Origin of the sequence: Arthrobacter alkaliphilus, from assembly GCF_021483235.1 — a bacterium.
Classification (GTDB): domain Bacteria; phylum Actinomycetota; class Actinomycetes; order Actinomycetales; family Micrococcaceae; genus Arthrobacter; species Arthrobacter alkaliphilus.
The window spans coordinates 56407-241885 of the sequence record NZ_JAKEEC010000002.1 but is presented as its reverse complement, the minus strand read 5'-3'; the positions used below and the strand labels follow the sequence as shown (position 1 = coordinate 241885).

Sequence of the window (185479 nt, the reverse complement as noted above, 5' to 3'; positions counted from 1 at the left end):
CAGAGGTCACAGGTTCAAATCCTGTCCCCGCAACTCAATAACGAAAGAGTCCGCCCGTTTGGGCGGACTCTTTCGTTTAAGCCCTCCAACGGGGCATCTCCGGGTGAAACGATTTTCCACACGTAGACCTGCCTGCGTGCACACTGAGATTCCCGGAAAACACACTGAATTTGGGCAAACCTGCACGGATTTTGCTGACTTCGACCCCTGACGAAGGAAGTGTCCGGCTAGTTTTCTTGCAAGGGGAACACGGCTTGACCGGTGTGTTCTATGCGGTGCGGCGTCGGCTGGCCGGGGGAGGAGCTTCGATGGGCAAGATATCGAGAATGACTGGTGCGGCCCTGGGCGGAATCGCCGTCGGTCTGGCACTGTCGTTCATCCTGTGCGTGGCCACTAGCGTGATTGCCGTTTTGACCGGCTCCCGTGCGACGCTGCCGGGTCTTTTTACCGCGGCTGCCGGAACTGAAAACGGGGCGCTGGCCTTGGAGTTCCAGCCAAACTTCGTCGGAATCGCCGTGCTCATAGCTGTGTCGGTGCTTGTCCGTGTGGTGATGGCCGTACGAAGCAACCACGCGTCCCCTGGACCCACAGGACGCAATTAACGCGGGCGGGTCGTCCCAAGCATTCATTCCCTCCCTCCATGGTAAATACTAGGAGTTCCTAGTATTCTCGATTCCAAGCGTCAGCCATTTGCATCGAGGGAGCTGTGGAATGAAGATCGTCGTGCTCGTCAAACAGGTGCCGGATACGGCCGAGGAGCGCAAGCTCAACCTCGCAACGGGACAGCTCGACCGCGAGGCCACCGACTCCGTAGTGGATGAAATCAACGAGCGCGCCCTCGAAGCCGCATTGCGCCTCAAGGATGCCGACAAGGGCACCGAAGTGGTGGCAATGACCATGGGTCCCGCTGATGCTGTGCAGGCCTTGCGCAAGGCTCTTTCCATGGGCGCCGATTCGGCGGTTCACATCGTGGATGATTCCCTGAACGGCGCCGACACCGGCCGAACGGCAGCAACTCTGGCGGCCGCGTTGAGGGTGACGGGCTTCGATGTTGTGCTGGCCGGCAACGAATCGACGGACGGCCGCGGAGGCGTCGTGCCCGCAATGGTTGCCGAACACCTCAAGCTGCCACTCTTGGGATCGTTGGTCTCCGCCGACATCGCCGACGACGGCGTGCACGGCGTTCGTCAAGGCGAGGGCGGGACCCTCACGGTCCGGGCCGCATTGCCGGCCATCGTCACCGTGACCGAACGCTTCCCGGAGGCACGGTTCCCCAATTTCAAGGGCATCCTGACCGCCAAGCGCAAACCTGTCACCACGTTGTCCGCCGCCGAGCTGGACGTTCCGGCCGGCGTGAGCCGCACCGTAGTGGTCGCCACCGTTGAGCGGCCACCGCGCGCGGCCGGGCGCAAGCTCATCGATGACGGGACCGCGGCCGATGAGCTGGCTGAGTTCCTCGTTGCGAACCGGCTGGTCTGAGGGAGGAAAGAAATGTCGAACGTCCTGGCACTCATTGAAGTTTCCCACCGCGGCGAGATGGCCGCGTCGGCCCGCGGGCTGTTGGCCGCCGCGGCAACGCTTGGCTCGCCGGTCGCCGTCGTTGTGTCGGCTGCACCCCTGGCGGACGACGACGTCGCGTGGCTGGGTGAGCTGGGCGCGGTGAGGGTCTACGCGGCCCTGACAGCTGCCGCCGGCACCGTTTTGGTGGCACCTGCGGTGGACGCCCTGGGCGCGGCCATTGACGCCTACAGCCCGGTCGCCGTCCTCACCGCGAATTCGGTGGACGGCCGCGAGGCTGCGGGCAGGCTTGCCGTGCGGGTCGGCGGGAGCGTGCTCGCCGACGTCGTGCAGGTGCGCAGCGACAACGGAACCGTTGTAGCCCGGCATTCGGTATTCGGCGGCGCCTACACGGTTGATTCCGTGGTGGAAGGCGGGCTGCCGATCCTGACCATCCGGCAGGGGGCCATCGAAGGCCAGGCTCCCTCAGCCACGGCAGCCGTGGATGAGGCGTTTTTGGACACCCCGTCAGAAGGAGCCGCCGTCATCGACGGGTTCAACGACGATGCCGTTGTCTCGGCCCGGCCCGAGCTTCGGACTGCAGCCACGGTGGTTTCAGGCGGGCGCGGCCTGGGTTCGCCGGAGAACTTTGCGCTGGTCGAACAGCTCGCCGACACCCTGGGCGCGGCGGTCGGTGCGTCACGCGCCGCGGTCGACGCCGGGTACGTTGCCCAGACGGCCCAGGTAGGCCAGACGGGCGTGAGCGTGTCGCCGCAGCTGTACGTCGCCTTGGGAATCTCCGGAGCCATCCAGCACCGCGCAGGAATGCAGACCGCCAAGACCATTGTGGCCATCAACAAAGACGAGGACGCGCCCATTTTCGAGGTGGCTGACTTCGGAATCGTGGGCGATATCTTCACGGTGGTTCCAAAACTCATCGAGGCCGTCAAAGCCCGTTCCAACTGACGGCGTAACAGGCTTTGGCCGCTTCGGTGCGGAGCCTGTTAGCTTGATGCGTCCGCCCATTGCAAAGTTCATCCGAGAGGTGTCCGAGAAGATGTCCACCCCCGCCAAAAAGTCGACAGCAGCCAGAAGCAGATGGTCCCAGCCCGTCTGGGTGGTTCCAGGCGTGCTGATCGCACTTTTGCTCATCGTCTTGTTTACCAAGTGGTTGACGGGCCTGCCGGGTGTGCAGACGTTCCTGCATGACTTCCCGGGCGCCTCCAGCCTCCCGGCGAACGCTCCGGTCGGTTTCCCCGCCTGGCTCGGGTGGCAACACTTCCTGAACGTGTTCTTCATGGTGCTGATCGTCCGGTCCGGTTGGCAGGTACGCACGGCCAAGAGGCCGCCGGCCCAATGGACCCGCAACAACAAGGGGTTCATCCGGACCAAGAATCCGCCGACCAAGATCAGCCTGGACCTGTGGTTCCACCTGACCCTGGATGCCCTGTGGGTACTGAACGGCATTGTTTTCGTGATCGTGATCTTTGCCACCGGGCAATGGATGCGGATCATCCCCACCAGCTGGGATGTCTTCCCGAACGCCGTTTCCGCCGCCCTCCAATACGCCTCTTTGAACTGGCCCACCGAGGATGGCTGGGTGAACTACAACGCCTTGCAGTTGCTGACCTACTTCGTCACCGTCTTCATCGCAGCCCCGCTTGCCATCATCAGCGGCTTGCGCACGTCCTCTGCCTGGCCCAAGACGGCCGGCACGGTGAACAAGATCTATCCCATCGAACTGGCCCGGGCCGTGCATTTCCCGGTGATGGTGTACTTCGTGCTCTTCACGATCGTGCACGTCACCCTGGTCCTCGCCACCGGGGCGCTGCGCAACCTGAACCACATGTACGGCGGCAGCGACGAGATCAACTGGGTCGGTTTCGGAATTTTCGCCGTTTCCCTCCTCGTGATCGCGGGCGCGTGGTTCCTCGCGAGGCCGCTGTTCCTTCGCCCCATTGCTTCGCTGATGGGCAAAGTCAGCAAGTAACGCACCATAGCCAGTAAAGCACCATAGCCAGCAAAGCCGGACAACCCGGAGAACTGGGAAGAACTGCAAAGGAGTGCCAATGTTTGAGCTCACAGAGGACCAGCAAGCGATGGTGGAGATGGTGCGCGATTTCGCCGCGACGGCCATTGCACCGCATGCCGCAAAGTGGGACGAGACCAAGCATTTTCCCGTGGATGTCCTGCGTGAAGCGGGCACACTCGGCATGGGAGGCATCTATGTCCGGGAAGAGTTCGGCGGCTCCGGGCTTTCCCGCACGGATGCGGCGCTGATCTTTGAAGAGCTGTCCAAGGCCGACCCCACCATCGCGGCCTACATCTCGATCCACAACATGGTGGTGTGGATGATCGACGCTTTCGGCAATGATGAGCAGCGGGCTCAATGGGTGCCGCAGCTTGCGTCCATGGAGGCACTGGGCAGCTATTGCCTCACGGAGCCGGGAGCCGGCTCCGACGCTGCGGCGCTGAGTACCAGGGCAGTGCTCGACGGCGACCATTACGTTCTTAACGGCACCAAACAGTTCATTTCGGGCGCAGGGGTCTCCAGCGTCTATGTGGTCATGGCGCGGACTGCGGACACGGGCAGCCAGGGCATCACCGCGATCGTTGTGCCGGCTGACGCGCCAGGCATGTCCTTCGGCCCGAATGAGAAGAAGATGGGATGGAATGCCCAGCCCACCCGCCAGGTCATTTTCGAGGACGTCCGGGTGCCTGTGGCGAACCGGCTTGGCGAGGAAGGCAGCGGCTTCGGGATCGCCATGAAGGGCCTCAACGGAGGCCGGGTGAATATGGGTGCGTGTTCCCTGGGAGGTGGCCAGGCGGCCTTGGAAAAGTCCGTCGCCTACCTCAAGTCCCGATCCGCTTTCGGTGGCCCGCTCATCAACCAGCAGTCCCTCCTGTTCGACATTGCGGACATGGACACGGAACTTGAGACTGCCAGGACCCTGATCCTCCGGGCCGCCGACGCCTTGGACCGTGGTGCCCCGGACACCGTGAGACTGTGTGCAATGGCCAAGCGTGTGGCCACCGATGCCGGTTTCAATGTGGCGAACAAGGCCATCCAATTGCACGGCGGCTACGGCTACTTGTCGGAATACGGCCTCGAAAAGATTGCCCGGGACCTGCGGGTCCACCAGATCCTGGAAGGCAGCAACGAAATCATGAGGCTCATCGTCGGACGGCTCGCCGTAGGGGCATAGGGCACCCGGAAACACGAATGGCCGGACCCCAAAAGGGCCCGGCCATTCGCTCGTTGGGATTAAAGCTTGTCGAAGTCGGCTTCGTCCACGGTGTCCTTTGCCGGTGTGGTGGCTCCGCCGCCGGCGCCGATAGCGGCCTTCGAGCCGCCCGACTTCAGTGCCGCCAGGCGGGCCTCGATCTCAGTCTGCTCTCCGAGGTCCTCAAGCTGGTTGAACTGCGCATCCAGGCTGGAGGCTGCCAGTTCCTGCTGGCCAAGGACCTTGGCCTCTTCGCGGCGGATCTTCTCTTCGAAGCGGCCCACCTCGCTGGTGGGGTCCATGATGTCGATGCTCTTAAGGGCGTCGTGCACCTGGGTCTGGGCAGCAACCGTCTTCGAACGGGCAACCAGCTCGTTGCGCTTGCTCGTGAGCTCATTGAGCTTGACCTTCATCTGGTCCAGGCCGCTCTTGAGCTTGTCCACGACCTCCGACTGGGACGCGATGTTTGGCTCAGCGGCCTTGGCCTCGTTCTCGGCCGACATCTGGCGCTGGATGGCTACCTTGGCAAGGTTGTCGAACTTCGCGGCGTCGGCGGCGTTGCCCGCCGCACGGTACTCGTCCGCTTTGCGCGAGGCGGCAAGGGCCTTGTTGCCCCAGTCCTGGGCGTTCTTGAGGTCCTCGTTGTAGTCGGCCTGCAACATACGGAGGTTGCCGATGGTCTGCGCGACGGCGGACTCGGCCTCGGCGATGTTGTTCGAGTAGTCGCGGACCATCTGGTCCAGCATCTTCTGCGGGTCCTCAGCCTGGTCGAGCAAGGCATTGATGTTCGCCTTGGCGAGCTGTGCGATCCGCCCGAAAATGGACTGCTTAACCATGGTGTTGCCTTTCGTCCTGCTCAGTGGTGCCCACTGAATCCAGTGATCAGTTCTTGTACCGCTCTACGCGGGGAACGCGCCCCCACCTAGTCTTTGGGAGCTAGAAGCTGCCGTCTCCGCCGGAGTCGCCGCCCCAGCCGCCTCCGCCGTCGCCGCCGAAGAATCCTCTTCCGCCGCCTCCGCCGTCGCCTCCGAAGAAGCCCCCGCCGTCGTGGTCTCCGCCGCCCCAGCCGCCTCCGCCTCCGCCGCCGCGGAAGATGGAGTCGATGAGGATGCCGCCGAGGATCGCTCCGCCGAGGCCACCACCGCCCCCGCCGCCGAACAGCCCGCCCCGGCCGTAGCCTTGGTTGGCGAAGCCGCCGAACTGGTCGACGTCGGACTGGGCCAGTTGCGCGGCTTGGGCCGCGAGCGATTGGGCCTGTTGGGCGTATGTCAGCGCCGTGACGGGGTCATTGCGGGAAATAGACAGCGCGTAGTCGAGGTTCCGCTGCGCTTCGGCCAAGCGGGTGCGGGCCTCGGGGCCAACCCCGCCGCGCCGGGCCGCGATGTAGTCCGAGGTGGCGCTGATCTGGGACTGGGCAGCCATGATGGTCTGCTGGAGGGCAGCCTGTGCACGCCTAGCCTGTTCCTGCTGGTCGCGGATTCCCGAGAGGGCCTGGTCCAGCCCCTGGTGGGCCTTCTCCACCCGGTCCAACGTGGCGATGGGATCGATCTTTCCGCCCTGGATTTCGGTCTTGACCTGCGCCAACGCGGCTTCGACCCCGGCTACCGGACCGGCCAGCTCCGGGTGCTCGCCGGACTGGATCATCGCCTTGGCCTGGGCCAAGTCCTGGCTGGTCTCCGCCACGGCGCCGTCCAGCGCATTCCGGGCCTCGTTGAGGTTGTTTTCCAACTTGGAGATCGCGTCGATTAGCACGTTGGTCTGGTGCAGGCCTTCTTCTGCAGCGCGGACTGCGACCGCGGCAAGGCTGCTCTCACCCGCCGCGAGCTTTTCCCGCGCGGTGTTTGTTGCGTTCTCAACGAACGCAAGCCGGTCTTTGGCCTGGGTGATGTTGTCGCTCACGTGGCCCAGTGCGCTGTCTGCGTACTTTTCGCGCAATCCGTTGAGCGACTGCTCCGCGCTGCTGATCTTCGCCTCGGCTTCGTTGACGCCTGCGGCGACAGTGGCCAATGCCTGCGGCGCGTTCTTCTCGAGCTCGCGCAAGGAATCGAAGTCGGCCTTTTGCTCCCGCAGCGACGCGAGGGCGGCCTCCGAGCGCCGGATGATTTCTCCGAGCCAGCTGCGCTGCTGCTCTTCGGTGTCCGGGATGTGGTCGTCGAGCTGCTGCTGGAGCTTGAAGGATTCGGTCATATGGTTCTTTGCGTCGAGAAGCGCTTTCGAGAAGTTCCCGACGGCGGCATCGCCGTATTGCGCCTGGGCAAAGCCGAGCTCCTGCTCGCCGGACTTGATGGCGTCATCCGCTTCGATCAGCAGGGAGCCGGCTTTGCGGCGGAGGTCCGCGATGCTCATGGAGGCGAGGGGATCGAGTTGTTGCCCTTGCGGACCGTAAGCGGCGCCCGGGGCCTGGCCCTTCTTGCGCCGGTTGCGGAAGTACAAGTACGTACCCACACCGCCGGCGGCGACCACGGCGGCGCCGACGAGAGCGGCCGTGCCGGCGCCGGAGTTCTGGGTGTCCCCGATGGCCTTGGCGGCGTCAATCACGGCCTTGTCGTAGTTCTTCTTGCCTTGGACAAGGTTCGCCAGGACAGCGTTCTTGAGAATGTCGTCACGCTGGGAATCAGTGATCTTGCTGCCCGGACCCCGGGTGATGTTCACTTTGCCATCGTCCGTGGCAATTGCGAGCAAGACGTCGGTGGATCCGAACGACTTCTTCTTTGCCACCGCGTTGCCCCAGTCGGTGGGCGTGCTCGGGTTGGTGAAGGTCTTTTCGATCACCACATACAGATTGATCTGGTGGTCGGTGTAAAGGGACTTGATGGCGTTCTGAACAGAGCCCTTGTCGCGAAGGACGCCGGCGTCGTCAGTGATGTTCTGGCCGGACGGGATGGTCACCGGGTCCGCGGCCCAGGCTGCTGCGGCCGGGAGGACCAGCATTCCGGCCAGGCCGATGACGGCGACTACACGTTTCAACATTGACCGCATGTGCAACCCTTCAGCACGTCTGCGATTGGTCCGGGCCGGAACAATCGAAACAGAATGCATCAGCGCCCCCGCGCATGGTTGTCAAGCGGCAGGTCGCTGTGGCAATTCCATTTGATACTATGGTGCACCTTTTGCAGCGTCCACAGCGGTAAATATGCCGCCAGCGAAACGGGGAGAGATCCTGCCTTCTCCAACGTTGAGGGGCTAGTCGGCGCCATTCGGAGGCGCAAGATCCATCCGATGACAGCGTTCAGCAAGCTCCCAGCGAACGTCGACTCCTGATCCAGCAAGAGCGGCGATAGTTAAGGGGACGAGGAAGAAAGGAAGTCCCATGACGGAGAACCCAGCACAGGGCGCCGAGCCTGAGAACAATGGCCCCGAGAACCATGGTCCTGAGAGCACCGGCAAGGCGGAAGCGGACAAGCAAGCCAATTCCCAGCCTACGGCCCCGCTGCCGGCATACCAGCCGGGTCAGGATTTCACTGCGAAGCACGATCACACGGCGAAGCACAGTTACACAGCCCAGCCGGATCACACAGGGCAGCCAAAGCCGGACTACACAGCGCAGCCGGACTACACAGCGCAGCCCGATCACACTGCGCAGCCGGACCACACGGCGCAGTGGGCGCAGGGCCCGGCCCAGCACCAACCTCCGCGGAACGACCAGGGACAGCATTACCCCTACGGGCAGCAACAGCCGTTCTACGGCGGACCGAACCCTTCGCAGCACTATTCCACGCAGCAGTTCCCGGGCCACCAGGGCCACTCGGCCCACCCCGTCGGTCAGCCGGCCGGGCCGAAGCGCAAGCCGGCTTTCGGCGTCGGAACCCTCGTGGCCTGCATCCTGGCAGCCGGTCTCGTGGGCGGAGGCGTGGTGGCCGCCAGCGACCAACTGGTGAACAGCCGCACCCCGGTGGTTGCCGGCGGCAGCCAGGCCGGAACCGTGATTGTCAACAACACGGACAACGTCAATGCCATCACCGCAGCAGCAGCGAAGGCCACACCGAGCGTCGTGACCATCATGGCCTCAAGCGGCAGCCAGGGCGGCACCGGTTCGGGCATCATCCTCGACGACCAGGGCCACATCCTGACCAACACCCACGTGGTGACCCTTGACGGTGCCAGTGCCAACGCCACGATTGAAGTGCGGCTGAGCGACGGACGCGTCCTGAAGGCATCGGTAGTGGGTACGGACCCGCTGTCGGACCTGGCCGTCATCAAGGTGGACAACGCTTCCGGCCTTGTCCCGGCTACCTTGGGGGATTCCAGCAAGATCAACGTCGGGGACAACGCGATCGCCATCGGCGCTCCGCTCGGCCTGCCGGGCACGGTCACCGACGGCATCGTGTCCACGCTTAACCGCACCATCAGCGTGGCATCCTCGGCCGTTCCGAACGGCGGCTCCGACAACTCGCAAAACGGTGGCCAAGGATTCCAATTCGCGCCTCCAGGCGGCGGCCAGAGCCAGAGCAGCCCTGGCCAGGGCAATGTTTCGCTCAACGTGATCCAGACGGACGCGCCGATCAACCCGGGCAACTCCGGTGGTGCGCTTGTCAACACCAAGGGCGAGATCATCGGCGTCAACGTCGCGATCGCCTCGGCGGGAAGCGGCAGTTCCTCGTCGTCCAGCGGCAACATCGGCGTGGGCTTCAGCATCCCCATCAACAATGCAAAGCGTATTGCGCAGGAACTCATCCAGCACGGCAAGGCCACCCACGGCCAGTTCGGCGTGAGCGTGCAGCCCAAGTCGGCCACTGGAAGCAACTCCGGGTTCTCCGTGGGCGCGCAGGTTGCCTCGGTAACCAAGGGCTCCGCCGCTGAAAAGGCCGGACTCAAGGTGGGCGACGTCGTGACGAAGTTCGCAGGCAAGGACATCACCGATCCCGAGCAGCTCACCGCGGCTGTCCGTGAGCAGCCGGCAGGTGCAAGCGTCAAGGTGACCATCCAGCGCGGCGGCCAATCGCAGGAGCTCGACGTGACCTTGGACGCTGCTCCTTAGCAGCTGTCCTACAGAAGCGGGTTCCAACACGCGAACCGACCAGCAAGCCACGACGGCGGGCGGCACCACCGGTGCTGCCCGCCGTTTCGTGTTCCCGTGCTGCCGCAGGCGCGGGCGGCAGCGAAACAGGAGTTAACGCGGCGCTGTTGTCCGACTTGTCCCGCAATATGCTTAGCTAGGACGAGCCCGTACGCCGGGCACTCTTGGCCACGCGCCTAGTTGCTGGCCATCCCCGAGTATGGAAGGCTGCCTCGAACACAGTGGGAGATACATTGAAGATTGTTGTTCTGGTCAAGCACGTCCCGGACGCGCAGTTCGACCGACACCTTACCGGCCCAGGCAACACCACGGACCGCGACGAGAGCATCCTGTCCGAGCTGGATGAGTATGCGCTCGAAGCTGCGCTGCAGCTCAGCGAAGCCCGCGGCGGCGCCAAGGCCGGCAACGAAGTCATCGCCTTGACCATGGGTCCCGCCGGCGCGGTGAACGCCGTCAAGAAGTCGTTGCAGATCGGCGCCTCCTCCGGAGCACACTTGAGCGACGACGCGCTGGCCGGCTCGGATGCTGCTGCCACCTCGCTGGCGCTTGCTGCGGCGATCCGGTATCTCGGTGCCGACTCGCCCGTGGACCTGGTCCTGACGGGGATGGCCTCGACCGACGGCGAAACATCCTTGGTGCCGGCCCAGCTCGCTGAGCGGCTCGGACTCCCGCAGGTCACGTTCGCTTCCTTCCTCGAGGTCGACGGCGAACGGATCGTCGCGCGCCGTGACGGTGACGCCCACGCGGACACCGTGGAGGCAACGTTGCCCGCGCTGGTATCCGTGACGGACCAGATCAACGAGCCGCGATACCCGAACTTCAAGGGCATCCTGGCGGCCAAGAAGAAGAAGATCACGGCACTCACCCTGGCCGACATCGGCGTCGATGCCGCGCAGGTGGGCGCCGCGGGTTCGCTGACGGCCGTCGAGACCGCCGAAGCGCGGCCGCCGCGCACTGCCGGCACCATCATCACCGACGAAGGCGACGCCGGCATCAAGCTGGTTGACTTCCTGGCCGCCCAGAAGCTGCTCTAAGAGGATTCCGACACATGGCAAAAGCACTTGTATTCATTGACAACCCGGGCGCGGCGCTCAAGAAGAGCAGCCTGGAACTCCTGACGATCGCGCGTTCCCTCGGTGAAGCCGCGGTTGCCGTCAACGGCGAGCTGCGTGACGACGTCGTGGGGGCTTTGGGTGCGAACGGAGCGTCCGCTGTTTACCGCCCGTCCGCAACCGACCTGGACGACTACCTGGTTGCGCCCAAAGCCGCATATCTGGCCGCTGCCGTTGAAGCCTCCGGAGCGGGAACGGTCCTGCTCGAAAACACTGCCGACGGCAAGGACATCGCAGCCCGTCTTGGCGTGAAGCTCACCGCCGGCGTCATCACCGATGTGGTGGGGGTCGACGCGGACGGCACAGCCCACAAATCGGTCCTCGCAGGCTCGTACACCACTACGGCCAAGGCGCGCACCGCGGTGGCCGTGCTCACCGTCAAGCCGAACAGCGTCGACGTCGAGGCCCCGGCCGCGGCGGCCACGCCTGAGGTTGTCACGATCGACGTCCCGGCCGACGCGACGGCGAACGCGGCACGGGTCACCGGCCGTGCTCAAAAGCCTGTCAGCGGCCGCCCCGAGCTCACCGAAGCGCGGATTGTCGTTGCCGGCGGACGCGGTGTCGACGGGAATTTCGAACCCTTGGAAGAACTGGCCGATGCACTGGGCGGCGCACTCGGGGCTTCCCGTGCCGCCACCGATGCAGGCTGGATCGGGCATGACTACCAGGTCGGCCAGACAGGCAAGACCGTGTCCCCGCAGCTCTACATCTCGGCGGGCATCTCCGGAGCGATCCAGCAGAAGGCCGGGATGCAGACCTCCAAGGTCATCGTCGCGATCAACAAGGATGCTGAATCACCCATCTTTGAGATCGCGGACTTCGGCATCATCGGTGACCTCTTCAAGGTTGTTCCCCAGGCCACCGAAGAGATCAAAAAACGGAGGGGCTGACACCTTGTCTTCTGACGCTACGTCAGCAAAGAGCCCGTTCAACGCCTCCACGGACCGCGTTGAGCGGGTGCTTTGTTTTACCGCCCACCCGGACGACATAGACTTTGGTGCGGCAGGCACCATCGCTGCCTGGACAGCTGCCGGCGTCGAGGTCAGCTACTGCGTCATGACCGACGGAGACGCCGGAGGTTTCGACCCAGCGCACCGTCCGGAGATCATCTCGATGCGCGCAGAGGAGCAGCGACAGGCCGCTGCAACGGTCGGCGTCACGGATGTGCATTACCTCCATGAGCGCGACGGTTTCCTGGAACCGACGCACGGGGTCATCAAGCAGGTGGTGAAACTCATCCGTGAAATCCGCCCGGACATCGTTCTTGCCATGCACCCGGAACGCAATTGGGACCGGATCCAGAAGAGCCACCCAGACCACCTCGCGGTGGGGGAGATCGTGACCCGGGCGGTCTACCCCGCGCTTGAGAACCCCTTTGCCTACCCCGAACTGGCCGAAGCGGGCCTCGACGCCTTCAAACTGCCGTGGCTGTGGCTCTTCGCCGGTCCGGAAAGCCGTGAGAACTATTTCGTCGACGTCACCGACCACGTGGACGCGAAGCTGGCTGCCATCCGGATCCACGCGAGCCAGCACCCCGACCTGGAAGGCATGGAACGGACCGTGCGTGGCATGCTTCGGCACAATGCCTCGCGCGCCGGGCTGCCCGGCGGGCGCAGCGCCGAGGCGTTCCATGTGGTGGAAGTCAACGGGTCCCAAACCATCGCCGGTTTCTGAAATTGCTGATGTGTAATCTCTGTCATATGCTTACTCTCGTTTAAATCATATTTAATTGAGAGAGGCAGACTTTGATGGCGAAGACTGCACAACCGGTACTGGTGATCATGGGTGTCTCCGGTTCCGGTAAATCTACTGTCGCCGGCGTCCTGGCCGGCCGCCTGGGTTGGGACCTGGCCGAAGGCGACGACCTGCACCCGGAAGCGAACGTTGCGAAGATGCAGGCGGGTCACGCACTCAGCGATGAGGACCGTTGGCCTTGGCTGGACACCATTGCGGATTGGATCAAGGAGCGCACCGCAGCAGGAAAGCCGGGCATCATCACGTGCTCGGCCTTGAAGAAGAACTACAGGGATGTCTTGCGCGGCGAAGGCGTCGTGTTCGTCTTCCTGCAGGGGAGCAAGGACAGGATTTCCGACCGGCTGGCTTCGCGTCATGGGCACTTCATGCCCGCATCGCTGCTGGAATCCCAGTTTGAAGCCCTGGAGGCGCCCACCGAGGACGAGACCCACATCTCGCTGTGCGTCTCTGCTTCCCCCGCCGAAGAGGCAGACGAAATCATCGAACGGCTTGGCCTCAAGGCGCAGCCGACACACAAAATTGGAGACGCAGCGTGAACTGGACTGGGCATGACACCCAACTCCTCGTGGTCGCAGCGATCGGCATTGCGCTGATCGTCCTGTTGATCGCAAAATTCAAGGTCCACCCCTTCCTGTCCCTGGTACTCGGCTCGGCCTTCGTCGGCCTGGCATCGGGCGTGGGGCTGGACAAAGTGGTCAGCAACTTCGAGGACGGCGTTGGCGGTGTCCTCAAGGAGGTCGGCCTCCTGATTGCCCTCGGGGCCATGCTGGGCAAGCTCCTCGCGGACTCCGGCGGTGCCAACCGGGTAGTGGACACCCTGCTGGAGAAAGCCAGCGGCAACAAGGTGGTCTGGATGATCACCCTGGTTGCGGTCATCATCGGCCTCCCGATGTTCTTCGAAATCGGCCTCGTCCTGTTGCTTCCCGTGATCGTCCTGGTCACCCAGCGCTCCAAGATGAAGCTCATGCGCATCGCAATCCCCGCGCTCGCCGGTTTGTCTGTCCTGCACGGCCTGGTCCCGCCCCACCCGGGCCCGCTCATCGCCATCAGCGCGGTGAAGGCCGAACTCGGCACCACGCTGATGCTCGGCCTCCTGGTTGCCGTCCCCACGGTGATCATTTGCGGTCCGCTGTTTTCCCGTTTGGCAGCGCGCTGGGTCCCGGTTGACGCTCCTGCAGTGGCCGGTGGCATCGACACCCAGCACGCCGTAGACCTCAGCGAAGTAAAGCGCCAGCCCAGCTTCATCATCACCTTGCTGACGATCATCTTCCCGGTCGTGCTCATGCTCCTGAAGGCCGTGGCGGACATCGTCTGGTCCGACCCCAAGACCGCCCCAATGATCCGTACCGTGCTGGACTTCATCGGCCAGCCCCTTGTCGCCATGACCTTGGCCGTGCTCGCGGCAATGGTGACGTTCGGCTACACCGTCGGGTTCACCGGCAGCAAGATCACCTCCAAGCTCAGCGCCAGCCTGGGCCCCATCGCCGCGATCCTGCTGATCGTGGGCGCCGGCGGCGGTTTCAAGCAGACGCTCATCGGTGCCGGTGTCGGCGATGCGGTGAAGAAATGGGCCGAAGGGGCGAACATGTCCGTCCTGGTCCTGGGCTTCATCGTGGCAGTTGCCCTGCGCCTCGCGACCGGTTCTGCGACGGTTGCCACCGTTACGGCCGCAGGCATCGTGGCTCCGCTGGCCAGTACCTTGAGCCCGACGCATGCAGCACTGCTCGCCTTGGCCATCGGTGCCGGCTCGCTCTTCCTGTCCCACGTCAACGACGCCGGGTTCTGGCTCGTGAAGGAACTGTTCGGCCTGACGGTCGGGCAGACGTTCAAGACGTGGTCGGTAATGGAAACGCTCATCTCGGTGGTCGGCTTCGCCTTCATCATGGTGCTCTCGCTGATCATTTAGCGGCGCTGCCTGGTAGCCAGTACGACGGCGGCCCGTCCCCTCTGTTTCAAGCGGGGACGGGCCGCCGTCGCGCTTTGGGCGGGAAGCCCTAGCTGAGCTTCTCTGCTGCGTAGACCTTGATGCCTTCAAGCAGGTAGGGTGCCAGGCCCACCCGGACCTTGTCGTAATTGGCGGTGAACCGGGGGTCGTCCACGTACATCCGGCCCAGGCCCACGTAGGATTCAGCGTTCGGCGTCCAACTGGCACAAATCCACGCGTAGTGCCGGCCGACGGCCGCCTGGACGTCCGGGTGGTCGGCCGGAAGCGCGGCGTCGAAGCATCGGGCGAGATCCTCGTTCAGTGCCGCATACTCCTCCATGAAGGCTTGCTTTTGGGCCGGTGTCATCGCTGAGTGGCGGGCCTTGCTCTCCTCGACTGCCCGATCGCCCCATCGATTCCGGGCCTCGGCCTCGTACGGGTTGTTGTCGAAGTCCTTGAAGATGTTCTCCGCTGTCATGGTTTCTCCTTGGCGCAGTGCTGCGATAGTGGCGTCGACCGTCCGGGACATCCGGTCCAGGCGGTCGCGTTCGGCCAGCAGCCAGATCCTGTGCACGGCAAGCGCCTCCGCAGGATCGGCCTGGCCATCCAGAACTCTGCCGATGGTCCCGAGCCCAAGGCCAAGTTCACGAAGCAGAAGGATGCGCTGCAGGCGCAGCAGCTCGGCCTGGCCGTAGTACCGGTAGCCGTTGGGTCCCGTACGGGCAGGTTCCAACAGTCCAAGCCGGTCATAGTGGCGCAAGGTCCGGGACGAAACCTTACTGGCCTTCGCCAGCTCGGAAATAGTCCAGGTATCGGCCTTATCCTGCTTCATGTACCCAGAATAGAAGTTGACGTTACGTCAAGCTCAAGTACCTCATGGAGAGCACGCGGCGGCAGGCCGGGACGCTTTAGGTCAGGGGCGCTGCTGCGACCGTCGGGAGCGTCGGCTTCTTGGAACCGCCCACGGGTTCCACCGTGATCCCGATAGACGCTGCACCCGAAATCCCATCGACAACCGCAGGGTGGCTCAGGGCCTGGGCGTCCATGGTTCCCGGGGATACCGGGTCGGAGCCGTCCTTTGGAATAAGCCACATCTGGTAGACCCGGCCGGGCGGGGGAGCGGGAACCCCGTTCATGCGGACCACCATGGCGTTCTTCGAGCTGGAGATGGACACGGTGGCGGTACCGCCGCCGTTGACGTTGACGGTCGCTTGGCGGACATCGCCGGCCTGCAGCACTTGGTTCACTGGATCATTTTGGCCGGCCACGTAGACGCCGACGCCCACACCGCCAAGCGCAATCACCGCGGCAGCCGCAGCGGCCGCAACCCAGCCACGGACACCGCCGAAGCGCCGCCGTTCCCGCCGGTTCCGGGCCTCGCCGAGGTCCACGACGTCGGCAGGCAGCGCGGAAGGCGAGGACGGCGCGGACGCCGTGCTTGTCTGTGTAGTGCCTGTTAACTCCGGGCGCGGTTGTTCCGGGAGCTGCCGCAGGATGTCCTCCAGGAGCCCGGGCCGCGGTTCGGCCTCGTCGGCGAAAGAGGCGGCGAGGGTTTCGCGTGACTGTCGGACCCGCTCAAGGAACGCCGGGCGCTCAGGCGCGGTGGCAATGAAGTTGTCGATTTCAGCCCGCTCGGCGTCGCTCAACGCGTCAAGGGCATAGATCTCGGCAAGCTCCAAGACGCGGCCTTCGGCGAGGTCGGTAGCTATATCTGTGGCGAACATCCTGCGGAGGCCTTCCTTTCCGAAGTTCCGGTTGTTGTCGTCGTGTTCGGTCATGTCAGCTCACCCCCAGGCAAGTCTTGAGTCGGAGAAGTCCATCACGGATGCGGGACTTGATCGTCGGAATCGCTGCCCCGAGTTGTTCGGCGACCTCCCGGTAGGTCAGCCCGCCGTAGTAGGCGAGCCGTACGGACTCCAATTGTGTTTCCGTCAGGGTGCCAAGGCACCGGGTGACCGCCTCGGCTTCAAGCCGGGTGCCGGCTTCCTCTTCGACTGAATCGTGGTCAAGAAGTTGGCTCGCGGCACCATATTTCGCTTCGCGGTCCGTGGCGGATTGGGCGGCGCGGACGCGGTCGATGGCGCGCCGATGGGTGATGGTCATGAGCCACGCAAGCGGGCTGCCCGCTTGGGGATCGAATTTGGCGGCGTTCTGCCAGACCTGGATGAAGACTTCCTGGGTGGTATCTTCGCTCAGGCCCGGATCCACGAGGACCCGCTTGGCCATGCCGAAGACCCGCCGCGAAGTGAGGCGGTAGAACTCGCTGAAAGCGGCCCGGTCGCCGTCGGCCATCAACCCCAGCAACTCCGCCAGCTGCGCATTCGAGCCGGCAATCAGGTCGGGGGCCTCAGGGCCTCGCACATTCGGTGTATCCATCGTTGTCCAGCATATGTTGCTCGTGACCTTGGCAGTACCAGGGGCACTGCGAATCTTGAGAGTAGTCACCTGCGTCCCTTCTGCGGCCAAGGCCAGCCGGCCCTGCTTTCGCAGGCCAGCTGCCTGCCCAGGCTGTTGGCCTGCATAGGGTATTCGGAGCAGTGGGAGCGTTGGATGGGTGCCCCCTCGAAGGTGGCCTGGGGATGCCGCGGGCGGCCAGTCAGCTCTTCTAGAGCTTCGCGCCCGCAAACCCGTGTTGCCGCCAAGCTTCATACACGGCGATAGAGGCGGCATTGGCGAGGTTCAACGAGCGCAGGGACGGCAGCATGGGGAGCCGGACCCGGGCCGTGACGTGCGGGTCCTGCTTCAGCCAGACGGGAAGCCCCACTGACTCCGGTCCGAACATCAGGACATCGCCCTCCTCGTAGGCGATGTCCGTATAGGAGGATTCGCCGTCGGACGTGAAGGCGAAGACGCGTTCGGGCTGCAGGGCCGCCCATGCGGCCTCGATGTCCTTGTGCACCGTGACCACCGCCAAGTCGTGGTAGTCGAGTCCCGCGCGGCGCAGCTTCGCATCGGAGAAGTCGAAGCCCAAGGGCTCCACGAGGTGGAGCTCCGCACCGGTGATGGCGGCGAGTCGGATGGTGTTTCCCGTGTTGCCCGGGATTTCAGGGGTATGGAAGAGGATGCGGAACACGTATCAATCCTAGCCAGCGAAAATACCGGGTCGTTGCTGCGGGTTCAGTGCATGCCGCGTAGCAACCGCGCCAGGACGGGGACCACCACGGCGTTGGGTACGGGTCCCGAACCCAGGAACTGCTTGAGTCCGCGGGCCAGCCCGGAAGCATTGACGACTTGCACCGAACCGAAGTCTCCGGCCGTGCGCCGGTAGTTGTCGATGACCGGCTCGTGCGGGTTGCCGTCCGGGCTGTGGACTACTACCCAGCCGGTCACATTGAGTTCCGGGAAGATTTCCTGCATGTGGCGGACGATCAGCTCGAGCCGCGGCGGGGGCACGGAACGTCCGCCGTGCTTGAGAACCGCACCGTCCCAGGCATAGGCGCCCTTGGGCAGCAGCATGGAACCGATGAGAGCGAGGCGGTAGCCGGCGAGCAGGGCGTGATCGATGTGGCTGTCGTCTGAGGGGGAGCGGAGCCCGTTGATGAGGCGCGCCGAGGGGATGGCAGGCAGGATTTGGCGGCTGATGAGCTGGACTGTCCGCATTTCCCGCTGAATACGGGCTTCCGCCCCGAAGATTCCACGCTTCCGGGGAGTCCCGTGGATCTGCATGGCGGCCTCGCTCTTGGAGAGCAACGGCACTTCGCCGGGGTCGTCGAAGGGCGGCGCATAGACGGGAGGGTCGCCGGCGGTGTTGCGCGGTGAGTTCTGCCGGTGGACGCCGGGGCGCGTTTCCGGTCCTGGTGCGCCGGTTCCGCGGTAGTCCGGCTTCTGGGCCGGGAAGGGCTCAGCCCTGCCGGCGGCGCCGCTCGCGTAGCGGCGGTCGTACTCCGCACGTCGCTTGGGGTCGATCAGTATCTCGTACGCGAGCGTGACCTGCCGAAAGACTTCAGGGTCCCCGCCGTGGTCAGGGTGGGCGCTCCTCGCGGCCTTCCGGTAGGCCACTTTGATCTCCTTGTCCGTCGCAGTGACGGGAACCCGGAGGATCTGATAGTGGGAACTGCTGCCCTGAGCCAACCACGGGCCTTTCTCTGGGATTCTGAAGTTTGCCGCCTTCCAAAGGTGAAGCGGCGATCGTGGCAAGTCTAGCCAGCCCACCATGGTAACGACCGCGGCCCGCACTTCAGTTCCCCTGATCCCGGCCCTGCCGGTGGCATGATTCATGCTGTGAACCCTCCGGCCGGCCCCGATCCCATGCCCGAACACGTAGCGGCCTTGATGGGCTGAACGTGCCTCCCCGCCGAAGGATCGTGCTGGCCGTCAATCCAACCGCAGCTTTTGGACGGCATGCCCCTGCGGGGGACGAGGCCGCCAGCTGCCTCCGCGCGGCGGGCTTCGACGTCGTCGTACTCCGGCGCAGCAGCATGGACTACCTGCGGGAAGCCGTAGACGAAGCGCTCCGCGCCGGCGCGGAAGCCTTGGTGGTGGTGGGCGGCGACGGGATGGTCCATCTGGGCGTCAACTCACTGAGCGGGACGGGGGTGCCGCTCGGGATTGTTCCCGTGGGTACGGGAAATGACACTGCCCGGATGCTGGGACTTCCCTTGCAGGACGTCGAGGGCTCGTGTGCCCGCGTGGTTTCGGCGCTCGCCGACGGCGGCCGCGTCCTCGATGCAGGCCGCGTCACCACCGGCGGGCGCACCATTTGGTTTGCCGGGGCCGTTTCCGCAGGGTTCGACGCCGCGGTCAATGAACGTGCAAATTCCTGGAGGTGGCCGCGCGGCAGGGTCCGCTACACGCTGGCGATGATCAGGGAGCTCGGATCGTTCCGGGCCATCAACTACACCGTGACTGCGGACGGCGCGGCATCGACGGAAGGCGCCATGTTGATCTCCGTAGCGAATGCGCCGTCGATCGGCGGCGGCATGCGCATCGTCCCCGATGCCTCGCCCGAGGACGGGCTGCTGGATCTGTTCATCGTCAAGCCGATGTCCCGGCTGGCCCTCCTTGCGGTCTTCCCGAAGGTCTTCTCCGGCCGGCACACTTCGCACCCGGCGGTCGGAATCCGCCGGGTCCGTTCAGTCCGCCTCGACGCCGGGAACGTGGTGGCGTACGCCGATGGCGAGCGGATCGGCAAGCTCCCCCTGGATATCGACGTCGTTCCGCACGCCCTCCGGGTCCTGGCGTAAGCGGGCCCGGATCCGCCGGTCTCGATAGACTTGGTTAGTGCCTGTTTATCTGGATCATGCCGCCACCACGCCGCTTGCCGCCGTCGCCCTCACCGCCATGACACGCGAGCTGGCGCGGACCGGCAACCCGTCATCGTTGCACGCTTCCGGACGGCGTGCCCGGCGATCCGTGGAAGAGGCCAGGGAAGCCATCGCGGCCGCAGCCGGGGCGCATCCGTCCGAGCTCATCTTCACCTCCGGCGGTACTGAAGCAGACAACCTCGCCGTCAAGGGGCTGTACTGGGCGCGCCACGACGAAGACGGGCGCCGCAAGCGGATACTTTGCTCCGCGGTCGAGCACCATGCGGTGCAGGACACCGTCGAATGGCTGGAGCGGCACGAAGGGGCCGATGCTGTCTGGCTCCCCGTCGATTCCGAGGGGGTCGTGAGGCTGGACGCTGTCCGGGCGGAAATCGAACGTGACCCCGGATCGGTGGCACTCGTCACCGTCATGTGGGCGAATAACGAGGTGGGCAGCATCCAGCCCATCAAGGAGATCGTTGACATCGCCGCCGCCCACGGCATTCCCGTCCACTCGGACGCAGTCCAGGCGTTCGGCTCGATACCCCTCAGCTTCCGCGAATCCGGACTCGCCGCGATGTCGGTATCCGGCCACAAAATAGGCGGGCCCGTGGGTGTGGGTGCCCTGTTCCTCGGGCGATCCGCCAAGGTCACCCCCGTCCAGCATGGGGGAGGGCAGGAGCGGGACGTCCGCTCGGGAACGTTGGATACGGCGTCGATCGCCGCATTCGCCGCGGCGGCGGAGTCGGCGGCCCAAAACCTCGCGGCAGAGCGTGAGCGGATCAGCGCCTTGCGGGACCGGATCATCGACGGAGTGCGGGCCGCCATCCCCGAAGCGGTGCTGCGGGGCGCACCCGGAGACGCCCGGCTACCCGGCAACGCGCACTTCACGTTCCCGGGCTGTGAAGGCGATTCCCTGCTGTTCCTCCTGGACCTTGCGGGCATCGAATCATCCACGGGATCCGCCTGCACGGCAGGCGTCCCCAGGCCCTCTCACGTCTTGCTTGCCATGGGCTTGGACGAAGAGACAGCCCGCGGAGCGCAGAGGTTCAGCCTGGGGCACGCTTCGACCGATGCCGACGTCGACGCCCTGCTCAAGGCTTTGCCTGACGCGTACGCCCGGGCAAAGCTCGCGGGAATGGCCGGCCACGAGTCCAGTATCCAGACGGCAGGCACCGTGGCCCGCGGCCATGGTGGCGGCACTCCGGGCGGGCTGGCCGGTGGTCAGCTCCCCGGCAACAACTGATCCAGCGGCACGGCAGGATCAGCCAAGCGTTCCACGTCCACGGGGATGCGCCCCGAAATGAGTGCTTTGACGGGTTTTTGCACTTTTTGCTGGTTGACGCTCATGCCTGCCACGACGGCGCCATCCCGTAGCCAGAAGGCGAGGAAGTTGTTGTCCTCCAACGAGCAGCGGATGACGGGTACGGAACCTGCCGCAAGCGTGGGGTACCCCCAGTACTCCATCGAGACGTCGAACTGGTCCGTGTAGAAATACGGGACTATGTCCAGCGCGGCTTCCTGTCCAAGCATCGCCTTGGCTGCGACTTTTCCGCCGTTGAGGGCATTGGACCAGTGCTCGCTGCGGTGGTGGTCGCCGGTGAAGGGATGCAGGGCATTGGCGACGTCTCCGGCTGCGAACACATCCGGGCTGCTGGTCCGGAGCGAAGCATCCACCACCACTCCGTTGCGGATCTCCAACCCGGCGGCTTCGGCCAGGGCCGTATCCGGAACAACGCCGACGGCCACCACCACGAGATCGGCAGGCAGGACTTCGCCGGAGTTGGTGGCAACGGCGCTCGCCTTGCCCCCGGCGCCGGTGATCCCGGCTGCGCTCGCGGGGAGCCGGAACTGCACGCCGTGACTTTCGTGAAGGCTTCGGAAGTAGCCACCCAGTTCGGGTCCTATGGCCATGCTGAGCGGGACCTCTTCCAGTCCCAGCAAGGTCACGGAGTTTCCGTAGCTGCTCGCGGCCGCGGCAAGTTCCATGCCGATCCACCCTGAACCGATCATCACTACCTTCCGGCCTCCGCCGGACAGTTCTTCCTTGAGCCTTCTGGAATCATTGAATGTCCGGAACGTTGTGACGCCGGCAAGATCGGACCCCGGGAGCGGAATCCGGCGCGGTTGCGCCCCTGTGGCGATCAGGAGCTTGCTGAAGTGAAGCTCGGTCCCTGATCCCAGCCGTGCGGTGTGGGCGGCAGGATCAGCAGCCGCAACCGTCTCGCCAAGAACGAGTTCGACGTCGTTCTCTGCGTACCAGCCGGCCGCCAGCACCGGGACCGCATCCTCGCCGGCTTTGCCAAGGAGGAACTCCTTGGAGAGGGGCGGGCGCAAATAGGGCTGTTCGTTCTCGGCGCAGACCACGGTGATGCGGCCCTCGAATCCTTCCGAGCGCAATGTCTTGGCAGCCGTGGCGGCGGCCAGCCCGCCGCCGGCAATGAGGATGTGTCCAGTGGCCATGGTGACTCGATTCGCGTGGTGTTGGCGGTGGTGGTCAAGGCATTTTTGGGTCGGATTCCGGCGGGGGCTAGAATAGTTGGGCGCGCAGACCCTCTTCAGCCGCAATTCTTCCCCCAAACGTCAACAGAAAGCCAGCATGCGAGTTCTTGCAGCCATGAGCGGCGGAGTCGACTCCGCCGTTGCCGCCGCCCGCGCCGTCGAGGCAGGGCACGACGTCGTAGGCGTCCACTTGGCGCTGTCCCGCATGCCCGGCACGCTCCGCACCGGCAGTCGCGGGTGCTGCACCATCGAAGACTCCCGTGATGCCTGGCGGGCCTGCGACGTGCTGGGTATTCCCTATTACGTCTGGGACTTCTCTGAGCGCTTCAAGGAAGACGTTGTCCAGGACTTCATCGATGAATACGCAGCCGGCCGCACTCCCAATCCCTGCATGCGCTGCAACGAGCGGATCAAGTTCGCCGCCTTGCTGGAGAAGGCCATCGCGCTCGGATTCGACGCAGTCTGCACCGGCCACTATGCCAAGGTCATCCAGGACGCGGACGGCAATCCTGAGCTCCACCGCGCGGCGGATTGGGCCAAGGACCAAAGCTACGTACTCGGCGTCCTGACGCACGAACAGCTCAAGCACTCGATGTTCCCGCTGGCCGACACTCCCTCAAAGGCGGAGGTCCGCGCAGAGGCCGAACGCCGCGGCCTGTCCGTGGCGAACAAGCCGGACAGCCATGACATCTGCTTCATCCCGGACGGCGACACCGCCGGTTGGCTCGCCGAGAAGATCGAGATGACCTCCGGCGACATCGTCGATGAATCCGGAAGCAAGGTGGGGGAGCATCCCGGTGCCAACGCGTTTACAGTAGGCCAGCGCCGCGGCCTCAAGCTGGGCACCCCCGCCGCTGACGGCAAGCCGCGCTTTGTGCTGGAAATCCGGCCCAAGGAGAACAAGGTGGTGGTCGGACCCGAAGCGCTCTTGGCCATCGATGAGATCCGCGGAATCAAGGTGTCCTGGGCGGGCCTGCCCATTGCCGAGGTGGCTACCGGTGCCGAGTTCGACTGCTTCGCACAGGTGCGCGCCCATGGCGATCCGGTTCCCGCCAAGGCCTTTGTCGAGCGGCATGTCGACGACGCCGGTGTCGAGCGCGAGGGCCTCGTCGTGACCCTCGTCGAATCCCTTCGTGGCGTGGCCCCCGGCCAGACCATCGTGCTGTACCAAGGCACCCGCGTCCTGGGCCAGGCAACCATCGACGCCGCCCGGTCCCTGCAGCGCGCGCAACTCTAACCCGGCCGCGCGCCTCTAATTCGGCCATGCGCCGCAGCGGATAAGCCCGCGCCCGCAAGGTTGCGAGCGCGGGCTTATCCGCTCTGTCAACGCCTCATTCGCCGTCCCGCAATCCTTGTAGCCGACTCCGCGCCAAAAGAAAAGTAAATTTTGTGTCTCAACTCACAAAATCAAACGTTTCACCAAAAAAGCTTCTGGTTGAATCGTGGAGTTAGGAGCGCGTGCTCCCAAGAAATTACCGACGGCGGTTCGCCGCATCCATCGAACAGAAAGTTCACTGATGGCATTGAACAAAAAAGCCTTGCGAAGCGCTATCGCGTTCGCGGGCATCTCCGTATTCGCTTTGACGGCCTGCACGGGGCCGGCGGGCGGCGGCGGTTCATCATCCTCAGCTGCCAGCGGTCCGATCGCGTATGGCACCACCGACAAGGTGACCGCACTCGATCCCGCGGGCTCGTACGACAATGGTTCCTTCATGGTGATGAACCAGGTCTATTCCTTCCTCCTCAACTCGAAGCCAGGAAGCGCCGATCCCGTTCCGGACCTGGCAGCGTCGGCGTCGTTCACGTCGCCCACGGAGTACACCGTCAAGCTGAAGCCCGGGCTCAAGTGGGCCAACGGCCACACGCTGGACTCCGCCGACGTCAAGTTCTCGTTCGACCGGCAGAAAAAGATCAACGACCCCGCTGGTCCCGCAAGCCTGCTCGAAAACCTGGACAGCGTTACCACCCCCGACGCCAACACGGCCGTTTTCAAGCTGAAGCTCGCCAACGACCAGACGTTCCCGCAGATCCTCAGCAGCCCGGCCGCGCCGATTGTGGACCACCAGGTCTTCCCGGCCGACAAGCTTCTTTCGGATGACGACATCATCAAGGCCAAGGCGTTCTATGGCCAGTACACGATCGACAGCTACAAGAAAAACGAGCTGATCAGCCTCAAGGCCTACGCTGACTACCAGGGTGTGCTGGGCAAGCCGGCCAACGACGCCGCCACGATCAAGTACTACGCCGAGCCGACCAACATGAAGCTCGACATCCAGCAGGGCAACATCGACGTTGCGAACCGAAGCCTCAGCGCCACCGACGTCGACGACCTCAAGAAGGACTCGAAGGTCAAGGTCAACGTTGGTCCCGGCGGCGAGATCCGCTACATCACGTTCAACTTCAACACCATGCCGTTTGGCGCCAAGGCAGCCAACGCAGACCCGGCGAAGGCACTTGCCGTGCGCCAGGCGATCGCCAACCTCGTTGACCGCCAGTCAATCGCGGACCAGGTCTACAAGGGCACCTACCTGCCGCTGTACTCCAACGTCCCCAGCGGCTTCCTTGGCGCCAATGAGTCGTTCAAGGATGCCTACGGCGACAACGGAAAGCCGAGCTTGGACAAGGCCAAGAAGGTCCTTTCCGATGCCGGTGTCAAGGATGTCGTGACGCTGAACCTCCAGTACAACCCGGACCACTACGGAAAGTCCTCGGGCGACGAGTACGCCATGATCAAGGACCAGCTCGAGAAGTCGGGCCTCTTCAAGGTGAACCTGCAGTCCACCGAATGGGTGACCTACAGCAAGGCCAGCCGCGCCGACGAGTACCCGCTGTTCCAGTTCGGTTGGTTCCCTGACTTCAGCGATCCGGACAACTACCTGACCCCGTTCTTCCCGAACGGCGGCTTCTTGAAGAACCACTTCAACGACCCGGCCGTGACGGACCTGATCAACAAGCAGCTGACCTCCACGGACAAGTCGGCCCGCGAATCCGCCATCAAGGACGCCCAGAACGCTCTGGCAAAGGATATTTCCACTTTGCCGCTGCTGCAGGGTGCCCAGGTTGCCATCTCGGCGAAGGGCGTGAACGGCGTCGACAAGACGCTTGACGCTTCCTTCAAGTTCCGCTTGGGAACCATTTCAAAGTAAGCAGCCGGTAGGGGGAGGCGGGTGCCAACAGGTACTTTGCCTCCCCTTATTGCTGATTGCCTCACATTTTGAGCAAAGACCCCGCGCGATCCGCGGGCAATGAACATTAGGTAGCAATGACAACACTTATAGAGGTGCCCGACGTCGAACCGGACGCGGTCGCTCCCAAGAGTAAATCAGCGGGCGGGGGTCTCGGCAGGTACATCGTGGTCAGGTTCTTCCTGATCATTCCGACGATCTTCATCCTCGTCACCCTGGTTTTCTTCCTCATGCGGGTCATCGGAGACCCCATCACCGCAGCGCAGGGCGGCCGGCTTCCCCCGGATGTCCTGGCACAACGAATCCACGAGGCCGGCTATGACCGGCCGATCATCATCCAGTACCTCGAATATCTAGGCCAGTTGCTCACCGGCAACTTCGGAACCACCATCACCGACCGGCGGCCCGTCATCGAAATGCTGTCGACTTTCGGTGCAGCCACCCTTGAGCTGTCGATCAACGCGCTGATCGTGGCGCTCGCGGTCGGCATCCCGCTCGGGATGATCGCCGCGCAACGGCGCGACAAGGCAACAGACGCCTTCCTGCGCTGCTTTGCCATCCTCTGCTACGCCACCCCGGTCTTCTTCTCCGGACTCCTGCTGAAGCTGACGTTCTCCGTTTGGCTTGGCTGGCTCCCGGTAGCCGGCCGCGTGTCCACGCGCACTGAGCTGACCATGGGCCAACTGGCCGCCCCCAGCGGCATCTATTGGCTCGATGCCTTGCGCAGCGGCGATTTCACCGCTCTCGGCGATATCGTGTCCCACGCCGTGCTTCCCGCCATCGCCTTGGGCCTCCTGACCGCGGGTGTCTTCCTTCGCCTCGTCCGGACCAACGTCATCGGCACACTGGGCAAGGACTACGTCGAGGCCGGCCGCTCACGTGGCGTCAGCGAGTTCCGCCTCGTGACCAAGCACGCCTACAAGCCTGCCCTCATCCCCATCATCACCGTCATGGGCCTGCAGATCGCCTTGATGCTCGGCGGAGCCGTTCTGACCGAGACCACCTTCGAATGGAAAGGCCTGGGCTACCAGCTGGTCCAGTACCTGAACGCCAGGGACTTCGTGGCAGTCCAGGGGATCGTGGTGCTGCTGGCCGTCATCGTCGCAGTCACCAACTTCATCGTGGACGTCGTCGCCGCGCTGATCGACCCGCGAGTGAGGTACTGACATGAGCACTGCAACTATTCCAGGACGGAAGAAGTCCGTGCTATCCGGACTTCCTGTCATTTCACACGTCAATAAGAGCGTCGGCCTCCAGCGGGGCATGCTCATTACCGGGCTCGTACTGACCGGTCTCTTCCTCCTCTCGACCGTGCTCGCGCCGCTGATCGCACCGTACGGCTATTCCCAACTGAGTGACGCAAGCGGTGCGTTCCCCACCCAGCAGGCGCCCAGCGGCAAGCACTTGCTCGGCACCACAGTCGGCGGCTATGACGTGCTCTCCCGCGTCCTGTGGGGTTCACAGACCGCCGTCACCGTGATCGTCGTCGCTGTGGCGATGTCCATCTTCCTCGGTGTCGCGTTGGGCCTGCTCAGCGGTTACTTCGGCGGCTGGCTGGACCGGGTGCTGGTGGTCATCGCTGATGCCATTTATGCCTTCCCGTCCCTGCTCCTGGCGATCGTGATGTCGATCGTCATCAGCCGCGGGCAGTCGAGCTTCTGGGGCGGCATCCTCGCCTGCGCCTTCTCGATCACCGTGGTGTTCGTTCCGCAGTATTTCCGCGTGATCCGGGCGGAGACCATCAGGCTCAAGGCCGAACCGTTCGTGGAATCGGCCATGGTCTTGGGCGCGTCCAGCCTCCGCATCATCACACGGCATATCTTCAAGAACGCCACCAGGACGCTTCCCTTGATGTTCACCCTGAACGCCTCCGAGGCGATCCTGACCTTGGCCGGCCTCGGCTTCCTCGGTTTCGGCATCGAACCGTCGTCGGCCGCTGAGTGGGGCTTCGACCTCAACAAGGCCATGGCGGACGCGTCCTCCGGAATCTGGTGGACCGGCGTCTTCCCGGGTATCGCGATCGTCCTCACGGTGCTGGGGCTGACCTTGGTCGGCGAAAGCATCAACGATCTTAACGATCCCCGCCTCCGTGGCCGCAAGCGTGCCGGAGGGAAGGCCCGCAACAAGGCCACGGCAGGAACCGACGGTATGAACACAGGGGCCACCACGGCTCCAGAACCGGAAACAGGCAGCCCGGAAGCAGGTAAGGCATGACCACCAACATCGGCAACATTTCGGACCAGCCGCTGCCCACCGGGCAGCCGGTCCTGGACATCGAACGGCTCAAAGTCACCTTTGCCACCGACAGCGGCGACGTCTACGCGGTCAAGGACGTCAGCCTTGAGGTGAAAGCCGGCGAAGTTGTGGCGATCGTAGGGGAGTCGGGTTCCGGCAAGACCGTCACGGCCAAGACCATCCTGGGGCTCCTCCCTGAAACGGCCATCAGCTCGGGAGCCGTGCTGATCAACGGCAACAACGTCATCAAGGTCAGCCCGTCCAAACTGCGCAAGATCCGCGGCCGCGACGTAGCCATGGTCTTCCAGGAACCGTCAACGGCCTTGAACCCGGTGTTCACGGTCGGCTGGCAGATCGCCGAAGGCATCCGGGCGCACGCCGCGGACGGACACCGGATCTCGGCCAAGGAGGCCAAGAAGCGGGCCACCGAAGCCCTCCGGAAAGTGGGCATCCCCGATCCCGAAACCCGCGTCAACTACTATCCCCACCAGCTTTCCGGAGGCCAGAAGCAACGCGTCGTCATCGCCGCCGCGCTCGCCTTGAACCCCGGTCTGATCGTGGCGGACGAACCGACGACGGCCTTGGACGTCACCGTCCAGGCCGAGATCCTTCAGTTGCTCCGGGACCTGCGGGACAAGTACGGCACCTCGATTGTTCTCATTACGCACAACATGGGCGTTGTGGCCGACCTGGCGGACCGCGTCGTGGTCATGTACCAAGGCGACGTCGTCGAAGAGGCCACTTCGAGGGTGCTTTTCGCCGAGCCGAAGCAGGACTACACCAAGAAGCTGTTGGCCGCAGTGCCGCACCTTGGCCGCAACTCGGCGTCCGAGGGCGCCACAGAGCGGTTGCACCAGACCGGGAAGATCCTCGTTGAGGCCAAAAACCTCACCATCGAGTATCCGGGCCGCCTGGGCAAGCCCGGGTTCAAGGCCGTGGACAATGTCAGCTTCACGGTCTCCGAGAACGAGGTATTCGGCCTGGTTGGCGAGTCCGGTTCGGGCAAGTCCACCATCGGCCGTGCCATTGCGGGGCTCAACAGGGCAACCGGCGGCAGCCTCAAGGTCCTTGGCTACGAAATGCTGGGCTTCAAGGAGCACACGTTCAAGCCGTTGCGCAAGGACATCGGCTTTGTCTTCCAGGACCCGGCCGCCTCGTTCAACCCGCATCTGACGATCGGTGAGTGCGTAGCGGAACCACTGCTCATCCACACCCACCCGAGCCCTGCCCAAGCACGCCTGCGTGTGGCGCAGTTGCTCGAATCAGTGCAGTTGCCGGCGTCGTACGCTGAACGCTACCCGCACGAGCTCTCTGGCGGGCAGCGCCAGCGCGCTTCGCTGGCGCGTTCCCTCGCGCTCAACCCGCGCCTCCTGATCGCCGATGAGCCCACCTCGGCCCTCGACGTTTCCGTGCAGGCAAAGGTGCTGGAACTGTTCAAGGACATCCAGGAAGAGTTCGGTTTTGCCGCGCTGTTCATCAGCCATGACCTCGCCGTCGTGGACATCCTCTCCCACTGGGTGGGCGTCCTGTACAAGGGCCAACTCGTCGAGCAAGGGATTGGCAGCCAGATCATGGGCAACCCCCAGCACGGGTACACCCGCAGGCTCATTGCCTCGCTGCCGGTGCCGGATCCTGACGAACAGGCCCGACGGCGGGAAGAGCACCGCGCGCTGCTGGGCATTTAGCCTGCCGTCGAAGCGGCTATCCGCAAGAACGGACATGCCCGCCCTTCTCCATGAAGGGCGGGCATGTCCGTTCTGCGGCGGCTATTCGGACACGATGCTGATGTTGAAGAGCTTGTCCTTGGGCTGGCGCATGAAGATCCTCAGCCACAGCGGCATCCACATTTCAAGACCGCGGGCGGCGTCGAGGCCGCCCAGGTCGTGGATATGTTTCGGGAAGCCAGCCGAACTCCCGCAGGAGCCTGACGACGGTGGCTTTCGCGCCGTCGTCGTCCCCAGCTACAAAGACGTCATGCGCTCCCTCGGCCAACCTGAGTGGATCGACCATCAGGGGAGCAGTCAGGGTGTTGAGGGTCTTGACGACGCGCGCCTCGGGGAAGGCACGCTGGATGGTTTCGGCGATGCTGTCGGTATTGCAGACGGAGAGCGACGGCGGGAAGCCGGCGGAAAAGTCCAGTGGATTGGACACATCCACCAGGACCTTGCCGGCCAGGTTCGCATCCCCGGCTTCGCTCAGTGCCGCGAGGGAGACCATTCCGGGGGTTGCGTTGACCACGATCTCGGCCATGGCGGCGGCCTGCGCGAACGAACCGGAGCTTGCTCCCGGGCCGGCCTGCGCCGCCCACGCCGTTCCCTTGGGATTGCCGGCCTCCCGGGAACCCATCATGACCTCGTGGCCGACGGCGATCAACTTGTCGGCCAGGGCATGCCCTACCATTCCGGTGCCAAGAACTGCAATCTTCATGCGTACTCTCCTTAACGTCGGCGCGGACATGCCCATTCTGCCCCTCAAGGCACGGCCGGCACACCCTAGACTGGAGGAATGACCGAGCAGAACCACGCCCTCCCCGACGCCGATTCCTTCGATCCCTCCGCCAGCTCCCTCGCCGGCCGTGTGGACCAGGCTGTCATGGACGAACTGCTTTCCATCCGCTCCAGCATCGACAACATCGACGCCACCCTCGTCTTCCTCCTCGCGGAACGGTTCAAGGCCACCCAGAAAGTGGGCGTCCTCAAGGCGACCCACAAGCTTCCCGCCGGGGACCCGGGCCGCGAGGCCGCCCAGATTGCGCGGCTCCGGCGGCTCGCCGAAGAAGCGCACCTCGATCCTGCCTTCGCCGAGAAGTTCCTGAATTTCATCATCAGCGAGGTCATCCGGCACCACGAGGCAATCGCCGAAGGCCACCAGGCTTCCGTCGCGCAGGCCTGAACACGTGCCTGCGGAAACAGTGCAGAACCAGGTCAGCGCCACGGCATTGGGTCCTTGGCCCGGGACGGATCCAGCTGAAGCGGCCCGGATCATCCGCGGCGAGCTGGGCAGCCCCCATCTTCCGTTCCTGGCAGAGCTTCCGGACCGTGGCGTCGGCTCGGACGCCCTCGGCCGGACGGCATCGCTCCTCGTCGAGCTGGCCATCGACGCGCAGCCGCACGGCTGGCGCCTGGTTGACCGGCCGGGTAAGGACCTGCGGCGTGCGAAATCCGCCCTTGCCACGGACATCAACATCCTGGCCGACGTTGCCGGCGCCGAAGAATCGTCCGCCGAGGAACTCAAGATCCAGTTGCGCGGCCCGTTAAGCCTTGCCGCGAACCTGTATTTGCACAACGGGGAGCGGGCCCTGCTCGACTACGGTGCCCGCAGGGATATTGCGGAGTCCCTGGCCGCGGGCGTCGCGGAGCACATATCAAAGGTCCGCGCCGCCGTTCCGGGTGCCGGCATAGTGGTCCAGCTCGACGAGCCGGACATCGCTTCGGTGTTGGCCGGCACCATTCCCACCGCGAGCGGTTACCGAACCTTACGCGCCATCCCGGTCGAAGAGGCCACGGCCGCCTGGCGGTCGGTCGTCGAAGCGCTGCGAGCCGCGGGAGTAGCGGAGACCGTTGTTTCGGTTCCGGAGATCGAAGCCCCGATCCAGCAGATCCTCGCCGCCGGGGCCGACGGGATCGCGGTTCCGCTCAAAGCACTCACCACTCGCCAATGGGAGCAGATTGCCGCCGCGGTGGAAGCGGGCAAGCGCCTGTGGGCGGGCGCGTTGCCGGTCGAGGATCCACGGTCGGCACTGCCGCGAACCGCCGAGCTCGTGGAGACCGTGTGGCGGCCTTGGCGCCAACTCGGCCTGGCGGCGTCGAGCTTGGGAGCCGTGCGGGTCACCCCGTCGGACGGTCTGGCCGGATTCCCGCCGTCGGGGGCCAAAGAGGTTCTCAAGCGCTTGACCCAGCTTGCGGACGGGCTCAACCAGCTCGCGCTCGGCTAGGCTGGCGTCCGGCGTCTCCTAGACGCGCCGTTCCCAACGGTCCGGCTCGGCATAGCGGGGGAGCCCGACGGCGGCCGTGGCCGAACGCGCGGCAACTCCAGAGTCACGCGCGGGCAGCAAGGGCGCCAGGCGGTAGTCGAACGAGCCTGCGTAGACCAGCACAAGTCCGACTTGTCGCTGAAGCACCTTCACCTGGATCCGGTGTTTGCCCTCTGCCGCATCCCACCACTGCTCTGCGTAGGCTTTCGCGTCGAGTGAAGCCGGCAAGCCGAGCCGCAGTGGACCCAGGAACAGCCGCGACGCGCCCGAGATCCCGCGAAGCCTTCCCTCCGATGTCACTTCCAGATCCAACTCCGTGGCCAGCCTCCGGTACCGTCCCAGATAGTCGACCAAGCGGGCGCCCCCGTCGTGGTTGGTCTCCGCGACGGTGGTGTCATGGAACAACCGGGTGCGTCCGGGAAAGAAGATTTCGCGCCTTGCCGTCAGGCTGGACCGTCCAAACGGATCAAAATGCGCATGGTTTTCGATGCGGAAGGGGATGCGTTCGCCGTACTCGGGGAAGAAAGCTTCTTCCCCGGCAACGGTGGCAAGGAGCGGGCGGAGCCACTTCTGCCGGCAGCCGACCACCTCGAACACGCCCTCGCCTATTCCGTAGGATCCGGAGCCCGGGGCAAGGGAGAAATAGTCCTGGAGTTCGGGCTGCAACCGCCGGAATGCGGGCCCCAGCCCCAGCTCGTAAATGGGTGTGCTCATGTGCTTTCCTCGGATTTCGGTTTGTTGGTATGTGGGCGGGGCGATTCCCAGGCTACAAGCGCCCCGCGGCCTTCAGCCGAATGTAGGCGTCCGCCAGGAGCGGCGGCAGTTCCAACGGCTCGGCGTCCACTACCTCCGCCCCGAGCTGGCGCAATTGGGCGCTGACGGCCTCACGGTCCAGGAGGGCTCGTTCGGCGGCCGAAGCGCGGAAGACCTGGCTCGCGGTGGTGCGTTCTTTCTTCATCCGGCCCAGGAGCGGGTCCCGCACCGATCCAAGCAGCACGGTGTGCTGCCGCACGAGTTGCGCCACCAGGGGAATGAGCCCTTCCTCGGGGGCGCCGCTGTCGAGGGAGGTCAACAGGACCACGAGGGAACGGTGCGCCGAGATGGCCCGTACTTGCGCCGGGATCGCGGCCCAGTCCATCTCGATCAATTCGGCCCCAAGCGGAGCCATTGCCTGGACCAACGAACCGAGGAGATTGCCTTTGGCCGCTGAATCGACGCGCCCGCGGACGCGCCTGTCGAAGGCGAAGAAGTCCACGCGGTCTCCGCCGCGCTCAGCCAGCACGGCCAAGAGGAGAGCCGCTTCGATCCCGGTGTCGAGGCGGGGTTCGTCGTCGATCCGGGCTGCTGCCGTGCGCGAAGTATCGAGCATGATGACGACGCGGCGGTCCCGTTCGGGCCGCCAGGTCCGGACGACGACGGCGGTGCGCCGGGCGGTTGCCCGCCAGTCGATGGAGCGCACATCGTCGCCCCGGACATAGTCACGGAGGGAATCGAATTCCGTGCCGGCGCCGCGGATCTGCACGGCCGCTTTGCCGTCGAGCTCCCGGAGTTTGCGCAGTTTGGACGGCAAATGCCGCTTCGAATTGAACGGCGGCAGGACGCGAAGACGGCCGGGGAGGACCACGGTGCGCTGCCTGGCGGCCAGGCCAAGCGGCCCGAACGAACGCAGCGTTACGTGCGGTGCCGCCAAGTCCCCGCGCCGCGTGGGCTTCAGGACTACCGACATTCGCCGCCGCTCGCCGGCCGGGATTTTAAGACGTTGGACCGGCGCAACGGCCCCCGCGGAGGGTTGCCAGGCGTCACGCACCATTGCGCGGAAGGTCCGCCGGTTGCGGTTTTCCAGCGTGAGAACCGACTCCGTGTCCGCGTGCAGCGTGACATTCCGGGGATCCTTCCGCTGCAGCGCGATTTTGGCCGGTGACGCGGCCATCAGGACGTCGCCCAGCACCAGGGCCAGCAGCGCGGCGGCGGCGAGAAGCACGGTGCCCCACGCGGGAATCAGGAGCAGGGCGGCCAATGCCGCGAAAGCCAGCAGCACAAAACGGCCTGTGATTGCCATTTAGTGCTCCCCGAGGCCGTGGGTCACGAAGTGGAAAGTCATGAGGCGAGGCCGATCAGCGCGGCACGGCAACAGAGGCCAGGATGCTGCCGAGGACATCATCCACGCGCACACCGTCCATTTGGGCTTCAGGCCGCAGCCCGACACGGTGCCGCAAGCACGGCAGGGAGAGCGCTTTGACGTCGTCGGGGGTGACGAAGTTCCGTCCTGACAGCCATGCCCAGGCACGCGATGTGTTGAGCAACGCCGTAGCCCCGCGCGGGGAGACTCCCAGCTGGAACGACGGCGCCGCCCGGGTCGCCCGTACGATGTCCACGATGTAGCCGAGGATCTCGGGCGCCACCGTCACCTCGGCCACCGCATCGCGGGCGTTCTCGAGTTCGGCGGCCCCGGCCACGGGCCGGACTCCCGCGGCCAGGAGATTGCGCGGATCGAAACCTTCCGAGTGCCTGCGGACCACCTCGATCTCTTCGGCACGTCCGGGCAGCGGCATGGAGAGCTTGAGGAGGAAACGGTCCAGCTGGGCTTCGGGCAGGGGATAGGTTCCCTCATACTCGACGGGGTTCTGCGTGGCGGCAACAATGAACGGCGACGGCAAGGGCCGGGAGAGTCCATCCACGGATACTTGGCGCTCCTCCATTGCTTCCAGAAGCGAAGCCTGGGTCTTCGGAGGCGTCCGGTTGATTTCGTCCGCCAGCATGATGTTGGTGAACACCGGTCCTTCCCGGAAAGTGAATTCCGAGGTGTGCGAGTCGTAGACGAGCGAGCCCGTCACGTCACCCGGCATGAGGTCCGGAGTGAACTGGACACGCTTCGTATCCAGGCTCAGCGCCGTGGACAGGGAACGCACCAGGAGGGTTTTCGCCACTCCCGGAACACCCTCAAGCAGGACGTGGCCCCCGCAGAGCAGGGCGATGAGCATGCCCGTCACTGTTGCATCCTGCCCGACGACGGCCTTGCCCACTTCGTGGCGGACGTCGAGCAGGGCTTTGCGGGCGGAGTCGGAGCCCGCAGGGGCCTGTGCTTGTTCCCCCGGCTGCGCCGGACCTCCTTGATACTCAGAGCTGCCGTCTATGTAGCTGCTTGCCTGATTACTGTGTGCATGGTTGCTCATGGGGCTGTTGCCTCCTGCTCGAGTGTTTCAATCCTTTGTGCCCAGTGGACAAGTTCCGATTCGGTGCGCGGGCGGTGGTCCAGCAGGACCATCCGCAGTTCCCGCGCCGGATGGTTGACTTTTCGGGAAACGGCCTCGAGGACGGCATTTGCGGGGGCCTCGGGGCCGAGCCGGAAGTGCTTGGCAAGCCTGGTCAAGGTGCCGGCCCGGAGATTGTCGGCTGCCTGGCCGACAGCGCGGGAATCCTGGTAGAGACGGGCGCGGCCTTCGGCGGTCTCTACCGCCTTGACCACCACTGGCAGTGGCTCGAACACGAGCGGACCAAGCCGCCTGCCCCGCCACAACACAGCGAGCAATGCGACTACTGCTACCCACAATCCCAGGAAGCCGACCCACGGGGGAGCCAATTCATCCAGGGTGGGTGGCCTGCCATCATTCGGTACGTCACTGAGTCCGGGGAGGTACCATACGAGATCCTGCGTGGGCCCAAGTGTCCGAAGCGCCAGTGCGGCATTGCCCTCGACCTGCAGGAGATCGTTGCTGAGAAGGGCCGTGCTGCCGAGGATCACCAGCCGGCCGTCGGCGCTGGCAGCGTACACGCCGCCGTCGTTGTTGCTGGGCCGGTAGCAGGTCACATCGGCTCCTTTGTAAAGGAGTGCGCCCTTGACGGAAATTCTCCCTGCAACGGTCGCATCCGTTTGCCCGCATCCCGCTTCCAGCGTTGACGTTCCGTTGGGAACCACCCCGGCGTTCCGGATCTGGCGGCTAAGCCCGGCCAGGGTCCGGTATCCGGGAGCCACGACCACCAGGCGGCCGGCCGATTTCTGCAAGGTGTGCAACTGGGCGGAATCGAGATAGCCGTTGCGGTCATACACCAAGACTGTGGCCCGGGGTTTTCCGGCGAGCAGTGAGGTTGTCGCCGCGAACGAATCGGATGGGGTGACCGTCACTCCCTGCCGCCTGAGGATTTCCGCCGCGGCCATGGCCCCATCGGGAGCGGCATTGCCGGCAGAGAGGGACGCGGTATCAGGGTTCGAAGGGGACTGGGCCACGGTGACAACGCCCAGGGCCGCCACGATGGTCCCGATGATGATCCAGGCCATATGGCGGCGCGACCAGGCCCGCAACCTCAGGGACCACCGGGCTGCCTGGACATCGGCCGTCATCGCGGTACCGCCAATCCGTTGGCGGACTTCCCGGCGAAATCGGGTTTCATGGCCGATAGCCTGGTGTCCAATGCCAGGATGGCGGCATGGTCGGAAGCGGTGGCTGGCGCCTTTCCGTATTTCACGCGGTCGAAAGTCCTTGCGGCTTCTTCGAGCCGCGAACCGGCGTCCCCGAACGCCCGCCCCAATTGGGCAGCTGCTTCGTCCGCGGTCCGGCCAGGCTGGACTTCAATGACTGCCCGGTCCTCCGCAGCACGAACCACAGCGCGGAACTGTTCGACGACGGCCGTTTGCCAGTCCTCACGGCTTGCGGCGGCTGATGCCCGGGCTCGGAACGCATCGGCATCAAGTGCAGGCCCGCCGTCGAAAACCTTCGCCGAGGCCTTCTTCCGCGCGTTGAGCCTCGGCCTGACGACAATCACTGCAACCACGATGAGGACCACGGCCAGAGCGCCGATCAGCGGCACGCCGATATTCGCTCCGCTGATGGATTCGCCGTTCAAGGAACGGAGCCAGTCGAGGAATTGATTCCAGATCTCGGCAATCCAACTTGGCTTGGCCGATGCGTACTGCGGCTTGGACAATTCTTCGGCCGCCCATCGCTGGGCGTCCCCGCGGTCCGGATCAACAGGAGGCTCGAAGGATGCGAGAACAATGGCAAGGGACGTGGAGACGGGGATCATCCTTGTGGAGAGCCTTGAGCGGTGTTCGGCGGCCATGGTTGCGCACCGGCTTGGCGCATCCGGCGCCGGCCGGGAACGCCGTCCGGATCTTCTCCGGTCTCCAGAAGCCGCAGGAGCTCCAGGTCCAGCCCGTCCCGCCGCATCCTCAGGTCCATGTACAGCAGGGCTGCCACGGAGGTTTGGAAGGCGAAGCCGACTGCGCTTACGAGGACCCCTACGACCATCGAGACCACCGCGAGGACAATCTCCGTCGTCGTCACTTGCGAGGCGCCGGCGTGGGGTGCGAACACGGAGTTGATCCCCCCGGAAGCCAGGCCAAGGGGAATCTGGATGATCTGTCCGATGAAACTCACCATGACGGACACCAGCAGCATGATTCCGAAGATCCGCCACCAATTCCGGTGGGTCAGGGTCCACGAACGCCGAAGACCGGCAAACACGCCGAGTTCTTCCACCGTGATGGCGGCAGGGGCGACCAACAGTTTCGTGTAGATCCAAACAACTACCGCGGCGATGCCGAGTACCAACGGGAAAAGCAACAGCACCCCGGCCGGTCCCAATCCGGCCAAAATCATGGCGGCCAGCAAGAACACGACCCCGAAGAGCAGCAGCGATCCGGCAATGAGGAGGAAGGCAAAGCCTGCAAGGGGCCAAAGACGCGAGCGGGCCAAGGACCACATTTGCTTGAACCCGGTGGGCCGGTTCAACGCGGACCTTGCGACGGGGATGGCCATGATGCCCTGGAGGATGGATGCGAGAGCCATGGCGAGCAAGGAAACGCCCATGAACGCGGCAACGGTGCTAAAGAGCGGGCCAAGATAGCTGTTCGCCTGGGCTTGGCTCGTGAACCCTCCTACAGGGGGTTGGGCCATCCCGAGCATGCCGAGCGCTGCCACCCCGCTCAACGCCCCAGTGATGGCTTGGACAATGAGGGCGGATCCGAACATGGTCTTTGCGTTCCGGCGGACGGTCTGAAAGGCGCCGTCCATGATCTCGCCGAAGAAGAGCGGCCGGAGGGGCACGATTCCGGGTTTCGGGGGAGCGACATAGCGCGGCTGCCCATATGGGGGCGGACCGCCCGCGGGCCAGCGCGGATCGATCTGCGTGCCCCACGGCTGCCCGGGATGCTGCGGGGCGCCCCACTGCGGCTGCGCGCCCCATTGCGGCTGGGGTCCGGGTTGCGGTGCGCCCCACGGCGGCTGGTTCCCGGGTTGTGGCTGCGCGCCCCATTGCGGCTGGGGTCCGGGGTGCGGTGCGCCCCACGGCGGCTGGTTCCCGGGTTGTGGCTGCGCGCCCCATTGCGGCTGGGGTCCGGGGTGCGGTGCGCCCCACGGCGGCTGGTTCCCGGGTTGTGGCTGCGCGCCCCATTGCGGCTGGGTCCCGGGTTGCGGTGCGCCCCACGGCGGCTGTGCGCCCCACGGTGGCCGCGGTCCCTGTTCAGGCCGGTAACCCGGATCGGGATGTGACACGTTTTCCTCCCCAAAAAAGCTGCGTCCGCGGCAATGCACGGACCCCGAAAGGGCCCGTGCGCACCAGCCTATAGTTCCGTCGTCGTGCCTCATAGCCCATTTGCTTGCAGGCTGCAGCGCGCCATGCCGGGAGGGGGCTCAACGGGACAAAGGCTTGGTGATAAGGGAATATGTAACTATGAAGGCACGCATCCTGGTAGTAGACGACGACGAAGCGCTGGCCGAAATGATCGGGATCGTGCTGCGGAACGACGGCTTCGACCCGGTTTTTTGTGCGGACGGCGGGCAGGCACTGGAGGTGTTCCGTTCCTCCAAGCCGGATCTGGTACTGCTTGACCTGATGCTGCCCGGATCGGACGGTATCGAAGTATGCCGCCAGATCCGCGGGGAGTCGGACGTTCCCATCGTCATGCTCACCGCCAAGTCGGACACTTCCGACGTCGTCCGTGGTCTTGAATCCGGTGCTGACGACTACGTGCCAAAGCCTTTTAAGCCGGCCGAGCTCGTGGCCCGGGTCCGCGCCCGGCTGCGTCCGGGAGACCAGAAGGCACCAGAGACCTTGCGGATTGCCGACGTCACCATCGACGTCGCGGGCCATTTGGTGACACGCGGCGGGGAGCGGATTTCCCTGACGCCCCTGGAATTCGATCTGCTGGTCGCGTTGGCGCGCAAGCCTTGGCAGGTCTTCACCCGTGAACTGCTCCTTGAGCAGGTTTGGGGCTACCGCCACGCTGCCGACACCCGCCTGGTCAATGTCCATGTCCAGCGCCTGCGGTCCAAGATCGAGCGTGACCCGGAGGCTCCTGAAGTTGTATTGACGGTTCGTGGTGTCGGATATAAAGCAGGCGCCTGAGTCTTCCACCGGCGAGCCTGGCGTTGACCACGAGGCCCCGGAGGGCAAGGTCAAACACCCCGTTCCAGGACATCCTGTCCCGGAACACACGGATGCCCGTGCATTGAATCTCCCGTGGCTCCGGGAACGCGCCCGCATTTGGACGCGCCGCGCCCTGATTCTGGCACTGCGCGTCTCCCGCCTTGTCGTGACGGGACTTCGCCACATCCGGCCAGGAATCCGCTACTTGTGGCGCGCCCTGCTGCGCCGTTGGCGCCGCTCCCTCGAATTCAGGACGGTCGCCGTGACAATCGTCCTGTCGGTAGTGTCATTTGCGGTGGTGGGTGCGTATCTGTCGAACCAAATAGCTAACAACTTGTTCCAGGAGCGTTTGAAGCAAGCGGAGTCGGAGAGCCGTTACTACGTCAAACAAGTCCAAGACACCTTCGACGGTTCGCAGGCCAACGACCAATCGAGCGTCATCACCCTCGTTTACGACACCCTCAAGGCGGTGGAGGGCAACGGCTCGGTCATCCAGCGCAGATACGTCTTCGAAGCGCTGCCCGAACAGACAAAGCCCCGCAACCGCTGGGTTGAATCGCGGGCCTCGGACCAGTTGACCGTCCGCGTCATTCCTCCGGCACTTCGCAAGGCCGTGCAGGAGTCCGGCAAGGACCAGTACTGGGCCTCCACCGAGTTCCCGGTGGGCAACCAGGACCACCCCGGTATCGCCGTCGGAAACAAGGTCACCTTCAACGGCACGGTCTACGAGCTCTACCTCCTCTATGACCTGGATACCGCCCAACAAACCCTGGACGAAATCCAGAACGTGCTGTGGGCGGGCGGAGCCGCACTCATCCTGATGATCGGCGGCATTGCCTGGTACGTGACCCGGAACGTCGTGAGCCCGGTGAGCCATGCCGCCGTCGTATCCGAGAAGCTGGCCGCAGGCCAGTTGCAGGAGCGGATGGTGGTAAAGGGCGAAGACGAGGTGGCCAGGCTTGGCGCGTCCTTCAACCACATGGCCGCGAGCCTGCAGGAGCAGATCACGCAGCTGGCCACGTTGTCCCAGATGCAGCAGCGGTTCGTCTCCGATGTGTCCCACGAACTGCGGACACCGCTTACGACCGTCCGGATGGCAGCCGAAGTGTTGTTCGATGCCCGCGATGACTTCGACCCCGTCAACAAGCGCTCCGCCGAACTGCTGTACAACCAGGTGGAGCGCTTCCAGTCGCTGCTCTCGGACCTGCTGGAGATCTCGCGGTTCGACGCCGGAGCGGCCGTTTTGGACGCGGAGCCGACGGACATCTTCCAGGTCGTGTCCCATGTCATCGAGGGCGCTTCGCCCGTTGCCGCCGAGTACGGCTCCGAAGTCCGCCTTACCTCGCGCCAGAAGAGCATCATCGTGGAGATGGACGCCCGCAGGATCGACCGCATCCTGCGGAACCTGCTGCTCAACGCCGTCGAGCATGGCGAGGGGAAACCTGTCCATGTTTCTGTTGCGGCCAACCAGGAGGCCGTCGCCATCTCTGTGCGCGACTTCGGCATCGGGATGACCGAGGCAGAAGCCGCGCGGGTCTTTGACCGTTTTTGGCGCGCCGATCCGGCCCGTGCGCGGACCACGGGCGGCAGTGGACTGGGACTCTCCATCGCGGCAGAGGACACGAAGCTCCATAACGGTTGGTTGCAGGCGTGGGGGCGCAGGGGAGCCGGTTCCAACTTCCGGCTCACGCTGCCTCTCAAGAAGGGTGGCACGATCGTGAAATCGCCGTTGCAGCTCGAACCCGCGGACATCCGTTTGCCGGGGGCCGCTCCTGAGCGCCAGATGCTCGTTTTGGATGCGGGCGAGGCGCCCGTCGAGCGCGGTTCCGCGGCCCCGACAGTACCTCCGGCGGATAACGACGACGCCGACAACGCCCAGGGGGGAACGGCCCCGTGACTTACCGACCCCCTTACCGCTCCGGGCGCCGTTACGTGCTAAAGGCCATGATCGCCGTTTTGGCCGTCCTCATGGTGGTCCTCAGCTCCTGCGCCCAGATCCCGCGGTCCGGCCCGGTGGGAAAGAGCAAGGATGAAAGCGCGGGCAACCCGAACGCTCCCGTTTTCTTCCCTCCGCCACCGCACCCGGGCGCCACACCGGAGTCCATCATCGAAGACTTCTATGGTGCAGGCAGCGGCTACGAAGGTGACTACGCCGTGGCCCGGCAGTACCTCACACAGGCGCTGTCCGTCAGCTGGAAGTCGGACCAACGCACGCTGGTCTACCGGAAGGCCGCCGTGGTCAAGACCGGTGTGGAGAACGAATTCAAATACCAACTGGACGTTGCCTATGCGGTCGACGCCCACGGCGTCGCGACCCAGTTCCCCGAAGGAACCACTCAGACCATTCCGGTGACCCTGGAGCAGGTCGACGGCGAATGGCGGATCTCTGCGGTCCCGGACGGCACGGCGATCCCGGAAGAGACGTTCAAGGTCATCTACGCGGCCCAGCCCATCTATTTCTACGACCCCACGTTCACATATGCGGTTCCGGACGTCCGGTGGTTCATCAAGAAGAACACCGTCAAGGCCATGACCAGCGCTTTGCTCAACGGTCCAGCGCCCTACCTCCAGGGCGCGGTCGTCAGTGCTTTTCCGTCCGGGATGAAGCTGGCCAGGGAGTCGGTGCCGGTGGTGTCGGGAGCCGCCCAAGTGGACCTTTCCGCCAAGGAACTGGGGGAGGCGTCCGCCGAGGACCGGCAGCGGATGCAAAACCAGCTGGCCTTGACCTTCCGTAGCCAGCCGGACGTGGTGAACGTTCAATTGCGTGCCGACCAGGATCTTGTCCGCGTGGAGGACAACGGTTCGGTCCTGCCTCCCGTGCTCGAGAAGAACGCCCCTGCGCGCCAAATCGCCATCAGCAACGGGGAACTGGCGCGCTACGAGAACAACAGGGTCTCGGCCCTCCCCGACATGCAGCCGACAGCCGGATTGAACCCGACCGCTCCCGCCGAGTCCCCGACGTCCCAGGCCGTAGCCTTCCTCAACGGTCCCGGAACCACCTTGTATTCGATGATTCCGGGCCAGCCACCCCGCCAATTGACAACCAGGAGCACCCTCAGCCATCCGTCCTTCAGCCCGCAGGACTGGGTCTGGACAGCAGGTCCCGGAGCCAGCGGTGCCACCGAAGTCGTGGCGTTCAAACCGTCCAACGTAGCCCAGGACCAGCCTGTACCCACCGTGACGATCACACCGGCATGGTTGAAAGGGCGCGTGGTGAGGGACCTGCGGATATCCCGTGAAGGAACGCGCGCACTGGTGATCTCCGAGATGAACGGCAAATCCTCGGTCCAGGTGACGGGTATTGTCCGCAACCCTGACGGCACTCCCAAGGATCTGACCGCACCCATAACCTTGTTCACTTCCGCTCCCGTTGATCAAGGGGTGTGGGTCAATTCCACGACGGTCGCGGTAATGAAGGCCTCCGCAACCGAGAACGTGGTTCCCGAACTGTTGTCTTTGACATCAAGCCAACCCCAGCTGTTGCCGGCGTGGCCGAACCTGACGACAATCAGCGCGGGCAACGGACCGGAGCAGGTTTACGGACAGTCGGCCGCGGGCGTGTTCCAACGGGTGGGCAACGGCTGGGAATTGCAACTCAAGGGTCCGGTCGACCCGTCATTCCCGGGCTAGGCCCTTTTTTCGCGGCTCTCAGGGAACCGCGCGGTTTTCCACATGGCGCGTTTCAGGCATGGTGGAAGGTGGCCGATACGCCGGATGCTTGGGCCATGGGTGCAGAGAGCCGCCGCCGGATGCGTGACCCGGACTGCACTACCGCCCCCGACGACGGCGCGCGCCACAAGGGAGTGCCTACGGCGAGGCTGGCGAGGCTCGCGCAAGGTGTCGGCGAAGCCTTCGCCGAGTTGCTGGCCGTGCTGGCCCCGGTGGAATGTGTGTGCTGCGGTTCCGAAGATTCGGCCCTCTGCGGAACCTGTGCAAGGCGCCTGCGCCTCCTGTGCACCCGGCCATTCCGGGCGGAAGGACAGGCGCCGGCTTTGCTCACGGAAAACGGCGCCGCGATCCTGCCCGTCGTCGCGGGCGCACACTATCGCGACGAACTGGCCCAAGCCCTGCTGTCGTTCAAGCACCTGGGCCAGGGACGCTTGGCGTCCGTGCTCGCGCCGGCACTGGGCAAGGCCATCCGGACCGCCGTTGGGGACGGGGCAGGCATCTGCCTTGTGCCCGTTCCCACCACGAATGCGGCCTTTCGGCGCCGCGGATTCAGTCCGGTCCATCTCTTGCTTGGCCGCCTGGGACGAGTGGGTGCTTTGCCGGGCCTGCATGTTGCGGATGCCCTGAAGAAGGCGCCCGGACCGGGGCGCGGGCAGAAGGGCTTGGGCCGCGGAGAGCGTGAGCGCCGTGTCCGCGGTTCCATGACCGTTCGCTTGCTCCGCAAGCGTTCCCTGCAGGGCAAGGCTTGCGTCATCGTCGACGACGTCCTCACTACGGGCGCCACCCTCGCCGAAGCCGCGCGGGCAGTGACGGCTGCGGGAGGGGTGGTGTGCGGCGCGGTGGTCCTTGCCGCCACCCGCCCGCCGGCTGCTGCCGAGTCCCCTGCCCATGGGCCGGTCACACCAGGCCCGCGCTGACTCAAACAAAAAATAAGTTACGAAAGGATGAATTACCACTGGCGATGAACTAACGTCGGTTATGGGTACCGAGAACAGATGTACCTGTCGATAGCGGCTCGGAAAGGGGCTCGACTGTCCGTCAGATCAGCCCCCGGAAGCGCCCTTATCGTGTCACCTGAGTTGTTTGGAGGGCACCATGGAGTTCATGATCAGCGGCCGTAATCTGACCGTTTCGGATCGCTTCCGCGAGTATGCCGGCGAGAAGATTTCAAAGATTGAATCGCTTGGGGACAAGGTCCAGAGGGTTGACGCGAAGGTTTCGAAGGAAACCAACCCGCGCCAGACACCGGGCCAGCTCACGGTGGAAGTGACAGTTCTGGGGCGAGGCCCCGTGATCCGGGCCGAAGCCAGCGCCGCTGACAAGTTTGCCGCCTTTGATCTTGCCTACAGCAAGCTGCTCGAGAGGCTCCGGAGGGCCAAGGACCGCAAGAAGGTCCACCACGGCCGCCACACCCCCAAAGCCGTTCGTGAGGCTACTGCGACGCTTGAGCCAGCCAGCACGAGCGAACCCATTTACGTTGAGGCCAGCAACCACCAGGAGCCAACGACGCCACCGGCGGAGAACTCGGCCTACGACCTGGACGGCGACATTCCGGCCGGTGATTCCCCGGTCCTGATTCGTCGCAAGGTTTTCCCCGCCGCCTCGCTCACCCTCGATGACGCGGTGGACAACATGGAATTGGTCGGCCACAATTTCTACCTGTTCGTTGACAAGGAAACCAACACGCCGTCGGTTGTGTACCGGCGCCGTGGCTGGACGTATGGAGTAATCACCCTCGACTCCACCTGTGAACCGGGAGACGAACCCGTGGAGGAAAAGGTCCTCGTTTACCGTTCGAATGAGCAGGCCGCCAGGGCCTAGGCTGCATTCGCAATTCCTATGAAAGGACTGGCATGGCCGCTTCGCTGAGCCTGTCACAGGCACGGCGGATTGCATTGGCAGCCCAAGGACTTGACAAGGAACGGCCCACCGGCCCCGTGACTTCACGGGCGGTGGGCCGCACCTTTGCCCGCCTCCAGGTGGTCCAGATCGACTCCGTCAATGTCCTCTCACGCAGTCATTACCTCCCCTTCTTCTCAAGGCTTGGCAACTACGACCGAAGCATCCTTCACGCGATGGCCAGCCGAAGTCCGCGGCGCATGATGGAGTACTGGGCGCATGAGGCGAGCTTCATCCGCCCGGAACACTTCCAGGATCTGTTGCTGTGGCAAAACCGTGCGTGGGTGGGCGCCGCCCACTTGGAACACGGAATCCGGGAGGACATGGCCAACCGGATCCTCCACACGCTGGCAACCGCGCGCCCCATGACTGCCGCGCAACTGACGGCGCACCTGGGGCACCAGGAAGACCGGCAGCACGATAACTGGGGCTGGAACTGGAACCTGGTCAAGCGGGTTTTGGAGCACCTGTTCGAAGAGGGACTCGTCACGGCCGCATCGAGGACAGAGCAGTTCGAGCGCCGGTACACACTGACATCGCGGGTCCTTCCGCCCGGATTGCCTGAGGTCGTCGCCCGGGCAGGAGCCCTCGCGGCCGGCTCCGAGCTGTCGACGGCGGCGATGGACAGGCTGATCGACGCAGCAGCCCAGGCCCACGGCATTGGAACAATCCGTTGTTTTGCCGACTACTTCCGGACCCCCTTGAAGGCCGCCGCGGCGTCGGTCGGCAGGCTCGTCGACGCCGGCCGCCTTGAGCCCGTCACGGTGCGCGGCTGGGACCGGGCCGTGTACCGGCATGTGGAGGCCCGTGCACCAAGAGCCGCCACCGGCCGCGCCCTGCTGAGCCCGTTCGATTCATTGGTCTTTGAGCGCAAGAGGCTCGAGGAACTGTTCGGCTTCCACTACCGGATCGAAATCTATACGCCCGCGGAGAAGCGCAAGTTCGGTTATTACGTGCTGCCTTTCCTTCTCCGGGACGCCGTGGTGGCACGCGTTGACCTGAAGGCCGACCGCTCGGCCAAGCAACTCCTGGTGCGTGCCGCCCACGCCGAGCCGGACGCCCCGGCGGACTCCGCCGTCGAGCTTGCGGCTGAGCTGCGGCTTATGGCGCAGTGGCTCGGACTCGACGACGTCGTGGTGTCACCGAGGGGCGATCTCTCGCCCGCGCTTGGCGCCGCCGTTGCCCGTGGCTGAGACCCAGGGGTCTGCGCTGGCGGCCGGTGAGCACCTTGCGCTCCGCTCTCAGGGAAACGGGGCCGCGTGGCGTTGGTCTCTCCCGTAGACTAAAAACGCCAGAATTCGGCAGCTTGAGACTGGGAGCAACTTTACGTGGCATCACTTATCGAAAAACTTCTCCGCACGGGTGACAAAAAAACCCTGAGGCAACTGCGGACCTACGCCGATTCCATCAACGCACTCGAAGACTCCTTCAAGACTTTCTCCGATGCCGAGTTGCGCGAGGAGACGGACAGGCTGCGTGCCCGTCACGTGGACGGCGAGAAGCTGGACGATCTCCTGCCGGAGGCTTTCGCAGCCGTGCGTGAAGCTTCCTCCCGAACTCTGGGGATGCGCCACTTCGACGTCCAGCTTATGGGCGGGGCCGCCCTCCACCTCGGCAATATCGCCGAAATGAAGACCGGTGAAGGAAAGACCCTCGTGGCCACCGCGCCGGCCTACCTCAATGCCCTGGCGGGCAAGGGCGTGCACGTCGTGACAGTCAACGACTACCTCGCCGAATACCAGTCCGAACTCATGGGCCGTGTCTACCGCTTCCTCGGCCTCAGCAGCGGTTGCATCCTGTCCAACCAGGATCCCGAAGTGCGCCGCCAGATGTACGCGGCAGACATCACCTACGGCACCAACAACGAATTCGGCTTCGATTACTTGCGCGACAACATGGCGTGGGACAAATCAGAGCTTGTGCAGCGCGGCCACCACTTCGCGATCGTCGACGAAGTCGACTCCATCCTCATCGACGAAGCCCGTACCCCGCTCATTATTTCCGGGCCGGCCCAGGGCGACACGAACCGCTGGTACAGCGAATTCGCCAAGGTCGTGCAGCGCCTGCAGCCTGAAATCGACTACGAAGTCGACGAAAAGAAGCGCACCGTCGGCGTTCTCGAGGCCGGCATCGAAAAGGTCGAGGACTACCTCGGCATCCAGAACCTATACGAATCCGCCAACACGCCGCTCATTGGCTTCTTGAACAACGCCATCAAAGCGAAAGAGCTCTTCAAGCGGGACAAGGACTACGTCATTCTCGACGGCGAAGTCCTCATTGTTGACGAACACACCGGCCGTATCCTTGCCGGGCGGCGTTACAACGAAGGCATGCACCAGGCGATCGAGGCGAAGGAAAACGTCGAGATCAAGGCCGAGAACCAGACTCTCGCCACCGTGACCCTGCAGAACTACTTCCGCATGTACTCCAAGCTCTCGGGCATGACGGGCACGGCTGAAACCGAGGCCGCAGAGTTCATGAGCACCTACAAGCTTGGCGTAGTGCCTATCCCGACCAACCGGGACATGCAGCGCATCGACCAGCCGGACCTCGTGTACAAGAACGAGATCGTGAAGTTCGAGGCCGTCGTCAAGGACATCGCGGAACGGCACGAAATCGGCCAACCCGTGCTCGTCGGCACCACCAGCGTGGAGAAGAGCGAATACCTTGCCAAGCTGCTGGCCAAAGAAGGCATCCGGCATGAGGTCTTGAACGCAAAGAACCACGCACGAGAGGCCGCGATTGTCGCGCAAGCCGGACGCAAGGGCGCTGTCACGGTAGCTACCAACATGGCCGGCCGTGGTACTGACATCATGCTCGGCGGAAACGCGGAGTTCACGGCCATCGCCGAACTGGCAAAGCGTGGCCTGCACCCTGAAGAGAACTCCGAGGAGTATGAGGCTGCGTGGCCCGAAGCGCTTGAAGCGGCCAAGCAGGCAGTCAAGGACGAGCATGAGGAAGTGCTTGAACTCGGCGGGCTGTATGTACTCGGCACGGAACGCCACGAATCCCGTCGAATCGATAACCAGCTGCGTGGCCGCTCCGGCCGCCAGGGTGACCCGGGGGAGTCCCGCTTCTACCTCTCGCTGACCGATGACCTCATGAGGCTCTTCAACTCCGGAGCTGCCGAGCGCCTCATGAACAGTTCGGTGCCGGACGACGTTGCCCTTGAATCCAAGCTCGTGTCCCGTGCAATCGCTTCGGCCCAGGGCCAGGTTGAAGGGCGGAACGCCGAGCAGCGCAAGAACGTCCTCAAGTACGACGACGTCCTGAACCGCCAGCGTGAAGCCATCTACGGCGACCGCCGGCGGATCCTGGAAGGTGACGACCTGCACGAAAAGGTCCAGTTCTTCCTGGAAGACACCATCAATGCCTTGATCGACGCCGCGACGGCGGAGGGAACCGGGGACGACTGGGACTTCCACCAGTTGTGGACCAACCTCAAGACGCTGTACCCGGTAACGGTTACCGCGCAGGACATCATCGACGAAGCCGGCGGCAAGTCGCGGGTAACCGTTGAATTCCTGAAAAACGAGATCCTTTCGGACGCCCAGCTCGTTTACAAGGAACGGGAAGAAGCAATCGGCTCCGAGAACATGCGCGAGCTTGAACGCAGGGTTGTCCTCTCAGTTCTTGGCCGCAAATGGCAGGAACACCTTTATGAGATGGACTACCTCAAAGAAGGCATCGGCCTGCGCGCCATGGCACAAAGGGATCCCCTGGTCGAGTACCAGCGCGAAGGATTCACGATGTTCCAGAGCATGATGGAAGCAATCCGCGAAGAAAGCGTTGGCTTCCTCTTCAACCTGGAAGTGGAAGTAACGCCCGCCGAGGACGTGGTGGTAGTGGACGGCAGCCCTGAAGGCGGCCACGTGGAACATCACGATCCGCAGATCCGCGCCGCAGGGCTCGAAACCCCCGAAAAGCCGGTTCAACTGCAGTACACGGCGCCTGGCGAAGACGGGGCGACCCAGACCCGCGTCGAGGGGCGCGCCTCGGGTCGCTCAGGCAACCCGGCCAAGGCCGCCGCTGATGACAAGCAGCGCGGGTCCAGCAAGAAGAAGCGCCGCTGACGCGGCAATTGGCCGACGCATGTAGTTGACGACGGCAACCTCGGAAGTGCCCGGCAAGCGGATGCTTGCCGGGCACTTCCGTCACCTGGGCACTTCCGTCAGCCGATTTCAAGGGCGGTAACCCGCCAGGCGCCACTGCTCCCTTCGAGCCTCATGGCGACTGCGCGCGAGCGGAGTTCTTCCGAGACAACCAAACTGGCCTCATAAACTCCGTCATTAACGGCGCAGACACGCACGGAGCGCACCATCGGACTTCGGTGCAGGCGGGATTGCCCGCCCGGGGCCCTGGCAGCGAAGGCGCGCGTCAGTGCGGCCCGATGTTGCAGGGCGCTGAAGCAACCGGGGTCCAGGGTCCGCGAGAGCTGTTGCGCCGGCCGGGTGCCTGCAAGGACTTCGACTGCGGCCTGGGCGATCGTGCGGGCCAGCGCGCGGACCTCGCTGTCAAGGCTACGGATCCGGGCCGATGTGCGGGCAGAGGACGGCCCGCTGCCGTTCGGTCCGTCCGTGCCGGCTTTCGTCCGGGGCCAAGCCGCCATTGAAGGCAAGGCACTAGGTGGCGATGCGGCCTGGAGGACTTCATCGGGCAGGCTGCGGACGGCTCGTGATGCGCTCATGGACTTCCTCGTTTGCTGATTGGTGCTCGGCGGCGGTTGGCGGGTTCGGCTGGAGCGCTAGTTGCGCGGCGGTTGCAGGACTTGCCCCGGAACAATGAGGCCAGGGTCGTCGCCGATGACCTGCCGGTTTGCGGCGTACCACTTGGGCCAGTGCTGGGCGACGTCGACGTCGCTGGCCAGGGGGCCTAGCTGGCGGGCGGCAATCGACCACAGTGAATCGCCCCGCTTCACCACCACCTCGCCTTGATTTGGCGGGGCAGGCTGTTCGGCGGCGCGCCGGGGCCCGGTACCCAGAAGTCCCGGTTCGGGGACCGGTGCATTGGGTTGCCAAAGCGGGTAGATCCCCAACGCGCCGGACTCAGCCGAGGGAACCGTTCCAAGGCAAGGCGAAGGCCCGGAGGAGGGTCTCCATTGGGCAAAGATGCCGCTCGACGGGGAGGCGTTCTCAGGGCTGCAAGCTGGCTGAAACTGTGCCTGCGCCGCATTCGCAAAGGGGATTCCGGCGAGATTCAGGCCGAGGATGGCAACGGCCAGCCTGCGCATGAAGGCGGGGCTGAGTTTGCCGGTGGCGCTCGCGCAGCGTTCCTTCCCCGAATGCTGTAGGAGCGCGGCGGCCATCGCCAGGAGAAACGTGACGATCCACCAAGCCCCGATCCCCAGGCCGACGGCAGTTGCGACCAAGCCCAGCAGGTCCTCGAATGTGGGTTTCTGGAGTCGTCCTGCGCCGGAATGCCATCGGTCAACCAAGACCAGCCCAGTGACCGCGAGCAACAGGGCGAGCACCAGGATGGTCGCCGCCATTGCAATATCGTGCCGAACGGGCTTGCTCGTCTGATCCATGAGTTCCCCTTGCCCAGTTAATACGATTACACGCAATTTGATGCCGTTTGATATCAATTGACCTATTTTGACCGCAAAATGAGATGTTTGTCTAGGGACTGCCTGCCGATGAAGCAAGATTGATGGACATTGACGGTCGGCAGATGCGCGCCTACTCTGACGCAATGCGTTGGGATGCTCTGTTTGAGGACATGGAGGCACAGCTCGCCTCTGAACAATTGTTGGGACTTGAATCCGAGGTTTCAGAGCGGGCGCGGATGGAGATGGCCGGTATCGACATCTGCGACAGGCTGCGTGCAGCAATCGGCCAGAAGATCGAGGTGAAGCTCCGGTCCGGAACACACGTGTCCGGGACGCTTAGCCACGTCGGCAGCGAATCGTTGGTCCTGGACCAAGACAGTCACCAGTGGTTGGTGCCACTTACGGCAGCGTTGGCCTATCAGGGCCTGGGCCGGCAGGCACGGGCGATCCAATCGAGTGCGTCGCAGCGGCTCGGCCTGGCGAGCGCACTGCGGATGTTGGCCCGCGACAGGGCGGAACTGGCCGTCCACCTGCTTGAGTCGGCGCAGGGGGAGGCGACGATGCGGGGCGTCGTTGACCGCGTGGGCAGGGACCACTTTGATCTCGCCGTCATGTTGCCGGGCGAAGTCCGCCGGTCCGGGAACGTTGTGGCCGTGGCGACAATTCCGTTCCAGTCCCTTGCCGCGCTGCGTTCGTTGCGGGGCCAGGACTTTTAGCCCCGCCCGTCGCCCCGCCGTCTCTGCCCGGGGAGCTGGTCAATGATCACGAGGACTTGGACTTTGCCTCTTGGATGATCCTGCTCGCCTCGGCGTAGCGTTCCTCGATGTACTGCTCAAGCATCTTCTCTTCGACGCGCCACTGGCCCCTGCCACCCACCTGGATGGCCTTCAACTCGCCGCTTCGCACCAAGGCATATGCCTGCGGCGAGTTGATCTGAAGCTGTTCGGCGACATCAGCGAGGGTGAGGAATCGGGGCATGCATCCATTTTGCCACTGTTGGATCCACTTGCCGTGGTTATCCACAGCTTGACGTCATTTGAGGCGTGCGCCTTCCGGAAGAGGCCCATCTGCGGTCAGAATAAAGGCCACTGAAGGTCGTCGTCGACCAACGAGGCAAACGGGGGAGCAGGATGGGTGCGACTGGCGCGGCAACCGCGGCGCGGCTCAGGAAGCCGTCATGGAGGGATCCCAGACTTTTGGTGGGTGTTCTGCTGGTCCTGGCATCCCTGGCTGGAGTCATCGCCCTGGTTGGCACCGCGGACCGCACCATCCAGGTCTATGCGGCACGCGAGGCGATTGCCGTGGGCCAGAAGGTGACCAAGGACGATCTCGCGATCGTCAGAGTCCGGCTTGACGATGTTGAGGGCAGTTACGTCACTCTGGCCGAAGGCTTGCCCGAAGGAAGGGTTGCCGTCCAGAGAATTCCCAAGAACCAACTCGTCCCGCAGGAGAGCCTGGGCGCCGCCGACTCCCTGGACCGGAAGCCGGTGGCGATTGCGATCCAGGAATCACTGCCTTCCCAGGCTGTGGCGGGATCCCGCGTTGACGTCTGGGTGGCCCTCCCCGATGCGCGCAACGGCTTTGGCACACCGCAGTTGCTCTTGCCCGGCGCGGAGATCGCCCAGGTCACGGAGGGCGCCTCCACCTTGGGAGCGTCCAAGGAGAAAGTGGTCCTGGTCCTGGTGACCGATGAGCAAATGCCGAAGCTTCTTGGAGCACAGGCAAACAAGGCAAAGATTGCCGTGGTTTGGAATCCGGGCGGTGCCGGCAAGTGAGTATCCCGGTGATCACCGTCGGGCAATCCCGCGAAGATCTGGTCGGGGGACTCGAACGGCTTCACGGGCCGGTGACGGTGGTGCGTCGATGCGGTGAACTCGCCGAACTGCTGGCCGCATGCCAAAGCGGCCTTGCGCGCGCGGCGGTGATAGCTGAAGGCGCCAAGGAATTGACGGCGTCGCTGGTTGACCGGCTGGCGGCTGTCGGCGTCTCCATCGTCGCCCTGAGCGACGATCCGGAGGAGGAACGGCGCCTGCGGAGCATCGGCGTCGTGACGGCGTCGCTTGATGTGGATTCGGCAACCCTGGCTTCAGCGATCGCCGATGCGGTAGGCCAGCTGCCCGTACAAGAAAAAGGAAGACGACGCGCGGAGGCCCCGGATTCCGGGTTTGCCGACCCCGCCGCGGAGCTCCGGCCCGGCGGCGCGCCGCAAGCCAAGGAACACATGCCGGCCGGGACCGGCCGGATCATCGCCGTCTGGGGCCCCACCGGGGCGCCGGGCAGAACCCTGGTGGCCGTCAATATTGCCGCGGAGTTGGCGGCTGAAGGCAAGTCGGTGATCCTTCTCGATGCAGACACCTACGGGGCCAGCGTCGCGGCGTCGCTCGGTTTGCTGGACGAATCCGCCGGGCTGGCGCAGTCGTGCCGTCTGGCGGACCAAGGATTGCTGGATACTGAATCGCTCAAGCGGATCGCGGCGCCGGTCTTCGCCAAAGCTGCCAGTTTCCGGGTGCTTACCGGCATTACGCGCGCGGACCGGTGGACCGAGCTGCGCGCCGCCGCGCTCTCCTCGGTGCTTGAACTCGCCAAGGAAATCGCGGAGGTCGTCGTCGTCGATGCGGGTTTCTGCCTTGAAGCGGACGAAGAGCTCAGCTTCGACACCATGGCCCCTCGACGCAATGCCGCGACCCTCCGCAGTATCGAACTGGCAGACACCGTCTACGCCGTCGGTGCGGCCGATGCAGTCGGCGTTCCCCGGCTTGTGCGTGGCCTCGCGGAGCTTGAACGGGCGGTCCCGCACGCGGCTCCCCGCGTGGTCCTGAACAAGGTGCGGGCTGCATCCGCCGGCCGCTCACCCGAGGGCGAACTCCGTGAAGCATGGGACAGGTACGGGCCCGGTCAGGGCATCGAGGCATTCCTCCCATCTGATCCAGAGGCCTGCGACGCGGCACTGCTGTCCGGCGCTGTCCTCTTCGAAGCCGCCCCCGAATCGGCGTTGCGGCGCGCAATCGTGAAAATGGTCTGTGCACCTGTCCAGCAAAATCGCAAATCCTCTGTCATTTATTCCAGAGCAAGGCGTCGTCTAAAGCGTTAGGCTCGCCATGTGGGCTGCAAAGACGCAGCAATCGAGATGTGATGGAGGCGTTTGTCGATGTCGTCAGGATCCAGCGTGGAGGATCGTTCCAAACCTGCAGTAGTCCGGGAAGGCTTCTTCGGTGACTACTACGAGCATCTCGCAGAGGAGGACGCACGCGGATACGCTGCCGAGCAGTTGATCTCCAGGGCCGAGGCCCACCGGGAAACGGGGCAGACCCGCCAGCCAGGCACCGCCAATGTCAGGATGGCCAACGACGGTGACCGCAGCATCCTGTACATCGTCACGGACGACATGCCTTTCCTGGTGGACTCCGTGAACGCCGAGCTCGTTCGCCAGAACTGCGCTATCCGGCTTGTCATGCACCCGCTCTTCGTGGTGTCCCGCGACCACCGCACCGGCGACTTGTCCGACATTGCGCGGGTGCCTTCGAACATCGGCATCTCGAGCGGTGACACCGCGGCGATGCCGAACATCGCGCACCTGATCGCGCAAGGTGACAACGTCTCCCACATGGAGTCCTGGATCGCCGTCGAGGTCGACAGGGTGGCCGACGACTTCCAGAAGGAACTGGTGGAGGGAATCCACCGGGTTCTGAACGACGTCCGCGCCGCCGTCGAAGACTGGCCCAAAATGCGCACGAAGGCGCTCGAGCTGGCGAAGTCCCTGGACAAAGTGGCCCACCCCGAAGACATCGCTGAGCTCAAGCAAACGCAGGACCTGCTTCGCTGGCTGGACAACGGCAACTTCACGTTCCTTGGTTACAGGGAATACGACCTCATCACCGAGAACGGTGAAGACGTCCTTGAATTGCGCGACGGAAGCGGTTTGGGACTCTTGAGGGCGGGGGATCACCCCCACCAGATCCAGCACCTCACCGACGCCGGACGCCGCAAGGCGCGCGAGAAGCGTGCCCTGGTCATCACCAAAGCCAACTCGCGCTCCACCGTGCACCGCCCCGCGTACCTGGACTACATCGGCGTCAAGAGCTTCGATGTTGCCGGCAACGTCAACGGTGAGCGCCGCTTCATCGGCCTTTTCGCCACGAGCGCGTACACCGGTTCAGTAAGGAACATCCCCATCGTTCGGGAGAAGGTCGACGCCGTACTCCGATCGGCCGGTTTCCCGCCGGACTCCCACTCCGGCAAGGACCTCGTCGGTATTCTCGAGACCTACCCCCGCGACGAACTCTTCCAGATCGAGACCGAGGACCTGGCAGCAACGGCTTTGGGCATCCAGCGTCTGCAGGAGCGGCGCCGCACCAAGCTCTTCCTGCGCCCGGACATCTACGGGCGGTTCATGTCCGCGCTCGTCTACCTGCCGCGTGACCGCTATACCACCAACGTCCGGCAACGAATCGAACAGGAACTCCGCGAGACCTTCGAAGCCGAGAGCATCGACTACGAGGCCCGGATTACTGAGTCGGCACTCGCGAGGGTGTTCTTCCGGATCCGGCTTCCCCGGGAAGCGGAGCTCCGCGACGTCGACGCCGGCGAGCTGGAAAAGCGCCTCGTCCGGGCTTCGCGGTCATGGGCCGAAGGCATCGCGGAGGTCCTCCGTGAGAACACCAGCGGTCTGGATGCGGAGCGTTTGTCGGCCCTGTGGGCGGATGCGTTCCCCGCTGGCTACCGCGTCGACTACGAAGTCGAGGACGCCCTCCAGGATATCGAGCGTTTCGAGAAGTACGCGGCCGCGGCCGACCGCGACCCCGCAGTTGTCCAGGCGGCTCCCGGCGTGCATGTCTACCTCCCCAACGGCGCCGGTGAGCTGCTCGAAGAGGATGCCCGCGTCAAGCTGTACCTTTTGGAACCGAAGAGCCTGAGCCAGATCCTGCCCTACTTCCACAATCTTGGCCTGGAAGTTCTCGATGAGCGGCCTTTCGAGATTGAGACTGCCGACCACCGGGACTTCTTCCTCTACGACCTCGGCCTGAAGTACCCCGCCGGTGTAGACCCGGTGGCAACCGGCCAGCTCCTGGCGGACTCCTTCAGTGCCGCGGTGACCGGTGCGGTGGAATCCGACAGTTTCGACCGCCTCGTGCTCCGCGAGGGCATTCACTGGCGGCAGGTTGTCATGCTCCGGGCCTATGCGAAGTACATGCGCCAAATGGGGAACACCAACTCCTTCGGGTTCATTGCGGATACGCTTCTCGCCAACCCGGAGGTCGCCCGCGGCCTGATTGACCTCTTCGGGGCGCGTTTTGATCCTTCTTCTCCTGACGCTGCGCGACCGGCCCGCCAGGAGGATGCCCGCGCCGCGCTGGCCGAAGCAATTGACCAAGTGGCCACGCTCGACGCCGACCGGGTCCTGCGGACTTTCGTCAACCTCATTGAGTCGACGCTGCGCACGAACTACTTCCAGGGCAAGTCGTACGTCAGCTTCAAGCTCGATCCGACAACAATCGACGGCTTGCCGTTCCCACGGCCAAAGTACGAGATCTGGGTGTATTCGCCCCGCGTCGAAGGCGTGCACTTGCGGTTCGGCAAGGTGGCCCGCGGCGGTTTGCGGTGGTCCGACCGCCGTGAAGACTTCCGTACCGAGATCCTCGGGCTGGTCAAGGCGCAAACCGTGAAGAATGCCGTGATTGTGCCGACCGGCGCCAAGGGCGGCTTCTTCGCGAAGCAGCTTCCGGATCCGGCGCTTGACCGTGCCGCCTGGATGGCCGAGGGCATCGAAAGCTACAAGACCTTCATCCGCGGCCTGCTTGACCTCACGGATAACCTCGTGACCACAGCCGACGGAGAGAAGATTGTGCCGCCGTCGGACGTTGTCCGTCAGGATGACGATGATTCGTACCTCGTGGTGGCGGCGGACAAGGGCACGGCAACGTTCTCGGACACCGCTAACGGCCTGGCCGCCGAGTATGGATTCTGGCTGGGAGACGCTTTCGCTTCGGGTGGCTCGGTGGGGTACGACCACAAGGCGATGGGCATCACCGCCCGCGGCGCATGGGAGTCCGTCAAACGCCACTTCAGCGAGCTGGATCTGGATACCCAGACCGAGGAATTCACCGTGGTCGGCGTCGGCGACATGTCCGGCGACGTGTTCGGAAACGGAATGCTGCTTTCCAAGCACATCCGGCTCCTGGCGGCTTTCGACCACCGCCACATCTTCCTGGACCCGACGCCGGATGCGGCTTCGTCCTTCGGCGAGCGGCAGCGCCTCTTCGAGCTGCCCCGGTCCTCCTGGGACGACTACGACCGCTCGCTCATCAGCGCGGGCGGCGGCGTCTATCCCCGCCAAGCCAAGGTCATCCCGATCTCGCCGGAAGTCCGCCGGGCCCTGGGCCTGCCGGATGGAACGGTTCAGCTGAGTCCTCCTGAACTCCTGCGTGCAATACTCCTGGCTCCGGCCGATCTCCTCTACAACGGCGGGATCGGAACATACGTCAAGGCCAGCACCGAGTCCCACGCGGAGGTGGGCGACAAGGCGAACGACGCCATCCGTGTGAGCGGGCGCGAACTTCGCGTCAAGGTTGTAGGCGAAGGCGGCAACCTTGGGTTGACACAACGCGGTCGCATCGAGGCCGCCTTGCAGGGCGTCATCCTCAACACCGACGCAATTGACAACTCTGCCGGCGTGGATTGTTCCGACCATGAAGTCAACATCAAGATCTTCGTGGACCGTATGGTGGCCGCAGGAAAACTGGATGCTTCCGAACGAACGTCCTTCCTCGCCGACATGACCGACGAGGTCGGGCGCCTTGTGCTCGAGGACAATATCGATCAGAACATCCTGTTGCTCAACGACCGCACACGCGTCGCCGAATGGAGCCCGAGCTACGAGCGCCTGATGGACTGGCTCGAGAAGTCCGCCGATCTCAAGCGCGACCTCGAAGCGCTGCCGACCACCGAAGCGCTTCGCGAGCGGCTGGAACAGGGCCAGGGCTTGACGTCCCCGGAACTGTCCGTGCTCGCCGCCTACGCCAAGATAGAACTGGGCTCGGCATTGCGGGACAGTGACCTGGCGGACGATCCCTGGTTCCGTAAGACGATCCGCTCCTACTTCCCGAAGCAGCTCCGCGAACGGTTCGACGCCGAACTGGACACCCACCCGTTGCGTCGGGAAATCATCGCAACCGTGGTGGCCAACGACATGATCAACCTCGGCGGCATTACCTTCGCGTTCCGCACCATGGAAGAGACCTCGGCTACCGAGGTCGCCGTCGCCAAGGCATTCGTCGCGCTCCGCGAGATTTACGAACTCGACTCGATGGTGCAGCAGCTCAATGCTTTGCCTGCTTCATTCCCCACGGAACACTGGAGCACCATCCACCTCGATATCCGGAGGCTTTTGGACCGCGCCGTTCGCTGGTTGCTCAGCCAGGGCAACGCCTCGAAGCCGATCTCCGAGATCGTCGCGGAATTCAAGCCGATGATGGATCCGATGCGGGCCAGGTTGCTCGACTACCTGCGCGGCAGCGACAAAGAGCGGGTCACGGGTTGGCTCGAAAAGGCACGCTCTTGGGGCCTCCCCGACACCCTGGCCCATCGCTGGGCAGAGCTGTTCGAGAGTTTCGTGCTGTTGGACATCGCCAAGATCACCCAAAGCCGCGAGGCCCGCGTGGAAGAGGTCAGCCATGTCTATTACACGGTGTTCGACCGCTTCCACATCGACTCGTTGCTGGAACGAATCACGGCGCTCCCGCGTGATGACCGCTGGCAGGCGCTTGCCCGCGCGGCCTTGCGTGACGATCTCTACTCGACCGTGGCGGACATGACGACGTCGGTGCTCGAATCGACCGACGCCGGCCTCGACGCCGAGGCCCGCCTGCGGGCTTGGGAGGAGCTCAACGCCGAGCAACTGGGACGCGCGAAGAGCATGTTTGACGAGGTCAACGCGCTGGAGGCCGACGACATGGCTTCGCTGTCGGTAGCATTGAGGCTCTTGAGGTCAATCGTTCGACGCTAGGGACAAGCCCGGCGTCATATGGAGGTGCAGTGGCAATCTTTACAGACCCCATCAGGGAGCACGCTGATTTCGGGCCTGGAGATGCCGAATGGCTGCACCTCCTGGTCGGCGACTGGCAGATGGTCGCCGACCTGGCGTTCGCGGACCTGGCGTTATGGTTCCCGCATCCTGAGTACGGCTACATTGCGCTTGCGCACGTCAGGCCATCGACAAGCCACACGGTGTTCCATGCGGACTTCGTGGGGGAGGGCATCCGCTCTGATCTGCGACCGATCGTCGACAAGGCGTGGTCCAGCCGTTCCATCGAACGCTCCAGCGAAACGAGCTGGAGCAGCGAGATGGCCCTTCGCGTCGAGGCCGTGCCGATGGTCAGGAACGGACGGACCCTTGCGGTCGTCACGTCCCACATGGACCTGTCGAGTTCACGCATGCCTTCCCGCCTGGAGCTCACCTACAGGCAATGCGCCTACGACCTGCTCCGGATGGGGACGCTGGGCCTCTGGCCGGATTTCGCTTCACCAACAGGTTCCCGCCGTGGCGCTCCCCGCGTGGGTGACGGCCTGATCAGGCTCGACGCCGACGGCATCGTCCAGTATGCGAGCCCCAACGGTGTTTCCGCTTTTCGCCGTCTCGGCGAGGTGGAAACCCTGGAGGGGCGGTCCCTCGCTGAGGTTACGGCAGGACTCCTCAAAGACCGGCGGATGGTGGATGAGACGTTGCCGCTGGTGGTGACTGGTCGAATGCCGTGGCGCAGCGAAATCGAGTCCCGCGGAGTCAGCTTGTCCTTGCGGGCAATTCCGTTGCGGGATGAAAAGCATCGCTTCGGTGCCTTGGTTTTGTGCCGCGACGTGTCCGAACTGCGACGCCGCGAACTCGAACTGGTGACCAAGGACGCGACGATTCGTGAAATCCACCACCGCGTCAAGAACAATCTGCAGACGGTGGCCGCTTTGCTCCGTATGCAGTCACGACGGATGGTCAGCGACGAGGCGAAGCAGGGCCTGGAACAGGCAATGCGGCGGGTGGCGACGATCGCATTGGTACACGAGACGCTTTCGCAAGGCCTCACGCAGAGTGTTGATTTCGATGAACTCATCGGACGGCAGTTCAGGCTCTCGGCCGAAGTAGCTTCACCCTCGCAGCACGTCCGGACCGAGCGTGCCGGCCTGTTCGGCGAATTGCCGAGCGACTTCGCGACGCCCCTTGCCTTGGTCATCAATGAGCTCGTGACAAATGCAGTGGAGCATGGCCTCGAGGGACGCGCCGGAACAGTGTGGTTGATGGCCGACCGTTCCACGGGGGAGCGCGGCGATGAGCTTCTGACGGTGACGATTGCCGATGATGGCGTCGGACTGCCCGAGGGCTCGTACGCTGAGGGTCTTGGCCTTCAGATTGTGCGGACACTCGTCACGAGCGAATTGGGCGGCAGTATTCAATGGATGCCGCGCGACGGCGGCGGCACCGCCGTCGAGATCGTCCTGAACCTGGTGCGAAGCTGACGACCGACGTGGCAGATAGACGAAGATGGCCCGGACCTTACGGTCCGGGCCATCTTCGCGTATCCCCTGTCTCGGGCGCCATACTTTGCGTGCGTGGTCGCCTAGGAAGCGCGGCGCGCGCGGGCGGCGCGGCGCTTGAGTGCGCGTCGCTCGTCCTCGCTCATTCCGCCCCAGACGCCGGCGTCCTGGCCGGATTCAAGCGCCCACTGAAGGCATGTGTCCACGACGGGGCAGCGACGGCAGACACTTTTCGCTTCCTCGATCTGGAGAAGCGCAGGGCCGGTGTTTCCTACCGGGAAGAAAAGCTCCGGGTCCTTGTCAAGGCAGGCTGCGCGGTTACGCCAATCCATGCTGATCAGTCACTCCATTCGTGAGTACTAGTTAAAGCCTTTTGTGAAAATATTCACGAGAGGCTTCATAGGAAAGGGGACCCATTGGGCCCCCTTGGTCGTCTGAGTCAAGCGTGTCATGTTAACGCCATGTAAACAAGGGGTTCAAGCGTTTGAAACGATGAGCGATGCATCACATCGGATACCGGCCTACTCACAGGTATTCGACTATGTCCGGTAGTGTGCCAGTGTGTCAAGACCCCCTCTGAACCCTAACCATGACCCAGCGGCGCCCGGCGACGGCCAAGGGTCCAGCCGCGACAAAGCCGGAGCATCCGGCGGCCGACCGCGCCCTGCAGGAATCATTGTCATTTCGATTGTGGTTGTGCTTGAGGCTCTTGCACTCTTGACCGCCGGCGCGCTGTATATTTACGAGCTCGTGACAGGGGCACCGGTTGCCTCCTTCTGGGGAGCCGTGTTCACCTTGGGCCTTCTGTTGGCATTTTCTGCATTGTTGTTTGCCGTGGGACACTTCCTGTTCCGCGGCTACCGTTGGACCCGGGCGCCGGCGCTGGTTGCCCAGTTGTTCGCCCTGACGATCGGTTTTCCCACCATTACCGCCGGGCTGGTTTTCGCCGGCTTGGCCATGGTGGTGCCGGCTTTGGCCGCTATTGTCTTTCTGTTCGACAAGCGGGTGGTGGCCTTTGCCTCCCGGGCCGGCGGATCCCGCGGCGTCCTCTAGCTGTGTTCAGATGGGCAGGACTCCCTAGCAGGGCGCGGCGATCTGGACGGAGCATATTCGTCCGTTCCCGATAAGGACGGCACGACCCGGCGGCGGTTCCTCGTCGGCGTCAATGCGTACGCCGAAGAAATCTCCCGCGGCAGGCGGCCCGTTGCCGAGGAGAACTCCGAATCCGTGGTTTCTGGCGAGTGACGCAAGCGGCATCCTGTGCATGAGGGCCGGGTTGCCGGCAGTTGCCACCACCGAGTAGCCCATGCCGGGAAGCTCAGCCAGGAGGGCGGCCGTTTCGCTGCTCAGGCCTTCGACGTTGTCCAGGAGGGGGATGACCTCCGTGCCCACGAGCCTACGGCTTGCATCCCGGTGGAATGCCGCCCAAAAGACGTCAGGATCGGCCCCTTCGGGTGGTGCCCGCCAGTGATGGCCCGGATTGAGCATGGCCAACGCGCTGAGTAACGACGACTTGCCGGACCCGGGAGTCCCAAGAGCGAGGAGGACACCTGCCCGGGGCAATGTGATCCAAGCAGGTTCGTGCTCGTCCCCTCCAACCCCGAGGAGTATTGAATCCGGAGCGCCGGCGCGGGAGAGGACGGCGGGTTCCGTTCGACCATGGGTCACGAGATCCGAAGCCCGGATGAACTCCGGCAAGGGATCCACCCGGAACGGGCGTCGTGAAGGTTCCGGGGGCACGCAGTATGGCCAGGCCGCGCTCGTCGGCGGCGCGACGAACTGCGTGACCACGGTGTCAACATCAAGCAAGCCGCCGCTCACGATGGCCCGCCCCTTCAGTGGCTTCATCGACGCGAACCGTGGCCATGCCCACCGTCCTTCCTCTGTGGTCCCCACGGGGAAGTATGCGCGGTTCGTGATAGCAGCGAACATGCGCGACGTGGTCAGTTCACGATCACCGGTGACAAGGACAGCCAGTCCTGCCTTCGGTCCGTCGCGGACGAGGGTATGGATCAGGTCTTCGGCCCAGGCCAGCGGTCCGGGGCGCAACCGGGAGATCCACGAACCCCAATTGGTGATGACCAGCAGAAGCGGGTCTTGGCCGGTGGTTCCCGGGGATTGCCGCGCCGATATCTCAGCGACGAGCCTCTCCAGGATGCGGACTGCCCTTCTGACGTCGTTGGGGGAGGCGATGGCCCCCACTCGTCCCTCGACTGCCACGTCGTTGTATGAACCGTCACCGTCGAGGACATAGAGATGGCATTCTTCCGCACTTCCAACAAGCTGCGCCGCTGCCGCTTTGCAGCCATCTTCGACACCACTTCCGGGAGGGCCAACGAGGCCAAGATTCCCGTGGACGAGCGGAGTCCAGAACACGTCGGCGACGCGTTGTTGCATGGCCAAGTCCGCCAAGCCAAGGTAAGCGGTCGGCCCCGCCGGCCATCCGCTTGCCGCGTGCCTACCTGCCATTGCCATCATCGGCAGGGTTTCGTGAAGCGGGATGGACTCCGGAAGCGGAGGCGCGACGGGCCTACGGAGCGGCGTACCCCCGTAGGTTTCCCAAACCCCGTTGATTGCTTCGATAACGGGACGGGCGGCTTCCGCGGGCGTTGCAATCCCATCTTGAGTCGCGCCGTTCGCGGTTTCGGACCAGGCGGCGAAGCGGAGCGTCCCGGTTGCGGGTAAAGCAACGGCCTGGGTGAGGGCCCGGGTTTTTTCGGCTGCCGAGAGGGTTGCCGACTGGAACGGCCCGGCAGCCTCCCCTCCGCGGACCATATAGGCGCGGCCAGGCCGGGACACCGGAATCCACGCTGCCGCCGGTGAGTTGATAACGTCCCGGGATTCCATTTCCGACTGGACGCGCAGGGCAATGCTCGTGGTGACGTTGGCGCGGATGTCCGCACTCAGCGCACCTTGCGGCCGTTGTGTAGCCATGATGAGGTGAATTCCCAGGGACCGGCCTACCGTGGCGATCCGCATCAATTCGGCCAGGGCGTCCGGGGCTTCTTCGATAAGCATCCTGAATTCGTCGATGACGAGTACCAGGCGGGGGAGGACGGGGAAGTCGCTTCTTCGTCCAGCGGCGGCCCCCACCGTTCCCCGGGCTTTGGCCCAGTACGCGGGCACGTCAGGAACACCTGCCGTCGCAAGGATCGCTTCCCGCATCCGAACCTCGGCCCGGAGGGAGGAGAGGGTGCGTTCGAGCTCATGCTCACTGAGGTCCGTAAGCATTCCGACGCAGTGCGGAAGGTCGAGCAACGGACCGAGTCCCGAACCTCCCTTGAAATCAACAAACAGGAAGTTGACCCTGTCCGGGCTGTGGGTCAGCGAGATAGCCGACACGATGGTGCGCAGAAGCTCCGACTTTCCCGAGCCCGTCGTTCCAGCCACAAGAAGATGTGGGCCATCGGAAACCAGGTCCAGCGACCGCGCCACGTCGGCTCCTTGCCCGATCACCGCTGACAGTCCTCCGCACATCGAAGAAGCGCTCCAGCGGCCTGCGATGCTTGGAGCATCCGGGGGAAGCAATTCGGCAAGTTGGCAAGTATCGGGGACAACGTGTGCCCCTTCTGTCGCCGGGCCTGGCATTCCCGCCACTGAGCGACAGTATCGATCGAAGACTTCGGGCAGCACAAGGTCAGGGTCGAACTCAGTTTCCGACAGGCCCGAGCGCAGGATTGCGCGCTTGTTCAAAAGCTCGACGGTGCAACTGGTTCCGTCACCGCCCGCGGACCTCTGGAAGATTCTCCAACCGGACTTGATCGCCGCCAGCCGGAGTGGGCCGGCCTCGGGATCACCTTCGGGCCCCATCAGGAAGAGTGCACCCGGTCTGTCTGCGGGCGACGACAGGACAACTGCGGCTGAACGCGCGTCCGTGGTCAAGGTGGCGCGGGGGAGAAAGCGCGCGCTTGACGGCAAGTGGGATATGGGTCCGTGTATGAGGACCGGGATGTTGCTTGCGCCGGGAAAGGCCGCCAGCTGCATGAGGATGAACCTGAACAGTCCCTGCACCCTGGCCTCGGGTCCCGAGAGCGAAACGGTTTGCAGAGAAGGGTCCAGAACTAGCGGAACCGGGCCCAACTGCGGCGGCTGAAAGCCGGAGTCAGCGGGATCGAGTGCAACACGGGCGTTCTGCGGGCTGGTGCCGAGCCTGAGCCAGACACTGTGCGGGTCCGCCCTTTCTTCCTGTGCTCCCGGGGTGTGCTCCGGGACGGCCCCGGTTCCTTGCATCGGGGTGGTTCTTGGCGGAGCCGGTTGCTCCGGGCCGTGGTGCCTCGGGAGCAAGGCGACAGAGCCGATGGCGAAGGCGAGTTCGGCAGCGGACGGTGAACAGCGCCGTCGTCGGGCACCGTCTTGTTCGACGGCCGCCGAGATCGCCGCAGCCAGGCGGCGGCGCTCGCGTCGTCCCGAAAGTGCCGGGGCAAGAACGGCGACGGCCGAGAGAGCGGTGAATCCGAGGAACATCCATAGTCCGGTGACCAAGGCCATTCCGACTCCCAGCACGAACGGGAGCCCGGCCGCGAGGAAAAGGTGGGTGCGGTTGCCGGGGTCGTGCCGCCGGGGAACCAGGATCGGCTCACCCACGCCGAGGCCGGCGCTACAAAGCGACTCCGTCCCGTACCCGTCGTCTCCGAAGACTATGGACATCACAGAACCGCCACATCGAATCCTCGAGGCGGTTGAGAGCCGGGCGGAGCGGATTTTGCGTCCATCCACCACCGTTCCGTTCGCGCTCCCTGTGTCGTTTATGGTGACCGCCGTCTCGGAGATCGCCAGGACGGCGTGAAGCCGGGAAATATCGGGATCCGGGAGGCAGATATCGGCGTTGCTCCGGCCGATCCTGTACGTGCCGCGTTCCAACGGGATGACAACGCCCGCGGCTGGTCCTGTGTGCACCAGCAAGGACAACGCCGCTGGACGCCGATCGCCGCCCCGGGTGCCCTGCGCCTCCGGATCGGCCCCGTCCACCAAGACGGCTCCCGACGTGAGCGGTGCCGAACCGACGGTGAGACCGCTGAGCGGCAGTCCGTCGACCGTAAGCTTTCCGGTTCCGAATTCGGCTGCGACTGCCGCCTCGACGACGGCGCCCGGTGTTCCGTTGCCCGCGGGTATGGTCAGTTCGATGGGTTCACCTTGGCGTGCTGCCCGCGGGGCCCGGACCAGGGTGCACTGCAATGTCATGGGGTCCGTTCCTTTGCTTCGCGGCGGTGCTGTGCTGCCACGATATTCGTGGTGGCGACCGGTTGTTCGCGGGCTGTTGGCGTATGTGGAAAACCCGGCCTGAATCGCACGGGGGCGGACTGGCTCGAAATCCGGGCGCGCCATCTCGGGTAGGCTTGATCTGCAGCCAATGCACATCATTGGGCTGCCCGTATTCGGACCAGGAGTATTTGTGACCGCTGACCTCGTCATCGTCGGGTCGGGCTTTTTTGGCCTGACAATCGCAGAACAGGCCGCCACTGAGCTGGGCTTGAAGGTTGTCGTCATTGACCGCCGGCATCACATCGGCGGCAACGCCTATAGCGAAACGGAAGAGAACACGGGAATCGAAGTGCACCGCTATGGCGCACACCTCTTCCACACTTCGAACGAGCGGGTGTGGGAGTATGTCAACCGGTTCACGACCTTCACCAACTACGTGCACAAGGTGTACGGCGTGCACAAGGGCGAGGTGTACTCGCTCCCCATCAACTTGGCGACGATCAACCAGTTCTTCCGTGCGAACCTGACTCCGGGCCAAGCGCAAGAACTGATCAAAGAGCAAGCCGGGGAACTCGCGGGAACCGATCCCCAGAACCTCAATGACAAGGGCATCCAGCTCATAGGCCGCCCACTGTACGAGGCATTCATCAAGCATTACACCGGCAAGCAGTGGCAGACCGACCCCAAGGACCTTCCTGCGGGCATCATTTCGCGCCTTCCGGTCAGGTACAACTACGACAACCGATACTTCAACGACAAGTACGAAGGCCTCCCGACCAACGGGTACACGGCGTGGATCGAAAAGATGGCCGAGCACCCGAACATCGAAGTTCGGCTGAACACGGATTTCTTCGACGAGTCGCATGAGTATTCGCGGGAGAAAGTCGTAGGCAAGATTCCCGTCGTCTACACGGGACCCGTCGACCGTTACTTCGACTTTGTCGCCGGGGACCTCTCTTGGCGCACCATCGATTTCGAAGAGGAAGTCCTCGACGTCGGCGACTTCCAGGGAACGTCAGTGCTCAACTACAACGACGCCGACGTCCCGTTCACCCGGATCATCGAACCGCGGCACTTCCACCCCGAGCGTGATTACCAGACAGAGAAGACGGTCATCATGCGCGAATTCTCCAGGTTCGCCGAAAAGGGCGATGAACCCTACTATCCCGTCAACACGGCCGACGACCGCGAAAAGCTGCTGAAGTACCGCGACCTCGCAGCGGCCGAAAAGAACGTGCTCTTCGGGGGCCGTCTGGGAACGTACAAATACCTTGACATGCACATGGCCATCGGTTCCGCGCTGTCCATGTTCGAAAACAAGATCCGTCCGCATTTCGAAAACGGCACGGCATTCGAAAGCGGAGGAGTGGACGCGTGAGCGGCGAAACGAAGATGCAGGTCCTGCAACGGGTCATCTTGCCGGCCGACGACCAACTGGACACCACGGCACTTTATGTCGACGCCGGACCGGCAAACGGCATACGCCTCCGGGAGAACGACGAATTCGCAAGGAATCCAAAGGCGCCCGAGGACAAGCTCCATTTCGTCAGCTCCGGCAGCGAAGAGGTCCATTTCGAGGACGTCCTCTCCAGGAGCTCGATCAGGTTGCGCGCCGGCGAACAGCTTTCGTTCGGAACGTACTTCAACGCGTTCCCTGCCAGCTACTGGCGGCGCTGGGCGGACCTGCAATCGATCCGCCTTGTGGTCCGAACCACCGGCCACGGCACCATCACGGTGTACAAGTCCAACGCCAGGGGAACCCTTCAGCGCGTGGATGGGGCGAGGGTTGACGGTACGGCCGTCACGGAATTCGACCTCACCCTCAAGCCATTCGGCGACGGCGGCTGGTACTGGTTCGATCTAGCGTCCAGCCGCGAGGAGTTGACCCTCGATTCGGCCGAATGGCAGGGCGCTGAGCGCCCGGGCAACCCCGGCAGGGTGACCCTTGAGATAACCACCATGAACAAGCCGGATTTCTGCCTGAATAACGCCAGGATCCTCTCGGAAAACCCTGACGTGCTGGAGCACGTGCAGGAAGTCCTCATTGTGGACCAAGGAACACTGAAGGTCGCGGACCAGCCGGGCTTTGCCGAGGTCAAGTCGGCCCTGGGCGACAAGCTGCGAATCATCGACCAAGCCAACCTTGGCGGCTCCGGCGGCTTTTCCCGCGGCATGTACGAAGCCGTGGAGAACGGGAGCGATTATGCGCTGCTGTTGGACGATGACGTCGTCATTGAACCCGAGAGCATTGCCCGCCTGTTGGCGTTCTCCGACCATTGCCGCAAGCCGAGCATTGTCGGCGGCCACATGTTCGACCTCTACAGCCGAAGCGTCCTGCATACCTTCGGTGAAGTAGTCGATCCGTACCGGTTCGTCCCTGCGTTGCCCCACACCGACATGGAGATGCGGCACGACTTCAGCGTCGCCAACCTGCGCCAGACACCGTGGCTCCACCGCCGCGTGGACGTCGATTACAACGGTTGGTGGCTGTGCATGATTCCAACCGAAATTATCCGCGAAATCGGGCTGTCGCTGCCGCTGTTCATCAAATGGGACGACGCCGAATACGGCTTGCGTGCGCGTGAAGCCGGTTTTGCCACGGTGTCCCTCCCAGGCGCCGCCGTGTGGCATGTCTCGTGGATCGACAAGGACGACCTCGTTGGCTGGCAGGCCTACTTCCACGGCAGGAACCGCCTGATTACGACCCTCATCTACAGCCCCTATAAAAAGGGAGGCCGCGTTATTCGGGAGTCGTTCCAGGCGGATGTGAAGCATTTGGTTTCGATGCAGTACTTTACGGAACATACCCGCCTCGATGCCTTGCACGATTTGTTCCTTGGTCCGGAGCACCTGCATGGCAACATCGCCACGAAACTCGGCGAGATCAATGCCCTGAAGTCTCAGTACCCCGATGCCGAAATGCGCGAGAACGTCGACGACTTCCCGGCTCCGGCGCTTGGCAGTGGACCTTCCGGCCTCACACCGATCGGTCTTCCCGCCAAGAAGGACCTCGTCAAATGGGGAGTCACCACGGTTGCCCGGCAACTGATCAAGAAGCCGTCGGCAGAGTCCGCTGAACGTCCCCAGGGATTCCTCGCCCACCGGGACAACCGATGGTTCCGGCTGGCGCACTATGACAGCGTCGTCGTCTCCAACGCTGACGGAACCGCCGCGTCCTGGTACAAGCGCGACCCCGAGAAACTCAAGGCGATGCTGGCGGAGGCAGGTAAGCAACACGCCAATCTGTACCGGCACTGGGAGGAACTCGCGGACCGTTACAGAAGGGCGGTCCCGGAGATCACGTCCATGGAAGCCTGGAAGAAGACGTTTGGCCTCGCCGACGAGGAAGGCCGCTAGATGACTCAGCCCGTGACCGACTTGGTCCAACCTGGTCGTGGCCGCGGAATCATCGACGTCTACAAGCACAAGTTCCTGCTGCAGCTGCTGGTTCGCAAGGAGATTAAGATCCGCTATCGCGGTTCGGTCCTGGGACTCCTGTGGTCGTATGTGAAGCCGTTGATGCAGTTCCTGATCTACTTCGTTGCGCTTGGAGTCTTCCTGGACATGCAGCGGGGGACCCCGAACTATGCGATCTACCTCTTCTCGGGGATTGTGCTGGTCAATTTCTTCACGGAATCGCTGGGCAATGCGACGCGATCCATAGTGGACAACAGGGACCTGATCCGGAAGATCTACCTGCCACGGGAGTTGTTCCCGGTTTCCACAGTATGGGTCTCAGCAGCCCATTTGCTGCCGCAGGTGGTGGTCCTCGTCGGCGCCTGCTTGCTGACGGGGTGGAGTCCCTCAATCTGGCAGTTGCTTGCCGTCGTCGCGGCCTTTGTCCTGACGGCGATCCTTTCGATCGGCCTCGGCCTTCTGTTTGGTGCCGCCAACGTGTACTTCCGCGATTCGGAGAACATCGTTGACATGATCCTCATGATCGTCACCTGGGCCTCGCCCGTGCTCTATGTGTGGCCGATGGTGCAGCGCGTCATGGGTCAGTGGTTCTTCCTGTATCAGCTGAATCCGGTGACCGTCGCCGTGGAAGTGTTCCACTGGGCATTCTGGTCACCGACCCTCAGCCCCGAGCAATCCGTGTCGATCTCGATGCCGCCGGACCTGCTCACGGTATGGCTCCCGTCCGCGTTTGGCGTGGCCGCTCTCGTCCTCGTGATCGGCCAGCTCGTCTTCATGAAGTTGTCTGTACATTTTGCCCAGGAGCTCTGAAATGTCTGTACCCGCCGGAGTCTCCGACAGTGTCGCGATCACGTGCCGAAACTTGCGGAAGAAGTTCGTCCTTCGACACACACGCAGCATGAAGGAAGCAATCGTGTGGTTGCTGACGGGGCGCAAGGGCGATCTCTCCAAGAAGTTCGACGCCCTGAAGGACGTTTCGCTGGACGTCGAACAGGGCGAGACCGTGGCGTTGCTCGGCCTCAACGGTTCAGGCAAGTCGACCCTCCTGAAGCTTATTTCGGGCGTGCTGCAACCGGATGAGGGCACTGTCCACACCCGCGGGCGGGTGGCCGGCCTCATCGAAGTCGGAGCGGGCTTCCACCACGATCTCAGCGGCCGCGACAACGTCTACCTCAACGGGGCCATCCTGGGGATGACTCAAAGCCAGATCGACGCCATGTTCGATTCGATCGTCGAGTTCTCTGAAATCGGCGAGTTCATCGATACCGAGGTCAAGTTCTATTCATCGGGCATGTACCTGAAATTGGCTTTCTCGATCGCCGTTCACACGGACCCGGAGGTCTTCCTCATCGACGAGATCCTGGCCGTGGGCGACGAACCGTTCCAACGCAAGTGCATCACCAAGATCAACGAGTTGGCCGCAGCCGGCAAGACGCTGTTCGTGGTGAGCCACGACTTGGATCTGGTCGCATCGGTGTGCAAGCGCGGTGTCCTGCTGGAACACGGGCAAATCATCATGGACGGCGAGGTCCATGCGGTCGTGAAGGAATTACGACGGCGGTCGGAAGCTTCGGCGGCTTAGCGCGCCGGCGCACCGTCGGCGGCTTGGCGCGCCCCGGTTGCTCTAGCCGGCGCCGCAGGCCGTGATCTTATACAGCTTCGCCTCGCCTTGGCTGTCAACTAGCTTGACGCCCGGATTCTGTGCCAGGTTCAAGAGTCCGGCCGGCGTGTGGTTTCCACCATGGACCTCGACCAGCCCGAAATCGAGGACGTAGTAGGCATGTTCGGTGCGAACCGCCTTACAGACATCTGGATCAGCGGAAACGGCTCCGAGATGGTCGTATATCTCCTGGAGCGCGGGCGAGACGTAGCTGAGGATGTGGAGCTGGGCCGATTTGCGGTCGCCAAGGGCATACGACAAGGACGTCCCGGTGTACGGGTTTCCGATCAGGATCGCGTCCTGCGGAACCTCGGTGTGCAGCCGTTCGATGAGGCTCAGCTCGTCGCTTGAGACCAAGGGGGAACCGGGAGTCACCGTATATTTGGATGCCGCCTGCTCTACTTCCTTGTTCACCCCGCCCAACTGCCCGATGAAGACCGCGACGAGCGCGAGTACCACCGCGAGAGCGCGCCGAAGTGAGGTCTGCGTAACGGCCCCTGTGGACCGGGTGGCCAGTTCCTGTCCAATGACTGGTTCCCGCCGGAAAATCCGATTGAACCACGCGGAGGCTTGCGCTTGGTGGCAGATCCATTCCACGCCGATGGCGGAAAGCAGGACTGCGACAAGCGGCAAAAGTGCGGCGATCCTGTAACTGTCGTTGTACCAAACGCCGGTCAGGAGGCTCCGGACCTTCGAGGACGGGAAACCCGAAACAACGACAAACAGGACCGTAAATATCAGGAAGATGGCGGCGATCCACCTGTAGCGGGGGCGCGTGGCCGCCGCCCAAAGGCCGAGCAGGGCTATCGGCGCGACGAGCCACGCCAAAGGCAAGTCCAGGGGGGAGAAGACGATGGCTTCACCCAGCGCTTGGGGAACTGTGTGGTACGGGCCCCAGAAGGAGGCGTCGGATGGCGGCCTGAGGACGATCCACAGAACAAGGAACACCAGGCAGTAGGCGATCAGCGGGACAATCAACCTTGCCGGCCGTACGCGCAGGAGGCCGCGGCGCTTGAGTTTGGCGAGCTTCCATGCGAGGACGCCTGCCATTGGCGCGGTCCACGTCAGCCATGCCATGAAGGTCGTCGGATGCGCCACGATGAGCCCGGACAGGCTCAGCAACAGGGCAAGGATCGCCGGCAAGCCGCGCGGTACCCAAACGGGGGAGATCCGGGCGATCGCGGCCGCCAGTGCAATCGAACCGGGCAGGATGCTGATGGACAACAGATTCGGGTACAGGACACCGAAGTCCATCATCAAGAGTGGGAAAGCGCCAAGGGAAGCACACGCAACGCCCGCGGAAAGAGCGACGGCGGAAGAACGGCCAATCGTCCAGCGCGCAGCCAGCAGGCAGCTCAAGGGCCAGAACGCTGCGGCGAGGACGATGCTGGTGACATTCACCGCGGCCGGTACGTCGAGTGCGAAGGTGGACGCCACTAAAGTCGCCACTGCATTCCAGCCCGCCGGGTAGAAGCCGCCGCCCGTCATGTCGCCGATGGTCAACGACGATGCGTTTCCCGTATCAAGGGCATACTTGACGGAGTTCAGATGGAATACGGCATCATACGTCTGCGAGAAGTGTTCCGGGCTGCCGATCGCCTGCATGACCCTCGCGGCAATCACCAGCAGGGCGAGGCCCGCGGAAATGAACGGTACCGCACGACCCCAGAGCAGTGGTTCCTGCTCCACGTCGGCGGCCCGGCGGGAACGCGTGACGAACCATCCAATTGCGCCTAGCAGGACGGCGAGGACAGCTACAGGGAGCAGGTTGAACCGCACCTTGAGGAACGGGCTCGCCGTAGCCGCTATGACGATGACGCCTACAGACAAGGCGGGGGACAGCGCCAAGCTGTCGAACCCCCGGTAGCGCAGTCCCCGTGCCACAATGAGGCCGGGGGCGAGGAGCAGGAGGGCGGCACCGATCAATTGCGGTAGGACAGGCCACCACATGGGCCGGGACTAGTCTTCCAGCAGGCCGTGCAGGTACGCCCCATAACCGCTCTTGATCAGCGGTTCGGCGCGTTCGCGCAGTTCGTCGTCCGAGAGGAAGCCTTGGCGCCACGCGATTTCTTCGGGTGCGCCGATCTTGAGGCCTTGGCGGTTTTCGACGGTGCGGATGAAGTTCGAGGCGTCGTTCAGGTCGTTGAACGTCCCGGTATCGAGCCATGCGGTGCCGCGCGGGAGGATCTCGACGTGGAGCTTCCCCTTGTCGAGGTAGGTCCGGTTGACATCAGTGATTTCGAGTTCGCCACGGGCCGAGGGTTTCAGGTTCTTTGCGATGTCCACGACGTCGTTATCGTAGAAATAGAGCCCAGGGACGGCGTAATGCGATCTGGGGTGCTCGGGCTTTTCCTCAAGCGAAATCGCTTTACCATCGCCATTGAATTCGACCACGCCGTAGGCTTTGGGGTCTTTCACCCAGTAACCGAAGACGGCGCCGCCGTCGATGTTTGCATGCTTCCTCAGCTGCGATCCCATTCCCTGGCCGTAGAAAATGTTGTCCCCGAGAACAAGCGCCACGGTGTCGTTTCCGATGTGGTCCTCACCCAGGATGAATGCTTGGGCCAACCCGTCAGGAGAAGGCTGCTGGACGTAGGAAATGTTCACGCCGAACTGGGAACCATCCCCAAGGAGCCGCTGGAACTGCTCTGCATCGTGGGGTGTCGTGATGACGAGGATGTCGCGAATGCCGGCCAGGATGAGCGTGGAGAGGGGGTAGTAGATCATCGGCTTGTCGTAGACCGGCACCAGCTGCTTGCTGATGCCGTGAGTAATCGGATGCAGTCGAGAGCCGGTACCACCGGCAAGAATGATTCCACGCATGGGGCCAATCTTCGCGTATTGAAACTACAAGGGCAAACCGGCGGAGCACTGGCGATTCTGTCGCGGACGGTGCTGCCGACCCGGTGGGAGCCGGACGCAAGGTAGAATGGACAGCCTGGACTACGTCACGAAGGAAGCACGGAATTGACCACAGCTGTACTGAAGCCGAACGCAATTCCCGCTCCGAGGATAGGGAGTCGGCTTGACCCACGTGGGAACAGCCTCAACCTGATCCGGCTTGTTCTGGCATTCATGGTGCTCTTGGCTCACAGCTGGCACATCGTGGGGGACGGGAACGGTTGGGGATTCCGCGGTGAAAATCTTGGCGGTTGGGCGGTCGCCGGTTTCTTCGGCATCAGCGGCTACCTGATTACGGCCAGCAGGTTCAGCAATAGGATCGGACCGTACCTCGTTCACCGCGTGGCCAGGATTTTTCCGGCATTTTTTGTCTGCTTGGTCGTCATGGCCTTCGGGTTCGCCCCCATCGCCTACACGATCCAGCATGGGTCCCTTCAAGGGTTCTGGCATACACCCACGACGCCGCTGAATTCGATCTTCGCCAACATGACCCTGCATATCGTCAGTTATGACATCGCCGGCACACCCGCTGGCGTGCCCTATGCCAAGGCGTGGAACGGCTCGCTCTGGACACTCTATTTCGAGTTCTTGTGCTACCTCTTGATCGCCCTGATCGGGTTCCTCCCGCTCTTCAAGAAAACGCCGTGGCCAATCATTGGCGCCTTCGCCCTAAGCGTTGTCATCTGGGCGAACATTGGCTCTCTGAAGCCTCTCCTGCAAACGAACCTTGATTTTGAACTCGCAGCGCGTTTGACCCCGTACTTCCTCGGCGGCGCAGTAGTACAGGTGTTGAGTTCACGGATAGGCATACACAAGGTGGCGGGGCCGGTTGCGATTGTGCTCGCAGGACTGTCCATTTTCTTGGTCGACGGATACGGCGGCCAACTCGCGGCGCCTTTTATCGCTTATGGCCTGCTTTGGATCTCTACGTGGCTGCCGCAGCCTGCTTTCGTGGCGCGGCACGACATCTCGTACGGCGCCTACATCTACGCGTTTCCTGTTCAGCAGCTGCTCGCTGTGTTCGGCGCTTACCATTGGGGTGTCTGGTGGTTTACGCTCGCCGCCACGGTGTGCACCATTCCGATCGCTGCGGCCAGTTGGTTTTTCGTAGAGCGGCCGGTCATGCGCCGCGCGAAGAAGAGCGCCTAGCCCGGCAGATCATCCGAGCCGGATCAGTCGGTCAGCAACACGAGGATCCCGCGCCAACAGGTACTGGTGAACGGGTTCAAACAGCTCGGGATCCACGATCGCATGCAATGTGGGGTTCTCGGCTAGAACCCGGGCGATGATCTCTGGAGCTTTGTTATAGTCCTTCACGATGTCCACAAGGTCGAAGCTGAGAGCGGTCGTCTTCGACGACGACATGCCGCGCATGCCCCATTGCCACCTGGCAGCCAGAATTGGATCTACAGTTCCCGGCCCCGGGATATAGACGGTTGACGCGGGTTGGGGCTGCCGGGCACTCTGAAGCAGCCGGGACACGAAAGCCGGCGTACTCTGCAGGCGGGCCTGCTGGTTGGACATTTCAGTCAGCGGACGGACTGTCGCTGGAAGGCCCACCGCTTGGAGTCCCGGAACCGAAAAGCCGAACACTTGCGTCGCCGTGATTGCCAGGACGCACAACGCAACGGTGAGCCCGTGCTTGTGCCGCAAGCCCTCTGACTGGGCGGTCGGCGGTACCAGACAGGCGGCCGCCGCTACGACCAGCGGCCACGCGAGGAGCAGCACAGCAATCAAATACTTGTAGAAATAGTAGGAGATGGCTCCGTTCTGGACGCTTTGCGAGACGGCCAGCCAGATGCAAAGGGCAATCGGTATGAACAGGCCCGTCGCAGCCCTGGAAACGTCCAATCGTTCAGCCCGGAGCTGTGTCGAAGGCATGCGCAGGGCAAACGAGCGGTTGGCGAAGCCCAACACCAAAGCCAAGACAACTGCCACTAGGGCAAGCCCGAAGTCCGGATACGCGATCCCGCCTTGAGCCTCCAGGATGTGCTGGCTTTGTTCGATAAGAGGAGAAATCTGGATGATGGGAAGTGCCATGCCCAGCAAGCTGACGCTGATGCATATCGACGAAAGAGTCCACCACCTGCGGCTGTAGCTGTCGCGCGCGCGTACCACGGCCCGCAGCTTGATCCAAAGCACCCCGGCAAGGAGCGATACGAGCAAAAGCCAGTTGTTGCAGATACCGACCAGACCTGCACCGACGACGGCAACGCCGACAACCGGGGTGCGGCGTTGGAAGGTCAGTAGGGCGAGGACCGTGGCGGTGGCCATGCCACACGCGAGATAGAAATTGGCGAAGCCCTCGTATGCAGGTATGGCACCGGGGCCATAGATCCATGCGGCGATCGCGATGGCGATTCCGCTGGCCATGACGGCTGGCCTTCGGCGTACCGCCGGCAGTGCGCATAGTCCGGCCGCGACGATCAGGACCGTGAGGACGCTGCAAGCTGCCTGTAGGTTCATGAAGCTGACCAGTTCGCTGTCCACGCTGGAATAGGACGGACGAAGCAGGTCAGACATGGTGGCCAACAGAGCATGAAAGCCTTGCGGGTACTCTCCGAAGCCCCAAGCGTCGCCGGCGGTGGTTTGCGGAATGGTCGGAATGATCTCGCCATGGCTACGGATCATGTAGTAGATGCTGAAATGGGATTGGTAATCCCATCTGCTTGTAAGGATCGACAAGGCATCAAGTGGAGAGCGGATTGTCAGCATCGTCCCCAGCGACAATGCTGAGAGCAGCGCGGCCAGAAACGGTATTGAGTCCACCCAACCGGCACGGGGAACCAGCCGCCGGACCCTCCGGACAGGAACTCTCGAAGATCCGATCCACCAGGCTATTACCCCGGCGAGACCCGCCAGCAGGAGTGTCCCGTGATCCGTGCCCACCAAGCGTTCAGGTAGCCACCAGGTCAGCGGCATCAGGCCGGCCAAAATCAGTCCGTTGAAGAGGACGCGCTTTGACAGTACCCGGGCAGTCGGCAGGAGAAGCAGGAGGACGGCCGCAACGATGAGCGCGGGTGTTCCTTGAAGGATCCCTGCTGTCCTGAGGACAAGGACGGTACCGGCGACGATAGCGCAGGCCAATATTCACCGCGCATGGCGCAGTTGCGGACCCCGTCTGCGTTCGCCATGGGGCGTTCTCGGCCGTGAACGCCGCCGAAGGTGCTGCTGGTCGTGGATGGCGGTGCTCACGTGCGATTTTCCCCAATGATTAAGAGCAAAGCTTTTTGGCGATTAGTGATACGTCGCGGGTACGGATGTCCGGCGGCGGTGGCCTTGACAGGCTGCGCGGGCCTCGCTTAGCCGGGGCGCCGGCCGGACAGGCCGCGCACTCCATCTCGTATCCCGCCGAGGGCGTTCGCGAGTCGGGTCTTTCGTCCCGGGGCCAGGAGCGTCACGATGATCAGATGCCTGTAGTCGGCCAAGAAGCCTTTCAGGATCCAGAGCGAAAACCGCCGGCCGTACTGGCGTGCCAGCAGGATCCTGTTCCGGAAAAGATAGTAGTAACGCCAATCAGCGGCTGTGCGGATCTTGAGCGGCTTTCCACCAATGGAAAGTTCCCGACCGAACAATTTGGCAGTCGCTGGACTTCCCAGACTGTGGTCAAGTGCGGCGTCCGGGGCTATGACGGCGCGGAGTCCGTTCGACGTGCACCGCAGATAGAACTCGCTGTCCACACCGTCGATGAAGAGGCTGGACTGAAAGAGGCCCAACCGCTCCAGCACCGGGACCGGGATGAGAAGGCCCGATTGGATAGGTTCGCCGCCGAGCTGAATGCCATTCATGACCCCGGCGCGTCGGACCGGGAGACCCCGTATGGAGCCCGGGGCGACCATACCCAAAGGAACCCCCGCACCAACGGCGGCCGATGCCGCGGCCTCCAAGGCGGCGACATAACCGTCGTCGAGCAGTGAGTCCTGATCCATGGTGAGGATATAGTCCGGTTTTGCGGCCGACGACAGCACGGAGGAAATTCCAGCATTCAGGGCGGCAGCTATCCCGGAGTTTTCAGCAAGCCGCTCCACCCGGCATCCCAGGTTCACCAGTTCACCAAGGATGCGCGCGGGGTCCTTGGTGCTACCGTCGTCGACGACGACCACCGCGTCCACCTGCTTCAGGAGCGCTGCGGCGTTTGCCAGTACTCCGTCAGAGGGGTTGAACAGTGAAACGATTGCGACAGTCGAGGGCAACGTCCTGGTCTCCGTCCGGCGTCAGGCTGGCTGGACGTCTGGCTGGACGTCGATCCAGTTGGCGAGCCGGTCGATGCCTTGGGCGAGGTTGTACCGCGGCGTCCAGCCGAGGACTTCTTTCGCGGCCGTGACGTCGGCCCATGCGTGACGGACGTCGCCCTGCCGGTATTGCCCGGTGACGTGGGGAGCCGGGGCGTTGTAGTGCGCGGCGATAAGCTCCGCAGCCGTGCCGATGGTCTGGAACTCGCCCGAACCGATGTCCATTGGCTCGCCCTGCACGGTGGGGGAGACCGCGCCGGCGACGATGGCAGACGCGACATCGTCGATCAAGATGAAGTCACGGCGGACTTCACCGTCTTCGTAAAGCGGAATCGATTTGCCGCCCATGGCCATCCTGCAGAACAAGCTCATGATTCCCGTGTAGGGGTTGATAAGCGACTGGCCTGGACCGTAGACGTTCTGGAGCCGCAGGATGACGGTTTCCACCCCGTAAGACTTTGCCCAGGCCTGCAGGACGTGTTCCTGGGCGAGCTTGGTGGCCCCGTAGACACTAACCGGGGCGGGGAACGTTTCCGATGCCTTCATAGCTACCGGCGTGGCACCCGGGAAGTCCCACTGGGCCTTGTCCAGCGTCTCGCTGGTCCGCTGGCCTGGGTAGAAGAGTTTGCCGTCGGCGTCGGCCCAGGCGCCCTCGCCGTAGACAGCGCGGCTGGAGGAAAGCACGATCCGACGCGGGAGTTTGCCATGACGGTTGAGGCCATCGAGAAGCTGGGAAGTGCCGACGACGTTGACGTGAGTGTGGCGGGTCGATTCCTCGAGGGACTGGCCCGTCCCGGTTTCCGCCGCAAGGTGGATCACGACGTCGGGGGTGACGTCCGCCAAGACGGTGTCCCAAGTTGCAGCATCGGCTACATCGGCGACGACGAGTTCGGCTTTCGGGTGCAGATCGGCGGGCCGCTCACCGGAGGCATGGATTTGCGGGTGCAGGTTGTCGACGACAACTACCCTGTCGAAGGCGTCGACCAGGGCTGGGGAGACGGCGCAGCCGATGAAACCAGCGCCGCCGGTGACGAGGACGGTACCGCCTGGGCGGACAGGATTAGTTAGAGAAGTCACTCTTGGACCTTTCGTAGCGGAAGTTACTTTCCGAAAGTGTGTCGGACGAGGGCCTTGACGGCGGCTTTGTTGCGGCTCGCTGCCGCCTTGGGAAGGAGGGCTGCGGCGTGTGCACGGGAGGTCAGCCTGAGCCTCGCCGACCGGGCAGCTTTCGTCCAACCAAGTTCATCGGCCTGGGCGGCAGCGACTTCAAAATACTCGCGTTCACCGGCGAAGCGGGAGCCATCCACGAGTTTGGTGGAAGATGCACTGTTTGAATGCCGGCGGTACTGGAAGCAAACCTCCGGATCGATCAGCAACTGATCACCGTTGTAGATCATGTCCATAATCAAGGCGAGATCCTGGATGATCGGGAAGCCGTCGCGGAAGTCCACCTTACGGATCTTGTCCGTACGGAAGGCAAGAGACGGCCAGTAAAGCCAGTCTCCGTGCATGAGGTTGGCGGCGATTGGCTCTCCTGCCATGAGCTGCCGCCCACCGCCTCTTGGCTTAATGATCCGTTGCTTCACCACATCAACAAGTGTGGCCACGACTCGACCCTTTTCGTCGATCACCTCCACACCGGGTTGGATCAGCGCGGCATCGGGGAAGCTGGCATGCGCGGAGAGGATGACGTCCACATAGTTCGGCAGCAAGACATCATCGCAACCCAGGATCACCATCACCTCCTGTGTGGCGAGTGAAACGCAGGTCCGGTAGTTCTCCGTTATGCCTGCGTTCTGATCCTTGCGGATGTATTTGACTCGCGGGTCTTGGATCCCGGCCATGAAGTCGCTGATTTCGGTGCCTGGGTAGGCGTCATCGACGACCGTCAAAAGCCAATCGCCATTGTGCTGGGCGAGGACGCTGTTGACAGTTTCCTTCATGTAACCGGGATCTCCCCAGTAAGGGATCAGTATGTCGAGGGGCATGTTATGCGTCAAAACCTTCGCTTGCTTGTCTGGAGGTTGGGGCCGGTGCAGGGTCAGGTGTCTTGACAGCTTGATCGACCGGCGTGTTGGCGTGTGCGGCTCCAGCAAGGGACTCGAACTGGGTCCTGAGGATGGCCACTTCCTCAGCCAGTGAGCGCGTCTCATCCTCAACGACCGAGATCTCCCATGACAAGTGCAGGCAGACGCCGAGCAACATGAGGATGCTCATTGCAAACAGGAGATTCGAAGGTACCTGGATACCCACGACTCCCGCGACAATGTTCAGCAGATATGGGAACGCGGCGAGGATCAAAGTCGCGACACCGACGATCAACCATAAAGCTGCATACTTTTCCCGGAGCTTCTTGCGGCGCAGCATTTCGAAAACCAGGGCAACGATGACCAGCGCCAACAGGAACGCGGCGAAATTTCCCATCAGCGTACTCCTTCGACTTCGGGGACTGTGGCTGCCGGGGCAGACCGCTTACGCGTCAGGGCAAAGAGCAGGGCGAACACGGACCGACCAAGATATATAGCTGCTTTCACCGGGTTGTGGCTGGGGGTGCCCCCTTGCCTCACACGCATTTCGACGGGGACCTGGGTCACTGTGCAGCCGGAGCGGATCGCTACGACAAGGGAATCGATGGTGTCTCCGAGGTACTCCGCCGGGTAGTGATCCAAGTACTGGCTGATCGCCCGGTCGTTGCCGGCGCGGAAACCGCTGGTGACATCAGTGAGGCGCGTTTTGGCGAGGGACGAGATCACTTTGGCCAGGAAGACCATCGCCCATTTGCGAGGACCGCTGACCTTGTAGTTCCCCCGGTCAGCAAAGCGGGCGCCAATGGAGATGTCTGCATGCCGGAGGCCGCCCAGTACTTCTTCGATGCTGCTTGGATCGTGCTGGCCGTCGGAATCAACCTGAATGACTTGGCGGTAGCCGAGCCGGCGAGCGTATTTGAACCCGGCACGCATCGCCCCGCCCACACCGAGGTTGAACGGAAGGTTGAGGACCGTTGCGCCCGCAGCTTCCGCGACGGCTGCTGTGTTGTCGGTAGAGCCGTCGTTGACGACCAAGACGTCGTAGCGGCCGCTGGTCGCGAGTACTTCACGCACCGTGTTGCCGACCGCTTCGGCTTCATTCCAGGCTGGCATGATGACCAGAACGCGGGCTGTGGGGGTTGGTTCCATGGTGTCCAAACTATATCAATTCCAGAGAGGGGCGCCGACGGGCATCCATCGCGTCCCTCTGGCGGTTCGGTTACTTGAGTCTTCGTTCCAGTTCGGCGGGGATCCGGCCCGTGCGTCCCCTCAAAGCGTCAGCGAACCCCGCGATGGCGGCCCAAATCAGCTTGCGGCGGCCCGGGCTGAAAGTAAATCGCAACAGATGGGCTTTACCCTCCTCAACGAGCCTGCGGAACGTCCAAGCAGGCGCCTTCAGGGCATACCTGCGTGTGAGTGCAGTCCCGTTCCGGCAGATGTAGTAAACGCGGCTGGGGGAGTGGTAATTAAAGGAGATCTCCCGGCCAAAAACCACGACGGGCCTTCCCAGCAGTCGCGCGCGATCACGTTGACCCAGGTCGTGGTCAATGTCGCAGGCTTCCCCGACCAGGACATGGAGTCCGGCGCTTCGCACACGCATTGTGTATTCGGAGTCGACGCCGTCGATAAAGAGTCCAGTGTCAAAAACGCCGACCCGGTCGATGGTTTCGATAGGGATCATAAAGCCCGACTGCATGGGATCGAAGGCCTCTGTGAAGGATCCTACGGAGCCCATCGTCGGGACTGCGTGCCCGCTGTAGGCGGACGCGCAGATGAAGCCGACGTCTATTCCTGCAGAAGCCGCCCGCCGCGCTGTCTCGATGGCGTTTTGGACGTAGAAGGGGTTGGGCCGGGAGTCCTGGTCCAAGGTCAGGACGTAATCCGGATCGCCCTCCGACCGGGCAAGCGCAATACCGGCGTTGAGCGCTGCCGCAATGCCTGCGTTTTCAGGCTGGTGGAGGACCCGGGCTCCGGCTTGGGTCAATTGCGCAAACACACCCTCAAAGCCCGAAGGGGATCCGTCGTCGACGACGAGCACGCGGACGCCCTGCTGGACCAGTTGGCGCACTCCCTGTTCGAGTGAAGGATCCGGGCGATAGGCGGCAATAATGGCAACGACTGCCGAAGATTCACCTGTCTGCATGACTCGGCCTTTCTGTGTTCACAACTTTGAATCCAGGAATCAGCAGCGCCACGAAGAGGACTGCCTCGCTGAGGGCCATCCCGAGAGCGATGCCGGGGGCGTTGCCGGACATCCCGGCCCAGATCATGGCCGCGACGCCGAGGAGGGCAGAAACCATCGTCCATAAAAGGACCAGATGTTGCTGCCCTGCCGGAATAAGCAGGTTCCGGATGAACGGGGTGCTGGCGCTGAGGAACAGGAACGCAAGTCCGTAGTAGAAGCACAGCTCGGTGGTGGCTTGGGCCTTGCCTGCGAACAACAGGCTGCTAACGAACGGACCGGCGACCGTCAACACGGCCGCCCCAAGGACCCCTAGCGCCGCATGGGCGTAGATGGCAGCAAGATGGCGCCTGCGGCGCATCGCGGCGCCATGCTCGAGTGTCCACCCTTGGAAGGCGTTCCCGAGTGCAACTACGGTAAATAGGCCGAACCGGTAAAGGGTATCCACTGTCGCAAGGCTGCCGGACGCTGCAGGAGCGGTGCTTGCCGTAGCGATCGGGGTCGGAGTGGAGGCGTAGGCGTTACCCGCGAGGCTGATCCCGGCGGTGCGGCCCTGTGAGGCGAGTTCCCGCAATGCGGAACGGACATCGCGGGGTAGCCACTGGCCCCCGGGGGAATAGGTCCGGTGGAATATGGCCAATGAAACAATTGACGCAAGTACGAGGAGCCCGGTATAGAACCAGAGCTGGTGTGTCCATAGCAGCAGCGGCGCTGCTGTGACGGTGGCGATGAATCGGGGGACGGTGTCGTAGATGGCAAGCAGCTTGGGTTGCCCCAGGCCGATGCAGAACCACGACGGGGACATCCCTGAAATAGCGACGGCCCATGCCATGCCGATTGCTTCAGCGCGGAAAGCCGGATTGGCAACCAGCGCGGCGACGATTGCTGAGGCGGGAAGTACGAGGGCCAGCAGGAGGATACGGGTCCTCATGCTTCGCAGGTAGACCGTGCCCCGCTCGTCAGCGCTGGTGGAACGGGCGATTGCGACTGGTCCGTCAACATTCCAGCCCCACATAAGCACGGTTGCTGCGAAGGTTCCGATCGCTTGGCCGGAAATGACGCTCGAAATTCCGTCTCCCCCGACAAAACTGGAAATGACCGGGATGAGGAGGATCGGTGTGATCAAGGACAGCAGCGGCAGAACCGTGAACCCGGAGAGGCGCAGCAGTACGGTCTTCATTTGGTAGGAGCGTCCTTGGGTCACGGGCAGTCTTCATCGATCTTACGGGATGGTTGGCGAGGAAGCCGTCACCTAAGATGGTGCAGTCGGTCGGGAGGGCGCAAAACCCCGTCACTCCCTATGAACAAACGGACTGTGAGGCCATGAACGGACGCAATGAGCACGCCACCCCGATGATACGAGCCAGCGTCTGCATGGCAACTTATAAGGGAGCCCGCTACGTCGGGGAACAGCTCGAGTCGATTCTTTCCCAACTTGGTACCGAAGACGAAGTGGTGATCGTTGACGACGCCTCGCCGGATGACACTGTGACAAAGATCATGGCGTTTGATGATCCGAGGATCAGGCTCATCCGGGCTGAGAGCAACCAAGGCTACGTTCGTTCCTTCCAGCATGCAGTTTTGGCCAGCCGGGGCGAGTTCATTTTCCTTGCGGACCAGGACGATGTGTGGATCCCCGGGAGGCTCGAGCACATGCTGTCCGCGTTGCAAGGGAGCGCAGTCGTAGCCAGTAATTTCGACATTCTCGGAGGCGGGCCCCGGCCGGCGATTCCCCGGCTTAGGTCCGCCGACGGAAGCAGGAAGCTAGCGAATCTCTTCGGAATCCTGGTTGGGTACCGCGCTTACTATGGGTGCGGCATGGCCTTCCGGCGCGAACTTCTGGGAGCGTTCGCCCCAGTGCCTTCCTACCTGCGTGAATCCCACGACCTTTGGCTGGCGATTATTGGAAACATGGCCGGCTCTATCGAGCACCTGGACGAACCCACCTTGCTCCGCCGCCTACATGACGAGAACGCCACCCCAAGGGGGTGGCGTTCTCTGGCGACTATCGTTGCCGCTCGTGTCGTGCTGCTCCGCCTCATGGGTGAGGCTCGGCGTCGGCTGCTTTCCTTGCGCGGACTGGTGGACCAGCCCTCCTAGTAGTAGAGGACGTCCACTGACAGCTGCGAAAGGCTGTTGGTCAACTGCCAGCTGTTGCCCCGGACGATCCCGACTGTAGTCGTGCGGTCGCCGTTCCAATCGCCTGTAACCGGGCTGTCGGTGCTGATTCCGTAGTTGAACACATTGGAAACCACAGGCGATTGGATACGGCTGCTGAGCCACCACTGGCCATTACGCCAGACGCCAATGCTTGTCTTGCCGCTGCCTGTCCAGTCCCCGACGATGGGCGTGTCGGACGGAACTCCGAATGAAGTGAACTCATTCACCACCGGGTTGCTGACGGAGTAGCTGACCTGGAAGCTGGAGTTACGCCAGATACCGATGCTGTCCCGGCCGGAGCCGTTCCAGTCACCGACGATCGGAGTGTCGGAACCAACGCCAAAGGAAACCACCTTGGTTATCGCCATGGTGTTGATGTCATCTACCAGCCACCAAACGCCGTTACGAACGATGCCGATCCCTGCCGTACCGCTTCCGTTCCAGTTACCCACAACGGGCTTGTCGCCTGGATTCCCGTACCCGAAGCACTTGCGGGGACCCCGTGGCATTTGAAGGCACCAGAATCCGTCTTTGTACCATCCGACGTAGCTACGACCGTCGCCCGCCCATTTTCCGGTCAGAAGGGTAGCGCCGGGGATGAGGCCTACCGGACTTGCGTCGGGGGTTGCGGCAAACCGACGAAGCTGATCCATCGAGCCGTTGAAAAGGTCCTGGTCGCCCGGGTAGGTAGCCAGCGTTGTCGCGCTCTGATCTGTGTAGGCGTCGGCATATTGCCAGAAGGTGTAAAAGCCCCACCCTCCGAAACTGGCAGGGTTGTTGGTGTACCACGAGGCACCCCAAACCGGGTTGGTGTTCGAGAATCTTGTGGTTCCGCCCAGGCAGCTGTTCCAGAAGTAGGCCGTGGTGTAGATGACTGCTGCTTTTCCGGTGGCTTGGAAGTAGTAATCAACGAAATCGGCCACCCAGTCCGATAGTTGGGCCGGACTCATGTTGTAGCAGGAGTTGAGGCCCTCATTGTAAGGAGAACCGTTGTACGCGCCGGGATGATCTTCGATGTCGAGCGCTCCCGGCAAAGTCATACCGTCACTGGACCAGCCGCCACCGCTCGCCAGGAAGGCAGAAGCTTGGTCGGCGCCGCGGGAAAGGTTCGGACGAGCGAAATGGTAAGCGCCGCGAATAAGTCCGGCCGCAGCTGACCCGTTGTACTGCTGAGCGAAGTAACTGTTCGAAGCCCATGTTCCTTCGGATGCCTTGACGTATGCGAAGCGGGCACCCTTCATGTACGAGACGTAGTTCCAGTCGACATTGCCTTGCCACCCACTGACGTCCAGCCCCAACGGGCTGCCCTGCGTCCCCGCCGGCTGCTCCGGCACGGACGGTTCGCCTCCGGCCTGGCTGAATACCTTGGCCTGCTGGGTCGAAGCGATTCCAACCTGACCGGCCTTCTTGGTCATGCCCATCGTCGCGCCGAACTTCTTGAGCTTTTCCGCATCGCTGAGCGAAGCCGCGCCGGACGGCGTGGCCGCTGCAGTCGGGGCAGTCGGTGCTGGTGCTGGAGTGCTCGCCTGCGGTGCTGCTGGGGAGGGGACCGCTGCCCCCTGGCGGGGGGCAGCAGGCGACGGCGAGGCTGGCGCAGCCGGGGCCGTCGGGGACGCTGCCGGACTCGGGGCGGGTCCCGTCGTCGGCGGCGCCGCGTTGGCTGGGACGGCGGCTTGACCCCACGCGAGCGGTATCGCGAGCGTCATTGCGAGCAGGATTTTGGGGGTTGGGTTGTTGCGCAAGGAGGCTCCCGGATGTTCGTGGCAGGCCGAGAACGGAACGGCCCCCACAATAATGACATACGGAAGTGCCTATTGTTATTGGTGGTGCCAGAGTTTTTGCAGTTTCACCCGTTGCTGAAGTAAATGCAAAAGGCTGGCCAGTGGCCAGCCGGTAATATGGGCACCATGCAGAAAATCCTTGTCACCGGCGGCGCCGGCTTCATCGGTTCCAACTTCGTCCACTACCTGGTGGCTAACACAGATGCCAGCGTCACAGTCCTCGACAAGCTGACATACGCCGGCAATCCAGAGTCCATCAGCGGCCTTCCGGAAGATCGGGTCAACCTCGTAAAGGGCGATATCGCCGACGCCGGCCTGGTCGATGGCCTTGTTGCTGACGCCGACGTCGTGGTCCATTATGCAGCCGAATCACACAATGACAATTCCCTGCACGACCCCCGCCCCTTCCTCGATACCAACATCATCGGGACCTACACCCTCATCGAAGCGGCCCGAAAGCACGACAAGCGCTTCCACCACATCTCCACCGATGAGGTGTACGGAGACCTCGAGCTCGACGACCCTCAGCGCTTCACTGAAGATACGCCATACAACCCGTCGAGCCCGTACTCCTCGACGAAGGCAGGATCGGACCTGCTCGTCCGTGCCTGGGTACGTTCGTTTGGATTGCGCGCAACCATCAGCAACTGCTCCAACAACTACGGTCCATACCAGCACGTGGAGAAATTCATCCCGCGCCAGATCACCAACGTCATCGATGGAATCCGGCCCAAGCTTTACGGCAAGGGCGAGAATGTCCGCGACTGGATCCACGCGAATGACCACTCCTCCGCCGTGCTTGCCATCATCGAAAAAGGCCGGATCGGCGAAACCTACTTGATCGGTGCCGACGGGGAAAAAAACAACAAGGATGTCGTCGAGCTCATTCTCGAGCACATGGGGCAGCCCCGCGATGCCTACGACCACGTGGTGGACCGCCCGGGCCATGACCTCCGGTACGCCATCGACTCAAACAAACTGCGTGACGAACTCGGTTGGCAGCCCAAATTCTCAAACTTCGATGCCGGCATCGAAGACACCATTAAGTGGTACCGGGACAACGAAGCCTGGTGGCGTCCCCAGAAAGCCGTGACGGAAGCGCGCTACAAGGAACAGGGCCAGTAAGCGATGACATTGGAATTCTCTAAGCCGCTTGCAGCACACGAAACGCCGATTCCAGGTGTGGTTCTCTATGACCTGCCGGTCCACGGCGATAACCGCGGCTGGTTCAAGGAGAACTGGCAGCGGGAGAAAATGGTGGCACTTGGACTGCCGGACTTCCGTCCCGTCCAGAACAACATCTCCTTCAACGAGAAGGCCGGTACTACGCGCGGCATTCACGCCGAGCCTTGGGATAAATTCATTTCGGTAGCGACGGGCCGGATCTTCGGTGCGTGGGTCGACCTGCGTGAAGGTCCTTCTTTCGGCGCGGTCTTCACCGCGGAGCTTGACCCGAGCCAGGCCATCTTCATTCCGCGCGGGGTAGGCAATGCATTCCAGACGCTTGAGGACAATACTGCGTACACGTACCTCGTCAACGATCACTGGTCTGCAGACGCGCAGAGCCAATACACGTTCCTGAACCTCGCGGACGAGACCGCTGCCATTGCGTGGCCAGTCCCGCTTGAACAGGCCGAACTGTCCGACAAGGACAAGGCCCACCCGCGGTTGGCTGATGTGACCCCCATGCCGCCGAAGAAGGTCCTTGTGGTGGGCGCCAACGGGCAGCTCGGCAAGGCCTTGCGGGAGATGTACGACGGCGACACGTCCGTTGAGTTCGCCGGCCGGGCCGAGTTCGATTTGTCCAGCGAGGACTCGTTCGCGGCCCGTAACTGGAAGAACTACTCCACGATCATCAACGCGGCTGCGTACACCGCCGTCGACGCTGCGGAAACGCCCGCCGGCAGGAAAGCCGCGTGGGAAGCCAATGTCGCCGCAGTGGCTCGCCTGGCCAAGACCGCCGTCGACCACGATTTGACCCTTGTCCATGTTTCCTCGGACTACGTTTTCGACGGTACCGACGAGACCCACGGGGAGGACGAAGCCTTCACCCCGCTGGGAGTCTACGGCCAGACAAAGGCGGCCGGCGACGCCGTCGTAAGCGTAGTGCCCCGACACTACATCGTGCGCACCAGTTGGGTGATCGGCGAAGGCAATAACTTCGTCCGGACCATGGCGTCCCTCGCTGACCGCGGGATCAAGCCGAGCGTCGTCGACGACCAGATCGGCCGGCTCAGTTTCACCGAGGACATCGCTGCGGGAATCAGGCACTTGCTTGAATCCAAGGCGGCCTATGGCGTCTACAACCTCAGCAACGATGGCGAACCGCAATCGTGGGCGGACATCGCGGGAGACGTCTATGAGCTCCGGGGCGCGTCGCGCGACGACGTCACCGGCGTGAGCACCAAGGAGTATTTCGCGGACAAGGAAGCGGCACCGCGGCCCTTGAACAGCGTCCTCGACTTGAGCAAGATCAAGCGGACCGGCTTCGTTCCGGCCCGTAGTTCCGACCGGTTGGCGGCGTACCTCCGCGGCTAGGGCGGAATCGGACGATGATTACAGATGGGCCTGGCCGGGCGAATTGCCCGGCCAGGCCCATCTGTTTTGCTATTCGTCTGCGGCTATTCAAAAGTCCTACGCTGCGGAGCCGTTTCGAGGAAGCTGTCCCGCTGCCGCACGGTTCCTGCCCAGGAGGCCGTTCAGGGCACCCACTAGCCTCGCTGGGAGGAAGTGGGCGCCTGGATGAAGGAAGGCAAAAAGCTGCGAGGCCGCAACCAGCAGCACAACAGCCAGTAGTACGGTGAGTGCCTCCCAGGACAGCGGAGGTTGCCACTCAGGTTTGGTCAACATCACCAGCCAGTTGGCTGAGTCCGGCAGGCCAACGACATACCGCCGGAGAATGTATACAAAGCCATAGAGATGGGCTGCGCAGGTGGTCCAAAGCAAGATTTTCGTCAGTCTTCTGCTGACGAGAGTGGACTTGAACGAGCGGAACCTCAGGGCAAGCCCGGCGGAAATGACCGCGATGGCGAAAAGCGGCAGGTTGTAGCGACCTTGCCAGATATAGCCGCTGCTCGTGACCAACGCCGCTTGGACCAAGGCCGGCACTGCTGCCAGCATGCCGATTGCGACCCAGAATCCCAGTTGCAATCGGGCTGGGCGCATCGTGAATACCGACAACAAGAGGGCCATCAGAAGTGTGCCCCAGAACATCATCACGGCTTGCGGCACCGGGGTGTCGAGCCAGCCTGCAACGCCGATGTACTGGGGAACGAAGTCAAAGGCTCGGTCCAGCATGGTAACGAAGGCGTTGGTCGGACGTAGGCCTTCGACCACGTTGGAGATTCCCGCGGGCGCTTCTCCTGCTGAAGGGGGAGCGGACAGCATGACGAAATTCCACAGCACACCGAGAGCGACCCCGACGGCGGACACACTGGCGACGATCAGCAACGTTCGATTGCGGAAAACCGCCGCTATGTCCGAGCGTCGGAAGAAAAGGCACGCGACAACGGCGCCGCATAGCAACCACAACAATGACACGTTCCTGGTGTTGGCGAGCGTTGCGGCCGAGACGCCCACTGCCAGGATGCCAGGTCGCGCCAGATGAAGTCGTCGTGAGTTTTCGAGAATTGACACAAAGCCGCAGAACGCAGCCATGGAGGCCGCGACTTCCAACGAGTTTGGATTGATTCCGCTTGCCAGGAACAAAACCATGGGGGTGGTGGCCGCTGCAGCGGCAATGATCGGCCATTTGGGATGGCGGAGCCGCGACAAAGCGGTGAAGCCAGCGGCGTAGAAGGCTGCTGACATCAGGCCACTGACGATTCGCATGGCGAATACGGCAGGTGCCCCGGACATTACCAAACTGGGTAAACCGACCAGCCAATAGTAGAAGGGATTGTACAAACCGGCTGAGGTCACACCGATGGTGGTGTACGTGTCATCAAGAGGGATGTTCGGCGCACAGGCAGCGGACTTTTCCCTCGTGAATGCGAAACACCGCTGCGAGCCAATGTTCGCGATGTAGGAAGGGACCTGGACGTGGACGCCGTTGCCGTACGACTCTCCCGGGCCTGGGAAGAACTGGCCCCTGGCCACAGCGGCTGCCTTGATGGTGTGGGCAGGCTCGTCGGGGTAGGCCATTAGCGGTGTCGCGAGAATCCATAAAGTAATGAGAGCTGACAACAAGGCGAAAATGCGGATGAAGAACCTGAAGCCTGCCTTCGTCCCGGGAGATACGGCGCGCGGCCGGACACCGAACCGTTCCGGGCGCGGCTTGGCCTGCTCCTCGACGTTTGGAGCGAGGCGTCCATGAATGGCTGGGGGATCGATCACTGGGCACTCCCGATCTTCTTTATCAGGACTGCGGAATCGTCGAGGGACTGTTCACTCGGGGACGCTACGCCGGCGAAATATGTTGAGGCGACCTGGCCGTCGGGGCTGACCACGAACTCCCCCCAGGACTTCACGAGGGACGCAACCTGATTATTTTTGTACGTAGTGCAGAATGCTTGGTAGTTGACAGACCCCAGAGCGTAGCCCTGCTCGGTCTTCTCCGGGAGCTTAAACTCGACGCCCGTTCCAGTCGTCGTGGAGGTGCCCTCCTGGACTGCTGCGGCAACCGAGTCTTTGGACATACGGACGTAGCTGCCGCCGAAAGTCAACAGGGCGGTATCAAAGCGGGATCCGATGGATGCCGAGTCCATGAAGGCGATGGAACCGGCTGTATCATCGACTTTCTTCGCGATATCGCTGAAATTCTTGACTTCCGCGCCACCCGGAACCCTTTTCCACCTATCCGTTGTGCCGGTCGTCCATCCAGGTGACGTGGAAAGATATCGAGTGCTGACGGAAGTCAGAGCTGAAGGGCTGCTTGCGGTGACCGGCACGATGGGGAGGTCCGGGAAGTTGCTTCCGGGATTGATCGCGGCGATTGCCTTGTCATTCCAACGATTGATATCTCCGGAAAATATCCGTGCGAGCAACTCTGGTGAGAGCTTCAACCCGTGGATGCTGGGTACATTGAAGGCAACTCCGACGAGGGTAATGGAAGTAGGCACGCTAAACGCTCCGCCAGGGCCGCACTGGGGCTTCGTCTGGTCCTGCTGCGCTGTCGTCAAAGGCGCGTCGACTGCCGCGTAATAGGCCTGCCCCGTGGCCAACGCTGTCAGCCCTACGCTGGCGCCGTCCGGCGAGTAATTCAGCGATGTTGCCTTGAAGGACTTTTGCCACGCGTTGGCCCAGGCATCAATGGGAGCGCTTTGAAGGGGACTTCCAACTGCGGTGAGCGCGCCACGGATGTTGTCCTTGGCGGCCGGACTGGCACAGCCGGCAAGGCTGATACCGAGCAACAGGAGACCTCCTGTCGCTCGGAGAATCGACCGATGATGCACCAGGGGTCCTTTCGATTACTGGCAAAGCTGCGACTTGCGTCTTGATAACCCTAGCGGTTCAACCTGTGGGTGGCGGACAAGCTGTCCCGCCTTTTCCTGCCCGGAATCTCCGAGGACGCCACGAAGGTGCCTGGTGCATTTGGGACTGCTGTGGTTGAAGTTTTTGGGGTGATAGATGAGATTCAGCGTCTATCATGTAAGAACCCGACCAGTGCTTACCGACGGTGGCAACCCGAGGTCTCACCCAATAAGCGAGCAATCTTGCGAAAAATGAATCTTGTAGCGGCCGCGGTCGCCGCCCTGATCGTATCAGCGGGCCTCCCATCGTCTGCCACTGCCTTGTCGGCGGGGTCTACTGGGACACCCTCATTGGCCGCTCCGGCCGTGAGAGACCCAAGCCCACCGGACCAGCCGGATGACTTCGTTCGGTCGGGACCTCCGCCGCACAGGGTCGGAGCTGACTACAGCTACGTAAGTGCGCCGCTTGCCGGGACTTTGAAGACCACCCTTGTGACGGTGCAACTCGCGGACAAATCGGCCGCTGAAACCGATGCTGCGGTGCCCATGACTGCTGTCCAAGGAGCCCTTAGTGCTGCCCATGGGTATTGGGCAAGCATGACTGTTGGTCGGGTCGACATTGCCACGGTAAATGTACTGCGACTGCATAAGTCGGCTGCAAGATCTACGCAATCGCCTGCAGAAATCGTTGACATCGTTTCCAGTGAGCTGGGCTGGACGCAGAGTCCCTACACGGCCCTGGTGATGTTTGTCCCGGGCGCCTACCTCAGCAGCGGTGCCGCCGGAATGACGTACAGCAACGGCACTACGGGCGGGCGAATCCTGATGCCCCAAATAAGCCGACTTAGTTCTCCAGCGTTGACCCACGAATTCGGCCATGCGCTGGGGCTCGATCATGCCAACAGTCTTCAGTGCGGCAGCGGTGTGATGGATGTGGCATCGGGCCCTTATGGAGGCTTCGCCGACGCCACATGCTCTATAAAGCCCTACGGCGACAATCTCGATGTCATGGGGATTGCGCATTTTGACGTTACGCCGCAGCTCAGTGCAACCCTCTGGGAGGCAGGCCGCTTCGGAAACGGAGATGAGATCTCTGATCTGGGAATACCGTCGACGCCGCGGAGCGTGACGCTCAGACCGTGGGCGGGCCAAGGAGCAAACCGGGCCGCGAAGTTTACCGACCCCAAGTCGGGCGAGGTCTACTTCCTCGAACTTAGGGCACCTGTCGGGTATGACGCTGCGGTCGCGCAGGGGGGAAACCGCGGGGTGAAGATCACTCAGCAGGGCGCGGGCAACACCTCAATCCTGCTGCCTACGGACACCCGGCCCTCAGCGTTTAACGGATACTACAGCTCTACCCAGGCCTGGCAAGCAGGTCAGACATTCGTCACTCATGCTGGCACCCGCGTGAGCATCGACTCCGTCAGCGATTCTGCAGCCAGCGTGACGATCAGCCCGCCAGCTCCAGCAGCTGTGGGGTATGCAGAATCGGTCGCGATTAACCGGTCGGGCGATAAGGCGTCCCTTGACGTCAGTGGGTGGGCCTACGACAGTGCGAAGCCGTCTGAATCCTCTCCCGTCCATATTTACGTCACTACTCCCGACGGCGTGCAAACCGCCTACCCACTTACCGCAGATCAGCCCCGCCCGGATGTGAACAGGATCATGCAGGTCAGTGGCAATCACGGCTTTTCCCGGTCCTTCGACTTGACGGCGGCGGGAACCTACCGGGTTTGCGTGTACGCGCTGGCCAGCAGTGCCGGGCCTACGGATCTTGGTTGCCGCTCTCTGACCCTCGAAGGATCGGCGGCTCCGTACGGATACCTTGAGTCGCTGAGCCTCGTCATGGCGAACGGGCGGCCGACGCTGCGATCAGTAGGTTGGAGCTATGACCCGGGCACTCCATCGGTGCAAATCCCCGTTCACATCTATGTGACTGACCCAAGCGGGAATACCGTGCCTCAGGTCCTGTCCGCCGATCAGCCGCGCGCAGATGTGAATAGCGTCATGCAAGTGGCTGGAAACCATGGATTTACGGGCGACACCGCTGTGACGATGTCCGGGCAATATACGGTATGCGCCTACGGTTTGGCGGTCACACGCTTTGCACAAGGAAACAGTTTCCTGGGCTGTAAGTCGATGACGCCTCCGGTGACGCCCGCTCCGATCGGCTACTTGGAGAGTGTGGCCGCGAACACAGCTGCTGCTACGCCGTCCATTGAAGTCAGGGGTTGGACGTTGGATCCTGGAACTCCGGCGGCTTCCATACCCGTCCACATCTATGTCACAGATCCTGACGGCGCCACGACGAGTGCAGCATACAAAGCCAGCGAGGCTCGCGATGACGTGAACCGGGTGATGGGAACCATGGGAAATCATGGCTATCAGATCTCTATTCCGATCAAGAAACCCGGAACGTACCGCATTTGTTCCTACGGGCTCGCTGTCAGCCAGTTCCCCCTCGGAAACACGCTACTCGGGTGTCAGTCCGTCATCGCCCCGAGCACTCCGGCACCCATAGGCTACCTGGAGTCTGTCAAAGTGGACGGTTCATCCCTCATCGCTACTGGCTGGGCCATGGACCCCGCGATAACCAGCGCGAGTATTCCCGTTCATGTCTACGTGACTTCCCCTGACGGCTCAACCCGAGGCACCGCGTACGTTGCGAATGGCGCCAGGCCTGACGTCAATGGAGTCTTTCAAGTGGCTGGAGACCATGGCTACACTGCCTCTATCCCGGTGACCCAAAGGGGAACCTATGCGGTCTGCGCTTGGGGGATCGGTATTGCGGCGCTTTCGGCGGGCAACACCCAGTTTGCTTGCAAATGGATCAATTACTAGCTGGGTGACATCTGCCCGGAAGCGCTCCGTCCCGGCTTGCCATGGCGAGCCGGGACGGAGCGTTTCTTTTAGAAGGGAATCAGGATCTCAGGGCAGGAAGTACCCTGAGACGTCCGCTACGAGTTGGGCTGTGCCCGATGAGCGGTTGTACAGAGCAACCTTTCCGTCTGTTCCGGTTGGCACCGTGACCAGGTTGGGTACCGTTTGCGCTGTCGCATAATTCAGGTTCGACGTCGCGGGCAAGGTGGTTCCGGACGGGTACGCAGTGACGAATCCGAACGACGTCGGCTGGGTAACCGTGAGGTTGAACACCACACCGCCAACCGTTGTAGGAACCCCGCTTACACCGCCAACCTGGAATGCAATGGTCGCGCCAGGTCCTACGGCGTTGTTGGGGGTATTTCGGGTATCAAGGAACCTCGTTGGAGCAACAGCTTGGAAGGCTCCGGAAACTGTTGCGGGTCCGCCAGCCAGGTAGTATCCGGAAACATCGGCTATCAGTTGCGCGGTGCCTGTGGACTCGTTGTAGAGGGTGACCTTTCCGTCCGTTCCCACCGGCACCGTAACGCTGTTGGGGACAGTTTGTGCTTTGTCATAGTTCAGATTCGATGCGTTCGGCCGGGTGGTCCCCGATGCGTACGCTGTCACGAAGCCGAAGGACGTTGGACTGGTGACCGTGAGGTTGAAGGTAACTGCCGAGACTGCCGCGGGAATGCCGTTGACGCCGCCCACTTGGAACGAGACTGTTCCCTTGGGCCCAACTGGAATGTTTCCATTCCGGGTGTCGAGGAATCTACTCGGCGTCATCGGCTGGAACTCGCCGGGCGACTGGGAGGCGGCTGTGGTGTAGTAGCCGGAGGCGTCGGCGATGAGTTGAGCAGTGCCGTTTGACGCGTTGTAGAGGCTTACCTTTCCGTCCGCCCCCACCGGAACCGTCACGAGGTTGGGTACGGTTTGGGATCTGTCATAGTTCAAGTTGGAGGCATTCGGCTTGGTAGACCCGGAGGCAAAAGCTGTAACGAACCCGAACGAGCTCGGCTCTGTGACCGTCAGGTTGAACGTCACGGCGTTGACATTTGCGGGGATGCCGTTGACTCCGGCGACCTGGAATGACACGGTCCCGTTCGGTCCCACCACGGCACTATTGCGGGTGTCGAGCAACCTTGCCGGCGTCATCGATTTGAAGACGCTCGGAGCGCCGATCGAGTCATACAGCCCGTAGTCGTCCGTGATCAGTGTTCCATTGCTCAGCAGGTTCAATCCCATGCTGATGGCGGTCGCTCCGGCCGGTACCGGCGGCGAAGTCCAGGTTGCCTGGGTCCAGCCTGTCGAGGCGGCGAATTGGGGACTTGCCGTCCAGTAGTTCCAGGTTCCCAACCCGGTTCGGTAGTACAGCTCGAACTGGGTCAGGGCCGTCGATTGATACCAAGCCGACATCTGGTAGACGTGGCCGGGTATGGCGCTCGGGGCACACTGGCCCAGGTCCAAGGTCGGCAGGAGCTTGGCATCGCCACTAACATAGCCGGAAACCACCAGTTTTTCGGCAACCGAGCCCGTGTGGCCAGGCGACACGCTGCTGAAGGTGTGGGTGTTCGTGCCGTATGCGCCGACGGCCCAGCAATACGGGAGTCCAGTGGCTACCGGACCGGGCGTTTCCAGGCTGGGGTTCTGAATAAGGTTTCCGGTGGTGATCGGAGGAGGTGCAGCCGGTCCGTTGACGAGCGGCTTGTTCACGTCCAAGGCGGGGTTGCTCGGGTCAGGGAACTGGGCCGCCATGACCTGGCGGACTGTCTTGACTACGATCTTGCCCGCGGTTTGTTCGGCCGCCAGCCAATCGACGTAGCTGTGGAAATTGGCAGTCGTCACACTCAGGGGGTCCGTTTGGACATCGAAGTGGTGGAACGTCAATTGCACCCACCCGCCGACAGGCTCTGCCTGGGTCACAACGGCCTGCATGTCAGCCACTGTCCACGTGCTGTCGACCTCGTCGGGCGCTTTCGTGAAGAAGAGGTCTGAGGAAGGAACGGGCAACGGCTCAGCAACTTCCGTAAGTGTCGGCGCAACCTTGCTCTTCAGATCGCCAAGGCCGCGTGCGCTGTTGTAGCCGCAGTTGGCAACTGTTTGTTGGACTGCGGGCGTGCTGGATGCGAACGGATAGGCAAAGTTGGTTACCCGGAAGCCCATCGTGTTCAGGTTGACGCGGTCATTGCATACCTGCCGTGCCACCTCGTTCGCGTCCATCTGTGCAAGGTCCGGGTGCGTGACAGTGTGCCCGCCGATCTCATTGCCTGCCGTCTGGAGGGCGAGCCCCTGGGCGGTCGTCATGTACGGGGGCGGTCCACCATTTGGATCAGTCGCATTCAGATAGCCGGAGGGAAGGAAGAATGTCCCGAACATCCCCTTGGAATTCAAATAGTTCGCCGCCGCCATCTGGTCGGCGTTGGCGTCATCGAATGTCAACGTGACGACAAGAGGACCCGCTGCGTGTGCCGGCTGGGTCAAAATGGTCGCGTTGAAGAGCGTTGCTAAGAGAAGCACGACTCCCGCCATGGCAGTCGTCTTTCGATGGGTCTGTTGGCCCTCAATCGGGAGCCCCCGCCCTTGGCCGGAGGCCCCTATCCACCTGCTTTGCATCCCGAGTCCGTTCGTCGCGCCTGCAACGTGACTGGTGAGACCTTTAGCGCTCGCGTGATTTGTTTGCACAACTGGTTTCGTCAGTACTCATCGTGGGCATTAATTTATGGGAACGGCAGCGCGCCAATGGACCTGAAAATCTTCTTCGGCCATAGCACGCCGCTGATTATTTGACGCTACGAGCGGCCCAATGAGGGTGTCAACACTCGTATTTAAGCACCGCCATCACTCGAGTAGCGGGCCCACTTTGCGCGGATTTCGCGGTCGCGTTGCCGCGCGGTTGCACGGGAGTTGCCCCGAATAATCCAATCGGCGGAGTTTGCCAATGAAAGCGCAAACAATGATTCCTGTGTGACCAGAGTTTCTTATGTTCCCTGTGCGATAAATGAGTAAAGAGTTATTCACAGTTACCGCAATTTTGATTGTTTCCGGGTTGTCATCTCGCCTAGTTTTAACCTCATTGATGGTTTTCGGTTCACCGGGAGCCCAAGCTGAATTGGGGGAGTAATGGATGCATTGCGCATCGTCGAGGATGAAGTGCGGGAGCTGATCCGTCGGCGGGGACTGGATCCGTTGAGCCAATCAGTTGAAGTGCACCGCCTCGTAGAGGCTGCCGTGAATGACTACGATGAGCGGGCGCTTCTGGGCCCCTTGCCTCCTTTGGGACATCCGGACACTGCGCGCAAGTACGTGTTCGACGCCGTTGCGGGCTTCGGACCGCTCCAGCCGCTTCTGGACGATCCCACGATCGAAGAGGTCTGGCTCAACGCCCCCGCCGAGGTCTACGTTGCCAGGAACGGCGAATCCGAACTCACCTCGATCAGCCTCACCGAACAGCAGGTCCGCGATCTCGTTGAGCGAATGCTCAAGAGCTCCGGACGCAGGCTGGACCTCTCCTCACCTTTCGTGGATGCGGCCCTGCCCGATGGCTCCCGGCTCCACGTCGTCATTCCCGATGTCACACGCCGCCATTGGGCGGTGAACATCCGCAAATTCGTGGTCAAGGCGACCCGGCTCGAGCACCTTGTGGAATTGGGTACGTTGACGCCCGAGTCAGCCCGATTCCTGGGAGCCGCGGTGGCCAGTGGATTGAACATCCTCGTTTCAGGAGCCACCCAGGCTGGAAAGACCACGATGCTCAACTGCCTCGCGGCAAACATCGGCTCCCGGGAGCGGGTCATCACCGTTGAAGAGATCTTTGAACTCCACTTCCCGCTGCGCGACGTCGTTGGCCTCCAGTGCCGCCAGCCAAACCTGGAGGGCCAGGGCGAAATTCCCTTACGCCGGCTTGTCAAAGAGGCCCTGCGCATGCGGCCCGACCGTCTCGTGGTGGGCGAAGTCCGGGAAGCCGAGAGTCTGGACATGCTGATTGCGTTGAATTCGGGCCTGCCGGGCATGTGCACCATCCATGCAAACTCCGCCCACGATGCGGTGACCAAGCTGTGCACCCTGCCGCTCCTGGCCGGTGGAAACATCGCAAGTGCGTTCTATGTCAAGGCACTACGGACGCGGTATTGTCGAACTTGTGACAGAAGACTTCCGCGCAGCCATTTACTGCCGCATATCCAAGGACCACGAAGGCGCGGGACTTGGCGTCCAGCGCCAAGAACAAGACTGCCGCGAAGTTGCGGCCAAGCTAGGCTGGAAGGTCGCCCGCGTATACGCCGACAACGACATTAGTGCCTACAGCGGTCGGCTTCGTCCCCAGTACCGAGAACTACTCGAAGCGATGAAGGCCGGCACCATCCAAGGAGTCATTGCCTGGCACACCGACCGCCTGCATCGCTCTCCCCGTGAGCTTGAGGAATACATCGACGTGTCCGAAAAGCAGGGCATTACGACGCAGACCGTCAAGGCGGGGGAGATCGACCTAAGCACACCCTCGGGTCGGGCTGTGGCCCGGACGCTCGGCGCTTGGGCGCGCTACGAATCCGAACACAAGTCGGAGCGGATCACGCGGAAGAAACTACAGCTTGCCCAGACGGGCGCCTTCAGTGGGGGACCCGTCCCGTTCGGGTGGAGGATGGAGAACGGCGTCCCGGTCATTGTCGAAGATGATGCCGCCGAGATCCGTAAGGCCATTACAGCGGCCATCGCTGGCGCTAGCATCGGCTCCATCGTCACCGATCTGAACGCTCGCCGTATTCGCACCCGGCGCGGGCAGGATTGGACTTCGACGGCGGTCAGAAACATGCTCCTTCGGCCAACGAATGCGGGGTTATCGGCCTACCGCGGGGAGATCGTTGGCAAGTCCGCCTTTCCCCCGATCATCTCTGAGGATGAGTGGAACACTGTCAGGGCCATTGTCACGAACCCGTCGCGCCGAACGCAGGCTGACTCCAGGGTGAGGCACCTGCTTGCCGGGCTACTGGTGTGCGGCACATGTGGAAGTGCCATGAAAACATCCTCCCGCGCCGCCGGGGCGGGCCGGTCCAAGTTCTACTACAAGTGCCCGACTAAGGGTGAAGGTCATGCCTTCCAGACTGCGCAGCCGGTCGAGGAGCTCATCGCTGAGACGGTCTTGGGAAGGTTAGATCAGCCGGGCGTCATCGCCAAGCTCGGCGGACCGTACGACTTGGGTCAGCAGCAGCGCTTACAGGAGGAAGCTGTTGCGCTACGGGCGCGATTGGACACGGCCGCAAACAGCTTTGCCGACGGCTTGATTACCGCAAAGCAGATGGAAGCTATTACCAGCCGCATTCAAAGCAAGCTCGAAGAGGTTGATTTGGACTTGGCCGCAGCGGCAAGGTCTGCCCTGGTTCCCGCGTCGGCTTCCGAGGATGTTAGGTCGTGGTGGGAATCCGCCGGGCTAGAGCGTCAGCGGGCTGTGATCGATGCGCTCATGGTGCCCATCGTTGATCCGGTCCGGAAGAGTGCGCCACGAACTTTTGACGAAGAAAGGATCCGCATCGAGTGGAGGACTCAGTGAGTGTGCGTGCTTGAGTCCAAGTAGGACTCCCCGCCCCCGATGACAGTCTCACCCGGGCGTTTGTGCCCAAATCACACCGCGTGAGGTCAGAAATTGACTTCTCAACCCTGACACGCTACGTTATCTATAATTGCGCATGAGGTATCGGACTAAGAGTCTCCTCGCGCCAGAAACCCGAACGGCAGCCCCGCTCGGGTTTTTTTGTGCCCAAAATCAGGGCGCATCTCCCGCCGAGTAGATCGGCATCCCACCCAAACAACCATGGCCGTAATCGGTCGCGCCTTCCGGGCGTGAACGCATTGCGGCCTTTCGCATTAAGGAATCCCTGTGACCAGTCCCGAATTTGCCAACCTGACCGATGCAGCCGACGCGGCAGGCGTCTCCGTCAAATCCATCCGCCGATACATCGCCGCCGGACGTATCACTGGATACAGACTCGGCCCCCGGATGATCCGGGTCAATCTGAACGAGCTCCAAGACCTTCTGGCCCCGATCCCCAACGCTTCCGACAACCACGGAAAGGCACAGGCATGACGAGAGAAGCACACCCTCGGGAGAGGTTTGCGGGTTACGTTTCGAGGGTCGTTGCGGAAGCGCCGCCTCTCTCCGATGACTTGATAAACCGCATCGCAGTCCTGCTCCGGCCCTCAACCTCCTTCGCTAAGAGGGGGGCAGCGTAACCGTGAACCCAAAAGGAAAGCGCCCCTGCCTGCCAGCCGGGACGCCTTCGAAATCAATGCTTGAAACCTCTGTAATTGTACCTTGCCGGGTACGACTGGTTCGCAACGAGGCGGTGACCGTTTGATTCTCTCCACGGTCCAGATCATCGACGTGACGGCATTCCGCTGGCGTAACACCTACGACGCGGGCGAATTGCAGCGTCACGCCGACGAAGCGCTCCTGTCCGCTCGACCAGGCGACGTCGTTCGTCTGATCGTTGGCGACCTCTCACCAGCTCCGGTCCAAGAAAGCCTCCAGTGGGTGAGGGATGACTTGCTTTACAGCATCGAGGGTCACCCCAGGGTCACCAGAGCATGGGAGGCAGCCTTCGGAGAAGTCGAGGTGACCAATCATGGCTGACAAACGCTTATGGACGCAGATGGACCTCGGCTTCACCAGCAATCCGAAGGTGCAGGAGGTACTTGCCGAATCCGCTGGCGCGGTAGTCCTTTACATCCACAGCGTGCTCATGTCCTGTCAGCACATAACCGACGGCTTCGCAAAGGAGAAGGTCATGGTCCGGACATCCTTCGCTTCGCAGGCGGACGCTGACCTGCTCGCAAGCGCAGGGATGTGGCACCGCCCCGGTCATGATTGCGAGACCTGCCCGACGAGTGTCCCGCTCGGCGAGGTCTATATTCACGACTTTGAGGAACACAACCCCATGTGGACTACGCGGGCCGCGGAGACGCGCTCCGAGAAGGCCACAAAGGCCGCACGTGCACGGTGGGCGACCGATTCAAAGTCCGAGGATGCTACTGAGCATGCCGCGAGCATCGGACAAGCATCCGGCGAGCAATGCTCGGAGGATACTCCGGCGATGCCAGAGAAGAGAAGAGAAAAGAAGAAGATATCTAGCTCATCTTCGACCGCCGATTTTGATGCGTTTTGGGTGCGATATCCGCGAAAAGTAGCTAAGGCGGCAGCCCAGAAGGCGTTCGCCAAGGCGCTGAAGTCCACCGACGTCGAAACGGTCATGTCAGGCGTTGAAGCACTCCGGACGGAAGTCGCCGGCAAAGATCAGAAGTTCACGCCGCACCCGGCCACATGGCTCAATGAGGGCCGTTGGGACGACGAGCCGTCAGGGCAGTTGCAGATCCCGGTCAACAGCCCCTGGGATCCTAGCTTCCACCGGATGCAGGCGAGCGCATGAACGAGCCCACGACACCCCCGCAGGACATCGAGGCGGAACGGTCAGTACTCGGGGCGATGATGCTGTCCCGGGATGCGATCCAGGATGTCTCGGAGATCCTCACCGGCGCGGACTTCTATAGGCCCGCCCACGAAACGATCTTCCGGACCATCCTCGACATGCAGAGCCGCGGTGAGCCGATCGACGTCGTGACCGTCTCAGGCTCCCTCACAGGGGCCGGAGAGCTCGCGAACATCGGAGGACCCGCACAGCTCCACGAAATCGCCGCAGGGACGCCCTCAGCGTCCAACGCAGGCTATTACGCGGAGATCGTGGCGAAGCAGGCCGTCCGCCGCCGCCTTGCCACTGCTGGGCACCGGATTGCCTCCATGGCCCACCAACCCGGAGACGAGTCGGAACTAGTAGAACTCGCCCGGAAAGCCGTCGATGCAACATCCAAAGCCACCACGTCGGCGGTGCAGTCCTTTGGCGAGACCGTCGACGCCATGCTGGGGCAGTTGGACGAGAAGCCTAACTACATCCCCACACCATGGGCGGCGCTGAACTCGATCATCGGCGGCCTGCGCCCGGGCGGTTTGTACGTGATCGGGGCTCGGCCGTCAGTGGGCAAGTCAGTGATAGCCCTCCAGCTTGCCAAGGCGCTCACGGCGGAGGGCTCGGTTGCGTTCTCTTCGTTAGAAATGAGCACAGCGGACGTCCAGATGCGAGCTGTGGCGGCGGACCTGCGCATCGACCTGAGGCGCCTTATCGAACGAGATCTCACTCCGGGGGACTGGGAGAAGATCCGTATCCGCCGGGCCGCATGGCAGAACGTCCCTCTCTACGTCGATGACAACTCGGGCGTGACGATCACAGACATCAAACGCTTCGCCCGCTCGGTGAACCGTAGGCAACCACTTGCCGGGCTCGTCGTGGACTACCTGCAATTGATGTCCCAGCCAGCAGGCGACAAGCGACCGCGGCACGAATTCGTCGCGGACATGTCCCGCCAGCTGAAGATACTGGCAATGGACATGAAGATTCCCGTCGTGGCCCTCTCCCAGCTCAACCGAGGCTCAACACAACGGGATGACCAGATGCCGAAGATCTCTGACCTCCGCGAATCGGGCGCCGTCGAGCAGGACGCCGACGTGGTGATCCTGCTCCACCGGGAAATCATGGGCGAGAAGCGCGGCGACCTCGCCATGCTCGTAGCGAAGAACCGAAACGGCTCTACCAACGTCGCCCAGCTCGACTTCCGGGGCCACTACTCAATGGCACTCGACAAGGGAGCCGCATGAACATCACGCACGTCAGCGACAGGGCTCGATGGCTCTCCTAGGACCCCAAATGACTTCAGTAGCGTTGACCCTGACCCCGTCCGGCGCAAAGGTCGGAGCCCACCTCATGCGCGAGAGCATTTGTGCTGACCCACCGGGAGCCCTCCCCACAACCACTCCCACAACTCAAAGAACACACAACTTCACTAAGGAAATCCCCGCATGGTAAATGCAATCCTCGGCATGGATCAAGGCTTGGTCCAGCGCTTCCTCAACATCGAACGGCAGCTCCGCGCCCTCGGAACCCAGCCAATCCTACTCAACGCAAGTACCGGTCAGGACGGCGGCAAGGGCATCAGTACCGACCTGAACGGGCTGCACCTGTACGGCCCGGCGGGCGTAGAGGTGATCCATCTTGATACGAACACGGGTACTCTTTTCGCGGTCGGCGATGTCGGGCAGGCGTCACTCACCGCCGGCGGAAGCGTAGGAAGCACCGTCCCCATCCTCGCCTTCCGCACATTCGACGGCGGGGGCGTCCAAACCGCGGGAGCGCAGGTCTTCCAGAGCTATAACGAACTGGTCATTGCAGGCCCCTCCACTTCGACCAACGGCAGTTCCAACGCCGTCATCTCCGCTAAGGACAGCGGGGCGTGGGCGAAGGTCTACGGAAGCACAGGATCGGGCGCTGCCTATCTGAATATCACCAACACGGGCACCTTCTACCTGGGCAACTGGGCGGGCACCGCGGGTGTCTACACCACAGCCCAGAACGGCCCCATCCTCGTGACCGGCGGCCTTACCGTCTCGGGCACGAAGAACTTTGTCATGGACCACCCGACAACCCCCGGGTGGTCCCTCAAGCACGCCTCCACCGAATCCCCGCACAACGGTGTCGAATACTGGGGATCCGGAACCCTGGACTCGACAGGGCAGGCGGTCATCACCCTGCCCGGGTACTTCGAGGCTCTGACCTACCCCGAAAACCGGAACATCCAGCTCACGCCCATCGGACGCGCCACGGTCCCCATGTCGGCAGACAGGATCGCTAACGGCAAGTTCACCGGCTACGGCAGCGCGGGGCAGGAGTTCGACTGGCTCGTCAAAGCTGTGCGCAAGTCAACGAACCCCAACGAACCGATCGACTTTACCGTCGAAGGCCCGAAGGAATCCACGCCACCGCCCGCGCCACCCGCTCCGCCGGAACCAGGCGCACCGTCCGTAAAATAGCCAACCCAGAGGAACCGATCTATGACCAACGAACCGACATGCGGGAGAATCGAACCATGAGCAGCAACGAGTCTGAAGACGCCTCCGGGAGTCTCCCTCCTTCCGTCGCTGGAAAGTCGGCTGAGCAGGTCGAAGGCATCCTTGCGATGATCGACTCGGGCGAGCTTGACGCCACGCCGGGCCAACGTGCCTACCTCGCCGGTGCCGCATTCGCGCTCCGAGAACAGGCGAAGCTTCGCACCGCTGACTGACTAAACGCGAGAGCAAGACACCAAAGAGCCGCTTTCTATGATCGGAAGCGGCCCTTTGGATGCCTCGCTTGTAGATCTCACTGATGAGTCTATTCAAAAGCGTGCGGGAGTTACGGGGTCGGAGGTGGCGCGATGTCGGCGGTGTCGTACATTTCGTAATCGTCGGTCGTGATCGTGCCGTTGGTTTGGATGTTCAGGCCCCAGCTGATGCCGGAGGCGCCGGCGGGCAAGGCAGGGGTGGTCCAGGTGATCTGGGTCCAGGCTGTGGAAGCATTGAACAGGGGACTGGCGGTCCAGTATTGCCAGTATCCGGTGCCGGTGCGGTAGTAGAGCTCGAACTGGGTGGGGGCGGTCGAGTTGTACCAGGCTTTGAGTTGGTAGGTGTGGCCGACGGTACCCGGCGGAGAGCATCCGCCCAGGTCCAAGGCGGGCAGGAGTTTCGCGTCGCCATCGACGTAGTTGGTCATGGTGAGCTGTTCGGCATTCGCGCCGGTGTGGCCCGGGTTGACGACGGCGAACGTGGGCGTGTTCGTGCCGTACCCGCCGGCGGCCCAGCACTGCGGGATACCGTTGACGAGGGTCTCCAGACCGGGGTTCTGGATCATGTTGGCCCCGGGCGCCGGGGCGGGTACATCGGGACCGGACACGACGGGCTGGACGGTTCCGCCGATAACCTGGTCCACGGTCCGGACGTCGACCCCGCCGCCGGCCTTCTGGTCGGCCAACCATTGGGCGAACTGGTTAAACAAGTCGGGGCTGATGGTCAGGGTGGGGTCGGTGCCCGTTGCGATGCGGTGGAAGGTCAGTTGTACCCAGCCGCCGCCGCTGGCTTGGGCGTTGGTGACGGTGTTTTGCAGGTCCTGCAGGGTCCAGGTGCTGTCCACTTGGGAGGGGGCTGCGGTGTCGTAGGGGTTGGCTGGCGGAATGGTTTCGGCGGCAGGCAATCCTGCCGAGGCCGGATCCTTGCTTTGCAGGTCACCGAGCCCGCGTGCGCTGTTGAATCCGCACTTCTGCACGATGGCCTGGGTGTTGGGATCCTGGGAGGCGAAGGGGTAGGCAAAGCTGGTGACCTTGAAGCCCATATTGGTCAGGGCGACCCGACCGTTGCAGATCTGCCGTGTCGCTTCGTCCGCGGGGAGGTTGACGAGGTCGGGGTGCGTAACTGTATGGCCGCCGATCTCGTTGCCGTCGGCCGCCATCTGCTGCAGGTTGGCTTGCGTGAGGTAGCCGGGCTGGTCGACCCACCCGGAGACGGTGTAGAAGGTGCCGGTGAGCCCGAGGGATTTCATGGTCTGTTCGGCCGCTAGCTGGTCGGCGTTATTGTCATCGAAGGTCAATGAAACGATCGTACCGGCCGCGGCATGTGCGGGTGCCGCGGCAGCGATCCCGAAGAGCATGCCCGCTACCAGCAGCACGACGCTGCCCACGGCGGTGGAACGGAACCACCGGGGTGTTCTGATTGTGTGGGATGTCGTGGCGCTGCCCTTCCATCCTGGGTTTGTCCATTTCATCGCCGTATCCAATCGTAGATCGGGGTCAACTTTCATATATCGATACCTGTCGCGGCTGCCGGACGGCGCGACTTGAGACGGTGAGGACCGATCACACATCAACGTCAGGCGCGGTTCAAAGCCTCGGCTCCCGCTAGGATCGTAGGGAGCGTCGCGTGCCCCCTGGGCAGCTAGACAAAGCGAACCTACGGTGCCGAACTTAACCCAGCTAGAGTGGGTGCCACTTATCTCAAGAGCGGACTCTACTCGTTTCAAGGGCGGACTCTACTTGTTTCGACAGCACCGACCCGAGGCTTTCTACCGATTCATGCGCGTTGCTGACGGGCGGGTTATCAACCGGTTCAGGCGACAAGAAGGCCCGGGCGAAGAGTCCAGTCTTCTACTACCTCACTGAGGGCGGCACTCCAACACCACACTTGGTGTTTGTTCGAGGCGCCTATATACAAAAGAGTTCTTTTGTATATAGGATGGGGCCATGTCCTCCAAAACCGCCCCCCGCATCAAGCCCCTGGCGCTCGCGTATCTAAGAGTTTCGACGGCGCGGCAGGCAGATTACGGCGCATCGTTGGAGACGCAGCGGGCCGCACTGTTGGCAGAAGCCGAGCGTCGCGGCTGGGACGTCGAGGTCGTGGCAGATGAAGGCCTCAGCGCCAAGAACATGAACAGGCCCGGCCTCATCGCAGCGCTTGAACGCTTGGACGCGGGCGAGGCAGACTTCCTCATGGCGATCCGCCTAGACCGGGTGAGCCGCAGCGTCGTTGACTTCGCTGGACTGATGGAGCGAGCCAGCCGGAAGGGGTGGGGCATTGTCCTGATCACTCAGAACATGGACACAAGCACCCCAACAGGGCGTCTAACCGCCAATATCGTGGCCTCAACCGCGCAATTCGAGCGGGAACTCATCAGCGAGCGCGTCAGCGAGAACATCTCCCGGCTCAAAGCCGACGGCGTAACCAAGGACGGGCGCAAAGTTCGCTTCGGGAGACTTCCCGTTCTTCCCGAGGATGTAGTGACGGCGATCCGCGCTGACTTTGCGAGCGGTATATCGATGAACGCCATCGCCAAGAGCTTGAATGAGAGGAATGTCCCCACGGCTCACGGCGGCAAGGCTTGGTACGCGGCAACAGTGAAGCGCGTCATCGAATCCCAGCGCATCCTCGTCGACGCATAGCTGGTCACTTAAGGCGCCTGTGCGGCTCGGTGGGAATCTCGCGTGGATCGGCATCAGCGAGCAGCTCATATGGAGTCAGGGGGTTCACCGTGATGCGATTTCCCTTGTGGTAGTCTGCCTCTGGCGCCATACATGACCATCGCATTGGGGGATGATGTTGTTTCGCAAAACGGCAGCTGTTGTCGGTATCGTCGTCGCCCTATCGACGCTAACGGCGTGTGGGAGTCCAGCATCAGGCACGTCCGCGCCGGCCAACCCAAGCACGGGTGTCTCGACCTTCACTCCTTCAGCTACGGCGCCTCCGATGACTCCGAGTCAGGCCACCATCCAACCAGCGGGTCCTCTGAGCGAATTCGGTATTACTGACGCGGAATACAAAGCGATAGTAGAGTCCTACGCCATTGATGCAAATCAATACAAAACTCCAGAGCAGGTTACTGCTGCATTCATGGAACGAATCAATAAATATTACGCAGATGGCAATAGTCTCGATGCGCGAACGGCGCATTCCTCATATAAATCCCGGGATGGCGTTTATATCGGATGGAATGCCTGGGCAACCGATCTCTATACAAAGGCTCTGATGGAAGGGCTATATGTATCAGCAGCACAAGAGAAGGGTGGGCTCGGAGAACAATACGCCGCCAATGATGTTATCGTAAAGAGCCTCTGGATTAACTCCATTAATGCAGGTGAGGTTCCTTATAAACTTACTAACTCGTTTGCGATTACTGATGTCGTCGAGAAAACTGCAAGCTCGTTCACTGTGCGAGGTACACAGACGGTCGCCGACAATTCAGCACAGGTACCTAGTGCAGCTCGCGACTCACGCAAGATAGGTACAAAGACATTCCCTAACTCTCGGATCTCCTTTATGCTCAATTCTATGAACCATCGGTGGATTGTAGCGGGAGAAGCGGGACGTTAGCCGCTGCTTTTCGTCGGTCGCCCGGGTGGGCTCGGGTCCCGCTAGTGTTGTTGGACAACGCGCAAAGGTGAGACCTCAGTCATGAGCATATGATCAACCTGCTGCTCGTAGATGGTCCTACGCCTGCTAAAGCTGAAGGCTCGCGGGCGTAGCGGCGGCTCTCTGCCGCCGCCATGTTGCGGTTAGGTGTCCGCCGGTGTTTTTCTATGCGCTATTCTTTCCGTTGTCAGAGTGATTTGCCATGGTCTCCGCTGGCTCTCACATGCTCATTGAGGCGCGCAAGGATTAATCCATGTCACTGGAAAAGCATCCAGATCGTACAGACCGTATTGGCCCAGTCGGAGTTTCGGGTGCCGGCGAGCGCAGTGCGGACGATAGCCCGGCCGTCGCGGTGCCCGTACAGAAGACCCGCGTTTCACGTCGCTTGTGGATGATCGTGGCCGCCGCGCTTGTCGGACTCTTGGCACTCGGGGCCGTGATTGTAATGGCGAGCAATGGAGCACCTGGCAATCCGCGAGGACAGCTCGCGGCAGTGGTGACCGCGAGCGTCTCGAACAGTCCGTCGAGCACTGAGTCGCTTGCGTCTCCGACGGCTACGTCACCGGCTACGGGTACCGGGGTGCCCGGCACGGTCCCCACGCTTGATCCTTTTATGAGCGACAAGGAAAAAGTTGCGGTGCTTCAGATCAAATCCGGCCTGTCCGTCGATGAATTAGGCCGCGTGTTTGCGGGCCTTATCACGAGCTGGGGGATGGCGGCTAAGCGCATGTCGACACCGGAATACCTTAACTCTGCAGGTTTCGCGGCAAATCAACAACGAGAGTATGCCACGCAACTAGCAGCCAAACAAACGCCGTTTTATGCCGAAGCTCTATTCGGGAAGGACTGGCAAGCTAAGGCCGCGGCCCATAATGACGTCAAGAAATTCATTTCTAACCATGAAATTATCGACGCTAATGACATCGTGCGCGGCGTCTTGACTTCCGGAGATCCCGTCGAATACAACGCTTCAGAGTCCATGGACACAATTGAACTCTCAGCCGGTACAACATCCGAGGGTCAGGTACGCATCACAACGACGATACACGAGAACATTAAAGACTCACCTCGCTTAAGTGAGCTCGGCGTCCCGTCAGCCGATGGTAAAAAACTGTATTACCTCGCCAGCTACCATACTGAAGGCGGCGCGCTTGTGTTCGACTCGGTTGTCGTGAGCTAAGCCTCGTTCGGCGCGCTTCAGTCTTACCCTGTCGGTCTGGGCCACTGCTGCTCGACTTTCCGCGGCTCCGCCGACCCACCAGAACCACGCCTCCGCTTCCGGCTGCCTGGCTCTTTCATCGGTACCGCTCAGACTCGGACGCCGTCGCTGCGGGCACACGTAGAGCGTCAATCTTCACGAGCGCCCGATACACGGCTAAATGGACCGCGATAGGATCAGCCCGATTGCGCAGAATCCGACAATCACAAACAGTGATGAGTCGCGGAGCCGACCAGGATAAGGATGATTCTGGAAAGAAATACGCCGACCTTCGTAGGCTAAGACCCCGAGTCAACAAAAGCCGGGGCAGTCCCCTTTGTATATCGAGTAGAACGGCTTCCAGCCCCCATGAAAGACCGTCCTACTCGATTCATGCGCTGAGTCCGCAGTCAGGGTGTGCAGGCGTAGTTGAAGTTGTGAAACTGGTACTGCCCGTTTGCGTAGTGAAGATCAACTGAGTAAGTGCACGTGCCGTATCCGCTGACCGTGACTGTATCGTGATAGTGATCGCTGAATTCCTGTACACCGCCTGGTTTGATCAGCTCGTGGTAGTGGAAAGAGCCTGTGCTCGTATAGCTGACGCCTCCGGTGAAGGTAACTGTATAGGTGAATTTGCCGTTGCCCTCAAAGTTAGTGTTGCCGCTCGGAGTGGTTACGACGTTGCCCTCGGAATGCTGGGTTCCGCATACAGTTACCCAACCATAAGCCTGACAGCCTGACTGGTTGATCACAGTGGCTCCGTTGCCGTCTGCCATCGCAGGGGAGGCTCCGAAAGCTAATGCCGCGGTAGCACCAAGGGCTGCGCCCGTGCGCACAAGGGTTTTGATCGTAAACATGTTGTCTCTTCTTTCTTTTTGGTCTGCCTGGATCAGGCACGTCAACGCCCTCTCAGCGAAGTTTTTACGGAAGAGAGACGGAGAACCAAAAACATGCCGTAAGAACGCCCACCCCCCGGGCGCGAGTGAGAAGAAGCGGCCCCACCTTGTAATTGGGGCGAAGTAGAACAAGCTCAGACTAGGAAGTTCGGCCTCTGTCTACCTGAGTGAATCCCACCTGTTTCCTTGGAGTAGACCGGGCATCACCAGTCTTCTTTCTACCTGCCTTGAGAGCCAGACCACTTAACTACCACTTAACTTGGAACGGCTTGTGAAAAGTGAAACGCTCTAGGTCCGGGGGTCCGGTCACGATCGTCCGCAAGCCACCCAGCGGCGTGGTCAGCAAGACGTGGAATCGCGGGCCGGACCTTGAAATGCTTCCCGAACTCCAAAGCTTCGATTGGGCTAGGCAAGAGGCTTGAGAAGGCCCGCGCTCTCCTTGACAAGCAGACAGTGAAGGGCGCGCAGACAGTGAAGGGCGCGACGGCTGACGACGATTCCGACCCCGTTTCGTAGCTGCTGGCCGCCCGCCGTCCTCGGAATGGTTTAACACGGCGGAGCGACATATGGTGGCTTCATAAGATCCGAGGGGCTAGCATTTCGGCGGAGTGCAGTCCCTCAAGCGGGCCGATTGGCTTACCGGCTGCGAAGGGGGAAGTCTGTGGCGCGAGGCAAAATCCTGGTCCTCACTTGCGGTGTTCTCGTGGTTCTCCTTTCGGCTTGCACAACTGGTCAGCCCGGCACGGCGCGCCCAAGTCCGACCCAGGGGCACCTCAACTGCTATCTCACCAACGGCTGCGAGCCATCCAGCGCTTCGGCAAGCCCGGAGCCGGTCCGAACACCGGTACAGACGGCAGTCCAGTCGCCGGTACAGACGACGGCCCAGCCACCGACACAGGCGGTGGTCCAGTCCTCGCGGCCCAGCCGGGCGAGTTCACCTATCGCGGGCCAACCAGAACCTCCGGCAATTGCCGCCCAGCCCTACCTTTGCCTTACGGGTGCGCTGTCCATCGGCGTTTCCTACGTGACATCCACCCGGCCCGGAGATCAGGTCCATGCCGTGATCAACGGCGGGGCGATCAACGTGTCAACCGAAGACATCCTCGTACCGTTGCCGACCGTTTATGCAATAAACGCCCAAGGCGTCACCCGAACGGCAGAGTGGACGACGTCGGGGGCTTTCGAAGGCGCCGCATCAGGTCAAACCGTAGTTAGGCTCAAGCCGCTGGAGACCCAAAAGATGACGTTCTCCATAGACATGTCAAAGAGGGACTTCATGGCGACAGCTTTATGGTCCATGGTCTTTGAACGCGGAGATTTCACCTACGCCTCACCGGAAACAGCGGCGCATGGCTGTGTGGTGCGAGTAAATGAACAACCGGCCTTGATCACCAACCCGCTCGGTGCTGATTGGTACAGGTAGGTCGGCTGGTCGAATATCCGACCAGCCCGGCGCGCTGAGCTAGCCCCAGCGGATCAAATGTGACACCGAAGATGAATAAGTCCCGGGCGATCGGGCTTGATCTTCAGGAACGGGGAAGAATGAACCTGCTGACGGAGTCCGCTAAAGTCTGCTCACTCAGTCCGACAGGCTGCTCCAGCGGATGGACGCGTGCTGGGTCATTCGAGACGAAGACAAAATCGCTCGCTGCCCATCCGGCTTTTCCTATCTCTATCCACGCATCCGAGTCGACACGTTCGAACACCTTTCCGTCTTCTACCTTTATCCGCCCGTCTCGCGAAACGGCCATAGCTTCCCCCATCGTCTTGTTATCAACCCCGTAGAACGACCGTACACTTGGCAGTTGGCTTGCGACTGCATGAGCTGTGCATAGTCATCCCGGTTCATCTTCTGGATCCGATACTCGGACCTCGCACCTAGGTGGAAAACCAGCCACCCTTTGCCGGTCAACCAATTGGGCGAATAAGAGAATTGAGCCTTCTCTGCTCGTGGTAGCACGGATTATCCTTTCCCCAATTCCTACTGCGATCTGACTTGAGACTAAACGTACAGCGTCCCTGATCTCAGCCAATCTTCTTCTGGGTTCCGCAACTTTGGCTCATGAACCCCCGCCGGCAGGATCGTAACGATCGGGTCCTTGAGCGCGAATGTGATGAGGTCGCCGGGGATGCCCTCGTGTCGAGACGCCTAGCGGAACCGGGGCCGATCGCCACAGTCCGCTGCCACCCCGTATCGTTAGTCGTTTCTTGGTGGCTAGAGGCCTGCTTGGCTCACGCCGTACTCGGCCTGCTCCGGAGTGAAACCATCGAAGGTCAGTTGGTCAGCGAGACTGGCATGCGAGAAGGATGTGTATTTCAGGTAATCCTTGGCCTTCTTGGCGGCCTGCACGTTCCAGTCGACGGTCACGCGATCAACAGCCCAAGTCGCGTCCTCGGTCGAATACTTCTCGAACTCCAGTTGCCCGATCAGGCCCGTTCGCGAGAAGGCTGTGTAGTTGAGGTATTGAGCAGCTTTCCGAAGTGCGTTCTGCTGACTGACAGTCCCGGCCTTAGCGGCTGCGTCAGCAGCGGCCTTTGCTTTCGCTGCCGCATCCGCGTCTGCCTTGGCTTTAGCAGCAGCGTCAGCCTCAGCCTTCGCCTTGGCAGACGCTTCGGCCGATGCTTTTGCCTCGGCCGCTGCAACAGCAGGATCCTTCGTTGGCGTTGGCGTTGGCGTTGGCGTTGGCGTTTGCGTCGCCGTCGCGGCAGGAGCGGGTGCGGCGGCCCCGGATGCCACGGTGTTGGAGGCGCTCGCCCGGGCCGAGTTGACGACGATTCCCAAAAGGATCAGAACGCCTGTAACGATGAGAGCGACCTTCTTGTGCTTTTCGTAGCCATCAAGAGGAAGACCCCGTTTGTCCCTTGTCTTATTAGTGAGCACCAAAATGAGGTCAACCAAGGCCCAGACGCCCAGACCGCCAAAGGTGACGAGCTTCAGGATGCCCGTGCCGACCTTGCCTAGGTAGAACCGATCAATGCCGAGACCGCCCAGGAGGAGCGACAGCAACCATGTCGTGAGGAACGACTTGCCGACGAACGGCCCTGCCGGTCCGCCGGGATACCCGTAGGTAGTGTGGGCGCCCTGGTAAGCGTCGGGCTGGCTCTGGTAGGCGCCAGGTTCCCCCTGCTGCGAGGCGTTCTGATCTGACTGAGGCGCGTACTGTCCGAGCCCCGGCGCATGCGTGCCTCCTGGAGGATTGGCGCCTTGTGGGAACGGCGACGGACGGTCTGTGGGTGGGACATTCTGGCTCATTCGATTCCTTTCAAAAGGAGGTTGCCCGAATTCGGGCACCCGGCTGCGCTGTGATGGTTCCCCGATGACCTAATGGCCAGACGGACGTGAGTTCTCTACTTTGATTCAGTCAGAATGACCTTCAACCCATTTGTCGGGTGATAAGTCCATGAGGCCGAAATCTTGTCCCACGTCGCTTTTTGCATACCATCCAAGGCGCGGGTTGCGTCCATCTGGCTCACCACGCTATCCGGCACAGATACCGTTCTAAGAACACACGCAATGTCCTTGATTGGAAGACCGGTCGTGCCAGCGTCAGGCTGTCCCTTCAGAGTGACCGTGTAACCGCCGTCACCAAGCGTGGCATATGCGCTGCCGTCAAGATGGCATGAATGGCTGGCCTGCTGGATCTTCGATTGGGGCGGCGCGGAGGAAGCGGCGGAAGGTGACGGAGAAGTTGCCGACGCCTCGGACGTGCCGCCGCAGCCGGTCAGTGTCGCCAGCGCCAAGACAAACGCCACAGACCAGGCTAAGAGCTTGCTGCCAGCGCGGGCATGTTGAGCAATGCGAAAAGAGATCATAATTCCCCCAAATTTTTCGATGCCGGCGACCGCCGATCGTCGCCGGATTTTGTCGTGATCGTACGCTACTTAACGGGCTTTCCTGAATATGTCCATCAAATTGTGATGTTGTGAAGGCGGGTCTTAGTTGTGCGCACGCGGCCCGTGCGGGACTTGGAATTTACGCGACGGCTGCCGCGCCACCCGTCAGATCGGCGGCCGGCGCGTCCTGCGGCGCAATGACGGCGTCGGGGGTGGCGGGGTCTCGGAGAGCGACAGGATGGCCTGTAGGTGCTTCTCTGTGAAGCGGATGCTGCGGTGGCCTAAGTCGAGGGAGGGCCACTTGCGGGTCTTGGCGTTTTCGCGGACTTTGCGGATGTTGATTTGGAGTATGTCGGCGATTTCTTGGGCCGTGTAGATGCGGGGAGCCCCGGCGTTCGGTTCATCGGCGGTGTTTGTCATGGTGGTGTTCCTTCGGGATGAGGGACCAGATGGCGGCCCGGGTTTCGGTGAGCGTGAGGTCGGCGTCAATAATGGCCTGGATCGCGTTGCGGATGGCCTCAGTGCCGCCGTCTGGCGTACTCGCGGATGGTTCGCATTCGGCTATCGCGGTCATCGCCTATCGCCGTTGACGACGTTCCGCTGGCACGCCGGTTTGGACGTAGCGGCGTGGGCTGTAACTGGTTCTGGGAGTAAGGGCCGGAGCCTGAATCTTGCCCTCGGCAAGGAGAGCCGAGCCCTTCGTGCCGGCTTCAGCCAAGGCGGCGAAGATCTCAGCCATCGCATCGATCGAGCCGCACAAACTCAGCGTGCCCGCCTCCGTCCCAACAGTGGCTCCGAGACTTTCGAACAGCTCAAGCGGGATTTCAACGCTGGCGCCGGCGCTCGAGGGGCCATTTGTAGGGCTGATGTTTAATAGCGGCCCCACTGTCTCGTCGCTTGACTCGATCCACTGGCCCGGGAAGACGTGCGTTCCCGCCTCGTCGTGCTCGAAAACAAGGAGTGTGCAACCTTCGATGGGGCACGTATCGGCGGCCTCGCTGATCAAGGCATCCAGCCAGACCAGCACCGCTCTAGCGCTCGGGCACTCCGTGTCCGGAAACATATCCTCGTTGATGTACCGCTTGAGTTCCCCTTCGGGCGTCCAAGTAGCCGAGGCCATCGGCATGCCTTCCGGATCAACGATGGTCGGCCCAACCCAGCCATCGAGTCTGTCCGTGAAGTCGTCGGGGTTCGCTGGCGCAAATCCCAGTGGGGGCGTGAGCGCGTGCCTGCTGCGGGCCTTCCGGGATTGGCGGTGAACTTCCCCAGTGTTCATGGTGCGACCTTCCAGTTAGTGTGTCCGATTTGGTGCGATTGGTCTGCCAGAGTTGCCGCATTCCGGCGAATCGCGCATGCTTACCGGCGAACTTCGTTCTAAGCTCTTGCCGGTCCGTAATTCCCGTAAATTCATGCTGTGCTTTGACACTAAGCGCAAGTGCGTTCGTTGTACCCACCGTGGCCTCGTGCATCGACCTCGTGGTCCATTGCAGCCGGCACCCCGACGGCCGCCGGCAAGTCACGGAGATCCTCTCGCTGGGACGGCGAGTGGAGAACGGCATCATCGAATCGTCCAAGGTCTTCACCACGCAGGATGGAAGCTTGCGCGCCACGTCGAATTCCTTGCCGGCCGCGGAGAAATTCGCCCGGGCCGGTTTTGACGTCGCAGCCCTCCTGGAGTGCGCCTGATGGCCCCGCTGTTGGGCGTTCTCTGCGGACTGGGGGTTTTCCTCATCTGGTGGTCGGCATGGGAACAAGATCCGCTTGCTGTCACGGAACCCAAACCGAGACGCCTTGAGTCTTTGCTGCTCACAGCCGGGATCGAAAAAGTGAGTGCCGGCGGATTCATCGCTTCGTGCTTCGGATTGGGCCTATTCGCCACACTGGTGATCTACGTTGTGACCGCGTCCTTCTCGATCGCGGCGTGCTTCGGCCTGTTCGGTGCGTGGCTTCCCTTGGCCGTTGTCAAGTGGCGGGCCCGCAGGCGGACCGCCATGCTCCGGGAGCTCTGGCCCGACGTCGTCGATCATTTGCGCTCGGCGATCCGGGCCGGACTGTCGCTGCCCGAGGCGCTGATCCAGCTCGGGGACAGGGGACCCGAAGAGCTGCGGGCACTCTTCCGCGAGTTTGCCGCGGACTACCGTTCCGGCGGCCATTTCGACGCAGCGCTGAGCAAGCTCAAGGAGCGTTTGGCCGATCCGGTTGCAGACCGGATCATTGAGGCGCTCAGGCTGACCCGGGACGTGGGCGGATCCGATCTCGGCCGTCTTTTGGGCACTCTCGCGGAGTTCCTCCGAGAGAGCGCGAGGACCCGCCGTGAGCTTGAGGCGCGGCAATCATGGACCATCAACGGTGCGCGCCTGGCCGTTGCCGCCCCATGGATCGTGCTGATGCTTCTCGCCAGCCGGCCGGAAGCCGTAGCCGCGTACAACTCGGCGGCCGGAGTCAGCGTTCTTGGAGGCGGGTTGTTGGTCTCGGCCTTCTGTTACTGGGCCATGCTGCGCGTTGCCGCCCTTCCCGAAGATGAAAGGGTGCTTCGATGACCGGGCTGACTGCCTGGGCCGTGTTCTGCGGACTTCTTTTGGGAGCCGGATTGTGGCTCATCTTTGTTCGCATGCCGTTTATGCGGGGCATTCCGTTCGTGGAGCGCATCGAGCCGCAACTCAGGTCCCAGAAACTGGAATCGCGCCTGCTCTCCACCTGTTCGGATATCGCACCGTTCGGACCCTTGGAGCGCATTCTGCGGCCCGTGGTGCGGGACGCCCTCCGCTACCTGGCGAAATTCAACCTCGGTACCACGTCTCTCACCAAGAGGCTGGCAAAGGCCGGTTCTGGAAAGTCGGCGCTGGACTTCCGCGCGGAGCAATTGTTATGGGCCGCGGCGGGCTTCACGACGGCGGTTGTCGTGGTGGCCGCGGGCGCGGCCGGCGGACGGTTCAGCCCGGTGCTTGCGGTTGCCTCGGTCTTGGCCTGCGCGTTGGGAGGGTTTCTTTTCCGGGACTACATGCTCGCAGTGACGATCAAACGAAGGGAACGGCGGATGCTGGCGGAGTTCCCCAGCCTTGCCGAGTTGATGGCACTCGCCGTGGGTGCGGGGGAGAGTGCCACGGGCGCCCTCGATCGAGTGTGCCGCACAGCCCGCGGCGAACTGGCGAAAGAGTTTGCCCTGGTATTGGCCGCTACCCGGGCTGGCACGCGCCTGATCGAAGCCCTGCACGGGTTTTCCGGACGAACCGAGCTCGGCCCGCTGGTCCGGTTCGTGGATGGAATGGTTGTTGCCGTCGAACGCGGGACCCCCTTGGCCGATGTTTTACGGGCGCAGGCTGCGGATGTCCGCGATTCGGCCAAACGGGAGTTGATGGAAGCGGCCGGTCGCAAGGAAATCGCCATGATGGTGCCGCTGGTTTTCGGAGTCCTGCCCCTCACGGTGATCTTCGCCGTCTATCCGGGCTTGGCCGCGCTGGATCTTGGTTTCTGATGACGGTGGCAGTCACGCGTAGTTCCGGCCATCACCGGGGCACAAGCCTGAATGCCAAACAAAAACGCATGGATCGCAAGGGATTCCTGCACAACTAAATGGGGAAAAGGAAATGGGGAACTGACATGGGGAAGATAAGAAAGCCCGGCCGTCGCGGCCTGCCTGCTTCGGGGCTCTTGCTGTGGCATATGTGGACGCTGTCACCGGCTGGATCAGCGCTTGGAACCAGCCGGCACAAGGATCCGGCTGACGACGGCGACCATCCAGAGCGGGGCGACGTGCCCGGCTGGGTCATGATCACCCTGATGTCCGCCGCGCTTGTCGCGGGCCTGCTGGCGCTGGCAGGGCCGGCCCTTGAAGGACTGTTCAACCAGGCCATGAGCAAGGTCGGAAAGTAAGCCGATGCCGGTCCGCGGCGGGGGAACGGAAATGGGCAACGGCGTTGGAGGCGGCAGGGGCGGGGAACGCGGCTCCGCCGTCGTGGATTTCGTGCTGGTCGGCGGTCTGTTGACGGTGTTCTTCCTCGCCGTCATCCAACTGACCCTGGTGTTGCACGTTCGCAACACGCTCATTGATGCGGCCTCGTCCGGAGCCCGGTACGGCACTCTCGCCGACCGGACATCGGCCGATGCCCGGGAGCGCGCCGCAGTCCTGATTGAAACGGCGCTGAACGCCGACTTTGCCCGGGACATCTCGACGTCGGAGGTCAGCTTCCAGGGAGTCCGCACCTTGGAAGTGACGGTCAGGGCACCATTGCCCGTTATCGGGCTGATAGGACCCTTGGCGGGACTGGAGGTGAGGGGCCATGCCGCGGCTCCGGATTGATCCTCGCCGTGCAGTGGTTTCCCGCTTCCGGGAGGCGGCTTGCTTATCCGCGGCACGGTTCCGGGAATCGACCGGACCCCCGTTGCCCTCTGAGCGGGGAAGCGCGGTGGTCGAGTTCACCCTCCTGTCGCTCCTGTTCATGGTGCCCGTCGTCTATTTCATCGTGACTGTTGGACAGATCCAGGGCGGTTCTTTCGCCGTCGTGGGGGCAGCGGACCAAGCCGCCAAGGTGTATGTCCTGCAGAAGGACCCATCCCAGGGACGCGTCGCCGCGGAGCAGGCTGCCCTTCTGACCCTCGCTGACTATGGCCATGCCGCGGAGCGGGCAACTGTCGCCGTCGCGTGCGACCGCCCTGATTGCTTATCCGCTGGCGCTGCGGTCACGGTGACCGTAAGGCTCAGGGTGCCGTTGCCGATGGTGCCCTTCGGAGAGACCTTGAACATGGACGCCGCGAATCTGCACGCGTCGGCCACGCAAATCGTCGGACGGTTCCGATGACTGGCCGGCCATCGACCGGCAACATGCCACGGTCCCGCAAACCGGAGGGAGAGGCCGGCCATTTGATGGTCTTGACCATCGGTTACGTCGTGATCGCTCTATTGCTGGCAACGGTCGTGGCTGCTGTCTCCGCCGTCTACATCGAGCATAAGAAGCTCCTCTCCATGGCGGACGGCGCTTCGCTGGCAGCCGCCGATAGCTTTGCCCTTGGCCACGTGGACGGCGGCGCCGAAACGCCGTCGGCCGTCCTCAGCAGCGAGCGGGTAAGAGGTGTCACCGAGTCATACCTCAGCCAAAACGGCGCCCATTCGCGGTTCGATCAACTTGCCATCGGCCGGGATACCGGGAGCCCGGACAACACGACGGCCGAAGTGGTGCTCAGCGCGGTTGCCCATCCGCCCGTGGTCAGCTTCCTGCTTCCCGACGGTGTTCTGATCGAAGCCCGTTCCACCGCTCGTTCCCGGCTGACCCGCTGATTTCCAAGCGTCACACGTCCCGGACCCGTGCCAACGCCGCCAGCGGATGGCGTACTCTGGAACAACCATGGCTCAGATTGACTTTCCCGCAGAAATCCGCGCGCTTCGTTCCACCTACCGCTCCATCGAACAGGTTTCCGATGTCGAGAAACTCAAGGAAGAGATCGCGGAACTGAGCGAACAAGCCGGTGAGCCTAATCTCTGGGACGATCCCGCGTCGGCGCAGGTGATTACGTCCAAGTTGTCCCACCGGCAGTCGGAACTTGAACGGCTGAACAGGCTTGAGGGCCGCATCGACGATCTTGAGGTCCTTGTCGAGCTTGGCCAGGACGAGGACGATGACGCCTCCATGGTCGAGGCCGCGACGGAACTCGAATCAATCCGCAATGCCCTCAAGGAACTTGAAGTGGTAACCCTGCTCTCGGGCGAATACGACGAACGCGAAGCCGTCGTCACGATTCGTGCAGGCGCAGGCGGTGTTGACGCGGCAGACTTCGCCGAGATGCTCATGCGCATGTATCTGCGCTGGGCGGAACGCCATGGCTACCCGACCACCGTCATGGACACCTCGTACGCCGAAGAGGCCGGCCTCAAATCAGCCACTTTCGAAGTCAAAGCTCCGTACGCCTTCGGCACCCTCAGTGTCGAAGCCGGGACGCATCGGCTTGTCCGCATCAGCCCCTTCGACAACCAAGGGCGCCGGCAAACGTCCTTTGCCGCCGTCGAAGTCATCCCGCTCATCGAGCAGACCGACTCGATCGACATCCCGGACAACGAGATCCGCGTCGATGTGTTCCGCTCGTCCGGGCCCGGCGGCCAGTCCGTCAACACGACGGATTCCGCCGTTCGCTTGACCCATATCCCCACCGGGATCGTCGTCTCCATGCAGAACGAAAAGTCCCAGCTGCAGAACCGGGCAGCCGCGATGCGCGTGCTCCAATCACGGCTCCTCCTCCTGAAAAAGGAGCAGGAGGATGCCGAGAAGAAGGCGTTGGCAGGCGACGTCAAGGCATCGTGGGGGGACCAGATGCGTTCGTACGTGCTCAATCCGTACCAGATGGTCAAGGACCTGCGGACTGAGCACGAAGTGGGCAACACGTCTGCGGTGTTCGACGGCGACATCGACGATTTCATCGACGCAGGCATTCGCTGGCGCACCGGCAACCGCAACGCCGAAGGGTAACGGCACCGGAGCTGCCGCCCGATTAGGCGACACACCGCTCCAAGCCCGCAATTCCATCGCGGAGCGTGCGTATAGTCGAAGAGCCGGCGCTCAACTTCCCCCAACGAAAGCCCGTGCGACGGCGGTTGGACTGGTCGAACGTGGCATGTCCGGCGGGGTTCTGAAGAGTCATGATCCGATTTGAGAATGTCACCAAGGTTTACGACGCCAACGCCCGTCCGGCGCTGGATGCCGTCAACCTCGAAATTGACCGTGGAGAATTCACGTTCCTCGTCGGGGCTTCAGGCTCCGGCAAGTCGACGTTCCTGCGACTCATTCTGAAGGAAGACCGGGCAACATCCGGTTCGGTCTACGTCGCCGGCCAGAACGTGGCCAACATTCCAAGCTGGAGGGTCCCCAAGCTTCGCCGCGGAATCGGCGTCGTTTTCCAGGACTTCCGGCTGTTGCCGCAGAAGAATGTCTTCGCAAACGTGGCTTTCGCCATGCAGGTGATCGGAAAGAGCCGGAGCATCATCCGCGAGACAGTTCCGGAAGTACTGAAGACTGTGGGGCTTGAAGGCAAGGAACGCCGCATGCCGCATGAGCTGTCCGGCGGTGAGCAGCAGCGCGTGGCAATCGCCCGCGCCGTCGTCAATCGGCCCGGCATCCTGCTGGCGGACGAACCCACCGGAAACCTGGACCCCATTACCTCGATGGGCATCATGGGCGTGCTCGACAAGATCAACCAGAACGGCACCACGGTGGTCATGGCAACACACGACGACGACATTGTGAACGAGATGCGCAAACGCGTTGTGGAGCTCCGGAACGGTGTGGTGGTCCGTGATGAGGCCAGGGCCCTGTACACGTCGATGATTCCGGTGGTGGGGGAGTCCCGCCGAATGAAGGACGCGAGCGATGCGGAAATCGACCGCGCGCAGGGGGTCCAGCAGTGAGGCTCGCTTTTATCCTGGGCGAGATCGGCAGCGGTCTGCGCCGGAACCTGTCCATGGTGGTTTCCGTCGTCCTGGTGACCTTCGTGTCGCTCACCTTTGTCGGTGCGGCCGGCATGCTGCAAATGCAGATCAACCAGATGAAGGGTTACTGGTACGACAAGGTCCAGGTCGCTATCTTCCTCTGCAACGATACGTCCGCCGCGACGGGATGTGCTTCGGGCAAGGTCACCAAAGAGCAGCAGGACAACCTGGCGAAGATGCTCGATTCACCAACGGTCAAGCAGTACATCACCGACTACCAGTTCGAATCGCAGGCCGATGCCTTCAAACACTTCAAGGAACAGTTCTCCAACTCTCCGATCGTTGATTCGGTAACCCAGGACCAGCTTCCTTCGTCTTTCCGAATCAACATGAAGGACCCCCAGAAGTACCAGATCATCAGCGAGACATTCTCGTCCCAGCCCGGGGTTGAGACCGTGAGCGATCAGCGCCAGGTCCTTGAACGCATCTTCGAGTGGATGAACGGCGCCTCTGTGGCGGCAATGGTGATCGCGGGAGTCATGATCTTCTGTGCGGTCCTGCTGATCACCACGACCATCAGGCTTTCCGCGTTCAGCAGGCGGCGGGAGACAGGCATCATGCGCCTCGTGGGGGCGTCGAAGACCGTCATCCAACTGCCGTTCATCCTCGAAGGCGTGATCGCCGCCGTCGTGGGTGCCGTCCTGGCATCCGGCACACTGTGGCTGGTGGCCCAGTTCTGGCTCAACGGCGACTTGTCACGGCAGTTCCTGAACACTCCGTTTATTTCCTCCACGCAAGTACTCGTGATTGCGCCGGTCCTGATAGCCTTGGGCGGCGGCTTGGCCGGGATATCTTCGCTGCTCACCCTCCGTCGATACCTCAAGGTCTAGCCATGAAAAGCACTGATCCCGGCCGAACAGGACAGCCGATGACACGGAAATACCAAGCTGCGATGCAGCTGCGCAGAGTGAGTGGCCGGGCGAAGGTTGCCGGCTCCGTGCTTGCCATTGCACTCGCAGCGAGCCTCGGCACCGCGCCCGCGGCGCATGCTGACGACCTCGATGACCAGCAAGCCGCCCTCAACGCGGAATCTGCGCGCGTCCAGCAGTCCTTGGAATTCGTGGATGCAAACATCGCCAAAGCGGCCGGTGACCTCGCGGTCTACCAAGGACAGCTTCCGGGAGCGCAACAGGCACTCCTTGAAGCCCAGGGCAAGGTTGCCACAGCGGTGAAGGAAGCTGACGCCCTGGCGGCCCGGGTGGATCTGGCGCAGCAGAGTAAGGCGCAGATCACCCAGCAACTGGAGAACGACAAGCAGAAAATCAGCGACACCAAGAAGCTCATCGGCCAGATCGCTGCCCAGGCATATAAATCGGGCGGGGTGCCGACCAACGTTGCTCTGATGTTCGGAGCGAACGACGGCGGCAGCCTCACGAATACCATGGACCTCGCCGACCAGGCGATGCGCAGCCAGAACGCGGCCATGACGAAATTGACGCAGCAGAGTGCCACGAACGAGAACTCCCAGGCCCGGCTCGCCGCCGTCGAACAGGAAATCCGCGATCTCAAGGCGAAAGCGGATGCCGCGCTGGAGCGTGAGAAGGCAGCCCGCGATGATGCGGCCGCCAAGAAGGCGCAGGTGGACAAGCTCATCGCGGACACCACGCGCCTCAATGCCCAGCTTCAGGCAGCCAAGCCCGGCATCCAGGCCCAACTCCAGCAAGTGAAGGCGAACCAGGACGCAGTCGCTGCTGAAATCTCGGAACGTGACCGCAAACTTCGCGAAGCATGGTTGGCCGAGCAGCAGCGGCTCGCCGCTGCTGCTGCGGCGGCCGCGGCGGCGCAGAACCAGGCAGCGCCGCAACCTTTCGTGCCACCGGCGAGCAACCCGCGGGGCAACTTCGGCCTCATCCACCCGGTCCCCGCCAGCATCCCGATCACCTCGGGCTTCGGTTGGCGTGCGACGCCGCCCGGTACCGTCGATTTCTACGGCCAAGGCGGTTACATGCACACGGGCATCGACTTCGGGGCGCCCTGTGGAACGCCCGTCTACGCAGCCGCTGCCGGCACCGTATTCTCAGCCGGCTGGGGCAACGATGGTGGTGGCAACCGGGTCAAGATATCGCATGGCGTCATCAACGGCGACACCCTGACCACGATCTACTACCACAACACCAGCGTGGTGGTTTCTTCCGGACAGCAGGTGAGCCAAGGCCAGCTGATCGCATACTCAGGCACCACGGGTAACTCCACCGGTTGCCACGTGCACTTTGAGACTTGGGTGAACGGGCAGGCTGTTGACCCGATGAACCTTCTCTAGCCCACACGGACAGGGTCCTGCTGGCGTAGACTAGTGTGATTCTTCGACAACCAAGGAGTTCTACCGTGCCCAAGGAAAGTGGCCGTAAGGTAGTGGCCACCAATCGCAAGGCTCGGCATGACTACCACATATTGGACACCTATGAGGCCGGCATCGCGCTCATGGGAACAGAAGTGAAGTCCCTCCGCGAAGGCCGTGCATCGATGGTGGACGGCTTCTGTACTTTCTACAACGACGAGTTGTGGATGGAGGGCATCCATATCCCCGAATACAACCAGGGGAGCTGGACCAACCACGCCGCGCGCCGCCGTCGGAAGCTGTTGCTTCACCGCGAGGAACTCAACAAGATTTCCGGCAAGATCCGCGAGACCGGGCTGACCGTAGTGCCGCTCCAGCTGTACTTCCTGGACGGACGCGCCAAGGTCGAGATAGCCCTGGCTCGAGGCAAGAAGGATTACGACAAGCGGCAGACCCTGCGCGAGCAGCAGGATAAACGCGAGTCGCTTCGCGAGCTGCGCGAGCGCAACCGCCGCTGATTTCCGCGGAAAGCTCGGCGAAGCTCCGCCAGGCTCCGCCAGGGTGGGCGTCCAGAGCGTGTCCCGGAATGTTTGGGTGCCGGGATGCGTTATGATGATTAACCCGGCAGGTTTTGGTGGTCGTTTCAGGACGCCGCACGGCCTGCAGGGATTGATAACAAAATACGGGGATGATCGGTTTCGACGATGTTAGTCGCGACAGGTGAAGCGGGCCGAGGATGCAGAATTATCTCGTAAACGCTGTCTGCAAACCAATAAGTGCCAACTCTAAGCGCACTGACTTCGCTCTTGCTGCCTAAGCAGTAAGACAGTCCGTCAGCCCGAGGTTGCTATTGCCCCGGATCCTGGCGTCATTTAGATAGCCACTGCTGTTTGCCTTCGTCATCGAGGCAAGCGGGACTCTTAGATGACTGGGCCCGGATCAGCTACTTGTTCGCAGGATAGCTGGGGCCGAGAAAGTCCGACGCGAACTGCGCCCGGAGAAGCCCTGACAACACGACATCGGACGGGGGTTCAATTCCCCCCATCTCCACAGATTTAGCCCCGGATTTCCGGGGCTTTTTCTTTGCCTGATGATATTTCTACGGAAAATGGCGCGAGAGGGTCGTCACGATCAGGGGTAAGGCGATCACAAGGGCCAGGAACCAGCCGATACGGCGGGCGCGGGCTTTGTTCACCGCCGCCCGGAGGGAGGCGAATTCCCTACGGAGGCGGTCCGGGGCGGTTACGGTTGGCGGATTCCGGTGCCATGTCCGGGGCTGGGCGGCCGCGTCTGCGATCATCCTGATTTGTCCGGGAGTCAGGATCACTGGCTGGTGTCTGATCCAGGCCAGCAGTCGGGTGTCGGTGACGACGGCGGCGCCCTCGGGTTTGGCTTTCACGGTCAGGCTTTTTGGGGAGAGGATGACCACCACACCGGTCACCGGGACGGGGTTGCCCACTATGCGGGTGAGCAGGGCTGCTGCCCTTGAGGCTTCGTGGGCGGCGTTGTAGAGGTGGCGCTGTTTCTGGCCGGCGACCATCAGGGTCCGTCCGGCGACCCAGACGGCCTGTCCGGTGTGGTTTTTTGTGTTGAGGGTGAACACGCCGGGCGGGCCGATCAGCACGTGGTCGATGTCGGAGGCTCCAGCGCCGACCGGCACCGCGTGCAGGACCGTCCAGTCCGGTCCCAACCGTTCAAGGATGCGCCCGATGGCGATCTCGCCCACTGCCCCCCGGTACCAAGACAGGGAATCCGCACCCAAGGGGCTGGCGCCGAAAACCTGCCCAAAAAAGGAAGTTGCGGGAACACCGGCCTGTTCTTGGAGGAGTCGTTCGATCACGGCATGACCGGCGGTCCTGTGCCTGAGATCCTCGCCGTCCTGACCGATCTGCGGTGAAGGAATACCGTGCGAAGCCTGGTTATGTTCCAACGGACCGTCCCCCATTTTTCCGTGCGCCGGAGTGCTCCTCCCCGGTGAAAAGGGGTGCTGGTCGAATCGTGCCAGAGATCTCTCTGCGCCGCCAGGGGTCTGCGAGGAAAGTCGTGACGGTTTATCGAGGGTCCGAGGAACTGTGACAGTAGTCTTGGATATGGAACGTCGGGGCCCGTCGCCGTCCGTCGGCTCGATCCCGGACGCGAGGGAGCCGGCGCCGAGTTGTCTGGGCTGGTGGCAGCCGCCGACAAGGGCGCTGGAGTTGCCAGGCCACGGCGCTGTGCCGTTGCCCGGATCCGCTAACGGCACCAGCTCGGGAGGAAACCGGGAACGCTTTTCACGACGCTGCCCGATTTCAGGTCCACGAGGTCTGTCCGCATGGGGGTCGGCTCGGGGAGGACGGGGTATTGGTCGCCGGTGTATTGCGGTGCCGCTGTTTCAACTGCGAGGTAGTCGCTGCCCGGAGATAGGCAGGTGTCCAGGACGCGGGACCAAGCGGCGTCAGGTTTGTAGAGCTGGCGGCCGTTCTTGTCGGCGAGATTGACGGTTGAGGCTTCCTTGCCGCCGTCGTATTTTCTCACTACCTGAATGAATTGGCCGGAAGCGTCCAGGACCAGGGGTTGGCCCGCGGTGGTGCTGACCTCCTTGGCGGGATCGGGGAAAAAGGTGCCGGCGAGGTTGAGCGGCGCGGATTTTCCCGTGGACAGGTTGATGGTGGAATACCGTGTCGGGTCAATGCCCTTTTTCAGCCCGGCGTCGGCGACGGCGAGTTCGTTGGTGCGGGGGACAAAACCGAGGATTCCGGCGTGCGAGCCAAGCGGCGACACCTTGCCTGAGTCCACCGGGTCGATGAGGAACAGTGATTGGTCCTCTGCCTGCGCCACCAAGGTGGCCGAACCGGGAACAAACCGCCAATCCGTCGCGGTGACCGGACCGTGTATCCCCTGGACGGCCCGCGGAGCGGAGGACGGATTGTCGGTGTCGTAAACGAAGAGTGTTTTCCAGTACTGGCCAGTGGCGGCAGAGGCGGTGAACGTGAAGCCTATGAGGTGGTTGGACCCCGCCGCATGAAGGTTGGCTACCGTCCCGAGGCTTGGCAAAGGAACAAGCGTGGGCGGGCCTCCGGTGAGCGGGACCATCTCAAGGGAACTGGTGTTGTCATCGTTGAGGGTCGCCACGGCGATGGCCGAAGGCAGGGCGGCATACTCCTGGATACGGGAGGCCTTGACCAGGACGGTCCCCTGATCGTTTCCGGCGAGGCTCGAGCCGATGATCGTGTCCGGCTTCTTCAGCCCTGAGCTGTCTCTGCCGGTGTCCCTCTGCAAGGTGTACAGGGCGAAGGCGCCGGGGGTGGCGGAGCGCGGTACGGCCGAGGTGGAGTTCGGGTGCGGGAGCTTCGAAAGGTTCGCTGCTGTCAACCCGCCGGCAAGGACAGCAAGGATCGCGATAGTGCTGTAGAGGCGCCGGGTAAAACGGCGTCCGGCCAGCAGTTCGGCCGCGGCAGCAATGGCCGCAGCCCTCTTGGCTGAGACGGGACGGCGCTTAGTAGACATAGGGCTGTTCCGGCTGGGTGGTGGGCTTGATGGAGTCAGGCACCAGAACGATTGTCTCCCGGCTTGCAGCGTTCGGGTTGGCACGGAAGCCGCTGGTCACCGTGACCCAGCTGTCGGTTTTGTATTCGTTCTGCCAGCCGGGGTGATAGACCGGAACGCCGATCGGCTGGGCATCAACGGCGCAGCAGGCTACCACGAAACGGGTCACGAAGAAGACGTCCCGATCGGTTTTATCCGCACTGATGAAACCGGTGACGGTGGCAGTCTTGTCGGCGAAAAAGTCCTGGCCCGCGCCGGACCGGAGCAATGATGCCCAGTCCCTGACAGTGAACGCGGAGTAGTCCGCCTTGCTCGTCAGTGCGGGTGCTTTCAGGGTGAGGGCGGATGCTGAGCCATTGAGGTCGCGCTGCGCGACGGTGGACGTCGTCAGGGTCGACGGCGGCAGGATGAGTAAGGCGCCGACGGCGGCCGCGATGGTCAACACGCTCCCGGCCGGCAGCAGCCAGCCCCAGCGCGAAGCCGGCTCATGGCCGTGCCCGTGCCCGTCGTGGGTGCTGGGAACAAGGGCGAAGGAGACCAAGGCAAGCACTCCGGCAATCACGGCCATGACCACCGTGAACACGAAATACCGTGGGTGGATGTACAAGGCAAGCTGTCCCGTGAGTCCCAGCCAGATTGTTGCAACGAGGCCGATCAGGCTGAGGACCACGCCCTGCCACCGCCCCACGAGCCGCCTAACGACCATAGTTGACCGCCAATCCGAGGACCGCGGCGCAGAGTGCGACGAGCAGGCTGAGCTGAAGGAGCGTCTTCGCGGTGAACGTGGTGCGCATCAGGGCGAGCATTTTCACATCGATCATGGGCCCGAAGACGAGGAAAGCCACGATGCCGCCCGGCATGAAGGTTGCTCCGAACGACAGGATAAAGAAGGCATCCACGTTTGAGCAGATCGCGACCACGAAAGCCAACAACATCAATGCCAAGACAGACCAAAGTGGATTGCTCCCCAGGGCGACCAGCACTTCGCGGGAAACGGCTACCTGGATGAGCCCTGCCATGCCCGCACCGACGAACAGGGCAGGCATCATGGCGCGTGTCTCTTGCGAGAACATCTGCGCGCTGCGCTTGATCCTTCCGGCTGAGCGGGAAGGGTGCTCTGCGAGGGTGCATGTTTCCTGGAACCGGGCCGTCAGCAGCTCACCGGGCCGAGGATGCCTGCCATAGATCCAACCGACAAGGTTTGCGATGAAAAAGCCGCCCAGGACACGGGAGGCCAGGATGCCGTTGTCCCAGCCGAACGCCTGCGCAGTGGTGACGATGGTGACCGGGTTCAGGATGGGTGCTGCGAACAGGAACGTCATCGATTCGGCGACCGTAAGGCCCTTGGCCACCAGGCCGCGGGCCAACGGAACATTACCGCACTCGCAAACAGGCAGCAGCATTCCCAGGAGCGAGAGAACTAGCCTGCGCAGCAGCGGGCTCCTCGGCAGGCGGCGAAGCAGCATGCCCTCGGGCAACCAGACCTGGACGGCGATCGAGAGGACAATCCCGAGGAAAACGAAGGGCAGGGACTCGACGACGACGCTGATTGACAGCGTGGCAAAGTCGCGCGCGGCGTTGGGAAGCGCAAGGGCCGCCGGCGTGGATGGAGCAAGCACCCGGACAGCCGCGAACAGTGCAATGAGGGCGAGCCCGACGACGAGGCCGGCGGCTGACCTCGGCGCGAAACCACCGAACCGGCTTCCGGACCCGCGGTCCGGCTGTTCGCGTTTGTCGACGGCGGGCAGCGCCACAGTCACTCCTTACTCCTCGGACCCGGTCGGGGACACCGGGAAGGGGCCGCGAAAACCGACTGTACACGCCGGTCATGCCCGCGACTAGCCTGTCGGGCCGACCACCCGCGGTTGTGGGCTGTTCCGTCGCTGCAAGGCGCTACTGGTTTGGACTCCCGGGCCCGGGCGCATCATCCGGGTTCGCGATGTCGTCGCGCGAACCTCCAAGTTTGCCGGCGTCACGTTTGGCTGTGCGCTTGCGATCAAAAAGCTTCAAGCGCTGGCGTCCGAAGACCATGACAGCGGCTACCAATGCGGCTCCGACAAGGACCATGACGACCCAAATCCATTGCTGCCCGTCCACGTCCGCCCCGATCCCAGCCGGTCGGCTGGTTCCTTGCTTATGGCGGCGACCCCTCGCCGGCGTGGGTCCAGTCGTTTCAGGGGCCCCACGACTTGTCGTAGCTCGCTGTCCGCCATGCTAGGGCCGCGGTTGGTCGCTGTCGTGAGTAGTCGCTACCCGTCTTCGGGAACTCCTGCGCTGACCGCTTTCCCAGCTGGTTTGAGCGTGGTCGTTAACCATTTCAAGGAGTGTAAGCAAATCGTTCACGAGACGGTGCTCCGGCGGAGCTCGCTCTTGCGGATCTTTCCGCTGGCTGTCCGGGGCATATCGTCCACGAACACTACAGTCTTGGGGATTTTGTAGCGGGCGAGTTTGCCGGCCAGGTGTTCCTTGAGTTCGTCCTCGGTTAAGGACGCGCCCTCGCGGAGCATCACCACGGCGCGTGGTACCTCACCCCACTTCTTGTCCGGCACGCCGATGACTGCCACGCTGCCCACGGAACCGAGTTCACTGATCGCTTGTTCCACCTCAGCCGGGTAGATGTTCTCGCCGCCGGAGATGATCATGTCCTTGAGCCTGTCCGAGACGAAGACAAATCCGTCAGCGTCCTTGTATCCCATATCCCCGGACTTGAACCAGCCGCCGTCGTCATAGGATTCGGCAGTGGCATCGGGCCGGTTCCAGTATTCGCGGATGACGTTGGGACCCTTGATCTGGATTTCCCCCACCGCGCCCTGCTCCGCAACCCCGCCTGCGACATCGGCGATACGGACATCGCTGAAGAAGTGCGGGAGCCCGGAAGAGCCCGCCTTATCCCGGGACCTGGCGGCTGGCAAAGTGGTGGCGCCGGGTGCCGTCTCGGTCATTCCATAGCCGTTGGAGAAGCGCAAGCCACGCGCCTCGTATGCTTCCAGGACGCGCATCGGAACTGCCGATCCGCCGCAGGTCAGCTTGTTGAGGGAGCCGAGGTCCGCAGTGGGCCACGCAGGATGCTCGCAGAGCATCTGGTAGGTGGTGGGCACTCCACTGATAGTGGTGGCCCTATGCTGCTCGATGAGCTCCAAGGCACGTTGGGGGTCGAATTTCGACTCCAGGACCACCGTTCCGCCCTTGAGGAGAGTTGGCAACACTCCCATATCGAGCGACGCCACATGGAACATCGGCGAGATCATGAGCGCTACATCGCTGGAGGAGAAATCGAAGTCGACCACCACGTTGATGCAATTCCATGTGATGTTGCCGTGGGTCAGGAGCGCGCCTTTGGGGCGGCCAGTCGTACCCGACGTGTAGAGGATCATGGCGCCGTCATCGAGCCCGACTTCTTCATCCACATGCAGGGGTGCCCCCGAGGAGAGGACCTCCTCGTAGTCTTGCGCCGCCGTCGGGAGTCCATTTCCGGAGCCACTGACGGCGTCGGTGGTCCTGCGCTGGAAGGAATCGCCGACGGCGAGGCGCAGGCTCACGCGGGTGCCTTCCGCGGCGCTCGCCGCGAGGCCGTTCAGGCTCGCGGAATGGATCAGCACAACCGCTCCGCAGTCCTCAAGTTGGAACGTGAGCTCCGGCGGCGCCAAACGCGTGTTGAGGGGCACGAAGATCGCGCCAAGCTGCCCACAGGCGAAAAGCGTTTCAAGGAAAGCGGGATGGTTTTCACCGAGATAGGCCACCCTGTCGCCTTTGGCAACGCCCCCGGCTTTGAGGGCGTTGGCGAGCCTGTCCGATCGTTCCGCAAATTCCTCATAGCTGAGCTGGCGGTCTCCGGAGATCAGCGCGATCTTGCTTCCGGACTTCGGGCGGCGACGCTGCAGCCACGAACCAATGCCAAAATTCTCCACGACTTTCCTTTCTGATCCCAAGCTGGACACTTCACGGCATCAAGGCCGGATGGTCTGCAAATCGTTGTTCTTCGGTTCCCGGGTCAACAGGATGAAGATGATGGAGACGACGGACATCGCGGCCAGGTAGAAGACCACCGAGCCGGTGTTCTGGCCCGAGTCCTTGAAGATCTGGGCCACAATGCCCGGAGTGAAACCCGCTCCGAGGAGCGTCGCGAGCTGGTAACCGAGCGAGGCTCCCGTATAGCGCGACGTAGTGCCGAACTGCTCGGACACGAACGCGGCCAGTGGCCCGAAGAGCGTTGAGTGGATCATCAGGCCGACGGTGAAGGCCACGAAGACCAGGATGATGTTGTTCGATGACAGCAGCTGGAACATCGGGATCAGATAGGCGATGAAAAGTACGAGCCCGCCGACCATCACGGGCCTCCGGCCCAGCTTGTCGGAGAGCCTGCCGCCAAGGACCACGAAGGCGATGGAAACGAACGACGCTGCGGCGAAGGCGTACAGCACGCCCTGGCGGTCGGCGCCCTTGGAGACTGCAAAGGTGACGGCGAACGTTGCCAGCACCACTTGGAGGGCGAAGCCGGCAGCCCCGGCGAGCATCGTGAAGACCAAGGTCTTGGGCCTGCGCAGCACCTGGAGCAGCGGGATGACGGGCTTCGCGGCGGCACGGTCGTCCGCGTTCCGGGCCGCCCTCTCCAGACCTGCCACCCTTTCCTGTTCGATGGCGGCTTTGAAGATGGGGCTCTCCGAAACCTTGAGCCGGACGAACATGCCCACTGCCAGCAAGACAAACGACAGCAGGAAGGGAACGCGCCAGCCCCAGGCGAGGAACTGGGAGTTTGGCAGGGCCGAGAAGGCGCCCATGATCAGAGTACCCAGCACGGCGCCCGACGGCGCGCCCGCATTGACGAACGAGGCCGCGAAACCGCGCTTCCCCGATTCCGAATGCTCCAACGCCATCAAAGCGGCTCCACCCCACTCGCCGCCCACAGCGATGCCCTGGAAGACGCGGAGCACAACGAGCATCACGGCGCCCCACGGACCAGCCATGGATGCCCCGGGGACCAGACCGATCAGCGTGGAAGCCAGGCCCATGACCAGCATGGAAGCAATGAGCATTCCTTTTCGGCCCAGCCTGTCGCCGAAGTGCCCGAAGATGACTCCACCCAGCGGGCGCGCTACGTACCCTGCGGCGAACGTCCCGTAGGCCGCCACGACCCCCACCCAGTCGTCCATTCCCGAGAAGAAGACCTTGGGGAAGACCACGGCCGCGGCTGTGGCGTACAGCAGGAAGTCGTAATACTCGATGGTGCTGCCCAGGTAGCTGGAAGCAATGACCGTGCGTGCTTCTTTGCGTTTGGTGGCCAGGTCCATGGATTGAAGCTGCGATATTTGGGACATCATTGTTCCTTAAAGCAGGGGGTCGGGGAGGGCCTGCGGAAGCAGGCTGTTTGTGAAACGGCTATTTGTAGAAACGGGCGAGGAATTCGGCCACGACGGCGGGGCGCTCCTGGCCTTCGATTTCGATGGTGTTGGCCACCTTGATCTGGGCGCCGCCCTTGACCTCGGTGACTTCGGAAATGGTGGCTTGCATGCGGATGCGCGCGCCCACCTTGACCGGGGAGGTGAAACGGACCTTGTCCAGGCCGTAGTTCACTTTGGTGGTGACGCCTTCGACGTCGAACAGCTCGCCCCAGAACGGGATGATGAGCGAGAGTGTGAGGAAGCCGTGGGCGATCGGGGCGCCGAACGGGCCGTCCTTGGCGCGTTCCGGATCGACGTGGATCCACTGCTCGTCTCCGGTCGCGTCCGCGAACTTGTTGATTTGTTCCTGGGTGATTTCGCGGTATTCGGTGACGCCGAGATCGGTTCCGGCGAGTGTGAGCAGTTTGTCGAAGTCGACGACGAGATTTGGCATTGTTGCCTCCTGGTGATTATGGCGGGTGGAAAGAATGTGGCTTAGCGGGCGAAGGCGCTTTCGCCTGTGAGTGCGCGGCCGACGATCAGTGCGTTGATTTCGTGTGTTCCTTCGTAGGAGTAGACGGCTTCGGCGTCGGCATGGAACCGGGCAACATCGCTCTCGAGGGTGATTCCGTTGCCGCCTGCCAGCTCGCGGGCTAGCGCGACTGTTGCCCGCATCGCCAGGCAGCACTGCATTTTCGCCAAGGCGGAGTCTTGGTCGCGGTAGACCCCGCGGGCCTGCTGTTCGGTCAGCCTGACCACGAGCGCGACGCTTGCCGTGACATTGCCAAGCATGCGTGCCAGCTTTTCCTGCACCAATTGGAAGGAACCCAGCGGGCGGCCGAACTGTTGGCGCTCGCGGACGTAGCGGAGGGCTGCTTCGAAGGCACCGGCCTGGATGCCGGCGGCAATCCAGGCGACGTCCGAGCGCATCACGCGTAGCATCGCCGCCACGTCCTTGAAGGAATTCACGTTGTGCAGGCGCATCGATTCCGGGACACGGACGCCGTTGAAGGTGATGTGCGCGTTTTGCATCATCCGCAAGGAGGTCTTCCGGTGGATCTTCTCCAAAGTCACGCCGGCGGCTTCGCGGTCCACGAGGAAAGCCTTGACCTGGCCGTCCGCGACGTCCCGCGCGAACACCGCGAGCACGTCCGCCGTCGACGCGCCGCCGATCCATCGCTTGGCGCCGTGGAGCACCCAGGAGTCGCCGTCGCGCCGCGCAGTGCTGGAGAGCCCGCCGGCAATGTCCGAGCCGTGCTCGGGTTCCGTCAGCGAAAACACGCCTTTTAGCGAGAAGTCGACGACGCGCGGCATCCACTCGGCTTGTTGTTCCGCTGAGGCGCCCACCCGGATGGCCGTCCGGAAGAGGCCTGCTTGGGCCGTGTACCAGGTAGCGAGCGACGCGTCCGTGCGGGCGAGCTCGAAGATCCTGAAGCCTTGGTAGATGCCTCGTGCGGGACCGTGAACCGTTAGTTCAGCCGGTTCCATCAGGTCCAGATCGATGAGCGGCCGGGCCAGCTGGGCAGGGAATTCGCCCCGCTCCCAATAGTCGGCCAACAGCGGCTTCGCTTCGCGGTCCAGGAAGTCGCGCAAGCGGCCCAGGACACGGCGTTCGTCTTCGGTGAGCAGGGACTCGGCGTCGTAGTAATCGCAGATGTCGTAGAGGCGCTCCGCCGCCAGTGTCTCCACGTGGGTCTCCAAGCTCATGTCAGCTGTCCAATTCGAGCAGGCGCACGGCGTTGTCCTTGAGGATCTTGGGCCGGATGTCCTCCTTGAGCGGGAGATCGGCGAAGGCGGCAAGCCACTTTTGGGGCGTGATGAGAGGGAAGTCCGTGCCGAAGAGGACTTTGTCCTGAAGCACCGAGTTGGACATGCGCACCAGGGACTCGGGAAAGTACTTGGGGGACCAACCGGAGAGATCGATGAACACGTTCGACTTGTGCGTCGCGATCGAATTCGCTTCATCCTGCCAAGGCACCGAGGGGTGGGCCATGATGATCTTCAGTCCGGGGAAATCGGCGGCCACGGCGTCGAGCAGGAGCGGGTTGGAATAGGCCAGCTTGATGCCGTAGCCGCCGGGCAGGCCGGCGCCCATGCCGTTCTGCCCGGTGTGGAAGATGGCCGGGAGGCCCAGTTCCTGGAGGGTCTCCCAGAGCGGGTAAAACTGTTCGTTGGAGGGATCGAACCCCTGCAGGCTCGGGTGGAACTTGAAGCCGCGGGCGCCCAAGTCGATCGCTTGGTGTTTGGCGCCTTGGATGGCATCGGTGCCGGTGCGGGGATCCACGCTGCCGAAGGGGATCAGCACGTCGTTGTTCCTCGCGGCCCCCGCAATGAGTTCCGGGATGCTGTTGGGCTCGTGCTTGAGCTGGGTGCGGGCGTCCACGGTGAAGACGACGGCGGCCATGTCGAGTTCGCGGTAGACCTCGGAGATTCGGTCGAGCGAGGGCGTGCGCTCCTCGGACTTGAAGTACTTGGCGGATGCTGCCGTCAGTGCCGGTGGCAGGGATTCGTGGCCGTGGCCGTCCACTTCGAGGTGAACGTGCATGTCGATCGCAGCAAGTTTCGAGGCGTCGATGCCGAGCTCGTAGCGCTGGGGGGCGGGCATGTCAGTGGACCTGTGCAGGAGCGGTTTCGGGCTGCAGTTCCGACGGGAGCGGCAGGAATTCCTCGCCGACGCCCTGAAGCTTGTCTCCGAACAACGCGACGAAGTTCTCCACGAGGTCCTGGTAACCCCAACCGCCTTCACGGTATTCGGCGGCGGCTGCTTCCGGGTGGGTCCACAGCTGGAGGCGGTCTCCGCCGGCTCCGATGGCCTGACCGGTAATGCCGGACGCCTCGTCGGAGGCGAGGAAGGCCACAAGGCCCGCGACGTCGTCGGCCGTTCCAAAGCCAAGCTCGCGGCGGAAGAAGTGCGGCATGGCCTCGCCGCGCTCGTCTGCCTCCACCGCTTTCTGGAAGTAGGGGATGGTCTTGGTCATCGCCGTGGCGGCTACCGGGATCACCGCGTTGGCGGTGACGCCGGCCTTCTTCATTTCCAGCGCCCAGGTCCGGACCATGCCCACGATTCCGGCCTTCGCGGCGGCGTAGTTTGTTTGGCCGAAGTTTCCGCGTTGCCCGGTCGGGGATCCGATGGCGATGATGCGGCCGGCGATCCCGTTCTCCTTGAAGTAGCCGAAGGCCGCCCGGGCACACGTGAAGGTGCCGCGGAGATGAACGTTGACGACCAGGTCGAAGTCCTCGTCCGTCATTTTCAGCAGGGACTTGTCCCGCAGGATCCCTGCGTTGGTGACCAGGATATCCAGGCGGCCAAATGCCGTGACAGCCGCTTCCACGAGATGCTTCGCTGCTTCCGTGCTGCCGACGGGGGTGACGACGGCGACTGCCCGGCCGCCGTCGGCCTCGATGGTCCGGACCGCTTCGCCGGCTACCGCGGCGTCGACGTCATTGACGACCACCGCCGCGCCCTGACGGGCGAGTTCCCGGGCGTAAGCGAGCCCCAGGCCCCGTCCGCTTCCGGTGACAATCGCTACTTTTCCTGACAGGCTCATCGTCGCTCCTTTGCTCGATCCCCGTGCATCTGCGCCTTCGGCATGGGATGCTGTTCTGTATCCATGAAAATACGTATAGTTGAGAATGTCAACGATTGATTTTGAAGATTATTGGAGTTTGTTATGACGATCGATGCTCAGGACGAGCTACAGGCCACGAAGGACCGGCTGGTCGCCGCTGCGATCAGCGAGGACATCGGTTTCCTGCTGGCCAAGCTCCATGTAGGCGGATCGATCGTGAACAACCGGGCGCTCGCCGAGTTCGACCTCAAAGAGCGTTCGTACTCAATCCTGATCCTGGCCAATAGTGGATTGGATCCAACCCAGCGGGAGTTGGCGGACTTCCTGAGCCTTGACCCCAGTCAGATAGTCGCTTTGGTGGACGAGCTTGAAAAGCGGAAGTTGGTGACCAGGGCACCTGGCAAGCAGGACCGCCGGGCCAAGACGGTGACAGCCACGCCGAAGGGGAGCCAACTGCTCGCTCAGGCAGCTATTGCGGCACGCCGTGCGGAGTCCGAAGTGCTGGCCGCGTTGGACGACGGCGAAGTCGCCCAGCTTAGGGCCCTCCTGCGCAAAGCGTTGTGGGGCTAGTTCCCCAATTGGCAGTGCCGTGTCCGAGTTCACCCACGGCGTAGGACGAAACGGACTAAGAGAGGCAGCGTATTCGTTGATATAGACACCACCGGTTGCAGGAGGTGCACCATGAGTACGTTGCCGGAACAAGCTTTTCCGGAGGACATCCCTGACGCTCCGTCGGACGACGAGGCCTTAGACGCCTACTCGCGGACAGTCATGCACGTCGCAGAGACAGTCACGCCGCATGTCGCAGCTTTGGAGATGAGAAGCGCCAGCAGGAACGGCCAGGTGAGGATCGGAAGCGGCTCGGCTGTTGTCTTCACGGGGGACGGATACATGCTGACCAACGCCCACGTGGTTTCGGGCCTCCGCTCGGGGCGGGCAATCTTCGCCGACGGAACCCACACCGACGTCGAACTCATCGGTGCGGATCCCCTGTCCGATCTCGCCATTGTCCGCGGACACCACACACCGCCTCCGGCTATCCTGGGCAACGCGGAGTCGCTGCACGTAGGACAACTGGTGATCGCGGTGGGAACCCCGCTGGGGTTGGCGGGATCGGTGACCGCGGGCGTCGTCAGCGGCCTCGGCCGTTCCATCCCGGTCAGGTCCGGACGGCACAGCAGGGTCATCGAGGACGTGGTCCAGACCGACGCCGCGTTGAACCCGGGCAACTCCGGGGGAGCCTTGGCCGACACCAAGGGGCGGATCGTGGGAATCAACACCGCCGTGGCCGGCCTCGGCCTCGGGCTCGCAGTGCCCATCAACACCACCACTCAACGGATCATCGCGGCCTTGCTGAAGGACGGCCGGGTCCGCCGGGCATACCTTGGTTTGGTGAGCACCCCTATCCCTTTGGATGCGAGTGCGGTGATCCGGACTGGCCAGAAGGAAGCGCTGCGGGTGGTGGAAGTCATCGCCGGTTCTCCGGCCGAGCGGGCAGGACTTCTCCCGGGAGATCTTGTCCTCAGTGCACAGTCGCGGGCGGTTTCCAGTGCCGAGAGCCTCCAAAAGCTCTTGTTCTCGCAGGCCATAGGGGAACCGTTCCTGCTGACCGTCCTGCGCGACGGCAAGATCAACGCGATTGTCGCCGTCCCCAGCGAAATGACCGACGCGGATTCATAAGAGCGCGGCCATGACGGAACCCGTCCGCTAAAAAGCCGGCGCCACGGTGGCACCGGCTTTTTTTGCTACTTCTTCCGCATCCTCAAGTGGGCCACCGGATCAGCAGCGGCATCGGACTCGTGCTTGGCACGCTTCACTGCCCGTTTCTCCTTGATGGTCTTGATGCTCTTCTTCGTCTCGTGCTGGTGAGGCGCTTTGTCAGGCATGTCATGCTCCCTAACTAAGGATCTGCCCTAAGATCCTGCAAAGAGGGTCCTGAGAGACCCTCTCCTTGTAAGTTACGCCTGTTTCACCCGAAATCAACCGGCGCCCGAACCCGACGCCGGGACGTCCACAACGCCCACGAACCGCGATCCGATTCCTTCGTACTCGGTGCGGACTTCGCCAGGCAGGATCCCGGGAACCTCGCTGTTCCGGTGGTGGCCGCAGAAGACGTAGGTGAACTCCGGCCACCACTTCTTCGGACGAACGGCCTCGGTGTAACCGCAGACGACGCAGCTCAAGTGCACCCACACAGGACGCTTGCCGGTACGGTTGGCGCGGGATTGGACGAGCCACGGCGGCGGATTGTCCTGCAGTTCGTTCAGTTCGGCTTCCGAAAGCCGCGCAGGGATGCCGTGGCGCTGGGCCATTTCCATCGAAATATCAAGGGCCAGTGCGGCGTCACGTCTGCTGATCACCGTTCAACGATACGGGACATTCGCCGGGGCAGGATCGCGCAGGAATTCGAACGGGCAAGCGCACCCAGGCGTAGGCTGTCCCCATGACCGACGCACCGGCCCTGGTGCCAAGCACCCCGCTCCAAAAGCGGGTCCTCGTTGTGGCTATCGTGGCTTCCTTCATCGCCATTTTGGACGGCTTCGTGGTGAACCTCGCACTCCCCGCGATTGGCCGGGAGCTCGGTGGCGGCCTTGTCATCCAGCAATGGGTGGTGGATGCCTACCTGTTGACCTTGGGCGCGCTGATCCTGGTCGCCGGCTCCCTCTCCGACCACTTCGGCCGTGCACGCATCCTGGAATGGGGACTCGCCGGGTTCACCCTCACCTCCATCACGTGCGGCCTGGCGTGGAACGGCGAGGTGCTGGTGGTCTCGCGGGCACTCCAGGGGATCGCCGGTGCGCTTCTGGTCCCAAGTTCGCTTGCCATGATCGTCACGTTCTTCTCCGGGCCCGCGCAGTCCAAGGCAATCGGCCAATGGTCCGGTTGGACCAGCGCGGCCGCCATCGTCGCGCCGCTGATCGGCGGCGCATCGGTCGATCTGCTGTCCTGGCGCGTCATCTTCTTCATCAACGTCATTCCGGCCGTCGCCGTCTGGCCGATCCTCGCCGGGCTGCGTAAGTCCGATGCCGCCACCGACACGAGCAAGAACATCGACTACCTCGGCGCATTCCTGGCCATGGTGGGACTCGGTGGTCCGGTCTACGCGTTTATCGAACAAGGCCGCATGGGCTGGAGCAACATGGTGGTCTGGATGCCTCTCGCCGTCGGTGCCGTCGGCCTGGCCCTCTTCCTGGTCCATGAAGCCCGGACCCCGGAGCCGATGCTGCCCTTGAGGCTCTTCGGCATTCGAAATTTCGGCTGGGGAAACATAGCCACGCTCGCCATTTACGGCGCCCTGTCGCTGGGCTTCTTCTCCGTGGGCATCTACTTGCAGCAAGTGGGCGGGATGAAAGCCACCACAGCGGGCATCGCGTTGCTCCCCGCGACCGTCCTCCTGATGCTCACGGCCTCCTTCTTCGGCGGACTGGCCGGCAAATACGGTCCACGGTGGTTCATGACAGCCGGACCCTTCATTTGCGGAATTGGTTTCCTCATGACCTTGGCCGTCCAGGAGCCGTTGAACTACTGGACGCAAGTGTTGCCCGGGCAGCTAGTCTTCGGCATCGGCCTGAGCACCTTGGTGGCGCCCCTCACCGCGGCTATCCTCGGCGCGGTACCCACCGAAGAGGCGGGGATTGGTTCCGCGGTGAACAACGCCGTTGCCCGTATCGCCGGGCTCATCTGCATCGCGTTCGCAGGGCTCATCATCGGCCCGGTCTTCAGCCGCCAAGGCCTCATGAACGCCGTGGTGGTCACGGCCGCATTGTTCTTCCTCGGGGCGGTGGCATCCGCTGTCGGGATCCGGAATCCGGTGCTGGGCACTGCGGCAGCGGACTCTCCGGAAGGGCAAGCGCCCGACGACGGCGGCACGGCCGCCCGGCGCGGCTGACAGGTTCGTCAGCGGTCCGCGAGGACGCAGCCTTCGTGTTTCCTGTCGGTAGCCACCCAAAGTGCCGAGGCGACCTCGTCCGCGAGATCGTAGTCGCGGCTGCCCGCACCCTTCCCGATCCGGACCACCAGGGCACCACCGAACGGTTTGCGGCCGATTACCTGGACGGTGGCGTCGAGGTCGATATCCTCTGCGGACAAGTACCTCAGCAACTCCGGGTTTTCGTCGCTGATCCGCGTGATCTTCCCGGAATGGCCGTCGTCGAGCTCGATCATGCGGTGGGCATGCGGCAGGCTCACCGAACCGTCCGCCGCGGGGATGGGGTCACCATGCGGATCGCGTCCGGGATTGCCCAGCTTGGCGGCCATGCGATCGATGAAGGTGTCCGAGACCGCGTGCTCGAGCATCTCGGCCTCGTCATGGACCTCGTCCCAGCTGTAGCCCAGTTCCCTGACGAGGTAGGTTTCGATCAGGCGGTGCCTGCGGACCATGCCAAGGGCAAGCCGCATGCCCCGGGGGGTCAAGGTAATGGCGCTGTACGGCTGGTGGTCCACGAGGCCTTGGTCCTTGAGCTTGCGGACCATTTCCGAGACGGAGGAATTGGCCACCCCGAGCCGCTGCGCGAGCTGTGAGGACGTGATGGGTTTGTCCTGCCACTCCGTATAGGAGTAGATGACCTTGACGTAGTCCTCGATCGAGGAGGAGGGCGCACTGGTCTTCACGGTTCCAAGCCTATCGTGAACAGGCCGCATCAGGCCTTGCGTGCCCGCCAGCTCTGCGTGAGGTAGGGCAGCTGGATGACCTCGCCCTCGGCATGGCCCAGATGTTCGAAGAGGTACCACTGAAGATTGTCCATGACCTTGGCCCGGGTGGCGTCATTCGCCCTCAAGTAGTAGCTGCGCGATTTCACGAGTTCGAGGATATCGGCCGGAGTCACCGGATCCTCCCAGCGCGTCACGTGCCTTTCGAGGCCGGTGAACTCAGGACCCACCACAGGCCGGAAGTCCGGTTTGTGGACATCGCCGGCATGCATGATGCGGGACAGGCGATGGACCCACGGCACGGAGGTGTCCAGCTGGTTCCAGATCAAGCCGATCACACCCTGGGGCCGAAGGATCCGCGCGATCTCGGTGCTGGCTGCGAGGGGGTCGCACCAGTGCCAGGCCTGGGCAACGCTGACGACGTCGAATGCTGAGTCCGCCAGCCCGGTTGCCTCGGCCGTGCCCTCCAGGGCGTTCACTTGTGGATACGTTTTGCGCAGCTGCGCGAGCATGTCCGTGGAAGGGTCCACCGCGGACACCGCGAGCCCGCGTTCGACGAGGAGCGCCGTGAACTTGCCGGTGCCGGCGCCGATGTCTGCCGCGTCCCGCGCGTCTTTCGGCAGCAGCCAGTCGGCCGAATCCGCAGGGTATCCCGGCCGGACACGGTCATAGTGTTCTCCGCCGTCCTGGAAACTTTGGCCGAGTTCAAGGCGCCGTTCCTCGTAGAGCTTGGGACCGGCTGACGTGCCTTTGGGTCGCGGGGCCACGCGGAGACTCCTTCGCAGGACAGGAAAAAATACCCTACGAATCTACCGCAATCAGTCGGTGGTGCAGGGAGCGGCTCCCGCGGTCCCGGGAGTGTTGGGAGCCCACTCGGGGTAGCTGCGGTGGTCGTTCGCGGGCACCCAACGGCCGGCATCCACGACGTAGTCCCATCCGAGGCCATTGCTCTTGAGCGCCTCGATGCCCGCGATCAGGCGGGTGGCGTCTTCCAAGCGTGATCCCAGGCCGAAACTGGCTCGAAGGGATCCGGAGGGAAGGCCGAGGCGCTTGAGCAGCGGGTGCGCGCAAAAGCGTCCGTCGCGCAGTCCGATGCCGTGTTCGGCCGCAAGATAAGCCGCCACAAGTCCGGCGTCGTAGCCTTGGAGCGAGAAGTTCACGACGCCGATGGTGTCCTGCGGGTTGGTGTCGCTGAAGATCTGGTGCACGGTCACGCCATCGATTTGCTTGAGGCCGTCCACGAGGTGTGAGCGGATGGCGGCCTCGTGGGCGTGCCATTCATCGTGGTCAAGGGCGGCGATGACCTGCGTGGCCCGGGCGAGGGTGGCCGCGCCGAGCACATTCGGCGAGCCTCCTTCATGCCTGGCCGGTCCCGTGGCCCAGCTGACGGAATCAAGGCGCGCTTCCCGGACGGCGCCGCCTCCTGCAAGGTGCGGCGTGCCGGCGTCGAGCCAGTCGGGGCGGCCCACCAGGACACCGGCGCCGAAGGGCGCATAAAGCTTGTGCCCGGAGAACACCAAGTAGTCGATCTCCGCGCCGGCGATGTCGATACGGCGGTGCGGGGCGAGTTGCGCCGCGTCCACCACAATCCGTGCCCCGAATTCATGGGCCAAGGCGGCGAGCTCCGTGATGGGCAGGATTTCGCCGGTCACGTTCGACGCGCCGGTGACTGCGAGGAGGCTCACTCCGCCCTGGGACAGCGCCGTGCGGACGGTGGCCACAGTCTCAGACAAGGTTTCGGCCGCAACAATGCTTCTGTGGGGGACGCCTTGCCACGGCAGGAGGTTGGCGTGGTGCTCGATGTCCAAGTAGAGGACCTCGCCAGCGTGCTTGGCGTCCGAAACTGGCAGGCAGCCGGCCAGGAGGTTGAGCGAATCGGTGGTGTTGCGCGTGAAAATGACGGCATCGTCCGGCCGCCCGCCAACAAAGCCGCGGACGATGTTGCGGGCATTTTCGTAGACCGAGGTGCTGATTTGAGAGGCGTAGCCTGCGCCGCGGTGGACGCTCGCGTAGTACGGCAGGATCTCGTTGAGGTAAGCGGAAACAACCGTCAGGGCAGGGGCTGACGCGCCATAGTCAAGGTTGGCGTAGCGAATGTGGCCGCCTTGGATCAGGGGCGCCTGCAACTCCGCTCCCGTCACCGCGGCCAAGGGGCGCGATGCCCGGGAAAGCTGCTGTACGGCGTCGTCGTCCAGCGGAAGAGCGTGGGACGTAAAGGTGGCTGTGCTCATGGGACCTCACTCAAGAGGGACCCCTGCGTACAGGGGGTCCGCGCTTGCCGTATCCGTTCCGGACCGGCCGGGTCGTCACCCGGGGCACCCCGCCGCGATGGAGGGTTGCCGGCCAGCAAACCGGGGTTTCGCGCTGGCACTCGTGACCTGTAAAGAGACTAGGACACCGGCGAGGCTCGTTCCAACGTGGCCGGCGATTGTTAAGCCGATTGTTACACCGCCGGAAAAATGCGCCTTTCGTCGAAGAAAAAGTAGCGGACGCCCCCAAAGAGGGGCGTCCGCCGTTGTTTATTCAGGGAAAGGGGCGTCAGAGTAGGTCGTCGAGCTCGGGGTTGAGCCTCTTGAGGACCTCGGAGTGCAGGATCGAGTTGGTGGCGACGGCGTTTCCGCCGAAAGGCCCATCCGCGCCATCCAGGGATGTGAAGCGTCCGCCGGCCTCGGTCACGATGGGGACCAAGGCGGCCATGTCGTAGACCTGGAGCTCGGGTTCGGCGGCGATGTCCACTGCCCCTTCAGCCACGAGGCAGTAGGACCAGAAATCGCCGTACGCACGGCTGCGCCACACATCGTTCTCAAGGCCCAGGAAGTCATCCAGCTTGCCGTGCTGCTTCCACTCGGAAAGCTCGGAGTAGGAAAGCGAGGCGTCTTCAAGCCGGGACACGTTGGAAACCCTCAACCGGGTGGCCGCGGCCAGCGACCGGCCCATGTAGGCGCCCGAGCCCTTGGCCGCCCACCAACGCTTGCCGAGGGCTGGAGCGCTCACAAGCCCGACCACTACCTCGCCTTCGTCCACAAGTGCGATGAGCGTGGCCCAGACGGGCACGCCTCGCACGAAGTTCTTGGTCCCGTCGATGGGATCGATGATCCAACGCCTCGAGCCGTGGCCCGAGCTGCCGAACTCCTCCCCGAGGACGGCGTCGCGGGGGCGGGAACGGGAGAGCTGCCCGCGGATTGCTTCCTCGGCGGCTTTGTCGGCATCGGTGACCGGGCTCAGGTCGGGTTTGGTCTCTACCTGGAGGTCCAGTGCCTTGAACCGCTCCATGGTTAGGGAATCGACGGAGTCGGCCAGGACGTGTGCCAGCCGCAGGTCGTCGTTGTAGCGCGAATCGGGTTGGGTCATGGTTCCAAACTACCGTCTATTCGCCGGTGAGCCGGGGATGTAGCGCTGCAAACTGCGCAGTTAGTTGACCGTCAGTTGACGGTGCCCAGTTCCTTCGTCTCTTGGGCTTCCATGCGCGGGTCAGCGCCGAGGAGCCGGCGCAACGAGGCCAGGCGGGCCGGGCCTGACTCGCCCGCATGGCCCTCCGCGACCCATGAATCCAGTCCGCATCGAACTGCGGAGGCATCGTGCTTGCAGCCCCGCTCGCACCTTTCCGTTCCCGGTTCCAGGTCCGGGAAGGCGTGCAGGATGCGGTCCGGGTTCACGTGGGCCAGGCCGAAGGAACGGATCCCGGGTGTATCGATGATCCAGCTTCCGCCGGGGGCGTCGCTCAGCTTCAGCGCAAGGGCGGAGGACGAGGTGTGGCGACCGCGCCCGGTCACGGCGTTGACCCCGCCCGTGGCGCGTTCGGCGCCGGTGAGGGCGTTCACCATGGTGGATTTCCCGACGCCGGAGTGGCCCAGGAGTACGGTGACCTTGCCGTCGAGGTAGTTCCGCAATTGGCCGACGGCGTCACTGTCGAGGCGGGCGGAGAGCCCGTCGTCGGACCGGGCGTCGATGCCGGAGGCGCCTGCGTCGGCCGTTCGACTGATGATGACGGGGAAACCGAGGCTCACGTAATTGGCGAGTAGCTCCGTCGGATCCTTGACATCCGCTTTGGTGACGAGCAGCAGCGGCTCGATTCCGGCGTCGTACGCCGCCACCAAGGCGCGGTCGATGAATCCGGTGCGCGGTTCCGGGTTGGCGGCCGCAACCACCACCACGAGTTGGTCGGCGTTGGCGACGACGGCCCGTTCGACCGGATCCGTGTCGTCCGCACTGCGCCGCAGGAGCGTCTTCCGCTCCTCGACGCGCACGAGGCGGGCGAGGGTGTCCGGGGCTCCGGACACATCGCCCACGAGGCCCACGAAGTCTCCGGGGACAACGGGGGAGCGCCGGAGTTCCCGGGCGCGGGCGGCAATGACGATGCGCTCGTTGTCCGAGTTTTCGTCCACGATCGCGGTGTAGCGGCCGCGGTCGACTGTGATGATACGGCCGATCACGGCGTTGTCGTGGCTGGGGCGGTCCTTAGTGCGGGGCCGTGTGCCCTTCTTGTTGGGGCGGATCCGGACATCGGACTCGTCCCAGGAGCGTGCGTCGCGAGCCATCTTCAGTTGCTTGTCTCCGATGAAGCGGTATCTGCGGGCGCTGGACCGGCAGTGAGCATCGAAGCCCAGATGTGCGGGAATTCCGGCATGGTCTTGGAGGTCGTGGCGATGTCTTCAACCTGGACCCCCTCGACGGCGAGCCCCAGGATGGCGCCAGCGGTGGCCATCCGGTGGTCCGCGTAGCTGTGCACGACGCCGGCGTGCAGCGCCGCGGGGCGTATGACCAGGCCGTCGCTGGTTTCCTCGGCGTCCCCGCCGAGCCGGTTGATTTCGGCAACCAGGGCGGCCAGCCGGTCCGTTTCGTGTCCCCGCAGATGAGCGATGCCGGTGAGCCGGGACGGACCGGTCGCCAAGGCGCACAGTGCCGCCACGGTAGGAGCGAGCTCGCTGGTTTCGTCGAAGTCCGCGCCAAGGATCTCCGGGCCGCCGGTGACTGTCAGCGTGCCGTTGTCCAGCGTGACCGTTGCACCCATGGTGGCGAGGATGTCCCGCCAGAGGTCCCCGACTTGGGTGGTATTTGCCGGCCAGTTGGGGATCCGGACGGTTCCCTTCGTGGCAAGCGCAGCGGCCAGGAACGGACCGGCGTTGGAAAGATCCTGCTCGATCCTCTCGTCGAACGCCTGGATGACGCCGGGGGCGACCCGCCAATGGTTCGGGACAGAGTCATCCACCTGCACTCCGACGCCGCGCAGGACCGAGACTGTCATATTGATGTGGTCAAGGCTCGGCACTGGCTTGCCGACATGCTCCAGGTGCAGCCCCTCGTCGAACCGGGCGCCCACCAGCAACAGGGCGGAAACGAACTGCGACGAAGCGCTCGCGTCGATCACCAAATGGCCACCGCGGACAGAGCCGGTCCCGGAAACCTTGAACGGCAGCGAGCTCGCCGCGGTCCCGTCCAGCGCGCTGACTTCCACTCCGAGTGTCCGGAGCGCTTCGATGATGGTGCCCATGGGTCGAAGGCGTGCGTGGGGATCGCCGTCGAACACTGAAGCGCCGTTGCGCAGGGCTGCAAGCGGCGGCACAAAGCGCATGACCGTGCCGGCCAGGCCGCAATCGATGGCGGTCTCCGATGCCGCAGCCGCCGGATCGATGGGGGTCACTTCAAGATCCGGGCCGTAGTCTCCATCGCCCGGTACCTCGGTGATGGTGGCGCCAAGCTGGCGCAAGGCCGCGATCATGAGGGCGGAATCCCGCGAATGCAAAGGTGCCCGCAGCCTGCTTGTCCCGTTGGCCAAGGCCGCCAAGACCAGGTAGCGGTTGGTCAGCGACTTCGAGCCGGGAACCGTAACCGTGGCATCCACAGGGCGGCTGGCGAAAGGCGCCGGCCACAGGGGGAGTGCCGGGGCTGTGGTGGTTCCTGAATCGTCTGTTTGCGTGGCGGGGGTTCCGGGCATGCTTCCTTATGCTCCAACTGTTTTGTCGACTGCCTTGCGGACGGCCCGGTCTGTTTTCTTCAACTGCTTGCCCGTGGCCTTCTTGGCGTCCATTGCGAGGTGTTCGGCACGCCATGCCAGGCTCGGCTTGCCCGCGGTGTCGACGGCGGCGAGGAATACGCCGCCGGTCAGTGAAATGTTCTTGAGCAACCGGGCGCGGCGGGCGAGCCGGCCTTCCTTGGTGCTGATGTCGGAAGAACGCCACTCGACAAAAGTGTTCAGGACCGAGATGCCGGCTAGCAGCGTAGCCGAGAACCGGGAGCATTTGCCGAGGGCCAGCAACGCGCCGGCGCCTACCTGGGCACCACCGATGATTCTCGCAAGCGACTTCTCGTCCGTCGGGAAAGGCAGTGCCTCGGAAGCGCGGCGGAGCAACGGGGAGAGCTGCGTCGCGGTGTCATCAACGTTTTTGAGCTTGTCCAGCCCTGCGATGACAAAGCTGGAAGCCAACATTGGCCTGGCGAGAAAACGGACGAGGGACATGTTTTTGCCTCCTGGATGGCTTGCCATGGTGTTCAGGTGGTGCTGCATTCAAGCTGTATTCAAGTGGTGCGTTGTTCACGGGTGCAGTCGGATCTAGTCTTGCATCTTTGCGGAATATTTGCCCGGAGCTTGCCGTTGTGAGAAGAAGGTGCGGTTTGGGCCGGACCGGGGATTGCGGTGCGTGTGGTGCGCCGCGTTTAGTCATGTCGTTCGAGTGGAGATGGTTTTTTGGCCTTGGTTAAGGACCGTGAGGGACACTTGGCGCTTGTTCGTGAGCGGCCGGTGGACTCCCGGAGGGTGACAGTAGACTTGGATGCAATGAGCACCATGGATCCGGCCGCAGCGGCCATGTACGAAGCAGCGACCGAAGTCACGGACACAACGTCCGGCGGCGACGCAAATGTCGGGGCCGACGTCGAGGTTGCGGTGGACTTCGCACACGAGACCCCCGAACAGCGGAGGGCGCGCTTCGAACGCGACGCCATGCAGTATGTCGACCAGCTCTATTCGGCCGCCATGCGCATGGCCAGGAATCCGTCCGACGCCGAGGACTTGGTCCAGGAGGCCTACACCAAGGCCTTTTCCGCCTTCCACCAGTACAAGCCGGGTACCAACCTCAAGGCGTGGCTGTACCGCATCCTGACCAACACCTACATCAACCTCTACCGGAAGCGGCAGCGCGAACCGCTGCAGTCGAATTCGGACTCGATCGAAGACTGGCAGCTGGCACGGGCGGAATCCCACACCTCGGCGGGGCTGCGATCTGCGGAGGCGGAGGCGCTGGATCATTTGCCGGACTCGGACGTGAAGAGCGCCCTGCAGTCCATTCCGGAGGAATTCCGGCTCGCGGTGTACTTCGCTGACGTCGAAGGCTTCGCATACAAGGAAATATCAGACATCATGAATACCCCGATCGGCACGGTCATGTCCCGGCTTCACCGCGGCAGGAAAATGTTGCGCGATCTGCTGGCGGACTACGCCGCAGAACGGGGAATCAGTGCCGGCGCGGAAGAAAAGGCCTTGGCCGTGGGCGCGGCCACAAGCAAAAAACAGGAGAAAAGGAAATGAGCTGCCAAGGATTGGGCGACTGCGACGATGCTCGGATGCAACGTATTTACGAGTACCTCGATGGTGCCTTGACCCGCGAGGACATCGCAGAGATCAAGACGCACCTGGACGAGTGCCCGGAATGCACCGAGCAATATGACCTTGAATGCGTCATCCGCACCGTGGTCAAGCGCTCCTGCACGGAAGCGGCTCCTGAGAATCTCAAAAACTCGATCCTGGACAGGATCCACTCCATGAACTCGGTGGACGCCTAAGATCCCCAAACGGCAAGGGCCCCGGAAACCTGATGGTTTCCGGGGCCCTCCGCATTAAGTCTTACGCTAAGCCGCTGGCTTAGGTGTTGGGACGCTTGCCGTGGTTTGCGCCGCCGCGCTTACGGTCACGACGCTTACGTGCACGCTTGCTCATAGCTGGCCTCCTTAGATTCTTGATACTCAATAAAGCTGCCCTCCAGTCTCCCACATCACGGGGCCAGGCCGCGAACCGTGCCGTCCTGCCGCGCAGGAACGGAGGCGCGGCCGCGGGGAAACGGAGGCTCAGCCCCGCAGGGAATTCCGGATGGAGATCCTGGCCTGGTCCAAGACCGTGCGCACGGTCTCAAGGGCCATGGGTGTCAGGGTCCGGGAGCCGGCGTGCTGCCGCAACTCCACGCGGATGTCATCGCGGAAGGACTGGACCATCATTTCGGCTTCCTTCAGGATGCGGTGCCCTTCAGGAGAGTAGCTCCCGGCCCACGACTGGAAGTCCGCGGACTTCGCATTGGCCCGCGCGGTTTCGGCTGTCGCCGCCAGGTCTGCCCGCAAGCCGCGCATGTTGCTGCGGATGTCGTCGCGGAGATTGTCGGCCAACCGCCGCACGGAAGCGGAGATGTTGTCCTCGACGTCGGCCAGTTCCTGCCGCCTGCTGTTGAGCTCGGCGAGTCCGGCCGCGGTGATGGAGTAGTTGGTGCGGCGCCCGGCGCTGCTGGTGGCGACGAGCCCTTCTTCCTCCAGTTTGCCCAGGCGCGGATAGATCGTTCCGGCACTGGGGGAGTAGGTTCCTCCGAAGCGGTCGCCGAGGGCTTTGATGAGTTCGTAACCGTGCTTGGGACCTGATTCCAGGAGTGCCAGCAGATAAAGCCGGAGCGCTCCGTGGGCAAAGACGGGTGGCATCAGGCTTCTTCCCCTCCGGGTGCCGAGTGCGCTGTTCCGGGCGTTGGCACGCTGCCATGGATGATGAACGTCTTTCCCGACACGGAGTTGGTTCGTGCGACCATGAGCCGCTCGTCGGGGCCGACGATGGTCTGGACCCTTCCACCCGACTGGGCATAGAGCTGGTCATCGATCATCACGGTGCCGCTGGCCGTTTTGGCCACGATGTCCACGCCCACGTCGTGCGGCAGGCGGATGGTGAGGTCGCCTGAAACGGAGTTGGCTCCGAAGTCCCGGGTGTAGCCCTGAAGGTCGAAGCTGAGGTCGCCGCTGACTGTATGGGCCCGGATGTTCTGGAAACGGCCCGAGGCCGTGACTTCGCCCGAGACGCTTTTGGCGGTCATGATGCCGTCGTGATTGCGGGCGATGACCTCGCCGCTGACGGTGTTGACGTGAAGCTCGCCCCGCGTGCCGTCCGCGAGGACGGACCCGGACACCGTGTTGAGGCGGATATGGCCGGTGGCTCCCGATACCATGCCGTCGCCGCCCACGGTCCCTGCTTCGACGTCGACGCCCGCAGGCAACGCGATGCTGATGACGATCGTGTTGGCACTGGTGTTGTTGACGGTCCCCATGAGGTTGCGGAACCACCCTTGGGCGCCGTGCAACTGGTGGCGGACCTCGAGCCGGCCGTCAACGAGGCTAACGCTCAGTGGGTCGCCGCCGATCTCCGAGACTTCGATCCTGGTGGTCGCTTCGTCGTGCGTCACGACGTCGAAACGGCCTTTGACGATGCCCAGCTTGAGTGAGCGGACGCCGTCGACGTCGATGGTCTGCGGACCGGTGACGGTCCAGTTCTCTTCTGACATGGCCCCTCCATTACTGCGCTCGGGTGTCGCGATATATCGCGTCGTTAGATTCACGATATATCGCGATCCTGGGCTTGGCAATAGGTCCTGCAAACGGGAGGGAGATGCCCCTCCAGTCGGGCTATTCCGGCTGGGCGATCCTCAGCCACTGGAACCAGCCACGATGCAAAACGAGCCAGGCCATGAGCCCGTAGCCCGCCTGGCCCGGGGTGCCGCCGTTCGCAGCGAGGTCGGTGCGCCATTGCTCGTGGTTGAGCAATGGCGAGAAGGTGTCGACGTAATGGTGGTTGCGGCGGGTGGTGACGTCCGCAAATGCGGCGTTGAGTTCCGCTATCCGGCGGTTTTTGGCAGGATCCAGGGTGGGCGGCGGACCGACGACGAATACTTCGATGTTGCTTTGGGACGCCGCATCGAGGATGTTGGCAAGATTGAGGCGGCTGCGCGCCGTGGAAACACCGAATTCTATGTCGCGGCCGGACAAACCGATCACGAGGCGGTTTTCGTGGACCTCGCTGAAGCGCCTCCCGGCTTCGTCGAGCCAGCGCGCGGCGAGACCCTCCGTGCCCTCCATGGGGCAGGGAAGAGAGTAGCTCTCCACGGGAACGGAATCCTGGGGAGTCCGCGCAAGGACCCTCCCGAGCCAGCCCAAGGCCCTGGGATCACCGAGCCCGGCGAGTAGTTCATCACCAACAGCTGCGATGCGCAGCTTCCTGTCTTCCACGGTTACCTCTTCACCAAACGTTGCGGTCCTTGCACTGTGCCCGGCCGGGCGGCTGGATCACCGGGCACTTGTTCCATTAAACAGAACCGCCCGGCTGGAAGCGGGTATTGAACCTCCAGCCGGGCGGCCTTCACTCTTGGGGTTACTTGCGTTCGAAGGCCTGCTTGAGCAAGGTGGCCTGTTCGGCGCTGTGGCGCTTCATGGAACCGGCTGCCGTGGAAGCCGATGCCGGACGCGAAACGAGCCGGATCTTGCGGTCAAGTGCCTGCGGCAGGTTCAGGCCGATGAACGGCCACGGGCCCTGGTTGGCGGGTTCGTCCTGCGCCCAGACGATTTCGGCGTTCGGGTACTTGGCCAGTTCCGCTTCGATCTGGGCCTGGGGCAGCGGGTACAGCTGTTCCAGCCGGATGATCGCCGTCGAGGTGTCGCCGGTCTTCTGGCGGCTCGACAGGAGATCGTAGTACAGGCGGCCGGAAACCAGGATCACGCGGTCAACGCCCTCTGCCTGAAGAGGCTCGTGCTCGCCGATGACCGGCTTGAAGCCGCCCGTGGTGAAGTCCTCCACCGCGGAAGCCGCACCCTTGAGGCGCAAAAGCTGCTTCGGAGTGAAGATGATGAGCGGCTTGCGCGGACGGCTGTACGCTTGCCGGCGCAACAAGTGGAAGTGCGAGGCGGCCGTGGTGGGGTTCGCCACGATCATGTTGTCTTCGGCGCAAAGCTGCAGGAACCGCTCGATGCGTGCGGACGAGTGGTCCGGTCCCTGGCCTTCGTAGCCGTGCGGCAGCATGAGCACGAGCGAGGAACGCTGGCCCCACTTTTGTTCGGCCGAGGAGATGAATTCGTCGATGATGGTCTGTGCGCCATTGACGAAGTCACCGAACTGCGCCTCCCAAAGCACCAAGGCGTCCGGACGTTCCACCGAGTAGCCGTACTCGAAGCCCATGGCCGCGTATTCGGACAACAAGGAGTCGTAGATCCACAGCTTGGCCTGGTCCTCGCTCAGGTTGGCCAGCGGCACCCACTCGCGGCCGTTTGCGCGGTCGTGGAAAACGGAGTGACGCTGGACGAACGTGCCACGCCGGGAATCCTGGCCGGCGAGGCGGACGGGGACGCCCTCCATGACGAGCGAACCAAAGGCCGCGATCTCGCCGAAGCCCCAGTCGATGCCGCCCTCACGGGACATCTGCTCACGCTTCTCGAGGAGCTGCTTGAGCTTGGAGTGGACCGTGAAGCCTTCCGGAATGTCCAAGTGCGCCTGGCCGATTCTCTGCAGCATTTCGGCCGGAATGGCGGTGGTGGCGGGAGCGTTGGTGCCGAAGTCCGCTTGCTGGGCGATGGGACGCTCGATGTCCGAGACCGCAGCGGAGTCCGCCGTGACGATCGGAATAGGCGAAGTCTGCGCGGCGTGTGTCTCCGCGAAGACGCGCTCGAGGCGTTCCTGGTAGTCGCGCAGCAGCTGTTCCGCTTCGTCTTCGGTGATGTCGCCACGTCCGATGAGGGATTCCGTGTAGAGCTTGCGGACGGAACGCTTGGCTTCGATGAGGTTGTACATGAGCGGCTGGGTCATCGAGGGGTCGTCGCCCTCGTTGTGTCCGCGGCGGCGGTAGCAGACCATGTCCACGATGACGTCCTTGTGGAAGCGCTGGCGGAACTCGTAGGCCAGCTGCGCGATGCGAACCACGGCCTCGGGGTCGTCGCCGTTCACATGGAAGACCGGAGCCTGGATCATCTTGGCGACGTCGGTGGAGTACGTCGAGGAACGCGACGACGACGGCGCGGTGGTGAAGCCGACCTGGTTGTTCACGATGATGTGGATGGTTCCACCGGTGCGGTAGCCGCGCAGCTGGGACAGGTTGAGCGTTTCCGCCACCACGCCCTGGCCGGCGAATGCGGCGTCGCCATGGACCATGATGGGCAAAACGGGGAAAGCCTCGCCCTGGTCCAGCCGGTCCTGCTTGGCCCGGACAATGCCTTCAAGCACGGGGTCAACCGCTTCAAGGTGGGAAGGGTTGGCAGCGAGGTAGACCTTGGTCTCATTGCCGTTGTCCGAAGTGAAGGTGCCTTCAGTGCCGAGGTGGTACTTGACGTCGCCCGAGCCCTGCACGGAGCGGGGGTCCTGGGTGCCTTCGAACTCGCGGAAGACCTGGGCGTACGTCTTGCCCGCAATGTTGGTGAGCACGTTGAGGCGGCCACGGTGGGCCATGCCGATCGCGACCTCGTCGAGTCCGTCGTCGGCGGCGTCGGAGATGATGGTGTCCAGCAGCGGAATCAGGGATTCCCCGCCTTCGAGGGAGAAGCGCTTCTGGCCCACGAACTTGGTCTGGAGGAAGGTTTCGAAGGCCTCCGCTGCGTTGAGCTTGGAAACGATGCGCAGCTGCTCTTCACGGCTCGGCTTGGAGTACGGGTGCTCCAACTGGTCCTGGAACCACTTGCGTTCTTCCGGCTCCTGGATGTGCATGTACTCAATGCCCGTGGTCCGGCAGTAGGCGTCGCGGAGGACGCCCAGGATGTCGCGGAACTTGAGCATTGGCTTGCCGCCGAAGCCGCCGGTGGGCCACTCACGGTCCAGGTCCCACAGGGTGAGGCCGTACGTCAGCACGTCGAGGTCGGGGTGCTTGCGCTGGACGTACTCGAGCGGGTTCGTGTCTGCCATGAGGTGGCCGCGGACCCGGTAGGAGTGGATCAACTGCTGGATGCGGGCAACCTTGTTGATCTCGTCGGCGGGGTCCACCTGGAGGTCTGGGCTCCAACGCACGGGCTCGTAGGGAATGCGCAGCGCTTCGAAAATCTCGTCGTAGAAGTTCTGGGCGCCGAGGAGGAGCTGGTGGACGAGCTTGAGGAACTCGCCGCTTCCGGCGCCCTGGATGACGCGGTGGTCGTACGTGGACGTCAGCGTGAGGATCTTGCTGATGGCGTTCTGGGCGATGATCTTCTCGCTCGCGCCTTGCCACTCGGCAGGGTAGTCGAGGGCTCCGACGCCGATGATGGCCGCCTGGCCCTTGGAGAGCCTGGGCACCGAGTGCACGGTACCGATGCCGCCCGGGTTGGTCAGCGACACGGTGGTGCCCGCGTGGTCGTCCGCCGTGAGCTTGCCGTTGCGTGCGCGCTTGATGAGGTCTTCGTAGGTGTGCCAGAACTCCGCGAAGTTCATGGTTTCGGCCTTCTTGATGTTGGGAACCATCAGAAGGCGCGTGCCGTCAGGCTTGGGCATGTCAATGGCAATGCCGAAGTTCACGTGCGCGGGCTGCACGGCGACGGGCTTTCCATCCACTTCGTCGTAGTACACGTTCATCGACGGGAACTGGGACAGTGCGCGGACCACCGCGTAGCCGATGAGGTGGGTGAAGGAGACCTTGCCGCCGCGGGCACGGGCAAGGTTGGAGTTGATGACAACGCGGTTGTCGATCAGGAGTTTCGCGGGAACGGCCCTGACGCTCGTGGCGGTGGGGACCTCAAGGCTTGTGACCATGTTGGAGGCGATGGCCTTGGCCGGACCACGGAGGACGGAGACGACGTCCTCTTCCGGGGGAGTGGGAGCCTTGGTGCTCTTGGGGAGCTGTGCCGGGATCGGCTGTGACTGGCTGCCGTCGGATGGCTTCTGCGCGCCGTCCTTGGCGACAGTGGCCGGAGCCTTCTTGACCGGTGCCGCGGGAGCAGCCGGAGCAGGTGCGGGGGCGGCGGGGGGAGTTGCCGGTGCGGCTACGGGCGCGGCCGGCGTCGTTGCCGGTGCGGCGGCCTGTGCAACGACAGGAATTTCGCGAGTGGGAGGGTTGGCAGGGGCTGCTGAGGTTCCGTTGGAAGAAGTGCCGTCAGCGGTGTCGAAGGACTCGAAGAGCGGCCACCACTTGGCGTCGACCGAATTCTTGTCCTGCTGGTACCGCTCGTACAGTTCGTCAACGAGCCACTCGTTTCCGCCAAATTCCTCGGGTAGACGGTGGCTTGGCTGCTCTGGCACTTGAAATACGCCTCTTCCATGAGTGTTGATGTCCAGCTGGCCCGGGGAACTGCAGGGGGTGCAAAGCGAGCCAGGGTCCGGGTCCCGCGAACTCAGACCCTAGCCAGTCTAGTGACGAGCGGCGGCTATCTGCCAATAGTGGTGATCTAAATCATGTCAATCGCGGTACGCCTTGACTTCCGTTCCCGCAGGGGGCTCTTCCTTACCGGGATTTTGCGCTCGTTTGCTCCGTCGGGCGACCCGGCCTACGCCTGTGAAGCCGCGTGAAGCCGCGCCGCGGCCGGACTGTAGACTTGAATCCTTATGGACAGTAATTCTAGGTGCCGGCCTGGGAGCTGCAGGGGGAGCCGTTCGGCAATCTCCGCGCAGCGCACCCGCCGAGCCGGCAATGCCCGTACACATGCCCATCGCACCCCGGAGCTCTTGGCCGGCCGGCCAGCGGATCGTTCATCCGCCGCGTCAGACCAACCCCCGCCGGGCCAACCGGCCTTTAGCTCTGCTTATCTCCCGCTCCTGCCGCACGCTCCATTCGGCGGCCTCTGATGGAGTGGCTTTTCCTTCTCGCCGGCGTGCTCCTGATTCTGGGCACCGGCTTCTTTGTCGCCGTCGAGTTTTCGCTTGTGGCGCTCGACCAGTCAACGGTCCAAAGAGCGGTCGACGGCGGCGACCACGCCGCAGCGGCGTTGCTCAGATGCCTCAAGTCCCTTTCGACCCAGCTTTCAAGCTGCCAATTGGGAATCACCCTCACCACCCTGTTGACCGGCTTCGTCATGGAGCCGTCGGTCGGCTCGCTCTTGCGTGGACCGCTGCTCTTGGCCGGGCTGCCCGAGGCCGCCGCGCAGTCCGTGTCCCTCGTCCTGGCCATGGCCTTGGCCACCGGTTTGTCGATGCTGATCGGCGAACTCGTTCCGAAGAACATGGCCCTGGCCTTGGCATTCCCGCTGGGCCGGGCGTTGGCCCGCCCGCAACTGCTGTTCACGGCCGTGTTCAAGCCGGCAATCGTTGTGCTCAACGGCTTCTCGAACAAGGTGCTCAACCTCGTGGGACTGGAGGCCAAGGAGGAAATCTCGGGTGCCCGCTCGCCTTCCGAACTGGCCTCCTTGGTGCGTCGTTCGGCCGAGCTGGGAACCCTCGACGCCGGGACGGCCAACTTTCTTGCCCGGACCCTGAACTTCTCGGCGCGGACGGCCGCGGACGTCATGACCCCGCGCATCCGCATGGAAACCATAGACGCCGACCAGCCGGTATCGGACATCATCGAAGCGGCCCGCCGGACCGGCTATTCGCGCTTCCCAGTCATCGGCGAATCGGCAGATGACATCCGCGGCGTCGTGCACATCAAGAAAGCCGTGTCCGTCCCGTCGGAACGCAGGAGCCGGCTCGAGGCCGGAGCCATCATGTCCGAAGTCCTGAGGGTTCCCGAGACCATCCATCTTGACGCCCTGCTTTTGGAACTTCGCGAGGGCAACCTGCAACTCGCCGTCGTGCTCGATGAGTACGGCGGAACTGCGGGGATCGCCACCCTTGAGGACCTGGTGGAAGAAATCGTAGGCGAAGTGGCCGATGAGCATGACAAGGTCCGGCCCGGCTTGCTGCAGAGCGCTTCAGGCGACTGGTACTTCCCTGGTCTTTTGCGTCCGGACGAAGTCAGCGAACAGGTTCCGGGCCTTACGGTGCCCGACGACCCCGCTTACGAGACGGTCGGCGGTTACGTGATGAGCCAACTTGGACGGATCGCGGTGGTCGGCGACGTCGTCGAGGCAGGCGGCGGCACCCTGGCCGTCACCCGGATGGACGGCCGCCGGATCGACCGCATTTGCTTCCACCCCGCTGCGCCGCCCGACACTGACGATGATGCCGACGGCGATGAAGGCACCGAGGAAAGTGATTCGAGCGGATGGCAAGGCAGGAAGCAGGCGCGAAAGCGGTTGGGCAAGGAGTCCGGCGGTTCGCCAAACGACGCCGTTGACAACCCTGTGGCCAAAGCCGGCCGGCAAGGACGTGCGGCATGAGCGACTGGGTAGGAATCCTGTGGCTCGTGGTGCTGTTGATCGGCAACGCCTTCTTTGTCGGCGCCGAGTTCGCCGTGATGTCCGCGCGCCGCAGCCAGATCGAGCCTTTGGCCCAGCACGGGTCAAAGCGCGCCCAGACCACGCTCTATGCGATGGAACACGTCTCGCTGATGCTGGCGTGTGCCCAGCTTGGCATCACCGTCTGTTCCTTGCTGATTCTCCTTGTGGCCGAGCCTGCCATCCACCATTTGCTGGGTGCGCCGCTGGAGTCCGTGGGCGTTCCTGGCCAATTGGCTGACATCATCGCCTTTGCGGTTGCCTTGCTGGCCGTCACCTTCCTCCATGTGACCTTTGGCGAAATGGTACCCAAGAACATCTCGGTATCTGTCGCGGACAAGGCGGCTTTGCTGCTGGCTCCGCCTTTGGTCCATGTGGCCCGCTTCGTGAAGCCTGTCATCTGGACCTTGAACTGGCTGGCCAACGGCATCCTTCGCTTGATGAAGATCGAGCCCAAGGATGAGGTGACTTCCTCCTTCACCCTCGAGGAAGTCCAGTCCATCGTGCAGGAATCGACCCGTCACGGGCTGGTGGACGACGACGCCGGCCTCCTGACCGGAGCTTTGGAGTTTTCCGAGCACACGGTTGCGCACATTATGGTCCCGCGGGACAAACTGGTTGCCCTCCAGCCCGGGTCTACGCCGCGGCAACTCGAGAAAGCTGTCAGCCGCACCGGGTTCTCCCGATTCCCCGTATTGGACGACGACGGCGAGCTGACGGGGTACCTGCACATCAAGGACGTGCTTTCCATCCCCGAGGAGGGACGCCGCTATCCGATCGCGGAAAGCCGGATCCGGTCCCTCGTGAACCTCGCACCCGAGGACGAGGTTGAAGATGCCATGGCCATGATGCAGCGGACGGGGTCGCACTTGGGCCGTGTTGTGGGCATCGGCGGGGCGACCCTGGGCGTGTTGTTCCTGGAAGACGTCATCGAACAGCTTGTCGGGGAGATCCGCGATGCCACCCAGGCCAGGGTTATTCGGCGGCTGGGCGGTCCCGAGTCAGCGTAACCTCGCGTTCCGCCAGGGGTGGGCGCCGGCAATCTTGTTTTCTAAATAGGAATCATTCCTATTTATGGATTACACTCAGTGGGTCCCCTGTTGATTCGGTAGATCCGAGGTTTCCTGTGCGTCGTACCGCCGCCCGCTTTTCCCTTGCCGCCCGCCTTTCTCCCGTTACGCTGCTTTCCGCGTCCGCGGCAGCCGCCGTCCTGCTTTCCGCCTGCTCGGCACCTGCCGCAACGCCGCCGGCCTCGTCCTCCAAAGTGATCGATGTGGTCGCCTCCACCAGCGTGTACGGCGACATCGCCAAGAATGTGGGCGGTGACAAGGTGTCAGTCACCTCCATCATCAGCAAGACCAGCCAGGATCCGCATTCCTACGAGGCAAGCACCCAGGACAAGCTGGCCGTCTCGAAGGCCCAGCTGGTGATCGACAACGGCGCGGGCTACGACGATTTCTTCAGCAAGCTGGCCGATGAGGGCAAGGTTTCGGCGGACAAGACCATTACCGCCGTCAACGTTTCGGGGCTCCTTCCCGCGGCAACCCCCGGCGCATCTGCCGCTGCGGCGCCCGAGGGGTTCAACGAGCACGTCTGGTACAACTTCGACGCGATGGCGAAAGTGGCCGATGCTGTCGCTGCGAAGCTCGGAAGCCTGGACGCTGCCGATGCCAAGACCTTCACCGCCAACGCCGACAAGTTCAAGTCCTCGCTCACCGGACTCAGCGCCAAGGTCGCGGCGATCAAGGCTTCCAAGGGTTCCGCTCCGGTCGCAATTACCGAGCCCGTTCCCGGGTACTTGCTTGAAGCCGCGGGCTTGGAGAACAAGACGCCCGAGCAGTTCAGCCATGCCATTGAGGCCGGCTCGGACGTTCCGCCGGCAGCAGTCAAGGAAACGAGTGACCTGATTACCTCGAAGTCCGTTCGCTTCCTCGCGTACAACGAGCAGACCGCCAGCGCCGAGACGGAAAAGCTGAAGGCTGCGGCATCCGCTGCCGGCGTTCCGGTGGTCGGTTTCACCGAGACCCTTCCCGAGGGCAAGGACTACGTTGCGTGGATGACGGACAACGTGGGCAACGTCGCCGCTGCGCTGAACAAGTAAAAAGCCCCAGCGGATAAGAACAGGCGGGCCCCGCAATCGTCCTAAGATATACAGGGCGGCTGCGGGGCCCGCCCAGTTCATCCACCAGCGGGCCGGCAGCGACGTCGCTTCGCGAACCCCATGGATCGAGGAATCTTTTTGACACCGGTAGTGAGCCTTCGCGGCGCGGGCCTGCAGTTTGGCCAGCGCGCCCTCTGGAAGGGCCTCGACGTGGACATCCAGGCGGGTGAGTTCTTCGCCGTGCTTGGCCCAAACGGCAGCGGCAAGACCAGCTTCCTCAAGGTCCTCCTCGGGCTGCAGCAGCTTCACTCCGGGACCGTGACCGTGGCCGGGCAAGCCGTGGAACGCGGCAGCAGGAAGATCGGGTACATTCCGCAGCAGAAGTCCTTTGCCCCGGATACGCCCTTGCGTGCCAGGGACCTGGTTGCCCTCGGCGTCGATGGCCACCGCTGGGGCCTGCGGATCAAAACCAAAACCGTCAATGAGCGCGTCGACGCCCTCCTGGACTTGGTGGGGGCGAGTGATTACGCCCGCGTGCCGCTTGGCCAATTGTCCGGCGGGGAGCAACAGAGGCTCCGGGTGGCACAAGCCCTCGCCACGGAGCCTGAACTCCTGCTGTGCGACGAACCGCTGCTGTCCTTGGACCTGCACCACCAGCAGGCAGTGAGCGCCCTCATCAACCAGCAATGCCGCCAGCGGAACAGCGCCGTGGTGTTCGTGACCCACGAGATCAACCCGGTCATCGACTACGTGGACCGCGTACTTTACCTTGCCGGCGGCAGGTTCCGGGTGGGAACACCGGATGAGGTCATGACCACCGAGGTTCTGTCCGAGCTGTACAACAGCCGCGTCGAGGTCATTCGCGCGAACGGCAGGATCGTCGTGGTCGGCCTTCCGGACGCGACGACCCACTACCACGACGACGCCCACGCCGGCGTGGAGGAAGGTCACTAAATGGATCTCGGCAGCATCCTGCACTCCATCTTCAACTTCGAAAACTACGGCGAGCTGCTCGCCTTGGTCCAGAATTCCATTTGGGCCGGTGCGGTCCTTGGCCTGCTCGGCGGGCTCGTGGGCACTTTTGTCATGAAGAGGGACCTCGCGTTCGCCGTGCACGGCATTTCGGAGTTGTCTTTCGCCGGCGCTTCCTTTGCCCTGCTTATCGGGTCTGACATCATCTTCGGTTCGCTCGCGGGATCCGTTGCGGCTGCGCTGCTCCTGGGAATCATGGGCGGACGGGCGCGGGACAAGAACTCGATCATCGGCGTCATCATGCCGTTCGGGCTTGGCCTGGGCATCTTGTTCCTTGCCCTCTACCAAGGGCGCGCGGCCAATAAGTTCGGGCTCCTGACCGGACAGATCGTTTCGGTGGACACCGTCCAGCTCCAGGTCCTGGCAGGCACGGCCGTGGTGGTCATGCTCGCGCTGGCCGCTATATGGCGCCCGCTCAGCTTCGCGAGCGTGGACCCCGAGATGGCGGAAGCCAGGGGAGTGCCGGTCCGTGGCCTGGCGATCGCCTTCATGGTGTTGCTCGGCGTCAGCGTGGCCTTGTCCATCCAGATTGTCGGCGCGCTCCTGGTGCTGGCCCTGCTGATCACGCCCGCGGCGGCCGCCCTCCGGGTAACCACGTCGCCGCGGCTCGTGGTCGTGTTGAGCGTGCTTTTCGCGGTCACGGCCACCGTCGGCGGCATCCTCCTCGCGCTCGGCAGCAGGATTCCGATCAGCCCGTATGTCACCACGTTGTCGTTCCTGATCTATGTGGTGTGCAGGATCATCGGCTCTGTGCGCGCCAAGCGCGGAATCAACGGCCGGATCGTCCGCCCCCACGTTGCCGTTGGTGAGGCCGTGGAAGGCCAGACGGTAGCCGGCTAGAGCAGGCCCGCAGCCTTCTTGGCGGTGCACTCGGGGCACAGGCCGAAAATTTCCACCGTGTGTGCCACTTCGGTGTAGCCGTTGTCGGCGGCAACCCGGGCTGCCCACGTCTCAACCGCCGGGGCTTCCACTTCGACGGCCTTGCCGCAATTGCGGCAGAGCAAGTGGTGGTGGTGGCCGGTGACCGCACAACGGCGGTAGACGGCTTCGCCATCGGCATTCCTCAGAACATCGACCAGACCGTCGTCGGCAAGCGACTGCAGAATGCGGTACGCAGTGGCCAGCGACACCGAGACACCTTGGTTCTGGAGCAGCCGGTACAGTTCCTGGGTGCTCACAAAGTCATCGAGTTCGTCCAAGGCGGCACTGACGGCCAGGCGCTGCTTGGTGACGCGTTGCTCCTTGACGGCAGGATCCTTGGCGGCAGCACCCTTCACCTCGGCGAGGGACTGTGCTGCGGACCCGGACGTGGCGGCATGGGCGCCCTGTGACATTCGTGGACTCATTTCGATGTGGACGTTCGCAAATACCCACGTTACCAGCAGGTCCTGCCCGGATGGCGGTTCGTGGACACCACCGGAGGCCCGCCCTAGGCTGGCTGCATGAAGCTCACCAAGTTCACCCACGCTTGTGTCCGCCTGCAAAAGGACAGCCAGGTCCTCGTGATCGACCCCGGCACCTTTTCCGAGTCGGAGGAAGCGCTAGCGGGCGCCGACGCGGTGCTGATCACGCACGAGCACGCCGACCATTTTGACCCTGACGCGATCGTGGCGGCACTCAAGGGGAACCCCGGGCTGCAGGTGCACGCGCCTTCGGGGGTCGCTTCCCAGCTCGCCGGAAAGGCGGGCGACGACGGCGAGCGGGTTCACGCCGTCGAGCCCGGCACGTCCTTTGAAGCCGGGGGCTTCGCGATTCGTTCGTTCGGAGGGCAGCACGCCCTCATCCACCCGCAGATTCCGGTAGTGGCCAACATCGGCTACCTCATCGACGAAAACATCTTCCACCCAGGGGATTCCTTCGTTGTGCCTGACGGCATCGACGTGCAAACCCTGCTTGTGCCCATTCACGCGCCCTGGTCAAAGGTGGGCGAAGTGGTTGACTTCGTCATCGCGGTCCGCGCGCCCAAGGCCTACCCGGTCCACGACGGCCTGCTCAACGAACTCGGACGGGGACTGGTGGAAGGCCACGTCACCCGGATCGGGGCGCGATACGGTACCAGCTACTCGAGGTTGTCGCCGCGGGAATCGGTGGAGGTCTAGCTCAGCCCGCGGCGTGGCCTACATGCCGCGTGGCCAGGCGCCCGTCTCGAAGAAGTCAGCCAGCACGCCCTCGTAGGGGGCGGGATCGATGCCGCGCTCAGCGAGCCAGTCGGCGTTGTGGTAGCTGCCCGCGTAGCGATCGCCGGCGTCGCACATGAGCGACACAATGCTCCCGCGCTTGCCCTGGGCCACCATCTCGGCAATGAGTTGGCAGACACCCCACAGGTTGGTTCCCGTGGACGGGCCCGCGTGCAGCCCTGCCAGCCGGCGCAGATGGCGCATGGCGGCTACGGAAGCGGCATCGGGAACCTGGATCATGGTGTCGATGACGGCCGGGACGAAGCTGGGTTCCATGCGTGGACGGCCGATGCCTTCGATCCTGGACGGCATGCCCGTCGAGTAGTCCGATACGCCGTCGCGCCAGCCAGGGTAGAACGCGGAATTTTCGGGATCGACCACGGCTAGCCGCGTTGAGTGGCAGTGGTATCTCAGGTACCGGCCGATCGTCGCGCTGGTTCCACCGGTGCCGGCGCCCACCACGATCCACTCCGGCACCGGATGCTCTTCCAGGGCGAGCTGCTCGAAGATGGATTCCGCAATGTTGTTGTTGCCCCGCCAGTCAGTGGCGCGCTCGGCAAAAGTGAATTGGTCCATGTAGTAGCCGCCGGACGTCCGCGCGACCTCCTCGGCCATCGCATAGACCTCCGAGGCGTGGTCCACGAGGAGGCAGGCACCGCCGAACTCCTCGATGAGGGCGATCTTCTCGGGACTGGTGGTCCGGGTCATGACGGCGATGAACGGAAGCCCGATCAGCCTCGCGAAATATGCCTCGGACACCGCCGTGCTCCCGCTGGAAGCCTCAACGATGGTGGTTCCTTCCGTGATCCAGCCGTTGACCAGGCCGTAGAGGAAAAGCGAGCGGGCCAGGCGGTGCTTGAGGCTGCCCGAACGGTGCGTCGATTCGTCCTTGAGGTAGAGGTGGACACCCCAGTGTTCGGGGAGCGGGACCGCGTAGAGGTGCGTATCCGCCGAGCGGTTGTTCTCGGCCTCGATGCGCCGGATGGCCTCGCTGGCCCATGACCGGTCCTGGTTGCGTAGAGTGCTCACCGACCCAGCCTACCGGCGGCGGCTTCCGCCCAGGGATAGGCTGGTAGCCGGTCGGCAGCTGCACGGCGGCAGCGTCGCCGTCGTTTGGTACACGCAGCAGAACGAAGGAGATCCGATGGCCACGATCATTGACGCAGCCGCACTCAAGGACCGCATGGATGCAGGCAAACGGACCGTCTTGCTCGACGTCCGGTGGGTATTGGGCGATCCGCACGGCTATTCGCACTTCCGCCAGGCCCACCTTCCCGGCGCTGTCTATGTGGACCTGCACAACGAACTTGCCGATCCCACGGCCGAAGGCCAGGGCAGGCACCCGCTGCCGTCAACCAGTGCGCTGCAGCGAAGCGCGCGGTCCTGGGGAATCAACAACGGCGACACGGTGGTCGCCTACGACGACAGCGGCAACACCGCCGCGGCCCGTCTGTGGTGGCTGCTCCGGGACGCCGGTATCCATTCCGTATTCCTGCTCGACGGCGGATTGGGTGCCTGGCGCGCCGCGGGCTACCCGCTCTCGCAGGACGAGCAAGCACCGGTTCCGGGCGACGTCGTGCTTGGACGCGGCCACATGGATGCCATCAGCATGGAGGACGCGGCTGACTGGCACTTGAGCGGGATCCTTCTCGATGCGCGGGCGGGAGAGCGCTACCGTGGCGAAATCGAGCCCGTTGATCCCCGCGCGGGACACATTCCCGGGGCGCTGAGTGCCCCCACCAGCGGAAACCTCGGGCCTGACGGAACGTTCCTCCGCGCAGCGCAGCTCCGCAACAGATTCGCAGGCCTGGGCATCGACGAAGGCAGCAAGGTAGCGGTGTACTGCGGTTCCGGGGTGACCGCGGCCCACGAGATCGCAGCCCTCGAAATCGCAGGATTCCGGGCAGCACTTTTCCCCGGCTCGTTCTCGCAATGGTCCTCGGACGACGCCAACCCGGTGGTCATCGGTGCGGCGCCGCTGGACACGGCGGACCGGTGAGCCTTGCCGGCAGCGGGGAGTGGCAAAAAATCCGCCCGCAGGGGTAGCGTCGAGGCATGACTCCCGGACGCCCCGTTCCTCCGCCCCTTGGCAAACCGCTCGTCGTGAGTGACGAGACCGGCGAGGCCAGCCTGCCAACACCTGCTCCCGCCCCGTCGAAACCTGCTTCCGCGAGCGGCATGCCGACGCTTGCGGCAGCGTACGGCGCCACCTCGGCCGGCAGCGGCCTTGTTCCCTTGACCGTGGCACGGCGCGCTCCCAAGGAAGACGACGTCGAGATTGAGATCGACTTCTGCGGCCTTTGCCACTCCGATGTCCACGCGACACGGGGCGAATGGGGCGAACAAAACTATCCCCTGGTCCCGGGCCACGAGATCGTGGGCAGGGTCCGCAGTGTGGGCTCCGCCGTCGACGACTTCGCCCCGGGCGACCTGGTGGGCGTGGGTTGCCTGGTGGATTCCTGCCGCGAGTGCGACAGCTGCCTGGAAGGCGTGGAGCAGTATTGCGAACGCGGAAACGTGGGCACCTACGGGGCAAAGGATCCCCGGAACGGTGGTGCCATCACGCAAGGCGGCTACTCCACTTCCGTGGTGGTTGACCGGCGCTTCGTGTTGCGTGTGCCCGAGGGCCTTGAGCCGGCTGCGGCGGCGCCATTGCTCTGCGCGGGCATCACCACCTACTCGCCCCTGCGCTACTTCGACGTCGAGGAAGGGGACGTCGTTGGCGTCGTCGGACTCGGCGGACTGGGCCACATGGCGGTCAAGATCGCCAAGGCGATGGGTGCGCAAGTGGTGGTCTTCACCACCTCGGAAGCCAAGGTCGAGGCGGCAATAGAGCTTGGCGCCGATGACGTGGTCCTCTCGAAGGACCCCGCAGCCATGGAGGCCGCCAACCGCACCATCGATGTCATTATCGACACCGTCGCGGCGCCGCATGACCTGAACCCGTACTTGCGCACCTTGCGGCTGAACGGCGCCCTCTTCCAATTGGGGCTGCCTCCCACAGACATGCCTCCCGTCAGTCCCGGCACGCTGATCCGGCGGCGGCTCTCCTATGCCGGCTCGTTGATCGGAGGCATTGCCGAGACGCAGGAAATGCTGGATTTCTGCGCCGAGCATGGCGTTGTCAGCGACGTCGAGGTCGTGACCGCCCGGCAACTCAATGAAGCCTACGACCGCATGGTTGCCGGCGACGTCAAATACCGTTTCGTCCTCGATACCAAGACCCTTCAGCCCGCTTCGGAAAAGGCAGACGTATGAGCACCCTCTTCACCAAGATCATCAACGGCGAGATCCCTGGACGCTTTGTCTGGAAGGACGACGACGTCGTGGCCTTCCTGACCATCGCCCCGCTGACCGACGGCCACACGCTCGTGGTGCCGCGCGAAGAAGTGGACCGCTGGACCGACGTCCCCACTGAGCTCCTCAACAAGGTCATGTCCGTCGCGCAGACGATCGGCAAGGCGCAAGTGGAGGCTTTTGGCGCACCCAGGGCAGGGCTGTCGGTGGTGGGCTTCGAAGTGGAGCACTTCCACGTGCACGTCTTCCCCGCAACGTCCCTGGCCGATTTCGACTTCGGGTCCGTCGAGCACAATCCGGACCCTGCCCGGCTCGACGCGAACGCCGCTAAAATCCGGGCCGGCCTCGTCGCCGCCGGACACGGAGAGTTCGTTCCGGCGGATTGAGGCCGGAACGCCCGGTCACCTTTGGTGGGGTTTTTCCAAACGCCCGGTCACCTTTGGGCGGGTTTTTCCAGACGCCCGGTCACCTTTGGTGGGGTTTTTCCAAACGCCCGGTCACCTTTGGGCGGGTTTTTCCAGACGCCCGGTCACCTTTGGTGGTGTTTTTCCAAACGCCCGGTCACCTTTGGTGGATTGGGGTGTATCGGTGACCGGGCGTTGGCGGTGTCCCGCTTAAGCGGGTGCCAGCGCCTGGTTGAGAACCGTCCGGATGCGCTTTTCCGAGACCGAGTAAGCGGTCCCGAGCTCCACCGCGAAAAGGCTTACCCGCAGTTCCTCGATCATCCAACGCACCCGTGTTAACTCGGCTCCTGCTCGCCGCCCCGGCAGCAGCGCGGAGACGGCGTCGTCGTAGTCGTCCTCCAACGCTTGAACGACCGACATGTTGAGCGCGTCGCGCTGGACATTGTTCGGGAGCTTTTCGAGGCGCTTCTCGATTCCTGCCAGATACCGCGGCAAATGGCTCAGTTGGGTGTAGCCCGTCCGTGCCACAAAACCGGGGAACACGAGTTGCTCCAGTTGGCTCTTCATATCGTTAAGTGCGCTGATCAGGGCGAGGCTCGTGCTGCCCTTGAGTTGCTTCTCGATCCGCCGGGTGCTGCCCAAGATGCGTTCGACGACGGCGGTCACGGTGAAGACGGTGTCGATCAGTTCCGCGCGCACCAGCTCGTACAACGCATCGAAAGCTGCCTTGTCCCAAGGAAGTTCGGCCGGAGTCAACTTGTCGATCGCCGCCAGGACGCAGTCGGCGATCAAGGCGCTGACCGAACCGTGGGGATTTTGGCTGAACGTCAACTTCTCCGTGTTGTTCAGGTGTTCCAGGACGTAGCGGTCCGGGGAAGGAACCCGCAGTGCGAGCAGCCGGATGACGCCGCCGCGCATTGCTGACTCCTGCTCTGCCCGGGTCTGGAAAACCCGCAAAGCCACGGATTTTCCCTCATCCACGAGAGCGGGAAAACCGGTGACATCGTGCCCCTTCACTGTGCGCGTCACCTGGCGTTCGATAGCCCCGAAAGTCCATGCGGTCAGTCCGGTTTGCTCTGACAGCAAGCCCTTGTGCGCAGCGCCGCCGTTGCCGTTTCCTCCGGGTGATCCGGCAACCCCGGCATGTGCAGTGGCCTTTGGACCCTTGGAGCGTGACGTCGTCGCCGGTGTCGCTCCAAGCGATTCGGCGATGGCCCGCCGGGTATCAGGTGCCAGCTGCTCTTGGAGCGCGGCAAGGTCCTTACCTTCATCGAGCACCTTGCCCCGGCTGTCCACCACCTTGAAGTTCACGCGCAGGTGCGCCGGAACTGCGTCCCAGTTCCAGGATCCCGGAGGGATGATGTGCCCTCGGATGCGGCGCAGCACCAATTCGAGCGAAGCTTCAAGGTCATCCGAGGAGGGATCGAAGTCGGCTTCCAGGGCAGCAGCCGCTTGCCGGGCCACGTCCGGGGCCGGCACGAAGTTCTTGCGGAGGTGTTTGGGCAGCGACTTGATCAGTGCAGTGACGAGTTCCACCCGCTGGCCGGGTATTTGCCAGCGGAAGGGGCCGTCGTCGAGCTGGTTGAGGAACAGCACGGGAACCTCGACCGTCACGCCGTCCGAGGGGTTGGGGGCCGAACCTGGAGCGACGGGATGGAACTCGTAGCTCAGGGGAAGCTCGAAGCCCTTGTGCAGCCAGGTTTTCGGGTAGGCGGAATCGTCGAGGGCTTCCGCGTCATCGCTGATCAGGAGCGATTGGTCGAAGTCCAGCAAGCTGGGGTCCTGCTGGCGCGCTTCCTTCCACCACTTGTCGAAGTGGCGTTCGGAGACCACGTCCTTTCCGATTCTGGCGTCGTAGAACTCGAAGAGCGTGTGGTCGTCCACGAGGATGTCGCGGCGGCGCATCCGGGTCTCGAGCTCTTCGATCTCGTTGAGCAACGCGCGGTTGCGGTGGAAGAACTTGTGATGGGTTTTCCACTCGCCTTCCACGAGGGCGTGCCGGATGAAGAGTTCCCGGGAGAGCTCGGGGTCGATCCTGCCGTAGTTGACGCGGCGGTTCGGGATGATCGGAACTCCGTAGAGCATGACCTTCTCGTGGGCCATGACGGAACCCGTCCGTGCGGACCAGTGGGGCTCACTGTAGGAGCGCTTCACGAGGTCCGGTGCAACCTGTTCGACCCACAACGGATCGAACTTCGCTGCGACCCGGGCCCAGAGCCGGCTTGTCTCAACCAATTCCGCGGCCATGACGAACGGCGGCGACTTCTTGAACAACGCCGAGCCCGGGAAGATGGCGAAACGGCTGCCGCGTGCTCCGGCGTATTCGCGCTTGCGTTCATCCAGTATGCCAATGTGGCTCAGCAACCCCGAGAGCAGGCTGATGTGGATTCCTTCGTTGTTGCCGACCGGATCGGCCTCGCGCTTGTTGTCGACTGTGATGCCCAACGGCTTGGCGAGCTGGCGCAATTGCTGGAAGAGGTCTTGCCATTCCCGGATGCGCAGGTAGTTGATGAATTCGTTCCTGCACAGCCGGCGGAACTGAGTGGAGGAGAGCTCGTGCTGCTTTTCCTGGACGTAGTTCCACAGGTTCAGAAACCCTGTGAAGTCCGAGTTCTCGTCGCGGAAACGTGCGTGTTTTTCGGCGGCAAGCTGCTGCTTGTCCGTCGGGCGCTCGCGCGGATCCTGGATGGTCAACGCCGCCGCCAGGATCATGACTTCCTTGACGCAGCCGCGCTTTCCGGCCTCCACGATCATCCGGCCGAGGCGAGGATCCACCGGGAGCTGGGCCAACTTCTGCCCGACGGCGGTGAGGCCGCCGCCCGCACGCCCGTTGCCGCCGTCGCTCGTCCGGGCTGCGCCGTTGCCCGCGCGGGGGGCGCTCAACGCGCCGAGTTCGCGCAACAGCGTGACGCCGTCGTTGATCGCCCGGGAGTCCGGCGGCTCGACGAACGGGAAGTTCTCGACGTCCTTGGGGCCCCGGGCAACACCCATTGCCGTCATCTGCAGGATGACAGCGGCAAGGTTGGTCCTCAGAATCTCGGGATCGGTGAACCGGGGACGTGACTCGAAGTCTTCCTCGGAATAGAGCCGGATGGCAATGCCCTCGGACACACGCCCGCAGCGGCCGGAACGCTGGCTTGCTGAAGCCTGCGAGACACGTTCAATGGGCAGCCGCTGCACCTTGGTGCGGTGGGAGTAGCGCGAGATGCGGGCCGTGCCGGTGTCGATGACGTACTTGATGCCGGGAACGGTCAAGGACGTTTCGGCGACGTTGGTCGCGAGGATGATCCGCCGTTTGCCGCCCGGGTTGAAGACTCTGTGCTGCTCCTGCAGGCTCAACCGGGCAAACAACGGCAGCACTTCCGTGGCTGCCAGCCTGCGGTTGGCTTGGATCCGGCCGTTCAGGGCCTCCGCGGCGTCGCGGATCTCGCGCTCGCCGGAGAAGAAGACCAAGATGTCTCCGGGAGCCTCCAGCGCGAGCTCGTCGACGGCGTCGCACACGGCGTCGAGGGGGTCGCGGTCCTCCTCGAGTTCGTCGTCGGACGCATCCTCATCGTCAGCCGAGGCGCCCCCGGCCGGCTGGGACAGCGGCCGGTAGCGGATTTCCACCGGGTAGGTCCGGCCGGAGACCTCGATGATCGGCGCGGGTTCTTCTTCGCTGCCGAAATGCTTGGCGAAACGCTCGGGGTCGATGGTGGCCGAGGTGATGATGACTTTCAGGTCCGGCCTTTGCGGCAGGATCCGCTTGAGGTAGCCCAGGATGAAGTCGATGTTGAGGCTGCGCTCGTGTGCCTCGTCGATGATGATGGCGCTGTACTTCCGCAGCAGCTTGTCCCGCTGGATCTCGGCCAGCAGGATGCCGTCCGTCATCAGCTTGATTTTGGTGGCCTTGCTGACTTCTCCGGTGAAACGGACCTGGAAGCCGACTTCCTGCCCGATCTCGACGCCCATCTCGAACGCGATGCGTTCTGCCACCGTGCGCGCGGCGAGGCGGCGCGGCTGGGTGTGGCCGATCAGGCCCTTGTCCCCGAGGCCGAGCTCCAGGCACATTTTGGGGATCTGCGTGGTCTTCCCGGAACCGGTTTCGCCGGCGATGACGGTCACTTGGTTTGCGGCGATGGCCGCCATCAAGTCCTCGCGGCGCTCGGAGACGGGCAGCTCTGCGGGATAGGAAATATGAAGTGTCATGGCTGCTGACAGTCTACTGTGGCGGCGCTCCGCCTTGCAGTGGACGGTTCCCTGGATGGTTCCCCGCGGACTTTTCCAATCGACCGGCGAGCGTGCAAGCATATTCCTTGAACTCTTCCGGAGAGATGATCTCAAAGTCCATGTCGAGCGCTGCCAGGTGCGCCGCCGGCTGCGCCAGGCTATCCCAGCCGGCGCGGAGCAGGGTTGCGTTCCCGCCGTCGTCGGTCAAGCTCGCGAGCTGCGGGCCGACGACGGCGGCCACCTCGGCGATGGGGGCGTGGAGGCGGACGACGACGTCGAAACGGTAAGGCGAGCGGGTCACGGAGCGCTGGACGTAGTCTGCGAGGTCCTCGGCCGGCAGGGGGCGCGGCACATACTTTTTCCGTTCGGCCGGAAGCGTGGCGATGCGGTCGGCGCGGAACGTGCGCCAGTCTTCCCGGTCCACATCCCACGCGACCAGGTACCAGCGCCGCCCGGTGTCCACCAGCCGGTATGGTTCCACCAAACGCCGGCGGGCGTCGCCGTCGGCTTTGACATAGTCGAAACTGAGTTGCCGCTTGTCCGCGATCGCCGCAGAGACCACCGTGAGCTGCTGGGGGTCTACCGACGCCGCGTTGCTGGGCAGCGTGGTGACCGCGGCCTTGAGCATCGCGAACTTCGGGCGGAGACGTGACGGCAGCACCTGCTCGAGCTTGGCAAGGGCACGGACCGAGGCTTCGCCGATTCCGGCAACCGGACCCGCCGCCACCGAGTTCAATCCCAGGGCGACGGCGAGAGCTTCATTGTCGTCAAGCAGCAGCGGCGGCAACTGTGCGCCGGCACCCAGTTGGTAGCCGCCGGCTGTTCCCGGCGAGGCGTGGATGGGGTAGCCGAGGTTCCGGAGCTTGTCGATATCGCGGCGGACGGTGCGCTCCGTGACACCCATCCGCTGGGCCAACGCCGGGCCGGTCCATTCACGCCGGACCTGCAACAAGGACAACAATTGCAGGAGCCTGGCGGACGTTTGGATCATGGAATGAATCTAGCCCATGTTGCGGACAAAAACGGTCCGTGTTTGGGGGTGGACTGTTCTCAGAACGCGCGCAGTGTCCAGCATGAGTTGTTAGGCAGGTCCCGGGCCGTCCAAGGCTCGGACCGGTCGGGAAGGCGGCCGCCGCCCCGAAGGACCGCCGAGATGGAAGCGGCGGCCGTGATGATGAGGATGAGGAAGAGCAAGGCTCCGATGAACTCCATGCCTCCATAGTCTTCCTGGCCCACTACAAGAAACAGTGGCAGAAATGACCCATTCAGATAATTTTCTGCCACACTGGTTTCATGCTGAAAACAGTGGCGATCATTGTTGTTCCCAACTTCTCGATCTTCGAATTCGGGACCGCCTGCGAGGTCTTTGGCATCGACCGGGCGGACCGGGGGACGGGCGTCCCCGGCTTTGACTTCAGGGTCTGCACGCCCGTCCCCGGAGACGTGAAGATGAAGTCCGGGCTGTCGATGCATGTCGGCCTGGGCCTGGAAGCCACGTCCGATGCCGATCTGGTCATCATGGCGCCGTACGGCCGGGACGACGACGTGCCGGAGTCCGTATTGGATGCGCTGCGGGCGGCGCACGCGCGCGGGGCCTGGGTCATGTCGATCTGCTCGGGGGCCTACGCGCTTGCCCGTGCCGGCCTCCTCGACGGGCGACGCTGCACCACGCACTGGCACTATTCACAGGACCTCGCCAGCAGGTACCCGCAGATTCACGTCGACGAAAACGTGCTCTACGTCCAGGACGGAACGATCATCTCAAGCGCCGGCACGGCCGCGGGCATTGATGCCTGCCTGCATCTTGTCCGCGTTGAACTTGGCGCAAATGTCGCTGCTGCCATTGCCCGCGACATGGTGGTTCCGCCACACCGCGACGGCGGCCAGGCCCAGTTCATCGACCGGCCCATGCCCACGTGCGGCTCTGCGCCCATGGAGGCACTGCTGCGGTGGATGGTGGAGAACCTGGAGCAGGACCACAGCGTCAACGAACTGGCTTCCCGGCTGCACATGTCCGCCCGGACCTTCGCGCGCCGGTTCCGGGCCGAAACGGGTGCTACACCGGCGGCATGGCTCAACTCGCAACGCGTGCTCCGGGCACAGGAACTCCTGGAAACCACGGAGCTGAACATTGACGAAATTGCGCGCGAAGCCGGATTCGGACACTCGGTGCTGCTGCGGCACCACTTCGCCAAGGTCCTGGCCACGAGTCCGCAGTCGTACAGGAGGGCTTTCCGTGGCCAGTTGGCGGAAGTCGGCTAGCGGCGCAGGGTCTCCCGGCCCTCTACTTTGGCGTTCTCCACCAAGGTGTGCCAAGGTCCCGTGACCTCGGTCTCCGGAAGCGTGGCCCGGTGCTGACCGGCGCGGATTGAATACATGAACCGATCGGCTTGGCCGGCTGCTTTCCCGGATGTCCGTGCAGCCGCTTGCTCGCCGGCGTGGCGGCGGGATGGCACCTGGTCCCAAGGACATGCCTCAACGATCGGCATCCAGCGCTGTTTTTCCTCGGACGTGGCTGCATCCACGGTCCAGACGCGTGTGATCGCGGCGACGCCACCGCTGCGCTGGACAGTGATTTTCATGTTCTGCGGCTTCCACTGCTCTGAAGGACGCTGCTAGAGCTTTACCTTCACAGTTTCCCACGCCTTACGGACTGCGTCATGCTCGCGTGAGCCGGCACCGAAGAGTTCGTCAGCCGACGCCACCGTGGCCTTGGCGAAACGTCCGAAGGTGCACGTGGGCGGCAGTGAGCCGCTGGTGAGCGTGTTGAACCAGATTTGCCCCGGAGCCTCCCACGCGTTTCCGCCCAGTTCCAAGGCGATAATCGAGAACGCCCGGTTGGGGATGCCTGAGTTGATGTGGACACCGCCGTTGTCCGCCGTGGTGCGGACGTACTTGTCCATGGAGTCCGGTTGCGGATCCTTGCCGAGAACGTCGTCGTCGTACGCGGTTCCCGGTGCCTTCATGGACCGGAGCGCCGCACCTTGGACCGCGTCGGTGAACAAGCCCTCGCCAATCAGCCAACTGGCCTCGGCAGCCGATTGCTTTTTGGCGTACTGCTCCACCAGCGCCCCGAAGACATCCGACATGGACTCATTGAGCGCCCCGGCCTGGTTCCGGTAGGCGAGGGCTGCCGTGTACTGCGTCACGCCGTGGGCAAGCTCGTGCCCGATGACGCTGAGCGATTTCGTGAACCTCTGGAAGATCTCGCCGTCGCCGTCACCAAAGACCATCTGGCTGCCGTTCCAGAAAGCGTTGTCGTAGAGCTCGCCGTAGTGCACAGTGGCATCGAGTTTCAGCCCGGCGCCGTCGATCGAATTACGGCTGAACGCCCCGGCATACAGCGCGTGGGTCTCGCCCAGGCCGTCGTAGGCCTCATCGGCCGCGGCGTCGCCGGTAGCGGGACCTTTCTCCTTGCGGACGACCTTGCCCGGCAAGGCTTCGATGGAGCCGGCGTCGTAGATGGTCCGTTTGGGCGGGCCGGGCTTCGCCTGCCGTGCCGTGGGCGCGGGGGAGGGTACAGGCAGCGCCCGGACCGCCTGGAGGTTCTTGATGTGGAGCAGGGATTCCTTGGCCGCACGCGCGATCGTCCGCAGGCGGGGCTCACGCTGTGCCGCCAGCCTTCGCAGCATGTAGGGAGGAACGATGGAACAAATCACGGCGAACCCTTTCGTACCTGTTGGACGGTACGAACAGCTTAGGAGCGGCCACTGACTTTTTAGTCCGGCCCGTGCGGCATGTCCGGGATGCTTTCGACGGGCTCGACAATCAGTGGACCCCGTCGGATTCTGCTGGATCATTCTTTTCGCCGAAGTTCCCGGGGCCCGAGATTCCGCGGTTCCGGATTCTGTCCATTCGAATGATTGAGCAGAATCCGACATCCGAACGACGTCGATCGCGGGACGAAGGCAAAGGAAAACCCCGCCGGTTCCTGGAACCGGCGGGGTTTTCTGTTGTGCCCTCGATAGGATTCGAACCTACGGCCTTCTGCTCCGGAGGCAGACGCTCTATCCCCTGAGCTACGAGGGCATGCGGGGCTCCCGTCCGTTGCCGGAGGGACGTCCATGAGCTTAGCAGGTCACGGCGCTGCAATGGAAAACGTGGCGCCGGCCAGGGGAGCCGCAAGGGAGAACGGGCAAGGACCCTACCGGAGTCACTACGGTCGGATGGGGCACAATGAACGGCCTCACGTCATGGTGCAACCCAAGTTAGGTCGGGTTGGAGCCTTACCGCTAGTACAGTCTGAAGAGTCGTATTGGAGCTCCCTCCGGCTTACTCGTGTCTCGTGAGCTTGTAGTGAAGGCGGACGGCGACGGCGGAACGAAAGCGAATGACGTGATCGGTTCGAAGGACGCCGTCGTCATCGACATATAGCCGGAAGGTCTCGTGGAGCGGAACGCGTGCCGCGTGCGCGATGCCATTTCGGCTCACGGCGAGATAGGCACCGTCGGTGCCGAACGGGCCTCGCGTGGAAAGCAGTTCGAGCGAACCGTCAGTCAGGGCGCGCGGGCGGAGAAAGACCTGCACGTTCCCTGATTCGAGAGGAAAACTTACGTGCACGCTTGGCTGAGTGGTTTCGGGCAGCGTCGTCACGCGGTAGTAGCCGCTGTACACGTACGCCGCAGTGGATCGAAGGGTCCGGATCCATCCTGCACCCAACTGGCGCCCGTCCGGGGCAAGTATCGCGGCTACATCGCTGTCCATCCCGTGAGCAGTCTCAAGAGGGCGAGTGGGAATGGCCAGCTGCTGAACGCGACGGCCGAAATAACGGGCGACGAGGTTCCCGCCTGGCTGGAAGAGAGGATTCCATGCCGTCCAGACCTCCATCCGCCAAAGTGATGTGTGCTCGTAGAAGTCGCGTATGTCCGGGTGGACATCGGCGGAACGAAATTGAGGACCGTCCAACGAAGCGAATTTTGGAAGCAGCCCCGCGCCGGGTTCATTACGCACAACCCGGCCGCCGATCGCGGCGGCGGCGTCGGTGAGCCAGGTGTCCCCGATCACCGATTCGCGGTGCATCGGTGCGTTGAGCCATGCCTGATCGCCGGCCAGATCAATGCGGCGGCCTGTGACGCGCCAAAAAGCGCGCGTCATACGGTCTACTCGACTCATCACATCAGGCACCATAGAAGTGTGCCACAGGGCCGGAACGCCCGATGCGCATCCTCGGGCAGGCCAAAATGCCGCTCAAGGGTCGCTCTGCGTGGCGCGTCAAGCTATTAGCTAGATCTTCCGGGATCCGTTGACCCGGTCGGTGAATCGGGTCTTCAGAGTTTCAGGACCATCGATGATGCCGTCAGCAAAAGTTTAGGCATTCCGCTTGTTCCCTAAGATGACTTACTTGGCCACCACCCCACCTCCCTCACCGCCGGTTCGCTTCCCTCAGTAACCTCGCGGCCATCCTCGCCGCGAGGGTGAGCACCCCGGCCCGTCAGTAGCCCGCGAAAGCGTCCACATGGATTCGTCGGGCTCCGGCGTGGCGGGCGGCTGAGCGGAGGGCATCCACGTTTGCCGGGGAGCCTGAGACGTACACCTCGCGTTTGGCCACGTCCGGGACGAGCTCCCGCAAGGAGTTGCCGTCGATGCGGCCCCGCCCTGCGTCGTGCATGAACGACGGCGGTGGCGAACCGTCCGAAAGGCGGGCAATGACCCGTGCGCCCGAGGCCTCCAGGACTTCGCTCCCGGCAAGTTCAGCGGCGCTGGGGGCGAGGTAAAGGACGACGATGTCCCTTCGTGCGGCGGCGCCGGATCCCAACTGGGACAAGAAAGGTGTGATCCCGATTCCCGCCGCGATGAGCAGCACGGGTTTGCCGGCGTCGCGCGGTAAGACAAAGTCGCCGCCCACAGTGGTTCCATGCACGCAGTCTCCGGGCTCAAGCGCGAGCAACGCGCGCTTGGCGGCCGAGACAGGTTCCGCGGTGCCTACGCCGAACGTCAGCTCGGGTGAATCCGGCGCACTGGTCATGCTGAAGACACGTCGACGCCCTTTCCCGTCCGAGCGCAGGTGCGGAAGGTCGAGCTCCATGAACTGCCCCGGGAGGAAACGGACTGGCCGTCGCGGCTCAAAGCGGAATTCGGTGGTGAACGGCGTCAGGGGACGGGCGCCTTTGAACGTCAGCACGATCCCGCTCCGCTGCCCCATGAGGAAGGCGAGGAGGTTCCCAATGAGCAGCGCGAGTTGAGGTGAATTGGCCACGCCTCCCACGTTGTACGGCACGGCAAACAACAAAGCCACGACGACGGCGAGCGCTACCTGCTGCCAACGACGCGGAGGCAGGGTGAGGGGCTCGGTGAGCATGAAGCCGGCGAAAAACAATAGCGGCTGCTGGGCGATCGGCTGCCACAAAGCCGATCCGAAGGTCATGCCGCCCCGCAGGAGCACAGCGCACACCACGGTCACCGCCACCACGAGGAAAGCGCAGGCCATGAGCACCTTCAGCGTCCGGTACAGCACCAGCAGCACGCCGGGAACCACGAGCCACAACATGGCTGGGGTCGCGGCCCACCACGTGGCGATGTTCAAGCCGGTGAACCCGGCGATGAAGGCTCCTGCCGCGGCGGGATTGAAAATGTGCCGCCCTCGGAACGCCAGGACGTATTTCGAAGCCGAGGCCAGGACGCATGCGACGGCAACTCCGGCGAGATCGGGGATCTGGACCGAAGGAATCAGCTCGGTGGGCCAGAACAGGAAATACAACAAGAGGCCCGTGATGAGGGAAGACTCGGAGTGCGGCCGGACCTTGAAGAGCATGGCGAAGAGCCGGTTGGATGCATATGTCAGGCCCAGGCACAGCACGAGGTGGACGATCATTTCAGGCAGCCCGAAGCTCAACCAGCCCAGGGCGTTCAACACCATGCTGTAGGCAGCGAGAACAGCGAGGACCCAGAGGATCAGCCGGTACATCGTGAAACGGCCGAGCCAGGCATCCACCCGCGCTTTGAGGGCAATCGCTTTGAGGGCAATCATGAGAAGAGGGTCCCTTCGAAGCCGGCCGAATACTCAGCGTGACCGTCCGAATACACCTTGAGCCAGGAAAATTCGAATTCTTCCGCAAGCACTTCCGGCTCCACCATGAAGAGCGCCGTGGCCAGCGCGTCCGCTTCCATCGCGGTGGCGGCCATGGTCCACGTAGCCACTACCGTCTGGATGGGGCGCCCGGTCGCGCCGTCGAGGACATGGTGCAGTCCGTCGCCCCACGCGCGCCGGTTGGCTGCGGAAGCGCACAGCGCACCGTCGCGGAGTTCGACGACGCCGATCGCCTGGGCGGGGTCGTAAGGGTGCTCAAGGGCCACGCGCAACGGATCCCTCCCGGAATGGAGCATGTCCCCGCTGGCATCGACAAGGAATTCCGTGATTCCAGCGCCACGCAGGACCGCAGCCGCGAGGTCCACCAATTGGCCTTTCCCGGCGGCGCCAATGTCCAGGACCAGCGGGACGGAAGTGGAGATCTCCGAACCCTTCCATTCGAGGACGTCTTCCCAGCGTCGTGCCGGCACCGGATGGCCGGCCGGCCGCAAGGCGTAGTCATGCCCGTAGCCCAGCCGCTCGAGGCTGTCGCCGATGAGGGGCGTCATGGCGCCGTTGCTGAGGCGGTACAACTTCCGGAAAAGCTGCTCCAGTTCGCCTGCCCCTGCCGGGAGGGTCACAGTGCCCGGGTTGCGGGCAAGCCCGGCGATCAGGGAGTCGTCCCGGAAACGCGAATAGCTCCGGTCGTAGTCCTCCACGAGGCCGAGGAGGCCGGCGCGCACGTGCCCCGGGAGGTCCTCGGGCGTCGAGATTTCCCACGCGGTCCCGATTCCGTCGAAGCTGAAAACGCTCCAGCCCGTGTGCGCCATGCCCTTATTTGGCCTCGGACTTGATGGTTTCCACTGCCTTGTTGAATCCTTGGCTGGTCAAGGAGGAGCCGGCTACTTTTGAGACGTTGATCTCATCGAGCTTCTTGCCGACCACCTGCGCCGCGATGCCGTTCTTGAACTGTCCTTGGAATTCCTTGGTGTTCGGGTTGTTGGCATGCACGGTGATGTCCACCGCGGAAATGGTGCTGCCGGCGAGGGTCAGCGTAACGCCCACGGTTTCACCGCCGTTGGGTGAAATGTAGTCGCCGTCGGCGCTGTACGTACCGTCCTTGTAGGGTCCGGTGATCGTGGAGGTCTTCTGCGGGGTGCTTCCTTGGGCCGAAGGGGCGCAAGCTGCCACGGAACTGGCAAGGAAGAGGCCGGCGGCCCCCACCAGGAGGCCCTTGCGGAGTGGCGTAGTCATGGTTTTGCTCGTTTCAACTGGACGGGGTTCAACTTGACGGGAAGAGGGTCAACGCGGAGTGCTGTGGGCCGGTGGCCGTTCACACCGTTGACGTTGATTTCAGCGTAGCGGTTCAGTCTGGGAGCTGAACTGACCGAAGCTGGGCTCCAGCTGGGTGCGCGCTGGTGCCCGCATCTGCGCGTTACTAGGCATAAGAATTCCACCACTTGCAAGGCCCACCGGTAGGCTAGACGGGTGACTCCCGAAGAACTCTCAGCCGCCATATCCGCCTGCCTGAAAGACGCTGTCGCCGCCGGCGAGCTTGCGCTTTCCGAATCTGCCCTCCCCGAGGACGTGCGCGTAGAGCGACCCAAGAACCGGGAGCACGGGGACTGGGCCACGAACATTGCCTTGCAGCTTGCGAAGCATGCCGGGACCAACCCGCGTGAATTCGCCACGATCCTGGGCAAGCGGCTGGAAGCGATCGACGGCGTCACGGCCGTGGACATTGCGGGCCCGGGCTTCCTCAACATCACTGTGGATGCGGCCGCCGCCGGTGCGCTGGCCAAGGCAATCGTCGAGGCGGGAAGCTCCTATGGAACCAACCAGGCGCTCGCAGGCCATGTGGTCAACATGGAATTCGTCTCGGCCAACCCCACAGGACCGCTGCACATCGGCCACACGCGCTGGGCTGCCCTGGGTGATGCAATTGCCCGTGTCCTCCGGGCCTCCGGCGCCGACGTCACCGCGGAGTACTACATCAACGACGCCGGCTCGCAAATGAATGTCTTTGCGAACTCGGTGCTGTCCCGCTTGCACGGACGCGACGTTCCGGAGGGCGGCTACCCGGGCGAGTACATCCGCGAACTCGGCGACGAAGTCCTCAAGGCCCATCCGGCAATCCGGGAACTGACCGACGAAGCCGCGCTGCCGGTGATCCGGGGTGCCGCCTACGAAGCCCAAATGAAGGACATCAAGGACACCCTGGCCCGGTTCGGCGTCTCCTTCGACGTCTTTTTCTCCGAGCAGGAACTGCACGACGCCGGCGCGATCGAATCCGCTGTTGCCCGCCTCCGCGAGCAGGGCCACGTGTTCGACGACGGCGGTGCCGTTTGGCTGCGCACCACGGACTTCGGCGACGACAAGGACCGCGTGATGATCCGTGCAAACGGCGAACCCACGTACTTCGCCGCCGACGCCGCGTACTACCTCTCGAAGAAAGACCGCGGCTTCACGGAAAAGATCTACCTGCTCGGGGCCGACCACCACGGCTACATCAACCGGCTCAAGGCCATTGCCGCCTGCGCGGGCGACGACCCCGAGGTCAACATCGAGGTCCTGATCGGACAGCTGGTTTCCGTCAACGGAGCCAAGCTGTCCAAGCGTGCCGGTAACATCATCGAGCTCAAGGACCTTATCGAATGGCTCGGCAAGGACGCGGTGCGCTACTCGCTGGCGCGCTTCCCCGCGGACTCGCCGCTGACGCTGGATCCTGAACTGCTGAAGAAGAACAGCAACGAAAACCCCGTGTTCTACGTGCAGTACGCTCACGCCCGTTCCCGGGGAACAGCACGCAACGCGATCGAGGCCGGCGTGGACCGCAGCGCCTTCGACGCGTCCTTGCTGGACCATGCCACCGAGAACGAGCTGTTGTCCTACCTCGGCAGCTACCCGTCCATCGTGGCCAAAGCCGCGGAGCTCCGCGAACCGCACCGGGTGGCCCGCCACCTCGAGGTCATCGCCGGCGCCTACCACCGTTGGTACGACGCCTGCCGGGTCTCGCCGCTCGGGGACGAACCCGTCCAGGACATCAACCGCACGCGGCTGTGGCTCAATGACGCAACGAGCCAGGTGCTGGCGAACGGACTCGAACTCCTCGGCGTTTCAGCACCGGAACGGATGTGACAGGCATGGAAACGACCAACAACAGTGCAGCCTCGCCCCTTGCCCCCGGATGGCTCGCCGTGCCGGGGGACGTGAACGCCCTTCACGCGCCGATGTGGGCCGAAGGCGTGGAAAGGAACGACGACGGCGAGCTCGCGATTGACGGGGTTCCCGTCAGTGAGCTCAAGGCGCAGTTCGGCACTCCTCTGTTCGTCATGAGCGAGGGCGATTTCCGTGCCCGTGCCCGCTCCTTCAAGGATGCGTTTGACGCTGCCTTCGAGGACATCTGCGGGGGCGTGGACGTCTACTACGCCGGAAAGTCCTTCTTGTGCACTGCCGTGGCCAGCTGGGTTGCCGAGGAAGGCCTGCGCCTGGACACGTGCTCCGGGGGCGAGCTCGCAGTGGCGGCCCGCGCAGGCATCGACGGCGCCAACCTCGGGCTGCACGGCAACAACAAGTCCGACGCCGAGATCAACCGCGCGCTGGACATGAAGCTTGGCCGCATCGTGGTGGACAGCCTCGATGAGCTTGAACGGATTGAAAAGATTGCCTCCGGCAGAGGCGAGACGGCGAAGGTGATGCTTCGGCTGACTCCCGGTGTCCACGCCCACACCCACGAATTCATCGCCACGGCCCACGAGGACCAGAAATTCGGGCTCTCCATGGCGGGGGACTCCACGGAGTCGGAGGGCCTCTCGGCCGCCGAGGAAGCCGTCGCGGCGGCCACTTCGTACTCGCACGTGGAGCTCCTGGGCCTGCACTGCCACATCGGTTCCCAGATCTTCGAAGCCGACGGCTTCGCATTGGCGGCCGAGAAGCTGTTGGGATTCCTTGCCGCGATGCAGGCGAAGTACTCGATTGTCCTGCCGGAACTGGACCTGGGCGGTGGCTACGGCATCGCCTACACTCCGGTGGACACCCCCCGCCCTCCCGCCGAAATCGCGCAGGCGATGGCCGCCGTCGTGCGTTCCAAGTGCACCGAGCTGGGTATCGCCTCGCCGCGCATTTCGATCGAGCCGGGTCGCGCAATCGTAGGCACCAGCACGTTCACCTTGTATGAGGTGGGGACGCTGAAAACCGTCCGCGTCGATGCGCCTGAAGGCGCCTCTGGAGATGCCGGCGGCAAGCAGAACGTTACGTTCCCGCGCCGCTATGTGTCGGTGGACGGCGGCATGAGCGACAACGCCCGTCCGGTGCTGTACGACGCGGATTATTCGGCCATTCTCGCCTCGCGCACCTCGGCCGCTTCCCCGCAACTGTCCCGAGTAGTGGGCAAACATTGCGAGAGCGGCGACATAGTTGTTAGAGATGTATATCTGCCCGAAGACGTGGCAGCCGGTGATCTGCTCGCTGTACCGGGAACCGGCGCTTACTGCTGGGCCCTCTCAAGCAACTACAACTATCTGGCCAGGCCTGGCGTTGTCGCAGTGCGCAATGGATCCGCCCGGCTGATCGTCCGCGGGGAAACCGAAGAAGATCTCTTGAACCGCGACATGGGAGTGGCGAATGTCTGAAGTGCGAACGCTGAAGGTGGCCCTGCTGGGCTGTGGCAACGTGGGAGCCCAGGTAGCGCGGATCCTCCTTGACGACGCCGACGCCCTTGCGGCCCGCACCGGAGCCCGCCTGCAGCTGTCCGGCATCGCCGTGCGGAACCTCGATTCAGAGCGCGACGTCGACCTGCCGCGCGAACTGTTCACCACCGACGCCGACACCCTGGTCAAGGACGTCGACCTGGTCATCGAGCTTATGGGCGGCATCGAGCCGGCCCGCTCGCTCATCCTGACCGCCATGCAGAACGGCGCCTGCGTCGTCACCGGCAACAAGGCGCTCCTGGCGCAGGACGGGCCCACACTCTACGAAGAGGCCGACAAGGCCGGCGTCCAGCTCTCCTATGAAGCGGCCGTCGCCGGAGCCATTCCGATCCTGCGTCCCATCCGCGACAGCCTCTCCGGCGACCGCATCACGCGAGTCCTGGGCATCGTGAACGGCACCACCAACTTCATCCTCGACCAAATGGACACCACCGGTGCGCAGTTCGCCGACGCGCTGGCCGAGGCCCAACGGCTCGGATACGCCGAAGCCGACCCCACTGCCGACGTCGAAGGCCATGACGCCGCCGCGAAGGCCGCCATCCTCGCGTCGTTGTCCTTCCACACGCGCTTCGCGCTCGAAGATGTCTACTGCGAAGGCATCACGAAGGTCAGCGCCGCGGACATTGCCGCCGCGAAGGAAGCCGGCTTCGTCATCAAGCTGCTCGCCATCGCCGAGAAGATCACCAACGCCAACGGTGAAGGCGGCATCTCAGTCCGCGTCCACCCCACCCTCCTGCCGCGCGAACACCCACTAGCGGCCGTTCGCGGCGCCTTCAACGCTGTCTTCATCGAAGCCGAGAACGCCGGCGAGCTCATGTTCTACGGCCAGGGCGCCGGCGGCACCCCGACGGCGTCTGCCGTCCTGGGCGACCTCGTCTCGGCTGCCCGCCGGGTGGTGCTTGGTGGTCCCGGCCGCACCGAGACCACCACCGGCTTCGTTCCCGCATTGCCGGTCGATGCCTCGACCACGAGCTATTACATCGGCCTCGACGTGGCCGACCAGGCCGGCGTGCTGGCCCGTATCACCCAGATCTTCGCGGAGCACGGCGTATCGATTGAAATCATGCGCCAGACGATCCACCGCGACGCTGCCTCGAAGGTTGAGTCGGCCGAGTTGAAGATCGTCACCCACCGCGCATCCGAAGCCGCACTCGCGGCAACCGTCGAGGCCGTCAAAGGCCTGGACGTCATCAATTCTGTGACATCCGTCCTGCGGGTAGAAGGGGTCTAAGTGGCTCACCAATGGCGCGGAGTAATCCGCGAATACGCTGATCGTTTGCCAGTAACGGAAGCCACGAAGGTCATTACCCTCGGCGAGGGCGGTACTCCGCTTGTCCACGCGCAGAAGCTCTCCGAACTTACCGGGTCCACGGTGTACCTCAAGGTGGAGGGCATGAATCCCACCGGATCCTTCAAGGACCGCGGCATGACGATGGCCATGACGGCCGCTGTCGAAGCAGGCGCCCAAGCCGTTGTCTGCGCCTCCACGGGCAACACCTCGGCCTCCGCTGCCGCATACGCCACCGCCGCAGGGCTGAAGTGCGCGGTGCTGGTCCCCGAAGGCAAGATTTCCATGGGCAAACTGAGCCAGGCGATCGCGCACGGCGCCACGCTTCTGCAGGTGGACGGCAACTTCGACAACTGCCTCGACATCGCCCGCAAGCTGGGTGAGTCGTACCCGGTGTTCCTCGTGAACTCCGTCAACCCGGCGCGCATCCAGGGCCAGAAGACCGGCGCCTTCGAAATCGTCGACGCCCTCGGAGACGCTCCGGACATCCACGTCCTGCCGGTGGGCAACGCGGGAAACATCAGCGCGTACTGGAAGGGCTACAAGGAGTATTCCGCGCCCTTTGAGTCCGCGACCGCGGGTACCCTTCCCGCAGTCTCGACCAAGACGCCGGCCATGTGGGGATTCCAGGCGGCAGGCGCGGCACCGTTCGTGGCTGGCCACCCCATCACCGAACCGGACACGATCGCCACGGCCATCCGCATCGGCAACCCGGCGTCCTGGGAGACGGCCATCGCGGCCCGCGATGAGTCCGGCGGCTTCATCGACGCCGTGACCGACGAGGAAATCCTCGATGCCCACCGCTGGCTCTCCGCCAAGGAAGGCGTTTTCGTGGAGCCCGGTTCCGCGGCAGGCGTTGCCGGCCTCATCAAGAAACATGCCGCAGGGGAGGTTCCGGCCGGCAAGACGATCGTCATTACCGTCACGGGACACGGACTCAAAGACCCGCAGTGGGCCCTCCGTACCGAAGACGGCAGCGAAGTCCAGCCGGTCAAGGTGCCGAACGACGTCGTGACCGTCGCATCCGAACTGGGACTGGAAGAAAACCAATAGTGGAAACAACGCAGTCCGCCGCGACGGGTCTGAAGCTTGTCGCGGCAGGCCAGCAGCTGACGGTCAGGGTCCCGGGCACCAGCGCCAACCTTGGCCCCGGCTATGACAGCCTCGGCCTGGCATTGTCGATCTACGACACCCTGACCATCGAAACGCTCGCCACCGGAGGGCTCGAATTCGAGCTTTCCGGCGAGGGAGCCGATTCCCTTCCCCGCGATGCGAGCCACCTCGTAGTGCGCGCACTCACGACGGCGTTGGAGCGCCTCGGTTTCCGGCACAGCGGCCTCAAAATCACCGCGGACAACGTCAACCCGCACGGCCGCGGACTTGGCTCCTCGGCTTCGGCCGTCGTCGCGGCGGTGACCGCGGCCAACGCTTTGGTACCCGAATCCGCCCGGCGCGACCGCGAGTGGATCCTGCAGCTCACGAGCGAGATGGAAGGACACCCGGACAACGTCGCACCCGCGATTTTCGGCGGACTGGCCTTGTCATGGCAGGACAGCGAGCAGTACAGCAGCACGCGCGCAGAAGTGGTTCCGTCGGTCATCCCGGTCGTCGCGGTGCCCGACTACGAACTTTCCACCGAAACCGCCCGCGGTTTGCTGCCCGCGTCCGTCGGCCACCATGCGGCGGCCATGAACTCGGGACGCGCCGCGCTCCTGATCCACGCATTGACCGCCGATCCCCGTTTCCTGCTTCCCGGAACCGAGGACTACCTGCACCAGAGCTACCGTGCAGAGGCAATGCGGCCAAGCGCAGCCCTGATCAAGGCGTTGCGGGATTCGGGCCATGCGGCCGTCGTTTCGGGAGCGGGACCCACGGTTCTGGCGTTGGCCAACGGGGCGGACGAAGCCGAGGCGATCGCCAAATTGATCAACTCGTTCACCGCGGACAACACTCCGGACGTTGCCTGGCGTGTGATGACACTGGCAGTGGACGTTGAAGGTGCTAGAGTGGACTTGCACCGGCGGTAGAACCGCGGCAGTTCCCTGACATTGGATCCCGGCTTAGCGCTGTTCCTGTCTCCTACTGTGTCGAAGTCTGCCGGTGCCGTCTCCTTACCGGCCTGTCGCAGGTGCCACAGAACTCTTTCTGTTACGCGAACCGTCAGCCCGCGCCCCGCATTCCGGAGCGTCAGAAGGCGTTAGTAACCGGCCCTGCTGAAACTAAACCGGCAAGACCGAAATCACGGCTGCAGATCTGAACTGCAGTCCAGAACAAATCATCGCGTCCAGCTCCAGGTCTGGACGCCGTCGAGGGGGAAGGATCCTTCGTGACAGAAACCACTGAGCTGGCTCCAGCTGTGGAAACAACATCTTCTGCGGCTGAGTCAACGGCCGCAACCGCTAAGAGCAGCGGCCTTGCAGGCCTCAAGCTCGCGCAGCTCCAGGCTCTCGCCAGTCAGCTGGGCATTTCGGGCGGATCCCGGATGCGCAAGGGGGATTTGGTTTCGGCTATCTCGGCCCACCGCGCCGGTGCGACCACCAGCAAGGCTCCTGCCCCGGCCAAGGCCGTCGCAGCAAAGGCCGAGCCTGCATCTCCGGAAGCCGAGGCCCCTGCCGCAGCACCCGCTGAAGCTCCCGCGCAGGACGGCACACGTGCACGTGGCCGTGGTGGCCGAAGCCGCCGCGCCAGCAGCGACGGCGTTGTGGCCGCTCCTGCCGCCGCGGAAACCGCAGAGGCTCCCGCCGCCGTCGTCGAGGCTCCCGCTGCTCCTGCTGCTCCCGCCGCCGAAGCCTCCGAGGCAGCCGGCGAACGCCGCCAGCCGCGGACGCGGAACCGCCGTCGCGGCGAGGCCGCTCCCGCAGAGACCGGTGAAGCCGCCG

163 protein-coding genes, 1 tRNA gene, 1 other RNA gene, 1 pseudogene and 1 riboswitch (1 of these 167 cut by a window edge) are annotated in these 185479 nt (G+C 63.3%); of the genes and pseudogenes, 88 read left to right on the top strand and 78 right to left on the bottom strand.

What is annotated here, in order from left to right; genetic code table 11:
• The first annotated feature begins 326 nt into the window (after window positions 1-326).
• From L0B83_RS03420 to L0B83_RS03400, 5 genes are all read left to right on the top strand, one after another.
• Window positions 327-602, top strand: coding sequence for a hypothetical protein (locus L0B83_RS03420; RefSeq protein WP_234756964.1), 276 nt, complete (start codon window positions 327-329; stop codon window positions 600-602).
• A 109-nt stretch (window positions 603-711) separates the two neighbouring features.
• Window positions 712-1479, top strand: a complete 768-nt coding sequence (locus L0B83_RS03415) for an electron transfer flavoprotein subunit beta/FixA family protein (protein ID WP_234756962.1) — start codon at window positions 712-714, stop codon at window positions 1477-1479.
• A 12-nt stretch (window positions 1480-1491) separates the two neighbouring features.
• A complete protein-coding gene (locus L0B83_RS03410) occupies window positions 1492-2463 on the top strand; it encodes an electron transfer flavoprotein subunit alpha/FixB family protein (protein ID WP_234756960.1) in 972 nt (323 codons plus the stop codon).
• A gap of 91 nt (window positions 2464-2554) precedes the next feature.
• The gene (locus L0B83_RS03405; protein WP_234756958.1) at window positions 2555-3487 is read left to right on the top strand and encodes a cytochrome b/b6 domain-containing protein; all 933 of its coding nucleotides are present in this window, start codon (window positions 2555-2557) and stop codon (window positions 3485-3487) included.
• A 79-nt stretch (window positions 3488-3566) separates the two neighbouring features.
• The gene (locus L0B83_RS03400) at window positions 3567-4703 is read left to right on the top strand and encodes an acyl-CoA dehydrogenase family protein (RefSeq protein ID WP_234756956.1); all 1137 of its coding nucleotides are present in this window, start codon (window positions 3567-3569) and stop codon (window positions 4701-4703) included.
• Between the two features lie 59 nt (window positions 4704-4762).
• Here L0B83_RS03400 and L0B83_RS03395 read toward each other — a convergent pair whose 3' ends face one another.
• Both L0B83_RS03395 and L0B83_RS03390 read right to left on the bottom strand, forming a co-directional pair.
• Window positions 4763-5557: a PspA/IM30 family protein gene (locus tag L0B83_RS03395; protein ID WP_234756954.1), complete on the bottom strand. Its 795-nt coding sequence runs from the start codon at window positions 5555-5557 to the stop codon at window positions 4763-4765.
• A 100-nt stretch (window positions 5558-5657) separates the two neighbouring features.
• Window positions 5658-7700: a TPM domain-containing protein gene (locus tag L0B83_RS03390; protein WP_234756952.1), complete on the bottom strand. Its 2043-nt coding sequence runs from the start codon at window positions 7698-7700 to the stop codon at window positions 5658-5660.
• A gap of 331 nt (window positions 7701-8031) precedes the next feature.
• On the opposite strand from L0B83_RS03390, the gene L0B83_RS03385 reads away from it, so the two are divergent.
• The 6 genes from L0B83_RS03385 to L0B83_RS03360 all read left to right on the top strand — a co-directional run bounded on the left by L0B83_RS03385 (window position 8032) and on the right by L0B83_RS03360 (window position 14511).
• Window positions 8032-9699: a S1C family serine protease gene (locus tag L0B83_RS03385; protein ID WP_234756950.1), complete on the top strand. Its 1668-nt coding sequence runs from the start codon at window positions 8032-8034 to the stop codon at window positions 9697-9699.
• 272 nt (window positions 9700-9971) lie between these two features.
• Window positions 9972-10772 carry an electron transfer flavoprotein subunit beta/FixA family protein gene (locus L0B83_RS03380; RefSeq protein WP_234756948.1) on the top strand — a complete coding sequence of 267 codons (801 nt, stop codon included), beginning with the start codon at window positions 9972-9974 and terminating at the stop codon, window positions 10770-10772.
• Between the two features lie 14 nt (window positions 10773-10786).
• Window positions 10787-11740, top strand: a complete 954-nt coding sequence (locus tag L0B83_RS03375; protein WP_234756946.1) for an electron transfer flavoprotein subunit alpha/FixB family protein — start codon at window positions 10787-10789, stop codon at window positions 11738-11740.
• Window positions 11741-11744: 4 nt separating this feature from the next.
• The gene (locus tag L0B83_RS03370) at window positions 11745-12524 is read left to right on the top strand and encodes a PIG-L deacetylase family protein (protein WP_234756944.1); all 780 of its coding nucleotides are present in this window, start codon (window positions 11745-11747) and stop codon (window positions 12522-12524) included.
• A gap of 74 nt (window positions 12525-12598) precedes the next feature.
• Window positions 12599-13141, top strand: a complete 543-nt coding sequence (locus L0B83_RS03365) for a gluconokinase (RefSeq protein WP_234756942.1) — start codon at window positions 12599-12601, stop codon at window positions 13139-13141.
• Window positions 13138-14511 (top strand): GntT/GntP/DsdX family permease, encoded by a 1374-nt coding sequence (locus tag L0B83_RS03360; RefSeq protein ID WP_234756940.1) that lies wholly within the window; start codon window positions 13138-13140, stop codon window positions 14509-14511. Before L0B83_RS03365 ends, L0B83_RS03360 begins: the two co-directional genes overlap by 4 nt.
• 88 nt (window positions 14512-14599) lie before the next feature.
• On the opposite strand, the gene L0B83_RS03355 is transcribed toward L0B83_RS03360, so the two are convergent.
• The 5 genes from L0B83_RS03355 to L0B83_RS03335 form a co-directional block, all read right to left on the bottom strand.
• On the bottom strand, window positions 14600-15361 hold the full coding sequence (locus L0B83_RS03355) for a MerR family transcriptional regulator (protein WP_234756937.1): 762 nt from the start codon (window positions 15359-15361) through the stop codon (window positions 14600-14602).
• Between the two features lie 76 nt (window positions 15362-15437).
• Entirely contained in the window at window positions 15438-16307 is an 870-nt protein-coding gene (locus L0B83_RS03350) for an anti-sigma factor (protein WP_372461127.1), read from the bottom strand.
• 1 nt (window position 16308) lies between these two features.
• Window positions 16309-16905, bottom strand: coding sequence for an ECF RNA polymerase sigma factor SigK (gene sigK / locus L0B83_RS03345; protein WP_234756935.1), 597 nt, complete (start codon window positions 16903-16905; stop codon window positions 16309-16311).
• A gap of 229 nt (window positions 16906-17134) precedes the next feature.
• Window positions 17135-17602 (bottom strand): tRNA (cytidine(34)-2'-O)-methyltransferase, encoded by a 468-nt coding sequence (locus L0B83_RS03340; RefSeq protein WP_234756933.1) that lies wholly within the window; start codon window positions 17600-17602, stop codon window positions 17135-17137.
• A 44-nt stretch (window positions 17603-17646) separates the two neighbouring features.
• A complete protein-coding gene (locus tag L0B83_RS03335; protein WP_234756931.1) occupies window positions 17647-18600 on the bottom strand; it encodes a J domain-containing protein in 954 nt (317 codons plus the stop codon).
• A 233-nt stretch (window positions 18601-18833) separates the two neighbouring features.
• On the opposite strand from L0B83_RS03335, the gene L0B83_RS03330 reads away from it, so the two are divergent.
• Window positions 18834-19712, top strand: coding sequence for a diacylglycerol/lipid kinase family protein (locus L0B83_RS03330; protein WP_308193947.1), 879 nt, complete (start codon window positions 18834-18836; stop codon window positions 19710-19712).
• Between the two features lie 37 nt (window positions 19713-19749).
• Window positions 19750-21018, top strand: a complete 1269-nt coding sequence (locus tag L0B83_RS03325; RefSeq protein ID WP_234756929.1) for a cysteine desulfurase family protein — start codon at window positions 19750-19752, stop codon at window positions 21016-21018.
• Here L0B83_RS03325 and L0B83_RS03320 read toward each other — a convergent pair.
• Window positions 20997-22235, bottom strand: a complete 1239-nt coding sequence (locus L0B83_RS03320; protein WP_234756927.1) for an NAD(P)/FAD-dependent oxidoreductase — start codon at window positions 22233-22235, stop codon at window positions 20997-20999. The genes L0B83_RS03325 and L0B83_RS03320 overlap by 22 nt on opposite strands.
• A gap of 136 nt (window positions 22236-22371) precedes the next feature.
• On the opposite strand from L0B83_RS03320, the gene mnmA reads away from it, so the two are divergent.
• The 5 genes from mnmA (at window position 22372) to L0B83_RS03295 (ending at window position 29379) form a co-directional block, all read left to right on the top strand.
• A complete protein-coding gene (gene mnmA, locus L0B83_RS03315; RefSeq protein WP_268820560.1) occupies window positions 22372-23511 on the top strand; it encodes a tRNA 2-thiouridine(34) synthase MnmA in 1140 nt (379 codons plus the stop codon).
• Window positions 23512-23791: 280 nt separating this feature from the next.
• Window positions 23792-25420 carry an ABC transporter substrate-binding protein gene (locus tag L0B83_RS03310; RefSeq protein ID WP_234756925.1) on the top strand — a complete coding sequence of 543 codons (1629 nt, stop codon included), beginning with the start codon at window positions 23792-23794 and terminating at the stop codon, window positions 25418-25420.
• A 116-nt stretch (window positions 25421-25536) separates the two neighbouring features.
• Window positions 25537-26625 carry an ABC transporter permease gene (locus tag L0B83_RS03305; protein ID WP_234756923.1) on the top strand — a complete coding sequence of 363 codons (1089 nt, stop codon included), beginning with the start codon at window positions 25537-25539 and terminating at the stop codon, window positions 26623-26625.
• A 1-nt stretch (window position 26626) separates the two neighbouring features.
• Entirely contained in the window at window positions 26627-27673 is a 1047-nt protein-coding gene (locus L0B83_RS03300) for an ABC transporter permease (protein WP_234756921.1), read from the top strand.
• Window positions 27670-29379 carry an ABC transporter ATP-binding protein gene (locus tag L0B83_RS03295; protein ID WP_234756919.1) on the top strand — a complete coding sequence of 570 codons (1710 nt, stop codon included), beginning with the start codon at window positions 27670-27672 and terminating at the stop codon, window positions 29377-29379. The genes L0B83_RS03300 and L0B83_RS03295 overlap by 4 nt, the downstream gene beginning before the upstream one ends.
• Before the next feature lie 163 nt (window positions 29380-29542).
• Here L0B83_RS03295 and L0B83_RS03290 read toward each other — a convergent pair whose 3' ends face one another.
• Window positions 29543-30121, bottom strand: a complete 579-nt coding sequence (locus tag L0B83_RS03290) for an NADPH-dependent F420 reductase (protein WP_308193946.1) — start codon at window positions 30119-30121, stop codon at window positions 29543-29545.
• Between the two features lie 78 nt (window positions 30122-30199).
• Here L0B83_RS03290 and L0B83_RS03285 point away from each other — a divergent pair, with 78 nt between their 5' ends.
• Window positions 30200-30586: a chorismate mutase gene (locus L0B83_RS03285; protein ID WP_234756916.1), complete on the top strand. Its 387-nt coding sequence runs from the start codon at window positions 30200-30202 to the stop codon at window positions 30584-30586.
• Window positions 30587-30590: 4 nt separating this feature from the next.
• The gene (locus L0B83_RS03280; protein ID WP_234756914.1) at window positions 30591-31628 is read left to right on the top strand and encodes a uroporphyrinogen decarboxylase/cobalamine-independent methonine synthase family protein; all 1038 of its coding nucleotides are present in this window, start codon (window positions 30591-30593) and stop codon (window positions 31626-31628) included.
• An 18-nt stretch (window positions 31629-31646) separates the two neighbouring features.
• Here L0B83_RS03280 and L0B83_RS03275 read toward each other — a convergent pair whose 3' ends face one another.
• From L0B83_RS03275 to L0B83_RS03250, 6 genes are read right to left on the bottom strand one after another with little or no spacing between them, the layout of a single operon-like run.
• On the bottom strand, window positions 31647-32381 hold the full coding sequence (locus L0B83_RS03275) for a DUF4166 domain-containing protein (protein ID WP_234756913.1): 735 nt from the start codon (window positions 32379-32381) through the stop codon (window positions 31647-31649).
• Window positions 32382-32433: 52 nt separating this feature from the next.
• Window positions 32434-33726 (bottom strand): DUF58 domain-containing protein, encoded by a 1293-nt coding sequence (locus tag L0B83_RS03270; protein WP_234756911.1) that lies wholly within the window; start codon window positions 33724-33726, stop codon window positions 32434-32436.
• 55 nt (window positions 33727-33781) lie between these two features.
• On the bottom strand, window positions 33782-34840 hold the full coding sequence (locus tag L0B83_RS03265) for an AAA family ATPase (RefSeq protein WP_234756909.1): 1059 nt from the start codon (window positions 34838-34840) through the stop codon (window positions 33782-33784).
• Window positions 34837-36006 (bottom strand): DUF4350 domain-containing protein, encoded by a 1170-nt coding sequence (locus L0B83_RS03260; RefSeq protein WP_234756908.1) that lies wholly within the window; start codon window positions 36004-36006, stop codon window positions 34837-34839. Before L0B83_RS03260 ends, L0B83_RS03265 begins: the two co-directional genes overlap by 4 nt.
• Window positions 36003-36689 carry a DUF4129 domain-containing protein gene (locus tag L0B83_RS03255; RefSeq protein ID WP_234756907.1) on the bottom strand — a complete coding sequence of 229 codons (687 nt, stop codon included), beginning with the start codon at window positions 36687-36689 and terminating at the stop codon, window positions 36003-36005. The genes L0B83_RS03260 and L0B83_RS03255 overlap by 4 nt, the downstream gene beginning before the upstream one ends.
• A complete protein-coding gene (locus L0B83_RS03250; protein ID WP_234756906.1) occupies window positions 36686-38158 on the bottom strand; it encodes a DUF7847 domain-containing protein in 1473 nt (490 codons plus the stop codon). The genes L0B83_RS03255 and L0B83_RS03250 overlap by 4 nt, the downstream gene beginning before the upstream one ends.
• Before the next feature lie 178 nt (window positions 38159-38336).
• On the opposite strand from L0B83_RS03250, the gene mtrA reads away from it, so the two are divergent.
• From mtrA to secA, 7 genes are all read left to right on the top strand, one after another.
• Complete coding sequence (mtrA, locus tag L0B83_RS03245; RefSeq protein ID WP_059387541.1) at window positions 38337-39011, top strand: MtrAB system response regulator MtrA; 675 nt, start codon at window positions 38337-38339, stop codon at window positions 39009-39011.
• Window positions 38983-40929: an MtrAB system histidine kinase MtrB gene (gene mtrB / locus L0B83_RS03240; RefSeq protein ID WP_234756905.1), complete on the top strand. Its 1947-nt coding sequence runs from the start codon at window positions 38983-38985 to the stop codon at window positions 40927-40929. The genes mtrA and mtrB overlap by 29 nt, the downstream gene beginning before the upstream one ends.
• A 47-nt stretch (window positions 40930-40976) precedes the next feature.
• Window positions 40977-42662 (top strand): LpqB family beta-propeller domain-containing protein, encoded by a 1686-nt coding sequence (locus L0B83_RS03235; RefSeq protein ID WP_234756992.1) that lies wholly within the window; start codon window positions 40977-40979, stop codon window positions 42660-42662.
• 95 nt (window positions 42663-42757) lie between these two features.
• Window positions 42758-43618 (top strand): ComF family protein, encoded by an 861-nt coding sequence (locus L0B83_RS03230; RefSeq protein ID WP_234756904.1) that lies wholly within the window; start codon window positions 42758-42760, stop codon window positions 43616-43618.
• A gap of 178 nt (window positions 43619-43796) precedes the next feature.
• Window positions 43797-44522, top strand: coding sequence for a ribosome hibernation-promoting factor, HPF/YfiA family (gene hpf / locus L0B83_RS03225; RefSeq protein ID WP_234756903.1), 726 nt, complete (start codon window positions 43797-43799; stop codon window positions 44520-44522).
• A 32-nt stretch (window positions 44523-44554) separates the two neighbouring features.
• Window positions 44555-45793, top strand: a complete 1239-nt coding sequence (locus L0B83_RS03220) for a winged helix-turn-helix domain-containing protein (protein ID WP_234756902.1) — start codon at window positions 44555-44557, stop codon at window positions 45791-45793.
• A 135-nt stretch (window positions 45794-45928) separates the two neighbouring features.
• A complete protein-coding gene (gene secA / locus L0B83_RS03215; protein WP_234756901.1) occupies window positions 45929-48673 on the top strand; it encodes a preprotein translocase subunit SecA in 2745 nt (914 codons plus the stop codon).
• 98 nt (window positions 48674-48771) lie between these two features.
• Here secA and L0B83_RS03210 read toward each other — a convergent pair whose 3' ends face one another.
• On the bottom strand, window positions 48772-49287 hold the full coding sequence (locus L0B83_RS03210; RefSeq protein WP_234756899.1) for an Rv3235 family protein: 516 nt from the start codon (window positions 49285-49287) through the stop codon (window positions 48772-48774).
• Window positions 49288-49344: 57 nt separating this feature from the next.
• Window positions 49345-50127, bottom strand: coding sequence for a LysM peptidoglycan-binding domain-containing protein (locus L0B83_RS03205; RefSeq protein ID WP_234756896.1), 783 nt, complete (start codon window positions 50125-50127; stop codon window positions 49345-49347).
• Window positions 50128-50291: 164 nt separating this feature from the next.
• Between L0B83_RS03205 and L0B83_RS03200 the strand changes: the two genes are divergently transcribed.
• Complete coding sequence (locus L0B83_RS03200; protein ID WP_234756894.1) at window positions 50292-50864, top strand: hypothetical protein; 573 nt, start codon at window positions 50292-50294, stop codon at window positions 50862-50864.
• 46 nt (window positions 50865-50910) lie between these two features.
• Here L0B83_RS03200 and L0B83_RS03195 read toward each other — a convergent pair whose 3' ends face one another.
• Entirely contained in the window at window positions 50911-51126 is a 216-nt protein-coding gene (locus L0B83_RS03195) for a helix-turn-helix domain-containing protein (RefSeq protein ID WP_059387549.1), read from the bottom strand.
• A gap of 152 nt (window positions 51127-51278) precedes the next feature.
• Between L0B83_RS03195 and L0B83_RS03190 the strand changes: the two genes are divergently transcribed.
• Genes L0B83_RS03190 through L0B83_RS03175 form a run of 4 tightly spaced genes read left to right on the top strand, consistent with a single transcriptional unit; the run spans window position 51279 to window position 59649 of the window.
• Window positions 51279-51923: a CpaB family protein gene (locus tag L0B83_RS03190; RefSeq protein ID WP_234756892.1), complete on the top strand. Its 645-nt coding sequence runs from the start codon at window positions 51279-51281 to the stop codon at window positions 51921-51923.
• On the top strand, window positions 51920-53239 hold the full coding sequence (locus L0B83_RS03185; RefSeq protein ID WP_234756890.1) for a CpaE/TadZ family protein: 1320 nt from the start codon (window positions 51920-51922) through the stop codon (window positions 53237-53239). Before L0B83_RS03190 ends, L0B83_RS03185 begins: the two co-directional genes overlap by 4 nt.
• A gap of 57 nt (window positions 53240-53296) precedes the next feature.
• The gene (locus L0B83_RS03180) at window positions 53297-58150 is read left to right on the top strand and encodes an NAD-glutamate dehydrogenase (RefSeq protein ID WP_234756888.1); all 4854 of its coding nucleotides are present in this window, start codon (window positions 53297-53299) and stop codon (window positions 58148-58150) included.
• A gap of 29 nt (window positions 58151-58179) precedes the next feature.
• Entirely contained in the window at window positions 58180-59649 is a 1470-nt protein-coding gene (locus L0B83_RS03175) for a sensor histidine kinase (RefSeq protein WP_234756886.1), read from the top strand.
• A gap of 101 nt (window positions 59650-59750) precedes the next feature.
• Here the strand turns inward: L0B83_RS03175 and L0B83_RS03170 are convergent, their stop codons facing one another.
• The gene (locus L0B83_RS03170) at window positions 59751-59999 is read right to left on the bottom strand and encodes a WhiB family transcriptional regulator (protein WP_003804966.1); all 249 of its coding nucleotides are present in this window, start codon (window positions 59997-59999) and stop codon (window positions 59751-59753) included.
• Between the two features lie 229 nt (window positions 60000-60228).
• Here L0B83_RS03170 and L0B83_RS03165 point away from each other — a divergent pair, with 229 nt between their 5' ends.
• Window positions 60229-60720 (top strand): hypothetical protein, encoded by a 492-nt coding sequence (locus L0B83_RS03165; protein WP_234756884.1) that lies wholly within the window; start codon window positions 60229-60231, stop codon window positions 60718-60720.
• Between the two features lie 24 nt (window positions 60721-60744).
• On the opposite strand, the gene L0B83_RS03160 is transcribed toward L0B83_RS03165, so the two are convergent.
• Window positions 60745-64848, bottom strand: a complete 4104-nt coding sequence (locus L0B83_RS03160; protein WP_234756882.1) for an FtsK/SpoIIIE domain-containing protein — start codon at window positions 64846-64848, stop codon at window positions 60745-60747.
• Window positions 64849-65059: 211 nt separating this feature from the next.
• Between L0B83_RS03160 and glf the strand changes: the two genes are divergently transcribed.
• From glf to L0B83_RS03140, 4 genes are read left to right on the top strand one after another with little or no spacing between them, the layout of a single operon-like run.
• Window positions 65060-66247 (top strand): UDP-galactopyranose mutase, encoded by a 1188-nt coding sequence (glf, locus tag L0B83_RS03155; protein ID WP_234756880.1) that lies wholly within the window; start codon window positions 65060-65062, stop codon window positions 66245-66247.
• A gap of 14 nt (window positions 66248-66261) precedes the next feature.
• On the top strand, window positions 66262-68226 hold the full coding sequence (locus L0B83_RS03150; protein ID WP_234756991.1) for a glycosyltransferase: 1965 nt from the start codon (window positions 66262-66264) through the stop codon (window positions 68224-68226).
• Window positions 68227-69096, top strand: a complete 870-nt coding sequence (locus L0B83_RS03145) for an ABC transporter permease (RefSeq protein WP_234756878.1) — start codon at window positions 68227-68229, stop codon at window positions 69094-69096.
• Between the two features lies 1 nt (window position 69097).
• Window positions 69098-69868 carry an ABC transporter ATP-binding protein gene (locus L0B83_RS03140; RefSeq protein WP_234756876.1) on the top strand — a complete coding sequence of 257 codons (771 nt, stop codon included), beginning with the start codon at window positions 69098-69100 and terminating at the stop codon, window positions 69866-69868.
• A gap of 42 nt (window positions 69869-69910) precedes the next feature.
• On the opposite strand, the gene L0B83_RS03135 is transcribed toward L0B83_RS03140, so the two are convergent.
• Together L0B83_RS03135 and rfbA are read right to left on the bottom strand one after the other, a co-directional pair.
• On the bottom strand, window positions 69911-71896 hold the full coding sequence (locus L0B83_RS03135) for a DUF6541 family protein (protein ID WP_234756874.1): 1986 nt from the start codon (window positions 71894-71896) through the stop codon (window positions 69911-69913).
• A 9-nt stretch (window positions 71897-71905) separates the two neighbouring features.
• The gene (gene rfbA / locus L0B83_RS03130; protein WP_234756872.1) at window positions 71906-72769 is read right to left on the bottom strand and encodes a glucose-1-phosphate thymidylyltransferase RfbA; all 864 of its coding nucleotides are present in this window, start codon (window positions 72767-72769) and stop codon (window positions 71906-71908) included.
• Between the two features lie 144 nt (window positions 72770-72913).
• On the opposite strand from rfbA, the gene L0B83_RS03125 reads away from it, so the two are divergent.
• Window positions 72914-73996, top strand: coding sequence for an acyltransferase family protein (locus L0B83_RS03125; RefSeq protein ID WP_234756869.1), 1083 nt, complete (start codon window positions 72914-72916; stop codon window positions 73994-73996).
• Window positions 73997-74005: 9 nt separating this feature from the next.
• On the opposite strand, the gene L0B83_RS03120 is transcribed toward L0B83_RS03125, so the two are convergent.
• The 8 genes from L0B83_RS03120 to L0B83_RS03085 all read right to left on the bottom strand — a co-directional run bounded on the left by L0B83_RS03120 (window position 74006) and on the right by L0B83_RS03085 (window position 82468).
• Window positions 74006-75934 (bottom strand): hypothetical protein, encoded by a 1929-nt coding sequence (locus tag L0B83_RS03120; RefSeq protein ID WP_234756867.1) that lies wholly within the window; start codon window positions 75932-75934, stop codon window positions 74006-74008.
• Between the two features lie 215 nt (window positions 75935-76149).
• Entirely contained in the window at window positions 76150-77040 is an 891-nt protein-coding gene (locus L0B83_RS03115) for a glycosyltransferase (RefSeq protein WP_234756865.1), read from the bottom strand.
• 21 nt (window positions 77041-77061) lie between these two features.
• A complete protein-coding gene (locus tag L0B83_RS03110; RefSeq protein ID WP_234756863.1) occupies window positions 77062-78156 on the bottom strand; it encodes an NAD-dependent epimerase/dehydratase family protein in 1095 nt (364 codons plus the stop codon).
• 23 nt (window positions 78157-78179) lie between these two features.
• A complete protein-coding gene (locus L0B83_RS03105) occupies window positions 78180-79067 on the bottom strand; it encodes a glycosyltransferase (protein WP_234756861.1) in 888 nt (295 codons plus the stop codon).
• Window position 79068: 1 nt separating this feature from the next.
• Window positions 79069-79503: a DUF2304 domain-containing protein gene (locus L0B83_RS03100; protein WP_234756859.1), complete on the bottom strand. Its 435-nt coding sequence runs from the start codon at window positions 79501-79503 to the stop codon at window positions 79069-79071.
• A complete protein-coding gene (locus L0B83_RS03095) occupies window positions 79503-80255 on the bottom strand; it encodes a glycosyltransferase family 2 protein (RefSeq protein WP_234756857.1) in 753 nt (250 codons plus the stop codon). Before L0B83_RS03095 ends, L0B83_RS03100 begins: the two co-directional genes overlap by 1 nt.
• Window positions 80256-80325: 70 nt before the next feature.
• Entirely contained in the window at window positions 80326-81249 is a 924-nt protein-coding gene (locus L0B83_RS03090) for a glycosyltransferase (RefSeq protein ID WP_234756855.1), read from the bottom strand.
• Entirely contained in the window at window positions 81236-82468 is a 1233-nt protein-coding gene (locus L0B83_RS03085) for a polysaccharide biosynthesis protein (RefSeq protein ID WP_234756853.1), read from the bottom strand. Before L0B83_RS03085 ends, L0B83_RS03090 begins: the two co-directional genes overlap by 14 nt.
• 194 nt (window positions 82469-82662) lie before the next feature.
• Between L0B83_RS03085 and L0B83_RS03080 the strand changes: the two genes are divergently transcribed.
• On the top strand, window positions 82663-83388 hold the full coding sequence (locus L0B83_RS03080; RefSeq protein ID WP_234756851.1) for a glycosyltransferase: 726 nt from the start codon (window positions 82663-82665) through the stop codon (window positions 83386-83388).
• Here L0B83_RS03080 and L0B83_RS03075 read toward each other — a convergent pair.
• Complete coding sequence (locus tag L0B83_RS03075; protein ID WP_234756849.1) at window positions 83385-85190, bottom strand: GH25 family lysozyme; 1806 nt, start codon at window positions 85188-85190, stop codon at window positions 83385-83387. The two genes, L0B83_RS03080 and L0B83_RS03075, sit on opposite strands and share 4 nt — an antisense overlap.
• A 165-nt stretch (window positions 85191-85355) precedes the next feature.
• Here L0B83_RS03075 and rfbB point away from each other — a divergent pair, with 165 nt between their 5' ends.
• A complete protein-coding gene (rfbB, locus tag L0B83_RS03070; protein WP_234756847.1) occupies window positions 85356-86354 on the top strand; it encodes a dTDP-glucose 4,6-dehydratase in 999 nt (332 codons plus the stop codon).
• Between the two features lie 3 nt (window positions 86355-86357).
• On the top strand, window positions 86358-87767 hold the full coding sequence (locus tag L0B83_RS03065) for a sugar nucleotide-binding protein (RefSeq protein WP_234756846.1): 1410 nt from the start codon (window positions 86358-86360) through the stop codon (window positions 87765-87767).
• A 96-nt stretch (window positions 87768-87863) separates the two neighbouring features.
• On the opposite strand, the gene L0B83_RS03060 is transcribed toward L0B83_RS03065, so the two are convergent.
• The gene (locus L0B83_RS03060; RefSeq protein WP_234756845.1) at window positions 87864-89564 is read right to left on the bottom strand and encodes a DUF2142 domain-containing protein; all 1701 of its coding nucleotides are present in this window, start codon (window positions 89562-89564) and stop codon (window positions 87864-87866) included.
• Window positions 89561-90580 carry a substrate-binding domain-containing protein gene (locus L0B83_RS03055; protein ID WP_234756844.1) on the bottom strand — a complete coding sequence of 340 codons (1020 nt, stop codon included), beginning with the start codon at window positions 90578-90580 and terminating at the stop codon, window positions 89561-89563. The genes L0B83_RS03060 and L0B83_RS03055 overlap by 4 nt, the downstream gene beginning before the upstream one ends.
• 552 nt (window positions 90581-91132) lie before the next feature.
• Here L0B83_RS03055 and L0B83_RS03050 point away from each other — a divergent pair.
• Entirely contained in the window at window positions 91133-93481 is a 2349-nt protein-coding gene (locus L0B83_RS03050) for a hypothetical protein (protein WP_234756843.1), read from the top strand.
• Between the two features lie 87 nt (window positions 93482-93568).
• Here L0B83_RS03050 and L0B83_RS03045 read toward each other — a convergent pair whose 3' ends face one another.
• Window positions 93569-96019, bottom strand: a complete 2451-nt coding sequence (locus tag L0B83_RS03045; RefSeq protein WP_234756842.1) for a polysaccharide deacetylase family protein — start codon at window positions 96017-96019, stop codon at window positions 93569-93571.
• Window positions 96020-96622: 603 nt separating this feature from the next.
• Here L0B83_RS03045 and L0B83_RS03040 point away from each other — a divergent pair.
• The 8 genes from L0B83_RS03040 to L0B83_RS03005 all read left to right on the top strand — a co-directional run bounded on the left by L0B83_RS03040 (window position 96623) and on the right by L0B83_RS03005 (window position 103657).
• The gene (locus tag L0B83_RS03040; protein ID WP_234756841.1) at window positions 96623-97795 is read left to right on the top strand and encodes a TadA family conjugal transfer-associated ATPase; all 1173 of its coding nucleotides are present in this window, start codon (window positions 96623-96625) and stop codon (window positions 97793-97795) included.
• Complete coding sequence (locus tag L0B83_RS03035; RefSeq protein ID WP_234756990.1) at window positions 97677-99044, top strand: recombinase family protein; 1368 nt, start codon at window positions 97677-97679, stop codon at window positions 99042-99044. Before L0B83_RS03040 ends, L0B83_RS03035 begins: the two co-directional genes overlap by 119 nt.
• Window positions 99045-99371: 327 nt before the next feature.
• Complete coding sequence (locus L0B83_RS03030) at window positions 99372-99578, top strand: helix-turn-helix transcriptional regulator (protein WP_234756840.1); 207 nt, start codon at window positions 99372-99374, stop codon at window positions 99576-99578.
• Window positions 99579-99806: 228 nt separating this feature from the next.
• Window positions 99807-100124, top strand: a complete 318-nt coding sequence (locus tag L0B83_RS03025) for a hypothetical protein (protein ID WP_234756839.1) — start codon at window positions 99807-99809, stop codon at window positions 100122-100124.
• A complete protein-coding gene (locus tag L0B83_RS03020; protein WP_234756838.1) occupies window positions 100117-100917 on the top strand; it encodes an LvrA C-terminal domain-related protein in 801 nt (266 codons plus the stop codon). Before L0B83_RS03025 ends, L0B83_RS03020 begins: the two co-directional genes overlap by 8 nt.
• Window positions 100914-102197: a replicative DNA helicase gene (locus L0B83_RS03015; protein ID WP_234756836.1), complete on the top strand. Its 1284-nt coding sequence runs from the start codon at window positions 100914-100916 to the stop codon at window positions 102195-102197. The genes L0B83_RS03020 and L0B83_RS03015 overlap by 4 nt, the downstream gene beginning before the upstream one ends.
• A gap of 201 nt (window positions 102198-102398) precedes the next feature.
• Window positions 102399-103406: a hypothetical protein gene (locus tag L0B83_RS03010; protein WP_234756834.1), complete on the top strand. Its 1008-nt coding sequence runs from the start codon at window positions 102399-102401 to the stop codon at window positions 103404-103406.
• A 56-nt stretch (window positions 103407-103462) separates the two neighbouring features.
• A complete protein-coding gene (locus tag L0B83_RS03005) occupies window positions 103463-103657 on the top strand; it encodes a hypothetical protein (protein ID WP_234756832.1) in 195 nt (64 codons plus the stop codon).
• Window positions 103658-103767: 110 nt separating this feature from the next.
• On the opposite strand, the gene L0B83_RS03000 is transcribed toward L0B83_RS03005, so the two are convergent.
• Window positions 103768-105168 carry a polysaccharide deacetylase family protein gene (locus L0B83_RS03000; protein ID WP_234756830.1) on the bottom strand — a complete coding sequence of 467 codons (1401 nt, stop codon included), beginning with the start codon at window positions 105166-105168 and terminating at the stop codon, window positions 103768-103770.
• A gap of 475 nt (window positions 105169-105643) precedes the next feature.
• Here L0B83_RS03000 and L0B83_RS02995 point away from each other — a divergent pair, with 475 nt between their 5' ends.
• The 3 genes from L0B83_RS02995 (at window position 105644) to L0B83_RS02985 (ending at window position 108486) form a co-directional block, all read left to right on the top strand.
• Complete coding sequence (locus L0B83_RS02995) at window positions 105644-106339, top strand: recombinase family protein (protein WP_234756828.1); 696 nt, start codon at window positions 105644-105646, stop codon at window positions 106337-106339.
• A gap of 304 nt (window positions 106340-106643) precedes the next feature.
• A complete protein-coding gene (locus L0B83_RS02990; protein WP_234756827.1) occupies window positions 106644-107267 on the top strand; it encodes a hypothetical protein in 624 nt (207 codons plus the stop codon).
• 292 nt (window positions 107268-107559) lie between these two features.
• Window positions 107560-108486: a hypothetical protein gene (locus L0B83_RS02985; RefSeq protein ID WP_234756826.1), complete on the top strand. Its 927-nt coding sequence runs from the start codon at window positions 107560-107562 to the stop codon at window positions 108484-108486.
• Between the two features lie 428 nt (window positions 108487-108914).
• Here L0B83_RS02985 and L0B83_RS02980 read toward each other — a convergent pair whose 3' ends face one another.
• Window positions 108915-109361 carry a hypothetical protein gene (locus L0B83_RS02980; RefSeq protein WP_234756825.1) on the bottom strand — a complete coding sequence of 149 codons (447 nt, stop codon included), beginning with the start codon at window positions 109359-109361 and terminating at the stop codon, window positions 108915-108917.
• 700 nt (window positions 109362-110061) lie between these two features.
• Here L0B83_RS02980 and L0B83_RS02975 point away from each other — a divergent pair.
• Window positions 110062-110823, top strand: coding sequence for a hypothetical protein (locus L0B83_RS02975; protein ID WP_234756824.1), 762 nt, complete (start codon window positions 110062-110064; stop codon window positions 110821-110823).
• Window positions 110824-111615: 792 nt separating this feature from the next.
• Here the strand turns inward: L0B83_RS02975 and L0B83_RS02970 are convergent.
• The 5 genes from L0B83_RS02970 to L0B83_RS02950 form a co-directional block, all read right to left on the bottom strand.
• Window positions 111616-112653 carry an Ltp family lipoprotein gene (locus L0B83_RS02970; protein WP_234756823.1) on the bottom strand — a complete coding sequence of 346 codons (1038 nt, stop codon included), beginning with the start codon at window positions 112651-112653 and terminating at the stop codon, window positions 111616-111618.
• A gap of 95 nt (window positions 112654-112748) precedes the next feature.
• Window positions 112749-113213 (bottom strand): hypothetical protein, encoded by a 465-nt coding sequence (locus L0B83_RS02965; protein WP_234756822.1) that lies wholly within the window; start codon window positions 113211-113213, stop codon window positions 112749-112751.
• A gap of 186 nt (window positions 113214-113399) precedes the next feature.
• Window positions 113400-113654, bottom strand: coding sequence for a hypothetical protein (locus L0B83_RS02960; protein WP_234756821.1), 255 nt, complete (start codon window positions 113652-113654; stop codon window positions 113400-113402).
• On the bottom strand, window positions 113635-113808 hold the full coding sequence (locus L0B83_RS02955; RefSeq protein ID WP_234756819.1) for a hypothetical protein: 174 nt from the start codon (window positions 113806-113808) through the stop codon (window positions 113635-113637). The genes L0B83_RS02960 and L0B83_RS02955 overlap by 20 nt, the downstream gene beginning before the upstream one ends.
• A 3-nt stretch (window positions 113809-113811) precedes the next feature.
• Entirely contained in the window at window positions 113812-114510 is a 699-nt protein-coding gene (locus tag L0B83_RS02950) for a hypothetical protein (protein ID WP_234756817.1), read from the bottom strand.
• 125 nt (window positions 114511-114635) lie between these two features.
• Between L0B83_RS02950 and L0B83_RS02945 the strand changes: the two are divergent.
• The 13 genes and pseudogenes from L0B83_RS02945 to ssrA form a co-directional block, all read left to right on the top strand.
• Window positions 114636-114920: pseudogene (locus L0B83_RS02945) on the top strand (CpaF family protein); the annotation flags it as partial.
• Complete coding sequence (locus L0B83_RS02940) at window positions 114920-115774, top strand: type II secretion system F family protein (protein ID WP_234756815.1); 855 nt, start codon at window positions 114920-114922, stop codon at window positions 115772-115774. The pseudogene L0B83_RS02945 and the gene L0B83_RS02940, both read left to right, overlap by 1 nt.
• A complete protein-coding gene (locus L0B83_RS02935) occupies window positions 115771-116709 on the top strand; it encodes a type II secretion system F family protein (protein WP_234756813.1) in 939 nt (312 codons plus the stop codon). The genes L0B83_RS02940 and L0B83_RS02935 overlap by 4 nt, the downstream gene beginning before the upstream one ends.
• Window positions 116710-116897: 188 nt before the next feature.
• Window positions 116898-117107 carry a hypothetical protein gene (locus L0B83_RS02930; RefSeq protein ID WP_308193948.1) on the top strand — a complete coding sequence of 70 codons (210 nt, stop codon included), beginning with the start codon at window positions 116898-116900 and terminating at the stop codon, window positions 117105-117107.
• 31 nt (window positions 117108-117138) lie between these two features.
• Window positions 117139-117534, top strand: coding sequence for a TadE family protein (locus L0B83_RS02925; protein WP_234756809.1), 396 nt, complete (start codon window positions 117139-117141; stop codon window positions 117532-117534).
• A 106-nt stretch (window positions 117535-117640) separates the two neighbouring features.
• Window positions 117641-118033: a hypothetical protein gene (locus L0B83_RS02920; protein ID WP_308193945.1), complete on the top strand. Its 393-nt coding sequence runs from the start codon at window positions 117641-117643 to the stop codon at window positions 118031-118033.
• A 65-nt stretch (window positions 118034-118098) separates the two neighbouring features.
• The gene (locus L0B83_RS02915) at window positions 118099-118509 is read left to right on the top strand and encodes a pilus assembly protein TadG-related protein (protein ID WP_234756807.1); all 411 of its coding nucleotides are present in this window, start codon (window positions 118099-118101) and stop codon (window positions 118507-118509) included.
• 67 nt (window positions 118510-118576) lie between these two features.
• Window positions 118577-119692 (top strand): peptide chain release factor 2, encoded by a 1116-nt coding sequence (gene prfB / locus L0B83_RS02910; protein WP_234756806.1) that lies wholly within the window; start codon window positions 118577-118579, stop codon window positions 119690-119692.
• Window positions 119693-119862: 170 nt separating this feature from the next.
• A complete protein-coding gene (gene ftsE / locus L0B83_RS02905; protein WP_234756804.1) occupies window positions 119863-120627 on the top strand; it encodes a cell division ATP-binding protein FtsE in 765 nt (254 codons plus the stop codon).
• Window positions 120624-121538 carry a permease-like cell division protein FtsX gene (gene ftsX, locus L0B83_RS02900; RefSeq protein WP_234756802.1) on the top strand — a complete coding sequence of 305 codons (915 nt, stop codon included), beginning with the start codon at window positions 120624-120626 and terminating at the stop codon, window positions 121536-121538. Before ftsE ends, ftsX begins: the two co-directional genes overlap by 4 nt.
• Before the next feature lie 62 nt (window positions 121539-121600).
• Complete coding sequence (locus L0B83_RS02895; protein WP_234756987.1) at window positions 121601-122968, top strand: peptidoglycan DD-metalloendopeptidase family protein; 1368 nt, start codon at window positions 121601-121603, stop codon at window positions 122966-122968.
• 65 nt (window positions 122969-123033) lie between these two features.
• Window positions 123034-123504 carry an SsrA-binding protein SmpB gene (smpB, locus tag L0B83_RS02890; RefSeq protein WP_234756800.1) on the top strand — a complete coding sequence of 157 codons (471 nt, stop codon included), beginning with the start codon at window positions 123034-123036 and terminating at the stop codon, window positions 123502-123504.
• Window positions 123505-123670: 166 nt separating this feature from the next.
• Window positions 123671-124039: a transfer-messenger RNA gene (gene ssrA / locus L0B83_RS02885) on the top strand.
• A 46-nt stretch (window positions 124040-124085) separates the two neighbouring features.
• Here the strand turns inward: ssrA and L0B83_RS02880 are convergent.
• From L0B83_RS02880 to L0B83_RS02830, 11 genes are all read right to left on the bottom strand, one after another.
• Window positions 124086-124826, bottom strand: coding sequence for a nuclease-related domain-containing protein (locus L0B83_RS02880; RefSeq protein ID WP_234756798.1), 741 nt, complete (start codon window positions 124824-124826; stop codon window positions 124086-124088).
• Between the two features lie 392 nt (window positions 124827-125218).
• A complete protein-coding gene (locus tag L0B83_RS02875) occupies window positions 125219-126472 on the bottom strand; it encodes a hypothetical protein (protein ID WP_234756797.1) in 1254 nt (417 codons plus the stop codon).
• Entirely contained in the window at window positions 126462-127199 is a 738-nt protein-coding gene (locus L0B83_RS02870; protein WP_234756796.1) for a TIGR03943 family putative permease subunit, read from the bottom strand. The genes L0B83_RS02875 and L0B83_RS02870 overlap by 11 nt, the downstream gene beginning before the upstream one ends.
• A 7-nt stretch (window positions 127200-127206) precedes the next feature.
• Window positions 127207-128271 carry a permease gene (locus tag L0B83_RS02865; protein ID WP_234756794.1) on the bottom strand — a complete coding sequence of 355 codons (1065 nt, stop codon included), beginning with the start codon at window positions 128269-128271 and terminating at the stop codon, window positions 127207-127209.
• Window positions 128272-128404: 133 nt separating this feature from the next.
• Window positions 128405-128608 carry a hypothetical protein gene (locus L0B83_RS02860; RefSeq protein WP_234756792.1) on the bottom strand — a complete coding sequence of 68 codons (204 nt, stop codon included), beginning with the start codon at window positions 128606-128608 and terminating at the stop codon, window positions 128405-128407.
• A gap of 242 nt (window positions 128609-128850) precedes the next feature.
• On the bottom strand, window positions 128851-130419 hold the full coding sequence (menE, locus tag L0B83_RS02855) for an o-succinylbenzoate--CoA ligase (protein WP_234756790.1): 1569 nt from the start codon (window positions 130417-130419) through the stop codon (window positions 128851-128853).
• A 39-nt stretch (window positions 130420-130458) separates the two neighbouring features.
• Entirely contained in the window at window positions 130459-131826 is a 1368-nt protein-coding gene (locus L0B83_RS02850; RefSeq protein ID WP_234756788.1) for an MFS transporter, read from the bottom strand.
• 61 nt (window positions 131827-131887) lie between these two features.
• Window positions 131888-132343 (bottom strand): MaoC family dehydratase, encoded by a 456-nt coding sequence (locus tag L0B83_RS02845; RefSeq protein ID WP_234756787.1) that lies wholly within the window; start codon window positions 132341-132343, stop codon window positions 131888-131890.
• 41 nt (window positions 132344-132384) lie between these two features.
• A complete protein-coding gene (locus L0B83_RS02840) occupies window positions 132385-133596 on the bottom strand; it encodes an acyl-CoA dehydrogenase family protein (protein WP_234756785.1) in 1212 nt (403 codons plus the stop codon).
• Between the two features lies 1 nt (window position 133597).
• Window positions 133598-134494: an amidohydrolase family protein gene (locus L0B83_RS02835; RefSeq protein ID WP_234756783.1), complete on the bottom strand. Its 897-nt coding sequence runs from the start codon at window positions 134492-134494 to the stop codon at window positions 133598-133600.
• Window position 134495: 1 nt separating this feature from the next.
• The gene (locus tag L0B83_RS02830) at window positions 134496-135437 is read right to left on the bottom strand and encodes an SDR family NAD(P)-dependent oxidoreductase (RefSeq protein WP_234756781.1); all 942 of its coding nucleotides are present in this window, start codon (window positions 135435-135437) and stop codon (window positions 134496-134498) included.
• 123 nt (window positions 135438-135560) lie between these two features.
• Between L0B83_RS02830 and L0B83_RS02825 the strand changes: the two genes are divergently transcribed.
• Both L0B83_RS02825 and L0B83_RS02820 read left to right on the top strand, forming a co-directional pair.
• Complete coding sequence (locus tag L0B83_RS02825; RefSeq protein WP_234756779.1) at window positions 135561-136028, top strand: MarR family winged helix-turn-helix transcriptional regulator; 468 nt, start codon at window positions 135561-135563, stop codon at window positions 136026-136028.
• 111 nt (window positions 136029-136139) lie between these two features.
• Entirely contained in the window at window positions 136140-137138 is a 999-nt protein-coding gene (locus tag L0B83_RS02820) for a S1C family serine protease (RefSeq protein ID WP_234756777.1), read from the top strand.
• A 65-nt stretch (window positions 137139-137203) separates the two neighbouring features.
• Here the strand turns inward: L0B83_RS02820 and L0B83_RS02815 are convergent, their stop codons facing one another.
• Together L0B83_RS02815 and L0B83_RS02810 are read right to left on the bottom strand one after the other, a co-directional pair.
• Complete coding sequence (locus L0B83_RS02815) at window positions 137204-137344, bottom strand: hypothetical protein (RefSeq protein WP_234756775.1); 141 nt, start codon at window positions 137342-137344, stop codon at window positions 137204-137206.
• Window positions 137345-137437: 93 nt separating this feature from the next.
• Window positions 137438-137818, bottom strand: coding sequence for a hypothetical protein (locus L0B83_RS02810; protein ID WP_234756773.1), 381 nt, complete (start codon window positions 137816-137818; stop codon window positions 137438-137440).
• Between the two features lie 83 nt (window positions 137819-137901).
• On the opposite strand from L0B83_RS02810, the gene L0B83_RS02805 reads away from it, so the two are divergent.
• Entirely contained in the window at window positions 137902-139347 is a 1446-nt protein-coding gene (locus L0B83_RS02805; RefSeq protein WP_234756771.1) for an MFS transporter, read from the top strand.
• Between the two features lie 8 nt (window positions 139348-139355).
• Here L0B83_RS02805 and L0B83_RS02800 read toward each other — a convergent pair whose 3' ends face one another.
• From L0B83_RS02800 to L0B83_RS02770, 7 genes are all read right to left on the bottom strand, one after another.
• Window positions 139356-140069 carry a metal-dependent transcriptional regulator gene (locus tag L0B83_RS02800; RefSeq protein ID WP_234756769.1) on the bottom strand — a complete coding sequence of 238 codons (714 nt, stop codon included), beginning with the start codon at window positions 140067-140069 and terminating at the stop codon, window positions 139356-139358.
• Window positions 140070-140098: 29 nt separating this feature from the next.
• The gene (locus tag L0B83_RS02795; protein ID WP_234756767.1) at window positions 140099-140875 is read right to left on the bottom strand and encodes a class I SAM-dependent methyltransferase; all 777 of its coding nucleotides are present in this window, start codon (window positions 140873-140875) and stop codon (window positions 140099-140101) included.
• A 51-nt stretch (window positions 140876-140926) separates the two neighbouring features.
• Complete coding sequence (locus tag L0B83_RS02790) at window positions 140927-142339, bottom strand: aminotransferase class V-fold PLP-dependent enzyme (RefSeq protein WP_234756765.1); 1413 nt, start codon at window positions 142337-142339, stop codon at window positions 140927-140929.
• A 35-nt stretch (window positions 142340-142374) separates the two neighbouring features.
• Window positions 142375-142487, bottom strand: a riboswitch (SAM riboswitch).
• A gap of 159 nt (window positions 142488-142646) precedes the next feature.
• Entirely contained in the window at window positions 142647-143459 is an 813-nt protein-coding gene (hisN, locus tag L0B83_RS02785) for a histidinol-phosphatase (protein ID WP_234756763.1), read from the bottom strand.
• Window positions 143460-143530: 71 nt separating this feature from the next.
• Window positions 143531-144646 carry a ribosome small subunit-dependent GTPase A gene (rsgA, locus tag L0B83_RS02780; protein WP_234756761.1) on the bottom strand — a complete coding sequence of 372 codons (1116 nt, stop codon included), beginning with the start codon at window positions 144644-144646 and terminating at the stop codon, window positions 143531-143533.
• Between the two features lie 2 nt (window positions 144647-144648).
• A complete protein-coding gene (aroA, locus tag L0B83_RS02775; protein ID WP_234756759.1) occupies window positions 144649-146043 on the bottom strand; it encodes a 3-phosphoshikimate 1-carboxyvinyltransferase in 1395 nt (464 codons plus the stop codon).
• A gap of 6 nt (window positions 146044-146049) precedes the next feature.
• Entirely contained in the window at window positions 146050-146565 is a 516-nt protein-coding gene (locus L0B83_RS02770; RefSeq protein WP_234756757.1) for a DoxX family protein, read from the bottom strand.
• Between the two features lie 318 nt (window positions 146566-146883).
• On the opposite strand from L0B83_RS02770, the gene L0B83_RS02765 reads away from it, so the two are divergent.
• On the top strand, window positions 146884-147633 hold the full coding sequence (locus tag L0B83_RS02765; RefSeq protein WP_234756756.1) for a sigma-70 family RNA polymerase sigma factor: 750 nt from the start codon (window positions 146884-146886) through the stop codon (window positions 147631-147633).
• On the top strand, window positions 147630-147887 hold the full coding sequence (rsrA, locus tag L0B83_RS02760) for a mycothiol system anti-sigma-R factor (protein WP_234756754.1): 258 nt from the start codon (window positions 147630-147632) through the stop codon (window positions 147885-147887). Before L0B83_RS02765 ends, rsrA begins: the two co-directional genes overlap by 4 nt.
• Before the next feature lie 79 nt (window positions 147888-147966).
• Here the strand turns inward: rsrA and L0B83_RS19970 are convergent, their stop codons facing one another.
• From L0B83_RS19970 to L0B83_RS02740, 5 genes are all read right to left on the bottom strand, one after another.
• Window positions 147967-148041, bottom strand: a complete 75-nt coding sequence (locus L0B83_RS19970; protein WP_369299106.1) for a 50S ribosomal protein bL37 — start codon at window positions 148039-148041, stop codon at window positions 147967-147969.
• A 128-nt stretch (window positions 148042-148169) separates the two neighbouring features.
• Window positions 148170-148784 (bottom strand): PadR family transcriptional regulator, encoded by a 615-nt coding sequence (locus L0B83_RS02755; protein WP_234756752.1) that lies wholly within the window; start codon window positions 148782-148784, stop codon window positions 148170-148172.
• Window positions 148784-149632 (bottom strand): DUF4097 family beta strand repeat-containing protein, encoded by an 849-nt coding sequence (locus tag L0B83_RS02750; RefSeq protein WP_234756750.1) that lies wholly within the window; start codon window positions 149630-149632, stop codon window positions 148784-148786. Before L0B83_RS02750 ends, L0B83_RS02755 begins: the two co-directional genes overlap by 1 nt.
• A 121-nt stretch (window positions 149633-149753) precedes the next feature.
• On the bottom strand, window positions 149754-150353 hold the full coding sequence (locus tag L0B83_RS02745; RefSeq protein WP_234756748.1) for a GDSL-type esterase/lipase family protein: 600 nt from the start codon (window positions 150351-150353) through the stop codon (window positions 149754-149756).
• Window positions 150354-150495: 142 nt separating this feature from the next.
• Complete coding sequence (locus L0B83_RS02740; RefSeq protein ID WP_234756746.1) at window positions 150496-154308, bottom strand: multifunctional oxoglutarate decarboxylase/oxoglutarate dehydrogenase thiamine pyrophosphate-binding subunit/dihydrolipoyllysine-residue succinyltransferase subunit; 3813 nt, start codon at window positions 154306-154308, stop codon at window positions 150496-150498.
• 542 nt (window positions 154309-154850) lie between these two features.
• Between L0B83_RS02740 and L0B83_RS02735 the strand changes: the two genes are divergently transcribed.
• The 5 genes from L0B83_RS02735 to L0B83_RS02715 all read left to right on the top strand — a co-directional run bounded on the left by L0B83_RS02735 (window position 154851) and on the right by L0B83_RS02715 (window position 160350).
• Window positions 154851-156320, top strand: a complete 1470-nt coding sequence (locus L0B83_RS02735; protein ID WP_234756745.1) for a hemolysin family protein — start codon at window positions 154851-154853, stop codon at window positions 156318-156320.
• Window positions 156317-157387: a hemolysin family protein gene (locus L0B83_RS02730; RefSeq protein WP_234756744.1), complete on the top strand. Its 1071-nt coding sequence runs from the start codon at window positions 156317-156319 to the stop codon at window positions 157385-157387. The genes L0B83_RS02735 and L0B83_RS02730 overlap by 4 nt, the downstream gene beginning before the upstream one ends.
• Window positions 157388-157503: 116 nt before the next feature.
• Window positions 157504-158478, top strand: coding sequence for a metal ABC transporter solute-binding protein, Zn/Mn family (locus tag L0B83_RS02725; protein WP_234756743.1), 975 nt, complete (start codon window positions 157504-157506; stop codon window positions 158476-158478).
• A gap of 120 nt (window positions 158479-158598) precedes the next feature.
• Window positions 158599-159432 (top strand): metal ABC transporter ATP-binding protein, encoded by an 834-nt coding sequence (locus L0B83_RS02720; protein ID WP_234756742.1) that lies wholly within the window; start codon window positions 158599-158601, stop codon window positions 159430-159432.
• On the top strand, window positions 159433-160350 hold the full coding sequence (locus L0B83_RS02715; protein ID WP_234756741.1) for a metal ABC transporter permease: 918 nt from the start codon (window positions 159433-159435) through the stop codon (window positions 160348-160350).
• On the opposite strand, the gene L0B83_RS02710 is transcribed toward L0B83_RS02715, so the two are convergent.
• Window positions 160347-160844, bottom strand: a complete 498-nt coding sequence (locus tag L0B83_RS02710; RefSeq protein ID WP_234756740.1) for a Fur family transcriptional regulator — start codon at window positions 160842-160844, stop codon at window positions 160347-160349. The genes L0B83_RS02715 and L0B83_RS02710 overlap by 4 nt on opposite strands.
• 108 nt (window positions 160845-160952) lie before the next feature.
• Between L0B83_RS02710 and L0B83_RS02705 the strand changes: the two genes are divergently transcribed.
• Window positions 160953-161609 (top strand): MBL fold metallo-hydrolase, encoded by a 657-nt coding sequence (locus L0B83_RS02705; protein WP_234756739.1) that lies wholly within the window; start codon window positions 160953-160955, stop codon window positions 161607-161609.
• 18 nt (window positions 161610-161627) lie between these two features.
• Here L0B83_RS02705 and cds1 read toward each other — a convergent pair whose 3' ends face one another.
• Window positions 161628-162716, bottom strand: coding sequence for an L-cysteine desulfhydrase Cds1 (gene cds1 / locus L0B83_RS02700; RefSeq protein WP_234756738.1), 1089 nt, complete (start codon window positions 162714-162716; stop codon window positions 161628-161630).
• 115 nt (window positions 162717-162831) lie between these two features.
• Here cds1 and L0B83_RS02695 point away from each other — a divergent pair, with 115 nt between their 5' ends.
• The 3 genes from L0B83_RS02695 to L0B83_RS02685 are packed head-to-tail and all read left to right on the top strand — an operon-like array spanning window position 162832 to window position 165370.
• Window positions 162832-163686 (top strand): sulfurtransferase, encoded by an 855-nt coding sequence (locus tag L0B83_RS02695; RefSeq protein WP_234756736.1) that lies wholly within the window; start codon window positions 162832-162834, stop codon window positions 163684-163686.
• A gap of 56 nt (window positions 163687-163742) precedes the next feature.
• The gene (locus L0B83_RS02690) at window positions 163743-164945 is read left to right on the top strand and encodes an NAD(P)-dependent alcohol dehydrogenase (RefSeq protein ID WP_308193944.1); all 1203 of its coding nucleotides are present in this window, start codon (window positions 163743-163745) and stop codon (window positions 164943-164945) included.
• Window positions 164942-165370 (top strand): HIT family protein, encoded by a 429-nt coding sequence (locus tag L0B83_RS02685; RefSeq protein WP_234756734.1) that lies wholly within the window; start codon window positions 164942-164944, stop codon window positions 165368-165370. The genes L0B83_RS02690 and L0B83_RS02685 overlap by 4 nt, the downstream gene beginning before the upstream one ends.
• 228 nt (window positions 165371-165598) lie before the next feature.
• Here the strand turns inward: L0B83_RS02685 and hrpA are convergent, their stop codons facing one another.
• The 3 genes from hrpA to L0B83_RS02670 are packed head-to-tail and all read right to left on the bottom strand — an operon-like array spanning window position 165599 to window position 170809.
• On the bottom strand, window positions 165599-169576 hold the full coding sequence (hrpA, locus tag L0B83_RS02680; RefSeq protein WP_234756732.1) for an ATP-dependent RNA helicase HrpA: 3978 nt from the start codon (window positions 169574-169576) through the stop codon (window positions 165599-165601).
• 13 nt (window positions 169577-169589) lie between these two features.
• Window positions 169590-170588, bottom strand: coding sequence for a helix-turn-helix transcriptional regulator (locus L0B83_RS02675; protein ID WP_234756730.1), 999 nt, complete (start codon window positions 170586-170588; stop codon window positions 169590-169592).
• 59 nt (window positions 170589-170647) lie between these two features.
• Entirely contained in the window at window positions 170648-170809 is a 162-nt protein-coding gene (locus tag L0B83_RS02670) for a hypothetical protein (protein WP_234756728.1), read from the bottom strand.
• A gap of 81 nt (window positions 170810-170890) precedes the next feature.
• On the opposite strand from L0B83_RS02670, the gene L0B83_RS02665 reads away from it, so the two are divergent.
• Window positions 170891-171859: a GlxA family transcriptional regulator gene (locus tag L0B83_RS02665; protein ID WP_234756726.1), complete on the top strand. Its 969-nt coding sequence runs from the start codon at window positions 170891-170893 to the stop codon at window positions 171857-171859.
• On the opposite strand, the gene L0B83_RS02660 is transcribed toward L0B83_RS02665, so the two are convergent.
• The 7 genes from L0B83_RS02660 to L0B83_RS02630 all read right to left on the bottom strand — a co-directional run bounded on the left by L0B83_RS02660 (window position 171856) and on the right by L0B83_RS02630 (window position 177857).
• Window positions 171856-172179, bottom strand: coding sequence for a protealysin inhibitor emfourin (locus L0B83_RS02660; RefSeq protein WP_234756724.1), 324 nt, complete (start codon window positions 172177-172179; stop codon window positions 171856-171858). The genes L0B83_RS02665 and L0B83_RS02660 overlap by 4 nt on opposite strands.
• 33 nt (window positions 172180-172212) lie before the next feature.
• Window positions 172213-173229, bottom strand: a complete 1017-nt coding sequence (locus L0B83_RS02655) for a M4 family metallopeptidase (protein WP_234756983.1) — start codon at window positions 173227-173229, stop codon at window positions 172213-172215.
• Window positions 173230-173553: 324 nt separating this feature from the next.
• A tRNA-Arg gene (locus L0B83_RS02650) sits at window positions 173554-173626 on the bottom strand.
• A 243-nt stretch (window positions 173627-173869) separates the two neighbouring features.
• Window positions 173870-174691, bottom strand: a complete 822-nt coding sequence (locus L0B83_RS02645; protein ID WP_234756722.1) for a hypothetical protein — start codon at window positions 174689-174691, stop codon at window positions 173870-173872.
• 337 nt (window positions 174692-175028) lie between these two features.
• Window positions 175029-176564 (bottom strand): ferredoxin--NADP reductase, encoded by a 1536-nt coding sequence (locus tag L0B83_RS02640; protein WP_234756720.1) that lies wholly within the window; start codon window positions 176562-176564, stop codon window positions 175029-175031.
• Window positions 176561-177433: an FAD:protein FMN transferase gene (locus tag L0B83_RS02635; RefSeq protein ID WP_234756718.1), complete on the bottom strand. Its 873-nt coding sequence runs from the start codon at window positions 177431-177433 to the stop codon at window positions 176561-176563. Before L0B83_RS02635 ends, L0B83_RS02640 begins: the two co-directional genes overlap by 4 nt.
• Window positions 177434-177437: 4 nt before the next feature.
• Complete coding sequence (locus L0B83_RS02630) at window positions 177438-177857, bottom strand: FMN-binding protein (RefSeq protein ID WP_234756717.1); 420 nt, start codon at window positions 177855-177857, stop codon at window positions 177438-177440.
• Between the two features lie 234 nt (window positions 177858-178091).
• Between L0B83_RS02630 and argS the strand changes: the two genes are divergently transcribed.
• The 6 genes from argS to rho all read left to right on the top strand — a co-directional run.
• Entirely contained in the window at window positions 178092-179741 is a 1650-nt protein-coding gene (gene argS / locus L0B83_RS02625; protein ID WP_234756714.1) for an arginine--tRNA ligase, read from the top strand.
• A 5-nt stretch (window positions 179742-179746) separates the two neighbouring features.
• Window positions 179747-181234, top strand: coding sequence for a diaminopimelate decarboxylase (gene lysA, locus L0B83_RS02620; RefSeq protein ID WP_234756713.1), 1488 nt, complete (start codon window positions 179747-179749; stop codon window positions 181232-181234).
• Entirely contained in the window at window positions 181227-182543 is a 1317-nt protein-coding gene (locus tag L0B83_RS02615; protein WP_234756711.1) for a homoserine dehydrogenase, read from the top strand. The genes lysA and L0B83_RS02615 overlap by 8 nt, the downstream gene beginning before the upstream one ends.
• Window positions 182544-183653: a threonine synthase gene (gene thrC, locus L0B83_RS02610; RefSeq protein WP_234756709.1), complete on the top strand. Its 1110-nt coding sequence runs from the start codon at window positions 182544-182546 to the stop codon at window positions 183651-183653. It abuts the gene before it with no gap.
• Window positions 183653-184627 (top strand): homoserine kinase, encoded by a 975-nt coding sequence (gene thrB, locus L0B83_RS02605; RefSeq protein ID WP_234756707.1) that lies wholly within the window; start codon window positions 183653-183655, stop codon window positions 184625-184627. Before thrC ends, thrB begins: the two co-directional genes overlap by 1 nt.
• Window positions 184628-184926: 299 nt before the next feature.
• Window positions 184927-185479 carry the beginning of a transcription termination factor Rho gene (gene rho, locus L0B83_RS02600; RefSeq protein ID WP_234756705.1) on the top strand. 1538 nt of this gene lie beyond the right edge of the window, so 553 of the gene's 2091 nt are visible here — the first part of the coding sequence; it begins with the start codon at window positions 184927-184929; the stop codon falls past the right edge of the window.

Excerpts from the sequence above, each read along its gene's own strand:
- L0B83_RS03420 (WP_234756964.1), top strand. The coding sequence starts at position 327 with ATGACTGGTGCGGCCCTGGGCGGAATCGCCGTCGGTCTGGCACTGTCG.
- L0B83_RS03415 (WP_234756962.1), top strand. The coding sequence starts at position 712 with ATGAAGATCGTCGTGCTCGTCAAACAGGTGCCGGATACGGCCGAGGAG.
- L0B83_RS03410 (WP_234756960.1), top strand. The coding sequence starts at position 1,492 with ATGTCGAACGTCCTGGCACTCATTGAAGTTTCCCACCGCGGCGAGATG.
- L0B83_RS03405 (WP_234756958.1), top strand. The coding sequence starts at position 2,555 with ATGTCCACCCCCGCCAAAAAGTCGACAGCAGCCAGAAGCAGATGGTCC.
- L0B83_RS03400 (WP_234756956.1), top strand. The coding sequence starts at position 3,567 with ATGTTTGAGCTCACAGAGGACCAGCAAGCGATGGTGGAGATGGTGCGC.
- L0B83_RS03395 (WP_234756954.1), bottom strand. The coding sequence starts at position 5,557 with ATGGTTAAGCAGTCCATTTTCGGGCGGATCGCACAGCTCGCCAAGGCG.
- L0B83_RS03390 (WP_234756952.1), bottom strand. The coding sequence starts at position 7,700 with ATGCGGTCAATGTTGAAACGTGTAGTCGCCGTCATCGGCCTGGCCGGA.
- L0B83_RS03385 (WP_234756950.1), top strand. The coding sequence starts at position 8,032 with ATGACGGAGAACCCAGCACAGGGCGCCGAGCCTGAGAACAATGGCCCC.
- L0B83_RS03375 (WP_234756946.1), top strand. The coding sequence starts at position 10,787 with ATGGCAAAAGCACTTGTATTCATTGACAACCCGGGCGCGGCGCTCAAG.
- L0B83_RS03365 (WP_234756942.1), top strand. The coding sequence starts at position 12,599 with ATGGCGAAGACTGCACAACCGGTACTGGTGATCATGGGTGTCTCCGGT.
- L0B83_RS03355 (WP_234756937.1), bottom strand. The coding sequence starts at position 15,361 with ATGAAGCAGGATAAGGCCGATACCTGGACTATTTCCGAGCTGGCGAAG.
- L0B83_RS03350 (WP_372461127.1), bottom strand. The coding sequence starts at position 16,307 with ATGACCGAACACGACGACAACAACCGGAACTTCGGAAAGGAAGGCCTC.
- sigK (WP_234756935.1), bottom strand. The coding sequence starts at position 16,905 with ATGGATACACCGAATGTGCGAGGCCCTGAGGCCCCCGACCTGATTGCC.
- L0B83_RS03320 (WP_234756927.1), bottom strand. The coding sequence starts at position 22,235 with ATGGCCACTGGACACATCCTCATTGCCGGCGGCGGGCTGGCCGCCGCC.
- mnmA (WP_268820560.1), top strand. The coding sequence starts at position 22,372 with ATGCGAGTTCTTGCAGCCATGAGCGGCGGAGTCGACTCCGCCGTTGCC.
- L0B83_RS03310 (WP_234756925.1), top strand. The coding sequence starts at position 23,792 with ATGGCATTGAACAAAAAAGCCTTGCGAAGCGCTATCGCGTTCGCGGGC.
- L0B83_RS03305 (WP_234756923.1), top strand. The coding sequence starts at position 25,537 with ATGACAACACTTATAGAGGTGCCCGACGTCGAACCGGACGCGGTCGCT.
- L0B83_RS03300 (WP_234756921.1), top strand. The coding sequence starts at position 26,627 with ATGAGCACTGCAACTATTCCAGGACGGAAGAAGTCCGTGCTATCCGGA.
- L0B83_RS03295 (WP_234756919.1), top strand. The coding sequence starts at position 27,670 with ATGACCACCAACATCGGCAACATTTCGGACCAGCCGCTGCCCACCGGG.
- L0B83_RS03290 (WP_308193946.1), bottom strand. The coding sequence starts at position 30,121 with ATGAAGATTGCAGTTCTTGGCACCGGAATGGTAGGGCATGCCCTGGCC.
- L0B83_RS03285 (WP_234756916.1), top strand. The coding sequence starts at position 30,200 with ATGACCGAGCAGAACCACGCCCTCCCCGACGCCGATTCCTTCGATCCC.
- L0B83_RS03275 (WP_234756913.1), bottom strand. The coding sequence starts at position 32,381 with ATGAGCACACCCATTTACGAGCTGGGGCTGGGGCCCGCATTCCGGCGG.
- L0B83_RS03270 (WP_234756911.1), bottom strand. The coding sequence starts at position 33,726 with ATGGCAATCACAGGCCGTTTTGTGCTGCTGGCTTTCGCGGCATTGGCC.
- L0B83_RS03265 (WP_234756909.1), bottom strand. The coding sequence starts at position 34,840 with ATGAGCAACCATGCACACAGTAATCAGGCAAGCAGCTACATAGACGGC.
- L0B83_RS03260 (WP_234756908.1), bottom strand. The coding sequence starts at position 36,006 with ATGACGGCCGATGTCCAGGCAGCCCGGTGGTCCCTGAGGTTGCGGGCC.
- L0B83_RS03255 (WP_234756907.1), bottom strand. The coding sequence starts at position 36,689 with ATGATCCCCGTCTCCACGTCCCTTGCCATTGTTCTCGCATCCTTCGAG.
- mtrA (WP_059387541.1), top strand. The coding sequence starts at position 38,337 with ATGAAGGCACGCATCCTGGTAGTAGACGACGACGAAGCGCTGGCCGAA.
- L0B83_RS03235 (WP_234756992.1), top strand. The coding sequence starts at position 40,977 with ATGATCGCCGTTTTGGCCGTCCTCATGGTGGTCCTCAGCTCCTGCGCC.
- L0B83_RS03230 (WP_234756904.1), top strand. The coding sequence starts at position 42,758 with ATGGGTGCAGAGAGCCGCCGCCGGATGCGTGACCCGGACTGCACTACC.
- hpf (WP_234756903.1), top strand. The coding sequence starts at position 43,797 with ATGGAGTTCATGATCAGCGGCCGTAATCTGACCGTTTCGGATCGCTTC.
- L0B83_RS03220 (WP_234756902.1), top strand. The coding sequence starts at position 44,555 with ATGGCCGCTTCGCTGAGCCTGTCACAGGCACGGCGGATTGCATTGGCA.
- L0B83_RS03210 (WP_234756899.1), bottom strand. The coding sequence starts at position 49,287 with ATGAGCGCATCACGAGCCGTCCGCAGCCTGCCCGATGAAGTCCTCCAG.
- L0B83_RS03205 (WP_234756896.1), bottom strand. The coding sequence starts at position 50,127 with ATGGATCAGACGAGCAAGCCCGTTCGGCACGATATTGCAATGGCGGCG.
- L0B83_RS03200 (WP_234756894.1), top strand. The coding sequence starts at position 50,292 with ATGCGTTGGGATGCTCTGTTTGAGGACATGGAGGCACAGCTCGCCTCT.
- L0B83_RS03195 (WP_059387549.1), bottom strand. The coding sequence starts at position 51,126 with ATGCCCCGATTCCTCACCCTCGCTGATGTCGCCGAACAGCTTCAGATC.
- L0B83_RS03190 (WP_234756892.1), top strand. The coding sequence starts at position 51,279 with ATGGGTGCGACTGGCGCGGCAACCGCGGCGCGGCTCAGGAAGCCGTCA.
- L0B83_RS03180 (WP_234756888.1), top strand. The coding sequence starts at position 53,297 with ATGTCGTCAGGATCCAGCGTGGAGGATCGTTCCAAACCTGCAGTAGTC.
- L0B83_RS03170 (WP_003804966.1), bottom strand. The coding sequence starts at position 59,999 with ATGGATTGGCGTAACCGCGCAGCCTGCCTTGACAAGGACCCGGAGCTT.
- L0B83_RS03160 (WP_234756882.1), bottom strand. The coding sequence starts at position 64,848 with ATGACATTGCAGTGCACCCTGGTCCGGGCCCCGCGGGCAGCACGCCAA.
- L0B83_RS03150 (WP_234756991.1), top strand. The coding sequence starts at position 66,262 with ATGCAGGTCCTGCAACGGGTCATCTTGCCGGCCGACGACCAACTGGAC.
- L0B83_RS03145 (WP_234756878.1), top strand. The coding sequence starts at position 68,227 with ATGACTCAGCCCGTGACCGACTTGGTCCAACCTGGTCGTGGCCGCGGA.
- L0B83_RS03140 (WP_234756876.1), top strand. The coding sequence starts at position 69,098 with ATGTCTGTACCCGCCGGAGTCTCCGACAGTGTCGCGATCACGTGCCGA.
- L0B83_RS03135 (WP_234756874.1), bottom strand. The coding sequence starts at position 71,896 with ATGTGGTGGCCTGTCCTACCGCAATTGATCGGTGCCGCCCTCCTGCTC.
- rfbA (WP_234756872.1), bottom strand. The coding sequence starts at position 72,769 with ATGCGTGGAATCATTCTTGCCGGTGGTACCGGCTCTCGACTGCATCCG.
- L0B83_RS03105 (WP_234756861.1), bottom strand. The coding sequence starts at position 79,067 with ATGCCCCTCGACATACTGATCCCTTACTGGGGAGATCCCGGTTACATG.
- L0B83_RS03100 (WP_234756859.1), bottom strand. The coding sequence starts at position 79,503 with ATGGGAAATTTCGCCGCGTTCCTGTTGGCGCTGGTCATCGTTGCCCTG.
- L0B83_RS03095 (WP_234756857.1), bottom strand. The coding sequence starts at position 80,255 with ATGGAACCAACCCCCACAGCCCGCGTTCTGGTCATCATGCCAGCCTGG.
- L0B83_RS03090 (WP_234756855.1), bottom strand. The coding sequence starts at position 81,249 with ATGCAGACAGGTGAATCTTCGGCAGTCGTTGCCATTATTGCCGCCTAT.
- L0B83_RS03085 (WP_234756853.1), bottom strand. The coding sequence starts at position 82,468 with ATGAAGACCGTACTGCTGCGCCTCTCCGGGTTCACGGTTCTGCCGCTG.
- L0B83_RS03080 (WP_234756851.1), top strand. The coding sequence starts at position 82,663 with ATGGCAACTTATAAGGGAGCCCGCTACGTCGGGGAACAGCTCGAGTCG.
- rfbB (WP_234756847.1), top strand. The coding sequence starts at position 85,356 with ATGCAGAAAATCCTTGTCACCGGCGGCGCCGGCTTCATCGGTTCCAAC.
- L0B83_RS03065 (WP_234756846.1), top strand. The coding sequence starts at position 86,358 with ATGACATTGGAATTCTCTAAGCCGCTTGCAGCACACGAAACGCCGATT.
- L0B83_RS03040 (WP_234756841.1), top strand. The coding sequence starts at position 96,623 with ATGGATGCATTGCGCATCGTCGAGGATGAAGTGCGGGAGCTGATCCGT.
- L0B83_RS03020 (WP_234756838.1), top strand. The coding sequence starts at position 100,117 with ATGGCTGACAAACGCTTATGGACGCAGATGGACCTCGGCTTCACCAGC.
- L0B83_RS03015 (WP_234756836.1), top strand. The coding sequence starts at position 100,914 with ATGAACGAGCCCACGACACCCCCGCAGGACATCGAGGCGGAACGGTCA.
- L0B83_RS03010 (WP_234756834.1), top strand. The coding sequence starts at position 102,399 with ATGGTAAATGCAATCCTCGGCATGGATCAAGGCTTGGTCCAGCGCTTC.
- L0B83_RS03005 (WP_234756832.1), top strand. The coding sequence starts at position 103,463 with ATGAGCAGCAACGAGTCTGAAGACGCCTCCGGGAGTCTCCCTCCTTCC.
- L0B83_RS03000 (WP_234756830.1), bottom strand. The coding sequence starts at position 105,168 with ATGAAATGGACAAACCCAGGATGGAAGGGCAGCGCCACGACATCCCAC.
- L0B83_RS02995 (WP_234756828.1), top strand. The coding sequence starts at position 105,644 with ATGTCCTCCAAAACCGCCCCCCGCATCAAGCCCCTGGCGCTCGCGTAT.
- L0B83_RS02990 (WP_234756827.1), top strand. The coding sequence starts at position 106,644 with ATGACTCCGAGTCAGGCCACCATCCAACCAGCGGGTCCTCTGAGCGAA.
- L0B83_RS02985 (WP_234756826.1), top strand. The coding sequence starts at position 107,560 with ATGTCACTGGAAAAGCATCCAGATCGTACAGACCGTATTGGCCCAGTC.
- L0B83_RS02980 (WP_234756825.1), bottom strand. The coding sequence starts at position 109,361 with ATGTTTACGATCAAAACCCTTGTGCGCACGGGCGCAGCCCTTGGTGCT.
- L0B83_RS02970 (WP_234756823.1), bottom strand. The coding sequence starts at position 112,653 with ATGAGCCAGAATGTCCCACCCACAGACCGTCCGTCGCCGTTCCCACAA.
- L0B83_RS02965 (WP_234756822.1), bottom strand. The coding sequence starts at position 113,213 with ATGATCTCTTTTCGCATTGCTCAACATGCCCGCGCTGGCAGCAAGCTC.
- L0B83_RS02960 (WP_234756821.1), bottom strand. The coding sequence starts at position 113,654 with ATGACAAACACCGCCGATGAACCGAACGCCGGGGCTCCCCGCATCTAC.
- L0B83_RS02955 (WP_234756819.1), bottom strand. The coding sequence starts at position 113,808 with ATGACCGCGATAGCCGAATGCGAACCATCCGCGAGTACGCCAGACGGC.
- L0B83_RS02950 (WP_234756817.1), bottom strand. The coding sequence starts at position 114,510 with ATGAACACTGGGGAAGTTCACCGCCAATCCCGGAAGGCCCGCAGCAGG.
- L0B83_RS02940 (WP_234756815.1), top strand. The coding sequence starts at position 114,920 with ATGGCCCCGCTGTTGGGCGTTCTCTGCGGACTGGGGGTTTTCCTCATC.
- L0B83_RS02935 (WP_234756813.1), top strand. The coding sequence starts at position 115,771 with ATGACCGGGCTGACTGCCTGGGCCGTGTTCTGCGGACTTCTTTTGGGA.
- L0B83_RS02930 (WP_308193948.1), top strand. The coding sequence starts at position 116,898 with ATGTGGACGCTGTCACCGGCTGGATCAGCGCTTGGAACCAGCCGGCAC.
- L0B83_RS02925 (WP_234756809.1), top strand. The coding sequence starts at position 117,139 with ATGGGCAACGGCGTTGGAGGCGGCAGGGGCGGGGAACGCGGCTCCGCC.
- L0B83_RS02915 (WP_234756807.1), top strand. The coding sequence starts at position 118,099 with ATGGTCTTGACCATCGGTTACGTCGTGATCGCTCTATTGCTGGCAACG.
- prfB (WP_234756806.1), top strand. The coding sequence starts at position 118,577 with ATGGCTCAGATTGACTTTCCCGCAGAAATCCGCGCGCTTCGTTCCACC.
- ftsE (WP_234756804.1), top strand. The coding sequence starts at position 119,863 with ATGATCCGATTTGAGAATGTCACCAAGGTTTACGACGCCAACGCCCGT.
- L0B83_RS02895 (WP_234756987.1), top strand. The coding sequence starts at position 121,601 with ATGCAGCTGCGCAGAGTGAGTGGCCGGGCGAAGGTTGCCGGCTCCGTG.
- L0B83_RS02875 (WP_234756797.1), bottom strand. The coding sequence starts at position 126,472 with ATGTCTACTAAGCGCCGTCCCGTCTCAGCCAAGAGGGCTGCGGCCATT.
- L0B83_RS02850 (WP_234756788.1), bottom strand. The coding sequence starts at position 131,826 with ATGTCCCAAATATCGCAGCTTCAATCCATGGACCTGGCCACCAAACGC.
- L0B83_RS02845 (WP_234756787.1), bottom strand. The coding sequence starts at position 132,343 with ATGCCAAATCTCGTCGTCGACTTCGACAAACTGCTCACACTCGCCGGA.
- L0B83_RS02840 (WP_234756785.1), bottom strand. The coding sequence starts at position 133,596 with ATGAGCTTGGAGACCCACGTGGAGACACTGGCGGCGGAGCGCCTCTAC.
- L0B83_RS02835 (WP_234756783.1), bottom strand. The coding sequence starts at position 134,494 with ATGCCCGCCCCCCAGCGCTACGAGCTCGGCATCGACGCCTCGAAACTT.
- L0B83_RS02830 (WP_234756781.1), bottom strand. The coding sequence starts at position 135,437 with ATGAGCCTGTCAGGAAAAGTAGCGATTGTCACCGGAAGCGGACGGGGC.
- L0B83_RS02825 (WP_234756779.1), top strand. The coding sequence starts at position 135,561 with ATGACGATCGATGCTCAGGACGAGCTACAGGCCACGAAGGACCGGCTG.
- L0B83_RS02820 (WP_234756777.1), top strand. The coding sequence starts at position 136,140 with ATGAGTACGTTGCCGGAACAAGCTTTTCCGGAGGACATCCCTGACGCT.
- L0B83_RS02815 (WP_234756775.1), bottom strand. The coding sequence starts at position 137,344 with ATGCCTGACAAAGCGCCTCACCAGCACGAGACGAAGAAGAGCATCAAG.
- L0B83_RS02805 (WP_234756771.1), top strand. The coding sequence starts at position 137,902 with ATGACCGACGCACCGGCCCTGGTGCCAAGCACCCCGCTCCAAAAGCGG.
- L0B83_RS02790 (WP_234756765.1), bottom strand. The coding sequence starts at position 142,339 with ATGAGCACAGCCACCTTTACGTCCCACGCTCTTCCGCTGGACGACGAC.
- hisN (WP_234756763.1), bottom strand. The coding sequence starts at position 143,459 with ATGACCCAACCCGATTCGCGCTACAACGACGACCTGCGGCTGGCACAC.
- rsgA (WP_234756761.1), bottom strand. The coding sequence starts at position 144,646 with ATGGCTCGCGACGCACGCTCCTGGGACGAGTCCGATGTCCGGATCCGC.
- aroA (WP_234756759.1), bottom strand. The coding sequence starts at position 146,043 with ATGCCCGGAACCCCCGCCACGCAAACAGACGATTCAGGAACCACCACA.
- L0B83_RS02770 (WP_234756757.1), bottom strand. The coding sequence starts at position 146,565 with ATGTCCCTCGTCCGTTTTCTCGCCAGGCCAATGTTGGCTTCCAGCTTT.
- L0B83_RS02765 (WP_234756756.1), top strand. The coding sequence starts at position 146,884 with ATGAGCACCATGGATCCGGCCGCAGCGGCCATGTACGAAGCAGCGACC.
- rsrA (WP_234756754.1), top strand. The coding sequence starts at position 147,630 with ATGAGCTGCCAAGGATTGGGCGACTGCGACGATGCTCGGATGCAACGT.
- L0B83_RS02755 (WP_234756752.1), bottom strand. The coding sequence starts at position 148,784 with ATGCCACCCGTCTTTGCCCACGGAGCGCTCCGGCTTTATCTGCTGGCA.
- L0B83_RS02750 (WP_234756750.1), bottom strand. The coding sequence starts at position 149,632 with ATGTCAGAAGAGAACTGGACCGTCACCGGTCCGCAGACCATCGACGTC.
- L0B83_RS02735 (WP_234756745.1), top strand. The coding sequence starts at position 154,851 with ATGGAGTGGCTTTTCCTTCTCGCCGGCGTGCTCCTGATTCTGGGCACC.
- L0B83_RS02730 (WP_234756744.1), top strand. The coding sequence starts at position 156,317 with ATGAGCGACTGGGTAGGAATCCTGTGGCTCGTGGTGCTGTTGATCGGC.
- L0B83_RS02720 (WP_234756742.1), top strand. The coding sequence starts at position 158,599 with ATGGATCGAGGAATCTTTTTGACACCGGTAGTGAGCCTTCGCGGCGCG.
- L0B83_RS02715 (WP_234756741.1), top strand. The coding sequence starts at position 159,433 with ATGGATCTCGGCAGCATCCTGCACTCCATCTTCAACTTCGAAAACTAC.
- L0B83_RS02710 (WP_234756740.1), bottom strand. The coding sequence starts at position 160,844 with ATGTCACAGGGCGCCCATGCCGCCACGTCCGGGTCCGCAGCACAGTCC.
- L0B83_RS02705 (WP_234756739.1), top strand. The coding sequence starts at position 160,953 with ATGAAGCTCACCAAGTTCACCCACGCTTGTGTCCGCCTGCAAAAGGAC.
- L0B83_RS02695 (WP_234756736.1), top strand. The coding sequence starts at position 162,832 with ATGGCCACGATCATTGACGCAGCCGCACTCAAGGACCGCATGGATGCA.
- L0B83_RS02690 (WP_308193944.1), top strand. The coding sequence starts at position 163,743 with ATGACTCCCGGACGCCCCGTTCCTCCGCCCCTTGGCAAACCGCTCGTC.
- L0B83_RS02685 (WP_234756734.1), top strand. The coding sequence starts at position 164,942 with ATGAGCACCCTCTTCACCAAGATCATCAACGGCGAGATCCCTGGACGC.
- hrpA (WP_234756732.1), bottom strand. The coding sequence starts at position 169,576 with ATGACACTTCATATTTCCTATCCCGCAGAGCTGCCCGTCTCCGAGCGC.
- L0B83_RS02675 (WP_234756730.1), bottom strand. The coding sequence starts at position 170,588 with ATGATCCAAACGTCCGCCAGGCTCCTGCAATTGTTGTCCTTGTTGCAG.
- L0B83_RS02670 (WP_234756728.1), bottom strand. The coding sequence starts at position 170,809 with ATGGAGTTCATCGGAGCCTTGCTCTTCCTCATCCTCATCATCACGGCC.
- L0B83_RS02665 (WP_234756726.1), top strand. The coding sequence starts at position 170,891 with ATGCTGAAAACAGTGGCGATCATTGTTGTTCCCAACTTCTCGATCTTC.
- L0B83_RS02660 (WP_234756724.1), bottom strand. The coding sequence starts at position 172,179 with ATGAAAATCACTGTCCAGCGCAGCGGTGGCGTCGCCGCGATCACACGC.
- L0B83_RS02655 (WP_234756983.1), bottom strand. The coding sequence starts at position 173,229 with ATGCTGCGAAGGCTGGCGGCACAGCGTGAGCCCCGCCTGCGGACGATC.
- L0B83_RS02645 (WP_234756722.1), bottom strand. The coding sequence starts at position 174,691 with ATGACGCGCGCTTTTTGGCGCGTCACAGGCCGCCGCATTGATCTGGCC.
- L0B83_RS02640 (WP_234756720.1), bottom strand. The coding sequence starts at position 176,564 with ATGATTGCCCTCAAAGCGATTGCCCTCAAAGCGCGGGTGGATGCCTGG.
- L0B83_RS02635 (WP_234756718.1), bottom strand. The coding sequence starts at position 177,433 with ATGGCGCACACGGGCTGGAGCGTTTTCAGCTTCGACGGAATCGGGACC.
- L0B83_RS02630 (WP_234756717.1), bottom strand. The coding sequence starts at position 177,857 with ATGACTACGCCACTCCGCAAGGGCCTCCTGGTGGGGGCCGCCGGCCTC.
- lysA (WP_234756713.1), top strand. The coding sequence starts at position 179,747 with ATGGAAACGACCAACAACAGTGCAGCCTCGCCCCTTGCCCCCGGATGG.
- L0B83_RS02615 (WP_234756711.1), top strand. The coding sequence starts at position 181,227 with ATGTCTGAAGTGCGAACGCTGAAGGTGGCCCTGCTGGGCTGTGGCAAC.